This window comes from Streptomyces sp. DSM 40868 (genome assembly GCF_011820545.1).
Taxonomy (GTDB): domain Bacteria; phylum Actinomycetota; class Actinomycetes; order Streptomycetales; family Streptomycetaceae; genus Streptomyces; species Streptomyces eurythermus.
Map to the genome: position 1 here is coordinate 7671677 of NZ_CP050504.1, position 226013 is coordinate 7897689.

The following is a 226013-nucleotide window of genomic DNA, read 5'->3' on the forward strand; positions in this document are numbered from 1 at the left end:
GGTTCCGCTACGACCGCCAGAACCGGCTCACCGTCAAGGACGTCCCCGTCGGCACCGGCGACGAACGCGGCCAGTGGACGTACACCTACACCCGCACCGGCGAGATCCTGTCGGTCACGGACCCCGGCGGCGCCCGCGCGGAGACGACCTACGACGACCTGGACCGCCCGGTCACCACCACGCGGATCGAGCGCAGGCCCCGGCCCGGCGCCTTCACCACCCGCAACGAGTACGACGACGCGGGCAACGTGGTGCGGCAGATCTCGCCGAGCGGTGCCGAGAGCCGGTTCACCTACGACCGCCTCGGCCAGCTGACCCGGATGGAGGAGCCCGGCGGCGTCGTCACCCGGCTCGGCTACGACGCCGGGGGCCGCGAGGTCCGCCGCACGGACGGCATGGGCCGCACCTCGGCGAAGATCTACGACCAGCTCGGGCAGCTCGTCCAGGACCAGGACCTGGACCCGGCGGGCAACCTCCTGCGCAAGGCCGGCTACGGCTACGACAAGGCGGGCAACCTGGTCACCTCGACCAACCCGCTGAACCGCGCGACGACGTACACCTACGACGCCCTCAACCGGCTGACCAGCCAGACCGAGCCGGTCTCCGACACCAAGTCGATCACCACGTCCTTCGGCTACGACGCGCTCGGCAACCGCACCCGCTACACGGACGGCCGCGGCAACTCCACGATCTACACGTTCAATTCGCTCGGCCTCGCCGAGTCGGTGATCGAACCCGCCACCGACCGCGACCCGGCACCGCAGGCCCGCACCTGGACCACCGCCTACGACGCCGCCGGGCAGCCCGTGAAGGCCACCGCCCCGGGCGGTGTGGTCCGCGAGCGCGCCTACGACAAGGCGGGACAGCTGGTCCGCGAGACCGGCACGGGCACCGGAGCGGCCACCGCCGAACGGCAGTTCCAGTACGACGCGGCGGGCCGGCTCACCAGGGCCTCCTCCCCGAAGGGCGACAACACCTACGAGTACGACGACCGGGGCGCGCTGCTGAAGGCGACCGGCCCGCTCGGCGACGCCACGTACGAGTACGACAGCGACGGCCGGCTCACCAGCCGCACCGACGCGGCCGGAACCGCGCTCTTCGGCTACGCCGGCCGGCAGCTGACCTCGGCGACCGACCCGCTCACCGGTGTGCGGCAGACCTACACCTACGACGGCGCCGGCGCGCTGAAGAAGGTCGACTACGGCGCGGGCCAGTCCCGCGGCCTCACCTACGACGACCTGGGCCGCCTCGACACCGACACGCTCAAGAACAGCGCCGGCCAGACGATGGCCTCGACCGACTACGGCTATGACGACGACGACCGGCTGACGTCCAAGACCACGGCCGGCACCGCGAAGGCCGGGACCAACACCTACGGCTACGACCAGGCCGGCCGCCTCACCTCCTGGACGGCCGACGGCAGGACGACGGCGTACGGCTGGGACGACAGCGGCAACCGCGTGAAGAACGGCGACAGGACCGCCACCTTCGACGAGCGCAACCGGCTGCTGTCCGACGGCGACTACACCTACGACTACACCTCACGCGGCACCCTCGCGTCGCGCACCAGCTCCGGACTGAAGGAGGACTTCACCTTCGACGCCTTCGACCGGCTGGTGAAGGCGGGCGAGTCCGGCACGGAGTACACCTACGACTCGCTGGACCGGATCGCGTCCCGCAACGGCACGGACTTCTCCTACGCCGGCTTCGCACCCGACCCGGTCAAGGACCAGACCGCCACGTACGGCCGTGGCGCGGCGGACGAACTGCTCTCGGTCGCCGAGGGCGGCGGCCCGGCCCGGCTGACGCTGGAGGACAAGCACGGCGACGTCGTCGGCAGCATGTCCGCCGCGGACGGCGCGGCCGCCGCCCTGGACGAGTCCACGGCCTTCGACCCCTTCGGCCAGGTGCTCGGCACGACCGGCACGGCCGGTACCGCCGGCAACGCGGGGTACCAGGGCGACTGGACCGACCCGGACACCGACCAGGTCAACATGCAGTCCCGCTGGTACGACCCGGGCACCGGAAGCTTCGACTCCCGGGACTCCTACCTCTACACCTCCGGCGCCTCCATCCTGGCCAACCGCTACACCTACGGCGCCGGCGCCCCACTGGACTACACCGACCCGGACGGCCACTGGCCGAGCTGCGGCTGGTGCAGCAAGGCCGTGAACTGGACGGGCAAGAAGCTCCGCCAGGGCGCGAACTGGACGGGCAAGAAGCTCCGGCAGGGCGCGAGTTGGACGGCCAGGACCGCCAAGTCCGTCTGGCACGGCGTGCAGTGGGCGTGGAACAACCCGGGCTCGGCGCTCAAACTGGCCCTGAAGTACGTGGGCAAGGGCGCCAGTTGGGTGTACCGCAAGTCGGGTCTGAAGACGGTCGTCGACGCCACGGTCAACGCGGTCAAGTGGGTCGGCCAGAAGACCGGCGTCACCCAGTGGGCCCGTGAGAAGGCGAGACAGGCCATCAGGGCCGCGTACCAGGCCAAGGTCTACGTCACCCAGAAGGCCAGGCAGGCGGCCTCCTTCGCGGCCCGGCACAACCCGATCCCGGCGATCGTCGCGGCCACCAAACCGCTGATCGCCGTCGGCAAGGCGATCGTCACGGCCGACCCGAACCTGCCGGCGATCATCGTCGGCGCGGCCGTCCAGGTGGTCGCCGACGCCGCCAGGGCCGCGGACGCCATCCGCGACGAGGTCGTCAAGCAGGTCGGCAGCGTCGTGGAGACCGTCTCGGACGCGGTCGACTGGGGCGAGGTCTGGGACGACGTCAAGACGGTCGGCAACTTCGTCGGAGATGTCACCGGCTTCAACGACATCAAGGACTGTGTCACCACGGGCGACATGGAGTCCTGCGCCTGGGCGGCGGCGACCGTGGGCGGCATCGTCCTCGGCGGCGCCGGCGCGGCGGCGGTCCGGGCGGCGAAGGCCGGCCGGATGACGGCGAAGGCGGCGAAGTACGCGGACCAGATCGCGAAGGCGGCGGAAAAGGGCAAGAAGGTCCTCGACGAGGCCGAGTCCATCGGGGAATGCGTCTCCACCGCCCGGGACGTCGCCTCTCTCGCCAGCGGCAACAGCTTCGTACCCGGTACGGAAGTGGTGATGGCCGACGGCAGCCGCAAGCCGATCGAGGAGGTGAAGGAGGGCGACGAGGTCCTCGCCACCGACCCGACGACCGGGAAGACCTCCAAGGAGAGGGTCACCGCCACGATCGAGGGCAAGGGCGCGAAGAACCTCGTCAAGGTCACGATCGACACGGACGGCGACCGGGGCCGGGCGACGGACACCATCACGGCCACCGAGGGCCACCCCTTCTGGGTCCCGGACCTGAAGAAGTGGCTGAAGGCCGGAGAACTGCGCCCCGGCGAGTGGCTCCGCACCGGCTCGGGCACCCAGGTGAAGATCGAGGCGGTCACCGCCTGGACCCAGCAGGCAGCGGTCTACAACCTGACGGTCGACAGGGCCCATACGTACTATGTGCTCGCCGGGGCCACGCCGGTCCTGGTGCACAACTGCGGTACGGTTTATCGCGGCGATACGCGGTCGCCCGCCGAGATCCAAGAGGCCGGCGGGTTCATGCCCCGAAACCCGGACGGGGGAACCAACCTCGGAGACTACGTAGAGAACAATACCCCCAGCAACTTCGTATCGACGTCCAGGCATGCGCAGACTGCCGCCACATTCCCCACCTACGCCAGGGAGGGGTATGTGTACGAGATTCGTGGGGCGCCGGGTGGCATCGACGTCAACGAGCGAATGGGCGGCATGAATCCGAATGCCCACGAGGCGGAGATAGCCTTCGAGGGTGGAATTCCGTGGCAGCATGTGACCCGGGCCTGGAAGAAGGATGAGTGGGGCGAGATCGACTTCGACTACGATGAGCCGATCTGGGAGAGGTAGCGATCCAACCCGGTTGATTGGGGAAGGGCTTGGAAGACTCGGAGGCCCCAAGCCGGCCGCTGCGTTATGGGTGTGACATCACCCTCGGTGATGTCACACGCCTGGAATCGTTTCTCATGGCGCGAACCGCGCGACTTGCTCAGGCGGAGCGTGGATCCGACGAGCGGCAAATGGCGCGCACAGTCAGAAGTGCCCTGCATCACCTCGTGGTAACGCTTCGACATTCTCTGTCCTTCTCGGACCGGAGTGACGAGGTGCAGCCATTGATGCGCATGCAGGTCGCAATATCATGGAACGCCCTGTGGTCGCTGGTATCTTCATGGACGTGGCATGAAGAGTACGATCAGGAGCGATGGCGCTCCGTCAAGTACTGGGATGAGAATCAGAAGGAGGAATTCGAAAAAAGTTTGGCCGATGAATTCTCCAGGAGTCGACGCCGCGGCGTCCCGGAGAATGACGACCAATAAGCGCTGAGGGCTGCCGGCAGGCGGGTGACGACCGGATCGCCTATGGTGGGGGCGGTGGGCCGAGGGAGGCCCACCCGCTCGGGACCATCTGGTGCGCGGTCTCGAAAGCACCTCGTCCCGTGGGGCCGTGAGTACACCGGCCCGCGTCACCCGCCCCCCGGCGTATCCAGCTGACCACTCCCGCTCCCACCGGTACCCGACGGAACCGGTCGCGTGTCCCGAACGGCTCGCGGGAGCCCGGCGCGTGGGGGGCCGACAAACGGAGGGACCATGGCAGCAATCCGCCTGACTCTGAGGGCCGTGTTGTGTACGGCCGTCGCCTTGCTGGTGGCCGCCGTCTGGACACAGCCGGCGAACGCGTGGACCTGGGCCAGAGGGGTGACCGTGTACAACGGGCCCGGCCTGTGCGTCCGCGGTGACGCGGGAATCGACCACAAGCGCCCCGGCGCGCTGTCCGGCAACCTGGCGTACTCCCACACCTACGCGCTCACCCAAGGGTGCGGCACCGGTCTGTCCAGGCCCGACGGCTGGGCCGCCACACGGGCAACCGTCTACCACTGGAACGGCTCCGCCTGGACGGTGTGCCGTACCAGCAACTGGAAGTACGGTGCCACGGGGCAGACGGGTGGCGAGTTCCCCGGACCCTGGGGGCCTGAGCTGGTGTTCGACTGGGGCGGGTGGCAGTCCTGCGGGCAGGGCTACTACGGCACGCTCGCCGCGGCCTACGTCTGGGACGGCTCCGCATGGCGCGGCGGCGACGTCTGGTCGGGCTACGAGTACGCCTCGGTCACCAGCTTCCACGGCGCCCGGGAGAAGGCGCCCGAGCTCGCACCCTCCCGGCACACCGCACCGCCCCCCGCCCACCCGAAGATGCGCGAGCACGCTCACTGACACCAGGAGCACTCCGCGTCACCCACGTGTCCGGCGGATCCACCAGGACCCGCCAGACACCTGCGTCGTGCACGGAACGAGGTCGGTTGACCAAGTGACTTTTGAAGCGGTGACCATCCGTACGAGAAGAAATCACCGGTGACCGGTGGACACAATGGGGGAGGGGAGCGGAGCGAGGGAGACCTTCGATGATCACCGTGGAACACGTTCCTCAAGCGGAAACGGATTACCTGACGCAGCTGGAGAAGGCCGCGAAACGCTTCGGCGACCGGACCCCGCAGCGCGAGGAGACCCTCCGGACCCTCGAAAGCCGGGGCGTGCTGTACGCCGACGAACCCGGCCGGGTCCAGAAGCGGCTGGCGCGACTGAACGCCGACTGGTCGCTCGCCAAGGCGATCGAACACATACCGACGCAACCCATCACGACGACCGGCAGCACGTTGTCGCTGGCACCGGACGCGTTCGGCGCCGATCTCCTCGGCCTGGAACGCCTCATGGGACGCAACAACCTCACCGGAGTGGCCTTCCTGGAGGGAGGGTACCTGGCCGCCCGGTCGATCGGACGGGTCGCCGTCCGCACACCGGAGGGCGGACATTACGGCACCGGATTCATGGTGTCCCCTTCCCTCCTCCTCACCAACAACCACGTACTGCGGAGCCCGGAGGAAGCGGGTCACGCCGTCGTCGAATTCGATGTCCAGGCGGGCGTGGACGGGTGCCCGTTGGCTCCGGTGACCTTCCGCATCGATCCCCACGGTTTCTTCGCCACCGACCGTGAGCTGGATTTCACCGTCGTCGCGGTGGCCGAGCGCAACCAGGAGGGCGCGCGGCTCACCGGTTACGGCTGGCTGCCGCTGGACGGGGCACAAGGAAAGGCCATCGTCGGGGAATTCGTCAACATCATCCAGCACCCCAACGGCGAGCCCAAGCAACTCGCCCTGCGCGAGAACCAGATCGTCGATCTGCTGGACCGGTTCGTCCACTACGTGACCGACACCGCGCCGGGTTCCTCCGGGTCCCCCGTCTTCAACGACCAGTGGGAAGTCGTCGCGCTGCACCACTCGGCCGTGCCGGAGACCGATGCCGACGGCCGCCCCCTGGCCACCGACGGCACACCGTGGCGGCCGGGGATGGGCGAGCACCGCCTGGCGTGGAAGGCCAACGAGGGAGTCCGCGTCAGCCGTGTACTGCAAGCGCTGAGCCGGCTCACCCTGACCGGGAACGCGGCCCGGCTGCGCGACGAGCTGTTCCAGCCGCCGGACCGGCCGCACCCCGAGGGCGCGCCGCCGACGGCGGCGAAGCCAGGGCCGGACGGACTCGTGCCGGACGGTTCCGCGCCGCTCACCCCCGGTACCACCGTCGGCATCACCGTGCCGCTCCGGATCACCGTGGGCGTCGACGCGCCGACGCCCGAACAGCGCGGCCCCGGCCGCTTCACCGGCCCGCGGGTGACCGCGGTGGCCGCGGACGGCGCCCGCCCCGCCCGGGCCGGGCGGGCGGCGGGAAGCTCCGTCGTCGCCGACGCCGTCGCGCAGGACCTGGACGCCGCCCTGCTCAACCTCCGGCTCGGGGAGACGCGCGCCTACTACGTCCGCGACGCCGACCGCGCAGCGCGGGACGCCTACTACGCGCACATGGATGCCGACTCGTACGGCGAGCCGCTGCGGCAGGCACTGACCGCGCTGCTGGAGGAGACCCACGGCCCCCGCCCCTCCTACAAACCGGCGCGCATGCTCTACCCGTGGGTCGACCTCCACCCCGACCGCCTCCTGCGCAGCGTCTACTCGGGCAAGACCTTCACCGCGGAGGAGCTCATCCGCGCGGACGCCGCCGCCGAGGCGTCCCGGCTCCGGGGCGTGCAGGAGTTCCTGCTGCGGGAGAGCGCGGCGAGCGCCGACGCCCTCGCCGCCGAACTGGACGAGCTGGAGGCGTCGTTGCCGTTCAACTGCGAGCACGTGGTCCCGCAGTCCTGGTTCGCCAAGCGGGAGCCCATGCGGGGTGATCTGCACCATCTGTTCGCGTGCGAACCGGCGTGCAACAGCTTCCGCGGCAACTACCCCTACATGGACTTCCCCGGCTTCGACGAGGCCGTGCGGGACGACTGCGGCATGCGTGAGAAGAGCGGCTTCGAACCGGAGCACAGCAAGGGAGCCGTCGCCAGAGCCACCCTGTACTTCCTGTTGCGCTACCCCGGTCTCGTCGGGGACAGGGCGCGGGAGTTCCCCGAGGAGCGGCTGCCCATCCTCCTGGAGTGGCACGAGAACGAAGCCGTGACCGAGTACGAGTTGCACCGCAACGCGGCCATCGCGGAGATACAGGGGAACCGCAACCCCCTGATAGACCACCCCGAGTGGGCTCGGAGCATCGACTTCTCCGGCGTCTGGCCCTGAAAGGAACCGTGAAGGCCCTGAAGGGCCTTCACGGTTCGGGTCCGTCACCGGTCCGGCGGCTCGGGCGGTGGCAGGTGGATGGTGCGGGCCCGTTCGACGGCCTCCACGCCTTCCACCGCCCGCAGCAGCGGGATCCGGTCCTCGGCGATGGTGCCGGCGGCCGTGCCGATGAGCGGCTGCTCACTCGTCACGGTGAGGCCGACGGCCTCTGCCGCACCGATCGTCTCGGCGAACCGCCCGACGTCGTCGACGGACAGGATGACGTCCACCCGCGGGGATTCGCTCACGGAGTCTGTCCCAGACCGGCACCGACGCTCGCGGGCGGCTGCGCGAGCCGGTACGCGCCGGAGAGCAGACGCTTCTTCAGTTCGGTCGCCGTGGCGTCCGGCGCGCCCTGGGCCAGCAGCGCGACGATACCCGCGATGTGCGGGGTGGCCATGCTGGTCCCGCTGATCGTGTTGTAGAGCTGGGGCATCGGCCAGGCGGAACGCACCTCCACGCCGGGCGCCGCGATGTTGACCTCGGCACCGATGAGACCCTGGCCCCGGCAGGAGAACGGCGCCACGTCCAGCGCCCTGCCCAGAGCCGCGACAGCCAGGACCGAGGGGCAGTTGGCCGGGTGGTTGACCGGTCCACCGTCGTTGCCCGCCGCAGCGACGATCAGCGTGCCCGCGGTGACGACCCGCTTGGCCAGGCTCTCGAAGACCGGTGAGAACAGCTGGCCGGGGCTGACCGGGGCACCGAGTGACATGGAGATCACCTTCGCCCCCTGGGAGAGCGCCCAGGCGATCCCCGCGAGGATCTGCCCGTCGCTCCCGCTGCCCTGGTTGCTGAGCACCTTGCCCGCGAGGATCTGCGCCTCGGGGGCGACGCCGTAGCGCGGCCCGTGCGTCGGCTGCGCCGGCCCCGCCACCGTGCCGATGCAGTGGGTGCCGTGCCCGTTGCCGTCCTGCGCCGACTGCCCCGGCACGAAGGACGCGGTTCCGGCGACGCGCGCGGAGAGGTCGGGGTGTTCGGTGTCCACTCCGGTGTCGAGCACCGCGACCCTGACGCCCTGCCCCGTCAGCTGGGAGTGGTTGGCCCGTACCGCCTGCAGGCCCCACGTGTGGCCGGTCTCGTCCCAGGCCGGGCCCAGCGAGACGGCCATCGCCGCCGTGGTGTGCCGCTCCAGTACGTCCTCGTCGCTGCGATACGTGGGGTAGTAGCCCTTCACCTCCCGTGTACGGTCCGTGATCGTCGAGATGTAGACCAGGCGCTCGGGCTCCGCGGCGATGACCGACGGTTCCGCCTGAGCGGCCGTCACCAGCGCCTCCCGCTGGTCCGGTGCCACGTCGATGACGGCGACACCCAGCTCCGGGAAGAGCGCGTTCACGTCCGGCGCCTCCAGGACGCGCACGGCGTTCTCCGCCTCGGCGCCACGCACCGGTTCCGCGTTCGCGATGCCGGCCTGGGAACGCAGCACCTGCATGCCGTGCTCCCCCTCCTCGCACTCGAGAAGTACGAGGTACTTCCCGGTGTAGGCGTTCTCACGCTTGAGGACGCTCTGGTCGTAGAGTCCGAACTGCCCGTCGCCCGCACGGCGGTCGAATGATTCGTTCGTCATGGTGTCTCCGCTCCGACTGCCCCCGTGCACACGGTGACCGCCCCGCCGCACGCCCGAGACACCATCGGCGAGCTGATACGGCACGTCCGGCCGTACGGTGACTCGGCGCGTCCGAGCCTGCTGTCGCCTTTTCTTCCAGCCTCGTGCCGACGACGGCCGTACGCAACTCGTCCGGAACGATCCCGCGCCCACCGCCAGGATCAGGGGCATGACCAGCGGTGACCGTCCTGGGCGCTGAGCGGCGGCAGCCCGGTGCGGGCTGTCCTCCGCGGACGGGTGTGAACCCCACGAACGAGCGGGCCGGGAGTGATGACGGGTGGTGCTCTCGCGCCAGGTGTGCGGGGGGGGCGAACGTGTGCGGAGTGCTCCCGGGAAGCGGTTACCGGCTGCGCGGCTGGTAAGACCGTAACCGAGCGCCGGACGGATCCGGCCACGGTCAGCGATTGGACGGTTCCGTCTCGCACCGGAAACGACGCAGACCCCACCGGACCGGCGTGGACACCGCGCCATCCGCCTCGACCGAGGCATCTGCGCAAGCGCGGCCGCGTCGGCCGTGCTGGCCGGCGGCGCCGTCCTCGCGGCCGCACGCACGGCGTCCGCTGCCGTCACGGACTGGGACTGCGACGAACAGGTGGACCCCGTCGACGACTCCGAGCCCGGCCCCGGCCGGCCCGTGACGATCGAAGGGGACCGCTGTACCCCTCAGCGCGGCAACCCGGACGAGCTCATCCACGTGATCTCCGTCCACTACGGACAGGACGGGATCTGCCGGCGAGTGGAACAAAGGGGCGAGCCAGGCCACATCGTCGGTTACTGCGGCACCGAAGCCGAAACCGGCCACGAGCGGGTCACGCGGGATCTGTGACGGTGGGGGAGCCGGGGCGGGGGACGGTGGCCTCGGGGGCGTACTGGGCGGCTTGCGCGTCGAACATCGCGGCGTAGCGCCCCCGGGCGGCCATGAGTTCCGCGTGGCTGCCGTGCTCGACGAGCCGTCCGTGGTGCAGGACGTGGATGCGGTCGGCGTGGCGGACGCCGGACATGCGGTGGGTGACCAGGACGACGGCCCGGTTCGGGGCGGCGAGCCGGCGGATGCGGTCGAAGGCCGCGATCTCCGCTTCCGGGTCGAGGGCGGAGGTGGGCTCGTCCACGATGAGCACGCCGTCGGCATCGGAGGTGGAGTCGCGCCAGTGGGTCCGGGCGAGGCCGATCTTCTGCCACTCGCCGCCGGACAGTTCGCTCGCGCCCCGGAACATCCGGGCCAGGAGGCTGCGCAGGCCGTCGGGAAGTTTGGCGATGACCGGTCCGGCGCCCGCGTAGTCGACGGACGGCCGCAGGTCCTCGGGGCCGGCCTCCCGGGCGGGCCGGCCGATCCGGATGTTCAACGCCGCTGTCACCGGCCAGCGTTGGAAGTCCTGGGTGAGCAGAGCGACACGGTCGAAGACCTCGGCGCGGTCCAGGGAGGCGAGGTCGGCCTCGCCCCACAGCACCGTCCCGGACTGCGGCAGCAACAGGCCCGACAACACTTTCATCAGGGTGCTCTTGCCGGATCCGTTCTCGCCGACCACGGCGGTGACCGAGCCCATGGGCAGGGTGAGGGAGACCTCGTCCAGGGCGGGGGTTTCCCGGTCCGGGTAGCGGTAGCTCACCGTGTCCAGGACGACCTGCCGCACCCGTGCCGGCACGGGATCACCCCCGCTGGGAATGGTGTGCCGGGCCGCCTCCTCCAGGAACCGGGCGTGGTCGCGGACGTAGAGGGACTCCTCGTGCAGCTGGTTCACGTTCATCACCAGCGCGCCCAGGCTGGCCGAGCCGGACCGGACGGCGATGACGGCGGTCCCGGCCACGGCCAGACTCATGTGCCCGCTCATGATCAGCCAGAACATGGCCCCGTACGTCGCCGCCATGGCGAGGCCGGACAGCGCGGCGGCCACCCACTCGGTGACGGCCTTGCCGGAGGCCAGCCGCTCCTGCTCGGCCTCGGCGCTCTCCGCCATCCGCTCGTAGCGGCTGAGCAGGAACGGTCCGACCGCGTGGATGCGCACCTCCTGTGCCGCGGTGCGCTCCGTGAGCAGGTTGCCGATGAGGCGGCTGGCCCGCACGTGCTCGACCCAGCTCATCACCGACACGTACCGCTCCTGCGCCACCCGCATCGCGCCCCAGCCGCGCGGCGCCGCGATCAGGACCAGCATCGGCAGGAGGACCGGGTGGAGGATGGTGAGCACGCCCGCCGTGGAGATCAGGGAGATGGTCCCGTTCAGCGCGGCCACGCAGGCGCTGATCATGCGGCGGGCGGATCCGGCGCCGTACTGGGCGACGTCGATCAGCCGCCGGAACTCCGGGTCCTCGATGGCCTCCAGTTCGACGGACGCGGCGGCCGCCAGGTACTGGGTCGTGGCGATCCGCTCCACCAGCGGCTCCAGCCGGCCCGCCCGCGAGGTGGACCAGCCGGCCAGGCCCGAGTTGACCACGGCGGCTCCGGCGGCGGCGAGCAGTCCGGGCAGGACCGCGTGCAGCCGCTGGTCGGGGGTGCCCGAGCCGAGCAGCGCGTGCATCACGGCGTTCACCGCGAGCAGCCCGACCGCCGCGGCGAGACCCTGCCCGACCTCGCTGACGGCGACCGTGAGCAGAGCACGGCGGTCGGCCTGCCACGCCATCCGCAACGTCGCCCCGACCAGCCTCGGCATGGAGCGCAGAGCGGACATCATCGTCAGGTCGAGCCAGGCGCGCTCGTGTTCCGACCAGCCCGAGTCGTAGCGCAGAGGACCGCCGAAGAGCTCCTGCTCGGCGTCGGAGACCTCCGGCTCGGCCATCCGTACCCGTCCGAAGAACCTCTTCACCGCGCGCCTCCCCGTCCGGGCCCGGCAGTCGCGGGTGCTGGTGTCCTGGCCGAAGTCGACATGGTCCCCCTTGCCGGTTGTGTGACTGCTCTGCGGCTCAACGAGCCGACGGCCATTTCGAACACACGTGTTTCGGTCGTGTTGGGAACCCTGGGGTGGGGCGCGCGAGAGTGCCGGTGATCACGCATGCCCTTCAGGGGGAGCTGCGCACGCTGACGCGGCCGAAATCGGCGACCGGCTGGGCACTGCCCTGGCGTGCCCCGCGCTCGCGGTGCGATCAGCGTGGTGGGGACCCGGACGCGGCCTGCGGAAGATCCGGTGCCGACCGGTCCACCCCGGTTCGGTGTCCGCCCCTCCGGGCGTCGGTCAGAGACGGTCGCACAGAGACCGGGCCGCTTTCAGATCCTTGCGGAACCCGGGGTCAGTGAAGTCGTCGGCGCGCATCTGATGGTTCAGCACCTGCTGGACCGCATCGGCCAAGGGCTTGTACTCACGGTCACCGGCCGCCGCCGCGGCAGACAGTGCGGTGGCGCCGCCGAGACGGTTGAAGGCGATATTCCTCTGTGCGTCGTTGTCCATGTCGGCCGACTCGTCGAAGCTCTCCAGGGTGACACACGCACGACGGGCGTCATCGGCCGCTCCGTCACCGGAGGAGCCGTCGTCTCCGCTGAGTGCCCAGGCGATGCCGACCCCGCCGGCCCCCAGAACCAGCCCTGCCGCGACAGCGACAGCCGGCGAAGGCCTGAACCGGCGATCCGACGTGGGCGCAGGACTACTGACGGGGGCGCCGTGGGCGGGCGGTATTGGCGTTGACATGTCAGAAGGATATCGACGGCTGGGACCCGGATGGCACGGTGGCTCGGCGAACCCTTCCTCCAGGAGTTGTTGGGGGGCTGCCCTGCCTGCACAGCCACCGCCTCGCCGACGAACACGGCGTCACTGCCACACCTGTGCGGCGACGCGGTGGAAATTGCCGCCCAGGATCGCGGTGACGGCGCTGTCGGGATAGCCGCGAGCGGTCAGCGCGTCTTCGACGGTCAGCAGGCCTTCCGGGGGCAGGAAGTCGATCGGACCCCAGCGGGTGTAGGAGTCGGGGAACAGTTCCGGGCTCTGTTCGAGCATCGCGTTGAAGTCGGCGTGGTCGAAGGGGTAGTCGGTCGATACTCCGACGTGTTCGGGGCCGACGAGTTCGACCGCGTAGTCGATGTGCCGTACCAACGCGTCGACGGAGGCGTCGTTGGGTCCGAGGAAGATCCCGACACCGGTGATGCCGACGACCCCGCCCGTGGCAGCGCACTCCTTGGCCTGCTCGTCGGTGATGTTGCGAGGATGATCCCACAGCGAGCGCATGCAGGAGTGGCTGTAGATCACGGGCTGTTCGGAGACCTCGCACATGTCCAGCCCCGTGCGGGCCCCGCAGTGAGAACCGTCCACCACCATGCCGACGGCGTTCATCTCCCTCACCAGTGCCCGGCCGTAGGCGGTGAGTCCCTCGTCGACCGCGTCGAGGCAGCCTCCGCCCGCCGCGTTGCGGTTGTTGTAGCTCGGCAGCATCGTGCGGACACCGAGTTCATAGAACCGGCGTACACGCTCCAGCCGCCCCGCGAGCGGACCGGAATCCTCCAGGTCGAAGGCCACGGCCACGTTCCCGTCGCGGCCGGCGGCTTCGACGTCGCCGACACTCTCCGCCGGCCGCAAGCGGTCGTCCGCGGCGATCCGCTCCCGCCAGCTCCTGATCAGGCCGGTGACGTCCTCCGCGGAATGCGGGACGTAACCCACGTTCACCGACACGAAACTGCCACCCGGCCTGCGGTAGCGAACCAGCTCCCCGACATCGGCGTGCCGCTCCAACGGCAGACAACAGTGCTGCTCCCACAGCAGGCGCGGGCGGCGTGGTACTGAATCCGCGTGTGCCATGGAGGGGATCGTGCCCATCCCCTGCCGTCCCCAGACCGGGCCCCTCCGCCGACTCTCCTCGCAGCGGCGGAAATCCGCCAACGGTGCGCACGCTCGCGGGACGGACGAAAGGCGTTACGACGCCGGAGGAGGACACGTGATCGGCGTGATCACCGCGTACCGCAGGACGCCCGGGCGAAGGCCGGCGATCCGTGTCACGGGACGTAGATCTTCTCGATGCTCACGCTGGAGATGCCCTGCGGGGCCCACCAGTCCCAGTTCTTGGTCACGTTCATCGGACACGCCCACGGGCCGTCGTTGTAGCCGTTCGGGTAGTGCGCTCGTAAGAAGACGCAGTAGCCGTCGGCCTTCGTGTCCTTGGCCCAGCCCATGATGTGGCGGCTGTCGCAGACCTGGCCGCCGTACGTGCCGAAACTGGTCGTGTTCCCGAAGTTCCAGCATCCCGCCGCGGTGCAACTCGGCCCAGGAGGGGAACTGTTCCCGCGCGGGCAGATCCACGTTCGACACGTTCAGCCACATTCCGCACCCCGGATTCACCGCACGACGACCACGTCGCAGCCCTCGGACCGAGCCGGCCGGCCGCACGCGGTATGCCCAACCCTGCCCGGTCGGCCCACAGCCGACTCCACCGATCCGCCGGCTCAGGCCGAAACCCGCCGACTCGAGCGTGATGCCGACGCCTCCCCGGCGATGCCGGGGAGACGGCCCTGTCGAACCGGTGGCCCGCGCACCCGAGTGAGGGAAGCCGGACCCGGGGAACCCGGCGCACCTGCCTCTGCAGAGGGAGATGCCGAGGGCAGGCCGGAGGAGGCGAACCGGTGTTCCGTCCGCCGGTGAGCCGGCGGGCGTCTCGTGCTCTGCGCCGTGGCCGAGGGCGTGACGCACAAAGTGCTCGTCGCCGTCTCAACGGTGAATCGGCCGGCCCACCGGCTGCCCCCTGCCCGCGCCGTGACTTGACCGCATACAGTCAGGTGGTTCAACAGGGGAGGGAACTCGCACGTGAAGCACAACCTCGGCAACCGTGTGGCGAACGCGCTGCTGTGTGCCGCCACCACGGTGATCATCACCGGTTGCAGCACGGACAGCGCCGCGACCGGCGCCAAGGGCACCGGGCCGACGGTGAAGAAGCAGGGTGCGCCGGAGCATCCCTTCGACACCATGACGCCCGAGCAGATCCGTCAACAGTCCATAGCGGCCGCCAAGAACGCTGCGAGTATGCGCTGGGTCGGCACGTTCACCAGTGACGGCCGGCAGATGGAAGTCGACCTGGCTGTGGATGTCCATGGAAACTGCGAGGGCACGGTCAATCGAGACTCGGTCATGCACATCATCAAGAAGGGCTCCCTCGTCTACTTCAAGGCCGAGGAAACGTTCTGGCGGACCAGTTTCAGCCGCGGGATGACGGCTGAAGAGACCGAGAAGATGGTCGGGATCTTCACGGGCCGCTGGGTCAAGCCCCCCAGGGGCATGTCGAAGGTGCTGGGGAACATGTGCGACACCGTCCACGCCAGGACCGAGGCATTGAGCCCTGCACCTACATCCGACGTGAGCCTCACACGCGAGTCCGATACCGCCGTGGACGGCCGGCCCGCCGCCGTGCTCGTCGAAAGGACCGCCACCGACACGACTACCGCATACGTCGCCAAGAAGGGCAAGCCTTACCCCTTGAGGATCACGATCACAGGCGGCGACGCGCCCTTCGACATCACCTTCACCGACCAGGACAAGCCCGTCGACACCACCCCACCGCCACGTGACGAGATCCTCGACCCCACCAAGCTGAACGTCCCGGCACGACGCGCTGCTCCGCACAGCAACGCATCGGCTGAGGGCGGGGCCCACGATCTTCCCGTCACCTGACGCTTTCATCGTCCTCGAATCCCGACGCTCAGTATGCCCAACAGCCCAGTGGCCAGGACGACATGGCCGCGCACCCGGCTGACTGCACCCGGCCGCGGCACAGCCCTCACCTGCCCCAACTACCCGGCCTTTCCCGGCCTCACCTCAGCCCTGTGCCGCTGCAAGCGACTCGTCCGCCTCACATAGGACACCGTCTCGAGAATCCCGCCCGGGCCGTACGGCCGCGTCCTGGCGATGTCGGCAGCGCGTCCCCGCAGGCGGGCCGGACGGGGGACGGCCCTCGGCCGCGGCGGTGTGCTGGTCGTGCCGCGCCCGGTCGTCGCGTGCGCCGGCCATGTGGGCGGTCGCACAAGCGAGATGCCCGGGATGCGACTCTGGTCGTACGGACGGCACGCTCCGGTGTGCGACTTGGGTCGCATGCGATGGCGACCGGCGGACGATGCGGCAGCGCGTGCCCGTGCCGAGGATGGCCGGGTGACCGAGATCATCGCGGGGCTGTACGTGTCCCCTCTGGAATTCCTCGCCATGCTGGGGGCTGTCGCCTTGGTGACGGCGCGCTGGCTTCCCGCAACTGCCCGTCCACGCGCCACGATCGCGGCGGGGGCGGTGCTCGTGCTGTCGGCGACCGGGCTGAGTGTGGTGGGGTTGCGCTGGCAGATGCTGCCGGTACTGGCAGGCGCTGCCATGGCGCTGCCGTTCGCCCTCTCCCCCCTGCTGCGACGCCGTGCCGCCCGGCCGGCACGGCGGGCGCGATGGTGGCTGGCGTTGCCCGGGACGGCGGCCTGCGCCGGCCTGATCACCGCGGGTCCGGTGGCCGCCTGGGCCTTTCCCGTCCCCGTGTTCCCCGAGCCGTCGGGCCGTTTCCCGGTCGGCACCCGTGTGGTGGAGTGGACCGACCCGCACCGTCCCGAGGGCTTCACCGCCGATCCGCACGACCGGCGCACGGTCGTGGTCCAGCTCTGGTACCCCGCGCAGGAGGGTCCCGCGGGCGCGCGGCGGGCCCGGTACCTGGGACGCACCGAGCACGAGGCGCGCACCGTCGCGGACGCCCTCGCCGACGGGGCCGGCCTGCCCGGCTTCCTGGTCGACGGCGTCCCGCGCGCCCGCACTCACGCGGTCTTCGACGCCCCGGTGGCCAGTAGGGGCGGACGGTTCCCGGTCGTGCTGTTCTCTCCCGGTTCGGGCGGGGTGCGTACCCAGAACACCGCCTGGGCGGAGGAACTGGCCAGCCACGGCTATGTGGTCGCCGCCCTCGACCATCCGTACGACTCCGCCGCGGTCGTCCTCGCCGACGGCCGGACGATTCACTCCAGGACGTCTTCCACCGGAGACCGGGACAAGGACGACGACCTGGCGGTCGGCTGGACGGCCGTCCGGGCCGCCGACCTCGGCTTCGTCCTCACCCGGCTCGACCGCCTGGACCGAGGAGGGATCACCGATCCGCTGACCGGACGCCTGGACACCGGCCGGGTCGCGGTCACCGGTCACTCCATGGGTGGCGCCGCCGCTCTGCAGGCAGCCCGGCAGGACCGCCGGTTCGACGCCGTCATCGATCTGGACGGCTACCCCCACGGTCCCACCTCGCCGGCCCTGCGCCGCCCGGTGCTCGCGCTCACCGCGGCCATCACCCCGGAGACCGACCCGCGTTACCTCCCCCGCCTCACCGAGGCCCTCGAGGCCGGCACCGCGACGAGTTACCGGCTCACCATCCCCGGCGCCGCGCACCTCACCTTCATGGACGGCCCCCTGTACCTGCCGCCCGTGCCCTCGATGACCGGTTCCCTGGGCCGCGCCCGGAGCCCGCGTGTCGTCGCCGCGACCACTCTCGCCTTCCTGGAGGCCACCCTGCGGCACAAGCCCGGTGACCCGGCCGACGCTCTGTCGGCCTACGGCGACCTCAGCGTCCTCCCCCCGCACAGCAGCCGCTGATCAGCCGACGACGCGCCCGCGGCAGCCGGGCCGACCGACCCCTCCGGGTGGCCGTCGGCAGCGAGGACGAGCGGGACGAGGGCAGTTCGTCAGCCGTTCATGTGCTGTCCTTCTCGGCCGGGGCCGCTTGTTCGGACTGGTTCGCGACTGTCAGGCCGCCTTGCCCATGACAACGTCAGGACCCGTTCAGTGACCGCATCGGCCGCTTTCCGGCACGCTCGTGCCCTTGCTCGCTTTCTCGTCGCCGCACCCCTCGTGGCCGCAGGTGCCCTGACCGGCGTACCGGCGGCACACGCGGCCGTCACGGACGACGTCCGTATCAACGAGGTGACGACCACCGGCGGCGTCAACGACTCGATCGAGTTGTACAACAAGGGCGCCGCCACGGTCGACGTGTCGGGCTGGGTCCTCAAGGACAACGACAAGGACCACGCCTACAAGATCGCTTCCGGGACCACCCTGGCACCGGGCGCGTACCGTGCGTTCGACGTGAGCGGCACGTTCGGCCTGGGCTCGGACGACGAGGCCGGCCTCTACCTCGCGGACGGCAGGACCCAGGTGGACGGCTTCTCCTGGAACGAGCACTCCGACCCGTCCTGGTCGCGCTGCCCCGACGGTACCGGAGCGTTCGGGCAGGCTGCCACGGTGACCCTCGGCGGCCCGAACAACTGCGGCACCGGCGGCGGGGACGGCGGCTCCACGGCGCCGGCCGTGTGGCCGGGAAGCAGCAGTGTGGCCACCGCGGACGGCTCGAACGTGTTCGGGCAGGACCTCAGCGGCCTGTACCAGGGGGACAGCGTGCTGTGGGGTGCGCAGAACAGCGGCAGGCTGTGGCGTCTGGTGCGTGACGGCTCCGGCGGCTGGAAGCCGGATGCCGCCGGCGGCTGGTCCGCCGGCAAGAGCCTGCGCTTTCCCGGCGGCTCCGGCACTCCCGACAGTGAGGGCGTCACGCTGACCGGTACCGGTTCGGCCGCGTACGTGGCCGGCGAGCGCGACGCGGACGCGTCGGGCACCAGCCGCCTGTCGGTACTGAAGTACGACGTGAGCGGGTCAGGCTCGTCGCTGACCGCCGTCAAGGAGTGGAACCTCACGTCCGACCTGCCCTCGACCGGCTCCAATCTCGGTCTCGAAGGCATCACCTGGATCCCGGACACGGCGCTGACCGGCGCCGGGTTCAAGGACGCCTCGACCGGGTCGGCCTACGATCCGGCCCGCTACGGCAGCCACAGCGGCGGAGTGTTCTTCGTGGGCGTCGAAGGCACCGGCATGATCTACGGTTACGTGCTGGCCGACTCCGGTTCCCACACCCGTGTCGCGTCCTTCAGCAGCGGCATGTCCGGGGTGATGGAACTGCAGTGGGAGCCGCAGGCGTCGCGTCTGTGGGCGGTCTGCGACGACACCTGTGACGGTCAGCACCGCACTCTGGAGATCGGCACGACCGGCGTCTTCACCACCGCCGGCGTCTTCAACCGCCCGTCGGGCATGCCCGACTACAACAACGAGGGCTTCTCCCTGGCCGGCGCGGACGAATGCGTGGCGGGTCACAAGCCCGTCTACTGGGCGGACGACTCCAACGACGGCGGGCACGCCCTGCGCAGGGGCACCATCACCTGCTGACCGGTGTCGCGCAGTGGGTGGCAGCCCTCACCGCCACCCACCTTTCCGGCAGCCGCTCCGCAGGCCGAAGGCGCCTTGGAAAACCGGGGGAGCTGCCCGGACGCCCGAGTCGTTGTTAGGGTGTCGAACAGCCCTTGACCTGCAAGAGCGCGGGCAGGGAGCCGATCAGTAGGAGTGCATCGATGCTTCGTACCATGTTCAAGTCCAAGATCCACCGCGCCACCGTCACCCAGGCCGACCTGCACTACGTGGGATCGGTGACCATCGACGCCGATCTCCTCGAGGCCGCCGATCTGCTGCCCGGGGAACTGGTGCACATCGTGGACATCACCAACGGCGCCCGGTTGGAGACGTACGTCATCGAGGGGGAGCGTGGCTCCGGGGTCGTCGGGATCAACGGGGCGGCGGCCCATCTCGTCCACCCCGGTGACCTGGTGATCATCATCAGCTACGCGCAGGTCACCGACGCGGAGGCCCGTGAGCTGCGGCCCCGGGTCGTGCACGTCGACGCCGGCAACCGGATCGTGTCCCTTGGCGCCGACCCGTCCGAGCCGGTGCCCGGTTCGGACCAGCAGCGCAGCCCGCAGGCCGTAGGGGCCTGACCGGCCGACCGGCGGACCAGGGGCGTGCGGGGCCTCGAGGGAGACCGCGCGCCCTGGTTCCCGTGCACACGGTCGTCGAGTCCGCCCACGAAACCCGCTGGACCTGATCAGCTTGCTGTCGCATTGGAAGTCGCCGTACGAGCGCTTGCCCTCCGGATGCCGGCCGGCGAGCTGACGCCACGCGAGCCGGCCTCCCGGATCCACCGGCGCTTCGGGCACGAGCTGCCTCCGGCCGAGCGGCTCGCCGAGTTGGACGACGAGTACGACCTCCGTGAACTCGAACACGGCGACGGAACAGCGGGACAGCTCGACGCCGACGTCAGGGCCGAAGCTCTGCGGCTGCTGTTCTCAGGCTTGCCCGGTGTGCGGTGAGCTCGATGGGCGTCGGCTTTCCGGCGCGGGAGTCTCCCAGGCGGTGGTGATGTCGCGGGCGACATCGCGCAGGAGGCCGATGAGCAGGTCCGCGAGGGGGGTGAGGCTCGCGTCGGCCCTGGTCACGGCGTAGAGCTGGCGGTGGGGCCTGGGGCGGGCCAGTTCGCGGTGGGTGGTGCCGGGTGCGTGGGTCAGGGCCAGGCGGGAGACCAGGGCCACCGCGATGCCCGTGCCGACGAGCGCCTGGGCGACGTCGTAGGACTCGGTCTCGAACCGCACGGTGGGAGTGAAGCCGGCCTCCCGGGCCGCGTCGTGGAACTGTTCGCGGGCGGCATGGCCGGCCAGGATGGAGACCCATGATTCGTCGGCCAGTTGTTCCAGGCGGAGTTCGGTGTCCGCGGGCTGCCCGGTGGCCAGTGGATGGTCGTCGGGGAGCACCACGACCATCGGGTCCAGCAGGAGCGGGTGGGCCCGTATGTGCGGGGGCGGGGCGAGCGGCGTACCCCAGGAGGCGACTATGGCCACGTCCAGGCGTCCCGCGCCGATCTCGTCCGCTCCGCGTCCGGACACCACGTCCACGACCGAGACGTCGGCGTCCGGATGGCGGTGCCGCAGCGCCGTCAGGGCCGGCGGCAGCAGGTGCAGGGCGGCCGCCTGGAACGTGCCGATCCGCAGCCGCAGCGAGAGGTGACCGAGCAGTGCGGCCAGTTCCGCCTCGGCCCGGTCCGACGCCTCCTCCACGGTCCGGCCGTGGGAGGCCAGCAGCGCGCCGGCCGCGGTGAGCGTGGCCCCGCGAGGACCCCGGACGACCAGCGGCACCTGCCAGTCCCGCTCGGCCTTGACCACCTGCTGGGTGACCGCGGCGGGCGTGAGGTGGAGTGCGCGAGCCGCCGCCGTCAGGGAGCCGTGCCGCTCGATCAACGCGAGAAGCCGCAGCTGTCCCGGATCCACCACCATTCACCGATCCTAACGCTGCACCCTTCTCTTTTAACTTCTCTTACGAGCCCGGGGCGGGAAGGCTTGGGGCGCACCCATCGGCCGCGCTCCCTGGAAGGGGTTCTTTTCCCATGCCCACGCATGTGCCCGCTTTCATCGTCACCACCCTGCTGCTGGCGATGCTGCCCGGCGCGAGCCAGGCCCTGATGATCCGGCAGGTCCTGGAAGGCGGCCGACGCGCCCTGCACGGCACGCTCGCGGGCAACGCCAGCGGGTTCTTGCTGTGGTCCACGGCCGCCGCGGCCGGGCTGTCCGCCGTCCTGCTGGCCAGCCCCACCGCGTACGCCCTGCTCCGGATCGCGGGCGGCGTCGTCCTGATGATCCTCGGGGTGAAGACCCTGCGGACCGCGCTCACCGCCGGCTCCGCCCGCCCGCTCCACGAGGGCGGGGGCCGCACCGGCTTCGTGGGCGGGTATCTCACGGGTCTGAGCACCAACCTCGGCAACCCCAAGGCGGGCGTGTTCGCCGTCTCGGTGCTGCCCCAGTTCGTGACCTCCGACGGCCCCGTGTTCCTGTCGACCGTCGCCCTGGGAGCCCTGTGGGCGCTCGTCAGCGCCTCCTGGTACGCGCTGCTCACCTGGGCCGTCGGCCGGGGGCGCGCCCTGGTGTCGCGGCCGGCCGTCCTGCGGGGACTCGGCGTGGCCACCGGTGTCGTCCTGCTGGGCCTGGGCGCCGGGGTGGCAGCGGGTGTCTGAGAGCCGGACGCGAGTACTCCGCCCGGCCGCACGGGAGACGAGGAAGCCGATGACGTACGCCACGACACCGGACGGAATCCGCATCGCCTACCAGCTCCGGGGCCAGGGGCCGCCGCTGGTCCTGCTGGCGGGCCAGGCCAACGACCACCACTGGTGGGACACGGTCCGTGCCGACTTCCATGCCGCCCGCAGCACCCTCACGCTCGACTACCGCGGCACCGGCGACAGCGACAAGCCCGACGCCCCCTACAGCACCGAACTGTTCGCCCGGGACGTCATCGCCGTCCTCGACGAACTCGGCATCGACCGGGCCGACGTCTACGGCACGTCCATGGGCGGACGGGTGGCCCAGCAGCTCGCGGCCCGCCACCCCCACCGGGTGGGCGCCCTGGTCCTCGGCTGCACCTCACCCGGCGGCCCGCACGCCGTCGAACGCGGCGACGACGTCCGCCTGGCCCTGTCCCGGCCTCGGCCCGGAGCCGCGCGCCAGGCCCTGCTGGAGCTGATGTACACCCCTGGATGGCTGGCCTCCCACCCGCTCCCGCACCACACCCTCGGAGACCCCGGCATGCCCGCCCACGCCCGGCGCCACCACCGCGCGGCCGGGGACCGGCACGACGCCTGGGACATCCTGCCGGACATCACCGCACCCACCCTGGTCGTGCACGGAAGCGACGACCTGCTCAATCCCACCGCCAACGCGCCCCTGCTCGCCGACCGCATCCCCGGCGCCCGACTGCACCTGATCCCGCGTGCCCGGCACGCCTACTTCGAGGAGTGCCGCACCCACGCCGGTCCTCTCGTCCTAGACTTCCTCACCACCGCGCACAAGCCGTGACGAGCGGCAGAAGGCGAGTCCGCCGGATGCCACCCCGAGGCGCGCCGCACCGGCGCGGAGCCGGGTCCGTCAGGTGCTGCCGTCGGGTGAGTGGTCGCGCGGGCACCGGGTAGGCGGGGGAGTAGTCCAGAGGCGACGTCCCGTGACAGCCCGGAGGACACGATGACCAACCCGCATCCCGACCCGGTCCCGCCCGACCCGGCACCGCCCGGCCCGGCACCGGGGCCTGGCCCGAGCCCGACCCCGCCGGATCCCTACCCCACCCCGGTCCCACCGCCAGAGCCGGTCCCGCAGCCGACTCCGCCCCCGCCGGGCCCCGGCCCCACACCGCCTCCGGCGCCGCCCCACCCGGGCCCGCCGGGGCCGCCACCGTCCCCCGTCCCCCCGGGCCCGGAACCGGTGCCGAACCCCGAACCAGGCCCGCCCCTCACCTGAGCATGACCGAGGGGTATGGCCGTCCCCCTGGTGCCCCGGGCAGCCTCCCCGGGGCACCGGCAAAGGCCGCCCGCCTACGCCGTGACCTCGCCGCGGTCCCCGCCCCACAGCGTGTGGAACGCCCCCTCGCGGTCCACCCTGCGGTAGGTGTGCGCGCCGAAGAAGTCCCGCTGGCCCTGGGTCAGCGCCGCGGGCAGACGCGGGGAGCGCAGGCCGTCATAGTACGCCAGGGCCGCCGCGAAACCGGGCGTCGGCACCCCCTGCCGTACCGCCGCGATCTGCACCTCCCGCCAGTCGTCCTGCGCGTCGGCGATCTCACGGGCGAACGTCTCGTCCGAGAGCAGGCTCGGCAGGTCGGGCCGGGCGTCGTAGGCCGCGCGGATGCGGTCCAGGAACGCGGCGCGGATGATGCAGCCGCCCCGCCAGATGGAGGCCACCGCGCCCAGGTCGATGTCCCAGCCGTACTCCTCGCTGCCCGCCGCGATCTCGTGGAAGCCCTGGGTGTACGACACGATCTTGGAGGCGTACAGCGCCTGTTCCACCCGGTCGGCGAAGGCGGCGGCCTCCGACTCGCTCAGCGCGGACGGCTTCGGACCGGCCAGGTCCCGCGACGCGGCCCGCAGCGCCGCGTGCCCGGACAGCGACCGGGCGAACACCGCCTCGGCGATGCCGGACACCGGGACGCCCAGGTCCAGCGCGATCTGCACGGTCCAGCGGCCGGTGCCCTTCTGCTCGGCCTGGTCCACCACCACGTCCACGAACGGCTTGCCGGTGGCCGCGTCCACGTGGGACAGCACCTCGGCGGTGATCTCGATCAGGTACGAGTCCAGCCGGCCCGTGTTCCAGGTGCGGAAGATGTCCGCGATCTGCGCGGGGGAGTACCCGGCGACATCGCGCAGCAGCTGGTACGCCTCGCCGATCAGCTGCATGTCGGCGTACTCGATGCCGTTGTGGACCATCTTCACGAAGTGCCCGGCGCCGTCGGGGCCCACATGTGTCACACACGGCGCGCCGTCCGCGGCCTTCGCCGAGATCTTCTCCAGCATCGGACCCAGCGACCGGTACGACTCCACCGACCCGCCCGGCATGATGCTCGGTCCGTGCAGCGCGCCCTCCTCGCCGCCGGAGATGCCCGCGCCGACGAAGTGGATGCCCCGCTCGCGCAGCTCGCGCTCCCGGCGCCTGGTGTCCGCGAAGTGCGCGTTGCCCCCGTCGATGATCATGTCACCGGGCTCCAGCAGCGGGGCGAACTCCTGGATCACCGCGTCCGTCGGCTCACCCGCCTTGACCATGACGACCAGGCGGCGCGGCCGCTCCAGCGCCGCCACGAATTCCTCGGCGGTCTCGGCCGCGACGAAGTCGCCCTCCTGCCCGAACTCCTCCACCAGCGCCTTCGTACGCGACACCGTACGGTTGTGCACGGCGACCGTGTAGCCGTTGCGCGCGAAGTTCCGTGCGAGGTTGCGGCCCATCACCGCGAGGCCCGTGACACCGATCTGCGCTGAAGTGCTCATACCGCCTGCTCCCTGGTTGCCTCATGTCTACGGCTCCGTCAGTACGGGGCCCTGCTTATCCTGACGTGCTGTAACGGCGAACGCGTTTGCGACCCGCCACATTCCGGTACGCGTCGCGAGCGCCCTGCCTCGGCCATCGGTCGCGGCCCGGCTCAACAAGGGCGCGTTCCCGGCCACTTGGCCCGGACGGCAGGCCGATTCCCCGCCTTGTCATGGCCAGTTCGCGGCGCTTACGTTTGCCCCTCCTGACGCATGCCGAGGGGAATTCGGACATGGCCGCACGCGGCCGGCACCGCCGGTACCAGCCGAACAGGATCAACCGCGCCTCGCTCACCGTCACGGCGAGCGGCGCCGGCCTCGCCATCCCGCTGGTCGCCGCCGGCACCGCGCACGCGGCCGACGCGGCCACCTGGAGCAAGGTCGCCGCCTGCGAGTCCAGCGGCGACTGGAGCGTCAACACCGGCAACGGCTACTACGGCGGGCTGCAGTTCACCCGGTCCACCTGGGAGGCGTACGGCGGCACCCGCTACGCGCCGCGCGCCGACCTGGCCACCCGGGCCGAGCAGATCGCCGTCGCCGAGAAGGTGCTGGACGCGCAGGGACCCGGCGCCTGGCCGGCCTGCGCGCCCCGCGCCGGACTGACCCGGGGCGGCGGCACGGCCGGCGCGCCCACCGACTCCGCGGCCACCCGCACGGCACACACCGACTCCGCGGCGGCCCACTCGGCACACACCGACTCCGCGGCCGTCCACCCGGCGCGGACCGGTGCGCACCCGGCCTCCTCCGTCAGGGACGTCCGGCCGCAGACCACCCCGCAGTCCCGCGCGGGCCGGGCCGAGATGTACACCGTGGTGCGCGGCGACAGCCTCTCCGGCATCGCCGGCGAGCAGCGCGTGCCGGGCGGCTGGCGGGCCCTGTACGCGGGCAACCGCGCCACGATCGGCTCCGATCCCGACCTGATCCTGCCGGGCCAGCGGCTCAGCCTGAACGGCACCCGGACCAGGAGCACACCCCCCAAGGCCCCGGACTCGCCCAAGTCCCGGAAGCACAAGGTCCCTTCGGAGCATCCCGGCACCCACCACACCCCGGCTCCGGCCCACCACACGCGCGTCGCCCCCGTGACCGCCTCCGTCGGCACCGGCTACCACGTGGCCGGCTCGCACTGGTCGAAGGGCTACCACACCGGCGTCGACTTCCTCGTACCGACCGGGACGTCCGTGCGGGCGGTGGCGGCCGGCCGGGTGGTGGCCGCGGGCTGGGGCGGTTCGTACGGCTACCAGGTCGTACTGCGGCACGCCGACGGCCGCTACACCCAGTACGCCCATCTGTCCGCCATCTCCGTGCGGGCCGGCCAGGACGTCACCGCGGGCCGGCGCATCGGCCGCTCCGGGTCCACGGGCAACGTCACGGGCCCGCACCTGCACTTCGAGGTGCGGACGGGCCCCGATTTCGGGTCGGACGTCGACCCGCTCGCCTACCTCCGGGCCGGTGGCGTCGCCATCTGACGCGGGCACGGCGCCGGTAGCGGGACAGGCACCGGCACCGGCAGCGCCACCGGCACGTGGAAGCGCGCGGACAGCGGGACGTACGGCGCGGGGGCCGCGTCCTCGGCGCGCGGCCCGGCACCACCGGCCTCCGTGCCGGTTCCGCTTTCCGCCGTGTTCCCGGACCTCGTCCTGCCCCCGGTTTCCGTCCCGCTCTTGGCCTCCGTCCCGCTTCCGTTCGGGTCCGCGTCGGCGTCCGCCGCCCCGCGCTGCCGTGGCACCACGGGGCGGGTCTCCCGGGCGGCGAGGGCCGGCCCGGCGGCGTCCCGCAACGGGCGTACGGCGAACGGCCCGTCCGGGGACACCGCGGGAACAGCGGGCGTGGGAGCGGCCGGGAACACCGTCGGGACAGCCGGAGAGGCCGGGGCCGTCCCCGGGGCCTCCGCGTGCTCCAGCCGTTCCGTCGTCAGCATGATCAGGCCGCCCGCCGCCACCACGCCGCAGCCCAGGGCGAGTACCGTGCCCGCCGTGCCGTGGCGGAAGGTCTCGCCGAACATCAGGACGCCGACCGCGGCGGCCAGCACCGGATTGACCACGGTCAGCGTGGCCAGCGGGGCGGCGAGGCCGCCGTGCCGGTAGGACAGCTGGGACAGCAGGACACCGGCGACCGAGAACGCGCCGATCACCCCGAGCGAGGGCAGCGCGCCCAGGTCGATGCCGTGCGTCCAGTCCACGGCCACGGTCTTGGTGAACACCGACGACATGCCGAAGGCGGCGCCGGAGGCGGTGGCCAGCAGCACGCTGCGCACCGCCGGATGCCGGTGCACGGCCAGCCCGGCGAAGGCCAGCGCCGCCACCGCCGCGCCGGTGGCCGGCGCGACGGCCAGCCGCTGTCCGGCGGTCAGGGAGTGCGTGGCGGAGGAGCCGACCAGGGACAGCAGACCGGCGAGGCCGGCCGTGGCCATCAGGGCGCCGCGCCAGGCGGTCGCCCCGGCCCGGCGGCCCACGCACAGCGCCGCCATGGGCAGGGCGAAGACGATGGTCAGCGCGCCGAGCGGCTGGACCAGGCTGAGCGGCCCGTAGGCCAGCGCGACGACGTGCAGCACAGCGCCGAGGCCGTTGAGCGCGAGCGCACCCCACCAGCCCGGCCGGCGCACCGGCGCGCTGCCGGCGGAGGACACCGCCACCTGCTCCTGCGTGATCGCTCCGCCCGCGTAGGCCAGGGCGGAGACGACCGACAGGAGCACGGACAACGCCAGGGCGCTCATCGGCGTCTCCTCTGGGGGCGGTGCGTGTCCTCGGCCCGTATGCGATCGGCTTCCATGGCCGACACTCTGCCCGGTCGTGATCTTCCCGTCGTCGTCCCTGAGCGCAATGCCGCCTACTGCTTTTGGAGTACACCGGTATGCCGGTGATCCGTTGGCGGGCTGACGCCGGGCGGGCCCCCGCCGCGTCGCTCGGGCGACGCGCCTGGTAGGAGTGCTGTCGTGTTTCCCGACCGCGATCTCGCCGCACTGCGCCCGCTCGGCGGTTTCTTCGTGCTGCGCACCCTCCCCGGCCCGGCCGGCGCCGTGGATCCGCGGCGGCTGCCGGCCCTCGCGGACGGCTACGCGCCGGTGCCGCCGTCCGGCCGGGATCCGGTCGCCGCGCGGGTCGCCGTGGTGGGGGAGCGGCTGCGGACCGCCGAGCCCCGGGTGGCCGCCTCGCTCGCCCAGCAGGGGCTGGCCGCCCGGCTGTGGTCGGCGGCCCTGGGCTGTGCCGTGCTGTACGGCGGGCTGCCCGACCTGGACCCGCGCCTGCTGCGCTGGGACGTGGACGCCACCGCACCCGACGATCTGTGGCTCACCGAGGTGCGCGCCCTGCCCGGGGACGCGGCCACGCTGGCCGCCACCGTGCTGCACGGCCATCTGGAGCCCCTGACGGCGGTGCTGCGGGCCCGCTACGGCGTGGCGGCCGGCCTGCTGTGGGGCAACGCGGGCTCCGCGCTGGCCGCGACCGCCCGGGAACTGGGCCGCTGGGCCCGCGCTCACGGCCGTACCGACGTGGCGGCCCGCACCCGCGCCCTCACCGGCGAACTGTTCGCCCATCCGCTGCTCGACGCCACCGGAGCGCGCACCGGCGCGTCGTTCCGGCGGCGCAGCTGCTGCCTGTACTACCGGGTGCCCGGCGGCGGACTCTGCGGCGACTGCTGCCACACCCGCCCACCCGGCTGACCTCCCCGACCTACCCCCGCACCCCGCCGCGAGAGAGCCCCCTCGGCGCGACGCGTTCCACGCCAATCACCCGGAATGCCCGGGTTCGCGCCCCGCGGCCTTCAGGATGCAGGCAACGATGTCCAATCCGCGGAGGTCATCCGACATGAGAGGGACCCGGCGCACGCGCTGGTGCATGGCCGGGGTGCTGGCAGCGTCGGCGCTGATCGCCACCCCCGCCGCACGGGCCGAGGAGCCGCCCGACGGCCGCCTCACCGAGCTGGTCAACCCGTTCATCGGCAGCCGGAACGAGGGCAACACCTTCCCCGGCGCGGCCGTGCCCTTCGGCATGGTGCAGCTCTCCCCGGACACCGGGCACAGCACCGGCTACGACTACGCGCAGAACCGTGTCCGCGGCTTCTCCCTGGTCCACCTCTCGGGCGTCGGCTGCCGCATCGGCGGCGACCTCCCCGTGCTGCCCACGACCGGCGATATCACCCGGACGGATTACGCGCAGTACGCGGCGGCCTTCTCGCACGACGACGAGGAGGCGAGCCCCGGCTACTACCGCGTCGGCCTCGCCTCCGGCATCCGCGCCGAGCTGACCGCCACCGCCCGCACCGGTGTGCAGCGCTACACCTTCCCGGCCACCGGGAAGGCCAACGTCCTGCTGAACGCGGCCCAGGCACTGCACAAGCCGGTGAGCAGCGCGGTGGAGATCCTGGACGACCGCACCGTGCGCACCGAGATCACCGGCCACGGCTTCTGCCGGGACACCGGCCCCTACACCGTCCACACGATCACCCGCTTCAGCCGGCCCTTCACCGCCTACGGCACCTGGGACGGCCGCACCGTCACCCCCGGCGCCCGCACCGGAGCCGGCGGCGCCTACGTCCGCTTCGACACCACCGGCGACCGCGTGGTCGAGGCGACCACCGCGCTGTCGTACGTGGACGCGCGCGGCGCCGCGGCCAACCTGGACACCGAGGGGGGCCGCTCCTTCGACGCCGTGCGCCGCCGGGCCCGCGAGGAGTGGGAGCGCCGGCTGGCCGCCGTCCGGGTGCGGGGCGGCACGCCCGCGCTGCGCCGGACCTTCTACTCCTCGCTCTACCGGTCGTACCTCGCGCCCAACATCGGCGGCGACGCCGACGGCCGCTACCTCGGCTGGGACCGCCGCGTCCACCGCGCCCGGGGGTTCACCTACTACCAGAACTGGTCGCTGTGGGACACCTACCGCACCCAGGCCCAGCTCCTCGCGCTGCTCGCGCCGCGCGAGGCCCGGGACATGGCCCGGTCGGTGGTCGCGGTCGCCGAGGACGGCGGCTGGCTGCCCAAGTGGGGCTACGGCCCGGTCGAGACCAACATCATGACCGGCGACCCGGTCACCCCCTTCCTGACCACCGCCTACCACTCGGGCCTGCTCAAGGGCTTCGAGGAACGGGCCTACCGGGCGCTGCGCGAGAACGCCGACGGCGTGCCGCCCGCCGCCTACCCCGGCGTCGGCCGGGAGGCCAACGCCGAGTACATCGCGCGCGGTTTCGCGCCCTACGTCAAGGGCCGCCCGTACGCCAAGATGGGCGACTCCGACTACCACTACGGCGCCTCGGTCACCCTGGAGTACGCGCTCGCCGACGCCATGCTGGCGCAGATGGCCCGCGGGCTCGGGCACCACGAGGACGCCGCCCGCTACGCCGCCCGTTCGCGCAACTACCGGAACATCTTCGACCCCGCCACCGGCTTCTTCCGCGCCCGGGACGCCTCCGGCGCCTTCGCGGGCCCGCCCGACCCGGCCCGCGGCACCGGCTTCCACGAGGGCACGGCCTGGCAGTACCAGTGGCTCGTCCCGCAGGACGTACCCGGCCTGGTCGGGCTGATCGGCGGCAGGAGCGCGGCCGACGCCCGTCTCGACGCCTTCTTCGCCTACGACCGGCTGCTCGCCGACCCGGAGAGGACCGCGCGCGAGGTGTGGGTGCACGGCGACCCGTACGCCTACTACAACGCCGCCGTCTACAACCCGATGAACGAGCCGGACCTCATCGCGCCCTACACCTACCTCTCCACCGGCCGGCCCTGGAAGACCACCGACGTGGTGCACGCGGCGCTGACCCTGTTCACCGACAGCCCCGAGGGCCTGACCGGCAACGACGACCTGGGCACCATGTCCGCCTGGCACGTGCTGTCGGCCATCGGGCTCTTCCCGGTCCAGCCCGGCTACGGCACCTGGGGCCTGACGACGCCCGTGTTCGACCGGGTCGACCTGGCCCTGGACCGGCGCTACTGGCCGGCCGGCCGGCTGACCGTCACGGCGCCCGGCACCTCGGCCACCGACCGCTACGTCCAGGCCGTACGCACCGACGGCACCCCGCACGGCCGGACCTATCTGACGACCGGCGCGCTGCGCTCCCTGCGCTCCCTCGCCTTCACCGTCGGCCCGCGCCCGTCGGCATGGGGCACCGCGCCCGCAGCGGCGCCGCCCGTCTTGACGTATTGACCGCTGATCCGCCCGTCGCCGACGCGTGAGGCAAGCCCGTGACGTCCGACCTGCTCGCTCCTTTGGACCTGGCCTTCTGGAACATGGAGTCCGACCGGCACCCGATGCACCTCGGCGCGCTCGGTGTCTTCGGCGCGCACTCGCCGACCGCCGGGGCGCACGCCGCCGACCTGCTCGCCGCCCGTGCCGCCGCCGTCCCCGGGCTGCGCCTGCGCATCCGCGACCTGTGGCAGCCGCTCGCCTTCGGCGGCGCCGCCCGCGAGACCGACCCGCACTTCGACCCGCTCCACCACGTCCGGCTGCACGCCCCCGCCGAGGACTTCCACGCGGCCGCCGGCCGGCTGATGGAGCGCCCGCTGGAGCGCGGCCGGCCGCCGTGGGAGGCGCATGTGCTGCCCGGCGCCGACGGGATCTCCTTCGCGGTGCTCTTCAAGTTCCACCACGCCCTCGCCGACGGGCTGCGCGCCCTGAAGCTCGCCGCCGGCGTCCTGGACCCCGGCGGCCTGCCCGAGCGCGCGCCCCGTGTCATCGAGCCGCCGCGCGGCCCGCTGCCCGACGTGCGCCCGCTGCCCGCGCGGGTCCCCGGGCTGGTCCGGGGGGTGCTCACCGACATGGGCCGGGCGCTGGACATCGGCGCCTCGCTGGCCCGGTCCACCCTCGGCATGCGCCCGTGCGCCGCGCTCACCTCCGCGCCCAGCGGCACCCGCCGTGTCGCCGGGACCGTCCTCGACATCGATGACATGCACCGGGTGCGCAAGAGCGCCGGCGGCACGGTGAACGACGTCCTCATCGCCGTCGTCGCCGGGGCCCTGCGCCGCTGGCTGGACGAGCGCGGCGACGGCAGCGAGGGCGTGGCACCCCGTGCCCTCATCCCGGTCTCCCGGCGCCGGCCGCACGCCGCCCCCCAGCAGGGCAACCGGCTCTCCGGTTATCTGATACGGCTCCCGGTGCACGAGAGCGACCCGCTCGCCCGGCTGCACACCGTGCGCACCGCGATGGTCCGCAACAAGGACGCGGGGCCCGACCGGGGCGCCGGAGCGGTGGCCCTGCTCGCCGACCACGTCCCGGCCCTCGGCCACCGGCTCGGCGGGCCGCTGGTCGGCCAGGCGGCCCGGCTGTGGTTCGACATCCTGGTCACCAGCGTGCCGCTGCCCGGCCCCGGGCTCCGGCTCGGCGGCCAGGAGCTGACCGAGGTGTACCCGCTGGCCCCGCTCGCCCCCGGCCAGGCCCTCGCGGTCGCGATCTCCACGTACCGCGGGCGCGTGCACTACGGGCTGGTCGCCGACGCGCGGGCCGTACCGGACCTGGACCGCCTCGCGCGGGCGGTGACGGCGGAGGTGGCGACCCTGCTGTCCGTCTGCGACCGCTGAGGACCGGGTCCGGGGGGCCGTCCGTACCGCCGTACCGGTCGTGTTTCCGGTGCCGGCCGTGTCTCCGGTGCCGACGGTGGCGCCCGTACCGGCCGTGGCGCCCGTACCGCCGGTGCCGTCCGGGCGACTCGTCGGCGGGTGCGGGCGGGCCCGGTGGCGGGGACGGGACGCCGGTGATCCTCGGGGAGCGGAATCGGCGGCGGTTTGGTCCATCGGCCCGGCGCTCCGTAAAATTCGCTGTTCGAAAGCGGGCGCGAGTCGGAGCGCCGCTCGGGTGACCAGGGGAACGGCAGCGCGATGACGGTGACAGAGGACGGCTCGGCGTCCATGGACGAGATGGTCTACGGGCCCGGTATCGACCCCGAGCGGCTCGCCGTCTGCCTGAGCGTGCTGGAGGAACTGGACCAGCTCGACGTCGACCACCCCGACGCGATCAAGGTGCGCCGGGCCACCTCGCACATCTACCGCGTGGTCAAGCAGCGCCGCCGCCAGGAACGCCGGGCCGCCAAGACCGCCCACGACCGCGCCGTCACCGAGGCCACCGCCACCGGCTCGGCCGAGCGCATCGACGACGAGACCGAGGGCATCCTGCCGTCCTCCAAGGTCGAGGAGGGCCGGATCGCGGGGATACTCCAGCGCCCGCGCTCCTGCTACACCTGCAAGCAGCGGTACGTGGAAGTCGACTACTTCTACCACCAGCTCTGTCCCGACTGCGCCGATGTCAACCGCGCCAAGCGCGACGCCCGCGCCGACCTCACCGGCAAGCGCGCCCTGCTCACCGGCGGCCGGGCCAAGATCGGCATGTACATCGCGCTGCGGCTGCTGCGCGACGGCGCGCACACGACCGTCACGACCCGGTTCCCCAAGGACGCCATCCGCCGTTTCAAGGCCATGGAGGACTCGGCGGACTGGCTGCACCGGCTGGAGGTCGTCGGCATCGACCTGCGCGACCCGGCCCAGGCCGTCGCGCTGGCCGACCGGGTCGCCGAGGCCGGACCACTGGACATCCTGATCAACAACGCCACGCAGACCGTGCGCCGCCTGCCCTCCGCCTACGCGGCCCTGGTCGACGGCGAGAGCGCCCCGCTGCCCGCCGGCGAGCTGCCCGCCCACCACGTCATCGGTGCCTTCAACTCCGGCGCGGTCGACGGCCTGGCCGCGCTGCCCGTCGGCACCAGCGGGCTGGACGCGCAGAAGGTGGCCGACCTGGCCCTGGTCGCGGGCAACGCCAGCGTCGCCCGGCACCTCGACGGCACCGCCATCGACGCGGGCGGTCTGCTCCCCGACGTCGTCGACACCAACACCTGGGTGCAGACCATCGACCAGATCTCCCCGGTGGAGCTGCTGGAGACCCAGCTGTGCAACTACACCGCGCCCTTCATCCTGATCAGCAAGCTCCGCCCGGCCATGGCCGAGGCCGCGCGTAAGGCGGCCAGCGGACGGGCGTACATCGTGAACGTCTCGGCCATGGAAGGCGTCTTCAGCCGTGGCTACAAGGGCGCGGGCCACCCGAACACCAACGCCGCCAAGGCCGCGATGAACATGGTGACGCGGACCAGCGCCCAGGAGATGTTCGAGTCCGACCGGATCCTGATGACCTCGGTCGACACCGGCTGGATCACCGACGAGCGCCCCCACTACGACAAGCTGCGCCTCGCCGAGGCCGGCTTCCACGCCCCGCTCGACCTGGTCGACGGCGCCGCCCGCGTCTACGACCCGGTCGTGCGCGGCGAGGCGGGCGAGGACCTGTACGGCGTCTTCCTGAAGGACTACGCACCCGGCAAGTGGTAAGCGGCGGGCGGCTGTCGGCCGGGCACGCCCCGGCCCACCGCGCCCGCGCGCACCGTGATCCGGCGGACGCCGTGCCCCGGCCGGCCGTGTCTCAGTCGACCGCGCCGAGCCGGCACCGGCCGGCCGCCACCAGCTCCAGTACGGTGCGCCAGTCCTCCAGCACGCCCGCGTCGAAAGCGGCCGTGCGGCCCTCCTCCTCGGCCTGGCGCAGCCGCAGCAGATCGTCGTCGGCCGGGCCGGCGTCGGCGCGGACCAGCCGGGCCACCCGCTCCCCGAGCAGGGGACGCACCGCCTCCGCCGCGCTGCCGGCCGCGGCCGCCTCGTCGCCCGGGCACAGCACCGGTCCGATGCCCCGCACCAGGCCCGCCAGTTGGAGCTCCTTGTCGGCGGGGCGGCTACGGCGCAGCAGCGCGGCGGTCCGCAGCGCGTGCCGGTGCCGCCCGGCGTACAGCAGGTCCATCAGCTCCTCGACGCTGCGCAGCTCCATGCGTCAGTCCTTCCGCGAGACAGCCGTTGCCGCGTCAGCAGACCATGGTCGGTTTGCCGCCCGGCCAACGGCACTTGAACTGCGTCGGGTCGGTCAACCGTTCCCCAACTTATTTCGAAGAGGCGTTCGTTCATATCCGCCGTACGGGTGATTCCGGACGTCGTACGAGTGAGCAGCTTATGGGAAAAGGCCCCATATTGGGGGCTATTGGGCGGCTCCGCGAAGCGTATTGGTTACACCTTGTTTTCATTCCCTATCGAGCGGATGCCCGCTCATTTGGTTAATCTGGGAGTCGACGGACAACAGTACGGGGTCTCACCCACACCCACCGTCCGTCCTGGGGCACGCCGGTCCACAACGGCCTGCTCCGGCAGCGGAAACCGGCGCCACCGCGCTCGTAATCGGCCTTTCCACCAGACCCGAGCGGGCGTCCGGCGCCGTGGCGCGGACTGTCCGGTATGCCCCGAGGGTGACCCGACACATAAGGAGTGCGCGGTGACACCGGAGAAGACGAATCGCGAACAGGGCCCCGAGGAACGCGCGGAGCGCAGGCGCCGCCGGCCCGGAGAACTCGGCAGCCTCGAGGTGTGGGCCCGCTCCGCCCCGATCCGCCTCGCGGGATACGAGGACGACCTGGCCGAGCCGCACATCCTGCCGAGCGTGGACTGACCCCCCGCCCCGGCCCGCGGCGATCGCCGTCCGCGTGGGCGTGACAGACTCACGCCCATGCTGATCAGAGAAGCCACGGCCGGGGACTGGCCGCGGATCTGGCCTTTCTGGCACCGGATCGTCGCCGCCGCCGAGACCTACGCCTGGGACCCCCACACCACCGAGGAAGCGGCCCGCGAGCTGTGGATGAGCCCGGCCAAGCGGGTCTACGTCGCCGAGGACGACAGCAAAGCGGTGATCGGGTCGGCCTACCTCACGCCCAACTACGGCGGACCCGCCGCCGGCGTCGCCAACGCCGGCTTCATGGTCGACCCCGACCGCGCCGGCCGCGGCACCGGCCGTGCCCTCGCCACCCACGTGCTGGCCGAGGCACGGGCGCACGGCTACCGCGCGATGGTCTTCAACGCCGTCGTCGAGACCAACCCCGCCGTCGCCCTGTGGACGTCCCTCGGCTTCACGATCCTCGGCACGGTCCCGGACGCCTTCGAGCACCCGCGTCACGGCAGGGTGGGCCTGCACATCATGTACCGGGCGCTGGACTAGGCCCTGCCGTCACCCTCCCGCCGTCCGCCGCCAGGGGACCAGCTCCGCCAACTCCTCGGCCACGCCCAGCAGAAGGGACTCCGTGCCCGGCCGGCCCACCAGCTGTACGGCGCAGGGGGCGCCCGAGGGCAGGGTGCCCACCGGCACGGACATCGCCGGCCAGCCGGTCAGGTTCCACGGCGGAGTGAACGGCGAATACGCCGAGTTGGCGAGGATGTTGCGCAGCCAGCCGCGCTCGTGCCACGGCCCGGCCTGCGGGGAGCGGCGGGCCAGGGCCGGGGTGAGCAGCACGTCGTGCTCGGTGAAGAACGGCGTCAGCCGGGCGCGCAGCCGGTCCCGGGCGGCCCCGGTGCGGACCGCGCGGGTGAAGCGGCGGCCCACGGCCGCGTGCACCCGGGTCCGTCGGGCCAGCCGGGCCGGGTCCAGGCCCGCCGCGTCCACCGCCGTCCCGGCCGTCCAGTGCCGGAGCGCGGTCACACCGAGGGAGAGCGGGTACGGCGGTTCCGCCCGCCGCACCCGGTGCCCGGACCGGGCCAGCGCCCCGGCCGCCTCCCGCACCGCGTTCGTATACGGCCGGCTCACCGGCACCCCGGCGAGCGGGCTGCGCAGCGCGACGGCGATGCTCAACGGGCGACGCTCCTCCGGACGTTCGAACTCCGCGTCGGCGAGGACGCCCAGCATCAGCCGCAGATCCTCCACCGTCGTGGCCAGCGGCCCGTTCTCCGCCATGCCGAACCAGTCACCGTGGCCGATCCCGGCCGGCACCACCGCGTGCCCCGGCTTCAGCGTGACCAGCCCGCAGTTCGCGGCCGGGATGCGCAACGAGCCCATCCCGTCGTTGCCGAGGGCCAGCGGCACCAACCCGGCGGCCACCGCCGCCGCGCCGCCGCCGGAGGAGCCGCCCGCCGTGCGGGACGGATCCCAGGGGTTGCGGGCGATGCCGTACGGGCCCTCCGTGGTGCCGAAGACACACAGCTCGGGCACGTTCGTCAGGCCGACCACCACCGCCCCCGCCGCGCGCAGCCGGGCCACCGTCACATGGTCCTCGGCGGCCGGGGTGTCCGGGGTGGCGGCGGAGCCGTTGCGGCACGATTCGCCGCGCACCGCCAGGTTGTCCTTGACCGCCACCGGAACGCCCGCGAGCGGCAGACCCGCCAGCGCCGCCCGGGCGGCCACCTCGTCGGCCTCGGTGAGCGCCGCCCCCGCCCGGACCTTCCGGAACGCCCCGATCCGGCCGTCCAGCCGCTCGATCCGCGCGAGGTGTTCGGCCACCACCTCCCGGGGTGTCACCCGCTTCTCGCGGACGGCGGCGGCGATCTCGGCGGCACTTCGGCCGGCCCAGCTGGTCACGGACGCTCCTCGGGTGGTCGTCGGCTGCGCGCCCCTGGGTTACCCGTCGGTATGAAGGCGCGTAGAGAGAACTGTGCACCTCCGGGCCCGGTACGTCGAGAGGCCGACGGTGCGGGGGTGGCGCTCGGGGCCCGGGTGTCGGTTCGGGGCGGTGCTCCCGGCCGGGCCTACGGCTCGGTCCCGCACCTCGCTGCCCCGGGCGTCGGTTCGCCTCTCTGCCCGCGGCTCGGCCGGCGGCTCGGGGTCAGGCCGACGGTCGGTTCCGCGCCTGCGGCCCGGGCGTCGGTTCAGGGCGGCGCCCACGGCCCGGTCGGCGGGTCGGCTCCGCGCCGTGGTCCGGGCGTCGGTGCGGCTCCGCGCCCGCGGCTCGGCCGGCTTCCGGGACGCGCCCGCATCCCGGGTGTCGGTTCGCCTCCCTGCCCGCGGCTCGGCCGGCGGTTCATGCTTCGGCGGCCGAATCACCGGCGCTCGTGACGCCGTTCGCGGTGCCGAGGCGTGGCGGCCGGTCCGTCCGTGCCGGGCCCGTGCTGTCCCGCTCGATCAGCCGGGGGACCGGTACCTGTACCGTCCGTGCCGGGCCGCCGTCCAGCAGGGCCAGCAGCTCCCGGGCCGCCGTCGACCCGAACTCCACGCTGTCCCGGGACAGCGCCGACAGCCACGGCGTGACCATGCGGCACAGGGCCGAGTCCTCCCAGGCGACCACCGACAGATCGGCCGGCACCGAGAAGCCCAGCTCGGCGGCGGCGGCGAGGCCAGCGACGGCCATCACATCGGTGTCGTAGACCAGGGCCGTCGGGGGAGCGGGGCCGCGCAGGACCCGGCGGGTGACGGCGGCGGCCTCGGCGCCGGAGTAGTCGGTCGTCACCGACTCCACCTCGGCGAGCCCCCGGCGCTCCGCCTCGGCGCGCAGCGTGCGGATGCGGCGCTGGGTGTGCGCGAGGCCCGGCAGACCGGCGATGTGGACGATCCGGCGATGCCCCAGGGCGGTCAACTCGCCCACCACCGAGGCCATCGCGCCCGCGTCGTCCGCCCAGACCGTGGACAGCCCCGGGTGCCGCTCGTCCGGGGCGCCGCCGATCACCACGGCGGGCAGGGACAGTTCGTCCAGCAGGCCGGGACGCGGATCGTCGGCGCGCGGATCGACCACCAGCACGCCGTCCACCCGGTGCTCGGCCCACCAGCGCCGGTACACCGCGCACTCCCCGGCCACGTCCTCCACCACCTGGAACAGCAGGCCCAAGTGGCGCTCGGCCAGCACTCCTTGGATCCCGGAGACGAGCTGGAGGAAGAAGGAGTCGACGCCCAGCGTGGCCGCGGGGCGGGCCAGCACGAAGCCGACCGTGGCCGCACCCTCCCCGGACAGCGCGCGGGCCGCCGTACTCGGCCGCCAGCCCAGCTGCTCGGCGACCCGGCGCACCCGGGCGCGGGTGGCCTCCGAGACGCCGGGGCGGTCATTGAGCGCGAACGACACCGCGCTCTCGGACACCCCGGCACGCCGGGCGATGTCCTTCATCGTGGGCCGGCGGGCGGGGGACCGTCTGGTCGGCACGTTTCCTCCCCTTCGGCAGGGAACTGCTAAAGCGCTTGAGTGTCAAGACCCTAAAGCGCATTAGTCAACTCCCGCAAGGTCTCGGCCAGTAGAGGCTGACCTGCGCTTGTGCCGGACGGAATGCTTTGACGGCGACGAATCCATTGACTTTCCCGGAACGCCCTGTGCAAGGTCTTTCGCGCCACCACAGCCCCGACACAGCAAGGGAGCCGTGTCCGTGCCCATCTCCCGCAGAGCCCTCACCGCCGTCGCCGTCGCCCTCGTCCTGCCGCTGAGCGCCTGCGGCCCGGGCGGCGGTGACGGCGGCACGAGCGACGCCTCCGGCAAGGTGGAGGGCGACATCACCTTCCAGACCTGGAACCTGCGCGCCAACTTCAAGGACTACTTCGAGGACCTGATCGCGGCCTTCGAGGAGAAGTACCCGGACACCCACGTCAAGTGGATCGACCAGCCCGCCGAGGGATACGCCGACAAGATCAGCGCGGACGCGGGCGGCGGCACCCTGCCCGACGTCGTCAACGTCTCCCCGGACCTCGTCGCCCCGCTCGCCCGGGCGGGCCTCGCCCTCGATCTCGACAAGGCCGCCGCCCGCTACCGGAAGGAATACCTGCCCGGCGCCTGGGCCGGACACCGGGTCCCCGGCACCACCGGCACCTACGCCTTCCCCTGGTACCTCAACACCGGCCCGCTCTTCTACAACAAGGCCCTCTTCCAAAAGGCCGGACTCGACCCCGAGAAGCCCCCGAAGACCTACGACGAACTCTTCGCCGACGCCCTCGAAATGGCCGAGAAGAGCGGCGGCAGGGTCGCCACCCTCGCCAACGTGCCCACCATCGAGGACTTCGGCCGCTACGGCGTCCCGCTCATGAACGAACAGGGCACCGCGTTCACCTTCAACGACCCCAAGGGCGTCGAACTGCTCACCAAGTACAAGCAGTTGTACGACGCCAAGGCCCTCGACCCGCAGGCCCTGACCGCCACCGGCGAGTCGGCCGGCAAGAAGTTCCTCACCGGCGCCGTCGCCATGAACCCCGGCAGCGCCCTGGACCTCGGCAACTTCAAGAAGAACGCCCCGAGCCTGTACAGGAACATCGGCATCACCGACCAGATCACCAGCACCGGGCACGTCAACATGTACGTGATGGGCGTGATGGTCAACTCCCGCACGCGGCACACCCCGGCCGCCGTCGCCTTCGCCCACTTCGTCACCGACGCCAGGAACCAGATGGTCTTCGCCAAGCGGGTCGCCATCTTCCCCAGCACCGCCGGCTCGCTCGACGACCCGTACTTCACCAGGGAGGACGGCACCGACGAGACCCGGGTACGCGTCGCCGCCGCCAAGTCCCTGAAGAACGCCGTCAATTACACGCCCGTGCTGTTCAGCGAGCAGATGAAGACCGCGCTGCGCAACGAGGTCGCCAAGGCGCTCCAGGGCAAGGAGAGCCCCAAGGAAGCCCTCGACAACGCTGTCAAGGCCGCCGACCGGCTGCTGCGGCAGGGCTGACCCGCCATGGCCACCCCCCTCCGCGTCCGACGGCAACTTGCCACGAGCCCCTGGCTGTTCGCCGCACCCGGACTGCTGATCACCGGCGCCTTCGTGCTCTACCCCTTCGTCTCCACCCTGGCGAACTCCTTCACCGACCGCCGCACCCTGCTCCCCGGCCGCTTCGTCGGGCTCGCCAACTTCCGCGAACTGCTCCACGACGACATGTTCTGGACCGGCCTGCGCAACAGCGTCCTCTACGTCCTGGTCGTCGTCCCCGCACTCGTCGTCCTGCCGCTGCTGCTCGCCCTGCTGGTGCGCCGGAACATCCCCGGGATCACCTTCTTCCGCTCCGCCTTCTACACCCCCGTCGTCGCCTCGATCGTCGTGGTGGGCCTGATCTGGGTATGGCTGCTGGACGAACGCGGCCTGGTCAACTCGGTGCTGGAGACGGTGGGCATCGGCCGGATCGGGTTCCTCAGCGACCAGTGGCTGCTCCTGCTCAGCGCCATGGCGGTCACCGTGTGGAAGGGCCTCGGCTACTACATGGTCATCTACCTGGCCGCGCTGGCGAACGTGCCACGCGAACTGCACGAGGCCGCCGCCGTCGACGGGGCCGGACCGGTGCGCCGCTTCCTGTCCGTCACCGTGCCCGCCGTACGGTCCACCATGGTGCTGGTCGCCGCGCTCTCCTCGGTCGCCGCCTTCAAGGTGTTCTCCGAGGTCTACCTGATGGCGGGCCCGAGCGGCGGACCGGCCGGCGAGGACACCACCCTGGTCATGCTCGTCCAGCGCACCGGCACCGGCCTGACCGGCCGGGTCGGCTACGCCTCCGCCCTCTCCGTCGTCGTGTTCGCCGTCACCGTCGCCTTGATGCTGCTCGTCCTGCGCGCCGACCGGAGGGAGGAAGCGTGAGCGTCCTGGAGAAGGTCCGCCCCGAGCGGCCCGCCGCCACGGCCCGGGAGTCCCGCGTCACCGACGACGACGGCCGCCGCGTCCGGCCCGCCGAACTGCTGTGGCGGTACCTGCTGCTCCTGGCCGTCCTCGCCCTGACCACGGGCCCGTTCCTCTGGCAGCTGGCCACCTCCCTCAAAGGCCCCACCGAGGACATCTACAGCTCCCCGCCCCGCCTCCTGCCCGCCCACCCCACCCTGCACAACTACGCCCGGGTCGCCGACACCATCCCGGTCTGGGACTACGCCCTGAACTCCCTGAAGGTCGCCGTCGCCAACGTCGTGACCAACTGCGTCGGTTCGGCCCTCGCCGGATACGCCCTGGCCCGGCTGCGCTACCGCGGCCGGCGCGTCACCACGCTCGTCTTCGTGCTGGCGATGCTGGTCCCCGTCGAGGGCATCGTCATCGCCCAGTTCACCACCATGCGCGAACTCGGCCTGAACAACACGCTCATCGGCGTCGTCCTACCCGGCGCCGTCGGCGCGATGAACGTGCTGCTGATGCGAAATGCCTTCCGCGGCCTGCCGCACGAGATCGAGGAGGCCGCCTACGTCGACGGCGCCAACGTCTGGCAGCGGTTCCTGCGGATCGCCCTGCCCTCGGTCAAGGGCACCCTCGCCGTCGTGGCGATCTTCGCCTTCATGGGCGCCTGGGACGACTTCCTGTGGCCGCTGATCGTGCTCAGCGACCCTTCCAAGTTCACCCTGACCATCGGCCTCAACTATCTGCACGGCACCTTCGCCAACGACGAACGCCTGGTCGCCGCCGGCACGGTCATCGCCGTAGCCCCGCTCATCGCCCTGTTCGCCTGCCTCCAGCGGTACTTCTTCCGAGGCGTCGGCGAGGGCGCCGTCAAGGGCTGAACCGCCCCCGAGCGCAAGGACACCGCATGCCTCCCGCCGTACGCTTCGGCGTCAACTACGCGCCCAGCCAAGGGTGGTTCCACCACTGGCTCGACTTCGACCTGGACTCCGTCCGCGCCGACCTCGACGCGATCGCCGCGCTCGGCCTGGACCACATCCGCGTCTTCCCGCTGTGGCCGTACTTCCAGCCCAACCGCACCCTGATCCGCCCCCGCGCCGTCGAGCAACTCGTGGCCCTCGCCGACGCCGCCGCCGAACGCGGCCTCGACACCGCCGTGGACGGACTGCAAGGCCACCTGTCCAGCTTCGACTTCCTGCCCGCCTGGACCCGTACCTGGCACCGCCGCAACCTCTTCACCGACCCGGACGTCACCGCCGGGCAGGCCGCCTATCTGCGCACCCTCGCCGCCGCCCTCGCCGACCGGCCGCACTTCCTCGGCATGACCGTCGGCAACGAGATCAACCAGTTCGCCGCCGGCCCCCACCCCGATCCCGACCCGGTGACCGCCGACGAGGCCGGACGCTGGCTCACCCGGATGCTGGACGCCTGCGCCGAGGGCGCCCCCGGCCGCCTCCATCTGCACGCCTCCTACGACGCCGCCTGGTACCAGGACGACCAGCCCTTCACCCCCGCCCACTCCGCCCGGCTCGGCGCCGTCACCGCCGTGCACTCCTGGGTGTTCAACGGCACCGCCCAGCGCCACGGCCGTACCTCCGTGCCCGTCGAGCACCACGCCGCCTACCTGGTCGAACTCGCCAAGGCCTGGGCGGACGACCCGCACCGGCCGGTCTGGCTCCAGGAGGTCGGCGCCCCCGCGCCGCTGGTGCCCGCCGAGCACGCCGCCGCCTTCGCCGAAGCCACGATCGGCAACGCCCTGGACTGTCCCGACCTGTGGGGCATCACCTGGTGGTGCTCCCACGACGTGTCGCGCACGCTCGCCGACTTCCCCGAACTCGAGTACTCCCTGGGCCTGTTCACCGGCGAACGGCGGCCGAAGGACATCGCCCGCGTGCTGGCCGACGCGGCCCGCGGCAGCCACCGCGCCCCCGCCGCGCGCCGTACGGCCCTCGTCGTGCCCGCCGCGCCGGACCGCCGCTCCCGCTGCGCGCCCGGCGGCGACGTCTTCGACGCCTACTTCCGGCTCGTCGCCGACGGCGCCCGCCCGGCCACCGTGCTCGACACCCGCGCCGACGACCAGGACCATCTCGCCGCGCGCGGCATCACCGACGTCGTCACGCCCGACCAGGTACTCCCCGTCCCCCAAGGAGGCACCCGCTCGTGAACCCCAGCAGACGCACCGTCCTGCTCGCCGCCGGTGCCGCGGCCCTGACCACCGCGGGGAGCGCCACGGCGGCCCCGCGCGCCACCGCCGCCACCCCGCCGTACGCCGCCTACTGGTACCCGGACTCGCTGCCCGCCGGCAGCCCCGGCCCCGGCATCACCTGGCGCAGCCTGAAGAGCTGGCGCGCCGCCGACGACCCCGACCTCGCCTTCAACGCCGCGACGGTACCCCTCGCCGCGCGCTTCACCCCGACTCCCGCGAACCCCACCGCCCGCGCGGGGCAGGCCCGCGTCCAGGCGCTGGTCTCCTTCGGCCCGACGTCGGCCAACCCCTCCCAGGGCTCGGCCACCGCCGACTACTACGCGCTCACCCACTGGGCGTACCTCGACGAGCTGGTGTTCTGGGGCGGCTCGGCCGGCGAGGGCCTGATCCTCGCCCCGAACGCCCCGGTCGTCGACGCGGCCCACCGGCACGGCGTCCCCGTCCTCGGGAACGTCTTCCTGCCACCGGCGGCCTACGGCGGACAGCTCCAGTGGACCCGCGATCTGGTGCAGCAGGACGCCGGCGGCCACTACCCGCTCGCCGCGCAACTCGTCGCGGTGGCGGCGGCGTACGGCTTCGACGGCTGGTTCGTCAACGCCGAGACGGGCGGCGGGAACACCGCGCTGGGCACGGCCATGCTGGGCTTCGTCAAGGAGCTGAGGGCGCTGGCGGCGGCCAAGGGGCAGCGGGTGACCTGGTACGACGCGCTGACCGTCAACGGCACCGTCAGCTGGCAGGGCGCGCTGACCAGCCAGAACCAGGCGTTCTTCCAGGCTGCCGACAGCATGTTCGTGGACTTCCGGTGGAGCGCGTCCTCGCTGGCGTCGTCCGGTACGAAGGCGGACCGGCTGGGGCGCAGCCGCTATGAACTGTGGGCCGGCGTCGACGTCGAGTCGAACGGGTCCGGTACGTATGTGAACTGGGACGCGATCGTGCCGGCCGGGAAGCCCCACGTCACCTCGGTCGGCTTCTACCGGCCCGAGTGGACCCGGAACCACCTGCCCGCCGACCGCCGCACCCCCGGGGACTTCCACGCGGCCGACGACCGGTTCTGGACCGGACGTTCCATGGACCCGTCCCGGCCCGACCCGGGCGATCCGTGGCGGGCGCCGGCGGTGTCCGTGGCGGACCGGTCGACGGTGACCTCCGTGCCGTTCGCGAGCGTCTTCAACACGGGTCACGGGTTGCGGTGGTACGAGGAGGGGGCCGTCGTCTCGGAAAGCCCCTGGAACCACCTCGGCCTCCAGGACCGGCTGCCGTCACGGCGGTGGGTGGTCCGGACGGCGGGGAAGCGGCCGACGGTCGCCTTCGACTTCGCCGACGCCTGGCGGGGCGGGAGCAGCGTGCTGGTGGCGGGTGAACTCGATCAACCAGTGGTGCTGGACCTGTACGCGACCCGGCTCCCGATCGCTGTGAACACCGTTGTCGACCTGACGTTCCGGAGCGAGTCTGGGGGTGTGAACGTCGAACTGGCGGTGGCGATGGCACCGCCGAGCGGGCCGGGGGAGACACCGCCGTACAGGTATCTGGCTGTGAACTCGGTCAACACGCGGGCTGCCGGGCAGTCGTCGGCCGACAGGGCGGGTGTGAACTCCGGTCAGGCGGAGCACGGTGTGAACTCCAGTCAGGCGGAAGATGGTGTGAACTCGGCTCACGCCGGAGCGCCCGGAGACCCCGGCAACGCCCACGCCCGTGTGAACTCGGCTCACGGCGAAGCGCCTGGGGACTCCGGCAACGTCCAGGCCCGTGTGGACTCGGTCAACGGCTGGCAGACCGTCACCGTCCCGCTCACCGGCCTCTCCGGCACCGTGCACGCCCTCGGCATCCGGCTCACCCCCAGCGACGGCCCGACCCCGGTGCGCTGGCGGCTCGGCGGCCTCGCCGTCCGCCCCGCCGGCATCCCGCCGGCCCCCGCCGCCCCCTCCGCCGCCCGCGTCACCGCGGCCGACGGCGGTGACCTCCGCCTCGCCTGGAACCCCGCCCCCGGCCCCGTCCGCCACTACACCCTCCACCGGCTCCTGGCCGACGGCACCCGCCGCTTCCTCGGCGCCACCGGGCAGCGCGCCTGGTACGTCGCCGGTCTGCGGCCCGAGCAGGGTGAGCCGGCCGCACGGTTCGACGTGCGCGCCGTGGGGGAGCTCTACAACGCCTCGGCCCCCGTCACCGTCACCCACCCCTGGTAATCACCCGGAACCCGCAGGGAGCGCCCCGCATGCATGACGACCGCACGCTGGTGGAAGCCCGCCTCAGGCGCGTGCTCGACGAACGTATCCGCCCCGCCGTGTACCCCGAGTCCGTGCCGCTCCAGGTCGCGGTGTGGCACGCGCCCGGCGAGCCGGTCCCGGTCGCCGAGGGGCTGGCCGCCGTGCCCGAGCCGATCGCGGTGGGCGCCCGCTGGGGTGCTCCCTGGGGCACCAGCTGGTTCCGGGTGACCGGGACCGTGCCCGAGGAGTGGGCCGGGCGGACCGTCGAGGCCCTGCTCGACCTCGGCTTCGACGAGAACATGCCCGGCTTCCAGTGCGAGGGCCTGGTCTACCGGCCCGACGGCACCCCCGTGAAGGGCCTCAACCCGCGCAACCAGTGGGTGCGGATCGGCGCGCCCGCCGCGGGCGGCGAAGAGGTGCGCCTGCACATCGAGGCCGCCTCCAACCCGGTCATCCTCGACTACCACCCCTTCCGGCCCACCTCGCTCGGCGACAAGGACACCGCCGGCACCGAACCCCAGTACACCCTCGCCCGCATGGACCTCGCCGTGTTCGACGAGACCGTGTGGCAGCTGGTCATGGACCTGGAGGTGCTCGGCGAGCTGATGGCCGAACTGCCCGTGGACTCCCCGCGCCGCTGGGACATCCTGCGCGCGGTCGAACGGGCCCTGGACACCGTCGACCTGCAGGACGTGAACGCCACCGCCGGCCGGGCCCGGGAGCGGCTCACCGGCGTGCTGTCGGCCCCCGCCGTCCCCTCCGCGCACCGGATCGGCGCCGTCGGGCACGCCCACATCGACTCCGCATGGCTGTGGCCGCTGCGCGAGACCGTGCGCAAGGTGGCCCGGACGGTGTCCAACATGACCGCGCTGCTGGAGGACGAGCCGGACTTCGTCTTCGCCATGTCCCAGGCCCAGCAGTGGGCATGGGTGAAGGAGCACCGTCCCGAGGTGTGGGCGCGGGTGAAGAAGGCGGTCGCCGAGGGGCGGTTCGTGCCGGCCGGCGGGATGTGGGTGGAGTCGGACACCAACATGCCCGGCTCGGAGGCGATGGCCCGGCAGTTCACCCACGGCAAGCGGTTCTTCCTCGACGAGTTCGGCATCGAGAACGAGGAGGCCTGGCTGCCGGACACCTTCGGGTTCGCCGCGGGGCTGCCGCAGATCATCAAGGCGGCCGGCTCCAAGTGGCTGCTGACGCAGAAGATCTCGTGGTCGCAGACCAACAAGTTCCCGCACCACACCTTCCACTGGGAGGGCATCGACGGCACCCGGATCTTCACGCACTTCCCGCCGGTCGACACCTACAACTGCTCGATGAAGGGCAGCGAGATCGCCCACGCGGTGCGCAACTTCCGGGACAAGGGCAGGGCCCGGCACTCCCTCGCCCCCACCGGCTGGGGCGACGGAGGCGGCGGCACCACACGGGAGATGGTCGCCAAGGCGGCCCGGCTGCGCGACCTGGAGGGCTCGGCCACCGTCCGCTGGGAGACCCCGCGCGCCTTCTTCGCACAGGCCGAGGCCGAGTACCCCGAACCACCGGTCTGGGTCGGCGAGTTGTACCTGGAACTGCACCGCGCCACCCTCACCAGCCAGGCCCGGACCAAGCAGGGCAACCGGCGCGCCGAACACCTGCTGCGCGAGGCCGAACTCTGGGCGGCGACCGCCGCCGTGCGCACCGGGTTCCCTTACCCGTACGAGGAGTTGGACCGCATCTGGAAGACGGTGCTGCTGCACCAGTTCCACGACATCCTGCCCGGTTCGTCCATCGCCTGGGTGCACCGGGAGGCCCGGGCGACGTACGAGAGGCTGACCACGGAACTGACCGCGGTCATCGACGCGGCCCAGCGCGCCCTGGCGGGCGAGGGGACGACCCCGCTGCTGTTCAACTCCGCCCCGCACGCCCGGCACGGCGTCCCGGCCGGCGCCGCCGCCACCCCGGACGCGCCCGGCACCAGCACGCTCACGCCCCGCGAGGACGGCGGGTTCGGGCTGGACAACGGCCTGCTGAGGATCACCGTGGACGCCCGGGGCCTGGTCGTCTCCGCCTACGATCCCGCCACCGGCCGCGAGACGATCGCCCCCGGCACCGCCGCCAACCTCCTCCAGCTCCACCCGGACTTCCCGAACATGTGGGACGCCTGGGACGTCGACTCCTTCTACCGCAACACCGTCACCGACCTCACCGACGCCGAGACGGTCACGGCCGGCCAGGACGGCGCCTCGGTGCGGATCGTCCGGTCCTTCGGCTCCTCCCGGGTCACTCAACTGCTGTCGCTGCCGCCGGGAGAGCGCCGGCTGGTCATTGACACCGAGGTGGACTGGCACGAGACGGAGAAGTTCCTGAAGCTGGCCTTCCCGCTCGACCTGCACGCCGAACGGTACGCGTCCGAGACCCAGTTCGGGCACGCCTTCCGCCCCACCCACACCAACACCTCCTGGGAGGCGGCCAAGTTCGAGGCGTGCAACCACCGCTTCGTACACCTGGAGGAGCCCGGCTGGGGCGTGGCGGTCGTCAACGACTCGACGTACGGCCACGATGTGACCCGTACGGTCCGCGCGGACGGCGACCGCGGCACGACCACCACGGTCCGGGTCTCCCTGCTGCGCGCCCCGCGCTTCCCCGACCCGGAGACCGACCAGGGCGTCCACCGCTTCCGGCACGCCCTGGTCGTCGGCGCCTCGGTCGGTGACGCGGTCCGCGAGGGCTGGCGGATCAACCTGCCGGAGCGGCACACGACCGGCGCCCGCGCGGTGGCCCCGCTGGTGGGCGTGGACGACGACGCGGTGGTGGTGACGGCGGTGAAACTCGCCGACGACGGCAGCGGGGACGTGGTGGTCCGCTTCCACGAGGCCCACGGCGGCCGGGCCCGGGCGACCCTGACGACCGGCTTCCCGTTCACCGATGTCACCGTCACCGACCTGCTGGAACGCCCACTGCCGGACGCGGAGCCGCCCACCCGCGAGGACGAGCGGATCACCGTACGCCTGCGTCCGTTCGAACTGCGCACACTGCGCTTCCGGAGGTCCTGACCACGCGGGGTGCCGTTCGCGCGCATCACCGGCCGGCACGCCGAACCGCCCCCCGGGTGGCTCATACTTGGTGTGTGACGGGGGAGCCTGCACACCACCACCCGGGGGCGGAATTGCGTGAGTTCGTTTATGTGTCCGACAGCAAGCTCCGGCAGTTCCTGCCCAAGCCGTCCCGTTTGTCCATGCCGGCGGCCATACGCTTGAACACCCCGGTAGGGGGTGTCGACCTGGAACAGGGGCCGCCCGACAGCGAGCGGGGCCGGCTACGGCGTCTGGAGAAGGTCGACAGGCACCTCAACGACCGGGCCGAATGGTTCGGGGACCCGGCGGTGCGCCCCGGAGGGTGGGTCTGGTTCGAGGCGCCGCTGCGCTGTGTGACGTTGCGCGGCGAGTACCAGCACATGGTCCTCTTCGCCGACCCCGCTCCCGGAGAGGACGAGGAGTACGGCCGGCAGACGGGCTGTCGCCTGCTGATGCACGGGTCTGCCCGGCACCTGCTGGGCTATGCGCCGGTCAGCGTGGAAGGACCGCAGCTCATGGACATCGAGGGCGGTTCAAGCATCGGCTGGTCGTTCCTCACCAGCGTCGGGCATGTCGTCAGAACCCTGTCACTGGGAAGCGGTCCCGCCGCGGTCGACGCGCCAGTGCCGAGTACGGAGCTGCATGGGGCCGGGGTCAGAGAGCTGATGGCCGCGCTCGACACCCGTCACGCACAGGCGGGGGGCGCGGCCCTGATGCAGGGCTACGCGCGGGTGACCACGGTGCTGCCCGCCTCCGACACGGCCGCGCGGCTGGTCGTGGCGAGCCCTCTGACCGTGGAGTACGCGTAGAACCGGGTGGGGCACGGCCAGGTGACGACAGCGTGGGAAGAGACACGGGACACATGGACGACGTAACCGGCCTGCCGGGTGAGGTGCGTTATGTCAGCGACCACCTCAGGCGTGCCTTCGAGCCGTTGATCGACATGGGTGACTTCGCCCATCGCGACGCTTACCTCCGGGACGCGGTCTTCCTCACCCGCGCCCTGGCCGCCCAGGCCGTCTGCGTCATCACCGGGCGGTCCCCCGAAGAGGCCGCGGCCTCGGTGACCGATGGCATCGACGACCAGGGGATCGACGCCATCGCGATCTCCCCGAGCGGATCGGACATCTGGTTCGTCCAGGCGAAGTGGAGCCCCACGGGCCGGGCCGTCTTCAAGGAGGCCGACGCGCTGCGGCTCGTGCTGGGGCTGCGCCGCCTGGCCCACCGCCACTACGAGGGCGCCAACCCGCGGATCAACCGGCTTCTCGACCGCATCGACGAGGCCCTGAGCTCCCCTCGGTGCACCGTGCACCTCGTTGCCGCGCTGGCCGGTGACGGCCGCGTTGCGTCCCAGGCGGAGCGGCGGCTGGCGCAGGTGGGGGAGGAGTTCGGCTTCGGGAGCCGTACAGCGGTCAAGGTGCGGTCGCTCGGACTGGCTGACTTCCACTCCGCGGCCCGTCTCCAGGAAGCGCCGGTGCCGGTTGAGGTCACGGCGAGTCTGACGCAGGGGTGGCATTCCGTCCAGACGCCGTACCCGGCGTACATGGGACTGGTCCCGGCTCTCGAAATCGCCTCCTGGTACGAGAGCCACGGCCTGCGGCTGGTGGAGCAACGCCTGAGGGACACCGTGCAGGCGGACCGGTTGGAGCGGGAGGCTGCCCACCGGCTGGTCTCCGATCCGGAGCAGTTCTGGTACTTGTCGAACGGACTCACTCTCGTCTGTGACGCGGTGCGCACCGAGTACTTCGGCCGTCGCATGCAGGGCGAGCCCGTCCGGCTGCGGCTGTCCAATGCCCAGGCCGTCGACGGCACATGGCTTCTCAGCGCCCTCGCGCAGGCGGCGGACCTCGACCTGGAGGCCGTGGAACGTGCTCTCGTCCCTCTGCGGGTGATCTGCGTGGCCGACGCGCCCGAGAGCCTCGTCTCCCAGCTGACCGTGTCCTCGCTGACGGCCAACCGGCCGAACGTCCTGGAGCGGGTCGCGTCCGACCCCCAGCAGGCTCTGATCCGGGACGAGTTCGCCGACGTACTGGGCAAGCAGTACGTGTTCAAGGAGGGTGCCCTTCCACCCGCTCCGAGTGCCGGCTGCACCGTGCAGGAGGCCGCCATGGCGCTGGCCTGTTCCCACTCCGACGTGACGCTGGTCGCCCGCGCCGGCGCCGATTCCGAGTACCTCTTCCTGCCGTCGCCCCGTGGCGCCTACACCCGGCTCTTCGGTCAGGCCCCGCCCGCCCGGCACATCTGGGTGGCCGTTCTCCTCCACCGACTCGTGCGGAGCACCCTGGCCGAGCTGGCCCCCACCCAGTCGTCGTGGGTGCGGGACGTGATGGAGCACGGTGAGCTTCTGCTCAGCCACCTGGCCTTCCGGCACATCGGCACGGACAACGCGGCGGGCTGGGTCCAGACCGCCGAGGAAGACGCGGGCTGGGCCAGGGCGTGGATCCAGGACAGTGCCTCGAGCCTGGCGTCCGCAGTGGCCGACCTCTACGGCAAGAACGTGTTCCTGGCCAGTATCCTGACCGACCCGGAAAGGTGCCGTCGGCTCGCCGCCGCCGTGTCGCGGACACTGTCCTCCGGCGCCGTGTCACGTGCCCGGCCCCAGGGACAGTCGGCCCGTCGCCCTGCGAGTGTGTCGCTCCTCGTTGACCACGGGCGCATCCCGGACGGCACCCGGCTGGTGTACCGGCCGAGCAATCCGACCGAGGAGGAGGCCATCGGTGACTGGCTGCGGGAGGATCCCCGGCGCTATCTCGCCACCTGGGTCAACGACCGCAGAAAGCCACTGGTCTGGGTGGCCGACGGCCGTGCCTACTCGCCCAGCGGGCTCATCACGCACATCTGGCAGCAGGCGGACTGGCGTGAAGCCCCCCTCGCGGTCCGCGGTCCCGCCGGCTGGCACGTGCCCGGCGAAGGCACTCTGGTAGAACTCGCCGACCAGCTCGTGCCCGGCACGGAACCGGACGGTGGTGCCTGACATGAGAGAGGTCGACAACCGTTACGAGCTGCGCAACCCGCTGGGCCACGGAAGCATGGGGCAGGTGTGGCAGGCCTGGGACAGGCGTCTCAAGCGAGCGATCGCGGTAAAAGTCATCAACCCGGAAAGGATCGCGGATCCCGGCCACGGTCTGACCATCGACGACATCGTGGCCCGGTTTCGCCGGGAGGCTGAACTGGGTGCCCGCTTCACCCACCCCAACCTGCCCGTACTGCTAGACGCGCGGACCGAGGGGAACCCCAAGGACCTCCACATGGTCTGGGAACTCGTCTTGGGGCAGGACCTGGGGCAGGTCCTGGCAAAGGCAGGTCGGCTGCCGCTCGGCACTGCCCTCGACACAGCCCGGCAGACCGCCCGGGTCCTGGATCTCCTGCACAGTTACCCGGTGATCCACCGGGACGTGAAGCCGGCCAACATCATGATGACCGAGGAGGGCGACATCAAGATGGTCGACCTCGGCGTGGCCGCCATCTTCGGCGCGGACAACCCCCGCCTGACCCAGGTGGGCCAACTCCTCGGCTCCGTCGCCTACATGGCGCCCGAGCAGTTCCACAGCGGTGACGTCGTGCCCCAGACCGACCTCTACGCGCTCGGCTGCGTCCTGTACGAAATGCTCACCGGCCAGCCACCCTTCACGGGAGAGGCGGTCACCGTCATGGACGGACACCGCCGCACGGTCCCCACAGCCCCGCGGACCCTGCGCCCCGACCTCCCCGCGGACGTCTCCGAACTGGTGATGGACTTGCTGGCGAAGGACATAGCCAGGCGTCCCGCGTCCGCGAGTGTGGTGCTCGACCGGCTGGAGGAACTGCTCACCGCCATCCCTGCGCGGCAACGGTCCGCACGGCGTACGAACCCCCCGTCCGGCAGTACCGACACGCCGCGTCTGCCGGTCACGGTTCGCAAGAGCCGGGCCCTCGCCCTCTTCCATGACGGGAACTTCGGCCAAGCACTGGCGTTCTACGCGGAGCTCGCCGCGGAACTGGCGATGGCGGGCCCCGGGCACGCGGCCGACGCCATGGACTGCCGGGCCAAGGCCGCCCACTGCCACCGGCGTCTGGGGAACCTGCGTCAGGCGCTGGACGAGTATCTTGCCCTGTCCGCCGACCTGCCGGAGGACACCCCGCTTGACCGGTTGCTGCACATCCGTGCCGAGATCGGTCTGGTGCAGGAGACCATGGGCCACCCGGATGCCCTGGAGACCCTGGCGGACCTGTACCCCGTGTTGGCGGAGCGCCTGGGGCCGGACGCGCCGAGGACGGCGGAAGTGCGCGCCGCGCTCAACCGGGCCGTTCTCACCCCCGCCGGGCCCCCGGGACCGGCCGGGACCGGCCTGCGCTCTTAGCCCCCGACCCGTCCCCGCAGCCACTCCTCCACCCCGCCCACGTGGGCCGCTGCCGCCGCCCGTGCGGCCTCCGGGTCGCGGGCCGCGAGGGCGCGGTGGATGGCGGCGTGTTCGCGGCGGGTGCGGGCGATGGCGTCCTGTTCCTGGCGGCCGCGCCGGACGCGGGCGCGGAAGGTGCGCGAGGACAGGCCGTCCAGAACGGCGGCCATCGTCGCGTTGCCCGCGGCGGACGCGATCTCGCGGTGGAAGGCGAGATCGTGGGAGAGGATCTCCTCCGGGTCGTCGGTGGCGTTCATCGCCGTCAAGTGGGCTGCGACCGCTGCCAGTTGCTCGCCGGTGATGCGTGCGGCGGCCAGCGCGGTCGCCGCGGACTCCAGGACCCGGCGCACCTCCAGCAGCTCCACCAGGCGCGGCCCACGGGACAGGTCCGCGACCACCCCGAAGGTCTCCAGCAGATCGCCGGCGTCCAGCGCGCCGACGTAGATGCCCGAGCCGTGCCGTGCGTCCAGCACCCCCATGACCGTCAGCGCGCGGATCGCCTCCCGCGTCGAGCTGCGGGACATGCCCAGTTGTACGGCGAGGTCCCGCTCGGTCGGCAGCCGCTGGCCCGGTTCCAGCCGGCCCTCGGCGATCATCGCCTTGATCTCCTCGACGGCACGCTGGGTCACCGTGCCCTTGCGCGGGGCCGCATCGTCCACGCCACTCCTCCAGTCACCGGGTGCGTGGCAGTCTAGCCAGGCGGGTGGTCCGACCACTTCGGGTGACCGGCGGGGATATTCCGTGCACGAGGCTGTCGTAGCGGCTCAGTGGTCTGATAAGTATGCGGCGTACCGCCCGCCTCCCAGACCCCGAACCTGCCCCCCGGACCCCGAACGCCCGCACCCCCGCTCGGCTGGCCGCGCTCGATCACCGCCCGGACCGAAAGGCCCCCCGTGTCCCCGACGCCCGCCCGCATCACCGCGGTCGACACCTACGACATCCGGTTCCCCACCTCGCGCGGACTCGACGGCTCCGACGCGATGAACCCGGACCCCGACTACTCGGCCGCCTACGTCGTGCTGCGCACCGACGCCGAGGACGGACCGGAGGGACACGGCTTCGCGTTCACCATCGGACGCGGCAACGAGGTCCAGGTCGCCGCGATCCACGCGCTGCGCCACCATGTGGTCGGCCGGTCCGTCGAGGAGCTGTGCGCCGACCCGGGCACGCTGTACCGGGACCTGACCGGCGACAGCCAACTGCGCTGGCTCGGCCCCGAGAAGGGCGTGCTGCACATGGCGATCGGCGCCGTGGTCAACGCCGTCTGGGACCTCGCCGCCAAGCGCGCCGGCCGGCCCCTGTGGCGGCTGCTCGCGGAGGCCGAGCCCGAGTGGCTGGTGCGTCAGATCGACTTCCGCCATCTGACGGACGCGCTCACCCCCGACGAGGCGCTGACGCTGCTGCGCCGGGGCAGGGAGGGCGCCGGCCGGCGCACGGCCCGCCTGCTGGAGACCGGTTACCCCGCCTACACCACCTCGCCCGGCTGGCTCGGCTACGACGACGACAAGCTCGCCCGGCTCGCCCGCCAGGCGGTGGCCGACGGCTTCCGGCAGATCAAGCTGAAGGTCGGCGCCGACCTCGCGGACGACGTACGCCGCTGCCGGGTGGCCCGCGCGGCCGTCGGACCGGACATCCGCCTGGCCCTCGACGCCAACCAGCGCTGGGACGTGGCCGAGGCGATCTCCTGGACCAGGGCGCTCGCCGGGTTCGACCCGTACTGGATCGAGGAGCCGACCAGCCCCGACGACATCCTCGGCCACGCGGCGATCCGCCGGGCCGTGGCACCGGTCAAGGTCGCCACCGGCGAACACGCCCAGAACCGCATCGTCTTCAAACAGCTCCTCCAGGCCGGCGCGCTCGACATCGTGCAGCTCGACGCGGCCCGCGTCGGCGGCGTCAACGAGAACCTCGCCATCCTGCTGCTCGCCGCCAAGTTCCGCGTCCCCGTCTGCCCGCACGCCGGCGGCGTCGGCCTGTGCGAACTCGTCCAGCACCTGGCGATGTTCGACTACGTGGCCGTCTCCGGCAGCACCGAGGACCGGGTCATCGAATACGTCGACCACCTGCACGAGCACTTCCTCGACCCGGTGGTGGTCCGCGCGGGCCACTACACGGCACCCACCGCGCCCGGCTTCTCCGCGGCCCTGCGCCCGGAAGCCCTCGCGCACTACGCCTTCCCCGGCGGCACCTACTGGTCCGCCGGTCCCGACGGCCGGAAGGGACAGTCGGCATGAGCGACTTCACGGGCCTGAAGGCCCTGGTCACCGGGGGCGCGTCCGGCATCGGCCGGGCCACCGCCGATCTCCTCGCCGAGCGCGGCGCCCAGGTCGCCGTGCTCGACCTGGACCCCGACCGCGTGCCCGGACCATTGCGGGCGTGGCGCGCCGACGTCACCGACGACGCCTCGGTACGTGCCGCCGTACAGGAGGCCGTCGACGCGCTGGGCGGCCTGGACATCCTGGTCAACAACGCGGGCATCGGCGCCCAGGGCACCGTCGAGGACAATACCGATGCCGAGTGGCGGCACGTCTTCGACGTCAACGTCCTCGGCATGGTCCGCACCGCCCGCGCCTGCCTGCCGCACCTGCGCCGCTCCGCCCACGCCGCGATCGTCAACACCTGCTCCATCGCGGCCACCGCGGGCCTGCCGCAGCGCGCCCTGTACAGCGCGACCAAGGGCGCCGTCTACTCGCTGACCCTCGCCATGGCCGCCGACCACGTCCGCGAGGGCATCCGCGTCAACTGCGTCAACCCCGGCACGGCGGACACCCCGTGGATCGGCCGGCTGCTGGACGCGGCCCCCGACCCGGCCGCCGAACGTGCCGCGCTGGAGGCCCGCCAGCCCACCGGACGGCTCGTCTCCGCCGCCGAAGTGGCCGCCGCCATCGCCTACTTGGCCAGTCCGCTGGCCGGTGCCACCACCGGCACCGCGCTCGCCGTCGACGGCGGCATGCAGGGCCTTCGGCCGCGGCCGGCGGCCCACCCGTGACCGCCCTCGGACGCACCGGCGTCCAGGTCACCCCGCTCGGCCTCGGCGCCGCCGCACTCGGCAACCTGTACGCCCCGGTGAGCGACGAGCAGGCGCATGCGGCGGTCCAGGCCGCCTGGGAGCGCGGCATCCGCTACTTCGACACCGCCCCGCACTACGGCCTCGGGCTGTCCGAACGGCGCCTGGGCGCGGCCCTGCGCTCCTTCGACCGCGCGAGCTACACCCTCTCCACGAAGGTCGGCCGCCGCCTGGAGCCGGCCGACGGCACCGGCGACGACCGTGCCCACGGCTACGCCGTCCCCGCGACCCACCGGCGCGTCTGGGACTTCAGCGCCGACGGCGTCCGCCGCTCCCTGGAGGCGAGCCTGGACCGCCTCGGCCTCGACCGGGTCGACGTCGTCTACCTCCACGACCCCGACGACCACGCCGAACAGGCCTTCCGCGAGGGCTACCCGGCCCTGGAACGGCTGCGCGCGGAGGGCGTGGTGGGCGCGATCGGCGCCGGCATGAACCAGGCCGGGATGCTCACCCGGTTCGTCCGCGACACCGACGTGGACGTGGTGCTGTGCGCCGGCCGGTACACCCTGCTCGACCAGAGCGCGGCCGAGGCGCTGCTGCCCGAGGCGCTGCGGCGCGGGGTGTCGGTGGTCGTCGGCGGCGCCTTCAACTCCGGCCTGCTGGCCGCGCCCGGGCCCGGGGCGACGTACGACTACACGCGCGCCCCACGCCGGTTGCTGGACCGCGCCCTGCGGCTGAAGGCGGCGGCCGAGCGGCACGGCACCACCCTGCGCGCCGCCGCCCTGGCCTTCTGCGCCGCGCACCCGGCCGTGGCGAGCGTCCTGGCCGGTGCCCGCTCGGCGGCCGAAGTCCACGACTGCGCCGAGCAGTTCGCCACACCGGTACCGGACGCCTTCTGGCAGGAGCTGCGCGCCGACGGCCTGCCGGCGGGGGAGGGGCCACCGTGATCGTCGCCCACGCCCTCGGCGCCGGCTACGCCAGCCGAGTCGGCGGCAGATACTCCCGCACGTACGTCCGCTCCCAGCACGCCCCCGTCTCCCGCAGCTCCCGCCAGTCGGTGTACCGGTAGCGGAACAGCCGGGCCCGGACATAGCGGGGCGGGGTGTCCGGCGGGAACGGGGAGCGGCGCAGCAGCCCGAGGGTGTCCCGGTCGTTCTCCAGCAGGCGTTCCACCAGGCCGCCGAACCACTCACCGGCGTACGCGGGCGACAGCGCGGCGAACCACATCAGCCAGTCCAGGCGCAGATGGTAGGGGGCGAACTGGCGCGGCCAGCGCCGGGGATCACCGGGCTTGCCCTTGAAGTCGTACTCCCGCCAGTCCGAGTCCGGGCGCGGCCGCTCGTCCAGCGTGCCCTCGACCACCACTTCGTAGCGGATCCGGCTGACGCTGCCGAACGCGCCGTAGGTGTTCACCAGGTGCAGCGGGTCGAAGGAGCGGTTCATCACCTGGCGGCGGGAGATCATGTTCAGCACCGGGTGGTAGCTGAGGAAGGCCAGCAGCGCGCCGACCGCGAGCACCAGCGCCTCGTACCACAGCGGTGCCGCGGGCACCGACGGCGCCGTCGCCGGCAGCCGCAGCGCGGACAGGGCGAGCACGATGGTGATCCAGTTCAGCCAGGAGAAGTTCCCGGAGAGCACCAGCCACAGCTGGGTGACGATCATCAGGGCGGCGGCGGCCGAGGCGATGGGCTGCGGGGCGAACAGCAGGAAGGGAACGATCAGCTGGGTGACGTGGTTGGCGGCCACCTCCACCCGGTGCAGCGGCCGGGGCAGATGGTGGAAGAACCAGCTCAGCGGGCCCGGCATCGGCTGGGTCTCGTGGTGGTAGTCCAGACAGGTCAGCTTCCGCCAGCAGGCGTCGCCGCGCAGCTTGATCAGGCCCGCACCGAACTCCACCCGGAACAGGATCCAGCGCAGCAGGAACAGCACGACGACCGGCGGCGCCACCTCGTCGTTGCCGAGGAACGCGGCCAGGAAACCGGTCTCCAGCAGCAGCGACTCCCAGCCGAACGCGTACCACGTCTGGCCCACGTTGACGATCGACAGGTACAGCGCCCACGGCACCAGCCACAGCACGATCCCCGCCCACAACGGCAGCGCCGAGTCCGCCCCGGCCAGCAGCGCCGCCGACACCGCGCAGCCCGCCCAGGCGCACCCCGCGAAGAAGCGGTCGGAGTAGTGCAGCTGGAACAGGCTGGGCGCGCGCCGGAAGGGCACCCGGGCCGTGAAACGGGGGACGGGCAGCATGCCGCGCTCGCCCAGCAGGGCCCGGAACTGCAGGGCCGCCGTCAGGAACGCGACCAGGTACAGGGCGGCCAGAGCCCGCTGGAGGACCAGCCGGCTCAGCCAGTAGTCGGGTGCGGTGAACCAGTCCACGGCTGTGCGCGCCCTTCCGTACGGCTTTCCCGTCGCCACTCCCGGCGCGGCGTTCCCCGAGTTGCCAGCCAAACCTGTGCGATGCCAACAATAGGGCGTAATCACCCATAGTGATGTGGAGTGTACGGTGCGGATACCCACCCGAACCCTGGTCACGGCCTGCGTGCTCTCGGTGGCGCTGCTGGCCGCCGGCTGCGCGGGGGCCGGTGTCAAGCAGACCCGGGTGGGCGATCTGGTCTTCCTCCAAGCCGTCGGGGAGCGGGGGCCCGGGCCCTTCACCGACTCCGCGGCGACCGGCCCCGCCGCCTCCGAGTCCCCCCGGATCGGCGCCAAGATGTCCGCCGGTGAGCTGGCGGCGCCCCTGCGCGCGGCCCGCACCGTGTCCGGGGCGACCCCCGGTCTGTACCGGGGCACCCCGCGCGTCGCCCGCTGCGATGTCGAGCGGCACATCCGCTACCTGGCCGCGGACCCGGCCAGGGCGGACGCCTTCGCCGGGGTCGTCGGGGTACGGCGGGCGGCGCTCCCCGCCTACTTGCGCGGCCTGACCCCGGTCGTGCTCGGCGCCGACACCCGCGTCACCAACCACGCCTACCAGGGCCGCCGGGCGGACGACTACCAGGCCGTGCTCCAGGCGGGCACCGCCGTCCTGGTGGACGACCGGGGCCTGCCGCGGGTGCGCTGCGTCTGCGGGAACCCGCTCGCACCGCCCGCGCCGACCCGCGGCGGAGCCAGCGCGCGGGGCACACCGTGGCCCGGGTACCGGCCGAACAAGGTGATCGTGGTCAGCCCGGCGCCCCGGGCCGTCACCAGCCTCACCCTCGTCGACTCCGGGCACCGCACCTGGACCGAACGCCGGACCGGCCACGACGTCGGCCGGGACCGCGTCGTCGCCCCGCCCGCCCAGGCCACCATCAGCCCGTCCCCGACGCCCCGCACGAACCCGGAACGGACGGCCCCGCCCACCCCGGCGGCCCCGCCCCCGACGCCCACGGCCCCGCCCGCCGCCCGCGCTCCCGGGGCTCCCGGGACGCCCCGCGCGCACGGGACGTTGAGCGCGGCCGACGTGTCCGGCGTGCCCGGCGGGTCCGAAGCCCCGGGTCTCCCCGCGGCCGACGGCGCCTGAGCGTGGGCCCCTCTCGCCCGCGGCCCGGCCGGCGAGTCGAAGAATCGGCCGGATCCTGGCAAGGTGGCCCCATGGCCGATCGGGGTGCGAGCGCCCTGTCACTCCCGGGGGACCGGCCCGTCCGCCCGGACCCGGTCCTCGCGCTCAACGGCATGGGCAGCTTCGACTGGGACCTGGACGCCGGTCTGTTCCATCTGGACGCCCAGGCCTTCGAGGTGCTCGACCTGCCGCCCGAGGAGTACGACGGGCGCCTGGACACCCTGAACGCCCTCCGGGTGCCCCCGCCGGAGGCCGCCCGGCTCGACGCGACCGTCGCCCGGGCGATCAAGGACGGCAGCGACCACTACAGCGCCTACTTCCGCATCCGCTGCCGCGACGGCACCATGCGCTGGACCCACACCCGGGGCCGCCTGCGCCGCGACGACTCCGGCCGCCCGCACCGCGTCGTCGGCATCCTCCGCGACGCCACCGAGGAACTCGCCGACAGCACGGCACGCAGCCTCCGCGCCGCCCAGGACGAGGCGTTCCGGCAGCAGACCGGCGTCGTCCAGGTCATCTCCGCAGCCCTCGCGCACGCCCGCAGCGTCCAGGACGTCATCGACGTGCTCAAGGACACCCACGGCGTCCGTCACCTGGGCGCGACCAGCCTGGTGATGGGCCTGGTGGAGGCCGGCCGGATCCGGCTGGTGGCCGAGGGCCCCGCGGGCAGCTTCGTCCCCGGCACCCGGGTCACCCGGATCGACGAGCCGTACCCGATGAGCGAGGTCGTACGCACCCTCAGCCCCCGGTTCATCGAGTCACCGGAGGAGTTCGCCGCGCACTACCCCATCCTGTGGCCGCACCTCACCGGCCTGCGCATCACCTCGGCCGCCTACCTCCCGCTGATCGCCCAGGCCCGCCCGATCGGCGCGATGGGCCTGCTCTACGACGACCGGCGCGGCTTCTCCGCCGAGGAACGCGCCGTCCTCGTCGCCCTCGGCAGCAGCATCGCGCAGAGCCTGATGCGGGCCATGCTCTTCGAGCAGGAGAAGGACCTCGCCCAGGGCCTCCAGCAGGCCATGCTGCCCCGCTCCATCCCCAGCGTGCGCGGCGCCGACATCGCGGTGCGCTACCGCTCGGCCGCCCTGGGCCGGGACATCGGCGGCGACTGGTACGACCTGATCCCGCTGCCCGGGGACACCCCCTCGGGGGGAGGCCGGGTCGGCGCGGTCATCGGGGACGTCCAGGGCCACGACACGCACGCCGCCGCCGTCATGGGCCAGCTGCGGATCGTGCTGCGCGCCTACGCCGCCGAGGGCCACACCCCGGCCACCGTGATGGCCCGGGCCTCCGTCTTCCTGCACGAACTCGACACCGACCGGTTCGCCACCTGCCTGTACGCCGAGACCGACCTGACCACCGGGGTCGTCCAGATGGTCCGCGCCGGGCACATCGACCCGCTGCTGCGCCACCGCGACGGCCGCTGCACCCGCGTCCCCGTCGAGGGCGGGCTGCCGCTCGGCCTGTCCGCCGAGTTCGGGCGGCTGGAGTACCCCGTCGCCACCCTGGAGCTCGACCCCGGCAGCACGCTGCTGCTGTGCACCGACGGACTGGTGGAACTGCCCGGCACCGATCTGGACGACGGCATGTCCGGCCTCATGGGGCTCGTGTGCGAGGGGCCCGCCGAGGTGGAGGCCCTCGCCGACCGGCTGATCCAGGCGGCCGAGGAACGCGGCGGCGAAGACGACGTGGCACTGCTCCTGCTGCGCCGCCGCACCCCGCGGGCCGCCCGGCCCGGCCGCCGGCTCCGCCAGCACGTGGCGGCCGGCGATCCGGAGGCCCTCGCCCAGGCCCGGCATCTGATCCGCGCCGCCGTCCGGACCTGGGGCGCCCGTGCGCCGGCCGACGAGATCGAGCTGGTGGCCGACGAGCTGATCACCAACGCCCTGCTGCACACCGGGGGCTCCGCGATCGTCACCGTACGGGTGCTGGAGGGCTCCGAGCGCCGGCTGCGCATCGAGGTCGAGGACTGCTCCAGCGCCCTGCCGCGGCGCCGTGACGCGGGCGAGAGCGGTGTGTTCGGCCGCGGCCTGCTCCTGGTGGAGCGGCTCGCCGACGCCTGGGGCGTCCAGGCGCGGGGCTCCGGCAAGGCGGTGTGGTGCGAGTTCCGGCTGCCGTAGCGACCGCGCCCGGCGGTGACGCGGCGTTGTCGGTGCCGGATGGCACCCTGTACGTATGCCCGAATTGCCCGAGGTGGAAGCGCTGACGGACTTCCTGACCGAGCACCTGGCCGGCCGCCGGGTGGCGAGGCTGCTGCCGGTCGCCGTCAGCGTGCTGAAGACGTACGACCCGCCGCCCGGCGCGGTCGAGGGCGCCGAGGTGACGGCCGTACGCCGGCACGGCAAGTTCCTGGACGTCGAGACGGACGGCGGCCTGCACCTGGTCGTCCACTTGGCCAGGGCGGGCTGGCTCCAGTGGCGGGACCGGCTGCCGGACGGCCCGCCCAGGCCCGGCAAGGGCCCGCTGGCACTGCGCGTGGCGCTGGAGAACGGCGAGGGCTTCGACCTGACCGAGGCCGGCACCCAGAAACGCCTCGCCGTGTACGTGGTCCGTGACCCCGCCGAGGTGCCGGGCATCGCCCGCCTCGGCCCGGACCCGCTCGCCGAGGACTTCACCGAGGACCGCTTCGCCGCCCTGCTCCGAGGCGAACGGCGGCAGCTGAAGGGCGCCCTGCGCGACCAGTCGCTGATCGCGGGCGTAGGCAACGCCTACAGCGACGAGATCCTGCACGCCGCGCGGATGTCCCCGTTCAAGCTCGCGGCCTCCCTCACCCCGGAGGAGACCCACCGGCTCTACGCGGCGCTGCGCGGCACGCTCGGCGAGGCGGTCGAGCGGGCCCGGGGAATGGCGGCGGGCCGCCTGAAGGCGGAGAAGAAGGGCGGTCTGCGCGTCCACGGCCGCACCGGTGAACCCTGCCCCGGTGTGCGGCGACACCATCCGCGAGGTCTCCTTCAGCGACTCCTCGCTCCAGTACTGCCCGACCTGCCAGACGGGCGGGAAGCCGCTGGCCGACCGCAGGCTGTCCCGGCTGCTGAAGTGAGGCCGGCGGCGCGCCCCGTCACCGCCCCGGGACCGTGACCAGCACCTTCCCCTCCGCCGTGCGGACCTCGTAGCGGGCGATCCGGTCCGGGCGCAGCGCCGTGGCCGCCAGCGCGGTCGTCGGCCCACCGCCCGCGCCCGGGCCGGTCCAGCCGGCGACGACCTGTTCGGTGCCGTCCCGGCCGACCGCGACCAGCCGGCAGGTGCGCGGCGGCCCGGCACCGCCGGCGACCTCCACGCGCAGCTCGCCGCCCCACTCCCTGTCCGCCGAGGTGACCCGCGCCCACACCCCGGTACGCGGATCGGTGGCCGAGGCGGCCCGGGTGGCCCGCGTGTCCGGCGGCTCCGGGTGTCCGGCGAACGCCACGATCCCCGGGCCGGCCACGGCCAGCACCACCGAGGCGGCCAGCCCGTACCCGAGCCGCCGGCGGCGCACCCGGCGATGGTGCGCCAGCTCGCCGAGCAGCCGGTCCAGCAGCCGGGGCCCGGGCTGGGCCAGGGGGTGCACGAACGGCGCGGTGGCCCGGCGGTAGAGCATCAGCTGGCGGGTGGTGGGCCCGAACCCGGTCACGTGGGCCGCGCACCGGGGGCAGTCCATGAGGTGGTCCTCGAAGCGGAAGGCCTCCGCCTCGTCCAGCACGCCGAGCGCGTACGCGCCGGCGTCGCGGTGCCGTTCCAGGGACCTCATGCCGAATCCTCGTGCCGATGGGTGCGGGCGGAATTGCTCCTTGCCCCCACCCGTACGCGGCGGAGCACCGGATCGCTCAAGGCACGCACACAATCGTGACCAAGGGAGGCGCAGCGGCCCGGCCCGTGGACCGGTGCGCGACGCGGAGGACGCCGAAGGGACGGGCGGAGGATCTCAGAAGAGGTGGATCGCGAGGTGCCCGAGCGGCAGCCCCAGCCGCCAGGCCGGTGTCCACACCTTCGGCCCGTCGTCCTCCCCGAACACCGGACCGCCGCCCGGCACCGCGTCCAGGTCCGGCGCGAGCAGCTCGGTCTCCTCCAGCCAGCGCCAGGCGTCGGCGGCCAGCGCCAGATCCGGGCAGGGAGCCCCGGAGCCGGCCGCCCGCTCGGTCCGCTCGGCCATGCGCGCCCGCACCCAGTCCCGCCACGGCTGGTCGTAGGCGGTCAGCGCCAGCCAGTTCTCCAGCTGGGAGATCACCCGGATGCCGGACAGCTCCCCGTCGGTGTCGGACAGGAAGACGGTCAGCGCCAGCGCGTCCCGGCCGGCCCGGAACTCGAAGGACGTCGGCGGCATCAGATCGCCGGTGCGCAGCAGCTCGTCGGCGATGTACTCGGCGTACAACCAGGCCATCGGGACGGCCAGTTCACCGCCGCCGGCGCCGTCCGTGCTCTCGTGACCTCTGTGCAGCATCCCTTCCTGCCCTTCCTCCGGTGCGTACGCGTCGCCCGAACCCCCGGGCCCGGACCCCCGTCCGGAACGCGGATGAGGACAGCCCATGCCCGAACGGGGGCCGCGGCAAGGCGCTTTACCGAGGTTTGACCAGCCTTCCGGTTTCACCGCAGGTCGGCCGCGTAACCCGGGAGGACCCCGCGCAGGGCGCGCAGCGCGTAGTACGCGCGGGACTTCACGGTACCCGGTGGGATCCCCAGCGCCTCGGCCGCTTCCGCCACACTGGCCCCACGGAAATACACGAGTACGAGCACGTCACGGTGGGCGGGAGTGAGTGTCTTCACAGCCTCCCGGACATCGAGCATCGCCGCGGCCCGCTCGGCGTGATCGGCGGTCACCCGCGCGTTCTCGGGGACCTCGTCGCCGGTCTCGGGCGGCCGGGCCCGCCGCGCCCGGCGGGCGTCGATCGCCAGGCGCCGCGCCACGGTCAGCAGCCAGGGCCGTACCGAGTCGAAGTCGTCGGCGTGCAGCGCCTCCGGATGCTGCCAGGCGCGCACCAGGGTCTCCTGGACGAGGTCCTCGGCGCGCTGGCGGTCTCCGTCGCACAGCCTGAGCAGCAGGGCGAACAGCGGGCCGCCGTGCTCGCGCTGGAGCGCGGCCAGCTCGTGCTCGGCGGTCGTCGTCCCGTGGGTGAGTGAGGTTCCGGCCGTCATGGCCGTATGGCAGCGCAGGCCGCGTCCGGCGGACAGGGGGCGGACCGGGTTGTGCGACGGACGGTCGATCGCGTCGGCGAACGGTCGGCCGGGCGGTGCCCGGGACGCCGGCCGGGCGGTGCCCGGGACACCGGACGGGCTAACGACGCCACCCGGGCTGTTTATCCGACGCATCAGATTCATACCCATATGCCCGTCACGGCTTCGTCTGTCCACACGACGACTCTGGGGTGAGTTGATGATCGGACGCACCAAGCAGGTGGCGCTGGTCCTGACCGCCGTCCTCGCGGCCGGGGCGGCCTGCCGGAACCAGTACCGGGAAGCCGGCACACCGGGACACGCGGCACCCCCGGCGTCCCCGGCGCCCGCCGCGGCCGGCCCCTTCACCCTGGTCGCCTCCGGGGACATCCTGCCGCACGCCACCGTCCTCGAACGGGCCGCCTACGACGGTGGCGGCGACGGCTACGACTTCCGTCCCATGCTCTCCGCCGTCCAACCGGTCGTCTCCGGCGCCGACCTGGCGCTGTGTCACCTCGCCACCGGCTACGGCACCGAGGGCGACCCCACCGGCGGGCCCCCGCTCACCGCCCCGCCGCGGCTCGCCGAGGACCTCGCCGCCACCGGTTACGACGGCTGCTCCACCGCCTCCGCGCACGCCCTGGACGACGGTGCCGCCGGCGTCGGACGCACCCTGGACGCCCTGGACCGGGCCGGGCTGCGGCACACCGGGACCGCCCGCAGCGAGACCGAGGCCCGCTCGGTCGCGCTCCACCGGGCCGGCGGCGCCCGGGTCGCCCACCTGTCGTACACCTCCGCCACCGGCCACCCGCCGCCGGACGACCAGCCCTGGGCGGTCAACCTGATCGACGCCGACCGCATCATCGCCGACGCCCGCGCCGCCCGGCGGGGCGGCGCCGACGTGGTCGTGGTCTCCCTGGACTGGGGCACCGAGGGCCAGGACGCACCCGACCGGCTCCAGCTCACCCTCGCCGGACGCCTCACCGCCTCGGCCACGGACGGCCACCCGGACATCGACCTGATCCTCGGCACCTCCGCGCACGTCCCCCAGGCGTACGAGAAGGTCAACGGGACCTGGGTGGTCTACGGACTGGGCGACCAGATCGCCGGGCCGCTGCGCGACCAGCGGGGCGCCCAGGACCCGCGCGGCAACGAGTCCACGCTCGGCCGCTTCACCTTCGCCCCGCCGGACCGGCCGGGCGGACCCTGGCGGGTGGTACGGGCCGAGTTCGTTCCGCAGGTGTACGACCTCGACGCCGGCCGGGTGGTCGAGCTGGGCCGGGCCATCGCCCAGGGCGCCGAACTGGAAGGGGCCCGCGACCGGATCCGGGACGTGGTCCTCAGCCGGGGGGCGGGCCAGGACGGCCTGGTCATGGCCGAGTGATCAGTCGCCGGTCCGCCTGGTGGCCAGCGCCGAACGCCGGTAGGAGTAGCCGAAGTAGACGACACAGCCGAGCGCGAACCAGATCGCGAACCGCACCCAGGTCTGCCACTGCAGGAACGTGATCAGCCAGACGGAGAAGAGCACCCCCAGCGCGGGCACGACCGGCATCCCCGGCGTGCGGAAGGTGCGCGGCAGGTCCGGCTGCCGGTAGCGCAGCACGATCACCGCCGCGCACACCACCACGAACGCCAGCAGGATGCCGATGTTGGTCAGCTCGGCCGCCTCGGCGATCGGGACGAAGCCGGCGATGGCCGCGGACGCCGCCCCGACGATCCAGGTCACCCGGGTCGGCACGTGCCGCGTCGGGTGGGTCTTGGCGAACCACGTGGGCAGCAGGCCGTCCCGGGACATCGAGTACCACACGCGGGTCACACCCAGCATGAACGTGAACATCACCGTGAGGATGCCGATGATCGCCCCGACCGCGATCACGTCCGCCAGCGCGCCGAGACCCACCGACTTGAACGCCGTGGAGAAGCCGCTCTCCTTGTCGATCTCCTTGTAGTTCTGCATGCCCGTCAGCACCAGACAGGCCGCCACGTACAGCACCATCGAGATGACCAGCGAGTAGATGATCGCCTTCGGCATGTGCCGCTGGGCGTCCTTGGACTCCTCGGCCGCCGTCGACATCGCGTCGTAGCCGAACACCGCGAAGAACACCGTGGCCGCGCCCGTGAACGCCCCGCCGATCCCGTACGGGAAGAACGGGTGGTAGTTCCCGGTGTCGATGTGGAACACGCCCACCCCGATCACCAGCAGCACCACCAGCACCTTCAGGGCGACCACGAACGTCTCGAACCGGGCCGCGCTGCGGATGCCCAGGTTCAGCAGCCAGGCGATGAGCAGGCACAGCACGGCCGCGAACAGGTCGACCCGGTGCCCGCCGCCGGTGCCGGGCGCGCCCAGCATCCACTGCGGCAGATCGGCGCCCATCTCCTTGACCAGGAAGCCGAAGTAGCCGGAGATGCCGATGGCCACCACGGACACGATCGCCGTGTACTCCAGCAGCAGGTCCCAGCCGATGAACCAGCCCGCGAACTCGCCGAGCACCGCGTACCCGTAGGTGTAGGCCGACCCCGCCTTCGGGATCATCCCGGCGAACTCGGCGTACGACAGTGCCGCGCAGGCGCTCGCCGCACCGGCGATGAGGAAGGACACCAGCACCGCGGGCCCGGCCGTGCCGTTGGCCACCGTGCCGGCCAGTGTGAACACGCCCGCGCCGATGATGCCGCCCACCCCGATCGCGGTGAGCTGCCACAGCCCCAGCGACCTCTCCAGCCGGGTGCCCTCGCCGACCTCCGTCTCCTCGATGTGCTCGATGGGTTTGCGGCGGAGAATCCCCTGGCCCGCGCGGAGCCTGCCCATACGTCTCACCCCTTCGCCCACGCCAACGGCTGACGGCGGATCATGATGTCTCAGCACCGCCGCCCAGGGAAGACGCCACGCACGGCCCGGGGAGCCGTCCGGGTACCGGCCGGGTCCGTCTCCGCGCCCGCCGCTACGGGCCGTAGCGCCGCCGGTGGCCTACGGTACGACCGTCACCGGCCAGCGGCCCGCCTTCACCAGACGGACCGCCACCGAACCGATGATCCGGTGGCCGGCCTGCTCCGACGCGCCCACCACCACCGCGTCCGCCTTCAGTTCGTCCGCGGCCTTCACCAGCCCGCCGTAGGGGTCGCCGCGGAAGGTGTGGAACTCCCAGCGCACCTCGAATATCCCCTTGACCCGCTCGGCCGCCTCCCGGATCTGCGTGATCAGGTCCTCGGCGATCTCGTCGGTCGTGTCGGCCACCGGCGCCCCGAGCGCCGCGCCCGCCGCGAGGACCGGCTGCACGTACACCACGGCCAGCAGCGCGTGCTGGCGCCGGGCCAGGCCGCCGGCGTACGCGGCGGCGCGCAACGAGGAGTCCGAGCCGTCCACGCCGACGACGATGACCTTCGGGCCGTCCGTGCCCCGCTCGAACGTGTGCGCGGGCTGTTCGTGCTGTTCCGTCACGCCCCGAGGCTAGCGGAATCCACGCTTCCCCCGCAGGGCAGGGGCCCGCCGCCGGGCGCGGTACGCGTTCGCCGGGGGAGGAGGTTGCTGCGGAAGCGTCCGTCCGCTCCGCTGTCCGGGTGCATTACCGCGCCGCACCGACGGCGTTGCGGTGCGGCGGAGTCCGGCCGGGCGACTGATGGGTCATGCAGAAGGATCAGTTGTTCACGCGGCGCCGGATGCTCCTCGCCGGTGTCGCCGCGCTCGGTTCGGCGGGCACCGCGGGAGCCGTCCTGGTGAGCGACGGCGAGGAGACCGTCCGGGCCGCCGCGGCCCCCGCCCCCGTCCCCGCACCCGGTCCCCAGGCCCGCCCGGCCCTGGGTCCCTCCGCCTTCCGGCTCCAGCCGCTCACCGGATACGGACCACCGCGCACCCCGCCCCGCAAGCTCAAGGTGCGCGACGAACCCATCCTGCGGATCGACGGCCGCGGCCGGCGCATGGTGCTGACCTTCGACGACGGCCCCCACCCGGACTACACCCCGCACATCCTCGACACCCTCGCCCGGCACCGGGTCCGGGCCATGTTCTTCGTCTGCGGGGAGTGTGTCGTGGACAACAGGGAACTGCTGGCCCGGATGGCCGAGGAGGGCCATGTCGTCGGCAACCACACCTGGACCCACCCGCTGCTGACGACCCTCGGCCGCAAGGAGATCCGCTCCGAGATGGAGCGCACCAGCGACATCATCGAGGACACCTACGGCGACCGCCCCCAGTGGTTCCGCGCGCCCTACGGCGCCTGGAACCGGGCCACGTTCCAGCTCGGCGCCGAGCTGGGCATGGAGCCGATGGCCTGGACCGTGGACACCACCGACTGGATGGAGCCCGGCACCGACACCATCGTCGACCAGGTGGAGAGCGGCGCCGCCCCCGGCGTCGTGGTGCTCTCCCACGACGCCGGGGGCGACCGTTCGCAGACCGTCCGCGCGATCCGTGAATGGCTGCCCCGTCTGCTCGACTCCGGCTATCGGCTCACCGTGCCGCGCCGGCGGGTGTGAGGACTCCCCGGGCCGCTCCCCGGTCCGCTCCTCGGTTCAGACGACCGCGGCCAGGCGGGCGAAGACGACGACGTTGCCGTCGTAGCCGTTCTGCTTCGAGAAGCCGCCCCCGCAGGTGATGACCCGCAGTTCCGGGGTGCCCTTGGAGCCGTAGACCCGGTCGCCGGGGAAGGCGTTCTTCGCGAACACCTCGACGCCGTAGACCTCGAACACGGCGGTCTTGCCGTCCTGGCGCAGGACCTCGACCTGGTTGCCCTTCCGCACCGCCCCGAGGCCGTAGAACACGGCGGGGCCCTGCTTGTTGTCGACATGGCCGACGATGACCGCGGTGCCCTTCTCCCCGGGGGACACCGCACCGGTGAACCAGCCGGCCTGGCCGGGGTTCTCCGGCGGCGGCGCGGCGACCCAGCCCTCCGGGTCCAGCCCGACCTGTACGACGGGCGCGTCCACCCGGATCGCCGGGATCCGCACCCGTCGTACGGGGGAGAACGGCAGCGCGGCGGGCGCGGGCGCCAGGGCGCCGAGGGTGGCGTGGGCGTCCGGGGCCGCCGCGGAGGCGGGCTGCGGCGGTCCGGCGTCGAACTCGCCGGAGCCGTTGCGGATGAGGGCCAGACCGGTCAGCAGCACCAGCGCTATCACGCCCCACGGGGCGCGCCTCTTCCGCCGTTCCTCCTCTTCGGCAAGCAAGGCCAGCTTGGACGCAGACATTCGCCATCCCCTCTCGACGCGGTCGCGCCACGTCCCTCGCGCATGGGAAAACGCTAAGTCCCGCGCGGACGGCGGGCGACGGGGCGATCGGCGAACGGGTGGCCGGCCGCACGCTCGGTGAGCCATCCGAGTTGCCGTCCACAGGAATTTTCTGACGGTCCGTGACCTGCGGCAATATCCGATTGTGTGGTGATACGCCGGTGTGTCGGCTCACCAGGACGGACCATTCTCGACATGCGGGCGTGTTCCGCGCGCCCGAGGGTCGTCCCGGGAGGTGCTTCTCGCCGATCCACCGGGGACGGGACCCGGTGACCTCCCGCGGAGGAACACATGCGCAACCAACGTGCCCTGGCGGCGGCGTGCACCACGGTCGCCGTCCTCGGGCTCGCCGTCCCCGTGGCCGTCGCGGACGGCATGGGCAACGGGGGCGGGCCGAGCGGCACCGACACCACAGTCATCGTCCCCGGCACCGGCAACATCGGCACCTTCAACGGCAACGGAGTCTTCCCCGGGAACGGCAACGTCAACGGCAATGGCCATTTCAACGGCAACGGCAACGGGAACGGAAACGGAAACGGGAACTTCAACGGAAACGGCAACGGGAACGGCCGCGGCGGTGAGGGCAACGGGCGCGGAGGCGAGGGGAACGGGCGCGGGGGCGAGGGCAACGGGCACGGCGGAGAGGGCAACGGGCGGGGCGGAGAGGGCGGCTTCGGCAACGGCCGCGGCGGGGAAGGCGGGGGCAACGGCCGCGGGGGCGAGGGCAACGGGCGTGGCGGCGAGGGCTTCGGCGACCGGGGAGGCGACTTCGGGCACGGGAACGGCGGCGAGGGCCGTGACGACGGCTTCGGCAACTCGCGCGACGACATCTTCGTCACGCCCGACGCGCTGCCGGCCGGGGGCCGCCTCACCATCATCGTGAACGGCTGCCGGGGCGGCACCGCGAGCTCCGAGGCCTTCGGCACCATCCGGCTGGAATCGTTCCGCGACGACACCGCGCGGGGCGTCGCCTTCGTCGACCGCGCCGCCCGCCGCGGCCGGTACGACGTCACCGTCCGCTGCGACGGCCGCACCCTGACCCGCCGGGACGCCTTCACCGTGCTCGGCGGTGTCAACGGCGGTCTCGGCGGCAGCCGGACCGGCGGCGCGACGCCCACCGACACGGCCATCGGCGGCGGTCTGGTGGCCACGGCCCTGGTCGGCGGGGGCGCCTTCTGGCTGCGCCGCCGGCACGCGAAGGGGGCCTGAGCCCACGGTGTGCCACGGAGGCCGTCGGGGCCGGCGCGACCGTCCCCGCGCCGGGTACCCCCAGGACGACGGGTCTCCGCCCCGGCTCCGCGCTGCGCGGGGAAGCGGGGGCGAAGGCCCGTCGTGGCCGGAAGTCAGCCGCCGGCGCCCGGGAACATGGTGAGGAACGGCTCCGCGGTCACCGCGATGCCCCGGCTGTACGGCGCGTCGAAGTCCCAGATGAGGAACAGCATGAAGGCGATGGTCGCGGAGAACAGCCCGGCCAGCACCAACTCCCGCCCGGTGCGCCGGATCTGGAGCGCGAACACCATGCCGATGGTGATCAGCCCGCCGGTGATCAGACCCCACCACACGACCGGCGGCATGGTGACCCCGGTGGCGTCGGCGCGCGCGTTGCGCGCCTGGTCGGCGGCGGCCATCTGGTCCAGCAGCGGCTGGTAGGCCTGCGCCTCGAAGTCGTTCCCCGGCCGGTAGTCGGTGACGTCCGCCCGGACGCGGCCCAGCAGTTCGCCGCCGCGCTCGGTGACCTGCTGCTCGTCCGCCATCCGCCGCCACTCCGTGTGGACGACGTACCCGACGTAGGCGTCCACGTCCGCGCGGATCCGGTCCCGGACCTCCGGCGGGTACACGCGCACCCGCTCCGAGATCTCGTGCAGTGCCTGCGCCTCCGCCTGCACATGGTCCTGCGCGGCGCTGCGGGCCTCCCACACGCCCGCGATGGCCAGGCCCAGGACGATGGCGTAGATGACGCCGATCCACATCGTCATGTACTCGATGACGTCGGGGGTCTCGCTGGGATCCTCGTCCTCGGAGGCCGTCCGCTGCCGCACCAGTGTGATGACGACCACCACGGCACAGGCCCCCGCCATCGCGAGGACGAGAACAAGCCAATCCGACAACTGGTGCCTCCAGGAGTGAGGGGCCGGCGCGTCAGCGCGGCCGCAGGGCGGCGACGGCCACGATCGCCGGGACGGTGATGAGCAGGACGTAGGTGACGGGGGTGGTGTGCCGGCGCGCCGGACGGCGGACGGTGTGCGGGTGGTACACCGGGTAGCTCACGGGGGACGCGGAGGGCCGCGGGGTGGGCGTGGGCGTGGATTGCGGCGGGGGTTCGGGGGGCCGGGTGGGTGCGGGGTGCGGGTGACGGGGGTGGGTGTGGGCCGGGGTGCCGGGGTGCCGGGGCGGGTCGGGTGGGTGGCCGTGGTGTGGGGGTGGGGGTCGGAGTGGGTTCGGGCGTGGGTGTCGGAGTCGGTGGTGGTGGGGTCGGCGTCGGCTTCGGGGGAGGTGTGGGCTTCGGCGGGGGAGTGGGCGTGGGCGTCGGCTCGGGCGGGCACGGGGGCGGGGGCGGCGGTTTCGGGCAGGGCGGGTCGGGCCAGCGGTGGCCGCCGGGCGGGTGGGGCCGGTGAGGGCCGCCCGGTGGGTGAGGGCGGTGGGGTCCGCCGGGCGGGTGGGGTCCGCCGGCGTGGGCGACCGCCACCGTGCCGTCCGGGCCCGTCGAGGCGTACGCGCAGGCGTCGGCGGACGCGGTGCCGGCCGGCCAGCCCACCAGGGCCCAGGTCAGGGTCAGCAGGGCCAGCACCCGTGCGGTGGGTGCGCATCGGGTCACTTCGGGTCCATGCACGACGCTGATCATGAGGTGCGGGGGACCGCATTACCCCACAGCGGCCCGAGATTGCTCCGAAAGAGGGAGATTGGCCCACCGCAGGTTTGACGGACGAAACGGCCGCATATGCCGACCGCGCCGTCCGCCGGGCACCTCACCGCGGCCGGGGAAGGAATTCCGCCCGCCGTTGAACACGGCCGCCCCCTCCCCCCGTACCCATGGCCGTGCGGCGGCGCGGCAGGCGCCGCGGTATCCAGGTGACGATGGGGAGTTGACGATGAAGACCTCCTGGCGGACCGCCTCACTGGTGGCCACGGCCGCCACGGTGCTGGCGCTGACGACGGCGTGCGGTCAGGACAACAGCACCACTCCCGCGTCGGCGGCGCGGAACGCCGGGGCGACGGTCGCGGCGGGCGACGACGCGAACCCGGGCGGCGGCACCGCGATCGGCGCGGGCAACGGCTACGGCGCCGACGGCACCCGGGACTCCACGGCCCCGGTCACCCCCGCGGGCAAGCTCACCGTGGCGGGCAACCCCGAACTCGGCAAGGTGCTGACCGACGGCTCCGGCCTCACCCTCTACCGGTTCGACAAGGACACCGCCGACCCGCCGAAGTCCACCTGCTCCGGCGACTGCGCCACCACCTGGCCGCCGGTCCCCGCCGACGACGCCACCGCCGGGGCCGGCGTCGACCGGGCGCTGCTCGGCGAGGTCACCCGCGCCGACGGCTCCAGGCAGCTCACCATCGGCGGATGGCCCGCGTACCGCTACGCCAAGGACGTCAACTCCGGTGACGTCAACGGCCAGGGCGTGGGCGGCACCTGGTTCGCGTTCGCCCCGACCGGCAAGAAGGCCGAGCCGTCCGGTCTGCCCGGCCTGTCCGTCCGCAAGGACCCGGAACTCGGGGAGATCGTGGTGGACCGCGAGGGCATGACCGTCTACCGCTTCATGAAGGACAGGGCCTGGCCGAAGTCCGTCTCGAACTGCGCCGGGGCCTGCCTGGAGAAGTGGCCGGCCGTCGCCCCGGTCGCCGCCGACGACACCGCGGGCGTGAAGAAGAAGGGCCTCATGCCCTTCACCCGCGCCGACGGGACCCGGCAGATGACCGTCGACTGCTGGCCCGTCTACACCTTCTCCGGCGACAAGGCACCGGGCGACACCAACGGTCAGGGCGTGGGCGGCACTTGGTACGCCGTCTCGCCCGACGGGAAGCCGGTCCGCGCGCCTGGCGAATAGATCACCTCCCCAGGGTCGATCACCCGCCCCGGCCCGGCGCGCGGCCGAAGATCCGCCCCCTCCGTACCGCACGGAGGGGGCGGATCCTTGTGCGCCGGGAACCGCGCGGCCGTCACATGGTCACGGACCGGGGTCGTACGGGCACTTGCCGCAGGCAGTGACCGGGAACGGATGGTCAATTTCCGTTTCGGGTCGCTCCTTTGGCGGGCGATCAGTAGCCTCAGCTCGAACACCGGATCGCCTACACCTGTCCACGCTTTGGAGACATCTATGGAGCGTCCTGCCTGGGCCCCACGCAGCATCGACATCTCGGTGCCGAGCGTCTCGCGGATCTACGACTACTACCTGGGCGGTTCGCACAACTTCGAGGTGGACCGGGAGGCGGCGCGCCGGGCCATGGAGTTCATGCCGGGCCTGCCGAAGATCATGCAGGCCAACCGGGCGTTCATGCGCCGCGCGGTGCGGTTCGCGGCCGGCGAGGGCATCACCCAGTTCCTCGACATCGGCTCCGGCATCCCCACGTTCGGCAACGTCCACGAGGTGGCCCAGGCCGCCGTACCGGGCGCCCGGGTGGTCTACGTCGACCACGACCCGGTGGCCGTCGCGCACAGCGAGGCCGTGCTCGCGGACAACGACGACGCGGACGTGATCGCCGCCGACCTCCTCAAGCCCCAGGAGATCCTGGCCAGCCCCCGGCTGGAGCGGCTCATCGACCTGAAGCGTCCGGTGGCGCTGCTGCTCGTTGCCATACTGCACTTCGTGGACGACGCGGACGACCCGTACGGTGCGGTGGCCGGGCTGCGCGAGGCGCTCGCGCCCGGCAGCCTGCTGATCCTCACCCATGCCACGTACGAGGGAATCCCGCTGCCCGCCGAGCGGGCCGAGGGAGCGGTGGACGTATACAAGGACATTCGCAACCCGCTGATCATGCGCTCGCGCGACGAGGTCGCGCGGTTCTTCGAGGGGTACGACATGGTGGAACCCGGACTGGTGCAGATGCCGCACTGGCGCCCGGACTCGGCGCCGGAGGACGAGGATCCGTATGCCTTTGCCGGGTTCGCCGGTGTGGGGCGTTCGGCGTGAGCGCGGAACCGGACGGGCCGGAGGACAGACTGCTCCGCCTGACGACCATCTGGAGCCGGGCGGTCTACCCGGTGACCTCCACCTCGCTGACCCGCGCCGAGTTCGCGGAGGAACTCCTGCCGCTCGCCCGCCGGTTGAGCGAACTGCTGCGCGCCCGCAATTTCGACGCGGACGCGGCGAAGGCCGTCGGGGCCGCCCTGGTCGACGCGCACTGCACCGACCCCGAGGCGCTGGCCCGCACCCTGGACTGCGTCGACGCCTACCTGGTCCTGTACTGCGGCGAGGACGGCCCCCAGGACGAACTGCGGCTGCGTTCCTCACGGTTGCAGCACGCCATGGCCGCCGGCTACGCCCAGGCGCTGCGCGAGCGCACCCGTGCCGAGCAGGAGGCCATCGCCCAGGCGGCGTTGCGGGCGCAGGGCGTGGTCGCCCAGGCGCTGCACGCCAGTGAGGCACGCTTCCGCGCGGTCTTCGAGGGCGCCGCCATAGGGATCGGCATCGCCGACCTCCGCGGCAACGTCCTCCAGGTCAACGAGGCGCTGCTGCGCATGTTCGGCCTGTCCGAGCAGACCCTGCGCGGCCGGCGCGTGCAGGACTGGGTGCACCCCGAGGACGCCCCGCAGATCCGGCGGCTGTACGAGGAGCTGGTGCGCGGCGAGCGCGAGCACTACCACGTGGAGAAGGCGTTCAACCGGCCCGACGGAACGGTCCTGTGGACCAATCTGACCGTCTCGCTGCTGCGTGACGCCGACGGCAGCCCGCAGTACCAGCTCGCCCTCATGGAGGACACCACCGAGCGCCGGCTGCTCAATCTGCGGCTGCGCTACGAGGCCACCCACGACGCCCTGACCGGACTGCCCAACCGCACGCTGTTCTTCGAGCGTCTGGAGAAGGCCCTGAACGCGGGCGAGGGCCAGCGGTTCGGCCTGTGCTACCTGGACCTGGACGGCTTCAAGACCATCAACGACAGCCTCGGGCACGCGGCCGGCGACCGGCTGCTGGTGGAGGTCGCCGACCGGCTCCAGTCCTGCGCGACCGCGCCCGGCGAGATGGTCGCCCGGCTCGGCGGCGACGAGTTCGTGGCCCTGACCACCGGCCCCGGCACCGAGCGCGGGGTCGACGAACTCGCCGAGCGCATCATGAACGCGCTCGTGACCCCGATCAGCATCGACGGCCGTGATCTGCTGGTCCGCGGCAGCCTGGGCATCGTGGAGGGACCGGCCGGCGAGCGTACCGCCGCCGAGGTGCTGCGCAGCGCCGACATCACCATGTACCGGGCGAAGTCGGCGGGCGGCAACCGCGCGGAACTCGCCGACCCCGAGGCCGACGCCCGCGCCATCACCCGGCACGGCCTGACCACGGCCCTGCCGACCGCCCTGGAACGCGGCGAGTTCTTCATCGAGTACCAGCCCCTGGTGCACCTCGGCGACGGCAGCGTGCGCGGCGCCGAGGCCCTGGTGCGCTGGCTGCATCCGCAGCACGGGGTGCTCGGCCCGGACCGGTTCATCCCGCTCGCCGAGCACACCGGTCTGATCGTGCCGCTCGGCCGCTGGGTGCTGGAGGAGTCGATCCGGCAGGCCCGCGCCTGGCGCGAACGGCACGGCGGGCAGGCCGGCCCGCTACGGATCAACGTCAACCTCTCGCCCTGCCAGCTCGGTCACCCGGGGCTGGTGCAGGACACCGTCGACATCCTCGAACGCGCGGGCGTCGCCCCGGACGCGCTGTGCCTGGAGGTCACCGAGTCCGCGCTCATCGGCGCCGACGACGACCTCCTCAAGCCGCTGCGCCGGCTCGCCGAGATGGGCGTCGACATCGCCCTGGACGACTTCGGCACCGGCTACTCCAACCTCGCCAACCTGCGCCGGCTGCCGGTCAGCATCCTCAAGCTCGACCGCTCCTTCACCCAGGGCATGCAGCGGTTCCCCGCCGACCCCGTCGATCTGAAGATCGTGGAGGGCATCGTCTCCCTCGCCCACAGCCTCGACCTGGCGGTCACCGTCGAGGGCGTGGAGACCGGCGCCCAGGCCGAGCAGCTGCGCATACTGGGCTGCGACACGGCCCAGGGCTGGTACTACGCCCGCCCGGGCCCGCCCGAGCGGCTCCACGACCTGACCCTGGTGGACGCGACAGGCTGACCGGCGCCGGGATTCCCGCGGCCCGCCGGTCCTTCCCCCACCTCGCGCCCCGCGCGGCGCGGGGATCTCCCGCGGCCCCGGGGGCTATGGCGCGGGCAGCCCGTACAACCGCGGCGGCATCGCATGCGCCGCGCGTGACCGGAAGCGGCCGGGCGGACCGGTCCCGGTGACCGTCACATCGTCCCGCTCCCCGTGTGACGGGACTCCCGGGGGCGCCCTGCCGGGCTCCCCCTCGGGCGTGCGCGGACCGCCGTGGGCCGCCGGGCCGGACGGCTAGGCGTGGGAGTCCGGGAGCGGCTGGGCGGCCGGTCCGCCGGTCCGCCATTCGCCCGTGGGCGGGAGGACTTGGACGGTCGTATCCGCGGGGACCGCGGCGCCGGCCCCCGTGCCGCGCGCCGTCGCGGCCACGGCGGTGGCCGAGCGGACCAGCGCCGCCGTGGCGAGGGAGCGGGACTGCTGCGGCCAGGCGATCGCCAGGAGCGAGGGCGGTGCGTCCGTGACGGGCCGGTAGACGACCCCGGGGCGCGGGTAGCGGCCGGCGACGGAGGCCGGCAGCACGGCCACCGTGTCGCCCAGCGCGACGAGCGTGAGCAGCTGGGCGAGGTCCCGGCCCACGCCGCGCGTCTCTTCGAGGAACCGGTGCAGTCCGCCGGGTCGCAGGCCCAGGTCGGCGAGGGCGATCCGGTCCCGGGCGGCCAGCGGGTGGGCCGAGCCGAGGGCGGCGACCCGGCCCTCCTCGAGCAGGGTCTCGCTGTCCAGGCCGGTGCGGTCGAACGGCTCGTGCAGCAGCGCCACGTCCGCCTCCCCGCACCGCAGCAGCCGGGGCTGCTCCCGCCACGCGCACAGCCGGACCGTCACCGGCAGGGCGCCGGGCCGTGCGGCGTAGTGCTCCAGGAGGGGCTCCAGCAGGCCCGCGTCGCCGTCGGCCTTGACCGCCAGGACCAGTTTCCGGTCCGGCCCGGCCGCGCGCCGCGCCCGCCGCCCGGCCGCCTGGAGGGCGTCCAGCGCGAACCGCGCCTCCGGCAGCAGCACCTCACCCGCCTCGGTCAGCGCGACGCGGTGCGTGGTCCGGTCGAACAGGGGCACCCCCAGCTCGTCCTCCAGCCGGCGGATCGCCCGGGACAGCGGCGGCGGGGAGATGCCCAGCCGCTCGGCGGCGCGGGCGAAGTTGAGTTCCTCGGCCACGGCGACGAAGTAGTGCAACAGGCGGGAGTCCACCCCGCACCCCCTCCGCTCGGTATTGCCCTGAGGGTAACAACCCTGAGCCGGCCGGTCCTTCAGTTCCCGGGACCCCGCGGGCAGGCTCGGACACGTCTTCTTCCCCTTCTTTCGCTCATCGAGCACACCTTCCCGGAGCCCTCATGATCCTCGTCACCACCCCCACCGGCCAGATCGGCGGCCAGGTCCTCGCCGCCCTCCTCGACGCCGGGGACGCGGCGGGACCGGTGCGCGTCGTCGTCCGCGACCCCGCCCGCCTGTCCGCACGGGTACGCGACCGTGTGGAGGCCGTCACCGGCTCGCACGCCGACCCCGATGTCATGGCCAAGGCGTGCGCGGGCGCCGACCGGGTGTTCTGGCTGGTGCCGCCGTCGCTCACCGCCGACAGCGTCACAGGCCACTTCCGCGCCTTCACCCGGCCGCTCGTGGACGCGATCGCGACGCAGGGCGTCGAGCGGGTCGTCGCCGTCTCCACCCTCGGCCGCGGAGTGGCCGAGCACGCCGGGCAGATCTCGGCCTCGCTGGCCGCCGACGACGAGATCCGCGCCACCGGCGTGCACCACCGGGCGCTGTGCCCGCCGTACCTGATGGAGAACCTGCTCGCCCAGGCCGCCGCGCTGCGCGCCGGCGGTGAGCTGGCCATGGCCGTGCCCGGCGACCGGGTGCTGCGCACCTGCGCCACCCGGGACATCGCCGCCACGGCGGCCCGGCTGCTGCTCGACGGCACCTGGACCGGCCAGGCCGACGTACCGCTGGTGGGCCCCGACGACCTGACGCCCGAGGGCATGGCCCGGGTGGTGTCCGAGGTGCTGGACCGGCCGGTCCGCTTCCGCCGGATCGACGCCGAGGAGCAGAAGGCCGCGCTCCTCGGGTACGGCGCCACCGAGGACGCGGCCCAGGGCCTGGCCGACATGATGCGTGCCCTCGAGGACCAGGACTTCTACGGCGCCGGCGTGCCCGCCACCCCCGGCACCGCGCCGACCGGCCTCCGCCGCTGGTGCGAGGAGGTGCTCAAGCCCGCCGTCCTCGGCTGAGCCCGCGGCTCAGCGCTCCAGCAGCATCCGTTGCAACTCGCGCGCCGCCCGCGGCGGGGCCACGTCGCTGCGGTGGGCGAGCGCGATCGTACGGTGCAGTCCGGGCCGGGCCAGCGGGGTCACCCGCAGCCCGCGCCCGGCCCGGGTGGCGACCATGCGCGGCACCACCGCCACCCCCAGCCCGGCCCGGACGAACCCCAGCACCGCGTCCATCTCGCCGCCCTCCACCGCGAAGTCCGGCTCGAAGCCCTCCGCCCGGCACGCGGCCACGGTCAGCTCCCGCAGGTCGTATCCGTGCCGGAACATCACCAGCCGCTCGCCCGCCAGGTCGGCGATACGGATCACCCGCGTGCCCCGGCCGGGCGCCGGCGCCTCCGGTGAGGACACCACCACCAGGTCCTCGCGCAGCAGCTCCACCGTGGTCAGCGCGGGCGCCGGCGTCGGCAGCGGCAGTACGACCAGCGCCAGGTCGAGCGCACCGCGCGCCAGCTCCCGCACCAGGTCGTGCGAGCCGCCCTCCTCGATCAGCAGCCGGATGCCCGGGTAGCGGTCGTGGAAGGCGCGCAGCACATCCGGCAGCAGCCCGGTGCACAGACTCGGGGTCGCCCCCAGCCGTACCCGCCCCCGCCGCAGCTGCACCAGCTCCTGCACCTCGTGCCGGGCGGTGTCCGCGTCGGCCAGGATCCGCCGGGCCAGCGGCAGCAGCGCCTCGCCGGCGTCGGTGAGCGTGATGTTGCCCCGCGCGCGCAGGAACAGATCCGCGCCCAGCTCCCGCTCCAGCGCCCTGATCTGCTGGGACAGCGACGGCTGGGCCACGTGGACCCGTTCGGCGGCCCGGGTGAAGTGCCGGGTCTCGGCGACGGCCACGAAGTACTGGAGCTGCTGGAACTGCACCCAGCCAGCATAGTCTCAGCCTATGGAAACAAGCTGCACCATGTCTTGGACCGATCGGGACCTTCGGCCCTAGCGTTCTGTGCCATGGCTCTGGCAACGCGGACGGACCGACGGCCGTCCATGGCGCGTACCGTGTGGGACAGCTCCGTCGGCAAGAAGACGGTCATGGCCGTCAGCGGCGTGATCATGCTGCTGTACCTGGTCGCCCACGTCATCGGCAACCTGAAGATCTTCTTCGGCCCGGACGAGTTCAACCACTACGGGCACTGGCTGCGCACCGTCGGCGAACCCTTCATGCACTACGAGTGGACGCTGTGGCTGATCCGGGTCGTCCTCGTCGTCGCCGTGGTCGCCCACGCCACCTCCGCCTACCAGCTGAGCCGCCGCGACCTCAAGGCCCGTCCCACCAAGTACGTCCACAGCAAGCCGCGGGCGAGCTACGCGACGCGCACCATGCGCTGGGGCGGTGTCATCCTCGGGCTGTTCATCGTCTGGCACGTCCTCGACCTGACCACCGGCACCGTGCACTCCGGCGGCTTCCAGGAGGGACACCCGTACCAGAACGTCGTGGACACCTTCTCCACCTGGTACGGCAACGTCATCTACATCGTCGCGATGCTCGCGCTCGGCCTGCACATCCGGCACGGCTTCTGGAGCGCCGCCCAGACCCTCGGCGTCGGCAGCCGCGCCCGCGACCGCGCCCTGAAGACCGTCGCCAACGTCCTCGCGCTGCTGCTCACGGCCGGCTTCATCGCCGTACCCGTGGGCGTCATGACCGGAGTGGTGAGCTGACCCATGACGTACACCGACTACGCGACCGGCGCCCCGGTCACCGACACCAAGGCCCCGTCCGGCCCGATCCACGAGCGCTGGGACAAGCGCCGGTTCGAGGCCAAGCTGGTCAACCCGGCCAACCGGCGCAAGCACACGGTGATCGTGGTCGGCACCGGCCTCGCGGGCGGCTCGGCCGGCGCCACCCTCGCCGAACAGGGCTACCACGTCGTCCAGTTCTGCTACCAGGACTCCCCGCGCCGCGCCCACTCCATCGCCGCGCAAGGAGGCATCAACGCGGCGAAGAACTACCGCAACGACGGCGACTCCGTCCACCGCCTGTTCTACGACACCGTCAAGGGCGGCGACTTCCGCGCCCGCGAGTCCAACGTGCACCGGCTCGCGCAGATCTCCGTGGAGATCATCGACCAGTGCGTGGCCCAGGGCGTGCCGTTCGCCCGCGAGTACGGCGGCCTGCTCGACACCCGCTCCTTCGGCGGCGTCCAGGTCTCCCGCACCTTCTACGCCCGCGGCCAGACGGGCCAGCAGCTCCTGCTCGGCGCCTACCAGGCGCTGTCCCGGCAGATCGCCGCCGGGAACGTGGAGATGCACCCGCGCACCGAGATGCTGGACCTGATCGTCGTCGACGGCCGGGCGCGCGGCATCGTGGCCCGCGACCTGATCACCGGAAAGATCGACACGTACTTCGCGGACGCCGTCGTCCTCGCCTCCGGCGGCTACGGCAACGTCTTCTACCTGTCGACCAACGCCATGAACTCCAACGCGACCGCCGTCTGGCGGGCGCACCGGCGCGGCGCCTACTTCGCCAACCCCTGCTTCACCCAGATCCACCCGACCTGCATCCCGCGCACCGGCGACCACCAGTCCAAGCTGACCCTGATGAGCGAGTCGCTGCGCAACGACGGCCGGATCTGGGTGCCCAAGGCCAAGGGCGACACCCGCCCGCCGCACCGGATCCCCGAGGACGAGCGCGACTACTACCTCGAACGCATCTACCCGTCCTTCGGCAACCTGGTGCCCCGGGACATCGCCTCCCGCGCCGCGAAGAACGTCTGCGACGAGGGCAGGGGAGTGGGCCCCGGCGGCCAGGGCGTCTACCTGGACTTCGCCGACGCCATCAAGCGCATGGGCCGGGGGGCCGTCGAGGCCAAGTACGGCAACCTCTTCGACATGTACCAGCGGATCACCGACGAGGATCCGTACGAGGTGCCGATGCGCATCTACCCGGCCGTGCACTACACGATGGGCGGCCTGTGGGTCGATTACGACCTGCAGACCACCATCCCCGGCCTGTTCGCGATCGGCGAGGCCAACTTCTCCGACCACGGCGCCAACCGGCTCGGCGCCTCCGCGCTGATGCAGGGCCTGGCCGACGGCTACTTCGTGCTGCCGGCCACCATCAACGACTACCTCGCCCGCAACCCCCACCAGGACCCGGTCACCGACGCCCACCCCGCCGTCCAGGAGGTGCTGGCCGAGACCGAGGACCGGATCAACCTGCTGCTGGCGGTGGACGGCGACCGCACCCCGGACTCCTTCCACCGCGAACTCGGCGAGCTGATGTGGGAGTTCTGCGGCATGGCGCGCTCCGACGCCGGGCTGCGCAAGGCCCTGGAACGCATCCCGCAGATCCGCGAGGAGTTCTGGCGCCGCATCAAGGTCCCCGGCACCGGCGAGGAGTTCAACCAGTCGCTGGAGAAGGCCAACCGGATCGTCGACTACCTGGAGCTCGCCGAGCTGATGTGCCTCGACGCGCTGCACCGCACCGAGTCCTGCGGCGGCCACTTCCGCGAGGAGTCCCAGACCCCCGACGGCGAGGCGGCCCGCAAGGACGAGGAGTTCTCCTACGCCGCCGCCTGGGAGTTCACCGGCACCGGCGAGGCCCCCGTCCTGCACAAGGAAGACCTGGTCTTCGAGTACGTCCACCCCACCCAGCGGAGCTACGCATGAAGCTCACCCTGCGCGTCTGGCGGCAGAAGAACGCCGGCGCCGAAGGAGCGATGTCCACCTACGAGGTGGACGACATCTCGCCCGACATGTCCTTCCTGGAGATGCTGGACGTCCTCAACGAACAGCTCATCCTGTCCGGGGAGGAGCCCGTCGCCTTCGACCACGACTGCCGCGAGGGCATCTGCGGCGCGTGCAGCCTCGTCATCAACGGCGACGCGCACGGGCCGGAGCGCACCACCACCTGCCAGCTGCACATGCGGTCCTTCAAGGACGGCGACACCATCGACATCGAGCCGTGGCGGGCGTCCGCGTTCCCGGTGATCAAGGACCTGGTGGTGGACCGGTCGGCGTTCGACCGGATCATCCAGGCCGGCGGCTACATCACCGCCCCCACCGGTGCCGCGCCGGAGGCCCACGCCACCCCGGTGCCCAAGGCCGACGCCGACTTCGCGTTCGAGCACGCCGAGTGCATCGGCTGCGGTGCGTGCGTGGCCGCGTGCCCCAACGGCGCGGCGATGCTGTTCACCTCCGCCAAGGTCAACCACCTCAACGTGCTGCCCCAGGGCGCGCCCGAGCGGGAGACCCGGGTGCTGGACATGGTGGCCCAGATGGACGCGGAGGGCTTCGGCGGCTGCACGCTCACCGGCGAGTGCGCCACGGCCTGCCCCAAGGGCATTCCGCTGATGTCCATCACCAGCATGAACAAGGAGTGGCTGCGGGCCACCCGGAAGGCAGGCAAGCGGTAGCCGCCACCTGAAGACGTTCGCCGACCACAGGCGGGCGGGCGGGGCCGGGGAGGTGCTCACCCGGCCCCGTCTGGTGTTCCGGCCCCCTGTAGCCTGCCGCCATGATCTTCGGGAACAAGCGGACGGCACGGTTCGGCGATGCCGTGGCCGGTTTCGAGACCGCCGTCCGCGCGCAGGACGCCGACCGCTCGCAGCAGTACTTCCAGGACCTGCACCGGTACTTCGGCGAGGCGGACGACCAGGAGTTCCGGGAGGCCGGGCCACGGCTGGCGGCGATCCTGGACGAGATGCCGCCGGCGCCCCGCGCCACCGTCGCCGTGCTCGTCGGCGCGTGCGTCGAACGCGGCGCCGACCCCACCGCCTGCGCACCCCACGTCCTCGCCGGCCTCGCCGGTGCCCTCGACGACGCCCGCGCGTTCTGCGACCGCTGGGCGGCCACCGGCGGCGGCGACTTCCCCGACCCGCAGGCCGAGGAGCCGCCCGAGGACCTCCTCGACCGGGTGGACCCCGACCAGGCCGTCGCCTGGCTCACCCTCCACCACTGGGAGATGGCCGCCGTCGCCATGCTCAACCACGCCGCCGTCCGCACCGCGCTCGACGCCGGCACCCGCACCCGCCTGCTGCGGACCCTGCGCTCGGTCGAGGAGGACTCCGGGCACGACTTCAAGTGCCTGGCCTACGCCCTGCTCGTCCTCGACGAACCCCTCGTCGTCCTGCACCGCCCCACCGGCACCGGCTACGCCCTGCGCATGACCGGCATCGGCGACAACTTCCAGCTGCACACCCTGCTCGCCGACGTCCTCATAGGCGGCGGCCACCTGCCCGGCCGGGCCCCGTCCGCCGAGGAGGCCGCCGTCTGCCGGGACCGGCCCGGACAGGTGGAGACCACCGGCTCCTTCAACCTCGTCACCCCCTCCGGCGACTGGGTGTGGAACGAGGGCACCCCCTCGGACATCCCCGTCGTGGACGGCGTACGGCTGCTCGTCCTGGACCCGCCGCCCTACGAGCGGAGCTGGCCCGCCGGCCGCTTCTTCCCGCACATGAGGGGCGACCTCGTCCTGGAACGCGTGCTGGATCCGGACGAGGCCGGGCGGCTGCTCGCCGGCTGCGTCACCCAGGACGGGTGACCGGGGCGTTCACCAGCCCCACATCCGCGCTCCCGGCACCGGTCACGCGCACGCCAACCGGCATCGGAAGAACAGGAGCGGAGGGCCGCACACACCGGGCCCGCCGCCCCTGCCGACCCGGCCCGTGCCCAGGAGTAAGCCATGACCGGCGTTCCCACCCTCGACCGTCCCCCGCAGCCCGCGGCCCCCGCCCGCTACACCGTCACCCTCGCCCGCGACGAGGCCGACGTGCGTGCCGCGCAGCGGCTGCGGCACGACGTCTTCGCCGGGGAGATGGGAGCCCTGCTGGCCACCCCGGAACCGGGGCACGACATCGACGCCTTCGACGCCTACTGCGACCACCTCCTCGTCCGCGAGGAGACGACCGGGCAGATCGTCGGCACCTACCGGCTGCTGCCGCCGGAGCGGGCCGCCGTCGCCGGCCGGCTCTACTCCGACGGCGAGTTCGACCTCACCGCGCTCGACGCGATCCGGCCGCGGCTGGTCGAGGTCGGCCGCTCCTGCGTCCACCCCGACCACCGCGACGGCGCCGTCATCGGCCTGATCTGGGCCGGCATAGCCCGCTACATGACCGACCGGGGCCACGAGTGGCTGGCCGGCTGCTGCTCCGTACCGCTCGCCGACGGCGGCGCCCTCGCCGCCGGCACCTGGCAGCGGGTGCGCGAGAGGCACCTGGCACCCGAGGAGTTCCGGGTCCGGCCGCTGCTGCCGTGGACGGCGCCCGCGCAGGCTCCGGCCGCCCGCACCGAGCTGCCCGCCCTGCTGCGCGGCTACCTCCGGCTCGGCGCCTGGGTGTGCGGGGAGCCCGCGCACGACCCCGGCTTCGGGGTGGCCGACCTCTACGTCCTGCTGTCCATGCGCCGGGTCGACCCGCGCTACCTGCGCCACTTCCTCTCCCTCGTCCCGGCCTGATGAGCGGCTGGCTGCCCACCGCGCCGTGCACCCCGGCCGCCTGCGTGGAACCCGTCCGGGCCACCGCGTCCGTCCCCCGGGCCGTACTGCGGCTGACCGCGCTCGCGGCCCTGGTGCTGGCCGGGATCGCGCTGTCCCCGTTCGGGGGGCGGGTCCCGGCCGCGTGGGTCCGGCGGTGGTGCCGGCTGCTCGTGCGGGTCGCCGGGGTCCGGGTACGGGTCACCGGTCCCGCCCCGCCGGACGGCGGGCTGCTGCTCGTCGCCAACCACGTCTCCTGGCTGGACATCCCGCTGCTCACCGCCGTACGCCCGGCCCGGATGCTCGCCAAGGCCGAGGTGCGGCGGTGGCCCCTGGCGGGTGCGCTCGCCGCGCGCGGCGGGGCCCTGTTCCTCGAACGGGACCGGCTGCGCGCCCTGCCCGGCACGGTGGCCCGGATCGCCGGCACCCTGCGCGCGGGCGGGGCCGTGACCGCCTTCCCCGAGGGCAGCACCTGGTGCGGACGCGCCCAGGGCCGGTTCCGCCGGGCCGTCTTCCAGGCCGCGCTCGACGCGGGCGTGCCGGTCCAGCCGGTCGGGCTGCGCTACCGGCGGCCGGACGGCGGCCCCGGCACGGCGGCGGCCTTCGTCGGCGAGGACACCCTGCCGGCCTCCCTGTGGCGGGTGGCCCGGACCCGGGGCCTGGTCGCCGAGGTGGAGATACGCCCGCTGATCCGGCCGGGCACCCACCCCGACCGCCGCACCCTCGCCCGCGCCGCCCAGCCGCCCGCCCCCGAGCCGGCCTGGACCCACGCGGCGCTGGTCGCCGGCGCCCAGGTGCGCCCGCGCGGCGACATCGGGGCGCGCCGCCCCGTCCTCAGGGCATGACCCGGGCGCGAGCCGTGCCGTTCCGGGCGCTCAGGGCATGACCCGCGCCAGATAGGGCGCCGTCGCGCTGCCCCGGGCCCGGGACACCTCCTCCGGCGGGCCTTCCGCCACGATACGGCCGCCCCGGTCGCCGCCTCCCGGGCCGAGGTCGATCACCCAGTCGGCGTCCGCGACCACCGTCATGTCGTGCTCGACCACGACGACGGTGTGCCCGGCGTCGACCAGCCCGTGCAGCCGGTCCGTCAGCACCTCCACATCGGCCGGATGGAGTCCGGTCGTCGGCTCGTCCAGCAGATACAGGGTGTGGCCCCGGCGCCCCCGCTGGAGTTCGCTCGCCAGCTTGATCCGCTGCGCCTCCCCGCCGGACAGCTCGGTCGCGGGCTGCCCGAGCCGCAGATAGCCCAGGCCCACGTCGAGCAGGGTGCGCAGGCTCCGGGCGGCGGCCGGGGTGTCCGCGAAGAACTCCGCCGCGGCCTCCACGGTCAGGTCCAGCACCTCGGCGATGGTCCGACCCCGGTACGACACCTCGAGCGTCCCGGGGTTGTAGCGGGCGCCCGCGCAGTCCGGGCAGGGCGCGTAGGCGCTCGGCAGGAACAGCAGCTCCACGCTGACGAACCCCTCGCCCTGGCAGGTCTCGCAGCGCCCCCCGGGCACGTTGAAGGAGAACCGGCCGACCCCGTACCCGCGCGCCCGCGCCTCCTCGGTGCCGGCGAACACCTTCCGTACGACGTCGAACAGGCCCGTGTAGGTGGCCAGGTTGGAGCGCGGGGTGCGCCCGATCGGCTTCTGGTCGACCCGTACCAGCCGGCCCACTCCCGGCAGTTCCTCCGTCAACTCCCCGACGAGCGTGGACTTCCCCGAACCGGAGACACCGGTGACCGCGGTGAACGCGCCGAGCGGGAACCGGGCCCTGACCGCGCGCAGATTGTGCCGGGTCACCGGCCCCACGGTCAGCCAGCCGCGCGGCTCACGGACCTCGCGCGCCGGACCGGGCGACTCGTCGAAGAGGTAGGTGGCCGTCGCCGACCCGGCCACCGAGGCCAGTTCGGCCGGCGGCCCGCTGTACAGCACCCGGCCGCCGTGCTCGCCCGCGCCGGGTCCCACGTCGACCACCCAGTCGGCACCGCGCACCACGTCCAGGTGGTGTTCCACCACGAACACCGAGTTACCGGCCGCCTTGAGCCGCTCCAGCACGGTGAGCAGCGCCTCGGTGTCCGCCGGGTGCAGCCCGGCGGACGGCTCGTCCAGCACGTACACCACGCCGAACAGCCCGGAGCGCAACTGGGTGGCCAGCCGCAGCCGTTGCAGCTCGCCCGGGGACAGCGTGGGGGCGGCCCGGTCCAGGCTGAGGTAGCCGAGGCCCAGCTCGACCACCGGCGCGATCCGGGACTTCAGGTCCGCCGTGAGGACGCGCGCCGTCTCGTCGTCGCCGTCGGGCAGCCCCGCGAGGTCGGTCAGCGGCAGCGCGGCGAGTTCGGCGATGGTCCGGCCGCCGTAGGTCACCGCGAGCGCCTCCGGCCGCAGCCGGCTGCCGCCGCAGACCGGGCAGGGGGTGCTGGTCAGGAACCGCTCCGCCTTCGCCCGCAGGGTGGCCGACTTGGTGTCGGAGAACGTCTTGAGCACATACCGGCGCGCGCTCGTGTACGTGCCCTGGTAGGGCCGTTGGATGCGGTCGGCGTCGCGCACCGGATGGACGGTGACGACCGGCTGCTCGTCGGTGAACAGGATCCAGTGGCGCGCTTCGGCGGGCAGCTCGCGCCAGGGCCGGTCCACGTCGTGGCCGAGCGTGTCCAGGATGTCCCGCAGGTTCTTGCCCTGCCAGGCGCCCGGCCAGGCCGCGATCGCCCCCTCGCGGATGGACAGCGAGGGGTCCGGGACCAGCAACTCCTCGGTGGTGTCGTGGACTTCCCCGAGGCCGTGGCAGCGCGGGCAGGCCCCGGCGGCCGTGTTCGGCGAGAACGCGTCCGAATCCAGCCGCTCGGCGCCCGGAGGATAGCTGCCGGCCCGCGAGAACAGCATCCGCAGCGAGTTGGAGAGATGGGTGACCGTGCCCACCGAGGAGCGTGACGTGGGGGCCGAGCGGCGCTGCTGGAGCGAGACCGCGGGCGGCAGCCCGGTGATCTCGCCGACCTTCGGGGCCCCGACCTGGTGGATCAGCCGGCGTGCGTACGGCGCGACGGACTCGAAGTACCGCCGCTGCGCCTCGGCGTAGACGGTGCCGAACGCCAGCGAGGACTTGCCCGAGCCGGAGACCCCGGTGAACACGGCCAGCACGTCCCGGGGGATGTCCACGTCCACGCCCTTGAGGTTGTGCTCGCGGGCGCCTCGGACGCGGACGTAAGGGTCGTGAGGGGTGTGCATCGGGGGAACTCTATCCGCCCCCGTGCGCCGCTACCGCGGAGGGTTGCCCGGGTCCTGCGGGCGGGTGCCGAACTCGTCCCTCAGCTTGTCCTGCCCGGTGTCGACCTGCGACTGGTACTTGCCGCCGGTGCGCTGGTCCAGGTAGTCGCCGCCCTTGTCGATGCCCTTGTCGGCCGTGCTCTCGTGGCCCTTGATCATCTGCTTGAGCTTGTCCAGCATGGACATGGCAGCCTCCTAGTCGCTGACAGGCTTGCCCTCCCAGGGTCACCGGCCCGCGCCGGAACCGCATCTCGGGGACCTGGGGCTCACCGGCCCGGCGCGAACAGCGCGGCCAGCCGCCGGAAGGAGTCCAGCAGCCCCGCACGGTCGTAGGTGCTGGTCGTCACGAGCACCTCCTGGGCGCCGGTCTCCTTCAGCACCGTCTCCAGCTCGTGCGCGACCTGCTCCGGGGTGCCCGCGATGTGCCCGGCGAGCGCGGACTCGTACAGGTCCCGCTCCTTCGCCGTCATGGTCCGCGCCTCCACGGACTCGGCGGGGGCGAGCGGCGGGAAGGTGCCGTGGGTGCGGGAGTACGCCAGCGACCATGCCTCGGGGACCAGCAGCCGGCGCGCCTCGGCCTCGGTGCCCGCCACCGCGACCGTGCCGGAGATCACCACGTACGGCTCGGCCGCCCAGCGGGACGGGCGGAACAGGGAGCGGTACTGGTCGATGCCGCGCAGCATCTTCTCCCGGCCCCGCAGATCACCGATGACCATGGGCAGGCCCGCGCGGGCCGCGATCCGCGCGCCCTCGCCCAGGGCCAGCACGAACGGCGGCACGGTCAGGCCCTCGGCGGGCCGGGCCCGCACCCCGGTCGGCGAGCCGCCCGTGAACCACTCCAGCAGTTCCGCGAGCTGCGCCGCGAAGTCCTCGGCGTCGCCCTTGTCCCGGCCCAGCGCCTTGCGCACCCCGTCCGTGAAGCCGACCGAGCGGCCGAGCCCCATGTCGACGCGCCCCGGGAACAGCGACTCCAGCACCCCGAACTGCTCGGCGACGACCAGGGACCGGTGGTTGGGCAGCATGACCCCGCCGGTGCCCACCCGGATGGTACGGGTGGCGGCGGCGACCGCGGCGGCGAGCACGGTCGGCGCCGACCCGGCGACCCCGGGCACGCCGTGGTGCTCGGACACCCAGAACCGGTGGTAGCCGAGCGCCTCCGCCTCCCGGGCCAGCGCGACGGTGTCCCGCAGCGCCTCGCCGGGCGGACGGCCCTCGCGGGTGCGCGAGCGGTCGAGGACGGAGAACCGGGTGCGGCTGATCACTGTGCTGCTCACGCACTGTTCAACGCGGGGAGGCGCACAGGATTCCCGGAGGTCCGTGCGGGCGCGCGGGGAACGGCGACTGGCTAGGGTGACCGTGTGACCGACCGCGACAGGCCGCCGATCGCGGTGTTCGACCTCGACAACACGCTGGCCGACACCGCCCACCGCCAGCACTTCCTGGAGCGCCGGCCGCGCGACTGGGCCGCGTTCTTCGCCGCCGCGCCCGCGGACCCGCCGCTCGCCGAGGGCGTGGCGCTGGCCGTGGAGAGCGCCCGCGGCTGCGAGGTCGTCTATCTCACCGGCCGTCCCGAGCGGTACCGCCGGCACACGCTGGACTGGCTCGCGGCGCACGGACTGCCCGAGGGGCGGGTGTTCATGCGGCGCGACGCCGACCGCAGACCGGCCCGCCGCACCAAACTGGAGATCCTGCGCCGGCTCGCCCGGGACCGGGAGATCCGGTTCCTCGTGGACGACGACGAGCTGGTGTGCGACGACGCCGAACGCGCCGGGTTCACCGTCGTACGGGCGCGCTGGGCGAGGAAGTCGGCCGCGGTCGAGGAGGCGCAGGAGCGGGAGGGCCGCACCTGACGCGCGCGGGACGGCTCAGGCGCTGTCCTCGATGCGGAAGCCGACCTTCAGACCCACCTGGTAGTGCTCGATCCGCCCGTTCTCGATCTGGCCGCGGACCTGGGTCACCTCGAACCAGTCCAGGTTGCGCAGCGTCCGGTCGGCTCGGGCGATGCCGTTGCGGATGGCCTGGTCCACCCCCTCGTGCGAGGTGCCGACGATCTCGGTGACCCGGTAGGTGTGGTTCGTCATGCGGGTGCTCCTTACGTGTCACGCCGTACTCCACCGTGCACTATCCGCGCCCGCTCCGCACGGCGTCGCGGGCGTACCGCCCGGTAGCGCTTGACCTCCGCATTGGTACATACCAAAATCCAGCACACCCCGTACGAGCCGCGCGCTCGTCCCCCCACGTCGGGCCCCCTCCACCCTGTCCCAGCACCCCTCGGCACCACTTGCCAGACAGAACAGGACCCTTCGTGAGACGTCGTCTGCTCGCCCTCCTCTGTGTCACCGGCTCCCTCGTCAGCGCTTGCGGGATGCTCCCCGGCGACCACCAGGAGCGGAAGACCGTCACCGTGTGGCTGATGAAGGACAGCGCCTCCAAGGAGTTCCTGCGGCGGTTCACCGAGGACTTCGAGCGCACCCACGACGACCTGCGCCTCGACATCCGCATCCAGGAATGGACCGGCATCGTGGAGAAGGTCCGCGGCGCGCTCAAGGCGCCCTCCGGCGACGGACCGGACGTCATCGAGGTCGGCAACACCCAGGTGCCGCTGTACGCCGACGGCGGCCGGCTGGCGGACCTCACGCTGGAGTCGATGCGGGACTGGGGCAAGGACACCTGGCTGCCCGGCCTCGCCCAGCCCGGCAAGGACGGCAACAAGCAGTACGGCATCCCCTGGTACGCGGCCAACCGGGTCGTCATCTACCGCAAGGACCTGTTCCGGCAGGCCGGCATCACCCGCCCGCCGGGGACCCGCGACGAATGGCTCACCGCCACCGAGAAGCTCAACACCGGCGGGAACCAGGGCATCTACCTCGCGGGCCAGGACTGGTACACGCTCTCCGGGTTCATCTGGGACGAGGGCGGCGAACTCGCCGAGGAGAAGGACCACGAGTGGCGGGGCACCCTGGACAGCCCGGCCGCGCTGCGCGGCATGGACTTCTACCGGCGGCTCCAGGCGCTCGGCGCGGGACCCGTGGACGCCGACGAGGAACACCCGCCCCAGGCCGGGGTGTTCGCCGGCGGCAAGGTCGCGCAGATCATCGCCGTACCCGGGCTCGCCCAGTCGATCGTCCGGCAGAACCCGGACCTGAGGGACAAGCTCGGCTTCTTCCCCGTGCCCGGACCCGCCGCCGGCCGGCCCGGCACCGTCTTCACCGGCGGCTCCGACCTGGTCGTCCCGCGCAACACCGACGACCAGTTCGCCGCGACCACCGTCGTCGGCGCGCTCACCGGCACCAAGTGGGACACCGAGCTGGCCCGCACCATGAACTACGTGCCCAACAAGACCACGCTGGCCGGCGCGGTCGCCGGCGCGGAGGGGGTCGCCGCCATGGCCGCGGGCGCGGCACACGGCCGGGCGACCCCCACCACCCCTCAGTGGGCCGACGTCGAGGCCGACAACCCGATCAAGGAGTACATGACCCGGGTGCTCCAGGGCGGGGACCCGGCGACCGAGGCCCGCCGCGCCTCCCGGAGGATCACCGAGGCGCTCGCCCCCGACGTCGGCTGAGCCGCCGGACCCGGCTCGCCCCCGCTCACCGCGCCACGCTCAGCGACAGCGCGAAGCGGCCCGGCGCGTCCGTCCACCAGTGTGTCAACTCCAGTCCAGCAGCGGCGAGTTCGGTGGTCACCCGCGCCCTGCGGAACTTGGCCGACACCTCGGTGCGCAGCTCCTCGCCCGCCGCGAAGTCCACGGCGAGGTCGAGGGCGGGCACCTTCACGGTCTGGGCGGTACGGGAGCGCAGCCGCATCTCGATCCACTCTTGCCCGGCGTCCCACAGGGCCACGTGCTCGAACGCCTCCGGATCGAAGTCGGCGCCCAGTTCGCGGTTGATCACGGCCAGCACGTTCCGGTTGAACGCGGCCGTCACCCCGGCCGCGTCGTCGTACGCCCGGACCAGCACCCGCTCGTCCTTGACCAGGTCCGTGCCGAGCAGCAGCCCGTCGCCCGGGGCGAGCAGCGCGCGGACGGCGGCCAGGAACCGGGCGCGTTCGGCGGGCAGCAGATTGCCGATCGTCCCGCCGAGGAAGGCCACCAGCCGGGGCCCCGGCGTCGCGGGCAGGGTGAGCGGGGCGGTGAAGTCGGCGATCAGCGCGTGCACATGGAGACCGGGGCGCTCCTCGACGAGCGCCCGCCCGGCCTGCGTGAGCGCGCTCTCGCTGACGTCGACCGGGACGTACGCGGCCAGCGCGGGCAGCGCGTCGATGAGGTGGCGGGTCTTCTCGGAGGAACCCGAGCCCAGTTCGACCAGGGTGCGGGCACCGCTCGCGGCGGCGATCTCCCCGGACCGGGTGGCGAGGATCTCCCGTTCGGCGCGCGTCGGGTAGTACTCGGGCAGCTCGGTGATCCGCTCGAACAGCTCGCTGCCGCGCGCGTCGTAGAACCATTTGGGCGGCAGCCGCTTGGGGGTGGCGGTGAGGCCGCTCAGGACGTCGGCGCGCAGCGCGGCCTCCGTCGCGTCCTCGGGGAGGGTGCGGGTGATGTGCAAGGGGCTCAACTGCAGGGCTCCTTCGAGGGAGTGGCCGCCGGATCCTCCAGCGGGGCGAGGCGCACACCGGCGCGGCTCGCGGTCAGCACGGTGCGGTCGGGGACCTCCCGCCAGAGCGGATCGTCGTCGTACGGCTCGGAGGCGACGACCGCGCTCCGGCCGGGCTCCGCGCGGTACCACAGCGAGTCGCCCCAGGCGGTCGCGGTGATCGTGTCCCCGTCGGTCAGCAGCAGGTTCAGCCGGGACGCCGGGGCCGCCCGGGCCAGTTCGCGCACCGCTTCGCCCAGTGCCCGCCCCGGCGGCTGTCCGGTCCGCAGCCGGTGCAGGACCAGCGCCCAGACGAACGCGGAGTCGGTGCGGGCCTGGAGCGACAGCAGCTCGACCGGGGGCAGCGCGGACACCAGCGGCGCCGCCGCGTCCGGCCAGCCCGCGATCAGCCCGTTGTGGCTGAACAGCCACCGCCCGGCCGCGAACGGCGCCGCCGCGGCCTCGGCGTCCGCCCCCGCCAGCGTCGCGTCCCGCACCGCGGCGAGGACGGCGCCCGAGCGCACCACCCGGGCCAGGTCGGCGAAGGACAGGTCGGCCCAGATCGGCCCGGCCCGCCGGTAGCGGGCCGGCGCCGGGTCCCCGGGCGCGTACCAGCCGACCCCGAACCCGTCGGCGTTGACCGTCCCGTACCGCTGCCGGCGCGGCGCCCACGACTGCCGGTACAGGCCGTGCGGGGGCTCCACGAGCAGCCGGCCGAGCGGCTCCTCGGGCCCCAGATAAGCGAGGTGACGGCACATCAGACGGCCTCCGAACGGGCGGTGCGGAACCCGGAGAAGATCTGCCGGCGCACGGGATAGTCCCAGTTGCGGAACGTGCCCCGGCAGGCCACCGGGTCCACGGCGAAGGAGCCGCCGCGCAGCACCTTGTGGTCGGAGCCGAAGAACACCTCGGAGTACTCCTTGTACGGGAACGCCCGGAACCCCGGGTACGGCAGGAAGTCGCTCGCCGTCCACTCCCACACGTCACCGATCAACTGCCGTACGCCCAGCGGTGACTGACCATCCGGGTAGCTGCCGGCGGGGGCGGGCCGCAGATGCCGCTGGCCGAGGTTGGCGTGCTCGGGCCCGGGGTCGGCGTCGCCCCACGGGTAGCGCCGGGAGCGGCCGGTGACCGGGTCGTGGCGGGCCGCCTTCTCCCACTCCGCCTCGGTGGGCAGCCGGCGTCCGGCCCAGCGGGCGTAGGCGTCCGCCTCGTACCAGCACACGTGCAGCACCGGCTCGTCCGGCGGCACCGGTTCCGTGATCCCGAACCGGCGCCGCAGCCACCGGTCGCCGTCCCGCCGCCAGAACAGCGGGGCGGTGATGCCGTGGCGCCGGATGTGCGCCCACCCCTGCGGGACCCACCAGCGCTCGGTGGTGTAACCGTCGTCCTCGATGAACGCCTGGTAGGCGGCGTTCGTCACCGGGACGGTGTCGATCCAGAACGGGGCCACTTCCCGGGGGTGGGCCGGGCGTTCGTTGTCCAGCGCCCAGGGCTCGGCGGAGGTGCCCATGGTGAACGGGCCGCCGGGTACGAGGACTTCGGCCGGACCGGTGAACGGCGGAGCCGGATCCGGGTCGGGCGCGGTCAGCGCCTGCGAGCCCTTCCTGAGCTGATGGGTGATCAGCATGGTCTCGTCATGCTGCTGTTCGTGCTGGGCGACCATGCCGAAGGCGAATCCGGCCTCGGTCAGCCGGGTGCCGTGGAAGTCCGCCGACGCCAGCAGGTCCAGCGCCCGGCCGCGCACCTCGGCGGCGTACCGGCGGGCCTCGGCGGGCGGCAGCAACGGCAGCGAGGGGCGCTCGGCGCGCGGATGCTCGAAGGCGTCGTACAGACTGTCTATCTCCGGCCGCATCGCCTCCCGGCCGCCGACCGCCCGCAGCAGCCACAACTCCTCCTGGTTGCCGATGTGCGCGAGGTCCCACACCAGCGGGGACATCAGCGGGGAGTGCTGGGCGGTCAGGTCGGGTTCGTCGACACAGGTGGTCAGCAGCGTGGTGCGGGCACGGGCGGTGGTGAGGCAGGCCAGCGCCCGCTCGCGCAGCGCCTCGGTGTCCGTCTCGGTGGTCGTGGTGCCGGTCTCCGGGGCGGTCATGTGCGGATGTCCTTCCTCCCGTGGGCGCGGGTGCCCCCGGGTGGTCCTTCGTCCAGCAGGTCGTCGGCCGGGCAGCGGCCCCGGGCGACATGGCGGTCGCGGAACCCGGCCACGGCGTCGATGACCCGCGTCGTGGCGCCGAGCCGGGGCAGCGCCTCCAGGGCCGCCGCGAAGCAGCCGTCGGCGGCCTCGCGCAGCTCCGGGTCGGCGAGCGCGTGCCGGGCCGCGTCGGCCCACAGCGGATTGTGCGGAGCGGGCCGGTCCAGGGCCCGTTCGGCCAGCGGCTTCACGGTCCGGTAGGCGGTCTCGGCGGCCCCCGGGTCGTCGAACAGCGCGGCCGTCACCGCGAGCGGCACGAGCCACCCGTCCGTGCCGGGCTGCGCGTCGATCATCCGCAGTTCCAGATGGCCGCGCGGCCGGACCGGCGGGAACAGGGTGCTCAGGTGGTAGTCGAGGTCCGCCCGGGTGGGCGGCCGGGGCGACCGGGAACGGGTCCACTCCCGGAAGGTGAGCCCCTCGGGAACCTCCCAGGGGCCGCTGTCCCGGCGGACGCACATCACCGGCGCGTCCAGCGCGTGCCGGGCCCAGGCGGCCCGCGGCTCGCCGTCCAGCGGGGGAGCGCCGGCCCGGCCGGGCCCTATCTCCATCCACATCAGCTGGCGGGTGGACCGCCAGCCGGTGCGCCGCAGGCCGGCCAGCGGGGAGTTGGCGAACGCGGCCACCAGCACCGCGCCCAACTGGTGCGCCAGCCACCAGCGCCGGGTGTGCCCCAGCGGGCCCGGCTCCTCCTGGCCCGCGTCCACACACACCTGGACGGAGGCGGAGGAGCACATCATGCGCCGGCCGGCCGGACCGGTGCGGTCCAGGCAGGTCTCCATGGCGTCGTAGCGGGGCGCGCGCAGGAACCTGCGGGGCGGGTGCCGGGGATCGTGGCCGAGGCCGGCGAGACCGAGGCCGTGCCCGGCCAGAGCGGCCCGTACGGCGTCCAGGTCGGCGGACACGGTGTCGACGCACTCCATCAGGGAGGCGGCGGGCGGCGAGCTCAGCTCCAGCTGGCCGCCGGGTTCGACGGTGAGCGCCGAGGCCAGGGGCAGGGTCCGCACCGTGGCGTAGGCCGCTTCGAGTTGTTCGGGTGTGACCGGGAGCTGTGGCAGCTCCAGGGAGTGGACGAGCCACTCCAGCTCGACACCGAGGGCGCGGGGCGGTCCGGTCTTGAAGCAGATGCCCCGGATCAGGGCCTCCGCCTCGGCCTCGGTGACGGCGGTGCGGTGCTCGGTACAGTCACCGCCGTCGCTCTGTATGTCGGACATGTCGGGATCCTCCTGAGGCTCCAGCATGCCCTCGGCCCATGGCGCAGGCCGAGCGGGCACTCATCCCAGCCAAGACCCTTCGGCGGGCGCGCACAAGAGTGCGGATGCGGACGTTCCGGGCTCGTCCGCAATTCCGTTGCGCCGCATACCAGCATCACCCAGGATGCCTGCATGAGCACGACGGGGGAGACCGCGCGGGACGCGGTCGCGGCGCCTACGGGGGTGGCGCCGTGAGCGCGCGCCTGCGCGGGATCGCCGCGGAGACACAGCGGATCGTGGCCGCGGGCCGGTACCGGGCGCCGGACGGCCGGGAGGTATCGATCGCCGAGGCGGTCGAGGCCGCGCGGGCGGGCACCCGGATCTTCGGCCCCGAACCGGTGCCGGGGGCTTCGGCGTCGGGGCCTTTGGCGTCGGGGCTTTCGGGAGCGGGAGCTTCGGTGACGGGGCCTGCGGGGGCGGTGCCTTCGGGAGCGGGGCCCGGGCGTGGCACGCGGTTCGAGGTCACCGGGGAGAGCAGCCTGGAGGCGGCCCGCCGGCTGGCCGACGCCCCCGTGGCCGTACTGAACTTCGCCTCGGCCCGCAACCCGGGCGGCGGCTACCTCAACGGCGCGCAGGCCCAGGAGGAGGCCCTGTGCCGCGCCTCCGCGCTGCACACCTGCCTGCTGACGGCCCGCGGCTTCTACGACCGCCACCGCGCCGACCGCGACCCGTTCTACACCGACCGGGTGATTCACTCCCCGGGCGTCCCCGTCTTCCGTGACGACCGGGGCCGGCTGCTCGCCGAGCCGTATCACGTGGGGTTCCTGACGGCCGCCGCCCCCAACGCGGGGGTGATCCGGCGTACGGCGCCGGAGCGGGCCGCCGAACTGCCGGGCGCGCTGGCGGTACGGGCGGAACGCGTGCTGGAGACGGCCGCGGCCCATGGCTACCGGCGGCTGGTGCTCGGCGCCTGGGGCTGCGGTGTCTTCCAGAACGACCCGGCTCGGGTCGCGGGCGCCTTCCGGGCGGCCCTGGGCCCCGGGGGCCGGTTCGCGTACACGTTCGACCGTGTGGTCTTCGGCGTGCTGGACCGGACCCCGGGGGCGGTGGTGCGGGAGGCGTTCGTACGGGCGTTTCCCGAGGCGCGGGCAACGTGAAGGGGCGGTGGTTCCGCCGTCAGGTCCAGCCGTAGCACCCGGTCGACGTCCACCCAGGAGTCGCGGCCGGAGCGGTCCCACGGGCCGCCGCCGGTGGCCACCCACTCCCGGTTCCCGTCGTGCCGCCTGCTGGACAGCTGCAGCGCGAGGAACGTGCCCGCCGCCTCCCGGGCCACGACCAGCACCGGGCGGTCCTTGCCCCGGCCGTCGTTCTCCTCGTACGGCACCCAGGTCCACACGATCTCCCCGGGGTCGGGGTCGCCGTCGTGGACCGGGGAGTACTCGGTGCGCACCCGGCCGACCTCGCGCGGGTCGGCCTCGGTGGTGGCGTACGGGCCATGGCGGCCGGGGGTGCTCGCGTCGGTGAACGTCCTCACGCGGGCACCCTGACGGTCCGCGTGACCGGCCTTGCCACGCCGGGGGTTACGGCGTCGCCGTATCGGGGCGCGAGCCGATCCGCATGCCGGGGCGCCGGTTGTGCACGGTCAGGTACGTCAGCCCGGCCGGGCCGGCGGTGATGCCGCGCGCGGAGCCGTGCGGTAGCCAGACCAGGGCACCCTCGGCGAGCGGCTGCGCCGGGTCCGGGGAGCCGTCGCCGAGCAGACCGTCCCCGGCGACGACCAGGACCAGCACGTCCAGCTGCGTCTCGGTGTGGGCCGGTACCCGGCCGCCCGGGGCCAGCCGGACCACGTTCGCGTCGAGTTGCCGCCCGCTCTCGGCCAGCTTCCACAGCACCCCGGCGGGCACCGGCGGCGCCTCGGCCAGCGCGCGGGTCTCGCACAGGACGCGCGGCCGCGTCGCCGGGTGGGCGGCCGGTCCGGTGTCGGTCACGGACGGCGATGTCATCTGGTGTTCCCCTCGGCTCTCGCGTTCCCCCGCTCGCACATCCCGGCCACTCTACAATTAATCCATGTAGGATTCGTGAAAACCGGCCGCGGTGGAGAGGGGTGTCCGGACGTGAGCACGCGGGAGAGTCCGCGCCGCCGGGCGCTGCTGGACGTACTGCGCGCGGCGCCCGCGCCGCTCGGGGTCGCCGAGGCCGCCGAGCGGATGGGACTCCACCCCAACACCGTGCGGTTCCACCTGGACGCACTGGTGGCCGACGGGCTCGTGGAGCGCCGGACCGAGGACCCCTCCGGGCCCGGCCGGCCCCGTACCGTCTACACCGCACGCCCCGGCATGGACCGGGGCGGCCCGCGCGACTACCGGCTGCTGGCCCGCATGCTGCTCAGCCGGTGGACCGTCGCCGACCCGGCCGGGGCGCGCGCGGAGGCCCGGGAGACGGGCCGGACCTGGGGCCGCTATCTGGCGGACCCGCCCGCGCCGGACGAGACACCGACGCCCGAACGGTCGACGGCCCGGCTGCTCGCCCTGCTGGACGGCCTGGGCTTCGCACCGCGAGCCGAAGGTGCCGGCGAGCCCGGCCGGCCCCCGGAACGGATCCGGCTGCGGCACTGCCCCTTCCTGGAACTCGCCGAGGAACAGGGCGGGTTGGTGTGCTCGCTGCATCTGGGCCTGATCCAGGGGGCGTTGGCCCGGATGGAAGCGCCGCTGACGGCCACCGCGCTGGAGCCGTTCGCCGAACCGGACTCCTGTGTCGCCCACTTGGCCGGCGCGTCGGCGGCGCGAGCCTTCTGATCCACGCGCGGAATACGCCGCCCCCGGCGGAGAAAGGCCCGTAACTCTATGAACACCACCTCCGCCGCCACCGCCGGAGCGGTCACCTTCGTCTGGCTCGGGATGGTGCTGGCGATCTCCTTCCTGGAGGCGCCGCTGAAGTTCCGCGCCCCGGGTGTCACGATCCCCGTCGGGCTGGGCATCGGCCGGCTGGTGTTCCGGGCGCTGAACGCCGTGGAGACGGTCCTGGCGGCCGTCGTGATCGTCGCGGTCGCGGTGGGCGGCGCCCCGACCCGGGTCCTGGCGCTGACCGCGGTGGTGGCGGCGCTCCTCGCCGTCCAGCTCGCCGCCGTCCGCCCCGTCCTCAACCGCAGGTCGGACCGGGTGCTCGCGGGCGAGGATCTGCCCCGCTCGCGCAGCCACCTGTGGTACGTGGCACTGGAGATCCTGAAGACCGCCACCCTGATCACCCTGGGCATCGCCCTGTCGGCGACCTGACCGGCAGAACCGGCCGAAACGTGTCCTGACCGGCAGAACAGGCCGCAACGCGTGCTGACCGGCGGGCGCGCCCGCTCCGCCACCAGCCGCCGCCGAACCAGGAAACGGCGGGCCGAGCCGGCGACCGGCACGAAGCCGAGGCACAGCCTCACCCGGCGCCGGAAGCCGCCCAGCCGTCGGTCCACCGGTGCCGGTCCAGTCCCACGGCGTCGAATTCGTCCCCGCCGAGCCTCCTGCGCGCGCCGAGCCGCCGCAGAGCCTGGGAGACGGGACCGACCGGCCGCGAGAACCGCCTCTTCACCGGCGCGTCCAGCGGCCCCAGCACCAATCCCCCGCCCGCCCACACCACGGCACGCTCCTCACCCACACCGCCGAAGTGCTCGGCCTCGACATATGCGAGGGGACCCGCGACGGACCACCCGGCGAGCAACCTCTCGAAGCCCGCCGACAACCGCTGGAACCCCAGAACCTCCGCGCCACCGCCGCCCGCGACGGCGTTCACCAGCTCGTCCGTCATCGGCACCAACGACAACCCCTGCCGAAGACCCACCACCCGAGCCCCCGCGACGTCCCATGCCACCCCACGCAGCAACCCGTCCTCAGCGATCACCGCCTGCAACTCGTAACCCATCCAAGCCCCCTCCGCCCCGAAGGGCCGTCAGGGTGTCGATCCTGTCAGGTAATCGCCGTGCTCCAAGTCCTCGAGCAGCGTCGGGTGGGTGGGGGACCAGCAGAGGAGCTTCCGTGTGTGAGTGCTGGAGACGGGGCCGTCGAAGCCGTAGGCGGTGGCCATGAAGGGGCTCACGCAAGCGGCCCAGGTCTGGATCGACGACCCCTCACAGAACCTGGACGCCCATCTCGTCCGGGGCTTTGACGATCTGCGCGCCCTCTCCGCGACCGTCCCGCCGGTTCAGGAGCCGACACCCTCGCGGTGAGTGGGTGGGGGGGCAGGCCCGGACCGCGTTCGACGCCGGACCGTGGGCGACAAGCTCACGCCACGACCAGGACCAGGGGCACGCGCCGGCACGGGATGAGGCGCAGTCCGCCGTGGGTGCCGGGGCGGGCGGTGCCGAGCAGTTCGCCGAAGTCCGGGCCCCGGGTGAGGGAACCGGCCAGGTGGGCGGCGTCGGCGGAGGCGGCGACCCGGCCGTGGGCGTTCACCAGATGGGCCGGGCGGGGCAGGCCGCGCAGCAGCGGGAGCACGGCCGCCTCGAAGTGCCGCAGATACACGTCGGCCGCCGCCACCCCGGCGAACCGCCCCTGGACACAGACCGGTTCGGACACGGTGAGGCTGTACTCGGCGGAACAGAGGTAGTCCACGTACGGTCCGGCCACGGCCCGGCGCCCGGTGTCGCGGGGCAGCGCGAACCAGTCCCAGTGCGTGTAGTCGGAGTAGGCCGACCGGCCGGGGTCGAGATCGAGCAGGAGCGGCCGTACGACACCGTCCGCGCCGGACTGCCACCACTCCAGCCAGGCGGGCGCGTCGGCCAGCAGCCCGGGGGCCGCGACGAAACCGGCACCGGAGACGATCGCGTCCCGGGCCAGCCGCGCGTGCAGTCCGGGGCGCAGGGCGGCGAGGTCGCGGCTGACCGGCCGGCGCCGCTCGGCGGCCACCCGACGCAGCAGGGCCGTCGACTCGGCGCGGGTGGCGGCGACCGTCTCGAACACGGCCTCCAGCGCACCGCCCACCTGCGCGGCGACCCGTCTCTCCGGTTCCGTGGCGACGGCGGCGAGCCCGGACCTGACGCCCATGGTGTCCTCCAGCCGGCGGGAACCGTCACGCGGCGCGGTCAGAGGGTGAGGCGTACGGCGACGAGCCGCGCCACCGACTCCCTGACGCACCGCTCGGCCAGCGCGCCGGCCGTTTCGTCGGCCCCATCCTGCACCGCGGCGACGACCCGGCGGTGCCGGTCCGCGACTTCTTCACGATATGCGTCCTCGGCGAGGACCAGACAGGGCAGCGCGCCCACCTCGCTCTGCAGGGCGACCTGTTCGCGGGTGAGCCGCGCGGACTGCGCGGCGGCGGCGAGTTCGACATGGAAGCGGCCGTACAGCCGGCCGCGCGCCGCCGCGTCCGCGGCCCGCGCCAACTCCCGTGCCGTACGGCGCAGCGGCTCCAGGTCGGCGGGTCCGGTGCGCTCGGCGGCGAGCCGGGCGGCGGCGCCGGACAGGGCGGCCCAGTGGTCCCCGAGGTCGCGCAGTTCCTCGGTGCTCCAGTCGCGCAGCCGGTCCTTGAGCCGGTCGTCGGCCGGGACGTCGGGCAGCGCGACGAAACTGCCGCCGCCGCGGCCCCGCCGGGTGGTGACCAGCCCCCGTTGCCGCAGGGCCATGAGCGCCTCCCGCAGGGTGACCGTGGACACGCCCAGCTGTCCGGCCAGTTCGCTCTCGCCCGGTAGTTGCTCGCCGTCGGCGAGGAGACCCAGCTCTATGGCGTCGCCGATGCGGCGGACGACCGCGTCGACGCGGGCCCGGGTGTCCACCGGGCTGAAGACGGCCCGGCGGGCGCCGCCGTCTGTCTCGGGCCGGCTCACGTCACCACCTCGCTCGTTGACTGAAGATTTACCCTAACGCCCTCTTGAGACATGACCTATGAGTTCATAGGTTTGCGGTCAACGTCGATGGCGCCAGAAAGGTTCCCGTATGGAGGGAATTGCGATCCGGCTGCAGGGACTGCGGAAGTCGTTCGGCGAGACGGCCGCCGTGGCCGGCGTCGACCTGGAGATACGGGACGGTGAATTCTTCTCACTGCTCGGCCCGTCCGGCTCCGGGAAGACGACCCTGCTGAGGCTGATCGCCGGGTTCGAGACGCCCGACCAGGGCCGGATCGACCTCGCGGGACAGGAGGTCACCGACCTCGCCCCGTACGAGAGGGACGTGCACACCGTCTTCCAGGACTACGCGCTCTTCCCGCACATGACGGTCGAGCAGAACGTCGCCTACGGGCTGCGGGTGCGCAAGGTGCCGAAGGCCGAACGGCTGGCCCGCGCCCGCGAGGCGCTCGCCGAGGTCCGCCTCGAAGGCTACGGCCGGCGGCGGCCCGGCCGGCTCTCCGGCGGACAGCGCCAGCGCGTCGCGCTGGCCCGCGCGCTCGTCGGCCGCCCCCGCGTGCTGCTGCTGGACGAACCGCTCGGCGCCCTCGACCTGAGGCTGCGTCAGCAGATGCAGGCCGAACTCAAGGCGCTCCAGCGGGAGGTGGGCATCACCTTCGTCCTCGTCACCCACGACCAGCAGGAGGCCCTGACCATGAGCGACCGGATCGCCGTCGTCGACGGGGGCCGGATCGCCCAGACCGGCACGCCCGCGGAGATCTACGAGCGCCCGGCGACCGCGTTCGTCGCCTCCTTCGTCGGCGTCTCCAACCTTCTCGACGGCGAGACGGCCCACCGGATCGCAGGCTCCCCGGGCACCTACAGCATCCGCCCGGAGAAGATCCGCGTCCTGAGCGAGTCCGCCGGACCGGACGAGCCGGAACACGCCACCGCCACCGGCACCGTGGCCGAGGTCGTCTACCTCGGGGACGCCACCCGCTTCGTGGTCGACCTGGACGGCGGCGGCCGGCTCACCGCGCTCCAGCAGAACCTGGAGACCTCCTCGGCGGACGTCGCCGCCTACCGCGGTACCCGGGTCCGCCTCCGCTGGCACCACCGGCACGCCGTCCGGCTCCCTTCCTGATCCCCCCACCCCTGGAGAACGCCGTGCGTCTCATCCGTACCCCGCGCGCCGCGGCCTTCTGCGCCGCCGCGCTGCTGCTCACCGCCGCCTGCGGCTCCTCCGGTTCCGGCGGCTCGTCCGCCACCGGCCTCCACCCGCCCGCCCTGAAGGCCCCGGCGGAACTGGGCCGCACCGAGGGGCAGGTCAACCTGATCGCGTGGGCCGGCTATGTGGAGGACGGCTCCAACGATCCGCGCGCCGACTGGGTCGGCGGCTTCGAGAAGCGGACGGGATGCCAGGTCCGTGCCAAGGTCGCCGCCAGCTCCGACGAGATGGTCAAGCTGATGAAGACCGGCGCGTACGACGCCGTCTCCGCCTCCGGTGACGCCTCCCTGCGCCTGATCGCCTCCGGAGACGCGGCCCCCGTCAACACCGGCCTGGTCCCCCACTACAAGGACGTCTTCGACGGACTGAAGAACGGCGCCTGGAACTCCGTGGACGGCCGGATGTACGGGATCCCGCACGGCCGGGGCGCCAACCTGCTGATGTACGACACCGCGAAGGTGACACCGGCGCCCACCTCCTGGTCGGCCGTCTTCGACGACGCCGCCCGGTACAAGGGCCACGTCACCGCGTACGACTCGCCGATCTACATCGCCGACGCGGCCCTGTATCTCAAGTCCCGCCGGCCGGAGTTGGGGATCAAGAACCCGTACGCCCTCGACCGGAAGCAGTTCGACGCTGCCGTGGCGCTGCTGAAACGGCAGAACAAGTACGTCGGCGAGTACTGGGGCGACTACCTGAAGGAGGTCTCGGCCTTCAAGAGCGGCGACTCGGTGATCGGCACGACCTGGCAGGTGATCGCCAACCTCGCCGCCTCCGAGGGCGCGAAGGTCAAGGCGCTCGTGCCGAAGGAGGGTTCGACCGGCTGGTCGGACACCTGGATGGTCTCCAGCAAGGCCAAGCACCCCAACTGCGCCTACAAATGGCTGGACTGGATCGTCTCGCCCAAGGTCAACGCCCAGGTCGCAGAGTACTTCGGCGAGGCACCGGCCAACTCCCGGGCCTGCGCCGAGACCACCGACAAGAACTTCTGCGCGGTCTACCACGCCGCCGACGAGGACTACTGGAAGAAGATCGCCTTCTGGAACACGCCCATCGAACAGTGCCTGGACGGCCGCCGGGGCGTGACCTGCGTACCGTACGCCGAGTGGGTCCGCGCCTGGACCGAGATCAAGGGCTGAGCCGTGCGGACCGAAGCAGGGCGGTACCCCGGCCGGCGGCTCGCCGCGATCCTGCGCCGCCGGCCCCGGCTGCGGCTGACCCTCCTGCTCACCGCCCCGCTGCTTTGGCTCACCGTCCTCTACCTCGGCTCGCTGGAGGCCTTGTTCGTCTCCGCGTTCTGGACGACCGACTCCTTCACCTCCCAGGTGGTGAGGGTCTGGTCGACGGACAACTTCCACGCGCTGCTGACCACCCCCGTCCACCGCCAAGTGGTGCTGCGCAGCATCGCGGTGGCCCTCGCGGTGACCGCCCTGTGCGCGGTGCTCGCCTTCCCGGTCGCCTTCTACACCGCCCGGGTGGCCCCGCCGCGCCGGCGCCCGCTGCTGGTGGCGGCGATCCTCACGCCGCTGTGGGCGAGTTACCTCGTCAAGGTGTACGCCTGGCGGCTGATCCTGTCCGAGGGCGGGCTCGCCGACTGGATGCTCGCCCCGTTCGGACTGCGCGGCCCCGGCTACGGGCTGCCCGCCACGGTGCTCACGCTGACGTACCTGTGGCTGCCGTACATGATCCTGCCGCTGCACACCGCGCTCGAACAGGTCCCGGACGGGCTGCTCGACGCGTCCGCCGACCTCGGGGCGCGGCCCGGCCGCACCTTCCGCTCGGTCGTGCTGCCCCTGGTGCTGCCGTCCGCCGCCGCCGGTTCCGTCTTCACCTTCTCGCTCAGCCTCGGCGACTACATCACCGTGCAGATCGTGGGCGGCAAGACCCAGCTCATCGGCAACCTCGTGTACTCCCACATCGACCTCGACCTGCCCATGGCCGCCGCGCTCGGCACCGTGCCCGTCGCCGTGATCGTCCTGTATCTGCTGGCGATCCGCCGTACCGGTGCCCTCGACAACCTGTAGGAAGGAGCGCCATGCGTCTCGGCCGCACCGCGCGGATCGCCCTGCGGACCGCCGCCGGGCTCGGCTTCGCGGTGATCTACGTCCCGCTGGTGCTGGTCCTGCTCAACTCCCTGAACCCCGACCGCAGCGCGGGCTGGCCGCCGCCCGGACTGACCGGGCGCTGGTGGTCGGCGGCGGCGCACAACCCCGGTGTCCGGCAGGCGCTGTGGGTCTCGGTGAAGGCGGGGCTCGGCGCCACGGCCATCGCGCTGGTGCTCGGCACGCTCCTGGCCTTCGCCGTGGCCCGGTACCGCTTCTTCGGCCGGGACACGGTGTCCTTCCTCGTGGTCCTGCCGATCGCGCTGCCCGGCATCGTCACGGGCATCGCGCTGAACTCGGCCTTCGGCACGGTGCTTCAGCCGCTCGGGGTGGGCCTCGGGCTGTTCACCGTGATCGTCGGGCACGCCACGTTCTGTGTCATCGTCATCTTCAACAACGTGGTGGCGCGGCTGCGCCGTACGTCCGGTTCGTACGAGGAGGCGGCCCAGGACCTCGGCGCGAGCGGCCTGAGGGCCTTCGTGGACGTCACGTTCCCGCTCGTGCGCTCCGCCCTCCTGGCGGGTGCCCTGCTCGCTTTCGCACTGTCCTTCGACGAGATCGTGGTCACCACGTTCACCGCGGGACCGGGCATCCAGACCCTCCCACTGTGGATCTACGACAACATGGCCCGGCCACGGCAGGCACCGGTGGTGAACGTCGTGGCCGCGGTCCTGGTCCTGCTGTCGGTGATCCCGGTCTACCTCGCCCAACGGCTGTCCGCGGACACGGCGACGTCGAGCCGCGTCTAGCGCCTCTTGCAAGCAGTTCCTCGGGGCGGGGATGAATGTGGTGGCAGCCGCCGGCGCAGCCGCCGTCGGGCTGGGCGTGGTATTCGTCGGCGGCAAGATCGCTGGAGCGAGCGAGGACGGTTGAACGATGCGCTGCACGGCGCTGTCGTCCGAGGAAGAAGCGGCGGATCCCGGAGGCGGCAACCGCTCCCGCGGTGGATGATCCGTCCCGCTCGCACGCCGTCCTCTCAGCGAAGCACCTTCACCATCAGACGTTCCCTGGTCACCCCGTCGGACAGCAGGTCTCCGAGTTCACCCGTGTCGACGAAACCGTTGCGCTGATACAGCGCGAGAGCGGGCTCGTTGTCCGGTAGGACCGCGAGCTTCAGAGTCGTGGCACCCCTCTGCCGGGCCCACCCCTCGACTGCCGCTGTCAACTGGTCCCCGACGCTGCGGCCCCGCGCCTGGGGGCTGACCCACACCGACCTCAGTTCGCAGGCGCCGCCGTCCCCGGGAAGGCCGGCGGCCATTCCCACGGCTCGGCCGTCCAGCAACGCGACGATGCTGTAGGTCTCGGGCATGGCCAAGCGCTCACGCCACCGCTCCTCCCCACCGTTGTGCCAGTCCGCGAGCCCGGCCTTGAAGGCGTGAGGTGCCTCGCTCAGCGCGGCCAGGCGAACCTCTCGCCACAGTGGCCAGTCACTGATCGTGAGAACCCGCAGGTGCACCATGACCACGAGTCTGCCGCGACACTCGTGCGGCAGTCCACGGGCAGTCCGCGACACCCAGGACGGCTGTGCCGCCGTGATCACACCAGCCACCGCACGATCCTCACACGCACCCCGCCGGCCGCCGGCGCGCTGATCACTTGCTGGACAGGCGGAGATCTCCGGACCACGTATCGCTCCCGCTGCCGACCGTCGACACCTGGACGAGCCCCAGCTCCGCCATGTCGTATCCCTCGGAAGGCACGACGACTCCACGATCAGGCACCAGTCGGAGCCGGCCGTCACGTGGGTGGCACCCACGCAGCCTCGCGCTCGCACGTTTTTGCGGGACAGCCCTCAGGGCGAACAGGGCGGGGGCCGAAGCCGTGCCGGCTTCGGCCCCCGGTGCGTGGACGGCTCAGGCGGCGGAGCCGACGTTGCCGTGCAGGCGGGCCACGACCTCGGTCAGCTGGGCGGCGACCTCGGCGTCGTCGGACGGGTGGGTCTCGGCGAAGCGGGTGACGGAACCCGGGATGGACAGCTTGATGTCCTCTATCACCTTGCCGCCGGCGATGCCCACGGCCTTGCGGGTGTCGTCCTGGGCCCAGACGCCGCCGTACTGGCCGAAGGCGGTGCCGACCACGGCGACGGGCTTGCCGCCGAAGGCGCCGGCGCCGTACGGGCGGGACAGCCAGTCGATGGCGTTCTTCAGCACGGCCGGGATGGTGCCGTTGTACTCGGGGGAGAACAGCAGGAAGGCGTCGGCGGCCTGGGCGGCCTCGCGCAGCTTGACGGCGGCGGCCGGCACGCTGCCCTCCACGTCGATGTCCTCGTTGTAGAACGGGACCTCGGCCAGGCCCTCGAAGAGCTCGACCTCGGCGCCCTCCGGCGCGAGCTTCACGGCCGCCTCGGCGAGCTGGCGGTTGTGCGAACCGGCGCGAAGGCTGCCGACGAGCGCGAGGATGCGAACAGACATGGGAACTCCAAGGGGCTGAAACATCGCTGTGACGATCCGGACCGAAGTCCGTTTAAGTGTGTACCACCTCAAGCGGACCGCGGTCCAGTTTTGTTCCCGATGCTTTACGCTGTCGTCATGTCCAGCGCTCTGCCGCCCTTCCCGAAGCCTCATGAGCCCTTCGAGACCCCCTCCCTGCTGGAGGTCGGCACGGCTCCCGGCGAGCCGGGCCTGCGCGCCGACGCCGCCCGCAACCGGGCCCGGCTCCTGGAGGCCGCCGCCCGGCTGATCGCGGAGCACGGGGTGGCCGGGGTCACCATGGAGGCGGTCGCCGCGGCGGCCGACGTGGGCAAGGGCACCGTCTTCCGCCGCTTCGGCGACCGCACCGGGCTGCTGATGGCCCTCCTCGACCACTCGGCCCGCCGCCTCCAGGCCGACTTCCTGGGCGGGCCCCCGCCGCTGGGCCCCGGCGCACCGCCCCTGGAGCGACTGCGGGCGTTCGGCGTGGCGGTGCTGTACCGCACGGCCGAACAGCTGGATCTGCAACTGGCCGCCCAGCCCGAGCCGACCCGCCGGTTCATCCACCCGGCGGCCGGGGCGCTGCGCGCCCACCTCACGATGCTGCTCCGGCAGACCGTGCCCGGCGGTGACTGCGACCTGCTCGCCCACACGCTGCTCGCCTCCCTGGACCCCGCGCTGATCCATCACCTCACCCGGCAGTGCGAGATGCCCATGGAGCGCCTGGAGGCCGCCTGGCTCGACCTGGTCGCCCGAGTGACCCGCACGGACCCGCCGGACTGACCCCGTGATGAAGACCGGGCCGGCCGGTCCGCCGGTCAGTCTCCCCGGCCGGTGAACATCGCCACCAGCCCCCGCGGGGCGTCGGCGGCGAACAGCAGCTCCTGGCCGCGCGCGGACTCCGCCGCCGACGCCTCGGCGCGCGGGAACATCCGGGCCTCGTACGCGGCCAGCGCGGCCTCCGTGTCCCCGGGGTGCGCGGCCAGCGCCAGGCCGAGTTCGGCGCCGTCGAGCAGGGCCAGGTTCGCGCCCTCGCCCGCGAACGGGGACATCAGATGGGCGGCGTCCCCGAGCAGGGTCACCCCGGGCACCCGGTCCCAGCGGTGCCCCACCGGCAGGGCGTGGATCCGGCGGGGCACCAGCGTCCCGTCCGCGTCGGCGACCAGCGCCCGCAGCCGCTCGTCCCAGCCGTCGAACTCCTTGAGCACGGCCGCCTTCGCCGCCTCCGCGTCGGTGAAGTCGATGCCGTCCAGCCAGTCCTCCGGCGCGACCACGGCGGTGTACACGTGCAGGCTGCCGTCGGGTTCGCGGTGCGCCAGGAACCCGCGGCCGGGGCCGAGCGCGAAGAGCATCCCGCCGCCCACCACCTCCGCGCTCACCGGATGGCGCCGGTCCGCCTCCCGCAGATCCGCCTCCACGAACGACACGCCCGTGTACGCGGGCCGGGCGGCGGACACCAGGGACCGGATCCGGGACCAGGCGCCGTCCGCGCCGACCAGCACATCGGTGGTGAACCCGGAGCCGTCCGCGAGCGTCACCCGGTGCCGTCCGCCGCCGAGCGGGCGGGCGCCGACGACCTTGGCGCCCCACCGGACGGTGCCCGCGGGCAGAGACCCGAGCAGCAGCTCGCGCAGGTCGCCCCGGTCCATCTCCGGGCGCCCGCCCGTACCGTCGTCCGGCTGGGCGAGCCGGACGGTGCCGTCCTGCCCGAGGACCCGGGTGGCCTGGCCGCCGGCGTGGACACCGGCCAGGAACCGCTCGTGCAGGCCGGCGGCCCGCAGCGCCTCCTGGCCGGTGTCGTCGTGGATGTCGAGCATGCCGCCTTGTACCCGGGCGTCCGGTGACGCGTCCAGGTCGAACAGCGCGGCTTCGATGCCGTGCACGTGCAGCACACGGGCGAGGGTGAGCCCGCCGAGGCCCGCGCCGACGACGGCGACGGGATGGTGGGGGAGAGGTGTGGTGGTCATGGTGCCTCCTGGCCTTCGGTCGGTACGGCGGTCCGCTCGATGCCGGCGATCAGGGTCTGGAAGGCCCACGACAAGCGGGCCTCGGGCGTGCCGGACAGCAGCGCCCCGGCGTCGGCGGCGATGTGCGGATGGGTGGCGGCGGGCGCCTCGCGCAGGGCCCGGGCCACCGCCTCCCAGGCGGCGGGGGACTCCTCCCCGGCGTGCTCGGCGGCGGTCGCGGTGGCGTGCTGGAGCAGCAGGTCCACGCCCCACGCCGCCTGGGCACGGGGGACCCCGCCCTCCCGCAGCAGGCCGAGCAGGGTCTCGATCAGGCGCAGATAGTGCGGGCCGCTCGGCCGCGCGGTCAGCGCCGACCGGGCCAGGGACGGATGCTCCAGGAGCATCGCGGTGTAGCGGGTGAGCACCCGCTCCAGCCGTTCCCGCCAGCTGCCCTCGGCCGGCGCCGGGCCGACCGTGCCGAGCAGCTCGTCCAGGACGGCCGCGTGCAGCTCGTCGGTGTTGCGGACGTACACGTAGAGCGAGGCGGGGCCGGTGTCGAGTTCCTGCGCGAGCCGGCGCATCGTCACCTTGCGCAGCCCTTCGGCGCGCAGGATCGCGACGGCGGCGGCGACGATGCCCTCCCGGGTCAGGGCGGGCTTGGCGGGACGCTCCCGGCGGGAGCGGGGGGCAGCGGTCATGGCACGACCCTGACGAACATGTTCGTAACGAACAAGTTCGTCCGCAGGTCCGGGGGAACCACGACAGCTACGCGGGCGGGCTACGCCTCCTCCTGGTAGCCGCTCGCCTGGAGGGTGAACAGCTTGGCGTACGTTCCTCCGGCCAGCAGGAGTGCGTCGTGGGTGCCCTCCTCGGCGATCCGGCCGTCGGCCAGGACGACGATCCGGTCGGCGTCGCGGACCGCGCCCAGACGGTGGGAGATCAACAGACTGGTGCGGTGGGCCCGATGGTGACGCAGACGCAGATGAACGTCGTGTTCGGCCTCGGCGTCGAGGCCGGAGCTCGGCTCGTCGAGGACGAGCAGGTCGGGCTCGTCGCGGACGAAGGCCCGGGCCAGGGCCAGGCGTTGCCATTGGCCCCCGGACAGCGTCGTCCCCGTCTCGTCGTCGTGCTGGGCCTGCCGGGCGTACGTCCGGCTCAGCATGGTGTCGTAACCGCGGGGGAGCCGGGACAGCATGTCGTGAACGCCCGCCCTGCGAGCCGCTTCCCGGATCTTGTCCGGTGCCGTGAGCGTCTCGACGTCCCCGATGGCGATGTTCTCGGCGGCCGTGAGGTCGTAGGGCACGTAGTCCTGGAACACGGCGCCGAGGCGCCGGCGCAACTGTGGCACCGGTACCTGGCGGATGTCCACGCCGTCCCAGAGCACCGCGCCGCGCGTCGGGTCGTAGAAGCGGCAGAGGAGTTTCACGAGGGTGCTCTTGCCCGCACCGTTCTGGCCCACGAGGGCCACGGCCTCGCCGTACGGGAGGAAGAGGTTCACTCCGCGCAGGATCCACGGGTGGTCCTCGGCGTAGCGGAACCAGACGTCACGGAATTCCACTCCCCTGCGCAGCGCGGGCAGGTGTACCCGCGTACACAGCGGCTGCGGCGGCCCTTCGAGGTCCGGGCCCGCCCGTACCACCGCCAGGTAGTGGCCCATCATCAGCATGTGCTGGTGACCGTCGGCGAGCGATCGGATGACGCCGGACAACGCGCTCTGCACGCCGACGACGGCGGCCACGAACATGGACACCTCCCCGACCGTCAGCTGACCGCGCCGGGCCGCGAGGGCCGCCCAGACCAGACCGGTTCCGGCGACGAACGCGCTGATCAGGGCGAGCAGACTCTGCGTCAGGAACTCGCGGCGGTCCGTGCGGTGGGTCTCCGCGTCGACGATCCGGCGTTCCCCGAGCATCCGCTCCTTGAGGAAACCGCTCGCTCCGAACAGGCGGATCTCCTTGGCCGCGTCAAGGCTCGAGAGCAGCATCTGGTAGAAGAACTCCCGCCGTTGGGCCGCACTCACCCGCCATTCCGTGTGCGCCCGGCGGCGGGAGAGCTTCAGCTCGGCGACCAGGGCCGGTACGGCGCTCGCGGTGACCAGCAGGGTCATGGTCGCGTCCATCGCGTACAACGCGGTCAGGAAGCCGACGGCGGTCAGCGCGCCCCCTGCGACCCGCAGGCCGCCGTCCACCAGGCGCCCGACCGACTGCCCGGCCGCTCCGCGCGCCATGCGCAGCCGGTCCTGGAAGACGGGATTCTCGAACCGCGCCAGACCGTGGAAGGAGTTCACCGCGCTGTACAGACGGTCCACCGCGCGCAGGCTCACCGCTCGGTCGAACCGTGCGCCCAGGAACTGGCGCAGCAACGGCAGCACCGCCGCCACCAGTCCCGTGGCGGCCAGCCCCGCTGCCAGGGCGAAGAGCTCCGCCCCTTCGACACCGGTGAGGCGGTCCAGGACGAGCCTGGTCAGCCAGGCCGTCACCACGGGAACCGCCGCCAGCCCCGTCGTGAGCGCGGCGAGCGCCACCAGGTTCCAGGGCGCCGCCCGCCAGGCCAGGACAGCGGTGCTGCGCGCGGTGTCCGCCACGACTCTGGCGGTGAGCCTGTCCTGTGCCTCGTTCACACCGCTCATACGCCGGCGCTCGCCCGGTCCCGGTCACGGACCGGCCTGCGCGGCAGAATGCGCCCCGTGCCGGCGACCCGGCCGTCAGCGCCCATCTCGGCATACGCGGGCAGACCCTTGAGGTCGAACGCCGTGGTCAGCTCGCCCCCCATGTCGGTGACCGCCACGCGAGCCACCGGGGTCAGGCGTTCCACGTACGGTGCGATGTCGCCCGGCTCGTCCCCGTCCCGGATGACGACGGCCAGCACGCGGGCGCGCCCGTACTCGCGGGCCCGCTCCACCACATGGGGCAGGGTCTCCTCACAGGCGGGACAGCCCGGTGACACGAAGACGACCATGAGCCCGTCGGGCAGGTCCTCGTGGGTGAGGGTCCGGCCGTCGGTGTCCACGGCGGAGAACGCGCCCACCGGCGCACCGGCGGCGAGCCCCGAGGCCCGGTCCCGTCCCTCGCCCTCCGGAGAGGCGGGGCGCTCCCGGAGCCTGCGCGCGACTCCGAAGGTCAAAGCCAGGTTGAAGAGGCCCAGGAGCGCGAGCAGGAGTACGGCGGCAATCAGGTACGGCATGGCGAAGTGTCCTTCCGACGGTGGGTGTTCGGGGAGCGGGTTCAGTCGCCGTGCGCCAGGCGCCGGACGACGACGCCGACGATCTGGTGTGCGCGGAAGTAGCCGCAGAACCGCGAATCCAGACTGTCGGCGGGGTTGTCGCCCAGCAGGACCACCCGGCCGGGAGGCACCCGGGCGCCGGGCCTCTCCGGTACGGCGAGGACGACATGCGCCGGCACCGGGTCGCCCGGTACGGCCACCGCACGCTTGATCAGCCAGGTGGGCAGCGTGACGGCGTCCCAGCGCCCGCCGGCCGGAGGGCGGGACACCACCAGATCACCCGTGCGTACCCGGGCGAGCGCGGAACGGCGGACCAGCACCCGGTCCCCGTCAGCGAGAGTGGGGAGCATGCTGACGCCGACGACGGTGACGACGACGTACCGATGCCGGACCAGCACCACCCCGCCGACCGTCAGTGTGAGCAGCACGGCGCCCGCCACGGCGAGGTTCATCCGCGGGCCCTCCCCGTGCTCTTCGCCTCCGGCCGGCTCAGCAGATACGCCAGTTCGTCCAGGGCGACGGTGACGAGCGCGAGGAACACCCCCGCGCCGGCCGTGAACAGGAACACGGCGGGCCGGGAGGTGGCGGCGGTGTCGCCCGTGGTCATGAGCCGGGCCACCAGACCGGCCGAGGCCACGCACAGCAGGCCCACGTTGCGCAGTACATGGCGGAGGGCGACGGGCTGTCCACCTCCGCCGAAGCAGTGGCAGGCCACTGTCTCGTCCCGGCGCAGCGCGCCGGCCAGCACGGTGGTGAACGCCGCCAGCAGTACGGCGCCCAGAGCGAAGCCGGCCGTGACGGTCGCGGGCACCGCGAGAGCGCCGACCACCGCCGTCTCGGCACCGACGACGAGCACGGCGACAGGTCCGGTCCGGCCGCGCAGGGCGGGGACCAGCCGTGCCATCGCGACCCTGAAGCCCGTGTAGGCGGCGGCGCCGCGGATCTTGCCGACCACTGAGCAGAGGAAGACCAGGCCGAGGAAGATCCGGCCGGTGTCGATCAGATGGTTCACCGGGCTGAGTCCTTCGGTTGACCGGAGCGGGTGTGCGGCGGGAAGGCACGGGCCGGCCTGCAGGGCGGCCGGACCCGTGCCCGCGAGGTCAGGACGTCAGCAACCACACCACTTCATGTAGTCCCGGTCGTTGCACGGGTCGTACGCCCAGTACGCCTTGTTCTGCGCACACCCGCTGTAGGAGATGCACTCGTACTGCCAGCACGCCACAGCCGAGGCCGTCGCCCTGGGAGCCACCTTCTCCAGCAGACGGTCCGACACCGTCTTGATGACGACACGCATGATCTGTTCCTCCTTCGGAGGTGGGGGACGGCGTCCCCGGGAAGTGCCCGGGGAGCCTGACCCCCGTGGACGGCAACGAGACTGCGCAGCCGCACCCGTCCGGCACAACCGTCTCCGCCCGTCCCGGACGCACCACCGCTGTCCGGGGAGGTCAGGGGCATGTCCGCATCGTGTCCGGCGTTGTCCGGACCGGCGGGAGCGGCCGGCGGGAGGCTCGGGCGCAAGAGAGAAGCGTCGCGCATGCGGGGAGATGTCCCGTTCCTTCCCCTGGTTGTCCGGATCCGCGTTTGTCGGGCCGGGCCGGACCCAAGAACATGTGGACGTGAGCACGGACGGCGTGGGAAAGCTCGACCTGCAGGGCGTGAGTGATGCCGCGGACCTCGTTGATCTGCTGCGCGAACTCAAGCAGCGGTCCGGTCTCACCCTGCGCGAGTTGGAGGAACGGGCCCGTGCGCGGGGAGAGCCCCTGGCCCGCAGCACGGTCAGTGACATGCTCCGGGGCATACGTCTGCCCGCCCCCGGGACCGTGGCGGCGTTCGTCCGGGCCTGCGGTGCGCACGAAACGGACGTCGAGGCCTGGCTGGAGGCCAGGCGGCGGGCCGAGGAAGGGGCGAGTGCACGGCCGTCCGAGCCCGCCCCCGACCCGGACCCCGGCAACGATGCCGGGGCCCGGCGGAGCCGCTCATGGGTGACAGCCCTGCGGCCCGGAGGGCTGATCCGGCGGGCCCGGTCGTGGGTCCTGGCCGGGGAGATCACGACGGGCCTGGTCGCCGTCGCCCTGTGGACGCTCTCGACGGCCCTCGGCGCTGCTCCCTCCTCCTCACCGGCCGTCCCGCCCGACGTGGACGCGGCGGCCCGGGAGCTGCGGGGCTTCGCGGAGATCCGTCCGGCCCGCACCCCCCGGCTGTGTCTCACCGAGGGCCGGGACACCCGGGGCGAATACCTGAACGCCGTCGCGGCACAGCTCCCCTGCGAGGAGGCCAGACCACCGCACACGTACCTCAGACCCGTCGAACCCACCGCGGCGAGCACGTCGTACTTCATCGAGTGGCAGCACCCGCAGCACGGGCGGGGCTGTCTGACCGTGCGACGCGAGGGGCCCGGCAAGGACCTGCTGGAACCATGGCCGTGGAAGAGCTGCGACGCCACTCGCACCTACCAGCACTTCCGCATCGAGCCCGCCGCCACGACCGACGCCCGCTACCGCCTGCGCATCGAGGGCACTCAGCGCTGCGTGGGCCTCCGCGCCGACTCCACCGAAACCGGAGCCGACGCGACGGTGGAACCCTGTGGCAAGGCAGCGGACCAGGAGTTCCTCATCAGAGCGGCGGCCTGACACCGAAGACGGGTGCGGTACCGCTGGGGCGGCGGCCGCGGGGCCTGCGTGGTGCGGGCGCGAGTCCGGCCGGCCCGCGCCTGCACCAGGGCGTCTACTGCGGGGTCTGGCCCTGCCGGGCGGCGATGCTCTTGCGGACCTCGTCCATGTCCAGCGCGCGGGCCTGCTTGATCAGGTCCTTGAGGGCCGGCGCGGGCAGGGCGCCCGGCTGGGCGTAGACCGCGACCTGGTCACGGACGATCATCAGCGTCGGGATCGACTGGATCTCGAACGCCGCGGCCAGCTCCGGCTGCGCCTCGGTGTCCACCTTGCCGAACACCAGGTCCGGGTTGTCCTCGGCCGCCTTCTCGTACACGGGCGCGAACGACCGGCACGGCCCGCACCAGGACGCCCAGAAGTCGATCAGAACGAACTCGTTCCCGGAGACCGTCTCGTCGAAGTTCTCCTTGGTCAGTTCCACGGTGCTGGTCATGGCGTGATTCCCTCTTCCTGGTGTGGGGTGTGCCGACGGCGCAAACACGGCCGCCGGGCCGCCTATTCCATCCGTGCACGCCGCTGTTCCGCGCGCGTACCCATGTGGCCACGGCGCACACCACCCACCAGACTGACCCCATGACGGAAACGGAATCGAACACGTACGACGTCGTGGTGATCGGGGCGGGACCGGTGGGCGAGAACATCGCCGACCGGACCCGGGCAGCCGGGCTGACCACCGCCGTCGTGGAGAGCGAACTGCTCGGCGGCGAGTGCTCCTACTGGGCCTGCATGCCCAGCAAGGCCCTGCTCAGGCCGGTCATCGCCCAGGCCGACGCCCGCCGCCTGCCCGGCCTCGCCCAGGCCGCGCGGGGCCCGCTCGACACCCCGGCCGTGCTGGCCCGCCGCGACGAGTACACCTCCCAGTGGCAGGACGACGGGCAGGCCGACTGGCTCGCGGGCACCGGCGCCGACCTCTACCGCGGCCACGGCCGGCTCGCCGGTCCGCGCACGGTCACCGTCACCGGCCCCGACGGCACCCTGACCACGCTCACCGCCCGGCACGCCGTCGCCGTCGCCACCGGAACCCGCGCCCAACTGCCCGATCTGCCCGGCCTCGCCGACGTCAGGCCCTGGACCAGCCGCGAGGCCACCAGCGCCAAGGCGGCCCCCGGGCGGCTCATCGTCGTCGGCGGCGGGGTCGTCGCCGCCGAGATGGCCACCGCCTGGCAGGCCCTCGGCTCCCGGGTCACCCTGCTGGTCCGCGGCAAGGGCCTGCTGAACCGGATGGAGCCGTTCGCCGGGGAACTGGTCGCCGAGGCCCTCACCGAGGCGGGCGCCGACATCCGCACCGGCACCTCCGTGGAGTCCGTCCGCCGCGAGAACGGCACCGTCGTGGCGGTCACCTCCGCCGGCGACCGGATCGAGGCCGACGAGATCCTCTTCGCCACCGGACGCGCCCCGCGCACCGACGACCTCGGCCTGGAGACCGTCGGCCTGGAACCCGGCTCCTGGCCGGCCACCGACGACAGCCTCCGCGTCAACGGCACCGACTGGCTGTACGCGGTCGGCGACGTCAACCACCGCGCCCTCCTCACCCACCAGGGCAAGTACCAGGCCCGCATCGCCGGCGCCGCGATCGCCGCCCGCGCCGCCGGCGACACCCTCCTGGAGGAACCCTGGGGCGCCCACGCCGCGACGGCCGACCACCACGCCGTACCCCAGGTCGTCTTCACCGACCCCGAGGCCGCCGCCGTCGGCCTCTCCCTCGCCGAGGCCGAGCAGGCCGGGCACCGGGTGCGCGCCGTGGACGTCGAGTTCTCCTCCGTGGCGGGCGCCGGCCTGTACGGCGACGGCTACCGGGGCCGCGCCCGCATGGTCGTCGACCTGGAGGACGAGATCCTGCGCGGAGTCACCTTCGTCGGCCCCGGCGTCGGCGAACTGATCCACTCGGCCACCATCGCGATCGCCGGCCGCGTCCCGGTCGGCCGCCTGTGGCACGCGGTCCCGTCCTACCCCACCCTGAGCGAGGTCTGGCTGCGGCTGCTGGAGGCGTACCGGGACAACTGACTGCGGCGGCTACGGCAGCCGGAAGCCCAGGGCCTCGGCCGCCGGGTGCGGGGTCGGCTGGGACCACAGGGACGCCACCGCCTCGTTCGTCGACAGCGAGCGCGGCTCCGCGCGGTCCAGGTACAGCGTGCCGTCGAGGTGGTCCGTCTCGTGCTGGACGATCCGGGCCGGCCAGCCGGTGAACACCTCGTCCAGCGGGCGGCCGTGCTCGTCCTCGCCGCGCAGCCGCACCTCGGCGTGCCGGGCCACCACCGCCTGCCAGCCCGGCACGCTCAGACAGCCCTCGAAGAAAGCGGCCCGGGCGGTGCCCACCGGCTCGTACACCGGGTTGACCAGCACCCGGAACGGCTGCGGCACCCGGCCCCGGGCCGCCGCCACCTCCGGCGGCACCGGCGCCGGGTCCTCGATGACCGCGATCCGGAGCGGGACGCCGACCTGCGGGGCGGCCAGGCCCACACCGGGCGCCGCGCGCATGGTGGCGCGCAGCGCCTCGACGAAGCGGGCCAGCAGCGCGGGGCCGAGCTGACCGTCGTACGGCTCGGTGCCGCGCCGCAGCACCGGCCGGCCGGCCGCGACGATGGGCAAGGGACCACCGGCGGCGAGGAGTTCCTCGACCCGCTCGGCGAGCGGTGTGTCATCACGGGGTGCCATCGCGTCAGCATGCCACGCCCGGCCCCGCACCCGGCGGCACCCCCGGGCGTCGGCGCGCACCCGGCGCGGGCCGCTCGGCCGGGGCACTGTCGGTGCGCGGGCCCAGCGGCCGGGGCACTGTCAGTGGCGTGAAGTAGCGTGGGACGGGTCGGTGAGAGAGCAGTGGGAGACGGGGGAGGGGACCGGAGATGACAGGGCAGGACGGCCGGGCCCGGCGGCGCGGCCAGGGCGAACTGGAAGGCCAAGTGCTCGGCGCGCTGCGCGAGGCGGACGGGCCGGTCAGCGCCGCCTGGGTGCAGCGGCGCCTCGGCGGCGACCTCGCCTACACCACCGTCGTCACCATCCTGACCCGGCTGCTCGCCAAGGACGTCGTCTCCCGCGAACGGCACGGCCGGTCCTTCCTGTGGACGCCGACGGCCGACGTCGCCCGGCTCGCCGCCCTGCGCATGCGCCGCCTGCTGGACGGCGAGCGGGACCGCGAGGCGGTCCTGGCCAGCTTCGTCACCGCCCTGCCGCCCGGCGACGAACAGGTGCTGCGGGCCCTGCTCGACATCCCGGCCCCGGACGCCGGCCGCCCGGAGGACTGAGCGCCGATGGGGGTCTTCGTCTTCCTGCCGCTGGTGCTGCCGCTGTCCGCGTGGCCGGTCGCCCGGCTCGCCGAGAACCGGCTGCACCCGCGCACCGCCACCCGGCTGCTGACCGTGGTCGCCGTGGTCATGGCCGTGTGCAGCACGCTGTGCCTGGCCCTGCTCATGGTGGTCGGCACCGCGCAACTGCCCGGCAACCCGCTGCCCGACGGCTGGTCCGACCCCGAAGTGCGGGCCGCCGTCCCGCACGACGAGGTGGCCGGCCGAGCCGCGATACCGGCGCTCGCCGTGGTCGCCGCCGCCTGCGCCCGCACCCTGTGGCGGCACCGCCGGGTCACCCGCCGCGCCCGCCGGGCCCTGGCCGGAGTGCCGGGCCCCACGGTGGCCGTCCTGCCCGACAGCACGCCGTACGCGTACGCGCTGCCCGGCGGCCGGGGCCGGATCGTGGCCAGCACGGCCCTGCTGGACGGACTCGCCCCGGCCGAGCGGCGCGCCCTGTTCGCGCACGAACGCGCCCATCTGACCGCCCGTCACCACCGTCACCTGCTCGCCGCGCACCTGGCCGCCCGCGCCAACCCGTTCCTGCGCCCGCTGCGCACCGCCGTCGTCTACACGGCCGAGCGGTGGGCGGACGAGGAGGCGGCCCGCGCGGTGGGCGACCGGCGCACGGTCGCCCGCGCCATCGGCAAGGCGGCCCTGCTGTCCCCGCGCACCCCGGCGCCCACCCTGGCCGCGCTCGCCGCGCCCGGGCCCGTGCCGCGCCGGGTGGCCGCGCTGCTGGCGCCCGCACCGGCGGCCCGCACCTGGCCGTCGGCGTTCACCGCGGTCGGCCTGGCCGCCTGGGGCGCCGCCGCCGGGGCGCTGGCCTCCGCGATGTCGTCGGCGAACTCGGCCGTCACCCTGGTCCTGATCCTGCGCGCGGCCACCCCTTTGTGAACCGGAGGCACCCATGTCCCGCACGACATGGGCGCGGAGCTGATCGAGGGCAGGGCCTCCGGCGCACCCGGCGGCCGGGCAGGAGCGGCCGGGCGGTCTCCCGGCGGGTCGCGTTGGGGGCAAGGTGCCGCCGGAGGGGGGCACCGGGCGGGTCGCGTCCGGGCTAAGGGCCCCCGGAGGGACCCGGCGGGTCGTGTTCGGGGCGCGGTGCCGCTGGGGGGAACCCGGCGGGGCGCGCCCGGGGCCAGGAACTCGCCGGGCGGTCTCCCGGCGGGGCGCGCCCGGGGCCGGGTCCGGCGGGCGGTCTCCCGGCGGGTCGTTCCCGGGGTCAGGTCCGCCGGGTGGTCACCCGGACGGTCGCGTCCGGGACCTGAGGGAGACGGATCGCGGAAACGGGCGGCGGTTGGGGCGCGGCCGCGCGAGCGGGCGGCGGCCGGGGCGCCAGGTGGCGACCAGCGCCGCCGCCAGCAGCAGTTCGGCGACGTCACCGCCGTAGTACATGATCTCCGCGCCGCCCCGGACCTCGGACACGGGAGCGTGGACGGCCACCCCGAAGCCGCCGTACATCAGTTGCGCGGCGACCGCGTGCACGGCGATCGCACAGCCCAGCCAGACCAGCCGGGCGGGCACGCCGGGCCGGGCCGGAGCGGGGTCGGGACCGGCGACGGCGTGCGCGAACAGGCACCCCGACAGCAGGAAGTGCGCGTGCGCCAGCCAGTGCCCGGCCGGGTGGGCCATGACGGTGTCGTACAGCGGGGTGAAGTACAGCACCGGGAGGCTGCCGGCCGACAGCAGTACGGCCACCGGCGGACGGCTCAGCAGGCGCGCCGGGGCGCTGTGCAGCACCGTCGTCAGCCGGCGCGCGCAGGGCGCGGAAACGGCGCGCAGCACCAGGGTGACCGGGGCGCCGAGCACCAGGGCGAGCGGCGCGTACATCCCGATGAGCAGGTGCTGGACCATATGACCGCGGAAGTCCCGGTGCGCGAAGGGCGCGACCGGCGGCAGCAGCGCCACCGCCAGCAGTACCACCCCGACGCAGAACGCGGCGGTGCGCCAAGGGCTCCAGGCCCGCACCGGGTTGCGCCGGCGCGCCCGGAGGACCAGCAGCGGATAGCCGCCCGCGCACACCAGCAGGGCCAGGACCGGCAGGACGACGCCCAGCGCGCCCCCGCCCGCCGGGTAGGAGGTGTGATGGTGGTCCATCAGGCCGGGCGTCCCGCTCGGACCGCGCCCGGCGCCGCCGGGTCGAAGGACCGGCCGCCCCGCTGGAGCAGCAGACCGCCGGCCACCAGCAGCGCCCCGAGGACCAGGAAGGCCACGTCCCACCACACCTGGTACGACCCGCCGCGCACATGGTGGATGCCCAGGATCTGGTGGTCCAGCAGACCCTCCACCAGGTTGAACAGGCCCCAGCCGGCCAGGATCCAGCCCCACAGCACCCGCGAGGCCCACACCCGCCGCCGGCCGGTGGTCACCCGGGCGTACAGCACGGCGAGCCCGGACAGGACGGCCAGCCAGCACACGGTGTGGAAGACGCCGTCCCACACGGTGTTCATCTCCAGCCCCGAAACGCTCTTCGGGTCGTAGTACTTCACCCCGATGCGGTCGTGGTCGGTGCTGGTCAGCATGTGGTGCCACTGAAGGAGCTGGTGCAGCAGGATCCCGTCGACGAATCCGCCGAGCCCCACACCCAGCAGGATGCCGGGCAGGCGCAGACTGGCGGGCGGGGTGTCGCTCCTGGTGTCGCGTACGGTCGTTGCCATCGCTCCTCGTCTCGGTCGATTCGGGTGGATCGGTTCCGGCTGAGGTGCCCTCACGACAGCTATCAGTTGCCGGACGCCACCGCTGCCCCGGGCTCGGCCATCTGCACGGCCCGGCGGGACGGCCGACTTCCGACGGGCCGGGGACGCCCGCCGGGCGCGCGCGTTCACATCCGGTACCCGGCGAATGATTGATAAGCCATAACTTGCGCGCTTTCACCCGCGTTTCACCGGGTGCGGGCAAGTGCCCGCGACCGTATCTGGAAGGACAGGGAACCGATGAAACGGGTTACCCGAAACAGTGTCATCGCCGTCGCCGCCGCCTCGGGCGCGATGGCAGTGGCCGGGCCGGCGCACGCCGACTCCGCCGCGGGCGGGTACGCGGGCGGCTCGCCCGGGCTGATCTCCGGCAACGGAATCCAGTTGCCGGTACACGTTCCGGTGAACGCGTGCGGGAACACGGTGGACGTGGTGGGGCTGCTCAACCCCGCCATGGGCAACCGCTGCGCCAACCAGGGTGACCGCACCGGGGGCAAGGAAGGCGCCACGACATCGGGCGGGGCCACGGCCGTGGGCAAGGAGCAGGGCTCGCCCGGGGTGATCTCCGGCAACGGCCTCCAGCTCCCGGTCGATCTGCCGGTGAACGTCAGCGGCAACACCGTGGACGTGGTGGGGGTGCTCAATCCCGTCTTCGGTAACCAGTCCGTGAACACCTCCGGCACCCGCCCCGACACCCCCGGCCGGTCCACACCGCCCGCGCCCCAGCCGCCCACGCGGCACACCCCGCCGGCGCGCCACCAGCCGCACCAGCCGCCGCACCACACGACCCCGACCCGCCCGGCGCCGCACCCGTCGTCCAGCGTCGTACGGCAGCGCCCGCCCGGCACCCTGGCCCGCACCGGAACGGACGGCACCTGGACGGCGGCCGTCGCGGGCCTGGCGTCGCTGGCGGGCGGAACCGTGCTGTACCGGCGCTTCCGGCCGAGGACCGAGCGCTGACCCCGGCCGCCCCCTCCGGTGCCGGGAGGGGGCGGCCGCACGACCGCGTACGCCCGCGTGACCAGGTACGCCCGCGCGTCCACGGTCGGGGGGCGGACTCAGCGGCGCAGGGCGATCTCCTGGTCCATACGGGACAGCTTCTCGGGGTTGCGCACGGCGTACAGGCCGGTGACGCGGCCGTCGGCGATGCGCAGGGCGAGGACGGTGTCCACCCTGCCGTCGAGCCGGAGGACCAGCGCCGGGCAGCCGTTGACCAGGGCCGGCCGCAGCGCGGCCGCGCCGAACCTGCGCAACCCGGCGGCCAGCGGGGCGACCCGCCCGGCGCCCACGACCGGCTCCGGCGCGGCCTGGGCGATCCCCCCGCCGTCGCCCAGGAAGACGACGTCAGGCGCCAGGATGCCGAGCAGCCCGCGCAGGTCGCCCGTGTCTACGGCCTGCCGGAACGCCTCCAGCACGGCGTGCGTCTCGGCGGCGGAGACCGTTCCGCGCGGCCGGCGGGCGGCGACATGGGCGCGGGCCCGGTGGGTGATCTGCCGGACCGCGGCCAGGCTCTTGCCGACGGCCTCGGCTATCTCGTCGTACTCCACCCCGAACACCTCGCGGAGCACGAAGACCGCCCGTTCGGTGGGGGTGAGCGTCTCCAGCACCAGCAGCATCGCCATCGAGACGCTGTCGGCCAGTTCGACGTCCTCCGCCACGTCGGGCGCGGTCAGCAGCGGTTCGGGCAGCCAGGGACCGACGTAGGACTCCTTGCGCCGGGCGAGCGTCCGCAGCCGGGCCAGCGCCTGGCGGGTGGTGATCCGGACCAGGTACGCCCGCGGGTTGCGCACGGTCCCCGGATCGACGTCCGCCCAGCGCAGCCAGGTCTCCTGGAGGACGTCCTCGGCGTCGGCGGCCGAGCCGAGCATCTCGTAGGCGACGGTGAACAGCAGGTTGCGGTGGGCGACGAACGCCCCGGTGGCCACGTCCACGCGTGACCCACGGGGTTCCGCCGTACCCGTACCCGTGCCCGTGCCCGTACCCGCACCCGCGCCCGAGTCGCGCTCGCTCATGTCCGCTCCCCCTGTTCGCCCCTCGGCCTCGTCACACCCACGAGATGCCGTCGGGCGCCGCCGTGTGACAACCACGGCCGGTGACGTGCCTCACAGGGGGGAGGCGGCCGGCTTCACAGGGAAGTGAGGGGCCTCACCAGGTGACCGGCAGCCGCACCGGGAAGCGGCGGATCGTGCCGGTGTCCCACTCGATCTGGTCGGGGGCGACGGCGAGACGCAGCGTGGGGAAGCGGGTCAGCAGGCCGGAGACCGCGCTGTCCAGCTCCGCCCGGGCGAGCGGTGCCGCCAGGCAGTGGTGTCCGCCCCAGCCGAACGTCATGTGCGGGCGCACCGGCCGCTCCAGGTCCAGCCGGTGCGGGTCGGGGAAGACCGCCGGGTCCCGGTTGGCCGCCAGGTACGACACGTGGACGTAGTCGCCGGCGCTGATGAGGGTGCCCTCGACCTCCGCGTCCTCCAGGGCGATCCGGGGGATGCCCACGCCCTTGCGGAACGGGATGAACCGCAGCAGTTCCTCCAGCGCGCCGGGGAACCGGCCGGGGTCGCGGGCGAGCGCGGCCTGCTGCTCGGGATGGGTCAGCAGTACGTAGGCGATGTCGCTGATCTGGCAGGTCGCGGTGTCGTTGCCGCTGAGGATCAGCGTCACGGCCAGCACCGCCAGCTCGTCGTCGCTCAGCGGCTCCTCGCCCTCCGGCACCGGGGCCGTGGCCAGCGTGCTGAGCAGGTCCTCGCCCGGCGCCCGCCGCCGCTCGGGGACCAGCCCGGCGAAGTACGCCCGCAGGGATGCCTTGGCCTCGGCCGCGGTCTGCCGGGCGTCGGCGGAGGTGGCCAGCAGCCGCATGGTGCGGTCCCGCAGCTCGTCACGGTCGGCCTCGGGTACGGCGAGCAGCTCGCAGATCGTCAGATGGGGCAGCGGCACCGACAGATGGGTCACCAGGTCGGCGGGCGGGCCCGTCTCGGCCATCTCCGTGAGCAGGCCGGCCACCACCCGGTCCACCGCCGGCCGCATGGCCGCCACCCGGTCCCGGGTGAACGCCTGGGCCGCCACATGCCGCAGCCGGGTGGCGTGCGGCGGGTCCGTCACGTTGATGGACTCCGGTGACACGATGGGCTCGGGTGTCATCCTCGGGTAGTCGCGCCCGACGATCGCCGCCCGGCTGAACCGGGGGTCGCACGTCACCTGGCGCACGCCGGCGAAGCTGGTCACGAGCCATGCCTCGGCCTCGCCGTAGGGCAGCCGGATCCGGCTGACCGGGCCGCGCCGCGCCAGCGCGTCCAGCTCCGGGTCGAACTCCAGCGCCTCAGCGAAGTCGAAGGGGCATTCGAGCACGGTCGGTTCCTGGAACGACATCACAGCCTCCTTTGTGCGCCGCCGGGCGCGCTCGTGGGTGTCCGGCCGGGCGCGCTCCTCGCACGCGGCCGGGCGCGTCCGCCGGTGAGGGCGCCGGTACCGTCCGGGCCGCGCCCCATGGGACGACGTCGTCCGTGACCGCGACCCCGACGGCCGCGCCGAGGAGGCGCCGCCGACCGGTGCACGGCCGGCCGGCCGACTGGTGCACGGCCGGCCGGAGCAGGGCCGGCAGGTGCGGCACGGCCGACCGGGCCTCGGTGGCTCGTGCGGCTCCCATGGCCCGTACGGCTCCGGGGCGCCGCCTCGTCCCTGGCAGAGTCACTTCCCCAATATGCGGGAGGTCGACGGGCTTCGCACGACAGACGCGGGCGGTGCGGGCGGGTCGCGGGCGCCGGCCGCGCGGGGCCGGCGCCGGGCCCGCGGGCATCGGCCATGCGGATTCGGCGTCGGTCCGCGGGCGTCGGCCCGGCGGGCTCAGGCGTCGACCCGGTCCCGTCGGCGCCTGAGGAGGGCGGGCCGGCCCGGCGCGGTGGCGCCGCCGCGGGCGGCGGCGCGGGCGGGGCCGTCGGGCATCGTGAAGGTGAAGACCGCCGTGGCCGCGGCGATCGCGGCAAGGACGAGGAAGGCGTGCTGGTACGCGGCGACGGGCGGGGCCGTGGCGGCGCCCGACGGGGTGCCGAGCACGAGGGCCGTGGTCACCGCCGCCGGCGCGAGCGCGCCACCGGTCTGGCGTACCACGGTGTTCAGCATGGTGGCCTGGGCCAGGTCGGCCCGGTCGATGGTGGCCAGCGAGGCGACCGTCGTGGGGATGAAGAAGCAGCCGATCGCGGCTCCGAACAGGAACATGTAGGCCCGGACCGTCCACAGGCCGGTGCCGGCGTCGCAGCCGGCGAGCAGCACCAGGGTCGCGCTGACCCCGGCCAGTCCCAGGCCGACGATCAGGCGCGGTCCGACCCGGGCGTACAGCGCGCCGGTGATCTGCACGGTCAGCAGGACGCCGAACGCCTCGGGGAAGGTGGTCAGGCCCGACTCCAGCGCCGTACGGCCCTGGGCCTGCTGGAGGAAGAGGGGCCCCAGGTACAGGGCGCCCATGATGGGTATCAGGCCGACCAGGTTGATCAGGTTGGTGTCGCGGAAGAGCCGGTCGGTGAACAGGCGCAGCCGCAGCAGGGGATGGGCCGTGCGCAGCTCGACGGTGACGGCGGCGGCCAGCAGCACGGCGCCCAGGACCAAGCAGACGACGACGGCGGGGGAGGACCAGCCGCGGTTGGGTCCCTCGCAGACGCCGAACATCACGGTGCCCAGGGCCCCCGCGCTCAGCAGCAGTCCGGGCAGGTCGAACCGGCCGGGCCGGCCGCCGCGGTCGCCGGCCAGGAACAGCGCGCCGAACAGCACGGCCGGGAGCCCCACCGGCAGGTTGACGTAGAACACCCACCGCCAGGACAGGTGGTCCACCAGCAGCCCGCCCAGGACGGGGGCCGCGGCCGGGGCGATCTGCTGCGGAATGATCATGTAGCGGGAGACGCGCACCTGTTCGGCGGGGGTGAAGGTGCCGAACAGCAGCGCGGCGGAGGCCGGGAAGAGGACGCCGGCCGACAGTCCCTGCACCGCGCGGTAGGCGACGAGCTGACCGAGCCCGGCCGCCGCCCCGCACAGCAGCGAGGAGCCGAGGAAGCCGGCCAGGGCGGCCAGCAGCACGCGTTTGCCGCCGAACCGCTCGACCAGCCAGGCGGAGGCCGGGATGGCCATGGCCAGGCAGACCGGGTAGGCGACGACCACGCCGTCCAGCGCGGCGGTCGTCAGATGGAACTGACGGGCGATCGAGGGCAGGGCCACGGTGGTGATCGCTCCGTCGACGATCGCGATGAAGGTCACGCTGACGCAGACGACGGGGACGACCAGACGCTGACTGAGCGACGGCAGGGCGAACGGCACGGAGGGACGACGACGCATATGCTGAGCATACGCACTATGTTGTTGCTCAGTACATGGCTTCCGGAGTGCGCGGTGCGCGACAGGCTGACGGGCCGCCGACGGCAGAGCGGCGCTTGACGGGCGGCCGGCGGGCAGGGCCGGGCTCGATGGCCCCGGGCGGGACAGGAGAGACTGGGCACCATGGCAGTGCACGGCAGCAGCGACATCCTCATCGACGAGCTGTACGAGACGACCAACCGGCTACGGCAGTTCGTGGAGACCCGGCTGCGGGAGAAGGGGGCCTCGGTGGCCCGGCTGCGCGCCCTGCGCATGCTGGCCAGGGCGCCGGAACCGCTGCGGATGCGGGACCTGGGCGAGATGGCCGGGATCGCCGCCCGTACCACCACCACGATCGTGGACAGCCTGGAACGCGACGGCCTGGTGGAGCGGGTACGGCACCCCACGGACCGGCGCGCGTTCCTGCTGCGGCTCACCGAGGACGGGCTGCGCTGCCACCGCGAGGCGGAGGAGACCGACCGCCTCGCCCTCGCCGAGGCCACGGCGACGCTGGACGCGGCCGACCGCGAGCAACTGCGGGCGCTGCTGGCCCGCATCCGGGAGAACACGGGCTGAGGGTGTGCTCCCGGTGACGCCGGACGGTCTCGACTCACCTTCCGGACACGGGTGCTGGAGGTACGGCATCCCCGCCGGGCGCGGTGACACCGGCGCGTCTGGCGGGTGTCGGGCGCTCGCTGCTCAGGGACGCGCCGCCCTCGGTGTGGGCGTCGAGGGGGCCGGGCTCGGGGTCGCCGGGCTCGGTGCCGGGGACGGGGTCGCGGTCCGCGGGTGCGGTGAGCGGGCCGGAGGGGTCGGGGCCGGGTGTCCGTCGCGCGTCGTGACGAGCGCCAGTGTGAGGAACACCAGCGCGGCGACGGCGGCCAGGGTCATCCCGGCCACCACCACCCGGCGCACCCGCGTGCGCCGCGACCGCACCGGCGCGGCGGGCGGTGACAGGGGCCGCAGGTCGGCCGGACCGACGGCGTGCGCCCGCGCGGCCAGGGCGGCCCGCAGGCGCTCCTCGACGGGCGCCGCCCCGCTCCGCGTACCGTACTCGTTCATCGCAGTCCCTCCAGACGCCGGCCCAGAGCGTCCAGCGCCCTGCTGGCCGTGGACTTGACGGCACCGCGCGACAGGCCGAGCGTCGCCGCGATCTCGGCCTCGGTCAGATGCGACCAGTACCGCAGCACCAGCACCTCCCGCTGCCGCCGGGTCAGCGTGCGCAGCGCCGCGAGCACCTCCCGGTGGTCCTCGTGCAGCAGCACGTCCTCCTCCGGGGCGGGCGCGTGCTCCTCCGGCGGGGGAACGTGCGCCCGTACGGTCCTGCGGCGGCGCAGCACCGAGCGGGCCCCGTTGACGACGCTGGTCCGCAGATACGCCTCCGGGTCGTCCAGCGCGGCGAGCCGGTGGCCGTGCCGCCGGAACAGCGCGGTGAACGCGTCCTGTACGACGTCCTCGGCGGTGGGCAGGTCGTCCACCAGCAGCACCGCGAGGCGCACCAGGGACAGCCTGCGGTGGTGGTACAACTCCTCGATGCCCGGCGGGGTTCCGGCCGCGACGGCGCCGGCCGGGGCGCCGGTGCGGGGCGCGGCCGGTGCCGTACCCGCGGGGGTCCGGGCGAGGACGCGGGTGCGGAGCACGTGGGTGAGCCGCCGCGGCCAGGACGCGGAGGGCTTCGGGGTGCCGGCGCGTTCCCGGGGCAGGGCCGTGGCCGGTGGTGTCGCTGTCGTCATGGGTCTCCCGGTGCCGGGTCCCGGTGCGGGGGAGCCGCCGCGCGACGGCTCCCCCGCACCGGACCTGCCTCAGTGCTGAACCGGAACCGGAACCGGTGCCGGTGCGGCGTGGCGGTGGTGGTGCGGGACGGGCGCCGGGCGGGCCGATTCCGGGGCCGGGGCCGGGGCCTCCGTGGCCGGCACGGGGGCGGGGACGGGGCTGGCCGGGGCGGGGACGGGGGAGGGAACGGCCGTGGTCGGGGCCGGCGCGGGGGTCGCCGTACCCGTCGGCGGCGGCACCGGGGCGGGAGTCCCCGTGCGGACCGGCGACGGCACCGGGGACGGCGTCGCGGTGTGGGTCGGCGGGACCGGAGCCGGGGTGGACGCCTGGTGGCCGGCCGGGGCCGGGACCGGGGTGGACACCTGGGCGTCCTCCGGGGCCGGGGCCGCGGACGAGTGGTCGGCCTTGGCGGGCGCGCTGTCCTGGGCCGCCTGCGCGGTCATGGCGCCGGCGACGGTCAGGGCGGCGCCTACGGCGGAGACCCCCAGGGCGGCGCGCAGCCGGTGCGTACGGTGCTGGCGTGGGGCACGGTGTGCGGACATGTGTTCCTTCGGTCGCTCGGGTCGGACATCTGGACGAAGTGGAGGCCTCCACCCCGACAGACGTCCGACCCCCGGCGAGGTTGCGGGTCGCGGCCGACGAAATTCTCCGCCGCGCTCCCGCGCCCCCACCGCCGGCCGGCCCGGGCGTCTCAGCCCAGCAGCTTCACCCGGGCGTCTCAGCCCAGCAGCTTCAGCAGTTCCTCCGCGACCGGGGCCGAGGACGCCGGGTTCTGGCCGGTGACCAGATTGCGGTCCACCACCACGTGCGGCGCCCACGGCTCGCTCGCGCGCACGTCGACGCCCGCCTCGGTCAGCCGGTCCTGGAGCAGCCACTTGGCCTGCCCGGCCAGCCCGCCCTGCACCTCCTCCTCGTTGGTGAAGGCCGCCGCGCGGTAGCCGGCGAAGGCGTTGGTGCCGTCCGGCCGGATCGCGGCGAGCAGCGCGGCCGGACCGTGGCACACAACGGCCAGCGGCTTGCCCGAGTCCAGGGTCTCGATCAGCAGCCGGCCCGACTCGGCGTCCACCGCCAGGTCCTCCATGGGGCCGTGACCGCCCGGGTAGAAGACGGCCGCGAAGTCGTCGAGGTCCACCTCCGCGAGCTTCGCCGGCGTCCTCAGCTCGGTCATCTCCTCCAGGGCGCGGGCGAGTTCACCGGCCTTCTCCTGTCCGCCGTTGACCTCGGCGGCCAGGCTGGCCCGGTCGACCGGCGGCACGACACCGCCCGGCGTGGCGACGACGATCTCGTGGCCGGCGGCCTTGAGGGCGCGGTAGGGGACCACGGCCTCCTCGGCCCAGAAGCCGGTCGGATGCGTGGTGCCGTCGGCGAGCGTCCAGTGGTCGGCGCCGGTCAGCACGAAAAGGATCTTCGACATGGTGGTTCTCTCCAGAAAAGCCGGGATCCCAGGGAACTGGGGTCTGCGACTGCGAACGTAGGACAGCACGCCCATAGGCATCCAATGAAGGATCGTATGGCCGGCATTGGATTTCCTATGGATGCCGGGAGAGGCTGCGGCCATGGCTGCGGCCATACTCGGAGCCGTGGAGACCGCTTCCCTCGACCTCAACCTGCTGCGCACCTTCCTCGCGGTGTACCGGTCCGGCTCCTTCACCGGCGCCGCCCGGCTGCTCGGGCTGTCGCAGCCGACGGTGACGACGCAGATGCGGGCGCTGGAGCGGCAGACCGGCCGGGAGCTGTTCGAGCGGCTGCCGCGCGGGGTCACACCGACCCCGGTGGCCGACGAACTGGCCGCCCGCGTCGCCGCGCCGCTGGACGAGCTGGCCGCCGTCGCGGGCCCCGCCCCGGCGGCCGGGAGCAGGGCCGAACCCGTCCATCTGGCCGGCCCGGCGGAACTGCTGTGCACCACCGTGCTGCCGGCCCTGGCGCCGCTGGTCGCCGACGGCGTACGGCTGCGGGTGTCGACGGGGCTGACCGATCCCCTGCTGGACGAACTGCGCGCCGGCCGCCACGACCTGGTGATCGCCACCACCCGTCCACGAGGCCGGACCCTGCACGCCGTGCCGCTCACCGACGAGGAGTTCGTCCTGGTCACCGCCCCGGTGTGGGCCGACCGGCTGAGGGACGCGCGGCACCCCCGGGACATCGGCGATGGGGGCACCGAGGCGAGGGATCCCGGCGAGGGGGACCCGGACGACAGGGGAGGACCCGACGGGCCGGAGGCCGAGAGGTCCGCCGCCCCGGAGACGCCGGCCGGAGACCCGGGCCGCTCCTTCGACCCCGCCCTCCTGCACGATGTCCCGCTCGTCACCTACGCCGAGGACCTGCCGATCGCCCGCCGCTACTGGCGGCACGTCTTCGGCCGGCGCCTCACCCGTACCGCCGCCGTGACCGTGCCCGACCTGCGCGGGGTGCTCGCCGCCGTCACCGCGGGCGCCGGGTTCGGCGTGCTGCCCCGGTATCTGTGCCAGGACCTGCTGGAGTCCGGTGTGCTCGTGGCGCTGCTGGAACCGGAGGACCCCCCGATCAACACCGGCTTCCTCGTCCAGCGCCCCGGCGCCTGCGACAACCCGGACGTGACCCGCGTCCGTACGTTCCTGCTGCGGGCGGCGCGCGACTGGTAGCCCGCCGCCGGGCGGTACCCGTGGTTGGCGGGGCGGGCGCCCCGGGCCGACGATGGTGGGGTGGGGTACGGCCACCGCCGCAGCGCCGGTGCCGCCCGAGGCCGCCGGGGGACGGGGGCCGGCCCCGGCCGCGGTGAGCGGCCGGAAGGGAGGACACCGTCATGCTGGAAGTGAAGACGGTCGACAAGCCGGACGAACGGCGTGACTTCCCCCGCGGCCACCTCGAAGCGCTGCACCTGACCGGGCTCGACTTCGCGGTGGGCACGTTCGAGCCGGGCTGGCGCTGGTCGGAGTCCGTGGCACCGATCGCGGGAACCGGCAGCTGCATGGTGCACCACAACGGATACGTGGTGCGAGGGCGGCTGCACATCCGCATGGACGACGGCGGAGAGGGCGAGGTCGGCCCGGGAGACGTCTTCGTGTGCCCGCCCGGCCACGACGCCTGGGTGGTCGGTGACGAGCAGGTCGTGGTCCACGACTTCGCGGGCACCATGGCGAACGAGTACGCGAAGGAGTAGAAGGAGCGGCCGTACGCCGGCCCGCCCGGGAAAGTCACGCCTCGAAGACCGCCGCACCCTCCTCCGCGAAGGCCACCGCCGCCGGATGGCCGAAGAGGCCCGGCAGGCCGCCGGTGTGCAGGAAGACCGTCTTCTCGCCCGGGCGGATGTCACCGTCCCGGACGGCCGCGCGGAGGCCGGCCAGGGCCCGGCCCGTGTAGGTCGGGTCCAGGACCAGGCCCTCGGTGCGGGCGGCGAGCCGGAGCGCCTCCGTCACCGGGCCGGTCAGGGCGGCGTACCCGGCGCCCACCTGGTCCCGGCGCACCCGCAGCCCCTCCGGTACGACCTCCTCGCGCGTGAGCGGCGCGGCGAACTCCGCCACCGCGGCAGCCGGGTCGGCCAGCGCGCCCACGTCGACACCGAGCACCGAGTCGCCGCCCAGGGCCGCGACCAGCCCCGCCATGGTGCCGCCCGAGCCGAGCGCGACCACCACCGTGCGCAGCCGGGGCACCTGCTCGCGCAGTTCCGCCCCGCAGTCCGCGTAGCCCCTGGCCGACAGGGTGCTGGAACCGCCGAACGGGATCAGCGCCGGACGGGCGCCGGCCGCCCGCAGCCGCGCGCAGACCTCCTCGGCCCTGGCGTCCAGCGCGGCCCGGTCCACCTCGCCGGCCCAGGCGAGCCGCGCCCCGAACAGCCCGTCCAGGGCGAGGTTGCCGGAGCGGGAGCCGCCCGGGGAGCCGCGCAGGACGAGGACGACGTCCAGCCCCAGCCGGGCGCCGGCGGCGGCGGTGAGCCGGGCGTGGTTGCTCTGCGGGGCGCCGGTCGTGACGAGGGTGTCCGCGCCCTCGGCGAGGGCCGCGCCGACCGTCCACTCCAGTTTGCGGACCTTGTTCCCGCCGCCGCCCGGTCCGGTCAGGTCGTCCCGCTTCACCCACAGGTCGTCCGGCTCCAGCCCGAGCGCGACGGCCAGCCGGGGCGCCGGTTCGACGGGGGTGGGGAAGGTGCCCAGCGGCACGGGCGGGTGCTGGCTCATCGCGATGTCCTCGGTGCTCGGTGCTCGGTGCTCGGTGCTCGGCGGGCGGGGGTGCCGCCGCGCCCAGTCGATCACGGTGGGCGGCCCGCCGTCACCCACGTCGGCGGGCGCGCCCCGGGCGCGCCTACACCGGCAGCAACCGGGCGATCAGCGCGCCGAGTTGCCGGGCCGTGCGGCACTCGTGCATTTCCACCAGGCCGGCGTACGCGGGCGCCGCCGAGTCGCCGGTGCCCCAGCGGTCGCGCGGCTCGGGGTTCAGCCAGTGGACGCGCCGGGCCCGCCGGGCGATGTCCCGTACGGCGGAGAGGTTCGGGTCGCTCATGTTCGTCCGGGCGTCACCGAGGATGAACACCGTCGTACGCGGGCCGACCGCGCCGCCGTACCGTTCGGCGAACTCGCCCAGCGCCATGCCGTAGTCGCTGCTGCCGTGATAGCCCGTGAGTGTGGCCTCGGCCCGGATGCGGGTGCCCAGCCCGTCCGGGTCGGCGCGGCCGTGGTCGAGCAGAGCGGTGACCTCGTCCAGCCGGTTGACGAAGGCGAACACACGCACCTTGGTGAACTCCTCGTGCAGCGCCTGGACGAGGAGCATGGTGAAGTCGGAGAACCCGGACACCGAGCCGGACACATCGCACAGCAGCACCAGTTCGGGGCGGACCGGGCGGCGCCGGCGCAGCACCGGCCGCATCGGCACCCCGCCCGTGGACAGCGACGAGCGCAGGGTGCGGCGCAGGTCGATCGTGCCGCGCGCGGCCCGGCGGCGGCGCGCGGCCAGCCGGGTGGCCAGCTTGCGCGCGAGCGGCTGGACAGGCCCTGCGCAGTTCGGCGAGCTGGTCCCGGCCGGCGTACAGGAAGTCGACCCGGTCGGCGGTCGGGCGGACGCCCCGCCGGGCGATCTCGTCGCGCCCGCGCCGCTCCGCCACCCGGCGTCGCGCCTCCGCCCCGACCATCCGCCGGAACTCCTCGATGCGGCGCCGGATCTCGTCGTCCAGCAGCCGGTCCGCGAAGTCCGCCCCGCCCGCGCCGCTCCCGCCCGCACCGCCTCCGCCCCGGCCCCGGACGTCGGCCCGTACCCGGGCCAACAGGGTCTGCGGACGCAGCCGTTCCAGCGTCTGGTACGCCGACCAGCCGTCCGAGCCGGGTGAACTCCCGTACCCGCCCAGCCCGTCGACCGCCTCGGCCGCCAACCGGGCCAGCAGCGCCCGGTCGTCGGCGGCCAGCGCCTCGGCGAGCCGGTCGCGCAGATCGTCCCGGTCCCCGGAAGCGCTCCGCGGACCGCCGACACCGCGCGGGAAGTACAGGTCGAAGACCGAGTCGAACAGGGCCCGTTGGCCCGGACCGTGCAGCAGCGTCGCGGCCAGCCCCTCGCGCAGCAGCTCCCGGTCCGCCAGGCCCAGCGCCGCCACCGCCCGCGCCGCGTCCACGGTCTCCCCGGTGCCGATCCGCACCCCGTGCGCGCGCAGCGCCCCGACCAGGCCGGTGATCCGGTCGGCCACCGCGGTCACAGCGCGTCCAGGTCCAGCTTGGCCGCCGCCTTCTGGATGTCGTCCTGGTGCTTGAGGATCACCCCGAGGGTGTCCCGTACGACGCTCTCGTCCAGGGTGCCGGCGCCCAGGGCCAGCAGGGTGCGCGCCCAGTCGACGGTCTCGGCGACGGACGGCGCCTTGCGCAGGTCCATCGCGCGCAGCGCCCCGGCCACCCGCACCACCGACTCGGTCAGCGCGGCACCGAGGCCCGGCACCTTCAGCCGTACGATCCGCCGCTCCAGTTCCTCCTCCGGGAACCCGATGTGCAGGAACAGGCAGCGGCGGCGCAGCGCCTCGGACAGTTCCCGGCCGGCGTTGGAGGTGAGGACGACGAACGGGCGGCGGGTGGCGGTGACCGTGCCCAGTTCGGGGACCGTGATCTGGAAGTCGCTGAGCACCTCCAGCAGCAGTCCCTCCATCTCGACGTCGGCCTTGTCGGTCTCGTCGATGAGCAGCACCGTCGGCTCGTCACCGCGGATGGCGGTCAGCAGCGGGCGGGGGAGCAGGAACTCCTCGCTGAAGATGTCGGTACGGGTCTCGTCCCAGCTCTCGTCGCGGCCCGCGCTGATGCGCAGCAGCTGCTTGGCGTGGTTCCACTCGTACAGCGCCCGGGACTCGTCCACGCCCTCGTAGCACTGCAGCCGTACCAGCCGGGCGCCGGCCACCTGGGCGACGGCCTTGGCCAGCTCGGTCTTGCCGACCCCGGCGGGCCCCTCCACCAGCAGCGGCTTGCCCAGCCGGGCGGCGAGGAACACGGTGGTGGCGACGGCGGGCGAGGCGAGGTAGCCGGCCTCGGCGAGGCGGACGGAGACGTCGTCGACGGACGTGAACAACGGGGGCCTCCGGCGGGTCGGGAGCAGCGCGGTCCTGGGAGAGGGCCCCAGGGAAACGTACCGGCTCCTATCTAAGCGCTTGTTCAGCTCCCGCGCCACGGTCTGCGCCGATCAGCCGCGCCCGACGAACACCCCCGGCGAGCCCCCTTCAGCCCGGGCCCGCACACCGCCCCGCAAGGGCCACCGCCCGGCAAGGCCCGCACCCCCGCCCGCACCCCGTCCAGCCCATCACAACGCGCCCCCGCCCGCCCCGCCCGCTGCAATGGACCCGTGACACCGCTCCCCGACGACTGCCTGGCGCGCAACGAGTGGATCTGCGGGGTCTATCTGAGCACCCGTCGGCAGATCCTGCTCGACGCGGTCGTCCAGCATCTCCAGCTGACTTCGGTGTCGGTGCTGACCGGCCTGGTCATCGCGGTGCCGCTCGCGGTGCTGGCCCGGCGCTGGGGCTGGGCGGCCGGCCCGGTGCTGGCCGTGACGACGATCCTCTACACCATCCCGTCGCTGGCCATGTACTCCCTCCTCCTGCCCCTGTACGGCCTGTCCGCCGCCCTCGTCGTCGCCGGGCTGGCGCTGTACTCGCTCACCGTGCTCGTCCGGAACATCCTCGCGGGCCTGCGCGCCGTCCCGGAGGAGACCCGGCAGGCCGCGCGCGGCCTCGGCTACGGCCCCGTTCGCCTGCTCCTCGCCGTGGAGCTGCCGCTCGCCCTGCCCGCCGCGATGGCGGGCCTGCGCATCGCCACCGTCTCGGCGGTCTCCCTGGCCACGGTCGGCGCGATCGTCGGCTACGGCGGCCTCGGCAACCTCATCTACGCGGGCATGAACAGCTACTTCAAGGCCCAGGTGCTCACCGCGTCCGTGCTGTGCGTGCTGATCGCCGTCGCCGCGGACCTGCTCCTGCTGGCCGTGCAGCGGCTGATCACGCCCTGGACCAGGACGGCCCGCGCGTGAGCACGCTCGCCGCCGCCTGGGACTGGCTCACCGACCCCGCGCACTGGCCGGGCGAGGACGGCATCCGGCACCGGCTGCTCCAGCACCTGCTGCTCACCGCCGTCTGCCTCCTGCTGAGCTGTGCGATCGCCCTGCCCGTCGCGCTGGTCCTCGGCCACCTCGGCAAGGGCGGCGCGCTCGCCGTGAACCTCGCCAACGCGGGCCGGGCCGTGCCCACCTTCGCCGTCCTGGTCCTGCTGCTGCTCACCCCCGTCGGACGCTGGGGCGACGGCCCCACCGTCGTCGCCCTGGTGCTGTTCGCCGTACCGCCGCTGCTCACCAACGCCTACGTCGGCGTGCGCGAGGTCGACCGCGGTGTCGTCCAGGCCGCCCGGGGCATGGGGATGACCGGCCGCCAGCTGCTGTTCCACGTGGAACTGCCCCTTTCGCTCCCCCTGCTGCTGAACGGGGTCCGGATCGCCGCGGTCCAGCTCGTCGCCACCGCCACCATCGCCGCGCTCGCGGGCGGCGGCGGTCTCGGCCGGATCATCACGGCCGGGTTCAACCTGGCCAGCACGCCCCAGGTGGTCGCGGGCGCGTTCCTCGTGGCCGCCTTCGCCCTCGTGGTGGAGGCCGTCTTCGAACTCGCCGAGCGGCTGGCGCCGGCCCGGGCGAGGAGCGGTGGGCCATGAGAAACCCCAGGACACCCGCCCTCGCTCTCCTCGCCCTGTTCCTCCTCGGCGCCTGTGCCGCCGGCCCCGCCCTGGAGGACCGCGGCCAGGTCACCGCCGCGCCCGGTGACAGCCGCCGGCTGACCATCGGCTCGGCCGGTTTCACCGAGAGCGACCTGCTCGCCCAGCTGTACGCCCGGCTGCTCGGCGATGCCGGATACCGGACCTCCATCCTCACGGTCGCCAACCGGGAACTGTACGAACCGGCCCTGGAATCGGGCCGGATCGACGTCGTACCCGAGTACGCCGCCACCTTCGCCGACTGGCTGAACGCCAAGACGCACGGCGCCGACGCGGCCCCGGTCGGCTCGCCCGACCTCGGCGCCACGATGAAGGCCCTGCGCGCCCTCGCCACACCCCGGGGCCTGACCGTCCTCGCGCCGGGCCGGGCCGTCGACCAGAACGCCTTCGCGGTGAGTGCCGCCTACGCCCGCCGGCACCGCCTGAAGACCCTCAGCGACCTCGGCGCCAGGAAACTTCCGGTACGGCTCGCGGCGGGCGACGAGTGCGTACGGCGGCCGTACTGCGCCCCGGGCCTGCGCAAGGTGTACGGCATCCACATCACCGGGATCGACCCCAAGGGCGTCGGCACCACCCAGGCCAAACGGGCCGTGCAGCAGGGCCGGGACCAGCTGGTGCTGACCACCACCACCGACGCCACCCTCGACTCCTTCGGCCTGGTCCTGCTCGCCGACGACAAGCGGCTGCAGAACGCCGACCACGTCGTCCCGGTCGTCAACCGCGCCCGCGCGGGCGGCGCACGGGTGGCCAAGGCCCTGGGACGGCTCGACGACGTCCTGACCACCGCCGACCTCGCCGCCATGAACCGGCAGGTCGACTCCGCGCGCCGGCTGCCCGCCGACGTGGCCCGCGCCTACCTCCAAGACAAGGGGCTGACCGGGTAGGCCGCCTCAGGCGTCCGCCACCGAGTCGAACGGCACCTGCCCCCGCGTCACCCCGCGCGCGTCCGCGTCCACCGAGCGGCGCAGCGCCTCGTGCAGCTTCGCCGGGGTCAGCACGCCGAGGAACCGCGCCCCGTCCAGCACGGCCACCCACCCGGCGTCGTGCTGGAGCATCACCCCGAACGCCTGCTTCAGCGGCGCCCCGACCGGCACCCAGGCGGTCATCCGGTGGGCCCGGTCCCCGACCGTGCCGCCCGCCGCCAGTTCCCCGATGCCGACCCAGCCGTGCAGATCACCGTCCGCGTCCAGGACCACCGCCCACCGGGCGCCCTGGCCGAGCAGCCGCTCCCGGGCCCGCGCGGCGGACTCCTCCGGGCGGGCCACCGGCGGCTGCTCCAGGTCGTCCGGCTCGATCGCGGTGACCGACAACCGCTTCAGCCCCCGGTCGGCGCCCACGAAGGAGGCGACGTACGGCGTGGCGGGCGCCCCGAGGACCGCGCCGGGCGTGTCGAACTGCTCGATGCGGCCCTGTCCGTACACGGCGATGCGGTCGCCGAGCCGGACGGCCTCCTCGATGTCGTGCGTGACGAGCAGCACCGTCTTGCGCACCTCGGCCTGCATGCGCAGGAACTCGTCCTGCAACTGCTCGCGCACCACCGGGTCGACCGCGCCGAACGGCTCGTCCATCAGCAGCACCGGCGGGTCGGCGGCCAGCGCGCGGGCCACGCCGACCCGCTGCCGCTGCCCGCCGGACAGCTGGTGGGGATAGCGCGGCCCGTACGTCTTCGGGTCCAGGCCCACCAGGTCCAGCAGCTCGGCCGCCCGGGCCCGGGCGCGCGCCCGCTTCCAGCCGAGCAGCGCGGGCACGGTCGCGGTGTTGTCCAGGACGGTGCGGTGCGGGAAGAGGCCCACCTGCTGGATGACGTACCCGATGCGGCGGCGCAGCCGCACCGGGTCGACGCCGGCGACGTCCCGGCCGTCGACCAGGATCCGGCCGGAGGTCGGCTCGATGAGCCGGTTCACCATCATCATGGTCGTCGTCTTGCCGCACCCGGACGGCCCGACGAGCGTCACCAGTTCGCCCTCGGCGACCTCGAAGGAGAGGTCGTCCACGGCCGTCGTACCGTCCGGATACCGCTTGGTGACCTGCTCGAACCGGATCATTCCCCCACGCTACGGCAGCCGGCCCGCCCCCTCATCCCGTCGTGCCCCGACCGGCGGATCCCGCGTGCCGGGCGGTCAGCCGAGCAGGATCACCTCCAGCGTGCGGGGGCCGTGCACGCCCTCCACCCGGTCCAGTTCGATGTCGCTGGTGGCCGACGGTCCCGAGATCCAGGTCAACGGGCGGGCCGGGTCGAGGCGTTCGAGGGCCTGGGGGACGGAGGAGACGACCTGGTCCGGGACGCGGACGACGCAGATGTGGTGGTCCGGGATGAGCGAGATACGGCGCCGGCCCTGGTCCGGGGAGCCGTCGAGCACGAGGGTGCCGGTCTCCGCGATCGCCACCGCGCAGCCGGTGACCACGCTGTCCACCCGGTCCAGCCGCCGGGCCGTGTCCGCCGGGCCGTCGGGGACCCGTACCGCGTCCATGGCGGCCAGCCACTCCTCGGGCAACCCCGGCGGGACCAGCACCTCCCGGGAGCCGTGCTCGGCGAGCAGCCGCATGACGAGCCTCGGCAGTTCCTCGGTGTCGGCCCGGTGCACCATCGCCCGGTAGTCCGCGAGGTTCTCCGCCAGCAGCTCCACCGTCTCCCCGGCGGTCCGCTCCCCGTGTGCGCGCAGGTAGTCCCGGGGCACGGCCTGCTCGTACGGCCGCTCGTCCGGGGTCACGTCCGCGAGGGCCCGCCGCACCCGGCCGAGGATCCGTTCCCTGCTGTTCACCTGTCGCCGTCCTTTCCGCCGCGGGTGCGCTGCCACCAGTCCCGGAAGGGCTCCGGGGGCACGGCCGGCAGGTCCCGAGTGCCGCTCCACGCCCGGCCCGGACCCGGCAGGGTGCGCGGGTGCAGCCGGCGCGTCCGGGAGGCCAGCCGCTGGCCCGCGCGCAGGGCGCCGGGGTGGGCGAACGCCCAGCGCGCCGCCCGCATCGCCGCCCGTTCGGCCGCGTGGCCCTTCGCCGGCTTCAGCAGCACCTTGTTGCCCCGGCGCACGGCCGGACCGCCTTCCACCACCCGTTCCCGCAGGTGCACCAGCACCTCGGGGATGTCGATGGCGACCGGGCACACCTCGTAGCAGGCCCCGCACAGTGACGAGGCGTACGGCAGGGAGGCGTCGATCTCGCTGCCCGTGCCCCGCAGCTGGGGGCTGAGGATGGCGCCGATGGGGCCCGGGTACACCGAGCCGTAGGCGTGCCCGCCCGCCCGCTCGTACACCGGGCACACGTTCAGGCAGGCCGAGCAGCGGATGCAGCGCAGCGCCTGCCGGCCCACGGTGTCGGCGAGGGTGTCGGTGCGGCCGTTGTCGAGCAGCACCAGGTGGAAGGCGCGCGGGCCGTCCTCGTCCATGGTGCCGGTCCACATGCTGGTGTAGGGGTTCATGCGCTCGGCGGTCGAGGAGCGGGGCAGGGTCTGCAGGAAGACCTCCAGGTCCCGCCAGGTGGGCACGATCTTCTCGATGCCGACGACCGAGATCAGCGTCTCGGGCAGGGTCAGACACATCCGGCCGTTGCCCTCGGACTCGACGACCACGAGGGTGCCGGTCTCGGCGACCATGAAGTTGGCGCCGGAGATGCCGACCTTCGCCCGCAGGAACTTCTCCCGCAGGTGCAGCCGGGCCGCCTCGGCCAGGTCGGCGGGCGTGTCCGTCAGGTCCTCGGGTGCCGGCCGGCCCCACTCGCGCATCTCCCGCGCGAAGATGTCCCGGATCTCGCCCCGGTTGCGGTGGATGGCGGGGACGAGGATGTGCGAGGGGCGGTCCTTGCCCAACTGCACGATCAGCTCCGCGAGATCGGTCTCGTAGGCGCGGATGCCCGCCGCCGCGAGGGCCTCGTTCAGCTCGATCTCCTGCGTGGCCATCGACTTGACCTTGACGACCTCCGACTCGCCGGTGGCCCGGACCAGTTCGGTGACGATCCGGTTGGCCTCCCCGGCGTCGGCCGCCCAGTGCACCGTACCGCCGGCCGCGGTGACCGACTCCTCCAACTGCTCCAGGTACCGGTCGAGATGGCGCAGGGTGTGGTCCTTGATCCGGCGGCCCGCCTCGCGCAGCCCGGCCCAGTCGGACAACTCGCCGACGGCCCGGGCCCGTTTGGCGCGGATGGTGTGCGTGGCGTGGCGCAGGTTGCCGCGCAGGGTGGGGTTGCGGACGGCCTCCCGCGCGGCCTCCGGAAACGCGGGCATGCCGACGAACGTGGCGCTCATACCGCCGGTTCCTCCTTTGTGCTCGCCAGGATCTCCGCGATGTGCACCGGCCGCATGCCGCTGCCCAGCCGGCTCATCGTGCCGCCGATGTGCATCAGGCAGGAGTTGTCGGCCGCGCACAGCACCTCGGCGCCCGTCGCCTCCGCGTCGCGCACCTTGTCCACGCCCATCGCCGCCGACACCGCGGCGTTCTTCACCGCGAACGTCCCGCCGAACCCGCAGCACTCTGCGGCCCCCGGCAGCTCGGCCAGCTCCAGCCCCTGCACCGCCTCCAGCAGCCGGCGCGGCCGGTCCCCGAGGCCGAGTCCGCGCAGCCCGTGACAGGTGGGGTGGTAGGTGACCTTGTGCGGGTAGTAGGCGCCGACGTCGGTCACGCCGAGCACGTCCACCAGGAACTCCGTCAGCTCGTACGTCTTCGGCACCACCGGCGCCAGCGCCCGGGCGAGCCCGTCCCCGCGTCCTTCGGCCCGGGCCCGTTCGCCGAGGCGCGGATACAGCTCCCGTACCATCGCCCCGCACGAGCCGGACGGGGTCACGATCGCCTCGTAGTCGCGGAAGACATCGGAGAAATGCCGGGCCAGCGGCTCGGCCTCATGGCGGTAGCCGGTGTTGTAGTGCGCCTGCCCGCAGCAGGTCTGGTCCATCGGGAAGTCGACGTCGACACCCAGTCTGGTCAGCAGCTTCACCACGGCCCGGCCGGTGTCCGGATACAGCGTGTCGTTGACACAGGTCAGGAACAGGGCGACACGCATCGCGGCTCCTCGGTGTCGGTGGTCGGACGGGAAGAGAAGGATCATCGGACGATCGCAGGGTAGTCGGCGGCGTACGGCCACGGGGAGAGCACGGCTCACCAGGCGGCGCGCCGCGCTCCGGCCCCGTCACATGCCGGGACCCGGCTCACCGGGCGGCGAGCCGTGCCTCGGCCGCCCGCCACCGGCCGGTGTCCCCCCGGGGCGAGTACCGGGTGAGCGGCTGGGTGCGGGAGAGCAGCCGGCGCAGCGCGGGCAGATCGCCGGCGAGTCCCTGCGCGCGGGCCTGCACCAGCACATTGCCCAGGGCCGCCGCCTCGGTCGCGCCCGCCACGACCGGAAGCCCGCAGGCGTCGGCCGTCAGCTGGCACAGCAGCGCGTTGCGGGTGCCGCCGCCGACGAGGTACACCACGTCCACCGGATGGTCGGCCAGCCGGGCCGCGTCCAGCACCGCCCGCCGGTGGGCGAGGGCCAGCGAGTCCAGGATGCACCGGGTCACCTCGGCCGGGGTCACCGGCACCGGCTGCCCCGACGCCCGGCACGCCTCGGCGATCCGCTCCGGCATCCGGCCCGGCGCGAGGAACGCCGCGTCCCCGGCGTCCACCACCGAACGCAGCGTCGGCACGGCCGCCGCCTGCCGCAGCAGCAGCCCCAGGTCCGGCTCCCCCCAGGCCCGTACGCACTCCTGGAGCAGCCACAGTCCCATGATGTTGCGCAGATAGCGGACCGTGCCGTCCAGCCCCAGCTCGTTGGTGAAGTTCGCCGCCCGGCTCTCCTCGGTCAGCACCGGCGCGGACAGCTCCAGGCCGGCCAGGGACCAGGTGCCGGTGCAGATGTAGGCGAACCGCTCACCCGTCGCCGGGACCGCCACCACCGCCGACGCGGTGTCGTGCGAGCCGACCGCCGTGACCGGCACCGGGCCGCGCAGCCCGGTCTCCGCCAGTACCTCGGGCCGCAGCGCCCCGGCCGGATCGCCCGGCTGCCGCAGCGGCGCGAACAGGGCGAGGTCGATGCCCAGCCGGCCGGCGACCCCGTGCGCCCAGGTCCGGGTCCGGGGGTCGACGAGCTGGGTGGTGGAGGCGTTGGTCAGCTCGGTGCCCTGCTCGCCGGTGAGCCAGTACGTCAGCAGGTCCGGGACCAGCAACACCCGTGCCGCGAGCGCGAACCGGGCGGTCGAGCGGTCCGCGGTGAGCTGGTACAGCGTGTTGAACGGCGCGTACTGGATGCCGGTCGCCGCGTACAGCTCGGCCGCCGGCACGGTCGCCCACACCTTCTCCGCGACGCCCTCGGTGCGGGCGTCGCGATAGTGGACCGGGTTGCCGAGCAGCGCCCCCTCGCCGTCCAGCAGGCCGTAGTCGACGGCCCAGCCGTCGATGCCGGCCGAGGCGAGCCGGCCACCGCTGCGGGCGCCCGCGGCCCGCAACCCGTCCAGGACACCGCCGTAGAGCGCGAGGATGTCCCAGCGCAGCCCCTCCGGGAGCCGCAGCGGCCGGTTCGGGAACCGGTGCGCCTCGGTCAGCTCCACCGAGTCCGGGCCCACCCGGCCCACCATGACCCGCCCGCTGGACGCGCCCAGGTCGACGGCCGCGTACGCCTTCACGCCCGCGCTCATCGCAGGAACGCGGCCGCCACACCCGCGTCGACCGGGATGTGCAGCCCGGTGGTGTGCGTGAGGTCCCCGCCGGTCAGCGCGAACACCGCGTTCGCCACGTGCTCGGGCAGCACCTCGCGCTTGAGCAGGGTCCGCTGCGCGTAGAACTCGCCCAGCCTCTCCTCCGGCACCCCGTACACCGCGGCCCGCTGCGCGCCCCAGCCCCCGGCGAAGATGCCGGAGCCGCGCACCACACCGTCCGGGTTGACCCCGTTCACGCGGATGCCGTGCTCGCCCAACTCGGCCGCGAGCAGCCGTACTTGGTGGGCCTGGTCGGCCTTGGTGGCGGAGTAGGCGATGTTGTTCGGTCCGGCGAAGACGCCGTTCTTGGAGACGATGTACACGAGGTCGCCACCGAGTCCCTGCGCCGTCATCACCCTGGCCGCCTCCCGGGACACCAGGAACGAGCCGCGGGCCATGATGTCGTGCTGGAGGTCCCAGTCCCGCGCGGTGGTCTCCAGCAGCGGCTTGGACACGGAGATCCCGGCGTTGTTGACGACCAGGTCGACCCCGCCGAACGCGAGCACCGCCGACCGGAACGCGGCGGTGATCTGCTCCTCGGAGGTGACGTCCACGGTGACGGCGACGGCCTTGTCCGGCCCGCCCAGCTCCTCGGCGACCCGCGCCGCGCCCTCGGCGTTCAGGTCGGCGACGACGACACACGCCCCCTCCGCGGCCAGCCGGTGCGCGATGGCCCTGCCGATCCCGCTGCCCGCCCCCGTGACCAGCGCGACACGGGTGGCGAGCGGCTTGGGCGCGGGCATCCGCCGGAGCTTGGCCTCCTCCAGCGCCCAGTACTCGATGCGGAACTTCTCCGCCTCCTCGATCGGCGCGTACGACGAGACCGCCTCGGCGCCCCGCATCACGTTGATCGCGTTGACGTAGAACTCGCCGGCCACCCGGGCGGTCTGCTTGTCCTTGCCGAAGCTGAACATGCCGACACCCGGGACCAGCACGACGGCCGGGTCGGCGCCGCGCATGGCGGGGGAGCCGGGCCGGGCGTGCCGCCGGTAGTAGGCGGCGTACTCCTCCCGGTAGGCGGCGTGCAGTTCCCTCAGCCGGGCGACGGCGTCGTCCAGCGGCGCCGTGGGCGGCAGGTCCAGCACGAGCGGCCGTACCTTGGTGCGCAGGAAGTGGTCCGGGCAGGAGGTGCCGAGGGCGGCCAGCCGGGGGTGCTCGGCGCGGGCCAGGAAGTCCAGGACCACGTCGGAGTCGTCGAAGTGCCCCACCTGCGGCCGGTCCTGTGACGCGAGACCCCGGACGTACGGCGCGAGCGCGGCGGCCCGCTCCCGCCGCTCCGCCTCGGGCAGCGCCTCGTACCCCGCGACGACCGGCCCGAACGGCTCCGCCCTGCCCCGCTCGGCGAGGAACGCCTCGGCGGTCCGGATGATGTACAGCGAGTTGCGCTCGCACTCCTCGGACGTCTCGCCCCAGGCGGTGATGCCGTGCCCGCCGAGGACGCAGCCGACCGCCCGCGGGTTCGCCCGCTTGATCGCGGCGATGTCCAGCCCGAGCTGGAACCCGGGCCGCCGCCACGGCACCCACACCACGCGGTCCCCGAAACACTCGGCGGTCAGCTTCTCCCCGTCGGCCGCGCAGGCGAGCGCGATACCGGAGTCCGGGTGCAGATGGTCCACGTGCGCGGCGTCCACCAGGGCGTGCATGGCGGTGTCGATGGAGGGCGCGGCCCCGCCCCTGCCGTGCAGGCAGTAGTCGAAGGCCCCGACCATCTCGTCCTCGCGCTCCACCCCGGGGTACACCTGTGCCAGGGCCCGCAACCGGTCCAGCCGCAGCACGGCCAGCCCGGCCTCGGTGAGCGTGCCGAGGTCGCCCCCGGACCCCTTGACCCACATCAGCTCCACCTCACCCCCGGTCACGGGATCGGTGGCGGAGCCCTTCGCGGAGGCGTTGCCGCCGGCGTAGTTGGTGTTGCGGGGGTCGGAGCCGAGCCGGTGGGAGCGGGAGAGGAGAGCGTCGACCGAGGGGTGGGTGGTCATGGCTATCGGTTCTTTCCGGGAGAGGGGACGTGACGAAGGGGCACGGGGAACTGCGCGACCAGCCCAGGACGGCCCGCACCCCGCGACGGAACAGGAACCCGGCAGACGCTCACGCCCCCCAACCGGCCTGCTCCCCGCCGACCCGCTCGGCGACGATCTTCTCGGCCCACCCGGACCGGGCATACGCGGCCATCGGGTCGGGGTCCACCCCCATCTCCTCCCGGACCTCCCGGAGCAACGGCCGCACATCCGTGGCGTACGCGTCCATCAGCACGGCGTTCGCCCCGAGCACGTCCCCCGAGGCCTGCGCCTCGGCCAACGCGTCCCTGTCGACCAGCAGCGCCTTGGCCGTGGCCTCCTGGACGTTCAGCACGGAGCGGATGATCGCCGGGATCTTCGGCTCGATGTTGTGGCACTGGTCGAGCATGAACGCGACCTCGGAGGTGAATCCCCCGCCGCGCACCACCTCGTACATGATCCGGAACAGCTGGAAGGGATCCGCCGCCCCCGCCATCAGGTCGTCGTCGGCGTAGAACCGCGAGTTGAAGTCGAACCCGCCGAGCTTGCCCTCCCGCAGCAGCGTGGCGACGATGAACTCGATGTTGGTGCCCGGCGCGTGGTGCCCGGTGTCCACCACCACCCGCGCCTTGTCGCCGAGTCTGAGACAGTGCGCGTAGGCGGTCCCCCAGTCCGGCACGTCCGTGGTGTAGAACGCCGGCTCGAAGAGTTTGTACTCCAGCAGCATCCGCTGCCCCTCACCGAGCCGCGCGTACACCTCGGCCAGCCCCTCGGCCAGCCGGTCCTGGCGGGCGCGCACATCGTCCTGCCCCGGGTAGTTGGTGCCGTCCGCGAACCACAGCTTCAGATCCCGGGACCCGGTGGCGTCCATGATGTCGACGCAGCGCAGCAGGTGGTCCACGGCCTTGCGCCGTACCGCCGCGTCCGGATGACAGATGCTGCCCAGCTTGTAGGCGTCGTCCTGGAAGGTGTTGGAGTTGATCGTGCCCAGCCGCACCCCCCGCTCCTCGGCGTACTTCGCGAGCGCGGCGTAGTCCTCCACGGCGTCCCAGGGGATGTGCAGGGCGACCGACGGCGCCACCCCGGTGAACGCGTGCACCCGCGCGGCGTCCTGGAGCTTCTCCCACGGCGAGCGCGGCACCCCGGCCTGCGCGAACACCTTGAACCGGGTGCCCGAGTTCCCGTACGCCCACGACGGCGTCTCGACGGCCTGGGTCTTGAGCGCGGCCTTCACCGCGGCGAGGTCGGTCACTTCAGGGCTCCTGTGGATGGCGGGCGGACGGCGGACCGAGCATATGAAACGATTCAGAACGGCAAGCTAGGGGTCGCCACCAGGGGTGTCAAGCACTCCGGCGAACCCGGCCGCAGCACCGCACTACACGCCCCACTGCTCGAAAGTTTTTCGAGCCGGGGCCCATTGACGTGACATGGTCACGGTGCCTACGGTCCCGGCAATCCACTTGAAACCTTTCATGGCATCGTGGGCGGCCCGGCGGCCCCGCGCCGGTGTCGTCGAGGAGCCCCCATGACCCACCCGCCCGACCCGGGACCGGTCCCGGTGCCGGCGCTGAAGGACGTCTCCGAGTCCGGCCGGATCGGCCACAAGGCCACCCGTGTGACGACGGCTCGGCTGATGCGGCCCCTCCGCGTCGGCCTCGCCCCCGGGCGGCCCGCGCGCGGACTGCCCGTCGCCGATCAGCAGTCGGCGGAGATCGCCGAGAGCCGGATCACCGCCGACCTCCCGCGCGCCGCCGCCACCGAGCCGACCGTGCTCGCAGCCGGCACCGGTCCGGCCCTCGCCCTCACCGCCTGCGGCGGCACCACCGAGGACGACGCCGAGGCGGACAGCGCCGCCGCCGCTCCCGCCCGCACGGCCGGCCCGGACTCCGTGACCAAGAAGGACCTCACCGCCGGCTTCCTGCCCAAGCAGGTCGACCACCCCTGCTTCACCACCGCCGACAAGGGCGGTGAGCGGGCCCTCGCCGAACCCGGCTCGCACTGCGAGGAGGCGGGGCGGGGCAGCGCCAGCGACCCCTTCGGGCAGGTGAGTCACGTCAACACCCTCACCCGGCAGCGGGCGGACGCCGTCGCCGTGTCCGCGCAGGGCCCCGGCGCCCGGTGCGCCGCGCCGAAGCAGGCCGTGCGGGGCGGCATCAAGGTCGTCACCCACGGCTCCGACACCACCCTCGGCTGCAAGGACCCGAAGTACAAGCACGCCCGGCTCGTCCGCATCGCCTACGGCAACGACGCCGCCCAGTACCCCTCCGGGGCCACGTACGAGGGCAAGGTCCGGCTGACCGGCCTCCGCACCCCGAACGACCCGCGCCGGTACGTCAGGAACGGCATCGTCGAGGTCTTCGCGCTGTGGGACCCGGCCAGGCCCGGCGCGCTCGGCGCCCGCACCGCCGTCGCGCCGGCCTCCGGGCGGATCAGCGGCATGCCGGGCGAGACCTCCACGTCCGGCGGGACGACGTACACCCTGGGCGGGAACGCTGTGTTCGACCTGGGCGAGCCGGCCGTGTCCGACGCCCGCACCATCGACCGGTACCACTTCCGAGAGAACGGGGACTGTTCATGCAGCGCGTGTGCTTCCTGCTGAAGGTCAGGGCGGACCGGCTCGAGGAGTACCGGGCGCGGCACGCGGCCGTCTGGCCGGAGATGCTCGACGCCCTGAAGGCGGCCGGCTGGCACAACTACTCCCTGTTCCTGCGCGAGGACGGCCTGCTCGTCGGCTATCTGGAGACCGAGGACTTCGCCGCCGCCCGGGCACGGATGGCCGTCACCGAGGTCAACGCCCGCTGGCAGAAGGAGATGGCACCCTTCTTCGAGTCCCCGGACGGCGCCCGGCCCGACGAGGCCATGCGGCCGCTCACCGAAGTGTTCCACCTCGCCTGACCCGGAAGCCACGCGGATGAGACCCTCGCTGACCGGTCCGGCCCGCACCCGACTGGACGCCCGCGCCCTGTACTTCGTCTCCTACGACGGCCTGGTGAACACCAACTCCTTCCAGAAACACGGCCTGTTGACCCACGGCGGCCACCAGTACGCCGTCTGGTACACGGCGGGCCGCGAGGCGGTCGTGGCCCGCCGCGGGCTCGGCGCCGCCGCATGGTCGGCCGTCACCCTGCCCCACCGGCTGAAGGCCGACGACTCCCACAACGTCATCTGCATGGGCGTCTCCCCGGCGGACGGCCGCCTGCACCTGAACCTCGACTCCCACAGCGACGGCTTCCACTACGTCAAGTCCGTCGCCGGACTCCTGGACGACCCCTCCGGCACCGCCTGGGGCCCGTCCGCCTTCGGAGCCGTACAGACCACCCTGGACGGACTGCCGCTCACCGACCGCTTCACCTACCCGCAGTTCCTCACCACCCCCGAGGGCCGGCTCCAGCTGGCCTACCGGTCCGGCGTCTCCGGCAACGGCCGCAACGCCCTCGCGGAGTACGACGGTTCCCGGTGGACCGCGCTGGGGGAGTGGTCCGGCGCCACCGGCACGTACACCAGCGCGCACGGCTCCAGCACCGCCCGCAACATGTACCTGCACGGCCTCGACTACGACCGGCACGGCCGGCTGCACGCCCTGTTCACCTGGCGGGAGCGGGACCCGGCCGTCCTCGCCGACGGCGGCGGACTCACCAACCACGACACCGGCTACGTCACCTCCGACGACCGCGGCCGGACCTGGCGCAACGACGCGGGCGCCGTGGTGGGCACCACCGGCGGACCGGACCGGGTCCGCGTCACCGGCGCCGGCCTGGTCGTCGACCCGCTCGGCCCGGACCACTGCCTGATGAACCAGGAGAGCCAGTGCACCGACTCGGCCGGCCGGCCGCACGCGATCGTCAGCCACCTCCCCGTCCGCCTCGGCCCGCCGGCCGGCGGCTACGCAGCGGCCCGCACCGCCCACGCCCGCGCCCACCATCTGCGCAAGACCTCCTCCGGCAGCTGGCTGAAGACCGAGATCCCCGTCCCGCTCCGCTCCAGCCAGCGCACCAGGCTGGTCCTGGACCGCCATGACAACGCCTACGCCGTGCTGCCCCACGGCCGGATCGCCGCCGCCTCGGCGGCCGGCGGGTACACCGACTGGACGCTGCTGTTCGACGGCGCCGGGCTGAACGCGTTCGGCGAGGTGGTGGTGGACGAGACCCGGATCGCGGCGGACAACGTGCTGTCGTTCATGTACCAGGAGAAGTCCGCCGGCACGACGCCCTCGCCGCTGTACGTGGCCGACTTCGCCCTTCCGACGTGACGGTAATGTGAGGCTCGTCCCGCCGCATCCCGTCCCCTGGAGGTTCGAAGCCCGATGGCCCAGTCGGTGGGTATCAAGGATGTCGCCCGCGCCGCCGGAGTGTCCGTGGGCACGGTCTCCAATGTCATCAACCGCCCGGACACCGTCGCCGGCGAGACCCGGGCCCGGGTGCTGTCCGCGATCGACCGGCTCGGGTACGTCCGCAGCGAGTCGGCGCGCCAACTGCGGGCGGGCCGCAGCCGGATCATGGGGCTGCTCGTGCTCGACATGGGCAACCCGTTCTTCGTGGACGTGGCCCGCGGCGCCGAACGGGCCGCCCGGGACGCCGGGCTGGGCGTGATGGTGTGCAACAGCGCCCAGGACGCGGCCGAGGAGGCCGAGTACCTGTCGCTCTTCGCCGAACAGCGGGTGCGGGGCGTGCTGCTCACCCCGGCCGACGCCACCGGCCGCAACATCGCCGCCTTCCGCCGGCACGGCATCCCGTTCGTGCTGGTCGACCGGGTCGCCGAGGGCACCACCGAGTGCTCGGTCTCGGTGGACGATGTCGCGGGCGGCGCGCTCGCGGTGCGCCACCTGGTGGACGCCGGGCACCGCTCCATCGCCTACGTCAGCGGGCCGAGCGGGCTCAACCAGGTCCGCGACCGGCGCACCGGCGCGCTGTCCGCCCTCGCCGAGGCCGGACTCGGTCCCGAGGCGCTGCGCGAACTGCCCACCGAACGCCTCGACGTGGCCGCGGGCCGGGACGCGGGCGCCCGTCTGCTCGGCCTCGCCGACCGTCCCACCGCCGTCTTCTGCGCCAACGACCTGCTCGCCCTCGGTCTGCTCCAGGCCATGTACGCGGCGGGCGTCACCGTCCCCGACGACCTGGCGATCGTCGGCTACGACGACATCGAGTTCGCCGCCGCGGCGGCCGTCCCGCTCACCTCCGTACGCCAGCCCGCCGTCACCCTGGGCGCCCTCGCCGCCGAACTGCTGCTGGAGGAGACCGAGCGGGGCGAGCGGCCCCACGAGCACCGCCGGGTGGTGCTCCGGCCGGAGCTGGTGGTGCGCCGCTCCAGCCTGGTCGCGCGCTGACCGCCCGCCCGGCGCCCGCACCGTGATCCCGGGGTGCGGCCCGCGCGCGCCCATGTGCTGAACTGGGACGCGTCCGTACCGCTCGTCCCGGGAGACCCGTTGAGCCTCAGCTACCGCCAGCCCGGCGTCGTCCTCACCGACCACCGCTTCACCGTGCCCCTCGACCATGCCGATCCCGGGGGCGAGACCATCGAGCTGTACGCCCGCGAGGCGGTGGCGAGCGGCAAGGCCGGGCAGGACCTGCCCTGGCTGGTGTACCTCACGGGTGGCCCCGGCTTCGGGGCGAATCGCTTCGTCGGGCGTCAGTCCTGGCTCGACCGGGCCCTGGAGGAGTACCGCGTCCTGCTGCTCGACCAGCGCGGCACCGGCCGCTCCACCCCCGCCACCCGGCAGACGCTCCCGCTGCGCGGCGGCCCCGCCGCCCAGGCCGACTACCTCACCCACTTCCGCGCCGACTCCATCGTCCGCGACTGCGAGGCCATCCGCCCCCGCCTCACCGGCGGCGCCCCGTGGACCGTGCTCGGCCAGAGCTACGGCGGCTTCTGCACGGTGTCGTACCTCTCCCTCGCCCCCGAAGGCGTGCACACCGCGCTGATCACCGGCGGCCTGCCCTCCCTGCACGCCCACGCCGACGACGTCTACCGGGCCGCCTACCCGCGCATCGAGCGCAAGGTCGCCGCCCACTACGACCGTTACCCCGAGGACGTGCGGCGGGCCCGCCGGATCGCCGACCATCTCCTCACCCACGACGTGGTCCTGCCGAACGGCTACCGCTTCACCGTGGAGGCCTTCCAGTCCCTCGGCCACATGCTCGGCACGACCGACGGCAGCCACCGGCTGCACCTGCTGCTGGAGGACGCCTTCGTGCGCACACCGTCCGGCCACGAGCTGTCCGACGCCTTCCAGGAACAGGCGCAGACCCTGCTGTCGTACGCCGGCCACCCGCTCTACGCCCTCGTCCACGAGTCGATCTACGGCCAGGACGACCGCCCCACGGCCTGGGCCGCCGAACGCGTCCGCGCCGAGTTCCCGCAGTTCGACGCGGCCAAGGCGCTCGCCGGGGACGGCCCGGTGCTCTTCACCGGCGAGACCGTCCACCCCTGGATGTTCGAGTCCGACCCCGCCCTGCGGCCCCTGCGCGAGACCGCCGGCCTGCTCGCCGCCCGCACCGACTGGCGCCCGCTGTACGACCCGGCCCGCCTCGCCGCCAACGAGGTCCCCGTCGCCGCGGCCGTCTACCACGACGACATGTTCGTCGACGCCACCCACTCCCTTCAGACCGCCGCCGCGATCCGCGGCCTGCGCCCCTGGGTCACCAACGAGTACGAGCACGACGGCCTGCGCACCGCACCCCGGGTCCTGGACCGGCTGCTGTCCCTGGTCCGCGACGAGGCATGACGGGCGGCCCGGACCGGCTTGACCCTCCCCTTACGTCAGGCCGCAGCCTGTGACCGGACGAAAGGGCGGGCACATGGGCTACTCGGTGGGCCAGGTCGCGGCGTTCGCCGGGGTGACCGTGCGGACGCTGCACCACTACGACAGGACAGGGCTGCTCTCGCCCGGCGAGCGCAGCCCCGCCGGCTACCGCCGCTACGGCGACGCCGACCTGGCCCGGCTCCAGCAGATCCTCTTCTACCGCGAACTGGGCTTCCCGCTCGACGAGATCGCCGTCATCCTGCGCGACCCGCACGCCGACGCGCTCGGCCACCTCCGTGAGCGGCAGCGCCGGCTGCGCGAGGAGATCGCCCGGCTGGAACGGCTCGCGGAGGTGGCCGAGCAGGCCATCGAAGTACAGCGCACCGGGGTGCGGCTCAGCCCCGAGGAGCGTTTCGAGGTCTTCGGCGAGATCTCCTTCGACCTCAGCTACGCCACCGAGGCACAGCTGAAGTGGCGGGACTCGGCCGCGTACCGGGAGGCGATGGCACGGGCGGCCGGCCACGGTAAGGAGGACTGGCGGCGGCTGATGGCCGAGGCCGCCGCCTGGCGGACCGGCCTGCTCGCCGCCTTCGACGCCGGCGAACCCGCCGACGGCGAGCGGGCCATGGACCTCGCCGAGGAACACCGCCGCCATCTGACCCGCTGGTTCACCCCCTGCCCGCCGGACACCCACCGGCGCGTCGCCGACGACCTGGCCGCCGACCCGCGCGCCTTCGCCCTCCTCGTCCCGCCGTCACAGCAACGGCCCGGCCTCGCCGCGTACGTGAGCAAGGCGATCCACGCCAATGCCGCCCGCCGTGAGGCCGCCGGCCCGGATCCCGAGGAGCAGCCATGAGAATCCTGATCGCCACGGCCGGGTCGCGCGGTGACGTCGCCCCCTGCACCGGCGTGGGCGCCGTACTGGCCCGCGCCGGACACCAGGTGACGCTGGCCGCCACCGACGGCTTCGCCGGCCTCGCCCACGGTGCCGGGCTGGGATTCCGGCCGCTGACCGCCGACCCACGCGCGCACGGCGGGGCCGGGAGCCGGCGGGACCTCATGCGCACGGCCGCCGCCTTCGTCACGGAACTCGGCCGGGGGTTCGCCGACGCGGTCACCGACGACACGGACCTGCTCCTGCTGTCGGCCACCACCGCCCCGTTCGGCTGGCATCTCGCCGAGGCCACCGGCCTGCCCAGCCTCGGCCTGTACCTCCAGCCGACCGCGCCCACCGGCGACTTCCCGCCCGTGGTCATGGGCGCCCGGTCGCTGGGCCGGGCCGGCAACCGGGCGGCCGGCCGGTTCGCGCTGCGCATGACCGACCGGATCTACGCACCGGCGGTCGCCGAGCTGCGCCGCCGGCTCGGGCTGCCCCCGTTCACCGCCACCGCGATGCGCCGCCGCCGGGAACGGGCGCACTGGCCGGTGCTGCACGGCTTCAGCACGGCCCTCGTCCCCCGGCCCGCCGACTGGCGGCCCGGCCTGGAGGTCGCCGGCACCTTCTGGCCCCACGTGGCCACCGGCGAACGGCTGCCCGCCGCGCTGGAGGACTTCCTGCGGGCCGGGCCCCGGCCGGTCCTCGTCGGCTTCGGCAGCATGGCCGCCGGGCAGGGCGAGCGGCTGAGCGAGATCGCCGTGGCGGCGCTGCGCCGGGCGGGGCTGCGCGGCATCCTGCAGTCGGGCGCGGCCGGGCTCGCCGCCGACGGGGACGACCTGTTCACCGTCGGCGAGGTGCCGCACGCCCTGCTGTTCCCGCAGCTGGCCGCCGTCGTCCACCACGCCGGGGCGGGCACCACCGCCGCCGCGCTGCGCGCCGCCGTGCCCTCGGTCGCCGTACCCACCGCGGCCGACCAGCCGTTCTGGGCCGCCAGGCTCACCGCGCTCGGCGCCGCTCCGGCCCCGGTCCCGCTGCGCGGCCTCTCCGCGGAACGGCTCGCCGCGGCGCTCACCGAGGTGACGGGCCGGCAGGCGTACGCGGCCGCCGCCGCGCGGGCCGCCCGTCACATGGCCCTGGAGGACGGCGCGGACCGGGTGCGGGCCGCCGTCGAACGGGTGGCCGATCGACGCGACGGACAGGGAGCTTTCGCAGGTCAGTAGGCTGGTCCCCATGCCGGAGAAGACAACCGACCCCGCCGACCTGCGGGGCGACTGCGCACAGTGCTTCGGACTGTGCTGCGTCGCCCTGCCCTTCGCCCGCTCCGCCGACTTCGCGGCGGACAAGCCCGCGGGCACCCCCTGCTCGAACCTCCGGGACGACCACCGCTGCGGCATCCACGCCCGCCTGCGGCAGCAGGGCTTCACCGGCTGCACGGTCTACGACTGCTTCGGCGCCGGGCAGAAGGTGTCCCAGGTCACCTTCGGCGGGCGGGACTGGCGCGGCGCGCCGAAGGAGCACGCGCGCCGCATGTTCGACGTGTTCCCGGTCGTCCGGCAGCTGCACGAGCTGCTGTGCTACCTGACGGAGGCGCTGGGACTGTCCGCCGCCGCGCCCGTCCACCCCGAGCTGCGCGAGGCCCTGGAACACACCGAGCGGCTCACCCGGCAGAGCCCCGAGGAGCTGGCCGCGCTGGACGTGGCCGCGCACCGGCAGGAGGTGAACGTGCTCCTGCTGCGCACCAGCGAGCTGGTCCGGGCCGGCGCCACCGGCAAGGGCAACGGCAAGAGGAAGGCGAAGGGCAAGGACCGGCGGGGCGCGGACCTGATCGGCGCCCGGCTCAGGGGCGCCGATCTGCGTGGGGCGAGCCTGCGCGGTGCCTGCCTCATCGCCGCCGACCTCACCGGGGCCGACCTGCGCGACGCGGACCTGATCGGCGCGGACCTGCGGGACGCCGATCTCACCGACGCGGACCTGACCGGGGCCTTCTTCCTCACCCAGCCGCAGGTCAACTCCGCGCGGGGCGGCGCCGGTACGCGTCTGCCGGTGTCAGTCACCCGCCCCGCGCACTGGGCAGCGGCCGGCTGAACGGGGCTCCGCCGGGTGCTGCCGCCGGGCGGCGGCGGGTTCGTCCTGATCCAGGGGGACCGTGTGCCGCGCCCCTTCGGGGGGCCGGTGTCGTCGCTCCAGCCGTAGCCGCAGCCCCTCCGGCATCAGGGTCAGGCGTTCGGTGACGGTCAGGCGGTAGCCGGGGTCGGCGTGCAGCTCGTAGCGGCGCAGCAGCAGACCGAGGACCAGGGTCGCCTCGTGCAGGGCGAACTGCCGGCCGATGCAGGCCCGGGCCCCGGTGCCGAACGGCTTGAAGGTGTGCGGCGGACGGGCGCGTACGGCCGCCGGGGTGAAGCGGTCCGGGTCGAACCGCTCGGGGTCCGGGCCCCACACCTCCGGTGCGCGGTGCAGCATCGGCGTCAGCACCAGGGCCCACGCGCCCCGGCGCATCGGGTGCTCCCCGGCCAGGACCGTGTCCTCGCGGGCCTCCCGGGCGAAGGCGGGCGCGGTCGGCCACAGCCTGAGCGACTCGTCCAGTACCCGGCGGACGTAGCGCAGCCGGGCGACCTGGTCGTAGCGGGGGTGCGGGGTGTCGCCCCAGACGCGGTCCACCTCGGCCCGGGCCCGGGCGGCGATCTCCGGGTGCCGGGCGAGGTAGTACAGGGCGAAGGAGAGCGCGCCCGAGGTGGTCTCGTGGCCGGCCACCAGGAACGTGATGACCTGCTTGCGGACGTTCTGCGGGGACAGCCGCTCCCCGGTCACCGGGTGCGCGGTGGCCAGCATGCGGTCCAGCAGGTCTCCTTCGCCGGCCCCGGACCGGCGCCGGGCCGCGACCAGTTCGTCCACCGTGCGGTTCAGGCAGGCCATGTCGGCAGCGTTGCGCCGGGTCGCGGTGCGCAGCAGCAGCGGGGCCAGCGGGACGGGGACGGTGTTGAGGCGCTGGGCGTAGCCGAGGGTGCCGACCATCGCGGTGACGAAGGGGTGCGGCCGGTCGCGTTCGAAGGAGCCGAAGTCGTGCCCGAAGCCGGTCCGCGCGATGGTCTCCAGGGTCAGCCGGGTCATGTCGCCGGGCACGTCCACCGTGCGTCCGGCCGCCAGCCGCCGGTCCCAGTGGTCGGTGAGCCGGCCGGCCACGGACAGCATCATGCCGTGGTAGCCCTCCATGGCCTCCCGGCTGAACCCGGGCGCCAGGACGTCGTGCGCCAACTGCCAGTTGGGCTCGTGGTTGTAGGCGGTGAACAGGCCGTCCCCGGCCACCGGCCGCAGGTTGGCGACGCCCAGCCCGACGTGCTTGGCGAACCGTGACTCGTCGGCGAGGTCGGCGACCAGCCGGGCCCCCCACACCAGCACGAACTCGTTGCCGAAGACCCGCCGCCGGAAGATCGGGCCCAGCGCCCGGGCATGCCGCAGGGAGTCCTGGAGCGGACGGTGCCGGTCGATGCCGAGCACATCGCCGAGCAGCGGCAGCCGGCGCGGCGGGTGCGGTATGCGGTGCAGCTCGGGCCAGCCCCGCTCGGCGCTCCGGAAGCCCTTCGGCGGTCGGTTCCCCCTGGTCTTCGTCGTTTCCGCCATGCTTGATCCCCCTTGATCCAGCGGATGGTTGACGCCGCCCCCGCACGTGTTGGACGTGGGTTCAATAACGCGTTTCAGTGTGGTGCCGTATTAGAACCGGCGTCAAGTAGAGTGACGCCATGCCCGCGAACGAGGGGGAGCGCGCCCGGCGCCGGCTCAGTACCGAAGAGCGCCGTGAGCAGTTGCTGTCGGTCGGCGCGAAGCTGTTCTCCGAGAGCGCCTACGACGATGTGTGGGTGGAGCGGGTCGCCGAGATCGCCGGGGTGTCGCGGGGGCTGCTGTATCACTACTTCCCCACCAAGCGGGAGTTCTTCGCCGCGGTCGTGGAGCGCGAGAGCGAGCGGATGCTGCGGATGACGGCGGCCGTGCCCGGGGTGCCGGTGCGCGAGCAGCTGACCGTCGGCCTCGACGCCTACCTCGGCTATGTCGAGGCCCACGCGCACGGCTTCCGCGCCTTCCACCGTGCCGCCGCGGCCGGTGACCCCGCCGTGCGCCGCGTCTATCAGCGGGCGCTGGCCGCGCAGGAGCGGCAGATCCTGGCCGCGTTCGCCGCCGACCCCGAGTTCGGGCCGGTCGTCGAGCGCGCCCCGGAGGTGTGCCTGGCGGTGCGCGGCTGGCTCGCCTTCACCACCGCCGTGTGTCTGGAATGGCTCGGCGGGAAGGGCGAGTTGGGTCGCGAGCGGGTGCGCGACCTGTGCGCCCGCGCGCTGCTGGGTGTCCTCGCGTGACCCGGACCGACTCCGTCCGCCGGTGCGGCGTGGTTGGCGCGCGCCCCGAACTCCGATAGGTTAGGCAAGGCTTACCTAAGGAGGTCTCGGATGGGTGACACGCAGGACTGGACGGCCGCCCCCGGCGCGGCGGAACGGGCACGCACGGTGCTGTCCCTCGCGTGGTCGTGCGCGGTGACCGCGGACGGCGTGCGCGAGGAGTACGCCGGAGCGCACACCGTCACCGAGGACGGCCGGGTGCGGCTGACGGTCCCCGACGACAGCGGCCTGTTCGCCGCGTCCCTGTGCGCCCCCCGCCAGGAGCCCTCCGCCCTGCTGGAGTTCGCCGACGTCGCCCCCGTACCGGTGCGCAACCGGATCCGGGCCCGGCTCTGGCTCTCCGGCTGGCTCGCCCCCTCCGAGGGCGCCCTGCTCTTCCGTCCCACCCGCGTCGTGCTCCGGCAGGCCTCCGGGCCCGTCGTCGTCGACCTCGACGAGTTCGCCGCCGCCCGGCCCGACCCCCTCGCCGAGGCCGAGGCACGGCTGCTCACCCACCTCGCCGACGCCCACCCGGACGCCGTCGAGCGGCTCAGCCGCCTGGTGCGGCCGGAGAGCCTGCACGCCGCGACCCGGGTGGTCCCGCTCGCCGTCGACCGGCACGGGCTGACCCTGCGCATCGAACGCACCCGCGCCCACGGTGACGTACGGCTGCCCTTCCACGCGCCCGCCGACGACGTCCCCCAGCTCACCGAGCGCGTGCACGCCCTGCTGGCCCAGGCCGCCGCCACGGGCTGCCCCCGGGCGCTACAGCGGCAGCGCGCAGACGGCGACGGGTGACGCGAACGGCTCGCCGGCCGGGCTCAGCCGTCCACTGCCCGCGTCGACGTGGAAGACGGTGACCGTGCCGGAGCGCTGATTCGCCGCGAACAGCAGCCGGCCGTCCGGGGAGAACGCGATCTGCCGCGGGAAGTCCCCGCCCACCGGCACCGTCCCCAGCAGCCGCAGCCGGGCCCCCGCGGACTCCACGGCGTACCGGGCGAGGCTGTTGTGGCCCCGGTTGGCCAGGTACGCGAACCGGCCGTCCGCCGTCACCAGGAGCTGCGCCGGATAGTTGGTGCCGCCGTCCGAGCCCGTCGGCTGCGGCGCGCCGACGCTCAGCCGCCCGGAGCGCGGGTCGTAGGCGCACACGGCCACCGTGTCGTCCAGCTCGTTGGCCAGGTAGGCGTACCGGCCGCCGGGATGGAAGGTCAGATGGCGCGGGCCCGCGCCGGGCCGGGTGTGCGCCCGGGCGGCCTCCGTGAGCGTGCCCCGCACCGGATCCAGGCGGTAGGTGTAGACGGTGTCGGTGCCCAGGTCCACGGCGAGTACGTGCCGTCCGTCGGGACTGGTGACGAACTGGTGCGCGTGCGGACCCTGTTGGCCGGGTCCGGGCGGCGGCGAGGTGTGCGTGACCCGGTCGGTGCGCTCGCCCAGGGCCCCCGAGGCGTCGATCGGGTGCACCGAGACGCTGCCCGAGCCGTAGTCGGCGCTCAGCAGCCAGCGACCGGTGGGATGCACCGACAGATGGCAGGGACCCGCGCCGCCGGTGCTCCGGGTGCCGAGGACCCGCCGGTCGGCGAGGCGTACGGCGGTCACCGCGCCGTCCTGCCGTTCGGCCACCGCGTACAGCGTCCGGCCGTCCGGGTGCACGGCCAGATACGACGGGTCGGACACCCCGGTCAGCGTCCCCTCCCCGGTGATCCGGCCCGACCGGGGGTCGTACGACGCGATGCCGATGCCGGTGCCGCCGCCCGCCACGGACGTGTAGGTGCCCACGTACAGCGGGCGCGGCCCCGGCGCTCCCCGGGACGGCGCGGCGGGTTCCGGCGCACCCCGCGTCGCCCGGGCGTCCGCCGCCGGGGTCACCCGGGCCGTGCACGCGGTGACGGCGGCCGTGCCGGCCACGGCCCCGACGAACCGGCGCCTGGTCCACCCGCCGCCGCTCTCCCGGCTGCGCGCGGACGTCCGTGACTGCGTCTCCATGCCCCACCTCAGGTCGTCGGCCGGCCCGCTCCTGACAGGACACCTTGGCCCGCACCCGCCGCCAGGGGCAACCCGTGCGGCCCCGGCGCACCTCACCGGGAACGGCTGCCGAGGCCCGCGCGATTGCGCCACAGCTCCTCCTGGACGCCGAGCCAGTCACGCAGCCGGGCCAGCCGCGGCAGCTTGGCCCGGTGCTCGCGGGAGACCCGGTCCAGCTCCTCCAGCAGCCGCCGGGTGCGGTGCTCGGTGTTCAGCTCGTCGATGATCCTGGTCGTCTCGGTCAGCACGGCGCCCAGCAGCTGCCAGTCCGTCCAGTCCTTGGCGATCTCCTCCCGGAGCAGCTCCGCCAGCCGGTCGCGGGTGCCGGCCGCCGTGTGCAGCTCGGCCGACAGCCGGGCCTCGGCCGACTCGGCGTCCTGGCTCAGATCCGTGGTCACCAGCACCGCGAAGCTGACCACCGCGTCGGCGATCTCCGACAGCAGCTGTTCCACGGTCGCCCCCACCCGGGGCGGGAACAGGTCCTGCGCGCCACGGGCCTTCGCCAGGTCGGTGAACGAGCGGGCCAGCACCCGCAGCACCACCGTGCAGATCTCCAGCGTGTCCAGACCGGTGCGCAGCACCACCCGGTGCAGCAGCCCCTCCTTCACCCGCGGATTGAGCCGCAGACTGTCCTCCGCCTGCCGCAGCGCCGCGTCCACCCCCGTGATGTCGTGGTCCAGCCGGCGTGCCTCGTGCAGCCGCTCGGCCGCCCGCTGCCAGGGGACCCGGCCCGCGGCCTCCTCGCCCATCCGCAGCATCAGCTGCCGCACCCGCCGGGCCAGGCCCTCGATGGACCGGCCCGCCTCGTCCACCCACACGGGCGGTGGCAGCAGCAGATTGCAGGCGGTGCCGACGGCCGCGCCGATCAGCGTCTCCACGATCCGGGCCCACGCGGTGTACCCGACCGTGGCGCCGAGCACCAGCATGGCACTGATCGCCACCTCGGCCGTGTACTCGTCCACCCGCACCAGCCGGCCCACGGCCAGCGCGGCGACGATGAGCAGCGCCAGGCTCCACCAGGTCAGCCCCACCAGCACACTGAACGCGATGGCGACCAGCACACCGGCGACCACCGAGTTCACCCGGCGGATGCCGTTGGTCAGCGTGGCGTAGAACGTCACCTGGACGACCAGCAGCGCGGTCAGCGGCGCGGTGAGCGGGGCCGGCTCCGGGCTCAGCCGGAGCGCGATGACATAGGCGACCGACGCGGCCGCAGCCGACCGCAGCGTCTGGACGACCGCCGGGTCCCGGCGACGCCTCAGCACCTGCCGCAGGTCCGGGGTCCACTTCCGTACGTTGATCATCCTTTGGCCTGTTCCCGTTACCCGGGCAGGTCGAACGTGGCCGTTCGCGGTCTGTTTCCGGCCATGCCCGCCACGGCGTGTGCCGGACGGCTCCCAGACGTGCGGCTTGTCCGGGAAGGAGTCAGGCGTACAGCTTGTCCAGGAAGGCGAAGAGGTTGTCCCGGGTCCGGGCGATCTGTTCCTCCAGGGTCAGGCTCTCCTCGAACCGCACCCCGGACTCCGGCGCCTTCCTGCCCCGTACGTACAGCGAACACGCCAGGTCGGTGCACATGTACAGCCCGACCGAGTTCCCCTCCCGGCCGGCCGTGCCCGCCTTGCGCGCGGTCATCAGCGACACCCCGCCGCCGGGATGCGTGGTCAGGCACACCGAGCACAGGCTGCGGTGCAGGAAGCCGCGCTGCGAGGACGGGTAGCGCAGGGCCACACCGGTGAGACGGCCGTCGCGCTCGGTGACCAGATAGCTACGGTCGGGCGCGCCGGGATCGCGCCAGCCGAGGAAGTCCAGATCGTCCCAGGGGCGTTCCCCGAGATCGCGCGGCACGGCCAGACGCTTGGCCTCGCCCTTGGAGCAGTTGACGAAGGAGGCGCGGATGTCCTGCTCGGTGAGCGGTCTCATGGGGGTCCTTCCGGATACGACGAAACGCTGCCTAGGGATCCTAGGCACGCGGCTATCGTATTTAGCCCCAGTGGAGTGTGCTAATGGTTTTCCGTGGGGGCTACTCGGACTCCTCCGCCCGCGCTCTCGGGGGCCAGACCCCGGGCAGCAGCACGCCCAAGGCGTAGGCGCGGGCGACCAGTTCGGTGCGGTTGGCGGCGCCCCAGCGTGCCGACAGCCGCCGCAGGTGATAGGTGACACCGTCCCTGCTGAGACCCAGCTCACGGGCGGCGCGGGCGGTGGTGGCCCCGCCGGCCAGCAGCGCCAGCACCTGCCGCTCCACCTCCGTGGTGGGCACCGGCTCGGACCCGGGCGCGGTGCGCTCGCCCAGCACCCGCAGCATCACCAGCAGCGCCGGTGTCTCCTGCGCGCTGTCGCTCACCGGATCCGCGGTCAGTTCCCCGTACCGCTCCGCCCCGCCGGGTGCCCGCCAGCACACCGACACCTGATAGCGGGAGCGGTGCCGCAGCCGCAGCGCCTCGGCGATCCGCTCCACCTGGCCGGCCTCCTGCGGCCGGAACAGCTCCAGCACCTGCCGGCCGCGCAGCCGGCCCGGGGTGGTACCGCACTCCGCGGCCATCGCGGGGTTCGCCAGCACCACCTGGCCGTACACATCGCACACCGCCACCGGCACCGACACCCGGTCGAACACCAGCAGCGCGCGATTGCGCCAGGTCACCGCGTCGGCCCGTCCCGCCTCCATCGCACCTCCCGGTCCGCCGGCCGCCCGCCCATCAAAGAGGAAAAGGCAGGTCAGCGGCAACTCGGGGCCTCGGCGGGCGCGGCCTTTCCGGCCGCGCGGCGATCAGCCGTACCCTGCTGCGGGCTGCGGGCTGCGGGCTGCGGGCTGCGGGCTGCGGTCGGTAGGCGGTAGGCGGTAGGCGGTAGGCGCGCGGGCCGCGCAAGAGCCGTCGCCGACTTTCCCCTACACGATCGTGTAGTGCCATGGCGCCGGTTCGGCCCGCCCGTCGACCACCCTGGAACGCAGGAGTCCGTTCCCGCGAAAGGCAGTTGTCGCGCATGCCCCCCACCGCACTGCACCCCGAGCCCGCCGCCACCCTGCCCGGCGTCCCCGTCCTCGACATCACCGCCACCGGCCCCGGCCGGACCCCCATCCAGCAGGTGATGGGGCTGATGCGGGAGCACGGCCCGGTGCTGGTGCGCCGGCTGCACGGCCGGGACGCGCTGTTCGTCGCCGACACGGACCTGGTCGCCGACCTCGCCGACGAGGAGCGGTTCGCCAAGCACGTCGGACCCGCCCTGGAGAACGTCCGCGAGTTCGCCGCCGACGGCCTGTTCACCGCGTACAACGACGAGCCCAACTGGGCCAAGGCGCACGACATCCTGATGCCCGCCTTCGCGCTCGGCTCGATGCGCACCTACCACCCGGTGATGCTGAAGGTGGCCCGCCGCCTCATCGACTCCTGGGACCGGGCGGCCCGGGACGGCCGGCCCGTCGACGTGCCCGACGACATGACCCGCATGACCCTCGACACCATCGGACTGGCCGGATTCGACTACGACTTCGGCTCCTTCGAGCGCGCCGAACCGCACCCCTTCGTGGAGTCGATGGTCCGCTGCCTGGAGTGGAGCATGACCCGCCTGGCCCGTACCCCCGACGGGGACCACACGGCCGCCGACGCCGCCTTCCGCGCCGACGCCGACTACCTCGCCCGGGTCGTGGACGACGTCATCGCCGCCCGCACCGGCACCGACCAGAGCGGCGCGCAGGACCTGCTCGGGCTGATGCTGAGCGCCCCGCACCCCGCCGACGGCACCACCCTGGACCCGGCCAACATCCGCAACCAGGTCATCACCTTCCTGATCGCCGGCCACGAGACCACCTCCGGCGCCATGTCCTTCGCCCTGTACTACCTCGCCAAGCACCCCGCCGTGCTCCGGCTCGTCCAGCGCGAGGCCGACGCGCTGTGGGGCGACGCCCCCGACCCCGAGCCGACGTACGACGACATCGGCCGGCTCACCTACACCCGCCAGGTCCTCAACGAGGCGCTGCGGCTGTGGCCGACGGCCGCCGCGTTCAGCCGGCACGCCCGCGAGGACACCCTGCTCGGCGGCCGGCTCCCGCTGCGCGCCGGCCAGGCCGTCACCGTGCTCACGCCGATGCTGCACCGCCAGACCGTGTGGGGCGACAACCCCGAGCTGTTCGACCCCGAGCGGTTCACCCCCGAGGCCGAGGCGGCCCGCCCGGTGCACGCCTACAAGCCGTTCGGCACCGGAGAACGCGCCTGCATCGGGCGGCAGTTCGCGCTGCACGAGGCGACCATGCTGCTCGCCCTGCTGGTCCACCGCTACCGGCTGCACGACCACGCCGGCTACCGGCTCACCGTGAAGGAGACCCTCACCCTCAAGCCCGAGGGCTTCACCCTCACGCTCACCCCGCGCACCGCCGCCGACCGCGCGCACGCCCCGCTGCCCGGCACCGCCCCCGCGCCCGCCCAGGACACCCCGGCCCCGGACACCCTCCCGGCCCGGGTCCGCCCCGGCACCCGCGCGCTGTTCCTGCACGGCAGCAACTACGGCACCTGCCGCGACTTCGCCGCCCGGCTCGCCGACGAGGCCGCCGCCGTCGGCTGCGCCACCGAGGTCGCCGCGCTGGACGCCTACGCGGACGGCCTGCCCACCGACCGGCCCGTGATCATCACCGCCGCCTCCTACAACGGCCGCCCCACCGACGACGCCACCGCCTTCACCGCCTGGCTCGACGGCACCCCCGACCTGACCGGCGTGACCTACGCCGTCCTCGGCGTCGGCGACCGCAACTGGGCCGCCACCTACCAGCAAATCCCCACCCGCGTCGACGCCCGCCTCGCCGAACTCGGCGCCACCCGGCTCACCGAGCGCGCCGCCGCCGACGCCTCCGGCGATCTCACCGGCACCGTACGGGAGTTCACGGACCGCCTGCGCACCGCGCTGCTCACGCAGTACGGCGACCCGGACGCCGGGACCGGCACCCCGGAGGAGCCCGCCCACGCCTACGCGGTACGCACCCTGACCGGCGGCCCGCTGGACGCCCTCGCCGAACGGCACGGCCTGGTCCCGATGACCGTCACCGAGGCCCACGACCTCACCGCGCCCGGCCACCCCCGCACCAAGCGGTTCCTGCGCATCGCCCTGCCCGAGGGCGTCACCTACCGCACCGCCGACCACCTGACCGTGCTGCCCGCCAACGCGCCCGAGCTGGTGGACCGGGCGGTCGCCGCGTTCGGTCTCGACGCCGACGCCGTCCTGGACATCCGGGCCACCCGCCCGCGCCGCGACAACATCGCCGTGGACCGGCCGCTGACGGTACGCGAACTCCTCACCCACCACGTGGAGTTGCAGGAACGGCCGACCGACCGGCAGCGGGCCCTGCTCGCCGAGGCCAACCCTTGCCCGCCCGAGCGCGCCGCCCTCGCCGCCCTGCCCGGCGACGACCCCCGCACCCTGCTGGAGCTGGCCGAGGACCACCCCGCGCTGCGCGGCGCCCTCGCCTGGCCGGTCCTGCTCGACCTGCTCACCCCGTTGCGACCCCGCCACTACTCCATCTCCTCCGCGCCGGCGGCCGACGCCCGCCACGCCGACCTCATGGTGTCCGTGCTCGACGCCCCGGCACGCTCCGGCAGGGGCCGCTACCGGGGCACCGGCTCCGGCCACCTCGCCTCGCTGCGGCCCGGCGACACCGTGTACGCCCGGGTCCAGCCCTGCCGTGAGGCGTTCCGCGTCGACGGCTCGGCGCCGGTGGTGATGGTCGCCGCCGGCACCGGTCTCGCGCCGTTCCGGGGCGCCGTCGCCGACCGGCTGGCCGCCCTCCGCGCGGGCGCCGAACTCCCGCCCGCCCTGCTGTACTTCGGCTGTGACGCGCCCGACGCCGACTTTCTGCACGCCGACGAGCTGCGGGCCGCCGAGCGGGCCGGCGCCATCGCGCTGCGCCCGGCCTTCAGCGCCGCCCCCGTGAACGGCGCCGCGTTCGTCCAGCACCGCATCGCCGCCGAGGCCGACGAGGTGTGGCGGCTGCTGGGCGCCGGAGCGCGGGTGTACGTGTGCGGCGACGGCGCCCGCATGGCACCCGGCGTCCGCGAGGCGTTCCGTACCCTGTACCGCGAACACACCCCGGACGCCGACGCGGCGCAGGCCGAGCGCTGGCTCGACGCGCTGGTGGCGGACGGACGTTACGTGGAGGACGTGTACGCGGCCGGCTGAGCCCGGGCGTGGGGGAGGGGCGCGGTGGGGCGAATCCGGCGGGTGCCGGAAGGGGCGGGGGTCCGCCCGCCCGTCCCTCCGCCCCTCCGGGCCTGCTGGACGACAGCACGCGTTCCGCTTAGCTCACAGCATGAACTAAGGCGTGGGGTAATGTCGCGCCCCGCTGCCCGAAGGAGTATGTTGCAGGTCGGGGACGGTTCGTGAAGGGAGCCACATGGCGGGGCGCAACGGGCGTACGGTACGCGACCTGAGGCGGGGCAACCGCACGGCGGTGCTCCAGCGGCTGTACTTCGACGGCCCGCTCAGCCGTTTCGAGCTGGGCCCGGCCACCGGACTCAGTTCCGGCTCGGTCAGCAACGTGGTCGCGGACCTGATCGCGGACGGCCTGGTGGAGGAGGCCGGCAGCGTCGACTCCGACGGCGGCCGGCCCCGCACCCTGCTGCGCGTCGCCCCGCACAGCGGACAGATGATCGGCGTCGACGTCGGCGAAACCCGCGTCCGCGTCGAGCTGTTCGACCTGGCCCTGACCGAGCTGGCCCGGGTGGAAAGGCCGTTGACCCCACAGGGCTACGACGTCGATGTCATCGCCGGTCACATCCGCGACGGCGTCGCCGAGGTCCTCACCGCCGAACAGGCCGCCCCCGACCGGCTGCTGGGCGTCGGCGTCGGCGTCCCGGGCATCGTCGAACACACCCCGGACCAGGGCGCCGTCGTCCACGGCCAGACCATCGGCTGGGACGCCGTCCCGCTGGAGCGGCTGCTGCGCTCCGCCTCCCCGCTCCCCGACGGGGTGCCGTACCTCATCGACAACGGCGCCAAGACCCTCGGCCAGGCCGAGATGTGGTTCGGCGCCGGGCGCGGCGCCCGCAACGCCGTGGTCGTGCTGTTCGGCTCCGGCGTCGGCGCCTGCCTGGTCACGCCCGAGGTGGAGCACGGGCGGGCCGTAGAGTGGGGCCATCTGACGGTACGGGTGCGCGGCCGGCGCTGCCGCTGCGGCGCCCCCGGCTGCCTGGAGGCGTACGCCGGCGCGGAGTCGCTGCTCGCCCGCTGGCGCGAGGAGGGCGGCCGCCCGCCCGAGGACACGGACGAGGAGACCGCGCTCACCGCGATGCTCGCCGCCGCGTACCCGCCCGAGGGCACCGCGCCGGACCCGGTCGCGCTGGCCGTCCTGGAGGAGACCGCCGAGTACCTCGGCGCCGGCCTGTCCGACCTGATCAACCTCTTCCAGCCCGAGCGCATCCTGATCGGCGGCTGGGCGGGCCTCCAGCTGGGCACCCGCTTCCTGCCCGCCGTCCGCCGGCACGCGGCGACGTACGCCCTGCGCCATCCGGGCGACCAGGTGACCATCGACCTCGGCCGGCTCGGCCCGGACGCGGTGACCGTCGGCGCCGCGATCCTCCCCCTGGCCGACTTCTTCGCCAGCGGCGGGCGCCGCCCGGAACCGGCCGGCGAGACCCCGCTCCCCACCTGGCACACGGCCCTCCAGGAGAGGGCGCCGCACTGATCCCGGACGCGACCCGGTGACGCGTGCGGTCCGGCGCGACTCCGGCAGGCGCCCCCCGTGCGGTCCTACGCCGGTGACTCGTCCGGGCCGGGGTGCTCCGGGTGCACCGTGCCCGTCCGGGGCGCGCCGCGCGGGCCGGTGCCGGCCTCGTCCGTGTCCGGCGCGGTGTCCTCGCGGTCCTCGTCCCGCCCGTCCTCGGCGGGCCGCCCCGGGGCGCTGACGTCCCACCGGTCCTCCCCGGCGCCGACCTGCTGGTCGGGCATGTCCCTGGGCACCGGCCGCTCCTCGCCGCCGGACCCGGGTTCCCGTACTGCCATGGTGTGTCTCCGCTCCTCCGTGGGGCCCGTCAGGGCCCGTTCAGCCGACCTTGCGTCCCCGCATCGGTTCGGTCTCCATCCCGCCGCCCTGCCGCAGGCCCTCCAGGAACTCCTGGATCACCTCGGTCGCCGTACGCCGGGGACGCCAGCCCAGTTCGGCGCGGGCCCGCGCGCAGTCCATCAGCGGCAGCCGCAGCACGGCGTCGAACAGGTGCGGGGACGCGGGCAGCAGGTGCAGTCCCCAGGCGGCGGCGATCGCCGAGCGCGCCGCCGTACGCGGCAGCCGGACCGGCCGGGAGCCGAGCAGCTCGGCCAGGACGGCGGCGTCCAGCGGGGGATCGGCGGCCAGATTGAAGGGGCCCCGGGCGTTGTCCGAGCGCACCGCGAGCCGGTAGGCCTCGGCCGCGTCGTCGGTGTGCAGTGCCTGCACCCGCAGCCCGGGGATGTCCGGCAGGAACGGCAGCAGCTCCGGCCGGGCCAGCGGACCGGGCAGGAACCGCCCGCCGAAGATCCGCCGCTGCTCGCTCGCCGACTGCCACTTGAACAGGAACGCCGGGCGCATGCGCACCACCCGCACCTCGGGGTGGTCGCGCTCGAACACGTCCAGCGTGCGCTCCAGATAGGCCTTCTCCCGGCAGTACGCCGCGTCCGGCCAGCCGTGGGTCGGCCAGGACTCGTCCACCGCGTGGTCCTTCGGTCCCGGCGAGTACGCGCCGACGGAGGAGGCGTGCACCAGCACGGGCACTCCGGCCGCCGCGACCGCCTCGAACACCCGGATACCGCCCAGCACATTGGTCCGCCAGGTCCGGGCCGGGTCGTGCGTCGGCTGGAACGCCCAGGCGAGGTGGATCACGGCGTCCGCGCCCTCGAACCGCTCGGCGAGGTTCTCCTGGTCCGAACCGAGGTCCACGGCGGACCACTCCGTCTTCGGCGGCGACCACTGCGGCGTCCGCCGGGCCAGCCCGCGTACCGACTCCACCCCGGGGTCCTCGGAGAGCAGGCGCACCACACTGGTCCCGACATTGCCGGTGGCGCCGGTCACGACCACCCTGCTGCCCGCTGAGCTGCTCACCTTCGGCTCCTCTCGTCGGCACGGCCGGGCTGTGACGAGCGCACGGGTACCCGGACCCCCGGCGCGCACACGCGGCGCGGCAGCGGCTCCGCCGACGCCCCGGGGCGCGGGGAGGGCGGCTTATCGCGTTGAGGGCCGGGGGAGCGCGGGCATAAGGTCACCGGCATGTCTCTACGTCTTCGTATGCGTCAGGCACTGCCGGAGGCCATGCGTGCCCGTGACAAGGCCGCCGTGAGCGCCCTGCGCGCGACCCTGGCCGCACTGGACAACGCCGAGGCGGTGCCCGTGGGCGAGGACGAACTCCGTGGCGTCGCCCTCGAACAGTCACCGGTCGGCGCCGGCACCACCGAGGCCGCGCGGCGCGAGCTGAGCGAGCGCGACGTGATCGAGGTCGTCCGTGCCGAAGCCGGCGAACGGCTCGATGCCGCGGCGCAGTTGACGGCACCGGCGCACGCGGACCGGGCCGCCCGGCTCCGTGCGGAGGCCGACGTACTGCTCGGCTTCCTCGACGGCCCGGAACCCGCGTAGGACCCACCGCCGCGGCACCTCGGGAGCGTGCAGGCGCCGGATGAGGAGAAGGCACGTCACGCCGGGCGGCCAGGTGTACGGCTCCGGGCCCGACGGCTCCCGCACGTACCGTCACCACCTGGAAGGCCCTGGAGCCGGGCCCGGCCCAACGGCGCCGGCTGCGCCGCGGCACCGCCACTACCACTTCGCCGCCCGCCGCCACCAGGAGTGGCGCCGGCGCCGCACCGGCCCGGTCCCCGCCCGGCCGCCCTCGTGACGCGCGGTCACCGACGGCACCACCACCTCCGCAAGGACGCGAACCGCGTGCCGTGGACCAGCCGGGTGCGCACGGGGCGCCGGGCCGGGGGCAGCGGCAGCCGCGTCTGCCGGACGTAGGCCCTCCATTCCTCGTACACGCCGGGCGCGAGCACGACGGCGAGCAGTATCGCGGGGATCACGACGGCGGACAGCACGGCGACAACTCCTTCCGCACGGCGAGCGGCTTCATATCCGGACGGGTTCCGCCACCTCCACCTGGGCCGGCCGCAGCAGCTGCTCGCCGACCCGGTAGCCGGGGCGGAGGACGACGGCACAGGTGGGCTGCCGGACGGCGGCGGTGAACGTGCAGGAGACGGCCTCGTGCACGGCCGGGTCGAACGGCTCGCCCGCTGTGCCGAACGACCGCAGCCCCAGGGCCGCGAGCTCGCGCTCCAGGACCTCGGCCACCCGCCGGAAGCCGCCCGTGACCTCGCCCTGCCCGCGGGCCTGGTCGATGGCGTCGAGGACGGGCAGGAGGCCGGTGAGCACATTGGCCACCGCTATCTCGCGGACCGCCAGACGGTCGCGGCCGACCCGTCTGCGGTAGGTGTCGTACTCGGCCTTCACGCGCCGCAGGTCCGCCGTGCACTCGCGCAGCCGCGCGCGCAGCACGGCGGCCTCGTCGGCGGGCCGGGCCGGCGGGCGGGCGGGCTCGACATCGCCACGGCGGCGGGGTTCCAGGCTGTTTCCCGGATCCCGCCGCCGGGTGTCCCCGACGACCGACAGCGACGGCCTGCCACGGTGGCCGGTGCCACTCGGACCGCTCATCCGGCACCGTCCTGCCGCTTGTCCTCGTCGACGATCTCGGCGTCCACCACGTCCTCGTCCGGCCCGCCCGCACCGGACGCGCCGCCGCCCTCCGCACCCCCGCCGGCCGCCTGCGCGCCCTGCGCCTGCTGCGCCTGGGCGTACATGGCGGTGCCCACCTTCTGGGCGGCGGCGGTGACCTTCTCCGTGGCCTGCCGCAGGACCGCGGTGTCCGCCGGCTCCGCCTTCAGCGCCTGCTTCAGCTCCGCCAGAGCCGTGTCGACCTCGCCCCTGATGTCGGCGGGGATCTTGTCGGCGTTGTCGCTCAGCAGCTTCTCGGTCTGGTAGGCGACCTGCTCGGCACGGTTGCGGGTCTCGGCGGTCTCGCGCCGCTGCCGGTCCTCCTCGGCGTGCTGCTCCGCCTCCCGCATCATGCGGTCGATGTCGTCCTTCGGGAGCGAGGAGCCGCCGGTGACGGTCATCTTCTGTTCCCTGCCGGTGCCGAGGTCCTTCGCCGTGACGTGCATGATGCCGTTGGCGTCGATGTCGAAGGAGACCTCGATCTGCGGGACGCCGCGCGGCGCCGGCGGCAGACCGGTCAGCTCGAACATGCCGAGCCTCTTGTTGTACGCCGCGATCTCGCGCTCGCCCTGGAAGACCTGGATCTGCACCGACGGCTGGTTGTCCTCGGCCGTGGTGAAGATCTCCGAGCGCTTGGTCGGGATCGTGGTGTTGCGCTCGATCAGCTTGGTCATGATGCCGCCCTTGGTCTCGATGCCGAGGGACAGCGGGGTGACGTCGAGCAGCAGGACGTCCTTGACCTCGCCCTTGAGGACACCGGCCTGCAGGGCCGCGCCGACGGCCACGACCTCGTCCGGGTTGACGCCCTTGTGCGGGTCCTTGCCGGTCAGCTCCCGCACCAGGCCGGTCACCGCCGGCATCCGCGTGGAGCCGCCGACCAGGATGACGTGGTCGATGTCGGACACCTTGATCCCGGCGTCCTTGACCGCGTTGTGGAACGGGCCCTTGCACCGCTCCAGGAGATCGCTGGTCAGCTGCTCGAACTGGGCGCGGGTGAGCTTCTCGTCCAGGTGCAGCGGGCCCTCGGCGGACGCCGTGATGTACGGCAGGTTGATCGTGGTCTCCGAGGACGACGACAGCTCGATCTTCGCCCGCTCCGCCGCCTCCCGCAGCCGCTGCACGGCCATCTTGTCCTTGGCCAGGTCGACGCCGTAGTGGTTCTTGAACTGCTGGACCAGGTGGTCGACGATCCGCTGGTCCCAGTCGTCGCCGCCCAGAAGGGTGTCGCCGTTGGTGGCCTTGACCTCGACCACGCCGTCGCCGATCTCCAGCAGCGACACGTCGAAGGTGCCGCCGCCGAGGTCGAAGACGAGGACCGTCTGGTCGTTCTCCTTGTCCAGTCCGTAGGCCAGGGCGGCCGACGTGGGCTCGTTGATGATCCGCAGCACCTTCAGCCCGGCGATCTCCCCGGCCTCCTTGGTCGCGGTGCGCTGGGAGTCGTTGAAGTACGCCGGTACGGTGATCACCGCGTCCGTGACGTCCTCGCCGAGGTACGCCTCCGCGTCCCGCTTCAGCTTCTGCAGCACCCGCGCGGAGATCTCCTGCGCCGTGTACCGCTTGCCGTCGACGCTCCCGGTCTCGGGGAACCTCCACTGCGCGTCACCCATGTGCCGCTTGACCGAGCGCACGGTGCGCTCCACGTTCGTGACGGCCTGCCGCTTGGCGACCTCGCCGACGAGCACCTCGCCGTTCTTGGCGAACGCCACGACCGACGGGGTGGTGCGGGCGCCCTCCGTGTTGGTGATGACGGTGGGCTCGCCGCCCTCCAGGACCGAGACCACCGAGTTCGTCGTGCCGAGGTCGATTCCTACCGCGCGTGCCATGGCCCTCTCCTCCCTCCGTCTCCCAGACCCCGGACCGGACACACGTCACTGAGAGTCTGGATAAAGTCCCCACGCCAGCTTGTCAAGAAATCCGGGTTTCCACCTCTTTACAAGCTTTTGCCGAGGGCGGTAGCTGTGGAGACGGGCCCGGGCCGGAAGGAGGCAGGCCGATGATCACCGAACTGGCCGTCGAGCGCGTCGAATTCACCTGCGGCCACTGCTGGCACACGTGGAGCACCGATTACGACGTGCAGTACTACCGCGACGAGAACGGCGACGAGTGGGAGTACTTCACCCGCGACGGAGACGCCGTGCCGTCCCCCTACGAGCCCCAGGGCGCTCCGCCCTGCCCGCTTTGCGGCCGCCGCTGGGTGGGCCGGCTCACCGCCCGCCGGCCCGTCCCCGTGCCGCCCGGCCCGGCCGGCACGCCCCGGCAGCGGCTCACCACGGACCGCGAGCGGCACCGCACCGACCGGCATGCCGCGCCACCGCTGGGCGCGGACGCCCCCGAGCGGCCCCAGGACACCACGGCGGGGGCACCCGGCGAGCCGTGAGGCTCCCGGGGCGCGGCGGGCCGCCGCCCGCTCAGCCGGCGAGTCGCGGCCCGGCCGCCGAGATCACGGTGAACCGGGCGCCGTCGGGATCGCGCAGTACGGCCTCGTGCTCGCCCTCCTCCAGGACGCCTCCGCCGTGCCGCCGCGCGGCCCGCGCGCACTCCGGCACATCGTCCACCAGGAAGGTGACCTGCCAGTGCGGCCGTACCGAGGGGTCGGGGGCGGTGTCCGACTCGCCCGACTCGATGCGCGCGACGACGTGGCCCTGGCTGCGCAGCAGCACCTCGTCGGCCTCGTACTCGACCTCACAGCTGCCGGGGCGGTCCGAGGCCCAGTCGAGGACGCCGCCGTAGAACATGGCGGCGTCGAAGGCGTCGCGGGTGTGCAGGGTGATGAAGGCCGGTGCCGCGCGCCGCCGGGGTTCCCAGCGACCGAACAGCTCCCCCTCCCAGATGCCGAAGGTGGCTCCGTGCCGGTCGGAGAGGAGTGCCACCCGCCCGGGCGGCAGCCGCAGCGGGCCGACGCCCGCCGTGCCGCCCCGCTCCCGGGCCCGCGCCGCGGCCTGGTCGGCGTCCGGGACGGCGAAGTACGGCGTCCAGGCGACCCCCGTCTGCCGCAGGGCGGGCAGTACGGCGATCCCGGCGACCGGCGCCGAGTCCGCCAGCGCGATACGGAAGTGATCGCCCGACCCGGCGGGGCGCCACTGCCAGCCGAGCACGGCCCCGTAGAACCGCTGTGCCGCCTCGAGACCGTGACTGGTCAGGCTGACCCAGCACGGCGCGCCGCACGCGGAGCCCGTGGAGCCCGTGGAGCCGGCGTCCGTGGCCCTGGAGGGCTGTGTCTTGCCGTGATTCATGGCCATCGCGCCCGGCCTCCTGTGTCCCAACCGCCAGCGCTGTGAGACCGATGTCCGACGGGAATGCGAAACCTGAAACGTCAGCGTACCCACAGCACTCCCGGGGAAACGGCTCCTGCCGCGTGTCGCTAGCGGCGGGTGAGGCGGGTGAGGGTGACGCCGTTGGGGAAGGCGGTGCGCTCGGCGACGTCGAAGACGGTGGGGTCGAACGCGCCGTCGAAGGCCGGGATCCCGGCGCCGGCCACCACCGGGTAGTTCTTGATCACCAGCTCGTCGATCTCGGGCAGCAGGGCCCCCGCGAGCCGTCCGCCGCCGCAGAGCCAGATGTCCAGTCCGGTGCCCTCCTCCCGCTTGAGCGCGCGGACCAGGCCGAGCGGGTCGTCCGGGACGACGGTGACGGCCGGGTCGGTGTCCGGGGCGAGGGTGCTGGAGACCACGTACTGGCGCAGGTGCGCGTACGGGCTGGTGATCCCCGCGTCGAGCGCGGGGCGGTAGGCGCCGAGGCCCATGACGACCGTGTCGAAGTGCCGGCTGGGTGCGTCGCCCAGGCCGACGGCGGGGCGGAGGGCCGTCGGGACCGTCTCGGGATACAGGGTGTTGGTCCAGCCGGAGTAGGCGGCGGCCTGCCGTTCGTCACCGGCCGGGAAGAAGTCGTACTCGCCGCCGGGGCCGGCGATGCGGCCGTCGAGCGAGACGGCGACGTAGTACACGAGCTTGCGCAAGCTGGTAACTCCCTACGTAGTACTCTGGCTGAAGTGGTGTGACCGTAGTACTACAGCTGGAGTGGTGTCAATGGTGAGACGGAACGACGAACGGCGGGCCGCCCTCGTGGACGCGGCGATCGAGGTGCTGGCCAGGGACGGCGCGCGGGGCCTGACGTTCCGGGCGGTGGACACAGAAGCCGCCGTGCCCGTCGGCACCGCCTCCAACTACTTCACCGACCGCGACGACCTGCTCACCCAGGCCGGGGCCCGGGTCTACGAACGGCTCCAGCCCGACGAGGCCACGCTCACCCGGCTGCGGACGGCCGGCCGCGACCGGGAGACCTACGCGGAGCTGATGCGGGAACTCGTCGGCCGCGTGGCCGCCTACCGCACCGGCTACCTCGCGCTGCTCGAACTGCGCCTCGAGGCCACCCGCCGCCCCGGACTCCGCGAGGTCCTCACCGAGCGGGTCCGGGCCGACCTGGACGCCAACGTCGCCTATCACGAGGCGTCCGGCTTCCCCGGCGACGCCACGGCGGTCAAGCTCCTCGTCCTGACGCTCAACTGGCTGATCGTCGAGCAGCTCACCCTGCCGGACGTCTTCACGGAGGCGGAGCGCGAGCAGCTGGTGGCGGCGGCGGTCGAACGCATCGTCACCGAGGAGTAGGGAGGAGCACGCGGCCGGGGCCGTCCGCCCGCGCCGTCCCGGAGCGCCGGCTCAGCGCCGTAGCGCCGCCCGCGCCGGCAGCGTCACCGCCAGCAGGCCGAGCCCCACCGCGCCCCCGGCGAAGGCCGCGTACACCAGCGGGGGCACGTACGGGTCCTCGCCGGTCAGGCCGCGCGTCATCGGGATCAGGGTGGCCGCGGCGATGGCCGTGCCGAGGACCACGCCGGCCCCCGCCACCAGCAGGCCCTCCCAGCGCAGCATGCCCATCACCTGGCGCCGGGTGGCGCCGACGAGACGGAGCACGCCCAGTTCCCGACGGCGGTCGAGGACGGTCATCACCAGGGTGTTGACGGCGGCCACGGCGGCGAAACCGCCCAGGACCGCGGCCATCGTGTAGTTGGCCCAGGCGTTCAGCTCGCGGCCGGCGCTCCGCCCGGCCGCGTAACCGGACCCGTCGGCGACCTCGCCCAGCGGGGCGAGGTCCCGCGCGTCCCCGCCGCGTACCAGCAGCGTGCTGTCGAAGCCCGAGGAGACGTGCGCGGCCAGCGACGCGCGGTCCATGGTCACGGCCGGCAGGCCGAGCCCGCGGCCGTAGACGGCGACGACCTCGGGGCGGGCCCGGGTGCCGTCCGGGAGGTACATCGGCAGCCTGTCGCCGACCGTGACCCCGGCCGACGCGGCGAGCATGGTGTCGACGGCGATCCGGCCCCCGCCGATCCGGTCGAGGCTCCCGTCGCGCACATCGAGGTCCTGCACCTCGGCCAGCCGGGCGCCGGAGCCGGAGACACCCTGGGCCGCCGCGTCCTGCAACCAGCGGTCGTCGCCCGACCCGACGGGCACCAGCACCCGGGTGTCCAGCAGGCCCGAGGCCGCCCGGACGCCGGGAGCGCGGGCGGCGCGCCCGACGGAACCGGGGGACAGCCCGGCGGGGTGGGTGACGACGTGGTCCGCGGTGACGCCGGCCCGCAACTGCCCGGCGGCGACGTGGCTTTCGCTCGTGTGCAGGAAGGTGAGCGTCGAGGCGAAGGCCATGGCCAGCACGATCGGGGTGAGCGCCGAGGCCAGCCGACGGGCGTTGGTACGGGAGTTGGCGACGGCCAGCGAGGCCGCGGCGCCCAGACCGCGCAGCAACAGCCCGGACAGGGCCGCGCACAGCCGCGCCACCAGCGGGCCGAGCAACGCCACCGCGAGCATGAACAGCATGACGACGCCGAGAGCGGCGTTGGCCGCGTCGTCCCCGGCCGAACCGGCGGCGAGCACGGTGAGGACCCCGCCGCCGGCCAGCGCGCCCAGACCCAGCGCGGTACGGATCACGCCCGGGCGCCGCCGTTCCAGCGAGGCCTCGGTGAGCGCCTGACCCGGCTTGATCCTCGCGGGCCGGCGTCCGGCCGCCCAGCCGGCGGCGAGCGCGGTCAGCAGCCCCGTGCCGACGGCGACGACGAACGGGATCCAGGACACGTACAGGCGCACGGGTTCCGGGATGGCCCCGCGGTCCTCCAACTGCCCGAACCACCAGTGCGCGAGCCCGATCCCCGGCAGGCAGCCGGCGAGCCCGGCGACGGGCGCGACGAGCAGCCCCTCGGCGGCGACCGCCCGCCGGATCTGCCGCGGCGTGGCGCCGATGGCGCGCAGCAGCGCGAACTCCCGGGCGCGCTGGGCGACCGACAGGGCCACCGTGCCGGCGGCGGTGAAGACGGCGACCATGGCGGCGATCCCGCCGAAGGAACCGCCGAGCCCGGTGAGCGTTTCCTTCGCGTACCCGAGCCCGTGGTTCTCCACGGCGCCGCGGTCGTCACCGGTGTGCACCCCGGCGCCGGACCCGGCGAGCGCCTCGCGCACACCGGCGGCGAGGGCATCGGTGTCCGCCCCGTCGTCCGCCAGTACGGCGATGGCGTCGGCCTTGCCGGGGTGCCCGGCGAGCGCGGGGGACCGGGCATCGGCGAACCAGCCCACGGGACCCCCGGCCCGGTCGCCGGGACCGGCCTGCGCCAGCCCGGAGACGCGGAAGCGGGCGCGTCCGGCGGCGGTTTCCAGCACGACGGTGTCGCCCACGCCTGCCCTCGCGGCCCGTGCGGCGGCGGTGTCGAGGACGACCTCCCCGGCGCGGGGCGCGGTCCCGGCGCGGAGCGCGGTTCCGGTGAAGGCGTGCGACGCCCAGCCATGCCCCGTGAACGCGCGGTTGCCCTGGCGCACGGGGAACGTGAAGTCCGCCACGGCAGCCCGGACGCCGGGCACGCGGGCCGCCCGCCCGGCCAGCGCGGTGTCCACGCGGGCGGTGTCCGGCAGTGGGATCGACTCCTCGGAACGGCCGTCCCCGCTGCCCATGACGAAGTGGGCGTACTGGTCGGCCGCCGCGACGACCGGCGCCTTCGCGTACCGCGCGGGCGGGACCGAGGCACGGATGCCGGTCTCCATGAGGATGCCGCAGGCGGAGACGATCAGCGACGCCATCATCAGCGCCACGAAGGTGCCGGCGAACGAGGCGGGCTTGAAGCGTACGGCCGCGCGGGCGAGGCCGTTGGGGGCGAGGCTCCTCACGCGGCGGCCACCGCCACCGTGCCCGTGCGGGAGGTGAGCGCGGCCATGCGCGCCGCGATCTGCTCCGCCGTGCCGCGGTCGAGGCCGCCGGCGAAGACACCGTCGGCGAGGAACAGCACGCGGTCGGCCCACGCGGCGGCGGCCGGATCGTGGGTGACCATGACGACGGTCGCCCCGAGGGCGTCCACCGCCTGCCGGAGCAGGCCGAGGACCTCGGCGGCGGTCCCGGTGTCCAGGGCGCCGGTGGGCTCGTCGGCGAACACCACGTCCGGGTCGGTGATCAGGGCACGGGCGACGGCCACGCGCTGCTGCTGGCCGCCGGACAACTCGCCGGGCCGGCGCCCGGCCTTGTCGGCGAGGCCGACCCGCGCGAGCATCGCCGCCGCCCGACGGCGGTCCTGGCGCTGCCCGGCCAGGCGCATCGGGAGCAGCACGTTCTGCTCCACGGTGAGGGAGGGCAGCAGGTTGAAGGCCTGGAACACGAAACCGAGGCGGCTGCGCCGCAGTTCGGTGAGCTGGTTCTCGCGCATGCCCGTGATCTCCGTACCGCCCAGCCGCACGGAGCCGGCCGTCGGCCGGTCGAGACCGGCCGCGCACTGCAGGAAGGTGGACTTGCCGGACCCGGACGGGCCCATGACGGCGGTGAACGTGCCGCGGGGCAGGGCGAGATCGATGCCGGCGAGGGCCTGCACGGTACGGGAGCCGCGGCCGTACTCCCGCCGTACCCCGCGCAGTTCGACGGCGAGACCGGGTGTGCCCTGGGGCTCCAGCCGGTCGTCCGCCTTCCGCCGCCTGCCGCCGCGCAACCTCATGTTCCGTCCTCTCGCGATCTTTCCCAGCCGATGACTCGACGCTACGGAGCACGGCCGTCACGGGACATGGAGGCTCCCGGCGGATCGGGGGTGGGGATATCCCGAGGGCACCGGTCAGGACAGCTCGACCCGCGGAACGGGCCCGGCGCGTCGGCGCACAGGCGGCCCGGCGCCCGCCCGGTCCCGATGGGTGACGGCCGGGCGCGCCCGACGTGGCCCTCCCGCCCGCAAGCCACGAGGTTTTGTCCGCATACGCGTCGTGGCTCGTCTCGGCCCCACGCGGTCAGACTCCGTGGGAGCGCAGCATGCCTACCCTCTTCCGCGAGCGGATCGTCATCCCGGCCACCGCCCCGGCCGCGGCGGCGGCCGGCGCCGGCCAGGCCCCCGCCCACGCCTCGTGCTTCGACCGCGCCACCCGGCCCTACACCTCGGTCGTCGACAGCCACCTCCACTACCGCCCCTTCGGCGGCAAGGCGATCCCCTTCGAAGAGCTCAACACCTATCTGCGCAAGAGCGGCGTCCACTACGTCAACGACTTCGTCGCGTCGAGCGACAAGAGCTACGCCGTGTACAGGAAAGAGCTCGAAGTGACCAGCCGCATCAACAAGGCCCTCGGCGGCAGAGCCTTCCGCGGCATCGCGCTCGGCGAGAACTACTTCCGCCTGCTCGGCCTGAACACCACGGCACCCCGGATCCGCGCACAGAAGTGACCCACCGGGCCGGCCGGCCGTGGATCCCTCCCCGGCACCGCCGGCCTGTCGCCCGTCACGGCCGGGGGTACGCTGGCCTTAACGAGAGCTTTTCGGGCGCACGACCACGGCGGCGCCGTTCCCGGCGAGTGACGGACGCGGGCAGCCGCAAGCCGCTTGGTGCTCCGGACCGGACCTCGCCGCCGGGAAGGAGGACACGGACTCGGGACAGGACACCACTCCGCGGATCATGGCGGGAGAACGGATGACGCCCGAACGGCGCCCGGACCGCTCCGAGAGCTTCGGGGAAGCGCTGCTGGGAGAGGTTCTCGACCGCGCGCACGAGCTTCCTCCCGACCTCATCGCGCCGCTGGTCACCGCCGTGGTGGCGCGACTGGGCGGCCGGCATCCGCAGGTGCTGCTGCAGGACTACGGCCAACTGCTCCTCGTACCCCTGACCGGCGAGCGCCTCACCCAGGGGGAACCGCAGGTGATCGACGACTCGGCGGCCGGCCGCTGCTTTCTCGACGCGGTCCCCGTGGAACTGCTCGGGGCCGACGGCGTACGGATCCACCTGCCGCTGCTGGACGGCGGCGACCAGGTGGGGGTCATGTCGGTGACACTCGACGGCATCGACGACGACGTCCGGCGCCTGCTGCTGAGGATCTCCGGACTCGTGGCCGACCTGCTGGTGACCAAGCACGGCTACTCCGACCTGTTCTTCGGCGTCCGGCGCCGCGAACCGATGAGCGTCGCCGCGGAGATCCAGTGGTCCCTGCTGCCCCCGTTGGCGATGATCATGCCTCGGGTCGCCGTGGCCGGGATCCTGGAACCCGCCTACGACGTGGCCGGCGACAGCTTCGACTACGCGCTCAACGGAGACATCCTCCATGTGGTCATGATCGACGCCATGGGGCACGGACTGAACGCGGCCACCCTGGCCACCGTCGCCATCGGCGCCTACCGCCACGCCCGCCGCCTCGGCATCGGCCTGTCGGCGAGCTACGCCTTCATGGACCGTGCCGTGGCGCAGCAGTTCGGCCCCGAACACTTCGTCACCGCGCAGATGATCCAGCTGGACACCACGACCGGGCGGATGCGGTGGGTCAACGCCGGACACCCGCCGCCGATCCTCGTCCGCGACCACCGCGTCGTACGGCGCCTGGTCGCCCCGACGACCCTCCCGGTCGGCCTGGGCGGTCCGGAGCCACCGGTCAGCGGGCTGCGGCTGGAGCACGGGGACCGGGTGCTGTGTTTCACCGACGGGCTGGTCGAGGAGCACGTCAGGGGAGGGGAGGAGTTCGGCGAGAACCAGCTGATCGACCATGTGAACCGGCTGGAGGCGACCGGTCGCGGCATCCGGGCGGTGACCCGCTCCCTGTCCCACACCCTGAAGCGGGCGCGGGGCGGACACACCACGGACGACGCGACGCTGCTCATGGTGGAGTGGCGCGGCTGAACTCTCCGTTCCCGGCAGCGCCCGCGCTCACAGGACCGCCCGGGCGGTAGGGGCCTGACCCTCGCACGCCTGCCGGACCCGGTCGACCAGCATGCGTGTCAGGACTTCGAGATGGTCGCCGCCGAACGCCTCCGTCCAGTCCACCGCCTCGATGCGGTAGGTGACGCCGACCACGACACTGCCGAACCTGACCACGGACATCACCGTCTTGCCGGAGGAGCCGTCTTGCCCGCCGAAGGCATGGCTCTCGTCCCCCAGCGCCGGCAGCGCCATCGAGGGCGGAGCGTCCCCTCTTGCCGACCGGTAGGCCGATTGCGCGGCACTGACACTGGAGAGCGCGTACACCTCGAATTCGGCGACGTTGTTCGTCGACGGGTCCTGGTACTCGGCTTCGCCGCAGAACAACACGCTCGGCTGATCGGTCCGGCACCGCGATGCGCCGGCTTCGAGCACCTTCGGAGCGGACTCCTGGGTCCAGCCGCCGGGCACCGCGTCCAGCCCGGGAAGGACCGACTTCACCACGTCACGGTCCTTGAGCACCGGACGGATCCGCCCGCCGGCGAGCGAGTTGTCCGAGCCGTCCGCGGAAGCGCCCGCCGCGCCCCCCTCTCCGCCGGTGTCCTGCCGCGACGCCGTGCCGCTTCCCCGGCCCGGCGAGTCGTCCACGCCGATGGCTCGCACGCCGCCGTACACGGCGAGCGCCACGATCGCGAGCACCAGCGCGACCAACGCCACCAGGGCGCCCGGGCCGCCGCGGGTGGTCGAGATCGTCAGCGGACCGAGGGAGATATTGCTGCCGCGTAACCGGTTGCCGTCCCCGATGACCACGCTCCCGGGAGGCGCCGGCGGCTGCTGGGGCGGCGGTGGTGCCTCGAACAGGGAGAACAGCCGTCGTGCGAACGCCGGGTCCGCGTCGAGAGCGTCCCGCAGAGCGGCGTGGAGCCGGTCCGCCGCTGTCGAGTCGTCAGGGGCCCGGTCCAGCCCCGTCAGGGCTGCCCGACCCTGTTCGGAGCCTCCCAGACGTTCCCTGACCAGGCCGGACACCATCTGCACCGTCTCCGTGCCGAGCGCGGTCCCCGCGCCGGTGACCGCGGCCACGACGAGAGGTACCACCGCCGACGCCAACCCCGCTGTGTCCATCCCTGCTCCCCCCGGTAAGTAGGCCAAGTATGGGGAGCCCCCACCGTGAAATGAAGGTTCTGGGCCCGATCGACGAGGCGGACGCCCGCGCCTGCACCTCCGGCAGCCACGCCGTTCATCGGAGAGGAGCGAGATCGGCACTCGCCCATGACGCAGTGGAAGGCAACGGCTCAGGGGCTCGCACGCGACACCTGTCGCCGCATCGGGCTCACCAGGGCGAGCCGGCCCGACCCACCTGCCGCAGCGGCCGGTGGGAATGGCGCGGTCCCGCGCTCCCTTTGCCGGGAACGCGGGGCCGTTGGTTCGGTTTCGCGGGTCGTTGGGGGACTGCCGGGCGTCACACCCGCTGGTAGCGGAGCGAGGTGCGGCCGGAGGCGTCCGAGAAGATGTCGGCCCGGTAGGTCTGGCCGACGCTGTTGACCCGCCGTACCTGGAGCCGGATCACGGTCTCCCGGTTCACGGTGATGCGCTCGCTGATCGGTGCCGTCGACTGCCTGGCGACGGGCCCGCTCAGCGCGGGCGTGTTCATGTGCGTGACCAGGCGCTCGCTCTGCGGGACCAGGGCGCCGTTGGTGACGTTCCAGAGCCGGGCCTGGACGGACGCGAGAAGGCGTGTGTTGCCGTCGCCGGCGACGCGTCCTCGGACGTCCGCGTCGAGGAGGTAGGTGCCGGGCCGGGGCAGCGTGACCGTGACCGTGGTGTTCACCCACCGTCCCGAGGGGGTCCCCTGTAGGTTCAGGCGGCCTGGCTGCATGTGCTGGACGCCCCCGTCGGGGCCCTGTGCGGAGGCGGTGGTGGTGCTCTGCAGGCTGATCACGGCGCCGGCCAGGCAGAGCAGGACGACGGCGATGACGGCGGAGAGACGGTGTCGGACGGAGTGCAAGTTTCCTCCCGGATTCAGGCCCGATGGGCGCTGGCGTCAGAGTAGGAAACACGTATGAAGGGCGTAGTCCCTCGAATGGGTGAAGAGAGCGCTTATCGGATAACAATCCATATCGGGCGCACTACCGGCGTACTGGAGACACGGCTCACCACCGTCTGGGGGGCTGCGAGTCCGGGCATGACACCCTTCGCGCCGGGCGACTCCTCTCGGGGGTGCGACTGTCAACCCGCACTCCGGGCCTGGTCGCGCACCACCCGGCACCGCCGCAAGTCATGGATCCGCCGTGCGCTCGGACGCACCACAGGCGTCGCGCTGACCCGCTTCGGTCACCACTTCCGGTCATTAAATATGACCTAGTTGAGCGGAATCCTTTCTTCTTCACCGCGACTGTTGGGGGAAGTGGGTGAGGGTACATCACGAGAGACCGAATTCACGGCAGACTCGCAGGGGGAAACATGGCCAGTGTGGAAAGGGACGGCCCGGGCCAGGACGTCGCCGTCGCCGATCAGCCGGTGGCCGCGGCGTGCAACGGCGGAGGCGAAGGGTATTGCGCGGGGCCGACCTTGAGTCGTGCCGAGCTTTTCACGCTCACCGGTGACGGCGACAACAAGGACCACGACACCGGTATCTACATCACCGTCAAGACGAATGACGAGAAGTCGCTGCTGGCCTCGATCAACAACGCGGACAGCTCCGGCAAGGACATGACCACGTACAACGACGACTCCCATCACATCGTCCCGCTCGTCGTGGAGGCGCCGGGCACGGGGAAGTCGGAGTGCTACGGCTTCCGGGTCCGCATGTGGATCAAGACGAACGGCAACGACAACTGGACCATCGACGTCGCCCGCGTCACGCTCTACTTCAGCGACGGCACCACACTGGTCGCCGAGAAATTCGGATTCAACCTCGACGGAGACGGCGACACGGTCGAGTTCGCCGCCCTGTAGGCGGGCGGTTGTCGCCGGTTGTTGTCGGCTGTCGGCGGGTACGGGGTGGTCGTGCGGCCTTCTCGGCGGTGGCAGCCAACGGGGGTTCCGGGCCAGTGGGCGCCTCCGGAATGCGTTCCAAGGCTGGTCGAGCGGAACGCATTCCGGCATGCGACCTCGGTCAGGTGCTGATGTGGGGGGCCGCGGGGCTCAGGTAGTGGACCGTCGTCCGGTCGCTGTGGGGGGCGAGCAGGTCCTGGAGTTCGTCCGCCGCGGTCTTGAGGAGGTGGCCGTCGCGGGTGGCGTGGAGCGTTTCCAGGACGAAGGCGACGCGCGTCGAGTCCTCGGTGACGCGGGTGCGGTGTGCATCGCGGTGGTTCCAGTGGCGGGTCAGCACGCCGGTGGTGTCGGCGTAGATGATCTCACCGGGCTTCGGTGTCTCGACCGTGTCGGGTTCGCCGAGCGGGGTGAACTCCTCGGCTCCTTCGGCGTGGCGGATGTCGACGTCGCCGGTGACGTGGTCGAGGTCGAAGGCGCCGGCGGGCAGGCCGTGACGGACGGAGACGGCGTTGTAGGAGTCGACGGCCGGGTTGATCCGCGGCAGGCTGCCCTTCTTGGCCATGCGGCGGCCGAGCGCGTCGACGCTGGGGCGGATGCGACGGGGGTTGGTGCCGAAGGAGCGGTAGGCGCTGTGCCACGCCTCGATGCGCGGGTCCGTCTCGTCGGCCGGCTGCCAGGTGCCGGCGGCGAGTTGCCGCTCCAGTTCCTCGACGGCCGTGACGGTGGCGGGCCAGGGCTCGTGGCCGCGCAGACCGGTGACGGTGACCAGGGCGATGAGCGTGTCGGGGAAGGCGTCCGCGACGGCGGGGCTGATGCGGAAGGCGGTCATGGGCGAGAACCTGTTTCGTGCGAGTGCGAGGGTGAGGGTGTGAGGGCGGCGGCGAGGGCCCGGGTCAGGGGGTCCAGGTGCCTACGCGCTCCAGTCGGTGCAGTTGCCGTCGGGCGGTGGGTATGTCGAGGCCCTGGCCGCGGCGGGTGAGGCGGTCGGCGACGGCGGTGCGGTGCTCGACGGGCTTGTGGTCGTCGTACTTGAACTTGGCCCGTACGTCGACGACGTCCAGGCGCAGGCCGCGGATGCCGGGGAGCATGCGGCCGTACGGGGGCTCGTCGGGGTCGATGGGGGCGTGGTCGCCGTCGGGCTGGAAGTGTGCCATCTGGCGGCGCAGCAGGTCGGCCTTGGCGCCGGGGTCGTCGATGATGTGGGCCCGGCAGGTGAACTGGACGGCGGCGTAGTAGCTGGTGGGGACGCCGTCCGTGGGCGGGATGTCCGGCCTGGCGCGCCAGGGGCCGGGGATGAAGGCGTAATCGCCCACGACGGTGAAGGTGACGTTCGGGTCGTGCTCGATCGCCTTCCAGACCGGGTTGGGGCGGGCGAGGTGGATCAGCAGGTGCCCGTCGTCGGGGGCGAAGTGGGTGGGGACGACGACGGGCGGCAGGCCGGGCGGGCCGTTGACACAGAGTTGGCCGAAGTCGTGGCCCGCGGCGATCCAGTGCTGCCATTCGGCGTCGTCCAGGGCGGCGTCCCAGGGCTGGATGAACATGCGTTTCTCCCTGCGGGAAGGGGGGGGGCGGGTGGCGGGTGGCGGCTGAGGGGCCGGCGGGGCGGCGGGCGAGCAGGGAGAGAAGGACCCTACGGCGGCCCGGGTGGTCCTACGACGGGTCCGGGCGGCTCCGTCGCGTAGAGACACGCCGACGTCCTCGGCGGGCCCGGCGCCCGCACGGAGATGGTCCGCGACCGGCCGGCGGCAGAGCGTTCACGAGACGATCCCTTACCATCAATGGAACGACTGAACCGTACAACGTACCGACCGGAGCGTGTCAACCGAACGACCGAGCGGTGCAGTGCAGTGCCCCATTGAGGAAGTGATCGGATGGCAGAGACCGAGGCGGCCCTGCGGACGCTCGCGCGCAACGTCCGGGCGGCCCGTACCCGCGCGGGTCTGTCGCTGGACGAACTCGGCCGGCGGGCCCAGGTCAGCAAGGGCGCCCTGGTCGCGCTGGAGAAGGCCCAGGGAAATCCGAACTTCGCCACCCTGGTACGGCTGGCCGACACCCTCGGCGTCTCCGTCTCCGCCCTGCTGGAGGGGCGCGCCGAAGGGCGCGTACGCATCGTGGCCGCCGGTGATCTGACCCCGCTGTGGACCGGAGCGCGGGGGAGTGAGGCCCGGCTCATGCTGACCACTTCGGGGCCGGCCCCGGCCGAGGTCTGGCGCTGGACGCTGGAGCCGGGCGAGGAGTACCCGAGCCACCCCCACCAGGCCGGCGTCGTGGAGACCGTCAGCGTCACGTCCGGCCGGATGACGCTGATCGTGGACGGCACGGAGCATTCCGTGGAAGCCGGCCAGACCGCCGCCTTCGACGGGGACGTCCCGCACACCTACCGGGGCGCGGGCACCGGGACCTGTCACCTGATCATGACCGTCCACCTTCCGCCCGGTCCCGGTTCCCCGGCCTGACCCGCGTCGCCGCGCCGGCTGGACCCGCCGGCTCCTTCCGGAAACCGCGCCCAAGGCTCCCGCCGAGCGGGGACTGAAACCGGCCGCCGTCATGGAAATGCCCCGGTCGTGACGGGGGAATCACGGCCGGGGCGGTCGGTGGTGGGCGCGGACGGCGGTCGCCTCGCGGCGAAGGGCTCCACAGGGCTTCAGCCGAACGATCGTCCCTGTGGGCGAATGGTGAGGCCCGGGGACACTGTCCCGTCCACACCCACGGCTTGTTCAACGGGCAACCACACTGGGGTGTTCCGTTCACCCACGTGACCTGCGTCACGGCTCACGCCAGCGGGCTCCCGGCCAGCCGTGCCAGCAGGTCGGCGGGGTCGGCGTACACCGCCTCCGCCCCGGCCTCCTCCAGATCCGCGCGGGGAATCCCGCCGCACAGCACCCCCACACAGCGCACCCCGGCCTTGCTGCCCGCCCGCATGTCCCACACCGTGTCCCCGACGAACACCGCCCGCGAGGCCGGGACCCCGGCCAGCTCCAGGGCGTGCTCCACCGGCTCGGGGGCCGGCTTGCCCTCCTGGACGTCGTCGGAGCTGGCCGTGGCCGTGATGGCGTCGTCCGCGTCGATCGCCCGGCGCAGCGCGCCCAGCTCGGCGCCGCTCGCCGACGTGGCCAGGACCACCGCCCAGCCGTCCCCGCGCAGCCGCCGCAGCAGCTCCGCGGCGCCCGGCAGGGCGGGCAGCCGGTCGAAGTACTGGCCGTACAGCGCGGTGTGCGCGGCGCTCAGCTCGCTGTCCTGGTCCCGGTCGCGGCCGTCGCCGAGCAGGTGGGCGATCAGGTCCGTGGAGCCCAGGCCGACGGCCCGGTGCACGGCGTGCATGGGTACCTCGTGCCCCGCCTGGCGGAACGCCTCCCACCAGGTGACGACGTGGAGGTGGTTGGTGTCGACGAGGGTTCCGTCCACGTCGAACACGGCGGCTCGTTCCATGCGGGGATCCTTTCCTGGCGCTCGCTCCGGGAACGGGTACCACGCCGGGACGGATCGGGAACCCGTCACGCGGACCGGGAACCCGTCACGCGGACCGGGAACCGCCATGTGGGCCGGGACCCCCGTCGCGTGGGCCGGAAGCCCCGTCGTGCGGGTCGGGAACCCGTCGCACAGGCCGGGAGGGGCATCACGCCGGGCGGGTCAGGTACCCGTCGTGTCGGCGGAGGCGGGCCACGTACCCGCCGCCCGGGCCGGGACGGGACCATGCCGAGAGGGCGGGAGCCCGTCGTGCCGGCCGGGGCGGACGCCACGCCGACCCCAGGGTCAGGAACCCGCCGCCCGGGCCGGCAGGCGGCCCTCGTGGGTCCAGGTCAGCAGGTCCTCGGCCGGCCAGGTGGTCACCACCCGCTCGGGCGGCACCCCGCACTCCTCGGCCCGGGCGCAGCCGAGGATCTGCCAGTCCAGCTGGCCGGGCGCGTGCGCGTCGGTGTCGACGGCGAACAGCACCCCCGCCTCGACCGCCCGGCGCAGCAGCCGCCGTGGCGGGTCCAGCCGCTCCGGGCGGCTGTTGATCTCCACCGCCGTCCCCGCCTCGGCACACGCGGCGAACACCTCGTCCGCGTCGAACTCCGACTCCGGACGGCCCCGGCCGGTCACCAGGCGCCCGGTGCAGTGCCCGAGGACGTCGGCGTGCGGATCGCGTACGGCGGTCACCATGCGGCGGGTCATGGACCGGGCGTCCATCCGCAGCTTGGAGTGCACGGAGACCACGACCACGTCGAGCCGCTCCAGCAGCTCGGGCTCCTGGTCCAGCGAGCCGTCCTCCAGGATGTCGCACTCGATGCCGGTGAGCAGCCGGAACGGCGCCCAGCGCGCGTTCAGCTCCGCCACCACGTCCAACTGCTCCCGCAGCCGCTCGGCGGACAGGCCCCGGGCCACGGTGAGCCGGGGCGAGTGGTCGGTGAGCGCCACCCACTCGTGCCCCAGCCCGGCGGCCGTCCGCCCCATCTCCTCGATCGGGCTGCCCCCGTCGGACCAGTCCGAGTGGGTGTGGCAGTCCCCGCGGAGCAGCGCCCGCAGCCCGGCCCCCGGCCCCTCGACAGGAGCTTCGGCCTCCTCCTGAAGCCGGCGCAGATAACCGGGCACCTCACCGGCCAGCGCCTCCCGCACCACCTGCGCGGTCTTCGGCCCGACCCCCTTCAGCGACTCCAGCGTCCCGGCGGCGGCCCGCTCGGCCACCTCGTCCCCGGGCAGCGCGGCCAGCGCCCGGGCGGCGGTACGGAAGGCCCGTACCCGGTAGGTGGGCGCGAGCGCCCGTTCCAGCAGAAACGCGATCCGGTCGAGAGCGGCGACGGGTTCCATGCACTCAAGGTTCACACCGGCGCCCGGCAGGGGCGCGGGGAACCGCGCGCGCCGTTCCGCACCACCCGCACCCCGGCCCGCACGGCGCACCCCGTTTGCGCACCCTGCCCCCGGGTACTGCCATGCCCACACTCACCGAGAGGAGGCCGGTCATGCCCCGAGCGGCCATCGTCACCGGCGCGGACTCCGGCATCGGCCGCGCCACCGCCGTACGCCTGGCCGAAGCGGGCCTGGACGTCGGGATCACCTGGCACACCGACGACAAGGGCGCCGAGGAGACGGCCGAGCGCGTCCGCGCCCACGGCCGCCGCGCCGCCGTGACCCGGCTGGACCTGACCCGGCTGCCCGAGGCCGCCGACACCGTGGACGAGCTGTGCGCGGAGCTGGGCCGGATCGACGTCCTGGTCAACAACGCCGGTACGGGCACGATGACGCCGTACCTGGACCTCACGCTGGAGGATGTGCGCCGGGTCCTGGACGTCGACCTCGTCGGCCCCTTCCTGCTGGGCCAGCGGGCCGCGCGCCGGATGATCGAGCAGGGCGACGGCGGCCGGATCGTCAACGTCACCTCGGTGCACGAGCACCAGCCCCGGGTCGGCGCGGCCCCGTACTGCGCGGCCAAGGGCGGGCTCGGCCTGCTCACCCAGGTGATGGCCCTGGAGCTGGCCGAGCACGGCATCACGGTGAACGCGGTCGCGCCGGGTGAGATCGCCACCCCGATGACGGGCCAGGAGGACACCGACGTGCACACCGTGCGCCGGCCCGGCGTGCCGCTCGGCCGGCCCGGCGACGCCCGCGAGGTCGCCGCCGTGATCGCGTTCCTGGCGAGCCCCGACGCCTCGTACGTCACCGGCGCCTCCTGGAGCGTCGACGGCGGCATGCTCCGGATGGGCCCGCAGGCCGGATCCCATCTGACCAGCGACGACTGGCGCCGACCATGAGCGGCCGCCCACGGCGGACGCGCACGGTCCCGTGGCCGGCCGCCGTGGACCGCCCGTCGGCCCGCCGAGCGTTCTAGGCTCTATTCATGACCGAACAAGCAGCTCCCCACATATCCCACCCGCGGATCCTGGTCCTCGGCGTGTGCCCGGGCAAGCCGGGTGAGCCGCCGTTCCGGATCATGGAGATCGACGGTCAGGTGGTCGGTGAGGCCAGGAACGTCACCGACGTCCTGGAGGCGGCGGCCTCCTACGGCATCACCATTCACGACCTCGACGATCCGGACGTGATCCGGTTCGTGGGCGGGGACAAGTACACCTGGCGGCCGCGCTGAGCGGACGGTTCAGCCGACCGTCCACTTCTGGTTGGCCGCGCCCGTGCAGGTCCAGATCTGCAACCGTGTCCCGTTGGCCGAGTTGTTCCCGGTGACGTCGAGGCACTTGTTCGCCTGCGGGTTGACGATGTCGCGGGCCGCCGGGAGGGCCCACTTCTGGGCGGGGCTGCCGTTGCAGTCCCACAGCTGGACGGGTGTGCCGTCGGCGGTGCCGCCGCCGCTGACGTCCAGGCACTTGCCGAGCGCCCGCAGTGTGCCGTCCGAGCCGACGGTCCACGCCTGGGCGTTGGTGCCGTTGCAGTCGTAGAGCTGGACCGGGGTGCCGTTCGCGGAGTTCGCGCTGGCCACGTCCACGCACTTGCCCGCCAGGCCCCGGATCGGCACCCCGGCGGCGCTGTCGCTCGTCGTCACCGACACCGAGTCCACCAGCAGCGTCTGCGGGAACTGCGTGGAGCCGTCCGGGTCGCCGGGCCAGTAGCCGCCCACCGCGAGGTTCAGGATCAGGAAGAACGGCTTGTTGAACACCCAGGTCCTGCCGCCCAGATCGGCGGGCGTGCGGCGCTGGTAGACGTTCCCGTCCACCGACCAGGTGATCGAGTCGGGCGCCCAGTCGACGGCGAAGGTGTGGAAGGCGTCCGCGAAGGCCTGCCCGTTCGGCAGGGTGTAGCCCGCGCCTATGCCGCCCGAGCCGGAGTAGCCGGGGCCGTGGATGGTGCCGTGCACGGTCGACGGTTCGAAGCCGACGTTCTCCATCACGTCGATCTCACCCGAGTCCGGCCAGTTGACCGGGGTGCCGAGCATCCAGAACGCCGGCCACATGCCCTGCCCGCGCGGGATCTTCATGCGGGCCTCGACATGGCCGTACTGGGCGGTGAACTTGCCGGCGGTGTTCAGCCGGGCCGAGGTGTACTGGCAGCTGCCGTACCAGCACTGGTAGCCGGCCGGGTTCTCCTTGCGGGCCGTGATCACCAGATGGCCCTGGCCGTCCAGGGCCGCGTTCTTCGTGCCCGAGGTGTAGTACTGCCGCTCGTGGTTGTTGACGTTGTCGCCGGTCTCCAGCGTCCACTTGGAGCCGTCGACCGCCGCGCCCGCGGGCCCGTCGAAGGTGTCGGAGAAGGTCGTGACGGCCGCGGCCGCCGGGGCGGTGCTCTCGGCGCGCGCCGGACCGACGGCGGCGGAGCCGATCAGCGCCGCGGACAGGGCGGCGAGGAGACATCTGCGGAGCAGGCGTGGGGAGGCCATGGCTCTCCCTTTCTCGTGGGGGTCATCGTGGGGAATCCCGCGGATCCCGCGGGGATGCGTGTCTTGATTTAAGGGGTGAGATAAGGGCCCGTCAATACTCAGGTACGGACCAGGTGTCGACGCCGGACCGTACGGGCCCCTCGACCGCCCGGCGGCAACTTCCCGGCCCGGCACGCCGGTTGCCCGGTCGGGCCAGCCCGGGTTTCCGTTCACGCCTCCGGGGCACTCCGGGTGCGGACCCGCGTGCCGCCGCTCCCGCGCGGGTCCCGCGGTGCTTGGATGCCCCCAGCGGCATTCCGGGCACATCGCCGCGAACCTCTGCGCGACGCACCGAGGAGGTGCCGCATGAACCGCCGTACGGCCCCCCGCGCGGTCCTCCCGGCCGCCGGTGAACTCCTGGCCTGGTGGGCGGCGCTGGCGCTGCTGTGGCTGGTGCTGATCACGACCGTCGACACCCTCGAGCGGATCGTCGGGGCGGGCTGTGCCGCCGTGGGCGCGGTGCTGGCCCGGGCCGGCCGGCGGGCGGTGACCTGGCGGTGAACGGCTGGAACCTCGCGGCGGCCGTCCTCCTCGGCGCGGGCGGGACCGCCGCGCTGTGGGGCATCACCACCGGCCCGCCGGCCCGCCGGGTGATCGCCCAGAACATGACCACCTCCGTCGTCTGCCCGGTCCTGCTGCTCCTGTCCCAGGGCTACGGCCGCCCCGCCTACGTCGACCTCGCCCTGCTGCTCGCCCTGCTCGGCCCGGTCGGCACGCTGGTCTTCGCCCGGCTGCTCTCCGGCGACCTGGCCGACGGGCGCCCGGGCGCCTGGGGGCTGACCTGGACGGCGGCGGGAGCCGGCGCGGTCGTCGTGACCGCGCTGTGCGTAGCCGTCGGCCCCGGCCGCGCCCTGGTGAAACTGCTGGTGACCGGCGCCCTGCTGATCGGCGGCAACGTCATCGCCTCCCGGGCACTGGCCGGCGGATTCCGGGGGGTGCGGGGTGGCTGACGCGCTGCTCGTCGCCGCCTCCGCCACCGCCGCCGTGGCCCAGCGCGACCCCGCCCGCCAGGCGCTGGTGCTGTCCTTCATGGGCGTGCTGCTGGCCGCGCTGTTCACCGTGCTCCAGGCCCCGGACGTCGGCCTGTCCCAGCTCGCCGTCGGCTCGGCCCTCACCCCGCTGCTGATCATGCTGTCGGTGCGCAAGGTCAGACGGCGGGGCGCGCGAAGAAGGAGACCGAGTGAACCGGCTGCGGGGCCGTAGGGAGAGGGAGGCCAAGTGAGCGGGCTGCGGGGCCGTACGGGGCAGGAGGCCAAGTGAGCGGGCTGCGGGGCCGTACGGGGCAGGAGGCCGAGTGAACCGGCTGCTGCGGCGTGCGGAGAGGGAGGCGCGGTGAACCGGCTGCGGGGGCGCGCGCAGAGGGTGCCGAAGTGAAGCGGCTGCGGCTGTGGTTGCTGGCCGTGGGCGGCGCCGGGCTCGCCGTCCTGCTCGTCGCCGCCTGCCTCGACCTGCCCGACTTCGGCGGCGACCGCCACCCGTACGGCGACCGGGCCGTCCACGCCTCCCTCCTGCGGCACACCGCCAACACCGTCGCCTCCGTCAACTTCGACCAGCGCGCCTACGACACCCTCGGCGAGATGAGCATCCTGTTCGCCGCCGTCCTCGGCTGCGTGGTGCTGCTGCGCCAGGCCCGCGACGAGCACCGCGCCCCGCCCGAACCCGCCGAGGTGGCCCGCCCGGTCCGCCGCTACGCCCTGCTCGTGCTGCCCGTCGCCCTGGTCACCGGCCTCTACGTCATCGCCCACGGCCAGCTCAGCCCCGGCGGCGGCTTCCAGGGCGGGGTCGTCGCCGCGACCGCCCTGCACCTGCTCTACCTCGGCGCCGACTACGGCGCGCTGGAACGCGTCCGCCCGCTCGGCCTCTACGAGACCACCGACGCGCTCGCCGTCAGCGCCTACCTCGCCCTGGGCCTCGCCCCGGTCCTGGCCGGCACCGCCTTCCTGGCCAACACGCTGCTGCCGTACGGCACGTTCGACACGCTGTCCTCCGGCGGCACCGTCCCGCTGCTGAACGCGGCCATCGGCATGGAGGTGGCGAGCGCGGCCGTCGTACTGCTCGCCCACTTCCTGGACCAGGCCGTCGAGATCGAGGAGGAGCACGGCAGGTGAACACCGCGGACGAACCCGGAAGGCGCACACCGTGATGCACGTCCTGCCGTACCTGGTGGCCGCCTACCTCTTCCTGACCGGCTGCTACGGCCTCGCCACCAGCCGCAACCTCATCCACGCCGTGGGCTGTCTCGCGGTGTGCCAGTCCGCCACCTACGTCCTGCTGCTCGCCGTCGGCTACCGCGACGGCGGCACCGCGCCCGTCTTCTCCGACATCCGGCCCGGTTCCCGCCCGGTGGTCGACCCGGTGGTGCAGACCCTCACCCTCACCGACATCGTCGTGGGCGCCACCGTCACCGCGCTGCTGCTCGCCCTCGTGCTGCAGATCGCCAAGCGGCACGGCACGGTCGACCCCGACGAACTGCGGGAGCTGCGCGGCTGATGCGCCATCTGCTCCCGCTGCCCGTCGCCCTCCCGCTGCTCGGCGCCGCCCTGCTGGTGGCCACCGGCCGCCGGCTGCCCCGGATCGCCGTCGAGATCGCCGGGTTCGTGATCTCGGGAGGCACCGCCGCCCTCGCCCTCGTCCTGCTGCTGAACTCCTCCCCGCCGATGACCGAATGGGTCGGCGCCTGGCCGCCCGCCGGCCGGGAGAGCGTCGGCATCCTTGTCGTCGGGGACGGCCCGGCCCTCGGCATGGCCACGCTGGCCTCGCTGCTCACCCTCGCCGCCCTCGCCTACTCCTGGCGCTACTTCGACGCGCCCCCGCACGGCCACACCGGCGCGTTCACCGCGCTGATGCTGGTCTTCCAGGGCGCCATGTGCGGATTCGCCCTCGCCGGCGACCTGTTCAACGCGTTCGTGTTCTTCGAGCTGATGAGCGTGGTGGCGTACGCCCTGACCGGCTACCGCATCGACGAGGCCAAGGCCGTCCAGGGCGCCCTCACCTTCGGCATCGTCAACTCCCTCGGCGCGTACGCCCTGTTGCTGGGCATCGCCCTGCTGTACGCCCGTACCGGCGAACTGGCCATGGCGAGGATCGGCCACGGCCTCGACGCGAGCGGACCCGGCGGGCCGGACGCGCTGGTCCTGGCCTCCTTCGTGCTGGTGCTCACCGGACTGCTGGTCAAGGCGGCGGCCGTGCCCTTCCACTTCTGGCTGCCCGACGCGCACGCCGTCGCCCCCACCCCGGTCTGCATGCTGCTGTCCGGCGTCATGGTCGAACTCGGCGCCTACGGCGTGTGGCGGGTGTACGGCACCGTCTTCGCCGGCCCCGGCGGCATCCCCGCCGCCGACCTGACCCGGGCACTGGTGACCCTCGGCGCCCTCACCGCCGTGACCGGCGCCGTCATGTGCTGGTACCAGCGGCACATCAAACGGCTCCTCGCCTACTCCACCGTCGCCCACACCGGACTGTTCCTCGTCGGCCTGGGCGTGCTCACCCCCGAGGCGGACGGCGGCGTCGCCCTGTACCTCCTCGGGCACGCCGGGGTGAAGGCCGCGTTGTTCGCCTGCGCGGGCGCCCTGCTGGACCGGTTCGGCAGCGTCGACGAACACTCCCTGCACGGCCGGGGCCGGCCGCTGCGCGCGACCGGGGTGATGTGCGCCGTCGGCGCCCTGGGCCTGGCCGGCCTGCCGCCGTTCGGCACGGCGCTCGGCAAGGCGGTCACCGAGGAGGCGGTCGGGGGCCCGCTCACGGTGGTGTACGTGGCCGCTTCCGCGATCACGGCGGGCGCGGTGCTGCGGGTCACCGCCCGGGTCTTCCTCGGCCTCGGGCCGCGCCCGCGGGACGCGGAGTACGAGACCAGCGGCTCCGACGAGGAGCCCGAGACCACCGGCCTGCTGAGCCGGATCCCGGACACCATGACGACCGTGCCCGCCGTGCTGCTCGCCGCCGCCCTCGCGGTGGGCGTGGTCCCCGGCTTCGGCACGCTGGTGGCCCGCTCCGTCGGCCGGGCCGGCCCGGGCGGCGCGCACGTCGCCGCGCACTGGACCGCGCACGGCGTGCTGCTGGGTGTGGCCTCCGCCGTGCTGGCCGTGGCGCTGGCCGGTCTCGCCGTCACCCGCCCGGACTGGACCTCCGCGCCCGGCTGGGCCACGCCCCTCAGACGCCTGCAGTCCGGACACGTCGGCGACTACGTGGCCTGGCTGCTGGTGGGCACGACCGTGCTGGGAGCACTGGCCCTGCCGGGAGTGCTCGGGTCCTGAGCCGCCGTAGGCCCGCCCGCGACGCACCGTGCCCTACGGCCTCTGCTCACGGTGATCCGGCCGGGCGGTCCAGGGCGGCGTCCAGGCCCGGTTGCGGGGGCAGCAGCCGGGCCAGGCCGGTGACCCGGATGACCCGCAGCGTCAGCGGGTGCGTGCACACCAGGTGCAGCTGTCCGCCGCGCTCGAGCACCCGGGAGCGCGCCCGGTACAGCAGCCGCAGCCCCGAGCAGTCGAAGAACTCCACCGGCCGCAGATCGAGCACGGCCCGCACACCGGCCCGGCCGGTGACCCGGTCGAGGAAGGGGCCGATCTCCTCCGCGGCGACGAGGTCGATCTCGCCCCGGAACTCCAGCACCGTGTGCCCGCGGTAGGCGTACACGCCCAGCTGCCGGGTGAGGGATACAAGCTCGTGTCGCACCGCGGCACCACCTCCCACCCGCACGCCGACGTTGTTTTCCGACCGTCAAGTTACCGTTGTTGTAGGGAATTTGAGCATGTTCGATTGACATATGTCTTCGGCTTTGCGGCGTGTCGCCGCGGAGCCGCGAGCACGGCCGCGACCCGTGCCTGGGCGCCGGAACGGCTGGACCGGCCGCTCACCCTCGCCGACCTCGCCGGTCACGCCCGGACGAGCCCGCGTACCTTCGTCCGACCCGCATGTGGACCGGGTCGCCGCCAAGGTCGGCTTCGCCACCGGTGCCTCGCCGCGCCAGCACCCGCACGCGGCGATCGGGGTGGCCCCCCAGGCCCACCGCCGCACGTTCCGGCAGACCCGCCGACCCGCGCGCCCGGGCCGACGCCGTGCGGGCGCCCGGGGCTCATGACCACACTGAACGGAACGACCGGCGAAAAGAGGAGGCCGTACGCCATGACCCCGCCCCCCGCCCGTTCCGTCGAGCAGTGCCGGCAGGACGTCCTCCACCGGTTGGAGAACGACGTCGACGCATGGGTCGCCACCGCCGCTCCCGACGGTGCGGCGCCCCATCTCGTGCCGCTGTCGTTCGTGTGGGACGGCACCTCGTTGCTGATCGCCACCGCGGCCGACAGCCCCACCGGCCGCGGCCTGGTGGCCACCGGCAGGGCCCGGCTCGGTGTCGGATCCGCCCGGGACGTCGTCCTGATCGAGGGCATCGCCCAGGCGGTGACGCCCGAGGACCTCCCCGAGGAGGACGCCGAGGTGTTCGCCGGCCAGACCGGCCTCGACCCGCGCCGGCTGGCCGACCGCTACCTGTACTTCAGGGTCGTTCCCCAGCGGGTCCATGCCTGGCGGGAGGAGGACGAACCGCCCGGCCGCGAGCTGATGCGCGACGGGCGGTGGCTGGCCGCCGGCTGAACCCGCCTACGGTGGCCGGGCGGCCGGGCGCCGGTCGGCCCCGGCCGCCCCGTGCCGGCGTCGCTCAGCCCCGGCTGCCGGCGCCGGTCGGCCCCGTTCGCCCGTGCCGGTGCCGGTCAGTCCCGGCCGCCCTTGTCCGTCGTCGGCCACACGCCCGTCGAGCGGGCGATGGCCTTGGCGCCGGTGCGGTCCACGGCGCTGCGCACCACCGCGAAGATCGCCCCCTGGACCGCCGCCGCCAGCAGGATCTCGCCCCAGCCGCGGTCCGGGTCCAGCGCGTCGGGCGCGTCGTCCTCGTGCCGGATCGCCTTCCACGCCTTGCGGAACGCCAGCCCGGCCAGCGCGCCGCCCGCCCAGCTGAGCGCGAAACCGATCGGCTGGTAGACGAGCGGGAGCTTCTTCTTCTTGTGCTTGTCCTTCTTGGCCATGTGTGACTCCTTCCTCGTCGGGCGGCCCTCATGCGGGCCGTCCCCGCGGGGCCACCCGTTCGCCCGGCGGCACCGGTCCCGGCGGCGTGCCGTCACCGAACGGCCGGCCGCCCAGCTCCTCCCGGTGGTGCTCAGTCAGCCAGCCGCCGAGATCCGGGCCGAGCGGCACGATCCCGGTGGGGTTGATGCCGGTGTGCACCTGGTAGTAGTGCCGCTTGATGTGGTCGAAGTCGACCGTGTCGCCGAATCCCGGCGTCTGGAACAGGTCACGGGCATACGCCCACAGCACCGGGTGCTCCGCCAGCCTCCAGCGGTTGCACTTGAAGTGACCGTGGTAGACGGCGTCGAACCGGACGAGGGTGGTGAACAGCCGGATGTCCGCTTCCGTAAGGGTGTCACCGACCAGATAACGCTGCCGGGACAGCCGCTCGCCGATCAGTTCCAGCCGCCGGAAGACGGCCGCGCACGCCTCCTCGTACTCCCGCTGCCGGGTGGCGAACCCGGCCCGGTAGACCCCGTTGTTCACGTCCTCGTACACCTCGGCCATCACCTCGTCGATCTCCGCGCGCCGGGCGGCCGGGTACAGGTCCGGCGCTCCGGGGCGGTGCAGGGCGGTCCACTCGGTGGCCAGGTCCAGGGTGATGCGCTGGTAGTCGTTGGTGACCAGCCGCCCGCTGGGGACGTCCACGATCGCGGGCACGCTGACGCCGCCCGGGTAGCCGGTCTCCCGCCGGTCGTAGGCCTCGCTCAGGAACCGGATGCCGAGCACCGGGTCCCGGCCGTTCGGGTCCAGGGTGAACCGCCAGCTGCGGTCGTCCTGGACCGGATCGGCGACCGCCAGCGACAGCGCGTCCTCCAGCCCCAGCAGCCGGCGCGAGATCACCGCGCGGCTCGCCCACGGACAGGCACGGGAGACCACCAGCCGGTAGCGGCCGGCCTGCACCGGCCAGCCGTCCCGGCCGTCGGCGGTGATGCGGTCGTCGAAGTGGCTCCGGGACCTGGTGAACGTCCGGTGCCCGTAGGCGCTGTTGCCGTCGCCGCCCATGTCTCCTCCTCGCTCGCCGGCCGGTTCCTCCAGGACCACGCGTTCCCCGTTTGGCGCGGACCGCACGGTGTGACGCGCACGGTCGGGGGCAAGCGGCGATGGGTGAGCGGAACATTCTCGAACCGGGAGACGGCCGCGCGTACGGACGGCAGCGACACCCACCGGCCGGCCCACGGTGCCCCTCCGGGCGCGCCAGGGGCCCACGCCGGACACGGTGGCCCGCCGCACCGCCGCGACGGAACCGGCGGCCGCACCGCCGCCGACGGACACATCGAGCCCGGCGCCGGTGCAGACATCGAATCCGGCGCGGGCGGACACAGGGAACCCGGCGCCGACGGTCACATCGAACCCGGCGCCGGTGGTCACAGCGCCCCCGGCACCAGCGGCCACACAGACGCCGGCCCCCACACCGAACCCGCCGACGACCCGGGCACCCCTCACCGCCCCGGCTCCCCGGGCGGTGCCGAGGGTGACCGGTCCACCAAGGTCACCGTCCTCGTCGCGCTCGCGGCCAACCTGGTGATCGCCGTCGCCAAGGCGGCCGGTGGTGTGCTGGCCGGCTCGCCCGCGCTGCTGTCGGAGGCCGCGCACTCGGTCGCCGACAGTCTCAACGAGGTCTTCCTGCTGGCCGCCCTGAGCCGCAGCCGCCGCCCGGCCGACACCCGGCACCCGTTCGGCTACGGCAAGGAACGCTTCTTCTGGTCCCTGCTCGCCGCCGTGGGCATCTTCGTCATGGGCGGCTGCTTCTCCTTCTTCCAGGGCCTCGAGGCGTTGCGCGGCGGTGCCGAGGAGGAGTTCAGCGGCTATGTGGCGGGCCTGATCGTGCTGGGCGTGGCGCTGGTCGCCGAGGGCGGCTCGCTGCTGCGGGCCGTGCACCAGGTGCGCCGGCAGGGCGGCGGGCTGCGCGACCCCGCGCTGCGCACGGTGGTCGCCGAGGACGGCACGGCGGTCCTCGGCGTGACCCTCGCCCTGGTGGGCATGGCCCTGCACATGGTGACCGGGCAGGCCGTCTGGGAGGCGTCCGCCTCGCTGGCCATCGGGGTGCTGCTGGTCTACGTCGCCTACCGGCTCGGCCGCGACGCCCGGGACCAGCTGATCGGGGAGGCCGCCGACCCGGAGCTGAGCGGCCGGATCGGGTCGCTGCTGCGGGCGCAGCCGGAGATCGACAGCGTGGAGGCGCTGTTCACCATGAAGCTGGGCCTTGACTCCACCCTGGTGGCGGCCCGCATCGACTTGGTGCCGGGCCTGGACAGCGAGCGCGTCGAGGAGGTCGCCGACCGTATCAAGCGGTCCCTGGCCCGGACGTTCCCGGACGTCGGCCAGATCTTTCTCGACGTCACGGACGGGTCCGCGGAGGGGGCAGCGGAAAGCCCCGCCGCGACGGGGGAACGCGGCGGGGCCTGACGAACGAGTGCCCGGCGCCGGGCCGCCTCACACGCGCCCAGAACAGATTTTTCTGAAACGCAGCGGTTGGCGGCCGGAAATCAGCTCTGGCCCGGGGAGTCCTCGTCGAAGGGTTCCAGCACGAAGACGGGGATCTCCCGGGAGGTCTTCTTCTGGTAGTCGGCGTACGGCGGGTACGCGGCCACGGCCCGCTCCCACCAGTCGGCCTTCTCCGCCCCGGTGACCTCACGGGCCCGCATGTCCCGCTTCGCCGGGCCGTCCTGCAGTTCGACGTGCGGGTCGGCCTTGACGTTGAAGTACCAGACCGGGTGCTTGGGCGCTCCACCGACGGAGGCGACCACCGCGTACCGGCCGTCGTGCTCCACCCGCATCAACGGCGTCTTGCGGAGCTTGCCGCTCTTCGCTCCCCGGGTGGTCAGCACGATCACCGGCAGCCCGGTGTCGCGCAGCGTCGTCCCCTTCGTCCCGCCCGAACTCTCGTACAACTCGACCTGCTCGCGCACCCACTGTTCCGGGCTGGGCTCGTACTCGCCCTCAAGAGGCATGGGATCCGATTCCTTTCATCCGTCCGGCGGTCGTCCGCCACGGCCGTCAACAACCGTGACCGCCGGAAACATCCTTACCGCGCGGCGGCTGTCCATGTCCGCCGGCCGCGCCGCCACGCCGCGTCGCGTCGCGTCGTCGGGCGGCTCCCGCGCGGGACCGGCCGGGGTGGTGGCCGGTTCCCGCCCCTGGAGCCGGGGTACTTCGGCCAGATGACGAAAGCCGCCGAAGTGGCCGAACTTCCCGTCGACCTATAGATGCCTGGGGCATCTAATGAAGATCGGCACGACGCACCTCATTCGTCTGCGAGGTCTTTCCATGACGGAACTGACGGACATCACCGGCCCGGCTGGCCAGGCCGAACCCGTCGCATTCCCCCAGGACCGCACCTGTCCCTACCACCCCCCCACCGGATACGACCCGCTGCGCGACGGGCGACCCCTGTCCCGCGTCACCCTCTACGACGGCCGCGAGGTCTGGCTGGTCACCGCCCAGGCCACCGCCCGCGCCCTGCTCGCCGACCCCCGGCTGTCGACCGACCGCCGCCGCGACGGCTTTCCCGTGCCCAGCCCCCGCTTCGAGGCCGGCCGCGACCGCAAACTGGCTCTGCTCGGGCTGGACGACCCCGAGCACCACCAGCAGCGCCGGATGCTGATCCCGTCGTTCACCGTCAAACGCGCCACCGCGCTACGCCCCTGGATCCAGCGGATCGTCGACGAACTGCTGGACGACATGATCGCCCGGGGGCCGGTCGCCGACCTCGTGTCCGCGTTCGCGCTGCCCGTGCCGTCCATGGTCATCTGCGAACTGCTCGGCGTGCCCTACGCCGACCACGAGTTCTTCGAGGAACAGTCCCGCCGGCTGCTGCGCGGCCCGGGCGGCGCCGACACCCTGGACGCCCGGGACCGGCTGGAGGCGTACCTCGGCGAGCTGATCGACGCCAAGGCCAAGGAGGCCGAGCCCGGCGACGGCGTTCTGGACGACCTGGTCCACAACCGGCTCCGCGCGGGCGAGCTGGACCGACCCGACCTGGTGTCGCTCGCCCTCATCCTGCTGGTCGCCGGGCACGAGACGACCGCCAACATGATCTCCCTGGGCACCTACACCCTGCTCCAGCACCCCGAACGGCTGGCCGAGCTGCGTGCCGACCCCACGGTGCTGCCCGCCGTCGTCGAGGAACTGCTGCGGATGCTGTCCATCGCCGAGGGGCTGCAACGGCTGGCGCTGGAGGACATCGAGATCGACGGCACCACCATCCGGGCCGGTGACGGCGTCCTCTTCTCCACCTCGGTCATCAACCGGGACACGGCCGTCTACGACGACCCCGACGACCTGGACTTCCACCGCGCCGACCGGCACCACGTGGCGTTCGGCTTCGGCATCCACCAGTGCCTGGGCCAGAACCTGGCCCGCGCGGAACTGGAGATCGCCCTCGGCAGCCTCTTCACCCGGCTGCCCGGGCTGCGTCTTGCCGCCCCGGCCGAGGAGATCCCCTTCAAACCGGGCGACACGATCCAGGGGATGCTGGAACTCCCCGTGACCTGGTAAGAGGCTTCGCTCATGCACATGGACATCGACATCGACCAGGACGTCTGTATCGGCGCCGGGCAGTGCGCGCTGGCGGCACCGGGCGTCTTCACCCAGGACGACGACGGCTACAGCAGCCTGCTGCCCGGCCAGGAGAACGGCGTCACCGACCCGATGGTCCGGGAGGCCGCCCGCGCCTGCCCGGTCAGCGCCATCACCGTACGGGAGCGCACCGCCTGACGGGTACGGCGGTACGGCGCGGCCCCGGCCCCGCCGTACCGCCGTGGCGGTTGGCCTACCGGACCGCGCGGACGTAGGCCGCGCTGCCGGGGGTGGACACGTCCCGGTCCCGGCGGACGATGCTCAGCCGGTCGCCCCAGCGGGCGCGGGCCGCGTCCAGACCGCGGTCGGTGTACTCGATGTCCACCACCCGGTCGTCGAACGCCTTGGCGTACACCCCGCACTCGTCGTACTGGCCGCACTCCTCCGTCACCGCGAAGTCCAGTCCGGCCCGCTCGCGCCGTGCGGCCAGTTCGGCGGTGTTCTTCTGCGCGATGGCCAGGTGCCGGGCGTGCGCGTGCCGGGACAGCAGGGCCATGAACGCGGTCGCGTCGGCCGTGCTCAGCAGTCCGTCGGAGCGGGTGTAGCTGTCGTAGTTGTCGGGTTCGACGGCGTCGAAGCCCTTGTCCGCGCAGCCGTCGATCCAGCCGTTCACCCGCTTGGCGATCCGCTCCCGCTTGGCCGGGGTGCGGATGTCCAGCAGCGGCTCGTCCCAGTCCTCGTCGATGACGAGCCTGCCGCGCCCGTCGCGCAGCAGCAGATCGGCCGGCCAGGAGGAGCGCTCGGCCGGCTGGGCCTGGAAGGCGTTGACGTAGCAGATGTTGTACAGGCCCGGGGCGGGGGAGTCGGACCGGTCGCGGCTGACCACGCGCACGCCCTTGGGCGGCGGGTAGGCGCCGCCGATCTGGTAGTCGAAGCCGGCGCCCTTCGGGGGCAGCCGCACCGCGGCGGGCCTGCCGGAACCGTCCTCGTCCCGGTCGCCGGAGGCGCAGCCGGCCAGTGCCGACACCGCGACGACCAGGGCCGCTGCCAAGGCGCCCAGGGCCGTACGCGGCCTCCGGACGCGGGGATCACCCATGGGGGGCAAGTCCGCTCCATCCTGCCCACGCCGGGCGGCGCGGCACGTCCAGGATCAAATCGTCCGTACGCTCCCGTCGTCAAGTTCGCTTCCCCGTCCACGTCGTAGGCTCGCCAGTGATCATCGTCTCGACGGCAGGAGCAGTAACGATGCAGTACGTGAAGCTCGGTTCGACGGGCCTGGACGTGTCGCGGATCTGTCTGGGCTGCATGACGTACGGGGTGCCGGACCGCGGCACGCACGAGTGGACGCTCGACGAGGAGGCGTCCCGGCCGCTGATCCGGCAGGCGCTCGAGGCGGGCGTGAACTTCTTCGACACCGCGAACGTCTACTCCGACGGCACCAGCGAGGAGATCGTCGGCAGGGCCCTGCGGGACTTCGCCCGCCGTGACGAGATCGTGCTGGCCACGAAGGTGCACGGCCGGATGCGGCCGGGCCCCAACGGCGCCGGGCTGTCCCGCAAGGCCATCATGACCGAGATCGACCACAGTCTGCGCCGCCTCGGCACCGACTACGTCGACCTCTACCAGATCCACCGCTACGACCACGCCACCCCCGTCGAGGAGACGATGGAGGCGCTGCACGACCTGGTCAAGGCGGGCAAGGTCCGCTACCTGGGTGCCAGTTCGATGTACGCGTGGGAATTCGCCAAGGCGCAGTACACCGCCGAGCGGCACGGCTGGACCAAGTTCGTCTCCATGCAGAACCACTACAACCTGCTCTACCGCGAGGAGGAGCGGGAGATGCTGCCCCTGTGCGCGGACCAGGGTGTCGGCGTGCTGCCGTGGAGCCCGCTCGCCCGGGGCCGGCTCACCCGCGACTGGGGCACCGTCACCGGACGCAGCGCCACCGACGACTTCGGCAGCCGGCTGTACCTGGAGAGTGACCGCGCGATCGTCGAGGCCGTCACCCGGATCGCGGCCGGCCGGGGCGTGCCGCGCGCCCAGGTGGCCCTCGCCTGGCTGCTGCACCAGGACACCGTGACGGCGCCGATCGTCGGCGCCGCCAAGCCGCGGCACCTCGAGGACGCGGTGGCCGCGGTCGGACTGGAGCTGACCGCCGAGGAGATCGAGGAGCTCCAGCGGCCGTACACCCCGCGCGCGGTCAGCGGCCACTGACCGCCGGGCCGGGCCGGCCGGCATGCCGGGCGGGCCGGGACGGCCGTGACCGACAGCGCCGCGACGTGCGGCCGGAGCGGGGTGGGCGTGCCGTCACCGACCGGTTCGCGTGGCTGTCCGGTAGGAAGCCGCCTTCCTGTGACGGACGTTCCCATCGGGCCGCGGGATCACGGCCGGTGGTGCGGTGGCGGTGGCGGGATCGTGGTCAGGCCGGGGGCCGGTTCCGGCCACACCAGCAGGACCGGGCAGGGCGCGTGGTCGACGGCGAACCGGACGGCGGGGCCGAGGCTCTTCGGCCCGAGCCGGGACCGGTCCCCGTCCCGCGCCAGCACCAGCAGCCCCGCCCCCTCGGCGGCGGCCACCACCTCCCGCTCGGCCCGGCCCGACCGCTCCTCGCGCACACAGGGCCGGTCCAGCCGGCGGGCCGCCGCGTCCAGCAGCGCGGACGCCGAGGTGCCGCCGAGCGCCTCCAGCCGGTCCCCCGGATCCCGCTCCCAGCCCTCGGCCGGGCGGTGCCCCGACCGGTGACCGCGCCCGAGCAGCCCGTCGAAGGCCCCGTGCGCCACCGCCGGCACCTCGGGCCCGCTCACATGGAGCAGCACCACCTCGGCGGCCTCCGGCGCGTGCGCGCGCACCGCGTCCACACAGGCCGGCCAGGTGCCCTCCACCAGCCAGGCGATCACCCGCATCCGCCGAACCTCCCGCCACCGTGCGCGCTACGGGACGACACCCGCCCACCGCTCACAGAACCAGCAACGATCCCCACAGTGCCACGACCGCGACCGCGAGGGACGACGGCACGGCGAGCAGACCGAGCCGGGTGAACTCCCCGAGGTTCACGTCGTGCTCGTGCTGGTGCACGATCCGCCGCCACAGCAGGGTGGCCAGCGATCCGGCGTACGTGAGGTTCGGGCCGATGTTCACCCCGAGCAGCACCGCGAGGACCACGCCCGGCCCGGCCGGGGCCGCCAGCGGCAGCAGGACCAGCACCGCGGGCAGGTTGTTGATCAGGTTGGCCAGCAGCGCGGCCAGCGCGGCGGTGGCGAGCAGCGCGGCGAGCCCGGTGCCGTCCGGCATGACATGCCCCAGCACGTCCGCGAGCCCGTTGTCGACCACCGCCCGCACCACGACGCCCAGCGCCAGGACGAAGGCCAGGAAGGCGGGGGACGCCGCCCGCAGGACCGTCAGCGGGGTCGCCCGGCGCCGCGCCAGCGCCCGCCCGGCCAGCACCAGCGCGCCCCCGGCCGCCACCCAGGCCGGCTCGACGCCGAACAGCGACGCCACCACGAACCCGGCCAGCGTGCAGCCCACGGTGACCAGCGCGAACAGCGGCAGTCGGGGTGGCGTCCCGGCGGCCCGGTCCGCCGGGGCCGCCGCGGCGAGGTCGCGGGCGAAGAACCGCCGGAACACCAGGTACTCGACACCGATCGCGGCCAGCCACGGCAGGGCCATCAGCGCCGCGAACCGGGTGAAGCTCAGCCCGCTCGCCGCGAACGCCAGCAGGTTCGTCAGGTTGGACACCGGCAGCAGCAGCGAGGCTGTGTTCGACAGGTGCGTGCAGGCGTACACATGCGGTTTGGGCCGTACGCCGGTGCGCGCGGCCGTAGCGAACACCACCGGGGTGAGCAGCACGATCGTCGCGTCCAGGCTGAGTACGGCGGTGATCGCCGACGCCAGCGCGAACACGGCGGACAGCAGCCGCACCGGACGGCCGGCCGCCCACCGGGCCATCCAGGCCCCGCACGCCTGGAACAGCCCTTCCACGTCGCAGAAGTGGGCGATCACCAGCACCGCCGCCAGGAAGCCGACCACCGGGCCGAGCCGTTCGGCCTCGTCGCGGGCGTGCCCGAGGGAGAGGGCGCCGGTGGCCACCGCGATCCCGGCGGCGGGTACGGCCATGACCGCCTCCGGCCACCCGAAGGGCCGTACGACGGCCCAGGCCAGCACGGCGACCAGCAGAGCGGCGGACAGGGCCGCGGCGAGCGGGGTGTTCAGGGCGGGTCCTTCCGAAGTGATCACGGAGTTGCCCGCCCATGAAAACAGACCGGAGGCCGGGGAGCGCTCAGGGGCTCGGTAAGGGTCCGGTCAGGGACTCGGCCGGGGTGTGGTCAAGGGCTTGGCCGGGGTGCGGTCAGGGGCCGGTGCCCGGGCTCAGCACCGTCAGCCGGACGGACGAGGCGGTGCCGGAGACCGGGACCGGGCCGCCCGGCCAGGCCGCCCGCAGCGGGTCCCGTTCGTCCGGCGGGGTCACCAGCAGCGCGGCCGGTGCGGCCGACCGCGCCCCGCTGACCTCCGGGTTGGAGAAGGTCAGCCCCGCCCAGGCGCTCTGCCCCGGCCGGACCGTGACGGTGACCGGCGTGCCCGGTGTCCGCCGGGGGTCGGCGCCGAGCTGACCGCCGGAGGCGTTGACGAAGGCCGCGCCCGGATAGCCGCGCAGGGTGCAGGTGCGGCCGGAGGTGTTGGTGAGTACCACCGGGAAGTTCTCCTGGCCGGCACCCGGGTCGTTGCGGCCGACCGAGGCCCGCAACTCGGAGGTGTGGCAGCGGGAGCCGCCCGCGGGCGTCGCGGGCGCGGCCGTCGTGCCGCCCGAAGGTGCCGTCGTCCCCGGCGGGGCCGGTGAGGCGGTGCGGGCGGGGGCGGAGGAGACGGGGGCGGAGGAGGCGGCCGGGGCGGACGCCGAGGGGCTCGGGGTCTCCCGCGCGGGGGCGGCCGTACCGGCGGAACTGGCCGGCGGGCCGCTGTGGACGTCCTCGCCGCTGCCGTTGCCGCAGCCGGCCAGCAGGCCCAGCGCGGCGGCCGTGCTCACGAGCAGGGCCCCGCGCCGCGCGGGACGGGGGGTGTGCACCATGTCGCTCAATACTCCTGAAGGGTCGTGGCACGCGACCGGGGTGCGTGCCTGGGGCGCCGGGTGCGCCGTTTCTCCCCGTCCGATGCGCGGACCGCCGGAAAAAGTTCGGGGCACGCGGGTTCTTTTTCCCCGATTCGCCCCTCGGCAGGCGCCGTTCAGGCCACCCGCAGCGAACGCAGTACGCCGTCGGTCGCGTCGCCGTCACCCCGTTGGCGTACCTGCACATAGACCTGCGGCCGGCCGGTACCGCCCGCCGGGGCCAGCGCGGACTCGGTGACCGATCCGCCGTCCGGGCAGCCGCTCCAGGAGCGGACCAGCCCGTGCCAGCGGGAGTCGGTGAAGCCGCGGGCGCCCCGGTAGCGGCAGCCGGGGTGGGTGAGCGCCTCTACCCCGGCGGTGACGCCGCCACGCGGGCTGACGCCGACGAACGCCCCGTCCACGGGCGCCGTCAGGTCGGGCCAGCGGGACAGGTCGTCGGCCACCACCAGGCCCGGCTCGCGCCCGGCCGCCAGCCCGAGCACCCGCGGGTCCCAGCCGGAGCCGCGCAGCTCACGGCCCCAGCCGGCGGGCACCGTGAGCGTCACCCGCCCGCCGGCGTCCGTGATCCGCACCCGTTCCGGCCCGCCGTCCCGGTGCGCCGCCACGGTGACCGTGACCGCGGCGGCGCCGGCGGCGAGGACCGCGGCGAGGGCCAGGGTCAGCGGGCCGAGCCGGGCGCGCAGCCGGTCCAGCCGGCGGGCGGGCGGCGCCGGGGGCCGCGCGGCCAGCCGGTCCAGCTCCCGCGCGAACGCCAGGGCGCCCGGCCAGCGCCGCGCCCGGTCCGGCTCCAGTGCCCGCAGCAGCGCCCGTTCCACGTCCTCGCCCAGCTCCGGCCGCAGCCGCCGGGGCGGCACCACCTTCCCCGGCGGGCCCGGCACGGTCCCGGTGAGCAGCTCGTAGCCGACCGCGCCCAGGCTGTAGACGTCCGCCCGCGCGTCGATGCCCGTCCCCGGTTCGGCCTGCTCCGGCGGCCGGTACCCCGCCGAACCCGCCGCCAGCGTCAGCACCGAGGCCTGCGCGAGGCTCTTGGCCAGGCCCAGGTCGGCCAGCAGCACCCGCCGGGAGCCGTCCCGGGCGGTGTGCAGCAGCACATTGGCCGGTTTGATGTCACGGTGCACGATGCCCGCCTCGTGCAGCTCGGCGGCCCCGCGCGCGGCCTCGGCGGTCAGCGCGAGCGCCTCCGGCACCGGCAGCGCACCGCCCGCCGACAACTCGGCGAGGCTCCCGCCACCGGCGTACTCCATCACGAAGTACGGTCTGCCGTCCGGCAGTTCACCGATGTCGTAGACCTGCACCAACCGGCTGGAACCGGCCCGGCGCAGCAACCTCGCCTCGGCCAGGAAGCGTTCGCGGACATCGAGCCGGTGCGCCCAGTTCTCCGCCAGGACCTTCACCGCCACCGGCGCCTGGAGCTCGGGGTCGTGGGCCAGCCACACCAGGGCGAACGCGCCGCTGCCCAGCGGCCGTTCGAGACGGTACCGGCCGATCCGCTCCGGGGGCTGCATACGGCTATCATGCCTGGCCCGGGACCGACGTGAAGGGGGCCGGCCGTGCCGGAGGGGGCATCGACCGAGGAACTGGCCCGGCGCGCCGCCGCCGGTGACGGCACGGCACTGGAGCTGCTGCTGACCGAGATCCGGCCCGAGACCGTGCGCCGCTGCGGGCGCTTCCTGCCCTGCCGGGAGGACGCCGAGGAGGCCGCCCAGGACGTGCTGCTCCAAGTGGCCCGGCACATCACCGGGTTCGAGGGCCGCAGCCGCTTCGGCACCTGGCTGTACACCGTCGTCGCCAACTGCTGCCGGCAGAAGTACCGCGAGCTGAAACGGCGGGCCGCCGAACAGCCCGCCGTCATCGAGCCCGCCCATGCCGTCGACCCGCGCACCACCAGCGTCATCGCCGGCTCGCGGGTGGATCTGCTGGAGGCCCTGGACCGGCTGGAGCGGGAACACCCGCAGCTGGTCGCGCCGCTGGTATACCGGGACATCTGCCAGCTCGACTACGCCGAGGCGGCCGAACGCGCCGGCATCCCGCTCGGCACCCTCAAGTCCCGCCTGCACGAGGCCCGCAAACGGGTACGGCCCTGGCTGACGGCCTCGGCCTGACCCGGCGGCTACCGGTCCTGCTCGAACAGCGGCAGCTCGGCCCAGATCGTCTTGCCCTCCGCCGTGTGCCGGCTGCCCCAGCGCTGGGTGAGCTGGGCGACCAGCAGCAGGCCCCGGCCGCCCTCGTCGAACACCTTGGCCCGGCGCAGATGCGGGGCGGTGTGGCTGGCGTCGAAGACCTCGCAGGTCAGCGTGTTCGCGTCGTGGATGAGCCGGAGCCGGATGGGATGGGAGCCGTACCGGATGGCGTTGGTGACCAGCTCGCTGACCACCAGCTCGGTCGTGAACGTCGCCTCGCTCAGCGACCAGTCGGACAGCTGCTCCACGACCTGCTTGCGGATCGGCGCGACCAGCGCCGGGTCGGCGGGGATGTCCCAGGTCGCCACCTGCGAGGCGGGCAGGCCCCGGGTCCGGGCGAGCAGCAGGGCCACGTCGTCGGGTGCGCCGCCGTAGGGGAGCAGGGTGTGCAGGACACGGTCGCAGGTCTCGTCCAGGGAGCCGGCGTACGCCCCGAGCGCCGTGTGGAGCATCTCCCGGCTGGTCTCCGGGTCCCGCTCCCGGGACCACACCAGCCCGTCCGTGTACAGCGCGAGGACCGTGCCCTCGGGCAGCTCCACCTCGGCGGACTCGAACGGCAGCCCGCCCAGGCCCAGCGGGGGACCGGCGGGCAGGTCCAGCGCGCGGGGTGCGCCGCCCGGCTCCAGCACCACGGGCGGCGGGTGCCCGGCGCGGGCCAGGGCGCAGCGCCGGGACACCGGGTCGTAGACGGCGTACAGGCAGGTGGCGCCGAGCTCCCCGGGGCTGCCCGCCTCGCCGGCGCTCGCCGTCCCGGACTCGTCCGAGAGCCGCAGGACCAGGTCGTCCAGGTGGGTCAGCAGCTCGTCCGGGGCCAGGTCGATGTCCGCCAGGGTGCGCACGGCGGTGCGCAGCCGGCCCATGGTGGCCGACGCCCGGATGCCGTGCCCGACCACGTCCCCGACGACCATCGCGACCCGCATCCCGGACAGCGGGATCACATCGAACCAGTCCCCGCCCACCCCGGCGCGCGCGGCCGGCAGATACCGGGAGCAGGCCTCCAGCGCGGCCGTGTGCGGCAGCGAGCGGGGCAGCAGACTGCGCTGGAGCGCGAGCGCCGTCTCCCGCTCGCGCGAGTAGCGGCGGGCGTTGTCGATGCAGACGGCGGCCCGCGCGGTGATCTCCTCGGCCAGCAGCACGTCGTCCGGGGTGAACGCCTCCGGACGCCGGTGCCGGCACAGCACCGCGACCCCCAGGGTCAGTCCGCGCGCCTGGATCGGCACCGACAGCGTGCGGTGGACGCCGGACTCCCGCGCCGGCGTGCCGTCCGCGCCGTGCCGGGCCGGTACCCCGTCCACGGCGCCGGGGGCCGGCGGGACGGCGACGGTACGGCCCGTGGTCAGCGCTTCCGCCTGCGGGGAGGCCTCCGGGTACTGCTCCGTCTGCCCGGGGCCGGTCTCCGTCTCCGGTACGCCGGGCAGCACCGACCGCTGGGCGATCCGGCGCAGCCGCACCGGCGTGGTGATGCGGGCCGGGGCCTCGGCGCAGCCCTCCTGAGGATCGAGCAGGTCGATGGTGACGAAGTCGGCGAGCGCGGGCACGCACACGTCCGCCAGCTCCTGGGCGGTACGGGTGACGTCCAGTGTGGTCCCGATGCGCACGCTGGCCTCGTTGACCAGCTGGAGCCGCTGCCGGGCACGGTGGTTGTCGGTGATGTCGTGCGCGGCCATGGACACGCCCCGCACCCGGCCCGCCCGGTCCCGCACCGGCGCCATCCGGGCCAGCCAGGCGTGCGCCCGGTCCTCGCCGCCGGTGCGCAGAAAGGTCTGCACGTCCAGCGGCCGGCCCGAGGTCAGCACCCTGAGCAGGTCCCGTTCCAGTTCCTCGCTCTGTGGTTTGCCGCCGATCTCCGCGATCCGCAGCCCCCGTACCCGCTCCTCGGGCAGCCCGACGACGGCGGCCATCGCCTCGTTCATCCGGCGCAGCCGCAGCCGGTCGTCGTACACGGCGATCGCGCAGGGCGACTGGATCAGGCCCGCCTCGGCGAGCGGGTCGTCGGCGGCGGGCGGTTCGGTGCCGGCGAGCGGGGTGACCACGAGCCAGTCGCCCGGCCCGCCGTCGTGCGGCGGGCGGTGGTGGGCGAGCAGCCACACGCGGACGGTACGGCCGTCGCGGTGGCACAGGCCGAGCGTGCCCTCCCAGCGCGGGCCGGGGGGCGCGGCCGGGGCGGGGGCGCCGTCGGCCAGCAGGTCGGCGGCGGGGCGGCCGATGACGGCGTCCGCCGGGTGGCCGAGCAGGCGGACGGCCCCCTCGTTCCACTCCGTCAGCGTGCCGTCGTCACCGATGACAGCCCGTGCCGTGCCCGCGTCGTCGAACGGATAGACCCGGCTCATCGTCGCCGCTCCCAAGCGCACACACTCTCAGTGAACAGGTGGCACCACTCGTGTTCCAGCGTAGTGCTTGATGTCCCTCGGTGAGCGGCGGCGCCGGGGCCGGTCGGCCGACCGGTCGAACACGGTCAGGGGCCGGTCAGGGGCAAATCCGGACTGTTCAGGGCCGGAGGCAGCCGTGCATGTCCGCACTCTTGACGATCGCGTGGAGCAGACCGTCAGAATCTGTTTGTTCGCGATCAATTGTGAGTAGTTCTGATTCCTGATGTGCCCTGAGTCATGACGGGAGCACTCCCGTCATGACGAGTCCCTGACGAGTCCCTGACGAATCCCGATGGGGGAGAGCCGCTATGACGGTCACGCGCAGGTCGGTCCTGGTCGCAGCCGCGGCAGCACCCGCGGCCGGAACGCTCCCGGCCCTCGCGGCGGCCCCGGCCGCCCTCGCTGCCGAGGCGTCCGGCGCCGGACGCCACACCGTGCCGCTGCGGGACGGCTGGCGGTTCCACCTGGCCGACCCGGTCGGCGCCGCCGACCCGGCCGGCGACCCGGCGCGGACCGCCGGCCCGGACTATGACGACTCGGCCTGGCGCGAGGTCGCCGTACCGCACGACTGGAGCATCGAACAGGCCCCCACCACCGAATACAACACCACCAGCGGCACCGGCTTCCTCCCGGGCGGCCTCGGCTGGTACCGGCTCGCCTTCACCCTCCCGCGCTCGTACGCCGGCCGGCGGATCTCCGTGGAGTTCGACGGCGTCTACATGGACGCACACGTCTACTGCAACGGCACCGAGGCGGGCCGCCACCCCTACGGCTACACCGGCTTCGCCCTCGACCTCACCGACCTCGTGCACACCGACGGCAGCACACCCAACGTGCTCGCGGTCCGGGTGCGCAACCAGCTGCCCAGCAGCCGCTGGTACTCCGGCAGCGGCATCTACCGCGAGGCCCGCCTGGTGATCACCGAGCCGGTGCACGTCGCCCGCTGGGGGACGTACGTCACCACCCCGGAGGTCTCGGCCGGCCGGGCGCTGGTGCGGGTGCACACGACCGCGCGCAACGACTCCGGCGCCGCCGCCGACGTGGAGATCAGGTCCCGGATCACCGACCCCGACGGCCGGACCGTGGCCCGTACGGACAGCACGGTCGCCGTCGCCGCCGCGGGGGAGACCGCCGCGACCCACGAACTGACCGTCCAGGACCCGCTGTTGTGGGACTTCGCGACCCCGGAGCACCGCTACACCCTGCACACCGAGCTGCGCGTGGCCGGCCGCACCACCGACACGTACCGCACCCCCTTCGGTATCCGCACCTTCCGCTTCGACCCCGACGAGGGCTTCTCCCTCAACGGCACCCCCGCCAAGATCAAGGGCGTCGACCTCCACCACGACCAGGGTGCCCTCGGCGCCGCGATCAGCGCCGACGCCGTCCGCAGACAGCTGCGGATCATGAAGTCGATGGGCGTCAACGCCCTGCGCACCTCGCACAACCCGCCCGCGCCGGAGCTGATCCGGCTCTGCGAGGAACTGGGCATCGTGATGCTGGTGGAGGCCTTCGACTGCTGGCGCACCGGCAAGACGCGCTACGACTACGGCCGGTTCTTCGACGAGTGGTGCGAGAAGGACGCCACCGAGATGGTCCTGGCCGCCCGCAACTCACCGGCCGTGCTGCTGTGGTCCATCGGCAACGAGATCCCCGACTCCACCTCCACCGCGGGCCTGGCCATGGCGGACCGGATCATCGGCGCGATCAAGGCCGCCGACGACACCCGGCCGCTCGTCATCGGCTCCGACAAGTACCGGCGGCCGCCCGCCAAGGGCTCGGCGGCCGACCTGATGCTCGCCAAGCTCGACGGCCTCGGCCTCAACTACAACACGGCCAAGTCGGTGGACGCCCTGCACGCCGCCTACCCGCACCTGTTCCTCTTCGAGTCCGAGTCCTCCTCGGAGACCTCCACCCGGGGCACCTACCAGGAGCCGGAACACCTCAACACCGGCGAGAACCACACCCCCGGCAGGCGGGAGGTCTCCTCCTACGACAACAACCTCGCCTCCTGGACGATGAGCGGCGAGTACGGGCACAAGAAGGACCGGGACCGGAAGTGGTTCGCGGGCCAGTTCCTGTGGTCCGGCATCGACTACATCGGCGAACCGACCCCGTACGACGTGTTCCCGGTGAAGGCGTCCTTCTTCGGTGCCGTCGACACGGCCGGCTTCCCCAAGGACATGTACCACCTGTTCCGCAGCCAGTGGACGACCGAGCCGATGGTCCACCTGCTGCCGATGACCTGGAACCACGAGGAGGGCGACACCGTCGAGGTGTGGGCGTACTCCAACGTGCCCACGGTCGAGCTGTTCCTCGACGGAAAGTCCCTCGGCGTACGGGAGTTCGACGTCAAGAAGACCACCGACGGTCGCACCTACCTGGAGACCACCGAGGCCACCGGTGACGACAAGACCTTCACCGACGGCCCCTACCCGGGCAGTTACACCAGCCCCAACGGCAGCGCCGGCAAGCTCCACCTGACCTGGAAGGTGCCGTACCGGCCGGGGGAACTCAGGGCGGTGGCCCGGCGGGACGGCAAGGTCGTCGCCAGTGACGTCCTGCGCACGGCCGGCGCCCCGCACGCCGTACGCCTCACCGCCGACCGCAAGTCCCTCCCCGCCGACGGCCGTTCGCTCGCCTTCGTCACCGCGGAGATCACCGACGCGCACGGGGTCGTCGTGCCCGACGCCGCCCACCTCATCGCCTTCGACGTCTCGGGAGGCTCCCTGGCCGGCGTCGACAACGGCCGCCAGGAGAGCGCCGAGCGCTACCAGGCGAGCACCCGCACCGCCTTCCACGGCAAGGCGCTCGCCATCGTCCGGTCCGGCGCGCGGCCCGGCACCCTCGAGGTCACCGCCCGGGTGGCCGGCCTGCGCCCGGGCACCGTCCGCCTGCACACCACCCCGGCCGGCCACGCCGCGACCACCGCACCCGCCGTGTTCCGCCCCGACCATCCCGCGCCGCCCGCTCACCCCCACGCGGACGCGAGCTACTCCGGCCGCCCGGACACCCCGCCCGCCGCGATGCTGGACGGCGATCCGGCCACCGGCTGGTCCAACGCCTTCGTCAAGCAGGCCACCGCGCTGCTGCCCGCGTTCGACGGGGCCCGGGAGAAGGACTGGGTGTCGGTCGACTTCGGGCGAACCCGCACCTTCGACCGGGTGGCCGTCTCCTTCACGGCCGACGCGGGCCACACCCTGCCCGCGCGGGCCGAGGTCGCGGTGTGGAACGGGCACGCCTACGTCCCGGTGACCGGGGCGAGGACAACGTGGGCCACGGCCTCCGACAGCCCCACGGTCATCACCTTCGACCCGGTCCGCGGCTCCCGGCTGCGCCTGACCCTCACCAGCGCCCGCCCGGGCCGGCCGCAGGGAGCGGTGCGCATCAGCCGACTGGATGTGTGAGGGGGCGGGCGCGGAACCTGCGGTACCGCGACGCATGGCCTCCCACCTGGGCGTATTTACGCGTGAGTACCCGCGCGGTACCGTGAGGTCATGCCAGCTCTCAACGTGGAGTTCAGCGAACGGGAACTAGAGGACCTGCGCCAGATCGCCAAGGAGCGCGGTACGTCGATGAAGGCGCTGGTGCGCGAGGCCGCCGCCGCCGACATCGCCCGGCACCGCGCTCTCCAGGAGGGCGCGGAGGCATTCCGCCGCTTCTTCGCCGGCCACGCCGAGGAGTTCGCGGCGGCCTTCCCCGACGACGAGCGCCCCGGCAGGGGCGAGGCCGCCTGACCGATGCCCTCCGTCATCCACATCGACGTTCCCTGGCTGCTCCAGCGGCACGAGGAGGTCCTGCCCGACCAGCCCGCCGTGGACGACTTCTCGGCGCTGGTCGCGGCCGTCGCCCGGCACCGGGTGGACCCGCCCCGGCTCGGCGTCGACTCCGACGCGGCCTGGCGGGCCGCCGCCCTGCTGCACACCCTCGCCGTGCTCAAGCCGCTGCCCGCGGCCAACGCCCGCTTCGCCTGCGCCACCGCCGTCGCCTACATGTTCGTCAGCGGCGCCGGCATCGACCCGCCCTACGGCGCGCTCGTCGACCTCGCGCGGGACCTCATCTCCGGCAAGACCGACGTCTACGGCGCCGCCGACCGGCTCCGCTCCTGGCAGATCTGACCCCGCCCCGGCCGGTGGAGGAAGCCGCCGGAGCCGCCGGCCGGAGCGGGGCCTCCCGGGGAGGACCGGACCCCAGTCCACCACCGGACCGCGCCCTTGGGGAGCGTGCGCGTCCGGCCGGTGCGTGCGCCCGCTTCACACGGGGCGCCCGGGGACGCCCGGCCCGGCGCCGCGGCCGGACGGAAACCGTCCACGCGGTGATCACTTCATGAACACGGGGAGTCATGAACGGGCTCTGGGCGGGCGGAGCCGGAATGTTTCAGGACGATTAACGAAGCGCTGATTTTCGGCCATCCGGCCCGTCCGAGGACGGGGGAACCGCTCTGTTACGGGGTCCCGCCGTTCGAATTCCGTGACTTCACGCCACTGATTCAACACGAAAGGTTACTGAAACCCATGGGTTCGATGTGAGTTTCCGCGGTGGACTCGGCAGAGTGGCGCACGCCGCTCCGGCACCCGACCGGGCTGGAGCCGGCAACCCGACTGTTCGAGCGGAAGGATGCACACAATGCGGAACACCGCGCGCTGGGCAGCGGCCCTCGGCCTCACCGCCGCCGCCGTTTGCGGACCCCTGACCGGGGCCGCCGTCGCTGCACCGGGCGCCGCCCCGTCGTCGCTCTACGCCCCCTCGGCCCTGGTGCTCACCACCGGCCACGGCAGCGACGCGGCCACGGCCACTCCGGAGCGCGCCGTCACCCTGAGCTGCGCGCCCACGGCCTCCGGCACCCACCCGGCCCCGGCCGAGGCCTGCGCCGAGCTGCGCGGCCTCGATGGCGACCTCGACGCCCTCAAGTCCGCCGACGGCGCGATGTGCACCAAGGAGTACGACCCGGTCGTGGTCACGCTCCAGGGCGTCTGGCAGGGCCGGCGCCTCTCCTACGAGCACACCTTCGACAACGCGTGCATGAGGGATGCCGTGGGCGGCAGCCTCTTCGCGTTCTAGGACCGGGATCGCGCGGAACCCCGTGAACGCCGGATCAGGCCCGCAACTGGGGAGTGCGGCCCCTGGGTCGGGGAACCTGCGATCTCGTAACCGGGGCAGGCGGGCGGAGTGGGGCCGCCCGCCGGCTCCGGGCAACACAGCCGCTCCCCGGCCGGTCCGTGGGGGGCCGTCCGGGGAGCGGCGAAAAACGTACGGTTTCAACGCGGCGGGTCGGCCCTGCGTCGGTGACTCGTGTCGCACCAGGGGTAGCGGCGACTGCGCCGGCAGGTACACAGAGCGACGCGGAACCGGTCCGAGCGGACCGTGGTCCCGTCCTCCAGTCCGACTTCCACGGGCCCTTCCATCAGGAGGGGCCCGCGCCGTTGCATGGTGACCCGCCGGGCGGACGCGGCGTTGGCGCCGCCTTCGCGCGGCGCGCTGTCAGCAGGGTCGTTCGGCACGGATGACCACCAGCTCTTCCTTGTCGTCGGCCGGCCCGAGCAGCCCGCGCCGGCGCAGCCAGTCCTCCCGGGAGCGCAGCACCGGGCCGAAGGGCACCCGGCGGCGCCGGACCACCTCGGCCTTCAGGCCCGCCTCCCGCAGCATGTCCAGGGTGCGGTCGGGGCCGCTCAGCGCCGAGTGCACGAGCAGCAGCAGCCCGCCGGGGCGCAGCAGCGCCGGGGCGTCGCGGCAGATCCGGTCCAGCAGGAGCCGCCCGTCGCCCCCCGCGTCCCAGGCCCGGGCCCGGCCGCGCGGCCCGCGCCCGTCCTCCGGCGCCGGCACATAGGGCGGGTTCGCCAGGATCATGTCGTAGGCGCGGCCCCGGACCGGGGCGAAGAGGTTGCCGCGGCGGATGCGCACCGGCAGCCGGCTCAGCCAGGCGTTCAGCCGGGCCGTCCACACCGCCTGCCGGGACACGTCCACCGCGGTCACCTCGGCGCCCTGCCGGGCCGCCGCCAGCGCCAGGGCGCCGCTCCCGGTGCCCACGTCCAGCACGCGCGCACCCGGTGGCGGGGCCTCCTCGCGTAGGACCTCCGCCAGCATCTCCGTGTCGTCCTGGGGGGCGTACACACCCGGAAGCAGCAAAAGGTTCACGTAACCCGAATGCCCTTCATTTCAGGATGTATGGGAAATCTGTCGCTCCGGCTCCCGTTGTCCCGCCGGCCCCAGAGGGATCCGCAGGCACGACCGGCCCGCCCGCCAGTCGGTCAGCAGCCGCCGGGCCAGCCGGTCCTCCAGATACTCGGTCGCGTCGATCCCGAAGGCGATGTCCGGCGCCAGCTCCGGCTCCTCGTCGAGCAGCCCGCCGATCACCTCGTGCCGGACCACCTGCTCGTGCACCGCGTCGGCCTCCACGTGCTCGTCGTAGAAGAACTCCGCGGCCGGGCCTGCGCCGGTACGGCGCATCGCCTCGGCGAGCCGCCGGGAGGCGGGCGAGGAGGTGATCTCCACCTCGGCGAAGTGGCCCACCAGCGCGCCGCGCAGTTCCCGGTGCAGGCCGAACAGGGACATCAGGTTGACCAGGGCCAGCATCTCGGCCGGGGCCGCGTCCAGATGACGGCCGTAGGCGGTGTCCAGGCCCAGGTCCGTCATCAGGTCGGCGAACAGCCGGGCGTGCACCCGGTCGGCCCGGCCGCCGCCGAACTCGTCGTACTCCACCGCGGCCATCGCCGCCTTCGCCCGGCCCCACAGCCGCGGCAGCACCCAGGCGTGCGGGTCGGCCTCCTTCAGGTGGTACAGCGAGCGCAGCGCCGCGTACTCGCGCAGCTGCCACAGCTCGCCCTCCTTGTGCAGGAAACCGGCGACCCCCGTCCCCTCGGCCGGCTCGACCAGCAGGGCGCCGAGCGCGTCGTCCAGGCTGTCGTGGACCGGGGTGTCGGCCCGCAGCGCGTCCAGAAAACGGCCCTCCAGCGCGGCCCGCACCCGCAGCAGCTCCGGGTCCCACTCGCGCTCCGCCGGCACCCCGGCGAAACCGCGGTAGTGCAGCTCATAGCACACGTACAGGGCGAGCTGGAGGTCGTCGCCGTACGGGTCCGCGGCCCCGGCGTCGGCGGGGCGGGGGAGCGGGCCCGCGCCGCGCAGATTCGCGGTCAGCGCGGCGGACAGGGGGCCTCGGGGGCGGGGGAGCCGGGGTTCTCGCGGGTGGTGATTCATGGAGCCCGGGTACCCGGCCCGCCGTCGATCAACGACACGGCCCGGCATCCGGTCCGCCGGCCGACGGCACGGCACGGCTCGGTACGTGGTTCGCCGGTCAGTGGCATGACACGGCTCACTGAGTGGTTCGCCGGTCGACGGGCAGGGTCACCCGGTCCGTCGGCCGACGGCGCGGTCCGTGTCCCGGCCCGGCGGCCGACCGCGCGGTCCGCGCCTCGGCCCGGCGGCTCACCGCGCGCCGCGCGCCCGGTCCGCCCGTCAGCCTCCCGGGATGCCCCGCCCGGCCGGCTCACTCCCCGTCCGCCTGCTCCTGGGCCCCGGTGTTCGGGGTGATGGCGTCCCCGGCCTGGCCCGAGGCCTTGTCCTCGTCGCGCTTCTCGGCCTGCTCGACCTCCCGGAGCACCTCCTCCAGGGCCGACTCCTGCCGGTCTTCATGGTCGTCGTGGCCGTTCCCGCCCGGCATGACCTCTCCTTTCCGCCGATGGGGTGATCTCCCCTGCGAGTTACCCGGCGAAGCCGTCCCAAGCGTCCGGCAGCCGCGCGCGACGGCCCGTTCCCGGTCCGGGAAGCCTCCGCCCGGGCGGCCGGGACGGTGCTCGCCGTGCGCGGTGTTTCAGGGTGTGGCGCCCTGGATACACCCCGAGGGTTCGGCCCCCACAGTTCGCGAGCCCTTACGCCGTCGCAGTGAGGTCGTCACATGTCCCATGCCCCGTCTCCCGCAGGACCGTCGAACGGCACCCGGCCGGCCCCGGCCCCGGCCCACGAGCAGCGTGCGGCCCCGCCGCCCGGCGGCCGGCCCGGCCGGGGCGGTGCCGCCCTGGTGACGGGCGCCTCCTCGGGCATCGGCGCGGCCGTGGCCCGCCGGCTGGCGGCCCAGGGCGGCTGGCGGCTGGCACTGAACGGCCGCGACGTCACCCGACTGGAGCAGGTCGCCGCCCAGTCCGGCGCGGTCGCGCTGCCCGGGGACCTCTCCCGGCCCGGCGCCGACCGCAGACTCGCCGACCTCGCCCTGGACCACCTCGGCCGGCTCGACCTGCTGGTGGCGGGCGCCGGCGTCGGCTGGGCCGGAGACTTCACCGGAATGCCCGCCGCACGCATCGACGAGGTCGTGGGCGTCGACCTGCTGGCCACCGTCCGCCTGGTGCGCGCCCTGCTGCCCCCCATGGTCGCCGCCGGCTCGGGCCGCGTCGTGCTCATCGGGTCCGTGGCCGGCAGCGTGGGCGTACGCGGGGAGGCCGTCTACTCCGCGGCGAAGGCCGCCCTCGGCACCTTCGCCGACTCCCTGCGCTACGAACTGCGCGGCACCGGGGTCGGCGTCAGCCATGTCGTCCCCGGAGTGGTCGACACCCCCTTCTTCGACCGGCGGGGCAACCCCTACACCCGGTCCTGGCCCCGGCCGGTGCCCGCCGAGCGGGTCGCGGACGCGGTCTGCGCCGCCGTACGGCACGGCAGGGACGAGGTGTACGTCCCCGGCTGGCTACGGCTGCCCGTCCTGGTGCGCGGCGCCGCGCCCGGACTCTACCGGCGGCTCGCCGCCCGCTTCGGGTGAGCGGTCATGATCGCGGTCACGGTGCTGCTCGCCCTGCTCGCGGCCCTGGCCAACGCGTCCGCCTCGGTGCTCCAGCGCCGGGCCGCCGTACAGGAGACGGACCAGGGCGGCCAACCGGGGTCCTCCATCCTGCGCCGGATCCCCCAGCTGCTGCGGCGCCGCAGCTGGCTGGCCGGGACCGGCATGCTGGTGCTGTCCGGACTGCTGCAGGCCGGGGCGCTGGCCACGGGCAGCCTGTCCCTGGTCCAGCCCCTGCTCGCCGCCGAGCTGCTGTTCACCCTGGCCGTCGGCAGCGTGGTCTTCCGGCGCCGCCCCGACGCCCGGACCTGGCTGGCGTTCGTCGCCCTGGCCGGCGGGCTGGCCCTGTTCCTGCTGGCCGCCGCGCCGACCGCCGGGCACGACACCGCACGGCCCGGAGCCTGGCTGCTGGGCGGTGGCGGAGTGCTCGGCGCCGTCACGCTGCTGTGGCTGGCCGCCCGCCCGGTCCGGGGCGCCTGCCGGGCCCTGCTGCTCGGCCTGGCCTCGGCGCTGTGCTTCGCCACCACGGCGGCGCTCATGAAGGAGGCCGTGGGCCGGCTGGCCGACGGTCCCGCTGCGATGCTCGGGCACTGGTCGCCGTACGCCACGGGGGCCGCCGGACTGGTCGCCTTCGTGCTCCTCCAGGGCGCGCTCGCCGCCGGACCGCTGACCGCCTCCCAGCCCGCGCTCACCCTCGGCGACGCGCTCGGCAGCGTCATCCTCGGCTGGGTGCTGTTCGCCGAGACGATCCAGCTGGGCCTGCGCATGCTGCCGGAGGCGGCCGGCGTCGCCCTGATCGGCGCCGGCAGCATCGGCCTCGCCCACGCCCCGTCCGTAGGCGGGGAGTGGGACACCGGCGACGCGGCGGCGCGCCCCGGCTCCACCACCGCTCTTCCCCGCACACCGAGGAGGTAGGTCCACCGATGTTCCCCGAGTCCGGACGCTCCTGGCGGACGGCCGCCGCCCTGCTGCCGGCCGGCGCCGCCGCGGCCCACATCGTCCCGGCGGCGAGCTGGCTGCCGGGACTGCGGCCGCTGCTCTTCCCCGGTCTCGCCGGCACCGGCCACGTCCGGCACATCGCGCTCACCTTCGACGACGGGCCCGATCCGGAGTCGACCCCGCGTTTCCTCGACGTCCTGGACCGGCTCGGGGCGCGGGCCACCTTCTTCGTGGTGGGCGAGCACGCGGTGCGCCATCCCGGACTGGTCCGCGAGACCGTGCGGCGCGGGCACGAGCTGGGGGTGCACGGCTGGCGCCACGACCGGCCCTGGCGGCCCGCTTTCGCCCGCGACGCCGAGGAGGTGGCCCGGACCGTGCGCGTCGTCCACGACCTCACCGGGCGGCGCCCGCGCTGGTACCGCCCGCCGTACGGCATCCTCACCACCGGCCGCTGGCGGGCCGCCCGGCGGGCCGGGCTGCGCACGGTGCTGTGGTCGGCGTGGGGCAGGGACTGGACGGCCGACGCCACACCGGGGTCCGTCCGGGCCCGGGTCGCCGCGGACCTGCGCGGCGGCGGCACCGTGCTGCTGCACGACGCCGACCGGTACTCGGCCCCCGGCTGCTGGCGCGCCACGCTCGGCGCCCTCCCGGTCATCGTGCGGGACTGCCGGGAGGCCGGCCTGACGGTGGGCCCCCTCCACGAACACGGCACGGCCCCGGCCCCGGCCGCACCCCGGCCGGCCGTGCCGGAAGGTGCGCTCCGGGAGTGACCGGGCGAGTGCCGTGGTGCGGTTTCGCGGAGCGTGCGGTCCACACGCGGGGTGCCCGTCGTTCCGGGGTGGGTGGCGGGCCGCCCGGCAGGGTGCCGCAGGCGTGCGCGGCACCGTACGTCTCACAGGTCCCGCAGGCTCTCCAGCGCGTCCCCCCGGAACAGCGCGTGCCCCCGGGCCACCCGGGCGGCGCGTTCCGGGGTGCCCTCCCCGAGGCCGTCCAGGGCCTTCAGGAGCGCGGGGCCGTCGGGGGCGAGGGCGCACAGGCCGAGGTCGGCCATCCGGCGGACGCCCTCCGCGCCGTGGCCGGGCAGCGGGCGGTGGGCGACCACCGGCAGGCCCGCCGCGAGCGCCTGTACGGCCGTCTGGCCGGCCGCGTTGTCCACCAGGGCGTGGCCCGCCGCCAGCAGCCCGGGCATGTCGTCGACCCAGCCCAGGGCCAGCGCGGCCGGCTCCCGGGACAGTTGGGCGTAGAGCCGCTCGTTGCGGCCGCACAGCACCACGGGCAGCCGGCCGGCACCCGCCAGCAGCCGGGCGGTGGCGGCCGGCCGCGACGCCGCGCCCCACGCGCCGGCGGACAGCAGCACCGGGGGCCTGCCGGGCGCCAGCGCGGCGAACCGCTCCCGCCACCGAGCTGCGCCGGGGGCCGGCCCGCGGAAGGCGGGCGCGACCACCGGCCCGGTGGTGACCACAGGCGCGTCGAGGGCCCGGCGCACCTGCGCCGCCGCCGTGTCCGTCAGGCACAGATACCGGTCGTTGCCCGGGTGCAGCCACTGCCGGTGCACCGCGAAGTCCAGCAGGAACACGGCGCTGGGCACCCGCAGCACACCCCGGGCCCGCAGATGCCCGGTGAGCTGTGCGGCCAGATGGAAGACGGACACCACCACGTCGGGGCGCAGCCGGTCCACCAGGTCCGTCAGCCGGTCCCCGGCGAGCCGGGCCAGCGGCACCCCGCCGGGCCGCGGGACGCGCCCCTCGCGCAGGAACGCGCCGTAGATCCCGGCGTACACCCAGGGCAGGTGACGCACCGACGCCTGGTAGCCGCGGCGCAGCCCGGTGCCCAGGCCGTACGGCAGCAGCCGCAGCACGTCGACCACCTCGGCCCGCTCGCCCCGGGCCTCGGCCCGGCGCGCGAGTTCGGCGGCCACGGTGTCGTGACCGGCTCCCATGCTCGCGCTGAGGATCAGGGTCCGCCGCCGGCCGTCCGGCGTCTCGTGGTCGGTGCTCCGCACGGTTTTCCGCACGGATGGACCCTTCTCCGCCGTGGCGGCGCCCAAACCGCCCGCCGGTGGGCCGGGTCACCCGTGCGCACCACCCCGCCGTGCCGGTGTCCGCGCTGCGGCTGCGAGCCGCCCGGCACGTGCCAGGCTGGAGAGATCGGTACGACGGCGGGTCGGCGGCGAGCACGGGAGGAGCCGTGAGGCGGTTGCGGCGCGGCCTGCACCGCGCGTGGCAGTGGCTGCGGGTCCGCGCCCTGTTCGAGCACGGCCGGGAACTGGAGCTGATGCACCGGGCCATGGGGTTCGCCACCCTGGCCCTGGTGACGCTGGCGCCGCTGCTGATCGTGGTCGCCGCGGCCGATCCCCTGGTGCGCGGCGGCTTCGCCTCCTGGCTGACCGACGGCATGGGCCTGTCCGGGCGGTCCGCGCACGCGGTCACCGACGTCATCAGCCCGCCCCGCAAGGTCATCGGCACCACCAGTGCCCTCAGCGGGGTCCTGCTCGCCGTCTTCGGCGTCGCCTTCGGCGGCAGCGTGCAGAACGCCTACGAAAGGATCTGGGGCCTGGCGTCCGGCCCCTGGCACCGGGTGTGGCGGCAGGCGACCTGGCTGGTGGTGCTGACCGCGTACCTCTACCAGGAGGCGGCGACGAAGACGACGCTGCACGGCGGGCAGCGGATCACCCTGTCCACGGTGAGCGGCGCGCTGTTCTTCTGGTGGGGACAGCGCTTCCTGCTGGGCGGCCAGGTCCGCTGGCGGGCGCTGCTGCCGGGCGCGGTGGCCACCGTCATCGGCCTGATCGGCCTGCGCGCCTTCTCCTACCTGGTGTTCACCCCGCTCATCGTCACCAACGCCCTCAGCTACGGCGCCGTCGGCACCGTCCTCGTCGTGGAGTCCTGGCTGATCGGCGTCGGCTTCGTCATCTACGGCGGCGCCCTGTTCGGCCGCTGGTTCACCGAACACCACTGGATGCCCTCCCACCACGAGCCGGAGTGGACGGACGGGACCGAGGAGCGGGACGAGCCCTGACCCCCGTCTCGGACCGCGTCGCCGGATCGGGTCTCAGGCGAGCTGCCGACGGACCAGTTCGTGCAGGCGGCCGCCGGTGTCCGCGAGGAGTTCGGACGGGGGGCCCTGCTGGACGATTCTGCCCTCCTCCATCACGATCACCCGGTCGGCGTCCAGGACGGTCGACAGCCGGTGGGCGATCACGATCCGGGTGGCGTTGAGCTTGCGGGTGCTGTCGATGACGACGCGCTGGGTGTCGTTGTCCAGGGCGCTGGTCGCCTCGTCGAGGAACAGGATCCGCGGACGCCGGATCAGCGCCTGGGCGATCATCAGGCGCTGCCGCTGTCCGCCGGAGATCGCGCCGCCCGACGCGACGATGGTGTGCAGCCCCATCGGCATCCGCTGGATGTCCTCCGCGAGGCCCGCCAGCTCGGCCGCCGCCATCACCTCCTCCGGCGTGTACGGCTCCGCGCCGCAGATGACGTCCATGATCGAGCCGGAGAACGGCTGCGCGTGCTGGAGGACGACCCCGCACTGGCGGCGCACCGCCGACTGGTCCAGCGCCGCCAGGTCCTGGCCGTCGTACAGGACACTGCCGGAGACCGGCCGGTCGAAGCCGATGAGCAGGCGCAGCAGCGTGGACTTGCCGCAGCCGCTCGGGCCGACGACCGCGACGAACTCGCCCGGCCGTACGGCGAAGGACACGTCGTCCAGGACCAGCGGGCCGTCGTCGGCGTACCGGAAGGACAGCCGGCGGGCCTCCAGCGCGCCCGACAGCGGTCCCGGACGGGTGCTCGCCGCCCGCACCTCGGGCCGGGCCTGAAGCACCGGCTTGATCTCCTCGAACAGCGGCAGCGCCGCCACCGACGACACGAACGCGCCGGTCAGCTGGGTGACCGAGGTCAGCAGCATGGTCACCGACGTGTTGAAGGTCAGGAAGTCCGCCGCCGACATCGCGCCCTTGGCCGGGCCCGCCAGCAGCATGAACATCAGCAGCGTGCAGACGGGGAGGTAGACCGCGCCCAGGACCGTGGTCAGGTTCTTGATCCGGCCCACCTTCTGCTGGAGTTCCCGGCCGCGCGCGAACTCGCGGGCCCAGGCCGCGTAGGCGTAGTTCTCGGCCGCCGCCACCCGCAGCTTGGGCAGCCCGCGCAGGGTCTGGAACGCCTGGTTGTTGAGCTTGTTGCCGAGCACCACCAGCCGCCGCTGCCAGCGCACCTGCCACAGCCCGAGCCCCGCGAACACCACCGCGACGACGAGCAGCATCCCGACCGCCGCGAGCGCCATCGGCACGCTGTACCACAGCAGCAGCCCCAGGTTCATCGCGCCGACCGTCACCGACTGGGCGACGACCGGGCCGACACCCGCCAGCAGCCGGCGGATCGCGCTGATGCCCATCGCCGCACTGGCCAGCTCACCGGTCGAACGCCGGGTGAAGAACCGGGTGGGCAGCCGCAGCAGCCTGTCCCACACGGCCGGTTGCAGCGCCGCCTCGATACGGCCCTCCAGGCGCAGGATGGACAGGTTCTCCA

At 73.6% G+C, this 226013-nt stretch carries 210 protein-coding genes and 4 pseudogenes (2 of these 214 running past the window's edge); 110 read left to right on the top strand and 104 right to left on the bottom strand.

Features of this window, described 5'->3' with window-relative positions; all coding sequences use genetic code 11:
* The 3 genes from HB370_RS34605 to HB370_RS34615 all read left to right on the top strand — a co-directional run.
* Positions 1-3899, top strand: partial view of a polymorphic toxin-type HINT domain-containing protein gene (locus HB370_RS34605; protein WP_051815909.1) — the 3' end only. 5776 nt of this gene lie to the left of the window's left edge; the window shows 3899 of its 9675 coding nt (coding positions 5777-9675); its start codon lies beyond the left edge, outside the window; it ends in the stop codon at positions 3897-3899.
* A 737-nt stretch (positions 3900-4636) separates the two neighbouring features.
* Positions 4637-5257 carry a hypothetical protein gene (locus HB370_RS34610; protein ID WP_157855602.1) on the top strand — a complete coding sequence of 207 codons (621 nt, stop codon included), beginning with the start codon at positions 4637-4639 and terminating at the stop codon, positions 5255-5257.
* A 188-nt stretch (positions 5258-5445) separates the two neighbouring features.
* Positions 5446-7647, top strand: a complete 2202-nt coding sequence (locus tag HB370_RS34615; RefSeq protein WP_030786601.1) for an endonuclease — start codon at positions 5446-5448, stop codon at positions 7645-7647.
* 44 nt (positions 7648-7691) lie between these two features.
* On the opposite strand, the gene HB370_RS34620 is transcribed toward HB370_RS34615, so the two are convergent.
* Positions 7692-7934 carry a hypothetical protein gene (locus tag HB370_RS34620; RefSeq protein WP_030786598.1) on the bottom strand — a complete coding sequence of 81 codons (243 nt, stop codon included), beginning with the start codon at positions 7932-7934 and terminating at the stop codon, positions 7692-7694.
* On the bottom strand, positions 7931-9250 hold the full coding sequence (locus HB370_RS34625) for a S8 family serine peptidase (RefSeq protein ID WP_078637621.1): 1320 nt from the start codon (positions 9248-9250) through the stop codon (positions 7931-7933). The genes HB370_RS34620 and HB370_RS34625 overlap by 4 nt, the downstream gene beginning before the upstream one ends.
* A gap of 553 nt (positions 9251-9803) precedes the next feature.
* Between HB370_RS34625 and HB370_RS34630 the strand changes: the two genes are divergently transcribed.
* Positions 9804-10115 carry a hypothetical protein gene (locus HB370_RS34630; RefSeq protein WP_030786593.1) on the top strand — a complete coding sequence of 104 codons (312 nt, stop codon included), beginning with the start codon at positions 9804-9806 and terminating at the stop codon, positions 10113-10115.
* Here HB370_RS34630 and HB370_RS34635 read toward each other — a convergent pair.
* The 4 genes from HB370_RS34635 to HB370_RS34650 form a co-directional block, all read right to left on the bottom strand.
* Positions 10099-12060: an ABC transporter ATP-binding protein gene (locus tag HB370_RS34635; RefSeq protein WP_037702319.1), complete on the bottom strand. Its 1962-nt coding sequence runs from the start codon at positions 12058-12060 to the stop codon at positions 10099-10101. The two genes, HB370_RS34630 and HB370_RS34635, sit on opposite strands and share 17 nt — an antisense overlap.
* Before the next feature lie 393 nt (positions 12061-12453).
* On the bottom strand, positions 12454-12903 hold the full coding sequence (locus HB370_RS34640; RefSeq protein ID WP_244405748.1) for a hypothetical protein: 450 nt from the start codon (positions 12901-12903) through the stop codon (positions 12454-12456).
* Positions 12904-13023: 120 nt separating this feature from the next.
* Positions 13024-14004 (bottom strand): membrane dipeptidase, encoded by a 981-nt coding sequence (locus HB370_RS34645; protein WP_078637625.1) that lies wholly within the window; start codon positions 14002-14004, stop codon positions 13024-13026.
* Positions 14005-14198: 194 nt separating this feature from the next.
* Positions 14199-14375 (bottom strand): hypothetical protein, encoded by a 177-nt coding sequence (locus HB370_RS34650; protein WP_157855601.1) that lies wholly within the window; start codon positions 14373-14375, stop codon positions 14199-14201.
* Between the two features lie 628 nt (positions 14376-15003).
* On the opposite strand from HB370_RS34650, the gene HB370_RS34655 reads away from it, so the two are divergent.
* The 5 genes from HB370_RS34655 to HB370_RS34675 all read left to right on the top strand — a co-directional run bounded on the left by HB370_RS34655 (position 15004) and on the right by HB370_RS34675 (position 20384).
* Entirely contained in the window at positions 15004-15864 is an 861-nt protein-coding gene (locus tag HB370_RS34655; RefSeq protein WP_063766429.1) for a hypothetical protein, read from the top strand.
* Between the two features lie 474 nt (positions 15865-16338).
* Positions 16339-17793, top strand: coding sequence for a dienelactone hydrolase family protein (locus HB370_RS34660; protein WP_030786583.1), 1455 nt, complete (start codon positions 16339-16341; stop codon positions 17791-17793).
* 189 nt (positions 17794-17982) lie between these two features.
* Positions 17983-19410: a lamin tail domain-containing protein gene (locus HB370_RS34665; protein ID WP_030786581.1), complete on the top strand. Its 1428-nt coding sequence runs from the start codon at positions 17983-17985 to the stop codon at positions 19408-19410.
* 182 nt (positions 19411-19592) lie between these two features.
* Positions 19593-20012: an aspartate 1-decarboxylase gene (panD, locus tag HB370_RS34670; RefSeq protein ID WP_030786579.1), complete on the top strand. Its 420-nt coding sequence runs from the start codon at positions 19593-19595 to the stop codon at positions 20010-20012.
* Positions 20013-20168: 156 nt separating this feature from the next.
* The gene (locus HB370_RS34675; RefSeq protein WP_208974469.1) at positions 20169-20384 is read left to right on the top strand and encodes a hypothetical protein; all 216 of its coding nucleotides are present in this window, start codon (positions 20169-20171) and stop codon (positions 20382-20384) included.
* Here HB370_RS34675 and HB370_RS34680 read toward each other — a convergent pair.
* Complete coding sequence (locus tag HB370_RS34680; RefSeq protein ID WP_051815906.1) at positions 20361-21341, bottom strand: LysR family transcriptional regulator; 981 nt, start codon at positions 21339-21341, stop codon at positions 20361-20363. The two genes, HB370_RS34675 and HB370_RS34680, sit on opposite strands and share 24 nt — an antisense overlap.
* Before the next feature lie 110 nt (positions 21342-21451).
* On the opposite strand from HB370_RS34680, the gene HB370_RS34685 reads away from it, so the two are divergent.
* Together HB370_RS34685 and HB370_RS34690 are read left to right on the top strand one after the other, a co-directional pair.
* The gene (locus tag HB370_RS34685) at positions 21452-22075 is read left to right on the top strand and encodes a LysE family translocator (protein WP_030786569.1); all 624 of its coding nucleotides are present in this window, start codon (positions 21452-21454) and stop codon (positions 22073-22075) included.
* Between the two features lie 49 nt (positions 22076-22124).
* Positions 22125-22913 carry an alpha/beta fold hydrolase gene (locus HB370_RS34690; protein WP_030786567.1) on the top strand — a complete coding sequence of 263 codons (789 nt, stop codon included), beginning with the start codon at positions 22125-22127 and terminating at the stop codon, positions 22911-22913.
* A gap of 509 nt (positions 22914-23422) precedes the next feature.
* Here the strand turns inward: HB370_RS34690 and gndA are convergent.
* Entirely contained in the window at positions 23423-24862 is a 1440-nt protein-coding gene (gndA, locus tag HB370_RS34695) for an NADP-dependent phosphogluconate dehydrogenase (protein ID WP_030786564.1), read from the bottom strand.
* A gap of 272 nt (positions 24863-25134) precedes the next feature.
* Here gndA and HB370_RS34700 point away from each other — a divergent pair, with 272 nt between their 5' ends.
* A complete protein-coding gene (locus HB370_RS34700; protein WP_030786561.1) occupies positions 25135-26367 on the top strand; it encodes a transglycosylase family protein in 1233 nt (410 codons plus the stop codon).
* Here HB370_RS34700 and HB370_RS34705 read toward each other — a convergent pair.
* Positions 26337-27614 (bottom strand): DMT family transporter, encoded by a 1278-nt coding sequence (locus tag HB370_RS34705; protein ID WP_030786558.1) that lies wholly within the window; start codon positions 27612-27614, stop codon positions 26337-26339. The two genes, HB370_RS34700 and HB370_RS34705, sit on opposite strands and share 31 nt — an antisense overlap.
* Before the next feature lie 219 nt (positions 27615-27833).
* Between HB370_RS34705 and HB370_RS34710 the strand changes: the two genes are divergently transcribed.
* The 4 genes from HB370_RS34710 to HB370_RS34725 all read left to right on the top strand — a co-directional run bounded on the left by HB370_RS34710 (position 27834) and on the right by HB370_RS34725 (position 34190).
* Positions 27834-28559, top strand: coding sequence for a (2Fe-2S)-binding protein (locus HB370_RS34710; RefSeq protein ID WP_030786556.1), 726 nt, complete (start codon positions 27834-27836; stop codon positions 28557-28559).
* A gap of 145 nt (positions 28560-28704) precedes the next feature.
* Positions 28705-31029: a GH92 family glycosyl hydrolase gene (locus HB370_RS34715; RefSeq protein WP_030786552.1), complete on the top strand. Its 2325-nt coding sequence runs from the start codon at positions 28705-28707 to the stop codon at positions 31027-31029.
* A 38-nt stretch (positions 31030-31067) separates the two neighbouring features.
* Positions 31068-32399, top strand: coding sequence for a wax ester/triacylglycerol synthase family O-acyltransferase (locus HB370_RS34720; RefSeq protein ID WP_030786550.1), 1332 nt, complete (start codon positions 31068-31070; stop codon positions 32397-32399).
* A gap of 297 nt (positions 32400-32696) precedes the next feature.
* On the top strand, positions 32697-34190 hold the full coding sequence (locus HB370_RS34725; protein WP_030786548.1) for an SDR family NAD(P)-dependent oxidoreductase: 1494 nt from the start codon (positions 32697-32699) through the stop codon (positions 34188-34190).
* Positions 34191-34281: 91 nt separating this feature from the next.
* Here HB370_RS34725 and HB370_RS34730 read toward each other — a convergent pair whose 3' ends face one another.
* Positions 34282-34677, bottom strand: coding sequence for a hypothetical protein (locus HB370_RS34730; RefSeq protein WP_030786546.1), 396 nt, complete (start codon positions 34675-34677; stop codon positions 34282-34284).
* 495 nt (positions 34678-35172) lie between these two features.
* On the opposite strand from HB370_RS34730, the gene HB370_RS34735 reads away from it, so the two are divergent.
* Positions 35173-35346, top strand: a complete 174-nt coding sequence (locus HB370_RS34735; RefSeq protein ID WP_106980714.1) for a hypothetical protein — start codon at positions 35173-35175, stop codon at positions 35344-35346.
* Between the two features lie 57 nt (positions 35347-35403).
* Positions 35404-35889 carry a GNAT family N-acetyltransferase gene (locus HB370_RS34740; protein WP_030786544.1) on the top strand — a complete coding sequence of 162 codons (486 nt, stop codon included), beginning with the start codon at positions 35404-35406 and terminating at the stop codon, positions 35887-35889.
* Between the two features lie 9 nt (positions 35890-35898).
* Here HB370_RS34740 and HB370_RS34745 read toward each other — a convergent pair whose 3' ends face one another.
* Together HB370_RS34745 and HB370_RS34750 are read right to left on the bottom strand one after the other, a co-directional pair.
* A complete protein-coding gene (locus HB370_RS34745; protein ID WP_030786542.1) occupies positions 35899-37239 on the bottom strand; it encodes an amidase in 1341 nt (446 codons plus the stop codon).
* A gap of 439 nt (positions 37240-37678) precedes the next feature.
* Positions 37679-38788 (bottom strand): LacI family DNA-binding transcriptional regulator, encoded by a 1110-nt coding sequence (locus HB370_RS34750; RefSeq protein WP_051815904.1) that lies wholly within the window; start codon positions 38786-38788, stop codon positions 37679-37681.
* Between the two features lie 217 nt (positions 38789-39005).
* On the opposite strand from HB370_RS34750, the gene HB370_RS34755 reads away from it, so the two are divergent.
* The 9 genes from HB370_RS34755 (at position 39006) to HB370_RS34795 (ending at position 53007) form a co-directional block, all read left to right on the top strand.
* Positions 39006-40292, top strand: coding sequence for a sugar ABC transporter substrate-binding protein (locus HB370_RS34755; RefSeq protein WP_030786537.1), 1287 nt, complete (start codon positions 39006-39008; stop codon positions 40290-40292).
* Positions 40293-40298: 6 nt separating this feature from the next.
* Entirely contained in the window at positions 40299-41186 is an 888-nt protein-coding gene (locus HB370_RS34760) for a sugar ABC transporter permease (protein ID WP_030786534.1), read from the top strand.
* Complete coding sequence (locus HB370_RS34765) at positions 41183-42088, top strand: carbohydrate ABC transporter permease (RefSeq protein WP_030786531.1); 906 nt, start codon at positions 41183-41185, stop codon at positions 42086-42088. The genes HB370_RS34760 and HB370_RS34765 overlap by 4 nt, the downstream gene beginning before the upstream one ends.
* Positions 42089-42114: 26 nt before the next feature.
* Positions 42115-43371 carry a hypothetical protein gene (locus HB370_RS34770; protein WP_030786528.1) on the top strand — a complete coding sequence of 419 codons (1257 nt, stop codon included), beginning with the start codon at positions 42115-42117 and terminating at the stop codon, positions 43369-43371.
* Positions 43368-45596: an endo-beta-N-acetylglucosaminidase gene (locus HB370_RS34775; protein WP_030786525.1), complete on the top strand. Its 2229-nt coding sequence runs from the start codon at positions 43368-43370 to the stop codon at positions 45594-45596. Before HB370_RS34770 ends, HB370_RS34775 begins: the two co-directional genes overlap by 4 nt.
* A 29-nt stretch (positions 45597-45625) precedes the next feature.
* On the top strand, positions 45626-48646 hold the full coding sequence (locus tag HB370_RS34780) for a glycoside hydrolase family 38 C-terminal domain-containing protein (protein WP_030786522.1): 3021 nt from the start codon (positions 45626-45628) through the stop codon (positions 48644-48646).
* A 74-nt stretch (positions 48647-48720) separates the two neighbouring features.
* Entirely contained in the window at positions 48721-49476 is a 756-nt protein-coding gene (locus HB370_RS34785; protein ID WP_157855600.1) for an SAVMC3_10250 family protein, read from the top strand.
* Positions 49477-49529: 53 nt separating this feature from the next.
* Positions 49530-51641, top strand: a complete 2112-nt coding sequence (locus HB370_RS34790) for an AIPR family protein (protein ID WP_167513068.1) — start codon at positions 49530-49532, stop codon at positions 51639-51641.
* A 1-nt stretch (position 51642) separates the two neighbouring features.
* The gene (locus HB370_RS34795) at positions 51643-53007 is read left to right on the top strand and encodes a serine/threonine-protein kinase (RefSeq protein ID WP_051815899.1); all 1365 of its coding nucleotides are present in this window, start codon (positions 51643-51645) and stop codon (positions 53005-53007) included.
* On the opposite strand, the gene HB370_RS34800 is transcribed toward HB370_RS34795, so the two are convergent.
* Positions 53004-53705 (bottom strand): FCD domain-containing protein, encoded by a 702-nt coding sequence (locus HB370_RS34800; protein ID WP_030786510.1) that lies wholly within the window; start codon positions 53703-53705, stop codon positions 53004-53006. The genes HB370_RS34795 and HB370_RS34800 overlap by 4 nt on opposite strands.
* Positions 53706-53939: 234 nt before the next feature.
* Here HB370_RS34800 and HB370_RS34805 point away from each other — a divergent pair, with 234 nt between their 5' ends.
* From HB370_RS34805 to HB370_RS34815, 3 genes are read left to right on the top strand one after another with little or no spacing between them, the layout of a single operon-like run.
* Positions 53940-55280 carry an L-fuconate dehydratase gene (locus tag HB370_RS34805; protein ID WP_030786506.1) on the top strand — a complete coding sequence of 447 codons (1341 nt, stop codon included), beginning with the start codon at positions 53940-53942 and terminating at the stop codon, positions 55278-55280.
* Positions 55277-56035 (top strand): SDR family oxidoreductase, encoded by a 759-nt coding sequence (locus HB370_RS34810; RefSeq protein ID WP_030786503.1) that lies wholly within the window; start codon positions 55277-55279, stop codon positions 56033-56035. The genes HB370_RS34805 and HB370_RS34810 overlap by 4 nt, the downstream gene beginning before the upstream one ends.
* Positions 56032-57000 (top strand): aldo/keto reductase, encoded by a 969-nt coding sequence (locus tag HB370_RS34815; protein WP_030786500.1) that lies wholly within the window; start codon positions 56032-56034, stop codon positions 56998-57000. The genes HB370_RS34810 and HB370_RS34815 overlap by 4 nt, the downstream gene beginning before the upstream one ends.
* 25 nt (positions 57001-57025) lie before the next feature.
* Here HB370_RS34815 and HB370_RS34820 read toward each other — a convergent pair whose 3' ends face one another.
* Positions 57026-58429 carry a lipase maturation factor family protein gene (locus HB370_RS34820; protein ID WP_030786498.1) on the bottom strand — a complete coding sequence of 468 codons (1404 nt, stop codon included), beginning with the start codon at positions 58427-58429 and terminating at the stop codon, positions 57026-57028.
* 127 nt (positions 58430-58556) lie between these two features.
* Here HB370_RS34820 and HB370_RS34825 point away from each other — a divergent pair, with 127 nt between their 5' ends.
* The 3 genes and pseudogenes from HB370_RS34825 to HB370_RS34835 all read left to right on the top strand — a co-directional run bounded on the left by HB370_RS34825 (position 58557) and on the right by HB370_RS34835 (position 62631).
* Positions 58557-59552 carry a DUF6777 domain-containing protein gene (locus HB370_RS34825; protein ID WP_051815897.1) on the top strand — a complete coding sequence of 332 codons (996 nt, stop codon included), beginning with the start codon at positions 58557-58559 and terminating at the stop codon, positions 59550-59552.
* A 71-nt stretch (positions 59553-59623) separates the two neighbouring features.
* Positions 59624-61711, top strand: a complete 2088-nt coding sequence (locus tag HB370_RS34830) for a SpoIIE family protein phosphatase (RefSeq protein ID WP_030786486.1) — start codon at positions 59624-59626, stop codon at positions 61709-61711.
* A 55-nt stretch (positions 61712-61766) separates the two neighbouring features.
* Positions 61767-62631: pseudogene (locus HB370_RS34835) on the top strand (DNA-formamidopyrimidine glycosylase family protein).
* 18 nt (positions 62632-62649) lie between these two features.
* Here the strand turns inward: HB370_RS34835 and HB370_RS34840 are convergent.
* From HB370_RS34840 to HB370_RS34850, 3 genes are all read right to left on the bottom strand, one after another.
* Positions 62650-63318, bottom strand: coding sequence for a zf-HC2 domain-containing protein (locus HB370_RS34840; protein ID WP_030786483.1), 669 nt, complete (start codon positions 63316-63318; stop codon positions 62650-62652).
* Positions 63319-63492: 174 nt separating this feature from the next.
* Positions 63493-64008, bottom strand: coding sequence for a hypothetical protein (locus HB370_RS34845; protein ID WP_030786481.1), 516 nt, complete (start codon positions 64006-64008; stop codon positions 63493-63495).
* Positions 64009-64151: 143 nt separating this feature from the next.
* Positions 64152-64700 carry a sigma-70 family RNA polymerase sigma factor gene (locus tag HB370_RS34850; protein WP_030786479.1) on the bottom strand — a complete coding sequence of 183 codons (549 nt, stop codon included), beginning with the start codon at positions 64698-64700 and terminating at the stop codon, positions 64152-64154.
* Between the two features lie 238 nt (positions 64701-64938).
* Between HB370_RS34850 and HB370_RS34855 the strand changes: the two genes are divergently transcribed.
* A complete protein-coding gene (locus HB370_RS34855) occupies positions 64939-66102 on the top strand; it encodes a CapA family protein (RefSeq protein ID WP_030786477.1) in 1164 nt (387 codons plus the stop codon).
* On the opposite strand, the gene HB370_RS34860 is transcribed toward HB370_RS34855, so the two are convergent.
* On the bottom strand, positions 66103-67527 hold the full coding sequence (locus HB370_RS34860; RefSeq protein WP_030786475.1) for an amino acid permease: 1425 nt from the start codon (positions 67525-67527) through the stop codon (positions 66103-66105).
* A gap of 159 nt (positions 67528-67686) precedes the next feature.
* Entirely contained in the window at positions 67687-68157 is a 471-nt protein-coding gene (locus HB370_RS34865) for a universal stress protein (RefSeq protein WP_030786473.1), read from the bottom strand.
* A 185-nt stretch (positions 68158-68342) separates the two neighbouring features.
* Here HB370_RS34865 and HB370_RS34870 point away from each other — a divergent pair, with 185 nt between their 5' ends.
* A complete protein-coding gene (locus tag HB370_RS34870) occupies positions 68343-69191 on the top strand; it encodes a polysaccharide deacetylase family protein (RefSeq protein ID WP_030786469.1) in 849 nt (282 codons plus the stop codon).
* 36 nt (positions 69192-69227) lie between these two features.
* Here HB370_RS34870 and HB370_RS34875 read toward each other — a convergent pair whose 3' ends face one another.
* Positions 69228-69899: a class F sortase gene (locus HB370_RS34875; protein ID WP_030786466.1), complete on the bottom strand. Its 672-nt coding sequence runs from the start codon at positions 69897-69899 to the stop codon at positions 69228-69230.
* Positions 69900-70229: 330 nt separating this feature from the next.
* On the opposite strand from HB370_RS34875, the gene HB370_RS42750 reads away from it, so the two are divergent.
* A complete protein-coding gene (locus HB370_RS42750) occupies positions 70230-71147 on the top strand; it encodes a hypothetical protein (protein WP_030786463.1) in 918 nt (305 codons plus the stop codon).
* Between the two features lie 134 nt (positions 71148-71281).
* On the opposite strand, the gene HB370_RS34885 is transcribed toward HB370_RS42750, so the two are convergent.
* Complete coding sequence (locus tag HB370_RS34885) at positions 71282-72046, bottom strand: DUF4239 domain-containing protein (protein WP_078637620.1); 765 nt, start codon at positions 72044-72046, stop codon at positions 71282-71284.
* Between the two features lie 31 nt (positions 72047-72077).
* A complete protein-coding gene (locus HB370_RS42540) occupies positions 72078-72206 on the bottom strand; it encodes a hypothetical protein (RefSeq protein ID WP_280117772.1) in 129 nt (42 codons plus the stop codon).
* Positions 72207-73027: 821 nt separating this feature from the next.
* Here HB370_RS42540 and HB370_RS34890 point away from each other — a divergent pair.
* From HB370_RS34890 to HB370_RS34900, 3 genes are all read left to right on the top strand, one after another.
* On the top strand, positions 73028-73987 hold the full coding sequence (locus HB370_RS34890; protein ID WP_030780453.1) for an SCO0930 family lipoprotein: 960 nt from the start codon (positions 73028-73030) through the stop codon (positions 73985-73987).
* 270 nt (positions 73988-74257) lie between these two features.
* Complete coding sequence (locus HB370_RS34895) at positions 74258-75070, top strand: SAM-dependent methyltransferase (RefSeq protein ID WP_030780450.1); 813 nt, start codon at positions 74258-74260, stop codon at positions 75068-75070.
* Positions 75067-77205, top strand: a complete 2139-nt coding sequence (locus HB370_RS34900) for an EAL domain-containing protein (protein WP_030780447.1) — start codon at positions 75067-75069, stop codon at positions 77203-77205. Before HB370_RS34895 ends, HB370_RS34900 begins: the two co-directional genes overlap by 4 nt.
* A gap of 273 nt (positions 77206-77478) precedes the next feature.
* Here HB370_RS34900 and HB370_RS34905 read toward each other — a convergent pair whose 3' ends face one another.
* Complete coding sequence (locus tag HB370_RS34905) at positions 77479-78423, bottom strand: LysR family transcriptional regulator (RefSeq protein ID WP_078637467.1); 945 nt, start codon at positions 78421-78423, stop codon at positions 77479-77481.
* Positions 78424-78566: 143 nt separating this feature from the next.
* On the opposite strand from HB370_RS34905, the gene HB370_RS34910 reads away from it, so the two are divergent.
* A complete protein-coding gene (locus HB370_RS34910; protein WP_030780442.1) occupies positions 78567-79457 on the top strand; it encodes an NAD(P)H-binding protein in 891 nt (296 codons plus the stop codon).
* A gap of 9 nt (positions 79458-79466) precedes the next feature.
* Here the strand turns inward: HB370_RS34910 and HB370_RS34915 are convergent, their stop codons facing one another.
* On the bottom strand, positions 79467-80351 hold the full coding sequence (locus HB370_RS34915) for a LysR substrate-binding domain-containing protein (protein ID WP_030780440.1): 885 nt from the start codon (positions 80349-80351) through the stop codon (positions 79467-79469).
* Between the two features lie 120 nt (positions 80352-80471).
* Here HB370_RS34915 and HB370_RS34920 point away from each other — a divergent pair, with 120 nt between their 5' ends.
* The 6 genes from HB370_RS34920 to HB370_RS34945 all read left to right on the top strand — a co-directional run bounded on the left by HB370_RS34920 (position 80472) and on the right by HB370_RS34945 (position 86741).
* A complete protein-coding gene (locus HB370_RS34920) occupies positions 80472-81143 on the top strand; it encodes a succinate dehydrogenase (RefSeq protein WP_030607138.1) in 672 nt (223 codons plus the stop codon).
* A gap of 3 nt (positions 81144-81146) precedes the next feature.
* Complete coding sequence (locus tag HB370_RS34925) at positions 81147-83093, top strand: fumarate reductase/succinate dehydrogenase flavoprotein subunit (protein ID WP_030780437.1); 1947 nt, start codon at positions 81147-81149, stop codon at positions 83091-83093.
* Positions 83090-83839: a succinate dehydrogenase/fumarate reductase iron-sulfur subunit gene (locus tag HB370_RS34930; RefSeq protein WP_030780434.1), complete on the top strand. Its 750-nt coding sequence runs from the start codon at positions 83090-83092 to the stop codon at positions 83837-83839. The genes HB370_RS34925 and HB370_RS34930 overlap by 4 nt, the downstream gene beginning before the upstream one ends.
* 101 nt (positions 83840-83940) lie before the next feature.
* Positions 83941-84966, top strand: coding sequence for a hypothetical protein (locus HB370_RS34935; RefSeq protein WP_051815557.1), 1026 nt, complete (start codon positions 83941-83943; stop codon positions 84964-84966).
* Between the two features lie 141 nt (positions 84967-85107).
* Positions 85108-85878, top strand: a complete 771-nt coding sequence (locus HB370_RS34940; RefSeq protein WP_030780429.1) for a GNAT family N-acyltransferase — start codon at positions 85108-85110, stop codon at positions 85876-85878.
* On the top strand, positions 85878-86741 hold the full coding sequence (locus HB370_RS34945) for a lysophospholipid acyltransferase family protein (RefSeq protein ID WP_051815554.1): 864 nt from the start codon (positions 85878-85880) through the stop codon (positions 86739-86741). The genes HB370_RS34940 and HB370_RS34945 overlap by 1 nt, the downstream gene beginning before the upstream one ends.
* A 30-nt stretch (positions 86742-86771) precedes the next feature.
* On the opposite strand, the gene HB370_RS34950 is transcribed toward HB370_RS34945, so the two are convergent.
* The 3 genes from HB370_RS34950 to HB370_RS34960 form a co-directional block, all read right to left on the bottom strand.
* Positions 86772-89102, bottom strand: a complete 2331-nt coding sequence (locus HB370_RS34950; protein ID WP_030780426.1) for an excinuclease ABC subunit UvrA — start codon at positions 89100-89102, stop codon at positions 86772-86774.
* A 30-nt stretch (positions 89103-89132) separates the two neighbouring features.
* Positions 89133-89327 carry an antitoxin gene (locus tag HB370_RS34955; protein WP_030780424.1) on the bottom strand — a complete coding sequence of 65 codons (195 nt, stop codon included), beginning with the start codon at positions 89325-89327 and terminating at the stop codon, positions 89133-89135.
* An 80-nt stretch (positions 89328-89407) separates the two neighbouring features.
* Entirely contained in the window at positions 89408-90415 is a 1008-nt protein-coding gene (locus HB370_RS34960; RefSeq protein WP_030780422.1) for an LLM class flavin-dependent oxidoreductase, read from the bottom strand.
* Positions 90416-90499: 84 nt separating this feature from the next.
* Between HB370_RS34960 and HB370_RS34965 the strand changes: the two genes are divergently transcribed.
* Positions 90500-90991: an HAD family acid phosphatase gene (locus HB370_RS34965; protein WP_030780419.1), complete on the top strand. Its 492-nt coding sequence runs from the start codon at positions 90500-90502 to the stop codon at positions 90989-90991.
* Between the two features lie 15 nt (positions 90992-91006).
* On the opposite strand, the gene HB370_RS34970 is transcribed toward HB370_RS34965, so the two are convergent.
* Positions 91007-91222, bottom strand: a complete 216-nt coding sequence (locus tag HB370_RS34970; protein WP_030780416.1) for a dodecin — start codon at positions 91220-91222, stop codon at positions 91007-91009.
* 224 nt (positions 91223-91446) lie between these two features.
* Here HB370_RS34970 and HB370_RS34975 point away from each other — a divergent pair, with 224 nt between their 5' ends.
* On the top strand, positions 91447-92706 hold the full coding sequence (locus HB370_RS34975; RefSeq protein ID WP_030780413.1) for an extracellular solute-binding protein: 1260 nt from the start codon (positions 91447-91449) through the stop codon (positions 92704-92706).
* Positions 92707-92731: 25 nt separating this feature from the next.
* Here the strand turns inward: HB370_RS34975 and egtD are convergent, their stop codons facing one another.
* From egtD to egtA, 4 genes are read right to left on the bottom strand one after another with little or no spacing between them, the layout of a single operon-like run.
* On the bottom strand, positions 92732-93694 hold the full coding sequence (egtD, locus tag HB370_RS34980; RefSeq protein ID WP_030780410.1) for an L-histidine N(alpha)-methyltransferase: 963 nt from the start codon (positions 93692-93694) through the stop codon (positions 92732-92734).
* Positions 93691-94470: an ergothioneine biosynthesis protein EgtC gene (gene egtC / locus HB370_RS34985; RefSeq protein ID WP_030780407.1), complete on the bottom strand. Its 780-nt coding sequence runs from the start codon at positions 94468-94470 to the stop codon at positions 93691-93693. Before egtC ends, egtD begins: the two co-directional genes overlap by 4 nt.
* A complete protein-coding gene (gene egtB / locus HB370_RS34990) occupies positions 94470-95807 on the bottom strand; it encodes an ergothioneine biosynthesis protein EgtB (protein WP_030780405.1) in 1338 nt (445 codons plus the stop codon). The genes egtC and egtB overlap by 1 nt, the downstream gene beginning before the upstream one ends.
* Positions 95804-97117 (bottom strand): ergothioneine biosynthesis glutamate--cysteine ligase EgtA, encoded by a 1314-nt coding sequence (gene egtA, locus HB370_RS34995; protein WP_030780403.1) that lies wholly within the window; start codon positions 97115-97117, stop codon positions 95804-95806. Before egtA ends, egtB begins: the two co-directional genes overlap by 4 nt.
* Positions 97118-97347: 230 nt before the next feature.
* Here egtA and HB370_RS35000 point away from each other — a divergent pair, with 230 nt between their 5' ends.
* Entirely contained in the window at positions 97348-98253 is a 906-nt protein-coding gene (locus HB370_RS35000) for a TIGR02452 family protein (protein ID WP_030780401.1), read from the top strand.
* Between the two features lie 26 nt (positions 98254-98279).
* Here the strand turns inward: HB370_RS35000 and HB370_RS35005 are convergent.
* Both HB370_RS35005 and HB370_RS35010 read right to left on the bottom strand, forming a co-directional pair.
* Positions 98280-98630 (bottom strand): annotated as a pseudogene (locus HB370_RS35005) (type II toxin-antitoxin system PemK/MazF family toxin); the annotation flags it as partial.
* Between the two features lie 46 nt (positions 98631-98676).
* The gene (locus HB370_RS35010) at positions 98677-99099 is read right to left on the bottom strand and encodes a hypothetical protein (protein WP_030780395.1); all 423 of its coding nucleotides are present in this window, start codon (positions 99097-99099) and stop codon (positions 98677-98679) included.
* Between the two features lie 111 nt (positions 99100-99210).
* Between HB370_RS35010 and HB370_RS35015 the strand changes: the two genes are divergently transcribed.
* Both HB370_RS35015 and HB370_RS35020 read left to right on the top strand, forming a co-directional pair.
* On the top strand, positions 99211-99891 hold the full coding sequence (locus HB370_RS35015; protein ID WP_030780392.1) for a helix-turn-helix domain-containing protein: 681 nt from the start codon (positions 99211-99213) through the stop codon (positions 99889-99891).
* A 48-nt stretch (positions 99892-99939) separates the two neighbouring features.
* Positions 99940-100368 (top strand): hypothetical protein, encoded by a 429-nt coding sequence (locus HB370_RS35020; protein WP_030780389.1) that lies wholly within the window; start codon positions 99940-99942, stop codon positions 100366-100368.
* A 148-nt stretch (positions 100369-100516) separates the two neighbouring features.
* On the opposite strand, the gene HB370_RS35025 is transcribed toward HB370_RS35020, so the two are convergent.
* Positions 100517-100885 (bottom strand): hypothetical protein, encoded by a 369-nt coding sequence (locus HB370_RS35025; protein ID WP_208974470.1) that lies wholly within the window; start codon positions 100883-100885, stop codon positions 100517-100519.
* Between the two features lie 274 nt (positions 100886-101159).
* Between HB370_RS35025 and HB370_RS35030 the strand changes: the two genes are divergently transcribed.
* Positions 101160-101303, top strand: a complete 144-nt coding sequence (locus HB370_RS35030) for a hypothetical protein (protein ID WP_244405751.1) — start codon at positions 101160-101162, stop codon at positions 101301-101303.
* Between the two features lie 55 nt (positions 101304-101358).
* Here the strand turns inward: HB370_RS35030 and HB370_RS35035 are convergent, their stop codons facing one another.
* Entirely contained in the window at positions 101359-102120 is a 762-nt protein-coding gene (locus HB370_RS35035) for a cache domain-containing protein (RefSeq protein ID WP_030780385.1), read from the bottom strand.
* A 38-nt stretch (positions 102121-102158) separates the two neighbouring features.
* Complete coding sequence (locus tag HB370_RS35040) at positions 102159-102899, bottom strand: GntR family transcriptional regulator (RefSeq protein WP_030780382.1); 741 nt, start codon at positions 102897-102899, stop codon at positions 102159-102161.
* Between the two features lie 109 nt (positions 102900-103008).
* Here HB370_RS35040 and HB370_RS35045 point away from each other — a divergent pair, with 109 nt between their 5' ends.
* The 4 genes from HB370_RS35045 to HB370_RS35060 are packed head-to-tail and all read left to right on the top strand — an operon-like array spanning position 103009 to position 106975.
* Positions 103009-104040 carry an ABC transporter ATP-binding protein gene (locus HB370_RS35045; RefSeq protein WP_030780379.1) on the top strand — a complete coding sequence of 344 codons (1032 nt, stop codon included), beginning with the start codon at positions 103009-103011 and terminating at the stop codon, positions 104038-104040.
* Between the two features lie 23 nt (positions 104041-104063).
* Positions 104064-105263 (top strand): ABC transporter substrate-binding protein, encoded by a 1200-nt coding sequence (locus tag HB370_RS35050; protein WP_030780376.1) that lies wholly within the window; start codon positions 104064-104066, stop codon positions 105261-105263.
* A gap of 3 nt (positions 105264-105266) precedes the next feature.
* Positions 105267-106148, top strand: coding sequence for an ABC transporter permease (locus tag HB370_RS35055; protein WP_030780373.1), 882 nt, complete (start codon positions 105267-105269; stop codon positions 106146-106148).
* An 11-nt stretch (positions 106149-106159) separates the two neighbouring features.
* Positions 106160-106975, top strand: a complete 816-nt coding sequence (locus HB370_RS35060; protein ID WP_030780370.1) for an ABC transporter permease — start codon at positions 106160-106162, stop codon at positions 106973-106975.
* A gap of 227 nt (positions 106976-107202) precedes the next feature.
* Here the strand turns inward: HB370_RS35060 and HB370_RS35065 are convergent, their stop codons facing one another.
* Both HB370_RS35065 and HB370_RS35070 read right to left on the bottom strand, forming a co-directional pair.
* On the bottom strand, positions 107203-107685 hold the full coding sequence (locus HB370_RS35065; protein WP_030780367.1) for a GNAT family N-acetyltransferase: 483 nt from the start codon (positions 107683-107685) through the stop codon (positions 107203-107205).
* Positions 107686-108079: 394 nt separating this feature from the next.
* The gene (locus tag HB370_RS35070; protein ID WP_030607201.1) at positions 108080-108637 is read right to left on the bottom strand and encodes an NAD(P)H-dependent oxidoreductase; all 558 of its coding nucleotides are present in this window, start codon (positions 108635-108637) and stop codon (positions 108080-108082) included.
* Positions 108638-108736: 99 nt separating this feature from the next.
* Between HB370_RS35070 and HB370_RS35075 the strand changes: the two genes are divergently transcribed.
* A complete protein-coding gene (locus HB370_RS35075) occupies positions 108737-109417 on the top strand; it encodes a TetR/AcrR family transcriptional regulator (RefSeq protein WP_030780364.1) in 681 nt (226 codons plus the stop codon).
* 35 nt (positions 109418-109452) lie between these two features.
* Here HB370_RS35075 and HB370_RS35080 read toward each other — a convergent pair whose 3' ends face one another.
* From HB370_RS35080 to HB370_RS35110, 7 genes are all read right to left on the bottom strand, one after another.
* Positions 109453-110601: an NAD(P)/FAD-dependent oxidoreductase gene (locus HB370_RS35080; protein ID WP_030780362.1), complete on the bottom strand. Its 1149-nt coding sequence runs from the start codon at positions 110599-110601 to the stop codon at positions 109453-109455.
* Positions 110598-111278, bottom strand: coding sequence for a TetR/AcrR family transcriptional regulator (locus tag HB370_RS35085; RefSeq protein WP_030780359.1), 681 nt, complete (start codon positions 111276-111278; stop codon positions 110598-110600). The genes HB370_RS35080 and HB370_RS35085 overlap by 4 nt, the downstream gene beginning before the upstream one ends.
* Positions 111279-111358: 80 nt before the next feature.
* Entirely contained in the window at positions 111359-113209 is a 1851-nt protein-coding gene (locus HB370_RS35090) for an ABC transporter ATP-binding protein (RefSeq protein WP_030780356.1), read from the bottom strand.
* The gene (locus HB370_RS35095; RefSeq protein ID WP_030780352.1) at positions 113206-113763 is read right to left on the bottom strand and encodes a TlpA disulfide reductase family protein; all 558 of its coding nucleotides are present in this window, start codon (positions 113761-113763) and stop codon (positions 113206-113208) included. The genes HB370_RS35090 and HB370_RS35095 overlap by 4 nt, the downstream gene beginning before the upstream one ends.
* 41 nt (positions 113764-113804) lie before the next feature.
* Entirely contained in the window at positions 113805-114254 is a 450-nt protein-coding gene (locus tag HB370_RS35100; protein WP_030780349.1) for a S26 family signal peptidase, read from the bottom strand.
* Positions 114251-114814, bottom strand: coding sequence for a MauE/DoxX family redox-associated membrane protein (locus tag HB370_RS35105; RefSeq protein WP_051815551.1), 564 nt, complete (start codon positions 114812-114814; stop codon positions 114251-114253). Before HB370_RS35105 ends, HB370_RS35100 begins: the two co-directional genes overlap by 4 nt.
* A gap of 96 nt (positions 114815-114910) precedes the next feature.
* Positions 114911-115096 carry a hypothetical protein gene (locus HB370_RS35110; RefSeq protein WP_030780342.1) on the bottom strand — a complete coding sequence of 62 codons (186 nt, stop codon included), beginning with the start codon at positions 115094-115096 and terminating at the stop codon, positions 114911-114913.
* Positions 115097-115418: 322 nt separating this feature from the next.
* Here HB370_RS35110 and HB370_RS35115 point away from each other — a divergent pair, with 322 nt between their 5' ends.
* Positions 115419-116432 (top strand): helix-turn-helix transcriptional regulator, encoded by a 1014-nt coding sequence (locus tag HB370_RS35115; protein ID WP_157855556.1) that lies wholly within the window; start codon positions 115419-115421, stop codon positions 116430-116432.
* A gap of 94 nt (positions 116433-116526) precedes the next feature.
* Here the strand turns inward: HB370_RS35115 and trxA are convergent, their stop codons facing one another.
* Positions 116527-116904 (bottom strand): thioredoxin, encoded by a 378-nt coding sequence (gene trxA, locus HB370_RS35120; protein WP_030780336.1) that lies wholly within the window; start codon positions 116902-116904, stop codon positions 116527-116529.
* Positions 116905-117044: 140 nt separating this feature from the next.
* Here trxA and HB370_RS35125 point away from each other — a divergent pair, with 140 nt between their 5' ends.
* Complete coding sequence (locus HB370_RS35125) at positions 117045-118475, top strand: NAD(P)/FAD-dependent oxidoreductase (RefSeq protein WP_030780333.1); 1431 nt, start codon at positions 117045-117047, stop codon at positions 118473-118475.
* Positions 118476-118484: 9 nt separating this feature from the next.
* On the opposite strand, the gene HB370_RS35130 is transcribed toward HB370_RS35125, so the two are convergent.
* Complete coding sequence (locus HB370_RS35130) at positions 118485-119126, bottom strand: peptide deformylase (RefSeq protein ID WP_030780329.1); 642 nt, start codon at positions 119124-119126, stop codon at positions 118485-118487.
* A gap of 188 nt (positions 119127-119314) precedes the next feature.
* Between HB370_RS35130 and HB370_RS35135 the strand changes: the two genes are divergently transcribed.
* Positions 119315-119713, top strand: a complete 399-nt coding sequence (locus HB370_RS35135) for a BlaI/MecI/CopY family transcriptional regulator (protein WP_030780326.1) — start codon at positions 119315-119317, stop codon at positions 119711-119713.
* A gap of 6 nt (positions 119714-119719) precedes the next feature.
* A complete protein-coding gene (locus HB370_RS35140) occupies positions 119720-120649 on the top strand; it encodes a M56 family metallopeptidase (protein ID WP_030780323.1) in 930 nt (309 codons plus the stop codon).
* 345 nt (positions 120650-120994) lie between these two features.
* Here the strand turns inward: HB370_RS35140 and HB370_RS35145 are convergent, their stop codons facing one another.
* Positions 120995-121852, bottom strand: a complete 858-nt coding sequence (locus HB370_RS35145) for a cytochrome c oxidase assembly protein (protein WP_030780319.1) — start codon at positions 121850-121852, stop codon at positions 120995-120997.
* Positions 121852-122412 carry a DUF2243 domain-containing protein gene (locus HB370_RS35150; RefSeq protein ID WP_030780306.1) on the bottom strand — a complete coding sequence of 187 codons (561 nt, stop codon included), beginning with the start codon at positions 122410-122412 and terminating at the stop codon, positions 121852-121854. The genes HB370_RS35145 and HB370_RS35150 overlap by 1 nt, the downstream gene beginning before the upstream one ends.
* Positions 122413-122688: 276 nt before the next feature.
* On the opposite strand from HB370_RS35150, the gene HB370_RS35155 reads away from it, so the two are divergent.
* On the top strand, positions 122689-123408 hold the full coding sequence (locus HB370_RS35155) for a chaplin (protein ID WP_030780302.1): 720 nt from the start codon (positions 122689-122691) through the stop codon (positions 123406-123408).
* A gap of 98 nt (positions 123409-123506) precedes the next feature.
* Here the strand turns inward: HB370_RS35155 and HB370_RS35160 are convergent, their stop codons facing one another.
* The 3 genes from HB370_RS35160 to HB370_RS35170 all read right to left on the bottom strand — a co-directional run bounded on the left by HB370_RS35160 (position 123507) and on the right by HB370_RS35170 (position 127761).
* On the bottom strand, positions 123507-124460 hold the full coding sequence (locus tag HB370_RS35160; RefSeq protein WP_051815547.1) for an RNA polymerase sigma-70 factor: 954 nt from the start codon (positions 124458-124460) through the stop codon (positions 123507-123509).
* A gap of 133 nt (positions 124461-124593) precedes the next feature.
* On the bottom strand, positions 124594-125808 hold the full coding sequence (locus HB370_RS35165; protein ID WP_030780296.1) for a cytochrome P450: 1215 nt from the start codon (positions 125806-125808) through the stop codon (positions 124594-124596).
* A gap of 474 nt (positions 125809-126282) precedes the next feature.
* A complete protein-coding gene (locus tag HB370_RS35170; protein ID WP_051815545.1) occupies positions 126283-127761 on the bottom strand; it encodes a DHA2 family efflux MFS transporter permease subunit in 1479 nt (492 codons plus the stop codon).
* Positions 127762-127923: 162 nt separating this feature from the next.
* Here HB370_RS35170 and HB370_RS35175 point away from each other — a divergent pair, with 162 nt between their 5' ends.
* A complete protein-coding gene (locus HB370_RS35175) occupies positions 127924-128355 on the top strand; it encodes a MarR family transcriptional regulator (RefSeq protein WP_030780290.1) in 432 nt (143 codons plus the stop codon).
* A 123-nt stretch (positions 128356-128478) separates the two neighbouring features.
* Here HB370_RS35175 and HB370_RS35180 read toward each other — a convergent pair whose 3' ends face one another.
* The 4 genes from HB370_RS35180 to HB370_RS35195 all read right to left on the bottom strand — a co-directional run bounded on the left by HB370_RS35180 (position 128479) and on the right by HB370_RS35195 (position 130966).
* Positions 128479-128841 carry a hypothetical protein gene (locus HB370_RS35180; protein WP_030780287.1) on the bottom strand — a complete coding sequence of 121 codons (363 nt, stop codon included), beginning with the start codon at positions 128839-128841 and terminating at the stop codon, positions 128479-128481.
* On the bottom strand, positions 128838-129512 hold the full coding sequence (locus HB370_RS35185; protein WP_030780284.1) for a SigE family RNA polymerase sigma factor: 675 nt from the start codon (positions 129510-129512) through the stop codon (positions 128838-128840). The genes HB370_RS35180 and HB370_RS35185 overlap by 4 nt, the downstream gene beginning before the upstream one ends.
* Positions 129513-129581: 69 nt before the next feature.
* Complete coding sequence (locus HB370_RS35190; RefSeq protein WP_030780282.1) at positions 129582-130094, bottom strand: hypothetical protein; 513 nt, start codon at positions 130092-130094, stop codon at positions 129582-129584.
* A gap of 176 nt (positions 130095-130270) precedes the next feature.
* Positions 130271-130966: a type 1 glutamine amidotransferase domain-containing protein gene (locus HB370_RS35195; RefSeq protein WP_030780280.1), complete on the bottom strand. Its 696-nt coding sequence runs from the start codon at positions 130964-130966 to the stop codon at positions 130271-130273.
* 142 nt (positions 130967-131108) lie between these two features.
* Here HB370_RS35195 and HB370_RS35200 point away from each other — a divergent pair, with 142 nt between their 5' ends.
* Positions 131109-132173 carry a LysR family transcriptional regulator gene (locus HB370_RS35200; RefSeq protein WP_037701240.1) on the top strand — a complete coding sequence of 355 codons (1065 nt, stop codon included), beginning with the start codon at positions 131109-131111 and terminating at the stop codon, positions 132171-132173.
* A 161-nt stretch (positions 132174-132334) separates the two neighbouring features.
* A complete protein-coding gene (locus tag HB370_RS35205) occupies positions 132335-132691 on the top strand; it encodes a cupin domain-containing protein (protein WP_030780276.1) in 357 nt (118 codons plus the stop codon).
* Positions 132692-132725: 34 nt separating this feature from the next.
* Here the strand turns inward: HB370_RS35205 and HB370_RS35210 are convergent, their stop codons facing one another.
* The 3 genes and pseudogenes from HB370_RS35210 to HB370_RS35220 form a co-directional block, all read right to left on the bottom strand.
* Complete coding sequence (locus tag HB370_RS35210) at positions 132726-133703, bottom strand: D-cysteine desulfhydrase family protein (RefSeq protein ID WP_030780274.1); 978 nt, start codon at positions 133701-133703, stop codon at positions 132726-132728.
* Positions 133704-133827: 124 nt separating this feature from the next.
* Positions 133828-135205: pseudogene (locus HB370_RS35215) on the bottom strand (VWA domain-containing protein).
* Positions 135202-136059: a MoxR family ATPase gene (locus HB370_RS35220; RefSeq protein ID WP_030780268.1), complete on the bottom strand. Its 858-nt coding sequence runs from the start codon at positions 136057-136059 to the stop codon at positions 135202-135204. The pseudogene HB370_RS35215 and the gene HB370_RS35220 overlap by 4 nt, the downstream one beginning before the upstream one ends.
* A gap of 270 nt (positions 136060-136329) precedes the next feature.
* Between HB370_RS35220 and HB370_RS35225 the strand changes: the two genes are divergently transcribed.
* The 3 genes from HB370_RS35225 to HB370_RS35235 are packed head-to-tail and all read left to right on the top strand — an operon-like array spanning position 136330 to position 138625.
* Positions 136330-137010 carry an ABC transporter permease gene (locus tag HB370_RS35225; protein WP_030780265.1) on the top strand — a complete coding sequence of 227 codons (681 nt, stop codon included), beginning with the start codon at positions 136330-136332 and terminating at the stop codon, positions 137008-137010.
* A complete protein-coding gene (locus HB370_RS35230) occupies positions 137007-137681 on the top strand; it encodes an ABC transporter permease subunit (protein WP_030780262.1) in 675 nt (224 codons plus the stop codon). The genes HB370_RS35225 and HB370_RS35230 overlap by 4 nt, the downstream gene beginning before the upstream one ends.
* Entirely contained in the window at positions 137678-138625 is a 948-nt protein-coding gene (locus HB370_RS35235) for an ABC transporter substrate-binding protein (RefSeq protein WP_030780259.1), read from the top strand. Before HB370_RS35230 ends, HB370_RS35235 begins: the two co-directional genes overlap by 4 nt.
* A 6-nt stretch (positions 138626-138631) precedes the next feature.
* Here the strand turns inward: HB370_RS35235 and HB370_RS35240 are convergent, their stop codons facing one another.
* The 7 genes from HB370_RS35240 to rhaI form a co-directional block, all read right to left on the bottom strand.
* Positions 138632-139786, bottom strand: coding sequence for a betaine/proline/choline family ABC transporter ATP-binding protein (locus HB370_RS35240; RefSeq protein ID WP_030780257.1), 1155 nt, complete (start codon positions 139784-139786; stop codon positions 138632-138634).
* A gap of 75 nt (positions 139787-139861) precedes the next feature.
* Complete coding sequence (locus HB370_RS35245; protein WP_030780255.1) at positions 139862-140503, bottom strand: lactate utilization protein C; 642 nt, start codon at positions 140501-140503, stop codon at positions 139862-139864.
* Positions 140500-141978 carry a lactate utilization protein B gene (locus HB370_RS35250; RefSeq protein WP_030780253.1) on the bottom strand — a complete coding sequence of 493 codons (1479 nt, stop codon included), beginning with the start codon at positions 141976-141978 and terminating at the stop codon, positions 140500-140502. The genes HB370_RS35245 and HB370_RS35250 overlap by 4 nt, the downstream gene beginning before the upstream one ends.
* Positions 141975-142730: a (Fe-S)-binding protein gene (locus HB370_RS35255; protein ID WP_030780250.1), complete on the bottom strand. Its 756-nt coding sequence runs from the start codon at positions 142728-142730 to the stop codon at positions 141975-141977. Before HB370_RS35255 ends, HB370_RS35250 begins: the two co-directional genes overlap by 4 nt.
* A 145-nt stretch (positions 142731-142875) precedes the next feature.
* Positions 142876-144339: a rhamnulokinase family protein gene (locus HB370_RS35260; RefSeq protein ID WP_030780248.1), complete on the bottom strand. Its 1464-nt coding sequence runs from the start codon at positions 144337-144339 to the stop codon at positions 142876-142878.
* Complete coding sequence (locus HB370_RS35265; protein WP_030780246.1) at positions 144336-146375, bottom strand: bifunctional rhamnulose-1-phosphate aldolase/short-chain dehydrogenase; 2040 nt, start codon at positions 146373-146375, stop codon at positions 144336-144338. The genes HB370_RS35260 and HB370_RS35265 overlap by 4 nt, the downstream gene beginning before the upstream one ends.
* Positions 146376-146484: 109 nt before the next feature.
* Complete coding sequence (gene rhaI, locus HB370_RS35270; protein WP_030780244.1) at positions 146485-147645, bottom strand: L-rhamnose isomerase; 1161 nt, start codon at positions 147643-147645, stop codon at positions 146485-146487.
* A gap of 273 nt (positions 147646-147918) precedes the next feature.
* Here rhaI and HB370_RS35275 point away from each other — a divergent pair, with 273 nt between their 5' ends.
* The 8 genes from HB370_RS35275 to HB370_RS35310 all read left to right on the top strand — a co-directional run bounded on the left by HB370_RS35275 (position 147919) and on the right by HB370_RS35310 (position 156094).
* Positions 147919-148992 carry a substrate-binding domain-containing protein gene (locus HB370_RS35275; protein WP_051815543.1) on the top strand — a complete coding sequence of 358 codons (1074 nt, stop codon included), beginning with the start codon at positions 147919-147921 and terminating at the stop codon, positions 148990-148992.
* Positions 148968-149288 carry an L-rhamnose mutarotase gene (locus HB370_RS35280; RefSeq protein WP_030780240.1) on the top strand — a complete coding sequence of 107 codons (321 nt, stop codon included), beginning with the start codon at positions 148968-148970 and terminating at the stop codon, positions 149286-149288. The genes HB370_RS35275 and HB370_RS35280 overlap by 25 nt, the downstream gene beginning before the upstream one ends.
* A 16-nt stretch (positions 149289-149304) precedes the next feature.
* Entirely contained in the window at positions 149305-150642 is a 1338-nt protein-coding gene (locus HB370_RS35285; protein ID WP_030780238.1) for a BNR repeat-containing protein, read from the top strand.
* A gap of 54 nt (positions 150643-150696) precedes the next feature.
* On the top strand, positions 150697-151716 hold the full coding sequence (locus HB370_RS35290; protein WP_030780234.1) for a LacI family DNA-binding transcriptional regulator: 1020 nt from the start codon (positions 150697-150699) through the stop codon (positions 151714-151716).
* Positions 151717-151815: 99 nt separating this feature from the next.
* Entirely contained in the window at positions 151816-153114 is a 1299-nt protein-coding gene (locus tag HB370_RS35295) for an alpha/beta fold hydrolase (RefSeq protein WP_030780231.1), read from the top strand.
* Positions 153115-153187: 73 nt separating this feature from the next.
* Entirely contained in the window at positions 153188-153988 is an 801-nt protein-coding gene (locus tag HB370_RS35300) for a MerR family transcriptional regulator (protein ID WP_030780228.1), read from the top strand.
* Positions 153985-155229 carry a glycosyltransferase gene (locus HB370_RS35305; RefSeq protein ID WP_167513069.1) on the top strand — a complete coding sequence of 415 codons (1245 nt, stop codon included), beginning with the start codon at positions 153985-153987 and terminating at the stop codon, positions 155227-155229. Before HB370_RS35300 ends, HB370_RS35305 begins: the two co-directional genes overlap by 4 nt.
* Positions 155230-155239: 10 nt before the next feature.
* Positions 155240-156094: a pentapeptide repeat-containing protein gene (locus tag HB370_RS35310; RefSeq protein WP_030780223.1), complete on the top strand. Its 855-nt coding sequence runs from the start codon at positions 155240-155242 to the stop codon at positions 156092-156094.
* Here the strand turns inward: HB370_RS35310 and HB370_RS35315 are convergent.
* Positions 156056-157627, bottom strand: coding sequence for a cytochrome P450 (locus HB370_RS35315; RefSeq protein ID WP_030780220.1), 1572 nt, complete (start codon positions 157625-157627; stop codon positions 156056-156058). The two genes, HB370_RS35310 and HB370_RS35315, sit on opposite strands and share 39 nt — an antisense overlap.
* A gap of 119 nt (positions 157628-157746) precedes the next feature.
* Here HB370_RS35315 and HB370_RS35320 point away from each other — a divergent pair, with 119 nt between their 5' ends.
* Positions 157747-158355, top strand: a complete 609-nt coding sequence (locus HB370_RS35320; protein WP_030780216.1) for a TetR/AcrR family transcriptional regulator — start codon at positions 157747-157749, stop codon at positions 158353-158355.
* A 90-nt stretch (positions 158356-158445) separates the two neighbouring features.
* Complete coding sequence (locus tag HB370_RS35325) at positions 158446-159171, top strand: DUF2470 domain-containing protein (RefSeq protein WP_030780213.1); 726 nt, start codon at positions 158446-158448, stop codon at positions 159169-159171.
* Here HB370_RS35325 and HB370_RS35330 read toward each other — a convergent pair.
* The 4 genes from HB370_RS35330 to HB370_RS35345 all read right to left on the bottom strand — a co-directional run bounded on the left by HB370_RS35330 (position 159139) and on the right by HB370_RS35345 (position 163057).
* Positions 159139-160356, bottom strand: coding sequence for a lactonase family protein (locus tag HB370_RS35330; protein WP_208974471.1), 1218 nt, complete (start codon positions 160354-160356; stop codon positions 159139-159141). The genes HB370_RS35325 and HB370_RS35330 overlap by 33 nt on opposite strands.
* Before the next feature lie 92 nt (positions 160357-160448).
* Entirely contained in the window at positions 160449-161699 is a 1251-nt protein-coding gene (locus tag HB370_RS35335; RefSeq protein WP_030780207.1) for an FUSC family protein, read from the bottom strand.
* A gap of 121 nt (positions 161700-161820) precedes the next feature.
* Entirely contained in the window at positions 161821-162315 is a 495-nt protein-coding gene (locus tag HB370_RS35340) for an FBP domain-containing protein (protein WP_030780204.1), read from the bottom strand.
* Between the two features lie 100 nt (positions 162316-162415).
* Positions 162416-163057 carry a PAS domain-containing protein gene (locus HB370_RS35345; protein ID WP_030780201.1) on the bottom strand — a complete coding sequence of 214 codons (642 nt, stop codon included), beginning with the start codon at positions 163055-163057 and terminating at the stop codon, positions 162416-162418.
* Positions 163058-163374: 317 nt separating this feature from the next.
* Here HB370_RS35345 and HB370_RS35350 point away from each other — a divergent pair, with 317 nt between their 5' ends.
* The gene (locus HB370_RS35350; RefSeq protein WP_030780187.1) at positions 163375-166554 is read left to right on the top strand and encodes a cytochrome P450; all 3180 of its coding nucleotides are present in this window, start codon (positions 163375-163377) and stop codon (positions 166552-166554) included.
* A gap of 214 nt (positions 166555-166768) precedes the next feature.
* Complete coding sequence (locus HB370_RS35355; RefSeq protein ID WP_030780184.1) at positions 166769-168058, top strand: ROK family transcriptional regulator; 1290 nt, start codon at positions 166769-166771, stop codon at positions 168056-168058.
* Between the two features lie 65 nt (positions 168059-168123).
* Here the strand turns inward: HB370_RS35355 and HB370_RS35360 are convergent, their stop codons facing one another.
* On the bottom strand, positions 168124-168375 hold the full coding sequence (locus HB370_RS35360) for a hypothetical protein (RefSeq protein WP_030780183.1): 252 nt from the start codon (positions 168373-168375) through the stop codon (positions 168124-168126).
* 40 nt (positions 168376-168415) lie between these two features.
* Positions 168416-169447: an SDR family oxidoreductase gene (locus tag HB370_RS35365; RefSeq protein ID WP_030780180.1), complete on the bottom strand. Its 1032-nt coding sequence runs from the start codon at positions 169445-169447 to the stop codon at positions 168416-168418.
* Positions 169448-169654: 207 nt separating this feature from the next.
* On the opposite strand from HB370_RS35365, the gene HB370_RS35370 reads away from it, so the two are divergent.
* Complete coding sequence (locus tag HB370_RS35370; RefSeq protein WP_030780177.1) at positions 169655-169975, top strand: hypothetical protein; 321 nt, start codon at positions 169655-169657, stop codon at positions 169973-169975.
* A 263-nt stretch (positions 169976-170238) separates the two neighbouring features.
* On the opposite strand, the gene HB370_RS35375 is transcribed toward HB370_RS35370, so the two are convergent.
* Genes HB370_RS35375 through dnaK form a run of 3 tightly spaced genes read right to left on the bottom strand, consistent with a single transcriptional unit; the run spans position 170239 to position 172923 of the window.
* Positions 170239-170427 carry a hypothetical protein gene (locus HB370_RS35375; RefSeq protein WP_030780174.1) on the bottom strand — a complete coding sequence of 63 codons (189 nt, stop codon included), beginning with the start codon at positions 170425-170427 and terminating at the stop codon, positions 170239-170241.
* Between the two features lie 31 nt (positions 170428-170458).
* The gene (gene grpE, locus HB370_RS35380) at positions 170459-171040 is read right to left on the bottom strand and encodes a nucleotide exchange factor GrpE (protein WP_030780172.1); all 582 of its coding nucleotides are present in this window, start codon (positions 171038-171040) and stop codon (positions 170459-170461) included.
* The gene (gene dnaK, locus HB370_RS35385) at positions 171037-172923 is read right to left on the bottom strand and encodes a molecular chaperone DnaK (RefSeq protein WP_167513070.1); all 1887 of its coding nucleotides are present in this window, start codon (positions 172921-172923) and stop codon (positions 171037-171039) included. The genes grpE and dnaK overlap by 4 nt, the downstream gene beginning before the upstream one ends.
* 170 nt (positions 172924-173093) lie before the next feature.
* Here dnaK and HB370_RS35390 point away from each other — a divergent pair, with 170 nt between their 5' ends.
* The gene (locus HB370_RS35390) at positions 173094-173477 is read left to right on the top strand and encodes a hypothetical protein (RefSeq protein WP_030780167.1); all 384 of its coding nucleotides are present in this window, start codon (positions 173094-173096) and stop codon (positions 173475-173477) included.
* Between the two features lie 31 nt (positions 173478-173508).
* On the opposite strand, the gene HB370_RS35395 is transcribed toward HB370_RS35390, so the two are convergent.
* Both HB370_RS35395 and HB370_RS35400 read right to left on the bottom strand, forming a co-directional pair.
* Positions 173509-174333 (bottom strand): VOC family protein, encoded by an 825-nt coding sequence (locus tag HB370_RS35395; RefSeq protein ID WP_030780165.1) that lies wholly within the window; start codon positions 174331-174333, stop codon positions 173509-173511.
* Between the two features lie 128 nt (positions 174334-174461).
* Positions 174462-175055: a dihydrofolate reductase family protein gene (locus HB370_RS35400; RefSeq protein ID WP_030780162.1), complete on the bottom strand. Its 594-nt coding sequence runs from the start codon at positions 175053-175055 to the stop codon at positions 174462-174464.
* Positions 175056-175125: 70 nt separating this feature from the next.
* Between HB370_RS35400 and HB370_RS35405 the strand changes: the two genes are divergently transcribed.
* Positions 175126-175704, top strand: a complete 579-nt coding sequence (locus tag HB370_RS35405) for a TetR/AcrR family transcriptional regulator (protein WP_030780159.1) — start codon at positions 175126-175128, stop codon at positions 175702-175704.
* A 51-nt stretch (positions 175705-175755) separates the two neighbouring features.
* On the opposite strand, the gene HB370_RS35410 is transcribed toward HB370_RS35405, so the two are convergent.
* The gene (locus tag HB370_RS35410; RefSeq protein WP_030780156.1) at positions 175756-178242 is read right to left on the bottom strand and encodes an FtsX-like permease family protein; all 2487 of its coding nucleotides are present in this window, start codon (positions 178240-178242) and stop codon (positions 175756-175758) included.
* Positions 178239-179054 (bottom strand): ABC transporter ATP-binding protein, encoded by an 816-nt coding sequence (locus HB370_RS35415; protein WP_030780153.1) that lies wholly within the window; start codon positions 179052-179054, stop codon positions 178239-178241. The genes HB370_RS35410 and HB370_RS35415 overlap by 4 nt, the downstream gene beginning before the upstream one ends.
* Positions 179055-179359: 305 nt before the next feature.
* On the opposite strand from HB370_RS35415, the gene HB370_RS35420 reads away from it, so the two are divergent.
* Together HB370_RS35420 and HB370_RS35425 are read left to right on the top strand one after the other, a co-directional pair.
* Positions 179360-179764, top strand: a complete 405-nt coding sequence (locus tag HB370_RS35420; protein WP_030780150.1) for a hypothetical protein — start codon at positions 179360-179362, stop codon at positions 179762-179764.
* A gap of 244 nt (positions 179765-180008) precedes the next feature.
* On the top strand, positions 180009-181202 hold the full coding sequence (locus HB370_RS35425) for a PP2C family protein-serine/threonine phosphatase (protein WP_030780147.1): 1194 nt from the start codon (positions 180009-180011) through the stop codon (positions 181200-181202).
* A gap of 27 nt (positions 181203-181229) precedes the next feature.
* On the opposite strand, the gene HB370_RS35430 is transcribed toward HB370_RS35425, so the two are convergent.
* Positions 181230-182342 (bottom strand): hypothetical protein, encoded by a 1113-nt coding sequence (locus HB370_RS35430; protein ID WP_157855555.1) that lies wholly within the window; start codon positions 182340-182342, stop codon positions 181230-181232.
* 337 nt (positions 182343-182679) lie between these two features.
* Complete coding sequence (locus tag HB370_RS35435) at positions 182680-183225, bottom strand: hypothetical protein (RefSeq protein ID WP_030780141.1); 546 nt, start codon at positions 183223-183225, stop codon at positions 182680-182682.
* 455 nt (positions 183226-183680) lie between these two features.
* On the opposite strand from HB370_RS35435, the gene HB370_RS35440 reads away from it, so the two are divergent.
* The gene (locus HB370_RS35440; protein ID WP_244405753.1) at positions 183681-184175 is read left to right on the top strand and encodes a hypothetical protein; all 495 of its coding nucleotides are present in this window, start codon (positions 183681-183683) and stop codon (positions 184173-184175) included.
* 160 nt (positions 184176-184335) lie between these two features.
* Here HB370_RS35440 and HB370_RS35445 read toward each other — a convergent pair whose 3' ends face one another.
* Positions 184336-185043, bottom strand: a complete 708-nt coding sequence (locus tag HB370_RS35445) for a phenylalanine--tRNA ligase beta subunit-related protein (protein ID WP_030780138.1) — start codon at positions 185041-185043, stop codon at positions 184336-184338.
* A 64-nt stretch (positions 185044-185107) separates the two neighbouring features.
* Complete coding sequence (locus HB370_RS35450; RefSeq protein ID WP_030780136.1) at positions 185108-185755, bottom strand: FMN-binding negative transcriptional regulator; 648 nt, start codon at positions 185753-185755, stop codon at positions 185108-185110.
* 330 nt (positions 185756-186085) lie between these two features.
* Between HB370_RS35450 and HB370_RS35455 the strand changes: the two genes are divergently transcribed.
* Positions 186086-186670 (top strand): XRE family transcriptional regulator, encoded by a 585-nt coding sequence (locus HB370_RS35455; protein ID WP_030780134.1) that lies wholly within the window; start codon positions 186086-186088, stop codon positions 186668-186670.
* Between the two features lie 316 nt (positions 186671-186986).
* On the opposite strand, the gene HB370_RS35460 is transcribed toward HB370_RS35455, so the two are convergent.
* Both HB370_RS35460 and HB370_RS35465 read right to left on the bottom strand, forming a co-directional pair.
* Entirely contained in the window at positions 186987-187643 is a 657-nt protein-coding gene (locus HB370_RS35460) for an HAD family hydrolase (protein ID WP_030780132.1), read from the bottom strand.
* A 324-nt stretch (positions 187644-187967) separates the two neighbouring features.
* Positions 187968-189005, bottom strand: coding sequence for a PHP domain-containing protein (locus HB370_RS35465; protein ID WP_030780129.1), 1038 nt, complete (start codon positions 189003-189005; stop codon positions 187968-187970).
* A gap of 152 nt (positions 189006-189157) precedes the next feature.
* On the opposite strand from HB370_RS35465, the gene HB370_RS35470 reads away from it, so the two are divergent.
* A complete protein-coding gene (locus HB370_RS35470; RefSeq protein WP_051815541.1) occupies positions 189158-189946 on the top strand; it encodes an SDR family oxidoreductase in 789 nt (262 codons plus the stop codon).
* An 86-nt stretch (positions 189947-190032) separates the two neighbouring features.
* Positions 190033-190278, top strand: a complete 246-nt coding sequence (locus HB370_RS35475; protein WP_030780124.1) for a hypothetical protein — start codon at positions 190033-190035, stop codon at positions 190276-190278.
* 9 nt (positions 190279-190287) lie between these two features.
* On the opposite strand, the gene HB370_RS35480 is transcribed toward HB370_RS35475, so the two are convergent.
* On the bottom strand, positions 190288-191520 hold the full coding sequence (locus tag HB370_RS35480; RefSeq protein WP_030780122.1) for a glycoside hydrolase family 16 protein: 1233 nt from the start codon (positions 191518-191520) through the stop codon (positions 190288-190290).
* A gap of 345 nt (positions 191521-191865) precedes the next feature.
* Here HB370_RS35480 and HB370_RS35485 point away from each other — a divergent pair, with 345 nt between their 5' ends.
* The 6 genes from HB370_RS35485 (at position 191866) to HB370_RS35510 (ending at position 195812) form a co-directional block, all read left to right on the top strand.
* Positions 191866-192060 carry a hypothetical protein gene (locus tag HB370_RS35485; RefSeq protein WP_030780117.1) on the top strand — a complete coding sequence of 65 codons (195 nt, stop codon included), beginning with the start codon at positions 191866-191868 and terminating at the stop codon, positions 192058-192060.
* Entirely contained in the window at positions 192057-192509 is a 453-nt protein-coding gene (locus HB370_RS35490) for a monovalent cation/H+ antiporter complex subunit F (protein WP_030780113.1), read from the top strand. The genes HB370_RS35485 and HB370_RS35490 overlap by 4 nt, the downstream gene beginning before the upstream one ends.
* Positions 192502-192762 (top strand): hydrogenase subunit MbhD domain-containing protein, encoded by a 261-nt coding sequence (locus tag HB370_RS35495; protein ID WP_030780110.1) that lies wholly within the window; start codon positions 192502-192504, stop codon positions 192760-192762. Before HB370_RS35490 ends, HB370_RS35495 begins: the two co-directional genes overlap by 8 nt.
* 167 nt (positions 192763-192929) lie before the next feature.
* A complete protein-coding gene (locus HB370_RS35500; protein WP_030780109.1) occupies positions 192930-193667 on the top strand; it encodes an MnhB domain-containing protein in 738 nt (245 codons plus the stop codon).
* 34 nt (positions 193668-193701) lie between these two features.
* Positions 193702-194049, top strand: a complete 348-nt coding sequence (locus tag HB370_RS35505) for a sodium:proton antiporter (RefSeq protein WP_030780106.1) — start codon at positions 193702-193704, stop codon at positions 194047-194049.
* The gene (locus HB370_RS35510) at positions 194049-195812 is read left to right on the top strand and encodes a complex I subunit 5 family protein (protein ID WP_030780103.1); all 1764 of its coding nucleotides are present in this window, start codon (positions 194049-194051) and stop codon (positions 195810-195812) included. The genes HB370_RS35505 and HB370_RS35510 overlap by 1 nt, the downstream gene beginning before the upstream one ends.
* A gap of 46 nt (positions 195813-195858) precedes the next feature.
* Here the strand turns inward: HB370_RS35510 and HB370_RS35515 are convergent, their stop codons facing one another.
* On the bottom strand, positions 195859-196230 hold the full coding sequence (locus tag HB370_RS35515; protein WP_030780100.1) for an anti-sigma factor antagonist: 372 nt from the start codon (positions 196228-196230) through the stop codon (positions 195859-195861).
* 117 nt (positions 196231-196347) lie between these two features.
* Between HB370_RS35515 and HB370_RS42175 the strand changes: the two are divergent.
* A pseudogene (locus HB370_RS42175) lies at positions 196348-196636 on the top strand (hypothetical protein); the annotation flags it as partial.
* Positions 196637-196680: 44 nt separating this feature from the next.
* On the top strand, positions 196681-197145 hold the full coding sequence (locus HB370_RS35525) for a pyridoxamine 5'-phosphate oxidase family protein (RefSeq protein WP_030780097.1): 465 nt from the start codon (positions 196681-196683) through the stop codon (positions 197143-197145).
* A gap of 116 nt (positions 197146-197261) precedes the next feature.
* Here the strand turns inward: HB370_RS35525 and HB370_RS35530 are convergent, their stop codons facing one another.
* A complete protein-coding gene (locus HB370_RS35530; RefSeq protein WP_030780095.1) occupies positions 197262-197573 on the bottom strand; it encodes a DUF4235 domain-containing protein in 312 nt (103 codons plus the stop codon).
* 28 nt (positions 197574-197601) lie between these two features.
* Positions 197602-198618, bottom strand: a complete 1017-nt coding sequence (locus tag HB370_RS35535) for a glutathione S-transferase C-terminal domain-containing protein (protein ID WP_030780093.1) — start codon at positions 198616-198618, stop codon at positions 197602-197604.
* A 294-nt stretch (positions 198619-198912) separates the two neighbouring features.
* On the opposite strand from HB370_RS35535, the gene HB370_RS35540 reads away from it, so the two are divergent.
* Complete coding sequence (locus HB370_RS35540) at positions 198913-200022, top strand: cation diffusion facilitator family transporter (RefSeq protein ID WP_244406071.1); 1110 nt, start codon at positions 198913-198915, stop codon at positions 200020-200022.
* Positions 200023-200102: 80 nt separating this feature from the next.
* Here the strand turns inward: HB370_RS35540 and HB370_RS35545 are convergent, their stop codons facing one another.
* The gene (locus HB370_RS35545) at positions 200103-200567 is read right to left on the bottom strand and encodes a nitroreductase family deazaflavin-dependent oxidoreductase (protein WP_030780087.1); all 465 of its coding nucleotides are present in this window, start codon (positions 200565-200567) and stop codon (positions 200103-200105) included.
* 316 nt (positions 200568-200883) lie between these two features.
* Here HB370_RS35545 and HB370_RS35550 point away from each other — a divergent pair, with 316 nt between their 5' ends.
* A complete protein-coding gene (locus HB370_RS35550) occupies positions 200884-202113 on the top strand; it encodes a cytochrome P450 (protein WP_030780084.1) in 1230 nt (409 codons plus the stop codon).
* Positions 202114-202131: 18 nt separating this feature from the next.
* Positions 202132-202332, top strand: a complete 201-nt coding sequence (locus tag HB370_RS35555; protein WP_030780082.1) for a ferredoxin — start codon at positions 202132-202134, stop codon at positions 202330-202332.
* Between the two features lie 55 nt (positions 202333-202387).
* Here the strand turns inward: HB370_RS35555 and HB370_RS35560 are convergent, their stop codons facing one another.
* Entirely contained in the window at positions 202388-203230 is an 843-nt protein-coding gene (locus tag HB370_RS35560; protein ID WP_030780080.1) for an endo alpha-1,4 polygalactosaminidase, read from the bottom strand.
* Between the two features lie 149 nt (positions 203231-203379).
* On the opposite strand from HB370_RS35560, the gene HB370_RS35565 reads away from it, so the two are divergent.
* Positions 203380-204348 carry an aldo/keto reductase gene (locus HB370_RS35565; protein WP_030780078.1) on the top strand — a complete coding sequence of 323 codons (969 nt, stop codon included), beginning with the start codon at positions 203380-203382 and terminating at the stop codon, positions 204346-204348.
* A 167-nt stretch (positions 204349-204515) separates the two neighbouring features.
* Here HB370_RS35565 and HB370_RS35570 read toward each other — a convergent pair whose 3' ends face one another.
* The 4 genes from HB370_RS35570 to HB370_RS35585 all read right to left on the bottom strand — a co-directional run bounded on the left by HB370_RS35570 (position 204516) and on the right by HB370_RS35585 (position 208740).
* Complete coding sequence (locus tag HB370_RS35570) at positions 204516-205037, bottom strand: universal stress protein (protein WP_030780075.1); 522 nt, start codon at positions 205035-205037, stop codon at positions 204516-204518.
* 52 nt (positions 205038-205089) lie between these two features.
* On the bottom strand, positions 205090-206367 hold the full coding sequence (locus HB370_RS35575; protein WP_030780072.1) for an SLC13 family permease: 1278 nt from the start codon (positions 206365-206367) through the stop codon (positions 205090-205092).
* 112 nt (positions 206368-206479) lie between these two features.
* Positions 206480-207196: a DUF4232 domain-containing protein gene (locus tag HB370_RS35580; RefSeq protein WP_030780069.1), complete on the bottom strand. Its 717-nt coding sequence runs from the start codon at positions 207194-207196 to the stop codon at positions 206480-206482.
* 155 nt (positions 207197-207351) lie between these two features.
* Complete coding sequence (locus HB370_RS35585; RefSeq protein WP_030780067.1) at positions 207352-208740, bottom strand: serine/threonine-protein kinase; 1389 nt, start codon at positions 208738-208740, stop codon at positions 207352-207354.
* A 45-nt stretch (positions 208741-208785) separates the two neighbouring features.
* On the opposite strand from HB370_RS35585, the gene HB370_RS35590 reads away from it, so the two are divergent.
* Positions 208786-209337, top strand: a complete 552-nt coding sequence (locus HB370_RS35590) for an RNA polymerase sigma factor (protein WP_030780064.1) — start codon at positions 208786-208788, stop codon at positions 209335-209337.
* A gap of 8 nt (positions 209338-209345) precedes the next feature.
* On the opposite strand, the gene HB370_RS35595 is transcribed toward HB370_RS35590, so the two are convergent.
* On the bottom strand, positions 209346-211745 hold the full coding sequence (locus HB370_RS35595) for a SpoIIE family protein phosphatase (RefSeq protein ID WP_030780061.1): 2400 nt from the start codon (positions 211743-211745) through the stop codon (positions 209346-209348).
* Between the two features lie 347 nt (positions 211746-212092).
* On the opposite strand from HB370_RS35595, the gene HB370_RS35600 reads away from it, so the two are divergent.
* The 4 genes from HB370_RS35600 (at position 212093) to HB370_RS35615 (ending at position 216845) form a co-directional block, all read left to right on the top strand.
* On the top strand, positions 212093-215191 hold the full coding sequence (locus tag HB370_RS35600) for a glycoside hydrolase family 2 TIM barrel-domain containing protein (protein WP_030780058.1): 3099 nt from the start codon (positions 212093-212095) through the stop codon (positions 215189-215191).
* 90 nt (positions 215192-215281) lie between these two features.
* The gene (locus HB370_RS35605) at positions 215282-215521 is read left to right on the top strand and encodes a hypothetical protein (RefSeq protein ID WP_030607465.1); all 240 of its coding nucleotides are present in this window, start codon (positions 215282-215284) and stop codon (positions 215519-215521) included.
* Between the two features lie 3 nt (positions 215522-215524).
* The gene (locus tag HB370_RS35610; protein WP_030607468.1) at positions 215525-215902 is read left to right on the top strand and encodes a hypothetical protein; all 378 of its coding nucleotides are present in this window, start codon (positions 215525-215527) and stop codon (positions 215900-215902) included.
* A 508-nt stretch (positions 215903-216410) separates the two neighbouring features.
* Positions 216411-216845 carry a protease inhibitor gene (locus HB370_RS35615; protein ID WP_030780044.1) on the top strand — a complete coding sequence of 145 codons (435 nt, stop codon included), beginning with the start codon at positions 216411-216413 and terminating at the stop codon, positions 216843-216845.
* 197 nt (positions 216846-217042) lie between these two features.
* Here HB370_RS35615 and HB370_RS35620 read toward each other — a convergent pair whose 3' ends face one another.
* From HB370_RS35620 to HB370_RS35635, 4 genes are all read right to left on the bottom strand, one after another.
* Complete coding sequence (locus HB370_RS35620) at positions 217043-217213, bottom strand: CDGSH iron-sulfur domain-containing protein (RefSeq protein WP_078637469.1); 171 nt, start codon at positions 217211-217213, stop codon at positions 217043-217045.
* Between the two features lie 52 nt (positions 217214-217265).
* Positions 217266-217919, bottom strand: coding sequence for a HemK2/MTQ2 family protein methyltransferase (locus HB370_RS35625; RefSeq protein ID WP_280117774.1), 654 nt, complete (start codon positions 217917-217919; stop codon positions 217266-217268).
* Between the two features lie 21 nt (positions 217920-217940).
* Positions 217941-218978: an iron-containing redox enzyme family protein gene (locus tag HB370_RS35630; RefSeq protein WP_030780038.1), complete on the bottom strand. Its 1038-nt coding sequence runs from the start codon at positions 218976-218978 to the stop codon at positions 217941-217943.
* Positions 218979-219267: 289 nt separating this feature from the next.
* On the bottom strand, positions 219268-219441 hold the full coding sequence (locus HB370_RS35635; RefSeq protein ID WP_167345730.1) for a hypothetical protein: 174 nt from the start codon (positions 219439-219441) through the stop codon (positions 219268-219270).
* A 234-nt stretch (positions 219442-219675) separates the two neighbouring features.
* Between HB370_RS35635 and HB370_RS35640 the strand changes: the two genes are divergently transcribed.
* Genes HB370_RS35640 through HB370_RS35650 form a run of 3 tightly spaced genes read left to right on the top strand, consistent with a single transcriptional unit; the run spans position 219676 to position 222254 of the window.
* Positions 219676-220527: an SDR family NAD(P)-dependent oxidoreductase gene (locus HB370_RS35640; protein WP_030780035.1), complete on the top strand. Its 852-nt coding sequence runs from the start codon at positions 219676-219678 to the stop codon at positions 220525-220527.
* Between the two features lie 6 nt (positions 220528-220533).
* Positions 220534-221460: a DMT family transporter gene (locus HB370_RS35645; RefSeq protein ID WP_030780033.1), complete on the top strand. Its 927-nt coding sequence runs from the start codon at positions 220534-220536 to the stop codon at positions 221458-221460.
* A gap of 8 nt (positions 221461-221468) precedes the next feature.
* Positions 221469-222254, top strand: coding sequence for a polysaccharide deacetylase family protein (locus HB370_RS35650; protein ID WP_051815538.1), 786 nt, complete (start codon positions 221469-221471; stop codon positions 222252-222254).
* A 122-nt stretch (positions 222255-222376) separates the two neighbouring features.
* On the opposite strand, the gene HB370_RS35655 is transcribed toward HB370_RS35650, so the two are convergent.
* A complete protein-coding gene (locus HB370_RS35655; RefSeq protein WP_051815559.1) occupies positions 222377-223423 on the bottom strand; it encodes a galactosyldiacylglycerol synthase in 1047 nt (348 codons plus the stop codon).
* 257 nt (positions 223424-223680) lie between these two features.
* On the opposite strand from HB370_RS35655, the gene HB370_RS35660 reads away from it, so the two are divergent.
* Positions 223681-224502 (top strand): ribonuclease BN, encoded by an 822-nt coding sequence (locus tag HB370_RS35660; RefSeq protein WP_051815537.1) that lies wholly within the window; start codon positions 223681-223683, stop codon positions 224500-224502.
* A gap of 33 nt (positions 224503-224535) precedes the next feature.
* Here HB370_RS35660 and HB370_RS35665 read toward each other — a convergent pair whose 3' ends face one another.
* A protein-coding gene (locus HB370_RS35665) for an NHLP bacteriocin export ABC transporter permease/ATPase subunit (RefSeq protein WP_030780021.1) crosses the window boundary here: on the bottom strand, positions 224536-226013 show its 3' portion. 1339 nt of this gene lie beyond the right edge of the window; the window shows 1478 of its 2817 coding nt (coding positions 1340-2817); the start codon falls outside the window, past its right edge; its stop codon occupies positions 224536-224538.

Bases quoted from the DNA above. Each gene is read 5' to 3' on its own strand.
- HB370_RS34610 (WP_157855602.1), top strand. From the start codon at position 4,637: ATGGCAGCAATCCGCCTGACTCTGAGGGCCGTGTTGTGTACGGCCGTC.
- HB370_RS34615 (WP_030786601.1), top strand. From the start codon at position 5,446: ATGATCACCGTGGAACACGTTCCTCAAGCGGAAACGGATTACCTGACG.
- HB370_RS34625 (WP_078637621.1), bottom strand. From the start codon at position 9,250: ATGACGAACGAATCATTCGACCGCCGTGCGGGCGACGGGCAGTTCGGA.
- HB370_RS34635 (WP_037702319.1), bottom strand. From the start codon at position 12,060: ATGGCCGAGCCGGAGGTCTCCGACGCCGAGCAGGAGCTCTTCGGCGGT.
- HB370_RS34640 (WP_244405748.1), bottom strand. From the start codon at position 12,903: ATGTCAACGCCAATACCGCCCGCCCACGGCGCCCCCGTCAGTAGTCCT.
- HB370_RS34645 (WP_078637625.1), bottom strand. From the start codon at position 14,004: ATGGCACACGCGGATTCAGTACCACGCCGCCCGCGCCTGCTGTGGGAG.
- HB370_RS34650 (WP_157855601.1), bottom strand. From the start codon at position 14,375: ATGGGCTGGGCCAAGGACACGAAGGCCGACGGCTACTGCGTCTTCTTA.
- panD (WP_030786579.1), top strand. From the start codon at position 19,593: ATGCTTCGTACCATGTTCAAGTCCAAGATCCACCGCGCCACCGTCACC.
- HB370_RS34675 (WP_208974469.1), top strand. From the start codon at position 20,169: ATGCCGGCCGGCGAGCTGACGCCACGCGAGCCGGCCTCCCGGATCCAC.
- HB370_RS34680 (WP_051815906.1), bottom strand. From the start codon at position 21,341: ATGGTGGTGGATCCGGGACAGCTGCGGCTTCTCGCGTTGATCGAGCGG.
- HB370_RS34685 (WP_030786569.1), top strand. From the start codon at position 21,452: ATGCCCACGCATGTGCCCGCTTTCATCGTCACCACCCTGCTGCTGGCG.
- HB370_RS34690 (WP_030786567.1), top strand. From the start codon at position 22,125: ATGACGTACGCCACGACACCGGACGGAATCCGCATCGCCTACCAGCTC.
- gndA (WP_030786564.1), bottom strand. From the start codon at position 24,862: ATGAGCACTTCAGCGCAGATCGGTGTCACGGGCCTCGCGGTGATGGGC.
- HB370_RS34700 (WP_030786561.1), top strand. From the start codon at position 25,135: ATGGCCGCACGCGGCCGGCACCGCCGGTACCAGCCGAACAGGATCAAC.
- HB370_RS34705 (WP_030786558.1), bottom strand. From the start codon at position 27,614: ATGAGCGCCCTGGCGTTGTCCGTGCTCCTGTCGGTCGTCTCCGCCCTG.
- HB370_RS34715 (WP_030786552.1), top strand. From the start codon at position 28,705: ATGAGAGGGACCCGGCGCACGCGCTGGTGCATGGCCGGGGTGCTGGCA.
- HB370_RS34725 (WP_030786548.1), top strand. From the start codon at position 32,697: ATGACGGTGACAGAGGACGGCTCGGCGTCCATGGACGAGATGGTCTAC.
- HB370_RS34730 (WP_030786546.1), bottom strand. From the start codon at position 34,677: ATGGAGCTGCGCAGCGTCGAGGAGCTGATGGACCTGCTGTACGCCGGG.
- HB370_RS34740 (WP_030786544.1), top strand. From the start codon at position 35,404: ATGCTGATCAGAGAAGCCACGGCCGGGGACTGGCCGCGGATCTGGCCT.
- HB370_RS34760 (WP_030786534.1), top strand. From the start codon at position 40,299: ATGGCCACCCCCCTCCGCGTCCGACGGCAACTTGCCACGAGCCCCTGG.
- HB370_RS34770 (WP_030786528.1), top strand. From the start codon at position 42,115: ATGCCTCCCGCCGTACGCTTCGGCGTCAACTACGCGCCCAGCCAAGGG.
- HB370_RS34780 (WP_030786522.1), top strand. From the start codon at position 45,626: ATGCATGACGACCGCACGCTGGTGGAAGCCCGCCTCAGGCGCGTGCTC.
- HB370_RS34790 (WP_167513068.1), top strand. From the start codon at position 49,530: ATGGACGACGTAACCGGCCTGCCGGGTGAGGTGCGTTATGTCAGCGAC.
- HB370_RS34795 (WP_051815899.1), top strand. From the start codon at position 51,643: ATGAGAGAGGTCGACAACCGTTACGAGCTGCGCAACCCGCTGGGCCAC.
- HB370_RS34810 (WP_030786503.1), top strand. From the start codon at position 55,277: ATGAGCGACTTCACGGGCCTGAAGGCCCTGGTCACCGGGGGCGCGTCC.
- HB370_RS34830 (WP_030786486.1), top strand. From the start codon at position 59,624: ATGGCCGATCGGGGTGCGAGCGCCCTGTCACTCCCGGGGGACCGGCCC.
- HB370_RS34840 (WP_030786483.1), bottom strand. From the start codon at position 63,318: ATGAGGTCCCTGGAACGGCACCGCGACGCCGGCGCGTACGCGCTCGGC.
- HB370_RS34845 (WP_030786481.1), bottom strand. From the start codon at position 64,008: ATGCTGCACAGAGGTCACGAGAGCACGGACGGCGCCGGCGGCGGTGAA.
- HB370_RS34850 (WP_030786479.1), bottom strand. From the start codon at position 64,700: ATGACGGCCGGAACCTCACTCACCCACGGGACGACGACCGCCGAGCAC.
- HB370_RS34855 (WP_030786477.1), top strand. From the start codon at position 64,939: ATGATCGGACGCACCAAGCAGGTGGCGCTGGTCCTGACCGCCGTCCTC.
- HB370_RS34860 (WP_030786475.1), bottom strand. From the start codon at position 67,527: ATGGGCAGGCTCCGCGCGGGCCAGGGGATTCTCCGCCGCAAACCCATC.
- HB370_RS34870 (WP_030786469.1), top strand. From the start codon at position 68,343: ATGCAGAAGGATCAGTTGTTCACGCGGCGCCGGATGCTCCTCGCCGGT.
- HB370_RS34875 (WP_030786466.1), bottom strand. From the start codon at position 69,899: ATGTCTGCGTCCAAGCTGGCCTTGCTTGCCGAAGAGGAGGAACGGCGG.
- HB370_RS42750 (WP_030786463.1), top strand. From the start codon at position 70,230: ATGCGCAACCAACGTGCCCTGGCGGCGGCGTGCACCACGGTCGCCGTC.
- HB370_RS34890 (WP_030780453.1), top strand. From the start codon at position 73,028: ATGAAGACCTCCTGGCGGACCGCCTCACTGGTGGCCACGGCCGCCACG.
- HB370_RS34895 (WP_030780450.1), top strand. From the start codon at position 74,258: ATGGAGCGTCCTGCCTGGGCCCCACGCAGCATCGACATCTCGGTGCCG.
- HB370_RS34910 (WP_030780442.1), top strand. From the start codon at position 78,567: ATGATCCTCGTCACCACCCCCACCGGCCAGATCGGCGGCCAGGTCCTC.
- HB370_RS34920 (WP_030607138.1), top strand. From the start codon at position 80,472: ATGGCGCGTACCGTGTGGGACAGCTCCGTCGGCAAGAAGACGGTCATG.
- HB370_RS34925 (WP_030780437.1), top strand. From the start codon at position 81,147: ATGACGTACACCGACTACGCGACCGGCGCCCCGGTCACCGACACCAAG.
- HB370_RS34930 (WP_030780434.1), top strand. From the start codon at position 83,090: ATGAAGCTCACCCTGCGCGTCTGGCGGCAGAAGAACGCCGGCGCCGAA.
- HB370_RS34935 (WP_051815557.1), top strand. From the start codon at position 83,941: ATGATCTTCGGGAACAAGCGGACGGCACGGTTCGGCGATGCCGTGGCC.
- HB370_RS34940 (WP_030780429.1), top strand. From the start codon at position 85,108: ATGACCGGCGTTCCCACCCTCGACCGTCCCCCGCAGCCCGCGGCCCCC.
- HB370_RS34945 (WP_051815554.1), top strand. From the start codon at position 85,878: ATGAGCGGCTGGCTGCCCACCGCGCCGTGCACCCCGGCCGCCTGCGTG.
- HB370_RS34950 (WP_030780426.1), bottom strand. From the start codon at position 89,102: ATGCACACCCCTCACGACCCTTACGTCCGCGTCCGAGGCGCCCGCGAG.
- HB370_RS34955 (WP_030780424.1), bottom strand. From the start codon at position 89,327: ATGTCCATGCTGGACAAGCTCAAGCAGATGATCAAGGGCCACGAGAGC.
- HB370_RS34970 (WP_030780416.1), bottom strand. From the start codon at position 91,222: ATGACGAACCACACCTACCGGGTCACCGAGATCGTCGGCACCTCGCAC.
- egtC (WP_030780407.1), bottom strand. From the start codon at position 94,470: ATGTGCCGTCACCTCGCTTATCTGGGGCCCGAGGAGCCGCTCGGCCGG.
- egtB (WP_030780405.1), bottom strand. From the start codon at position 95,807: ATGACCGCCCCGGAGACCGGCACCACGACCACCGAGACGGACACCGAG.
- egtA (WP_030780403.1), bottom strand. From the start codon at position 97,117: ATGTCCGACATACAGAGCGACGGCGGTGACTGTACCGAGCACCGCACC.
- HB370_RS35010 (WP_030780395.1), bottom strand. From the start codon at position 99,099: ATGACATCGCCGTCCGTGACCGACACCGGACCGGCCGCCCACCCGGCG.
- HB370_RS35020 (WP_030780389.1), top strand. From the start codon at position 99,940: ATGAACACCACCTCCGCCGCCACCGCCGGAGCGGTCACCTTCGTCTGG.
- HB370_RS35025 (WP_208974470.1), bottom strand. From the start codon at position 100,885: ATGACGGACGAGCTGGTGAACGCCGTCGCGGGCGGCGGTGGCGCGGAG.
- HB370_RS35030 (WP_244405751.1), top strand. From the start codon at position 101,160: ATGAAGGGGCTCACGCAAGCGGCCCAGGTCTGGATCGACGACCCCTCA.
- HB370_RS35035 (WP_030780385.1), bottom strand. From the start codon at position 102,120: ATGGGCGTCAGGTCCGGGCTCGCCGCCGTCGCCACGGAACCGGAGAGA.
- HB370_RS35045 (WP_030780379.1), top strand. From the start codon at position 103,009: ATGGAGGGAATTGCGATCCGGCTGCAGGGACTGCGGAAGTCGTTCGGC.
- HB370_RS35060 (WP_030780370.1), top strand. From the start codon at position 106,160: ATGCGTCTCGGCCGCACCGCGCGGATCGCCCTGCGGACCGCCGCCGGG.
- HB370_RS35065 (WP_030780367.1), bottom strand. From the start codon at position 107,685: ATGGTGCACCTGCGGGTTCTCACGATCAGTGACTGGCCACTGTGGCGA.
- HB370_RS35070 (WP_030607201.1), bottom strand. From the start codon at position 108,637: ATGTCTGTTCGCATCCTCGCGCTCGTCGGCAGCCTTCGCGCCGGTTCG.
- HB370_RS35075 (WP_030780364.1), top strand. From the start codon at position 108,737: ATGCTTTACGCTGTCGTCATGTCCAGCGCTCTGCCGCCCTTCCCGAAG.
- HB370_RS35080 (WP_030780362.1), bottom strand. From the start codon at position 110,601: ATGACCACCACACCTCTCCCCCACCATCCCGTCGCCGTCGTCGGCGCG.
- HB370_RS35085 (WP_030780359.1), bottom strand. From the start codon at position 111,278: ATGACCGCTGCCCCCCGCTCCCGCCGGGAGCGTCCCGCCAAGCCCGCC.
- HB370_RS35090 (WP_030780356.1), bottom strand. From the start codon at position 113,209: ATGAGCGGTGTGAACGAGGCACAGGACAGGCTCACCGCCAGAGTCGTG.
- HB370_RS35095 (WP_030780352.1), bottom strand. From the start codon at position 113,763: ATGCCGTACCTGATTGCCGCCGTACTCCTGCTCGCGCTCCTGGGCCTC.
- HB370_RS35100 (WP_030780349.1), bottom strand. From the start codon at position 114,254: ATGAACCTCGCCGTGGCGGGCGCCGTGCTGCTCACACTGACGGTCGGC.
- HB370_RS35110 (WP_030780342.1), bottom strand. From the start codon at position 115,096: ATGCGTGTCGTCATCAAGACGGTGTCGGACCGTCTGCTGGAGAAGGTG.
- trxA (WP_030780336.1), bottom strand. From the start codon at position 116,904: ATGACCAGCACCGTGGAACTGACCAAGGAGAACTTCGACGAGACGGTC.
- HB370_RS35125 (WP_030780333.1), top strand. From the start codon at position 117,045: ATGACGGAAACGGAATCGAACACGTACGACGTCGTGGTGATCGGGGCG.
- HB370_RS35130 (WP_030780329.1), bottom strand. From the start codon at position 119,126: ATGGCACCCCGTGATGACACACCGCTCGCCGAGCGGGTCGAGGAACTC.
- HB370_RS35135 (WP_030780326.1), top strand. From the start codon at position 119,315: ATGACAGGGCAGGACGGCCGGGCCCGGCGGCGCGGCCAGGGCGAACTG.
- HB370_RS35140 (WP_030780323.1), top strand. From the start codon at position 119,720: ATGGGGGTCTTCGTCTTCCTGCCGCTGGTGCTGCCGCTGTCCGCGTGG.
- HB370_RS35145 (WP_030780319.1), bottom strand. From the start codon at position 121,852: ATGGACCACCATCACACCTCCTACCCGGCGGGCGGGGGCGCGCTGGGC.
- HB370_RS35150 (WP_030780306.1), bottom strand. From the start codon at position 122,412: ATGGCAACGACCGTACGCGACACCAGGAGCGACACCCCGCCCGCCAGT.
- HB370_RS35155 (WP_030780302.1), top strand. From the start codon at position 122,689: ATGAAACGGGTTACCCGAAACAGTGTCATCGCCGTCGCCGCCGCCTCG.
- HB370_RS35160 (WP_051815547.1), bottom strand. From the start codon at position 124,460: ATGAGCGAGCGCGACTCGGGCGCGGGTGCGGGTACGGGCACGGGCACG.
- HB370_RS35165 (WP_030780296.1), bottom strand. From the start codon at position 125,808: ATGTCGTTCCAGGAACCGACCGTGCTCGAATGCCCCTTCGACTTCGCT.
- HB370_RS35170 (WP_051815545.1), bottom strand. From the start codon at position 127,761: ATGCGTCGTCGTCCCTCCGTGCCGTTCGCCCTGCCGTCGCTCAGTCAG.
- HB370_RS35175 (WP_030780290.1), top strand. From the start codon at position 127,924: ATGGCAGTGCACGGCAGCAGCGACATCCTCATCGACGAGCTGTACGAG.
- HB370_RS35180 (WP_030780287.1), bottom strand. From the start codon at position 128,841: ATGAACGAGTACGGTACGCGGAGCGGGGCGGCGCCCGTCGAGGAGCGC.
- HB370_RS35185 (WP_030780284.1), bottom strand. From the start codon at position 129,512: ATGACGACAGCGACACCACCGGCCACGGCCCTGCCCCGGGAACGCGCC.
- HB370_RS35190 (WP_030780282.1), bottom strand. From the start codon at position 130,094: ATGTCCGCACACCGTGCCCCACGCCAGCACCGTACGCACCGGCTGCGC.
- HB370_RS35195 (WP_030780280.1), bottom strand. From the start codon at position 130,966: ATGTCGAAGATCCTTTTCGTGCTGACCGGCGCCGACCACTGGACGCTC.
- HB370_RS35200 (WP_037701240.1), top strand. From the start codon at position 131,109: ATGGCTGCGGCCATACTCGGAGCCGTGGAGACCGCTTCCCTCGACCTC.
- HB370_RS35205 (WP_030780276.1), top strand. From the start codon at position 132,335: ATGCTGGAAGTGAAGACGGTCGACAAGCCGGACGAACGGCGTGACTTC.
- HB370_RS35210 (WP_030780274.1), bottom strand. From the start codon at position 133,703: ATGAGCCAGCACCCGCCCGTGCCGCTGGGCACCTTCCCCACCCCCGTC.
- HB370_RS35235 (WP_030780259.1), top strand. From the start codon at position 137,678: ATGAGAAACCCCAGGACACCCGCCCTCGCTCTCCTCGCCCTGTTCCTC.
- HB370_RS35240 (WP_030780257.1), bottom strand. From the start codon at position 139,786: ATGATCCGGTTCGAGCAGGTCACCAAGCGGTATCCGGACGGTACGACG.
- HB370_RS35250 (WP_030780253.1), bottom strand. From the start codon at position 141,978: ATGAGCGCCACGTTCGTCGGCATGCCCGCGTTTCCGGAGGCCGCGCGG.
- HB370_RS35255 (WP_030780250.1), bottom strand. From the start codon at position 142,730: ATGCGTGTCGCCCTGTTCCTGACCTGTGTCAACGACACGCTGTATCCG.
- HB370_RS35260 (WP_030780248.1), bottom strand. From the start codon at position 144,339: ATGAGCGCGGGCGTGAAGGCGTACGCGGCCGTCGACCTGGGCGCGTCC.
- HB370_RS35265 (WP_030780246.1), bottom strand. From the start codon at position 146,375: ATGACCACCCACCCCTCGGTCGACGCTCTCCTCTCCCGCTCCCACCGG.
- HB370_RS35275 (WP_051815543.1), top strand. From the start codon at position 147,919: ATGACCCACCCGCCCGACCCGGGACCGGTCCCGGTGCCGGCGCTGAAG.
- HB370_RS35280 (WP_030780240.1), top strand. From the start codon at position 148,968: ATGCAGCGCGTGTGCTTCCTGCTGAAGGTCAGGGCGGACCGGCTCGAG.
- HB370_RS35285 (WP_030780238.1), top strand. From the start codon at position 149,305: ATGAGACCCTCGCTGACCGGTCCGGCCCGCACCCGACTGGACGCCCGC.
- HB370_RS35290 (WP_030780234.1), top strand. From the start codon at position 150,697: ATGGCCCAGTCGGTGGGTATCAAGGATGTCGCCCGCGCCGCCGGAGTG.
- HB370_RS35300 (WP_030780228.1), top strand. From the start codon at position 153,188: ATGGGCTACTCGGTGGGCCAGGTCGCGGCGTTCGCCGGGGTGACCGTG.
- HB370_RS35305 (WP_167513069.1), top strand. From the start codon at position 153,985: ATGAGAATCCTGATCGCCACGGCCGGGTCGCGCGGTGACGTCGCCCCC.
- HB370_RS35310 (WP_030780223.1), top strand. From the start codon at position 155,240: ATGCCGGAGAAGACAACCGACCCCGCCGACCTGCGGGGCGACTGCGCA.
- HB370_RS35315 (WP_030780220.1), bottom strand. From the start codon at position 157,627: ATGGCGGAAACGACGAAGACCAGGGGGAACCGACCGCCGAAGGGCTTC.
- HB370_RS35320 (WP_030780216.1), top strand. From the start codon at position 157,747: ATGCCCGCGAACGAGGGGGAGCGCGCCCGGCGCCGGCTCAGTACCGAA.
- HB370_RS35325 (WP_030780213.1), top strand. From the start codon at position 158,446: ATGGGTGACACGCAGGACTGGACGGCCGCCCCCGGCGCGGCGGAACGG.
- HB370_RS35330 (WP_208974471.1), bottom strand. From the start codon at position 160,356: ATGGAGACGCAGTCACGGACGTCCGCGCGCAGCCGGGAGAGCGGCGGC.
- HB370_RS35335 (WP_030780207.1), bottom strand. From the start codon at position 161,699: ATGATCAACGTACGGAAGTGGACCCCGGACCTGCGGCAGGTGCTGAGG.
- HB370_RS35340 (WP_030780204.1), bottom strand. From the start codon at position 162,315: ATGAGACCGCTCACCGAGCAGGACATCCGCGCCTCCTTCGTCAACTGC.
- HB370_RS35345 (WP_030780201.1), bottom strand. From the start codon at position 163,057: ATGGAGGCGGGACGGGCCGACGCGGTGACCTGGCGCAATCGCGCGCTG.
- HB370_RS35350 (WP_030780187.1), top strand. From the start codon at position 163,375: ATGCCCCCCACCGCACTGCACCCCGAGCCCGCCGCCACCCTGCCCGGC.
- HB370_RS35355 (WP_030780184.1), top strand. From the start codon at position 166,769: ATGGCGGGGCGCAACGGGCGTACGGTACGCGACCTGAGGCGGGGCAAC.
- HB370_RS35360 (WP_030780183.1), bottom strand. From the start codon at position 168,375: ATGGCAGTACGGGAACCCGGGTCCGGCGGCGAGGAGCGGCCGGTGCCC.
- HB370_RS35370 (WP_030780177.1), top strand. From the start codon at position 169,655: ATGCGTGCCCGTGACAAGGCCGCCGTGAGCGCCCTGCGCGCGACCCTG.
- grpE (WP_030780172.1), bottom strand. From the start codon at position 171,040: ATGAGCGGTCCGAGTGGCACCGGCCACCGTGGCAGGCCGTCGCTGTCG.
- dnaK (WP_167513070.1), bottom strand. From the start codon at position 172,923: ATGGCACGCGCGGTAGGAATCGACCTCGGCACGACGAACTCGGTGGTC.
- HB370_RS35390 (WP_030780167.1), top strand. From the start codon at position 173,094: ATGATCACCGAACTGGCCGTCGAGCGCGTCGAATTCACCTGCGGCCAC.
- HB370_RS35395 (WP_030780165.1), bottom strand. From the start codon at position 174,333: ATGAATCACGGCAAGACACAGCCCTCCAGGGCCACGGACGCCGGCTCC.
- HB370_RS35405 (WP_030780159.1), top strand. From the start codon at position 175,126: ATGGTGAGACGGAACGACGAACGGCGGGCCGCCCTCGTGGACGCGGCG.
- HB370_RS35415 (WP_030780153.1), bottom strand. From the start codon at position 179,054: ATGAGGTTGCGCGGCGGCAGGCGGCGGAAGGCGGACGACCGGCTGGAG.
- HB370_RS35420 (WP_030780150.1), top strand. From the start codon at position 179,360: ATGCCTACCCTCTTCCGCGAGCGGATCGTCATCCCGGCCACCGCCCCG.
- HB370_RS35425 (WP_030780147.1), top strand. From the start codon at position 180,009: ATGACGCCCGAACGGCGCCCGGACCGCTCCGAGAGCTTCGGGGAAGCG.
- HB370_RS35430 (WP_157855555.1), bottom strand. From the start codon at position 182,342: ATGGACACAGCGGGGTTGGCGTCGGCGGTGGTACCTCTCGTCGTGGCC.
- HB370_RS35440 (WP_244405753.1), top strand. From the start codon at position 183,681: ATGGCCAGTGTGGAAAGGGACGGCCCGGGCCAGGACGTCGCCGTCGCC.
- HB370_RS35445 (WP_030780138.1), bottom strand. From the start codon at position 185,043: ATGACCGCCTTCCGCATCAGCCCCGCCGTCGCGGACGCCTTCCCCGAC.
- HB370_RS35450 (WP_030780136.1), bottom strand. From the start codon at position 185,755: ATGTTCATCCAGCCCTGGGACGCCGCCCTGGACGACGCCGAATGGCAG.
- HB370_RS35455 (WP_030780134.1), top strand. From the start codon at position 186,086: ATGGCAGAGACCGAGGCGGCCCTGCGGACGCTCGCGCGCAACGTCCGG.
- HB370_RS35460 (WP_030780132.1), bottom strand. From the start codon at position 187,643: ATGGAACGAGCCGCCGTGTTCGACGTGGACGGAACCCTCGTCGACACC.
- HB370_RS35465 (WP_030780129.1), bottom strand. From the start codon at position 189,005: ATGGAACCCGTCGCCGCTCTCGACCGGATCGCGTTTCTGCTGGAACGG.
- HB370_RS35470 (WP_051815541.1), top strand. From the start codon at position 189,158: ATGCCCCGAGCGGCCATCGTCACCGGCGCGGACTCCGGCATCGGCCGC.
- HB370_RS35475 (WP_030780124.1), top strand. From the start codon at position 190,033: ATGACCGAACAAGCAGCTCCCCACATATCCCACCCGCGGATCCTGGTC.
- HB370_RS35480 (WP_030780122.1), bottom strand. From the start codon at position 191,520: ATGGCCTCCCCACGCCTGCTCCGCAGATGTCTCCTCGCCGCCCTGTCC.
- HB370_RS35485 (WP_030780117.1), top strand. From the start codon at position 191,866: ATGAACCGCCGTACGGCCCCCCGCGCGGTCCTCCCGGCCGCCGGTGAA.
- HB370_RS35505 (WP_030780106.1), top strand. From the start codon at position 193,702: ATGCACGTCCTGCCGTACCTGGTGGCCGCCTACCTCTTCCTGACCGGC.
- HB370_RS35510 (WP_030780103.1), top strand. From the start codon at position 194,049: ATGCGCCATCTGCTCCCGCTGCCCGTCGCCCTCCCGCTGCTCGGCGCC.
- HB370_RS35525 (WP_030780097.1), top strand. From the start codon at position 196,681: ATGACCCCGCCCCCCGCCCGTTCCGTCGAGCAGTGCCGGCAGGACGTC.
- HB370_RS35530 (WP_030780095.1), bottom strand. From the start codon at position 197,573: ATGGCCAAGAAGGACAAGCACAAGAAGAAGAAGCTCCCGCTCGTCTAC.
- HB370_RS35535 (WP_030780093.1), bottom strand. From the start codon at position 198,618: ATGGGCGGCGACGGCAACAGCGCCTACGGGCACCGGACGTTCACCAGG.
- HB370_RS35545 (WP_030780087.1), bottom strand. From the start codon at position 200,567: ATGCCTCTTGAGGGCGAGTACGAGCCCAGCCCGGAACAGTGGGTGCGC.
- HB370_RS35550 (WP_030780084.1), top strand. From the start codon at position 200,884: ATGACGGAACTGACGGACATCACCGGCCCGGCTGGCCAGGCCGAACCC.
- HB370_RS35555 (WP_030780082.1), top strand. From the start codon at position 202,132: ATGGACATCGACATCGACCAGGACGTCTGTATCGGCGCCGGGCAGTGC.
- HB370_RS35560 (WP_030780080.1), bottom strand. From the start codon at position 203,230: ATGGGTGATCCCCGCGTCCGGAGGCCGCGTACGGCCCTGGGCGCCTTG.
- HB370_RS35565 (WP_030780078.1), top strand. From the start codon at position 203,380: ATGCAGTACGTGAAGCTCGGTTCGACGGGCCTGGACGTGTCGCGGATC.
- HB370_RS35570 (WP_030780075.1), bottom strand. From the start codon at position 205,037: ATGCGGGTGATCGCCTGGCTGGTGGAGGGCACCTGGCCGGCCTGTGTG.
- HB370_RS35580 (WP_030780069.1), bottom strand. From the start codon at position 207,196: ATGGTGCACACCCCCCGTCCCGCGCGGCGCGGGGCCCTGCTCGTGAGC.
- HB370_RS35585 (WP_030780067.1), bottom strand. From the start codon at position 208,740: ATGCAGCCCCCGGAGCGGATCGGCCGGTACCGTCTCGAACGGCCGCTG.
- HB370_RS35595 (WP_030780061.1), bottom strand. From the start codon at position 211,745: ATGAGCCGGGTCTATCCGTTCGACGACGCGGGCACGGCACGGGCTGTC.
- HB370_RS35600 (WP_030780058.1), top strand. From the start codon at position 212,093: ATGACGGTCACGCGCAGGTCGGTCCTGGTCGCAGCCGCGGCAGCACCC.
- HB370_RS35605 (WP_030607465.1), top strand. From the start codon at position 215,282: ATGCCAGCTCTCAACGTGGAGTTCAGCGAACGGGAACTAGAGGACCTG.
- HB370_RS35610 (WP_030607468.1), top strand. From the start codon at position 215,525: ATGCCCTCCGTCATCCACATCGACGTTCCCTGGCTGCTCCAGCGGCAC.
- HB370_RS35615 (WP_030780044.1), top strand. From the start codon at position 216,411: ATGCGGAACACCGCGCGCTGGGCAGCGGCCCTCGGCCTCACCGCCGCC.
- HB370_RS35620 (WP_078637469.1), bottom strand. From the start codon at position 217,213: ATGCAACGGCGCGGGCCCCTCCTGATGGAAGGGCCCGTGGAAGTCGGA.
- HB370_RS35630 (WP_030780038.1), bottom strand. From the start codon at position 218,978: ATGAATCACCACCCGCGAGAACCCCGGCTCCCCCGCCCCCGAGGCCCC.
- HB370_RS35635 (WP_167345730.1), bottom strand. From the start codon at position 219,441: ATGCCGGGCGGGAACGGCCACGACGACCATGAAGACCGGCAGGAGTCG.
- HB370_RS35640 (WP_030780035.1), top strand. From the start codon at position 219,676: ATGTCCCATGCCCCGTCTCCCGCAGGACCGTCGAACGGCACCCGGCCG.
- HB370_RS35645 (WP_030780033.1), top strand. From the start codon at position 220,534: ATGATCGCGGTCACGGTGCTGCTCGCCCTGCTCGCGGCCCTGGCCAAC.
- HB370_RS35650 (WP_051815538.1), top strand. From the start codon at position 221,469: ATGTTCCCCGAGTCCGGACGCTCCTGGCGGACGGCCGCCGCCCTGCTG.
- HB370_RS35655 (WP_051815559.1), bottom strand. From the start codon at position 223,423: ATGGGAGCCGGTCACGACACCGTGGCCGCCGAACTCGCGCGCCGGGCC.